The organism is Phenylobacterium sp. (genome assembly GCF_036563385.1).
Classification (GTDB): domain Bacteria; phylum Pseudomonadota; class Alphaproteobacteria; order Caulobacterales; family Caulobacteraceae; genus Phenylobacterium.
Window position 1 is genome coordinate 1 of sequence record NZ_DATCML010000004.1, and the last position, 222,529, is coordinate 222,529.

At 70.5% G+C, this 222,529-nt stretch carries 211 protein-coding genes, 2 tRNA genes and 2 pseudogenes (1 of these 215 cut by a window edge); 109 read left to right on the forward strand and 106 right to left on the reverse strand.

Annotated elements, in window-relative coordinates; translation table 11 throughout:
• The 10 genes from infC to VIL67_RS00905 form a co-directional block, all read left to right on the forward strand.
• On the forward strand, window positions 1–362 hold a 362-nt coding region (gene infC, locus VIL67_RS00860), incomplete at its 5' end, for a translation initiation factor IF-3 (protein WP_332046951.1).
• A gap of 56 nt (window positions 363–418) precedes the next feature.
• Window positions 419–1,240, forward strand: a complete 822-nt coding sequence (bla, locus tag VIL67_RS00865) for a subclass B3 metallo-beta-lactamase (protein ID WP_332046952.1) — start codon at window positions 419–421, stop codon at window positions 1,238–1,240.
• Window positions 1,241–1,338: 98 nt separating this feature from the next.
• Entirely contained in the window at window positions 1,339–2,568 is a 1,230-nt protein-coding gene (locus VIL67_RS00870; protein ID WP_414696153.1) for an MFS transporter, read from the forward strand.
• Window positions 2,565–3,758: an MFS transporter gene (locus VIL67_RS00875; RefSeq protein ID WP_332046954.1), complete on the forward strand. Its 1,194-nt coding sequence runs from the start codon at window positions 2,565–2,567 to the stop codon at window positions 3,756–3,758. Before VIL67_RS00870 ends, VIL67_RS00875 begins: the two co-directional genes overlap by 4 nt.
• A 128-nt stretch (window positions 3,759–3,886) precedes the next feature.
• Complete coding sequence (gene rpmI / locus VIL67_RS00880; protein ID WP_332046955.1) at window positions 3,887–4,087, forward strand: 50S ribosomal protein L35; 201 nt, start codon at window positions 3,887–3,889, stop codon at window positions 4,085–4,087.
• A gap of 14 nt (window positions 4,088–4,101) precedes the next feature.
• Window positions 4,102–4,458 carry a 50S ribosomal protein L20 gene (gene rplT / locus VIL67_RS00885; protein ID WP_332046956.1) on the forward strand — a complete coding sequence of 119 codons (357 nt, stop codon included), beginning with the start codon at window positions 4,102–4,104 and terminating at the stop codon, window positions 4,456–4,458.
• Between the two features lie 125 nt (window positions 4,459–4,583).
• Window positions 4,584–5,696, forward strand: coding sequence for a phenylalanine--tRNA ligase subunit alpha (pheS, locus tag VIL67_RS00890; RefSeq protein ID WP_332046957.1), 1,113 nt, complete (start codon window positions 4,584–4,586; stop codon window positions 5,694–5,696).
• A gap of 19 nt (window positions 5,697–5,715) precedes the next feature.
• The gene (pheT, locus tag VIL67_RS00895) at window positions 5,716–8,139 is read left to right on the forward strand and encodes a phenylalanine--tRNA ligase subunit beta (RefSeq protein WP_332046958.1); all 2,424 of its coding nucleotides are present in this window, start codon (window positions 5,716–5,718) and stop codon (window positions 8,137–8,139) included.
• Between the two features lie 71 nt (window positions 8,140–8,210).
• Window positions 8,211–8,717, forward strand: coding sequence for a hypothetical protein (locus VIL67_RS00900; RefSeq protein WP_332046959.1), 507 nt, complete (start codon window positions 8,211–8,213; stop codon window positions 8,715–8,717).
• 82 nt (window positions 8,718–8,799) lie between these two features.
• The gene (locus VIL67_RS00905; protein ID WP_332046960.1) at window positions 8,800–9,192 is read left to right on the forward strand and encodes an acyl-CoA thioesterase; all 393 of its coding nucleotides are present in this window, start codon (window positions 8,800–8,802) and stop codon (window positions 9,190–9,192) included.
• 16 nt (window positions 9,193–9,208) lie between these two features.
• Here VIL67_RS00905 and VIL67_RS00910 read toward each other — a convergent pair whose 3' ends face one another.
• Window positions 9,209–9,889 (reverse strand): DUF1134 domain-containing protein, encoded by a 681-nt coding sequence (locus tag VIL67_RS00910; RefSeq protein WP_332046961.1) that lies wholly within the window; start codon window positions 9,887–9,889, stop codon window positions 9,209–9,211.
• 163 nt (window positions 9,890–10,052) lie between these two features.
• Here VIL67_RS00910 and lepA point away from each other — a divergent pair, with 163 nt between their 5' ends.
• On the forward strand, window positions 10,053–11,858 hold the full coding sequence (lepA, locus tag VIL67_RS00915; RefSeq protein ID WP_332046962.1) for a translation elongation factor 4: 1,806 nt from the start codon (window positions 10,053–10,055) through the stop codon (window positions 11,856–11,858).
• 126 nt (window positions 11,859–11,984) lie between these two features.
• Here the strand turns inward: lepA and VIL67_RS00920 are convergent, their stop codons facing one another.
• Window positions 11,985–12,188, reverse strand: coding sequence for a hypothetical protein (locus tag VIL67_RS00920; protein ID WP_332046963.1), 204 nt, complete (start codon window positions 12,186–12,188; stop codon window positions 11,985–11,987).
• A 206-nt stretch (window positions 12,189–12,394) separates the two neighbouring features.
• Here VIL67_RS00920 and VIL67_RS00925 point away from each other — a divergent pair, with 206 nt between their 5' ends.
• From VIL67_RS00925 to VIL67_RS00950, 6 genes are all read left to right on the forward strand, one after another.
• Complete coding sequence (locus tag VIL67_RS00925; protein WP_332046964.1) at window positions 12,395–12,853, forward strand: Mut7-C RNAse domain-containing protein; 459 nt, start codon at window positions 12,395–12,397, stop codon at window positions 12,851–12,853.
• A gap of 55 nt (window positions 12,854–12,908) precedes the next feature.
• Entirely contained in the window at window positions 12,909–13,046 is a 138-nt protein-coding gene (locus tag VIL67_RS00930) for an entericidin A/B family lipoprotein (RefSeq protein WP_332046965.1), read from the forward strand.
• Between the two features lie 55 nt (window positions 13,047–13,101).
• A complete protein-coding gene (locus VIL67_RS00935; protein WP_332046966.1) occupies window positions 13,102–13,323 on the forward strand; it encodes a hypothetical protein in 222 nt (73 codons plus the stop codon).
• Window positions 13,324–13,385: 62 nt separating this feature from the next.
• Window positions 13,386–13,781: a DUF983 domain-containing protein gene (locus tag VIL67_RS00940; protein WP_332046967.1), complete on the forward strand. Its 396-nt coding sequence runs from the start codon at window positions 13,386–13,388 to the stop codon at window positions 13,779–13,781.
• A gap of 62 nt (window positions 13,782–13,843) precedes the next feature.
• Complete coding sequence (locus VIL67_RS00945) at window positions 13,844–15,178, forward strand: MFS transporter (RefSeq protein ID WP_332046968.1); 1,335 nt, start codon at window positions 13,844–13,846, stop codon at window positions 15,176–15,178.
• Window positions 15,178–15,927: a DUF599 domain-containing protein gene (locus VIL67_RS00950; RefSeq protein WP_332046969.1), complete on the forward strand. Its 750-nt coding sequence runs from the start codon at window positions 15,178–15,180 to the stop codon at window positions 15,925–15,927. Before VIL67_RS00945 ends, VIL67_RS00950 begins: the two co-directional genes overlap by 1 nt.
• On the opposite strand, the gene VIL67_RS00955 is transcribed toward VIL67_RS00950, so the two are convergent.
• Window positions 15,875–16,231, reverse strand: a complete 357-nt coding sequence (locus VIL67_RS00955; RefSeq protein ID WP_332046970.1) for an MmcQ/YjbR family DNA-binding protein — start codon at window positions 16,229–16,231, stop codon at window positions 15,875–15,877. The two genes, VIL67_RS00950 and VIL67_RS00955, sit on opposite strands and share 53 nt — an antisense overlap.
• Before the next feature lie 19 nt (window positions 16,232–16,250).
• Window positions 16,251–16,901, reverse strand: a complete 651-nt coding sequence (gene msrA / locus VIL67_RS00960; RefSeq protein ID WP_332046971.1) for a peptide-methionine (S)-S-oxide reductase MsrA — start codon at window positions 16,899–16,901, stop codon at window positions 16,251–16,253.
• Between the two features lie 161 nt (window positions 16,902–17,062).
• Between msrA and VIL67_RS00965 the strand changes: the two genes are divergently transcribed.
• Together VIL67_RS00965 and VIL67_RS00970 are read left to right on the forward strand one after the other, a co-directional pair.
• Window positions 17,063–17,152: transfer RNA gene (locus VIL67_RS00965), tRNA-Ser, on the forward strand.
• 115 nt (window positions 17,153–17,267) lie between these two features.
• Complete coding sequence (locus VIL67_RS00970) at window positions 17,268–17,585, forward strand: DUF6968 family protein (protein ID WP_332046972.1); 318 nt, start codon at window positions 17,268–17,270, stop codon at window positions 17,583–17,585.
• A gap of 280 nt (window positions 17,586–17,865) precedes the next feature.
• On the opposite strand, the gene VIL67_RS00975 is transcribed toward VIL67_RS00970, so the two are convergent.
• The 9 genes and pseudogenes from VIL67_RS00975 to VIL67_RS01010 form a co-directional block, all read right to left on the reverse strand.
• A complete protein-coding gene (locus VIL67_RS00975) occupies window positions 17,866–18,480 on the reverse strand; it encodes an SMI1/KNR4 family protein (protein WP_332047965.1) in 615 nt (204 codons plus the stop codon).
• A gap of 20 nt (window positions 18,481–18,500) precedes the next feature.
• A pseudogene (locus VIL67_RS19615) lies at window positions 18,501–18,899 on the reverse strand (DNA/RNA non-specific endonuclease); the annotation flags it as partial.
• Between the two features lie 75 nt (window positions 18,900–18,974).
• Window positions 18,975–21,342 (reverse strand): annotated as a pseudogene (locus tag VIL67_RS00980) (TonB-dependent receptor); the annotation flags it as partial.
• 170 nt (window positions 21,343–21,512) lie between these two features.
• Window positions 21,513–23,075, reverse strand: coding sequence for a sugar porter family MFS transporter (locus VIL67_RS00985; protein WP_332047967.1), 1,563 nt, complete (start codon window positions 23,073–23,075; stop codon window positions 21,513–21,515).
• A gap of 12 nt (window positions 23,076–23,087) precedes the next feature.
• On the reverse strand, window positions 23,088–24,869 hold the full coding sequence (locus tag VIL67_RS00990) for an IlvD/Edd family dehydratase (RefSeq protein WP_332046973.1): 1,782 nt from the start codon (window positions 24,867–24,869) through the stop codon (window positions 23,088–23,090).
• Window positions 24,862–25,734: an SMP-30/gluconolactonase/LRE family protein gene (locus tag VIL67_RS00995; protein ID WP_332046974.1), complete on the reverse strand. Its 873-nt coding sequence runs from the start codon at window positions 25,732–25,734 to the stop codon at window positions 24,862–24,864. The genes VIL67_RS00990 and VIL67_RS00995 overlap by 8 nt, the downstream gene beginning before the upstream one ends.
• Entirely contained in the window at window positions 25,731–26,507 is a 777-nt protein-coding gene (gene xylB / locus VIL67_RS01000; RefSeq protein WP_332046975.1) for a D-xylose 1-dehydrogenase, read from the reverse strand. The genes VIL67_RS00995 and xylB overlap by 4 nt, the downstream gene beginning before the upstream one ends.
• On the reverse strand, window positions 26,498–27,934 hold the full coding sequence (locus VIL67_RS01005) for an aldehyde dehydrogenase family protein (protein WP_332046976.1): 1,437 nt from the start codon (window positions 27,932–27,934) through the stop codon (window positions 26,498–26,500). The genes xylB and VIL67_RS01005 overlap by 10 nt, the downstream gene beginning before the upstream one ends.
• Window positions 27,931–29,079: a fumarylacetoacetate hydrolase family protein gene (locus VIL67_RS01010; protein ID WP_332046977.1), complete on the reverse strand. Its 1,149-nt coding sequence runs from the start codon at window positions 29,077–29,079 to the stop codon at window positions 27,931–27,933. The genes VIL67_RS01005 and VIL67_RS01010 overlap by 4 nt, the downstream gene beginning before the upstream one ends.
• A gap of 412 nt (window positions 29,080–29,491) precedes the next feature.
• On the opposite strand from VIL67_RS01010, the gene VIL67_RS01015 reads away from it, so the two are divergent.
• Together VIL67_RS01015 and VIL67_RS01020 are read left to right on the forward strand one after the other, a co-directional pair.
• Window positions 29,492–30,409, forward strand: coding sequence for an SGNH/GDSL hydrolase family protein (locus VIL67_RS01015; protein ID WP_332046978.1), 918 nt, complete (start codon window positions 29,492–29,494; stop codon window positions 30,407–30,409).
• A complete protein-coding gene (locus VIL67_RS01020) occupies window positions 30,406–31,299 on the forward strand; it encodes a polysaccharide deacetylase family protein (RefSeq protein WP_332046979.1) in 894 nt (297 codons plus the stop codon). The genes VIL67_RS01015 and VIL67_RS01020 overlap by 4 nt, the downstream gene beginning before the upstream one ends.
• Before the next feature lie 18 nt (window positions 31,300–31,317).
• Here VIL67_RS01020 and VIL67_RS01025 read toward each other — a convergent pair whose 3' ends face one another.
• Window positions 31,318–32,367 (reverse strand): LacI family DNA-binding transcriptional regulator, encoded by a 1,050-nt coding sequence (locus VIL67_RS01025; RefSeq protein WP_332046980.1) that lies wholly within the window; start codon window positions 32,365–32,367, stop codon window positions 31,318–31,320.
• 303 nt (window positions 32,368–32,670) lie between these two features.
• Between VIL67_RS01025 and VIL67_RS01030 the strand changes: the two genes are divergently transcribed.
• The gene (locus VIL67_RS01030) at window positions 32,671–35,595 is read left to right on the forward strand and encodes a TonB-dependent receptor (RefSeq protein WP_332046981.1); all 2,925 of its coding nucleotides are present in this window, start codon (window positions 32,671–32,673) and stop codon (window positions 35,593–35,595) included.
• An 82-nt stretch (window positions 35,596–35,677) separates the two neighbouring features.
• Here the strand turns inward: VIL67_RS01030 and VIL67_RS01035 are convergent, their stop codons facing one another.
• Window positions 35,678–37,759, reverse strand: coding sequence for an alpha-glucuronidase family glycosyl hydrolase (locus VIL67_RS01035; RefSeq protein WP_332046982.1), 2,082 nt, complete (start codon window positions 37,757–37,759; stop codon window positions 35,678–35,680).
• A 112-nt stretch (window positions 37,760–37,871) separates the two neighbouring features.
• Here VIL67_RS01035 and manD point away from each other — a divergent pair, with 112 nt between their 5' ends.
• Together manD and VIL67_RS01045 are read left to right on the forward strand one after the other, a co-directional pair.
• On the forward strand, window positions 37,872–39,083 hold the full coding sequence (gene manD, locus VIL67_RS01040; protein WP_332046983.1) for a D-mannonate dehydratase ManD: 1,212 nt from the start codon (window positions 37,872–37,874) through the stop codon (window positions 39,081–39,083).
• Window positions 39,084–39,149: 66 nt separating this feature from the next.
• Window positions 39,150–39,899, forward strand: a complete 750-nt coding sequence (locus VIL67_RS01045) for a FadR/GntR family transcriptional regulator (protein ID WP_332046984.1) — start codon at window positions 39,150–39,152, stop codon at window positions 39,897–39,899.
• A gap of 3 nt (window positions 39,900–39,902) precedes the next feature.
• On the opposite strand, the gene VIL67_RS01050 is transcribed toward VIL67_RS01045, so the two are convergent.
• The 11 genes from VIL67_RS01050 to VIL67_RS01100 all read right to left on the reverse strand — a co-directional run bounded on the left by VIL67_RS01050 (window position 39,903) and on the right by VIL67_RS01100 (window position 54,754).
• Complete coding sequence (locus VIL67_RS01050) at window positions 39,903–40,730, reverse strand: class I SAM-dependent methyltransferase (protein ID WP_332046985.1); 828 nt, start codon at window positions 40,728–40,730, stop codon at window positions 39,903–39,905.
• Window positions 40,731–40,739: 9 nt separating this feature from the next.
• A complete protein-coding gene (locus tag VIL67_RS01055) occupies window positions 40,740–43,391 on the reverse strand; it encodes a glycosyl hydrolase 115 family protein (RefSeq protein WP_332046986.1) in 2,652 nt (883 codons plus the stop codon).
• On the reverse strand, window positions 43,388–43,906 hold the full coding sequence (locus VIL67_RS01060) for a beta-xylosidase family glycoside hydrolase (protein WP_332046987.1): 519 nt from the start codon (window positions 43,904–43,906) through the stop codon (window positions 43,388–43,390). The genes VIL67_RS01055 and VIL67_RS01060 overlap by 4 nt, the downstream gene beginning before the upstream one ends.
• The gene (locus VIL67_RS01065; protein WP_332046988.1) at window positions 43,897–45,012 is read right to left on the reverse strand and encodes an endo-1,4-beta-xylanase; all 1,116 of its coding nucleotides are present in this window, start codon (window positions 45,010–45,012) and stop codon (window positions 43,897–43,899) included. Before VIL67_RS01065 ends, VIL67_RS01060 begins: the two co-directional genes overlap by 10 nt.
• 132 nt (window positions 45,013–45,144) lie before the next feature.
• Window positions 45,145–45,621: a hypothetical protein gene (locus VIL67_RS01070; protein ID WP_332046989.1), complete on the reverse strand. Its 477-nt coding sequence runs from the start codon at window positions 45,619–45,621 to the stop codon at window positions 45,145–45,147.
• Between the two features lie 106 nt (window positions 45,622–45,727).
• Complete coding sequence (locus VIL67_RS01075; protein WP_332046990.1) at window positions 45,728–46,954, reverse strand: amino acid permease; 1,227 nt, start codon at window positions 46,952–46,954, stop codon at window positions 45,728–45,730.
• A gap of 80 nt (window positions 46,955–47,034) precedes the next feature.
• The gene (locus VIL67_RS01080; protein ID WP_332046991.1) at window positions 47,035–48,633 is read right to left on the reverse strand and encodes a phytoene desaturase family protein; all 1,599 of its coding nucleotides are present in this window, start codon (window positions 48,631–48,633) and stop codon (window positions 47,035–47,037) included.
• Window position 48,634: 1 nt separating this feature from the next.
• Complete coding sequence (locus VIL67_RS01085; RefSeq protein ID WP_332047968.1) at window positions 48,635–49,768, reverse strand: aromatic ring-hydroxylating oxygenase subunit alpha; 1,134 nt, start codon at window positions 49,766–49,768, stop codon at window positions 48,635–48,637.
• 22 nt (window positions 49,769–49,790) lie between these two features.
• Window positions 49,791–50,459 (reverse strand): transcriptional regulator BetI, encoded by a 669-nt coding sequence (gene betI, locus VIL67_RS01090; protein WP_332046992.1) that lies wholly within the window; start codon window positions 50,457–50,459, stop codon window positions 49,791–49,793.
• Complete coding sequence (locus VIL67_RS01095; protein WP_332046993.1) at window positions 50,375–52,705, reverse strand: TonB-dependent receptor; 2,331 nt, start codon at window positions 52,703–52,705, stop codon at window positions 50,375–50,377. Before VIL67_RS01095 ends, betI begins: the two co-directional genes overlap by 85 nt.
• Before the next feature lie 30 nt (window positions 52,706–52,735).
• Complete coding sequence (locus tag VIL67_RS01100; RefSeq protein ID WP_332046994.1) at window positions 52,736–54,754, reverse strand: tetratricopeptide repeat-containing sulfotransferase family protein; 2,019 nt, start codon at window positions 54,752–54,754, stop codon at window positions 52,736–52,738.
• A gap of 320 nt (window positions 54,755–55,074) precedes the next feature.
• Here VIL67_RS01100 and VIL67_RS01105 point away from each other — a divergent pair, with 320 nt between their 5' ends.
• Window positions 55,075–55,512, forward strand: a complete 438-nt coding sequence (locus VIL67_RS01105; protein ID WP_332046995.1) for a response regulator — start codon at window positions 55,075–55,077, stop codon at window positions 55,510–55,512.
• A gap of 127 nt (window positions 55,513–55,639) precedes the next feature.
• Here VIL67_RS01105 and VIL67_RS01110 read toward each other — a convergent pair whose 3' ends face one another.
• Both VIL67_RS01110 and VIL67_RS01115 read right to left on the reverse strand, forming a co-directional pair.
• Entirely contained in the window at window positions 55,640–56,947 is a 1,308-nt protein-coding gene (locus VIL67_RS01110; RefSeq protein ID WP_332046996.1) for an OmpP1/FadL family transporter, read from the reverse strand.
• Between the two features lie 90 nt (window positions 56,948–57,037).
• Window positions 57,038–58,438, reverse strand: coding sequence for a sensor histidine kinase (locus tag VIL67_RS01115; protein WP_332046997.1), 1,401 nt, complete (start codon window positions 58,436–58,438; stop codon window positions 57,038–57,040).
• A gap of 218 nt (window positions 58,439–58,656) precedes the next feature.
• Between VIL67_RS01115 and VIL67_RS01120 the strand changes: the two genes are divergently transcribed.
• The 3 genes from VIL67_RS01120 (at window position 58,657) to VIL67_RS01130 (ending at window position 62,086) form a co-directional block, all read left to right on the forward strand.
• Window positions 58,657–60,093 carry a sensor histidine kinase gene (locus tag VIL67_RS01120; protein ID WP_332046998.1) on the forward strand — a complete coding sequence of 479 codons (1,437 nt, stop codon included), beginning with the start codon at window positions 58,657–58,659 and terminating at the stop codon, window positions 60,091–60,093.
• Between the two features lie 25 nt (window positions 60,094–60,118).
• Window positions 60,119–60,493, forward strand: coding sequence for a response regulator (locus VIL67_RS01125; protein ID WP_332046999.1), 375 nt, complete (start codon window positions 60,119–60,121; stop codon window positions 60,491–60,493).
• A gap of 249 nt (window positions 60,494–60,742) precedes the next feature.
• Window positions 60,743–62,086, forward strand: coding sequence for an aminotransferase class I/II-fold pyridoxal phosphate-dependent enzyme (locus VIL67_RS01130; RefSeq protein ID WP_332047000.1), 1,344 nt, complete (start codon window positions 60,743–60,745; stop codon window positions 62,084–62,086).
• Between the two features lie 148 nt (window positions 62,087–62,234).
• Here the strand turns inward: VIL67_RS01130 and VIL67_RS01135 are convergent, their stop codons facing one another.
• On the reverse strand, window positions 62,235–63,455 hold the full coding sequence (locus VIL67_RS01135) for a hybrid sensor histidine kinase/response regulator (protein ID WP_332047001.1): 1,221 nt from the start codon (window positions 63,453–63,455) through the stop codon (window positions 62,235–62,237).
• A gap of 275 nt (window positions 63,456–63,730) precedes the next feature.
• Here VIL67_RS01135 and VIL67_RS01140 point away from each other — a divergent pair, with 275 nt between their 5' ends.
• Window positions 63,731–64,378 carry an OmpW/AlkL family protein gene (locus VIL67_RS01140; protein ID WP_332047002.1) on the forward strand — a complete coding sequence of 216 codons (648 nt, stop codon included), beginning with the start codon at window positions 63,731–63,733 and terminating at the stop codon, window positions 64,376–64,378.
• 6 nt (window positions 64,379–64,384) lie between these two features.
• Here the strand turns inward: VIL67_RS01140 and VIL67_RS01145 are convergent, their stop codons facing one another.
• The 3 genes from VIL67_RS01145 to VIL67_RS01155 all read right to left on the reverse strand — a co-directional run bounded on the left by VIL67_RS01145 (window position 64,385) and on the right by VIL67_RS01155 (window position 67,315).
• Complete coding sequence (locus VIL67_RS01145; RefSeq protein WP_332047003.1) at window positions 64,385–64,882, reverse strand: response regulator; 498 nt, start codon at window positions 64,880–64,882, stop codon at window positions 64,385–64,387.
• A gap of 238 nt (window positions 64,883–65,120) precedes the next feature.
• Entirely contained in the window at window positions 65,121–66,371 is a 1,251-nt protein-coding gene (locus VIL67_RS01150) for a TetR/AcrR family transcriptional regulator (protein ID WP_332047004.1), read from the reverse strand.
• Between the two features lie 167 nt (window positions 66,372–66,538).
• Window positions 66,539–67,315 (reverse strand): exodeoxyribonuclease III, encoded by a 777-nt coding sequence (locus VIL67_RS01155; RefSeq protein WP_332047005.1) that lies wholly within the window; start codon window positions 67,313–67,315, stop codon window positions 66,539–66,541.
• 77 nt (window positions 67,316–67,392) lie between these two features.
• On the opposite strand from VIL67_RS01155, the gene VIL67_RS01160 reads away from it, so the two are divergent.
• Entirely contained in the window at window positions 67,393–68,961 is a 1,569-nt protein-coding gene (locus VIL67_RS01160; protein WP_332047006.1) for a long-chain-fatty-acid--CoA ligase, read from the forward strand.
• Between the two features lie 6 nt (window positions 68,962–68,967).
• On the opposite strand, the gene VIL67_RS01165 is transcribed toward VIL67_RS01160, so the two are convergent.
• Window positions 68,968–69,246 carry a hypothetical protein gene (locus VIL67_RS01165; protein ID WP_332047007.1) on the reverse strand — a complete coding sequence of 93 codons (279 nt, stop codon included), beginning with the start codon at window positions 69,244–69,246 and terminating at the stop codon, window positions 68,968–68,970.
• A gap of 90 nt (window positions 69,247–69,336) precedes the next feature.
• Here VIL67_RS01165 and VIL67_RS01170 point away from each other — a divergent pair, with 90 nt between their 5' ends.
• Entirely contained in the window at window positions 69,337–69,564 is a 228-nt protein-coding gene (locus VIL67_RS01170) for a hypothetical protein (protein WP_332047008.1), read from the forward strand.
• A 77-nt stretch (window positions 69,565–69,641) separates the two neighbouring features.
• Here VIL67_RS01170 and glcF read toward each other — a convergent pair whose 3' ends face one another.
• The 3 genes from glcF to VIL67_RS01185 are packed head-to-tail and all read right to left on the reverse strand — an operon-like array spanning window position 69,642 to window position 73,557.
• Window positions 69,642–70,907 (reverse strand): glycolate oxidase subunit GlcF, encoded by a 1,266-nt coding sequence (gene glcF, locus VIL67_RS01175; RefSeq protein ID WP_332047009.1) that lies wholly within the window; start codon window positions 70,905–70,907, stop codon window positions 69,642–69,644.
• Entirely contained in the window at window positions 70,907–72,070 is a 1,164-nt protein-coding gene (gene glcE / locus VIL67_RS01180) for a glycolate oxidase subunit GlcE (RefSeq protein WP_332047010.1), read from the reverse strand. Before glcE ends, glcF begins: the two co-directional genes overlap by 1 nt.
• Complete coding sequence (locus tag VIL67_RS01185) at window positions 72,070–73,557, reverse strand: FAD-linked oxidase C-terminal domain-containing protein (protein ID WP_332047011.1); 1,488 nt, start codon at window positions 73,555–73,557, stop codon at window positions 72,070–72,072. The genes glcE and VIL67_RS01185 overlap by 1 nt, the downstream gene beginning before the upstream one ends.
• Window positions 73,558–73,668: 111 nt before the next feature.
• On the opposite strand from VIL67_RS01185, the gene VIL67_RS01190 reads away from it, so the two are divergent.
• Entirely contained in the window at window positions 73,669–74,790 is a 1,122-nt protein-coding gene (locus VIL67_RS01190) for a beta-propeller fold lactonase family protein (protein ID WP_332047012.1), read from the forward strand.
• Here the strand turns inward: VIL67_RS01190 and VIL67_RS01195 are convergent.
• Together VIL67_RS01195 and VIL67_RS01200 are read right to left on the reverse strand one after the other, a co-directional pair.
• On the reverse strand, window positions 74,777–75,556 hold the full coding sequence (locus VIL67_RS01195) for an enoyl-CoA hydratase/isomerase family protein (RefSeq protein ID WP_332047013.1): 780 nt from the start codon (window positions 75,554–75,556) through the stop codon (window positions 74,777–74,779). The genes VIL67_RS01190 and VIL67_RS01195 overlap by 14 nt on opposite strands.
• Window positions 75,556–76,710 (reverse strand): acyl-CoA dehydrogenase family protein, encoded by a 1,155-nt coding sequence (locus tag VIL67_RS01200; RefSeq protein WP_332047014.1) that lies wholly within the window; start codon window positions 76,708–76,710, stop codon window positions 75,556–75,558. Before VIL67_RS01200 ends, VIL67_RS01195 begins: the two co-directional genes overlap by 1 nt.
• An 89-nt stretch (window positions 76,711–76,799) precedes the next feature.
• Between VIL67_RS01200 and VIL67_RS01205 the strand changes: the two genes are divergently transcribed.
• The 4 genes from VIL67_RS01205 (at window position 76,800) to VIL67_RS01220 (ending at window position 82,466) form a co-directional block, all read left to right on the forward strand.
• Window positions 76,800–77,201: a GxxExxY protein gene (locus tag VIL67_RS01205; RefSeq protein ID WP_332047015.1), complete on the forward strand. Its 402-nt coding sequence runs from the start codon at window positions 76,800–76,802 to the stop codon at window positions 77,199–77,201.
• 118 nt (window positions 77,202–77,319) lie between these two features.
• Complete coding sequence (locus tag VIL67_RS01210) at window positions 77,320–78,963, forward strand: AMP-binding protein (RefSeq protein WP_332047016.1); 1,644 nt, start codon at window positions 77,320–77,322, stop codon at window positions 78,961–78,963.
• A gap of 8 nt (window positions 78,964–78,971) precedes the next feature.
• Window positions 78,972–80,564, forward strand: coding sequence for a carboxyl transferase domain-containing protein (locus VIL67_RS01215; protein ID WP_332047017.1), 1,593 nt, complete (start codon window positions 78,972–78,974; stop codon window positions 80,562–80,564).
• A 3-nt stretch (window positions 80,565–80,567) separates the two neighbouring features.
• A complete protein-coding gene (locus tag VIL67_RS01220; protein WP_332047018.1) occupies window positions 80,568–82,466 on the forward strand; it encodes an acetyl/propionyl/methylcrotonyl-CoA carboxylase subunit alpha in 1,899 nt (632 codons plus the stop codon).
• A 57-nt stretch (window positions 82,467–82,523) separates the two neighbouring features.
• On the opposite strand, the gene VIL67_RS01225 is transcribed toward VIL67_RS01220, so the two are convergent.
• The 3 genes from VIL67_RS01225 to VIL67_RS01235 are packed head-to-tail and all read right to left on the reverse strand — an operon-like array spanning window position 82,524 to window position 85,997.
• Window positions 82,524–83,825 (reverse strand): MATE family efflux transporter, encoded by a 1,302-nt coding sequence (locus VIL67_RS01225; RefSeq protein ID WP_332047019.1) that lies wholly within the window; start codon window positions 83,823–83,825, stop codon window positions 82,524–82,526.
• Window positions 83,826–83,842: 17 nt separating this feature from the next.
• A complete protein-coding gene (locus VIL67_RS01230; RefSeq protein ID WP_332047020.1) occupies window positions 83,843–85,054 on the reverse strand; it encodes a CoA transferase in 1,212 nt (403 codons plus the stop codon).
• Between the two features lie 13 nt (window positions 85,055–85,067).
• Complete coding sequence (locus tag VIL67_RS01235) at window positions 85,068–85,997, reverse strand: aldo/keto reductase (protein ID WP_332047021.1); 930 nt, start codon at window positions 85,995–85,997, stop codon at window positions 85,068–85,070.
• Between the two features lie 183 nt (window positions 85,998–86,180).
• On the opposite strand from VIL67_RS01235, the gene cpaB reads away from it, so the two are divergent.
• The 6 genes from cpaB to VIL67_RS01265 are packed head-to-tail and all read left to right on the forward strand — an operon-like array spanning window position 86,181 to window position 92,977.
• Window positions 86,181–87,110: a Flp pilus assembly protein CpaB gene (gene cpaB / locus VIL67_RS01240; RefSeq protein ID WP_332047022.1), complete on the forward strand. Its 930-nt coding sequence runs from the start codon at window positions 86,181–86,183 to the stop codon at window positions 87,108–87,110.
• Between the two features lie 14 nt (window positions 87,111–87,124).
• Complete coding sequence (locus VIL67_RS01245) at window positions 87,125–88,438, forward strand: type II and III secretion system protein family protein (protein ID WP_332047023.1); 1,314 nt, start codon at window positions 87,125–87,127, stop codon at window positions 88,436–88,438.
• Window positions 88,439–88,442: 4 nt separating this feature from the next.
• Entirely contained in the window at window positions 88,443–89,645 is a 1,203-nt protein-coding gene (locus tag VIL67_RS01250; RefSeq protein WP_332047024.1) for a CpaE/TadZ family protein, read from the forward strand.
• Window positions 89,645–91,060 (forward strand): TadA family conjugal transfer-associated ATPase, encoded by a 1,416-nt coding sequence (locus tag VIL67_RS01255; protein WP_332047025.1) that lies wholly within the window; start codon window positions 89,645–89,647, stop codon window positions 91,058–91,060. The genes VIL67_RS01250 and VIL67_RS01255 overlap by 1 nt, the downstream gene beginning before the upstream one ends.
• Complete coding sequence (locus VIL67_RS01260; protein ID WP_332047026.1) at window positions 91,054–92,013, forward strand: type II secretion system F family protein; 960 nt, start codon at window positions 91,054–91,056, stop codon at window positions 92,011–92,013. Before VIL67_RS01255 ends, VIL67_RS01260 begins: the two co-directional genes overlap by 7 nt.
• A 13-nt stretch (window positions 92,014–92,026) precedes the next feature.
• On the forward strand, window positions 92,027–92,977 hold the full coding sequence (locus VIL67_RS01265) for a type II secretion system F family protein (RefSeq protein ID WP_332047027.1): 951 nt from the start codon (window positions 92,027–92,029) through the stop codon (window positions 92,975–92,977).
• Between the two features lie 4 nt (window positions 92,978–92,981).
• Here the strand turns inward: VIL67_RS01265 and VIL67_RS01270 are convergent, their stop codons facing one another.
• Complete coding sequence (locus tag VIL67_RS01270; protein ID WP_332047028.1) at window positions 92,982–94,055, reverse strand: Rv3169 family protein; 1,074 nt, start codon at window positions 94,053–94,055, stop codon at window positions 92,982–92,984.
• 161 nt (window positions 94,056–94,216) lie between these two features.
• On the opposite strand from VIL67_RS01270, the gene VIL67_RS01275 reads away from it, so the two are divergent.
• Genes VIL67_RS01275 through VIL67_RS01285 form a run of 3 tightly spaced genes read left to right on the forward strand, consistent with a single transcriptional unit; the run spans window position 94,217 to window position 96,917 of the window.
• Window positions 94,217–95,512, forward strand: a complete 1,296-nt coding sequence (locus tag VIL67_RS01275) for a cytochrome P450 (RefSeq protein WP_332047029.1) — start codon at window positions 94,217–94,219, stop codon at window positions 95,510–95,512.
• A gap of 2 nt (window positions 95,513–95,514) precedes the next feature.
• The gene (locus tag VIL67_RS01280; protein WP_332047030.1) at window positions 95,515–96,537 is read left to right on the forward strand and encodes a phosphotransferase family protein; all 1,023 of its coding nucleotides are present in this window, start codon (window positions 95,515–95,517) and stop codon (window positions 96,535–96,537) included.
• Entirely contained in the window at window positions 96,534–96,917 is a 384-nt protein-coding gene (locus tag VIL67_RS01285; RefSeq protein WP_332047031.1) for a hypothetical protein, read from the forward strand. Before VIL67_RS01280 ends, VIL67_RS01285 begins: the two co-directional genes overlap by 4 nt.
• Window positions 96,918–96,921: 4 nt before the next feature.
• Here the strand turns inward: VIL67_RS01285 and VIL67_RS01290 are convergent, their stop codons facing one another.
• Genes VIL67_RS01290 through VIL67_RS01300 form a run of 3 tightly spaced genes read right to left on the reverse strand, consistent with a single transcriptional unit; the run spans window position 96,922 to window position 97,987 of the window.
• Window positions 96,922–97,350: a DUF1810 domain-containing protein gene (locus VIL67_RS01290; protein WP_332047032.1), complete on the reverse strand. Its 429-nt coding sequence runs from the start codon at window positions 97,348–97,350 to the stop codon at window positions 96,922–96,924.
• On the reverse strand, window positions 97,347–97,682 hold the full coding sequence (locus tag VIL67_RS01295; protein WP_332047033.1) for an antibiotic biosynthesis monooxygenase family protein: 336 nt from the start codon (window positions 97,680–97,682) through the stop codon (window positions 97,347–97,349). The genes VIL67_RS01290 and VIL67_RS01295 overlap by 4 nt, the downstream gene beginning before the upstream one ends.
• Entirely contained in the window at window positions 97,679–97,987 is a 309-nt protein-coding gene (locus tag VIL67_RS01300) for an NIPSNAP family protein (protein WP_332047034.1), read from the reverse strand. The genes VIL67_RS01295 and VIL67_RS01300 overlap by 4 nt, the downstream gene beginning before the upstream one ends.
• A gap of 104 nt (window positions 97,988–98,091) precedes the next feature.
• On the opposite strand from VIL67_RS01300, the gene VIL67_RS01305 reads away from it, so the two are divergent.
• From VIL67_RS01305 to VIL67_RS01320, 4 genes are all read left to right on the forward strand, one after another.
• Entirely contained in the window at window positions 98,092–98,775 is a 684-nt protein-coding gene (locus VIL67_RS01305) for an ArsR/SmtB family transcription factor (protein ID WP_332047035.1), read from the forward strand.
• 83 nt (window positions 98,776–98,858) lie between these two features.
• On the forward strand, window positions 98,859–99,269 hold the full coding sequence (locus tag VIL67_RS01310; protein WP_332047036.1) for a Zn-ribbon domain-containing OB-fold protein: 411 nt from the start codon (window positions 98,859–98,861) through the stop codon (window positions 99,267–99,269).
• A gap of 4 nt (window positions 99,270–99,273) precedes the next feature.
• On the forward strand, window positions 99,274–100,416 hold the full coding sequence (locus VIL67_RS01315) for a thiolase C-terminal domain-containing protein (protein ID WP_332047037.1): 1,143 nt from the start codon (window positions 99,274–99,276) through the stop codon (window positions 100,414–100,416).
• Window positions 100,417–100,495: 79 nt separating this feature from the next.
• On the forward strand, window positions 100,496–101,398 hold the full coding sequence (locus VIL67_RS01320; RefSeq protein WP_332047038.1) for an NAD(P)/FAD-dependent oxidoreductase: 903 nt from the start codon (window positions 100,496–100,498) through the stop codon (window positions 101,396–101,398).
• A gap of 41 nt (window positions 101,399–101,439) precedes the next feature.
• Here VIL67_RS01320 and VIL67_RS01325 read toward each other — a convergent pair whose 3' ends face one another.
• Together VIL67_RS01325 and VIL67_RS01330 are read right to left on the reverse strand one after the other, a co-directional pair.
• Entirely contained in the window at window positions 101,440–102,294 is an 855-nt protein-coding gene (locus tag VIL67_RS01325; RefSeq protein ID WP_332047039.1) for an MBL fold metallo-hydrolase, read from the reverse strand.
• Between the two features lie 330 nt (window positions 102,295–102,624).
• A complete protein-coding gene (locus tag VIL67_RS01330; RefSeq protein ID WP_332047040.1) occupies window positions 102,625–103,050 on the reverse strand; it encodes an Lrp/AsnC family transcriptional regulator in 426 nt (141 codons plus the stop codon).
• A gap of 122 nt (window positions 103,051–103,172) precedes the next feature.
• Here VIL67_RS01330 and VIL67_RS01335 point away from each other — a divergent pair, with 122 nt between their 5' ends.
• On the forward strand, window positions 103,173–104,282 hold the full coding sequence (locus VIL67_RS01335; RefSeq protein WP_332047041.1) for a saccharopine dehydrogenase family protein: 1,110 nt from the start codon (window positions 103,173–103,175) through the stop codon (window positions 104,280–104,282).
• Window positions 104,283–104,288: 6 nt separating this feature from the next.
• Window positions 104,289–105,821 (forward strand): L-piperidine-6-carboxylate dehydrogenase, encoded by a 1,533-nt coding sequence (amaB, locus tag VIL67_RS01340; RefSeq protein WP_332047042.1) that lies wholly within the window; start codon window positions 104,289–104,291, stop codon window positions 105,819–105,821.
• A 210-nt stretch (window positions 105,822–106,031) separates the two neighbouring features.
• Here amaB and VIL67_RS01345 read toward each other — a convergent pair whose 3' ends face one another.
• Together VIL67_RS01345 and VIL67_RS01350 are read right to left on the reverse strand one after the other, a co-directional pair.
• Window positions 106,032–108,359, reverse strand: coding sequence for a putative bifunctional diguanylate cyclase/phosphodiesterase (locus tag VIL67_RS01345; protein ID WP_332047043.1), 2,328 nt, complete (start codon window positions 108,357–108,359; stop codon window positions 106,032–106,034).
• A complete protein-coding gene (locus tag VIL67_RS01350) occupies window positions 108,359–108,568 on the reverse strand; it encodes a hypothetical protein (RefSeq protein ID WP_332047044.1) in 210 nt (69 codons plus the stop codon). Before VIL67_RS01350 ends, VIL67_RS01345 begins: the two co-directional genes overlap by 1 nt.
• 126 nt (window positions 108,569–108,694) lie before the next feature.
• Here VIL67_RS01350 and VIL67_RS01355 point away from each other — a divergent pair, with 126 nt between their 5' ends.
• Together VIL67_RS01355 and VIL67_RS01360 are read left to right on the forward strand one after the other, a co-directional pair.
• Window positions 108,695–109,645 carry an AAA family ATPase gene (locus VIL67_RS01355; protein WP_332047045.1) on the forward strand — a complete coding sequence of 317 codons (951 nt, stop codon included), beginning with the start codon at window positions 108,695–108,697 and terminating at the stop codon, window positions 109,643–109,645.
• A gap of 4 nt (window positions 109,646–109,649) precedes the next feature.
• Entirely contained in the window at window positions 109,650–110,993 is a 1,344-nt protein-coding gene (locus VIL67_RS01360; protein ID WP_332047046.1) for a VWA domain-containing protein, read from the forward strand.
• A 3-nt stretch (window positions 110,994–110,996) separates the two neighbouring features.
• On the opposite strand, the gene VIL67_RS01365 is transcribed toward VIL67_RS01360, so the two are convergent.
• From VIL67_RS01365 to VIL67_RS01395, 7 genes are all read right to left on the reverse strand, one after another.
• A complete protein-coding gene (locus VIL67_RS01365; RefSeq protein WP_332047047.1) occupies window positions 110,997–114,257 on the reverse strand; it encodes a carboxyl transferase domain-containing protein in 3,261 nt (1,086 codons plus the stop codon).
• Between the two features lie 227 nt (window positions 114,258–114,484).
• Window positions 114,485–116,692 (reverse strand): xanthine dehydrogenase family protein molybdopterin-binding subunit, encoded by a 2,208-nt coding sequence (locus tag VIL67_RS01370; RefSeq protein WP_332047048.1) that lies wholly within the window; start codon window positions 116,690–116,692, stop codon window positions 114,485–114,487.
• Window positions 116,693–116,697: 5 nt separating this feature from the next.
• The gene (locus VIL67_RS01375) at window positions 116,698–117,159 is read right to left on the reverse strand and encodes a (2Fe-2S)-binding protein (RefSeq protein ID WP_332047049.1); all 462 of its coding nucleotides are present in this window, start codon (window positions 117,157–117,159) and stop codon (window positions 116,698–116,700) included.
• Window positions 117,160–117,214: 55 nt separating this feature from the next.
• Complete coding sequence (locus VIL67_RS01380; RefSeq protein ID WP_332047050.1) at window positions 117,215–118,591, reverse strand: sensor histidine kinase; 1,377 nt, start codon at window positions 118,589–118,591, stop codon at window positions 117,215–117,217.
• Between the two features lie 90 nt (window positions 118,592–118,681).
• Entirely contained in the window at window positions 118,682–119,392 is a 711-nt protein-coding gene (locus VIL67_RS01385) for a TPM domain-containing protein (protein WP_332047051.1), read from the reverse strand.
• Entirely contained in the window at window positions 119,392–120,258 is an 867-nt protein-coding gene (locus VIL67_RS01390) for a TPM domain-containing protein (RefSeq protein WP_332047052.1), read from the reverse strand. The genes VIL67_RS01385 and VIL67_RS01390 overlap by 1 nt, the downstream gene beginning before the upstream one ends.
• Before the next feature lie 98 nt (window positions 120,259–120,356).
• Window positions 120,357–121,067 (reverse strand): LemA family protein, encoded by a 711-nt coding sequence (locus VIL67_RS01395; protein WP_332047053.1) that lies wholly within the window; start codon window positions 121,065–121,067, stop codon window positions 120,357–120,359.
• A 141-nt stretch (window positions 121,068–121,208) separates the two neighbouring features.
• Here VIL67_RS01395 and VIL67_RS01400 point away from each other — a divergent pair, with 141 nt between their 5' ends.
• From VIL67_RS01400 to VIL67_RS01415, 4 genes are all read left to right on the forward strand, one after another.
• Window positions 121,209–121,973, forward strand: coding sequence for a class I SAM-dependent methyltransferase (locus VIL67_RS01400; protein WP_332047054.1), 765 nt, complete (start codon window positions 121,209–121,211; stop codon window positions 121,971–121,973).
• Window positions 121,974–122,360: 387 nt separating this feature from the next.
• A complete protein-coding gene (locus VIL67_RS01405; protein WP_332047055.1) occupies window positions 122,361–123,944 on the forward strand; it encodes an AMP-binding protein in 1,584 nt (527 codons plus the stop codon).
• 248 nt (window positions 123,945–124,192) lie between these two features.
• Window positions 124,193–125,482: a metal-dependent hydrolase family protein gene (locus VIL67_RS01410; protein ID WP_414696162.1), complete on the forward strand. Its 1,290-nt coding sequence runs from the start codon at window positions 124,193–124,195 to the stop codon at window positions 125,480–125,482.
• 138 nt (window positions 125,483–125,620) lie between these two features.
• Window positions 125,621–126,784, forward strand: coding sequence for a DegT/DnrJ/EryC1/StrS family aminotransferase (locus VIL67_RS01415; protein WP_332047056.1), 1,164 nt, complete (start codon window positions 125,621–125,623; stop codon window positions 126,782–126,784).
• 45 nt (window positions 126,785–126,829) lie between these two features.
• On the opposite strand, the gene VIL67_RS01420 is transcribed toward VIL67_RS01415, so the two are convergent.
• Window positions 126,830–127,702: a patatin-like phospholipase family protein gene (locus tag VIL67_RS01420; RefSeq protein ID WP_332047057.1), complete on the reverse strand. Its 873-nt coding sequence runs from the start codon at window positions 127,700–127,702 to the stop codon at window positions 126,830–126,832.
• A 159-nt stretch (window positions 127,703–127,861) separates the two neighbouring features.
• On the opposite strand from VIL67_RS01420, the gene VIL67_RS01425 reads away from it, so the two are divergent.
• From VIL67_RS01425 to VIL67_RS01435, 3 genes are read left to right on the forward strand one after another with little or no spacing between them, the layout of a single operon-like run.
• Entirely contained in the window at window positions 127,862–128,827 is a 966-nt protein-coding gene (locus VIL67_RS01425; RefSeq protein WP_332047058.1) for a quinone oxidoreductase family protein, read from the forward strand.
• 14 nt (window positions 128,828–128,841) lie between these two features.
• The gene (locus VIL67_RS01430) at window positions 128,842–129,627 is read left to right on the forward strand and encodes an SDR family NAD(P)-dependent oxidoreductase (protein ID WP_332047059.1); all 786 of its coding nucleotides are present in this window, start codon (window positions 128,842–128,844) and stop codon (window positions 129,625–129,627) included.
• Entirely contained in the window at window positions 129,624–130,208 is a 585-nt protein-coding gene (locus tag VIL67_RS01435; protein WP_332047060.1) for a histidine phosphatase family protein, read from the forward strand. Before VIL67_RS01430 ends, VIL67_RS01435 begins: the two co-directional genes overlap by 4 nt.
• A gap of 223 nt (window positions 130,209–130,431) precedes the next feature.
• Here the strand turns inward: VIL67_RS01435 and VIL67_RS01440 are convergent, their stop codons facing one another.
• Window positions 130,432–130,671 (reverse strand): hypothetical protein, encoded by a 240-nt coding sequence (locus VIL67_RS01440; protein WP_332047061.1) that lies wholly within the window; start codon window positions 130,669–130,671, stop codon window positions 130,432–130,434.
• 127 nt (window positions 130,672–130,798) lie between these two features.
• Here VIL67_RS01440 and VIL67_RS01445 point away from each other — a divergent pair, with 127 nt between their 5' ends.
• Genes VIL67_RS01445 through VIL67_RS01455 form a run of 3 tightly spaced genes read left to right on the forward strand, consistent with a single transcriptional unit; the run spans window position 130,799 to window position 132,499 of the window.
• Window positions 130,799–131,545, forward strand: coding sequence for a YebC/PmpR family DNA-binding transcriptional regulator (locus VIL67_RS01445; protein WP_332047062.1), 747 nt, complete (start codon window positions 130,799–130,801; stop codon window positions 131,543–131,545).
• A 3-nt stretch (window positions 131,546–131,548) separates the two neighbouring features.
• Entirely contained in the window at window positions 131,549–131,752 is a 204-nt protein-coding gene (locus VIL67_RS01450; protein WP_332047063.1) for a hypothetical protein, read from the forward strand.
• A gap of 45 nt (window positions 131,753–131,797) precedes the next feature.
• Window positions 131,798–132,499: an MgtC/SapB family protein gene (locus VIL67_RS01455; protein WP_332047064.1), complete on the forward strand. Its 702-nt coding sequence runs from the start codon at window positions 131,798–131,800 to the stop codon at window positions 132,497–132,499.
• On the opposite strand, the gene VIL67_RS01460 is transcribed toward VIL67_RS01455, so the two are convergent.
• Genes VIL67_RS01460 through VIL67_RS01470 form a run of 3 tightly spaced genes read right to left on the reverse strand, consistent with a single transcriptional unit; the run spans window position 132,500 to window position 133,496 of the window.
• Entirely contained in the window at window positions 132,500–132,790 is a 291-nt protein-coding gene (locus VIL67_RS01460) for a DUF5985 family protein (RefSeq protein WP_332047065.1), read from the reverse strand. It abuts the gene before it with no gap.
• Window positions 132,787–133,059, reverse strand: coding sequence for a DUF5985 family protein (locus VIL67_RS01465; protein WP_332047066.1), 273 nt, complete (start codon window positions 133,057–133,059; stop codon window positions 132,787–132,789). Before VIL67_RS01465 ends, VIL67_RS01460 begins: the two co-directional genes overlap by 4 nt.
• Entirely contained in the window at window positions 133,056–133,496 is a 441-nt protein-coding gene (locus VIL67_RS01470) for a hypothetical protein (protein ID WP_332047067.1), read from the reverse strand. The genes VIL67_RS01465 and VIL67_RS01470 overlap by 4 nt, the downstream gene beginning before the upstream one ends.
• A gap of 78 nt (window positions 133,497–133,574) precedes the next feature.
• On the opposite strand from VIL67_RS01470, the gene VIL67_RS01475 reads away from it, so the two are divergent.
• Both VIL67_RS01475 and VIL67_RS01480 read left to right on the forward strand, forming a co-directional pair.
• Window positions 133,575–134,051, forward strand: coding sequence for an SRPBCC family protein (locus VIL67_RS01475; RefSeq protein ID WP_332047068.1), 477 nt, complete (start codon window positions 133,575–133,577; stop codon window positions 134,049–134,051).
• Between the two features lie 83 nt (window positions 134,052–134,134).
• The gene (locus tag VIL67_RS01480; protein WP_332047069.1) at window positions 134,135–135,499 is read left to right on the forward strand and encodes a cytochrome P450; all 1,365 of its coding nucleotides are present in this window, start codon (window positions 134,135–134,137) and stop codon (window positions 135,497–135,499) included.
• Here the strand turns inward: VIL67_RS01480 and VIL67_RS01485 are convergent.
• From VIL67_RS01485 to VIL67_RS01505, 5 genes are all read right to left on the reverse strand, one after another.
• Window positions 135,496–135,876: a response regulator gene (locus VIL67_RS01485; protein WP_332047070.1), complete on the reverse strand. Its 381-nt coding sequence runs from the start codon at window positions 135,874–135,876 to the stop codon at window positions 135,496–135,498. The two genes, VIL67_RS01480 and VIL67_RS01485, sit on opposite strands and share 4 nt — an antisense overlap.
• Entirely contained in the window at window positions 135,876–138,299 is a 2,424-nt protein-coding gene (locus VIL67_RS01490; RefSeq protein WP_332047071.1) for a CHASE3 domain-containing protein, read from the reverse strand. The genes VIL67_RS01485 and VIL67_RS01490 overlap by 1 nt, the downstream gene beginning before the upstream one ends.
• Window positions 138,300–138,455: 156 nt before the next feature.
• The gene (locus VIL67_RS01495) at window positions 138,456–138,686 is read right to left on the reverse strand and encodes a hypothetical protein (protein WP_332047072.1); all 231 of its coding nucleotides are present in this window, start codon (window positions 138,684–138,686) and stop codon (window positions 138,456–138,458) included.
• Between the two features lie 49 nt (window positions 138,687–138,735).
• Window positions 138,736–139,365, reverse strand: coding sequence for a superoxide dismutase (locus tag VIL67_RS01500; RefSeq protein ID WP_332047073.1), 630 nt, complete (start codon window positions 139,363–139,365; stop codon window positions 138,736–138,738).
• 33 nt (window positions 139,366–139,398) lie between these two features.
• On the reverse strand, window positions 139,399–139,962 hold the full coding sequence (locus VIL67_RS01505) for a P-loop nucleotide/nucleoside kinase family protein (RefSeq protein ID WP_332047074.1): 564 nt from the start codon (window positions 139,960–139,962) through the stop codon (window positions 139,399–139,401).
• 210 nt (window positions 139,963–140,172) lie between these two features.
• On the opposite strand from VIL67_RS01505, the gene VIL67_RS01510 reads away from it, so the two are divergent.
• A complete protein-coding gene (locus VIL67_RS01510; RefSeq protein ID WP_332047075.1) occupies window positions 140,173–141,831 on the forward strand; it encodes a M28 family metallopeptidase in 1,659 nt (552 codons plus the stop codon).
• A gap of 358 nt (window positions 141,832–142,189) precedes the next feature.
• Here VIL67_RS01510 and VIL67_RS01515 read toward each other — a convergent pair whose 3' ends face one another.
• A complete protein-coding gene (locus VIL67_RS01515) occupies window positions 142,190–142,546 on the reverse strand; it encodes a DUF4186 domain-containing protein (RefSeq protein ID WP_332047076.1) in 357 nt (118 codons plus the stop codon).
• Window positions 142,547–142,586: 40 nt separating this feature from the next.
• On the opposite strand from VIL67_RS01515, the gene VIL67_RS01520 reads away from it, so the two are divergent.
• Window positions 142,587–143,327 carry an EcsC family protein gene (locus VIL67_RS01520; protein WP_332047077.1) on the forward strand — a complete coding sequence of 247 codons (741 nt, stop codon included), beginning with the start codon at window positions 142,587–142,589 and terminating at the stop codon, window positions 143,325–143,327.
• Entirely contained in the window at window positions 143,324–143,791 is a 468-nt protein-coding gene (locus VIL67_RS01525) for a nuclear transport factor 2 family protein (RefSeq protein ID WP_332047078.1), read from the forward strand. Before VIL67_RS01520 ends, VIL67_RS01525 begins: the two co-directional genes overlap by 4 nt.
• Before the next feature lie 23 nt (window positions 143,792–143,814).
• Here the strand turns inward: VIL67_RS01525 and VIL67_RS01530 are convergent, their stop codons facing one another.
• Window positions 143,815–143,973: a hypothetical protein gene (locus tag VIL67_RS01530; protein ID WP_332047079.1), complete on the reverse strand. Its 159-nt coding sequence runs from the start codon at window positions 143,971–143,973 to the stop codon at window positions 143,815–143,817.
• A 249-nt stretch (window positions 143,974–144,222) separates the two neighbouring features.
• Here VIL67_RS01530 and VIL67_RS01535 point away from each other — a divergent pair, with 249 nt between their 5' ends.
• Entirely contained in the window at window positions 144,223–145,998 is a 1,776-nt protein-coding gene (locus tag VIL67_RS01535) for an adenylate/guanylate cyclase domain-containing protein (protein WP_332047080.1), read from the forward strand.
• Window position 145,999: 1 nt separating this feature from the next.
• Here VIL67_RS01535 and VIL67_RS01540 read toward each other — a convergent pair whose 3' ends face one another.
• On the reverse strand, window positions 146,000–146,497 hold the full coding sequence (locus VIL67_RS01540; RefSeq protein WP_332047081.1) for a hypothetical protein: 498 nt from the start codon (window positions 146,495–146,497) through the stop codon (window positions 146,000–146,002).
• A gap of 62 nt (window positions 146,498–146,559) precedes the next feature.
• Complete coding sequence (locus VIL67_RS01545) at window positions 146,560–147,255, reverse strand: Crp/Fnr family transcriptional regulator (protein WP_332047082.1); 696 nt, start codon at window positions 147,253–147,255, stop codon at window positions 146,560–146,562.
• A gap of 223 nt (window positions 147,256–147,478) precedes the next feature.
• On the opposite strand from VIL67_RS01545, the gene VIL67_RS01550 reads away from it, so the two are divergent.
• Window positions 147,479–148,120, forward strand: coding sequence for a peptidylprolyl isomerase (locus tag VIL67_RS01550; RefSeq protein WP_332047083.1), 642 nt, complete (start codon window positions 147,479–147,481; stop codon window positions 148,118–148,120).
• Between the two features lie 34 nt (window positions 148,121–148,154).
• On the opposite strand, the gene VIL67_RS01555 is transcribed toward VIL67_RS01550, so the two are convergent.
• The gene (locus VIL67_RS01555) at window positions 148,155–149,240 is read right to left on the reverse strand and encodes a response regulator (protein WP_332047084.1); all 1,086 of its coding nucleotides are present in this window, start codon (window positions 149,238–149,240) and stop codon (window positions 148,155–148,157) included.
• 507 nt (window positions 149,241–149,747) lie between these two features.
• On the opposite strand from VIL67_RS01555, the gene VIL67_RS01560 reads away from it, so the two are divergent.
• Window positions 149,748–150,005, forward strand: a complete 258-nt coding sequence (locus tag VIL67_RS01560) for a hypothetical protein (protein WP_332047085.1) — start codon at window positions 149,748–149,750, stop codon at window positions 150,003–150,005.
• A 22-nt stretch (window positions 150,006–150,027) separates the two neighbouring features.
• A complete protein-coding gene (locus VIL67_RS01565) occupies window positions 150,028–150,171 on the forward strand; it encodes a hypothetical protein (RefSeq protein ID WP_332047086.1) in 144 nt (47 codons plus the stop codon).
• 110 nt (window positions 150,172–150,281) lie between these two features.
• On the opposite strand, the gene VIL67_RS01570 is transcribed toward VIL67_RS01565, so the two are convergent.
• Window positions 150,282–150,572, reverse strand: coding sequence for a hypothetical protein (locus tag VIL67_RS01570; RefSeq protein WP_332047087.1), 291 nt, complete (start codon window positions 150,570–150,572; stop codon window positions 150,282–150,284).
• A gap of 67 nt (window positions 150,573–150,639) precedes the next feature.
• Window positions 150,640–151,047: a hypothetical protein gene (locus tag VIL67_RS01575; RefSeq protein ID WP_332047088.1), complete on the reverse strand. Its 408-nt coding sequence runs from the start codon at window positions 151,045–151,047 to the stop codon at window positions 150,640–150,642.
• Window positions 151,048–151,280: 233 nt separating this feature from the next.
• On the opposite strand from VIL67_RS01575, the gene VIL67_RS01580 reads away from it, so the two are divergent.
• Window positions 151,281–153,113 (forward strand): DUF885 domain-containing protein, encoded by a 1,833-nt coding sequence (locus VIL67_RS01580; protein ID WP_332047089.1) that lies wholly within the window; start codon window positions 151,281–151,283, stop codon window positions 153,111–153,113.
• Between the two features lie 3 nt (window positions 153,114–153,116).
• On the opposite strand, the gene VIL67_RS01585 is transcribed toward VIL67_RS01580, so the two are convergent.
• The gene (locus tag VIL67_RS01585) at window positions 153,117–153,890 is read right to left on the reverse strand and encodes an SDR family NAD(P)-dependent oxidoreductase (protein ID WP_332047090.1); all 774 of its coding nucleotides are present in this window, start codon (window positions 153,888–153,890) and stop codon (window positions 153,117–153,119) included.
• 122 nt (window positions 153,891–154,012) lie between these two features.
• Between VIL67_RS01585 and VIL67_RS01590 the strand changes: the two genes are divergently transcribed.
• The 3 genes from VIL67_RS01590 to VIL67_RS01600 all read left to right on the forward strand — a co-directional run bounded on the left by VIL67_RS01590 (window position 154,013) and on the right by VIL67_RS01600 (window position 156,019).
• The gene (locus VIL67_RS01590) at window positions 154,013–154,390 is read left to right on the forward strand and encodes a VOC family protein (protein ID WP_332047091.1); all 378 of its coding nucleotides are present in this window, start codon (window positions 154,013–154,015) and stop codon (window positions 154,388–154,390) included.
• Between the two features lie 93 nt (window positions 154,391–154,483).
• Window positions 154,484–154,861, forward strand: a complete 378-nt coding sequence (locus VIL67_RS01595) for a VOC family protein (RefSeq protein WP_332047092.1) — start codon at window positions 154,484–154,486, stop codon at window positions 154,859–154,861.
• Between the two features lie 126 nt (window positions 154,862–154,987).
• On the forward strand, window positions 154,988–156,019 hold the full coding sequence (locus tag VIL67_RS01600; protein ID WP_332047093.1) for a lysozyme inhibitor LprI family protein: 1,032 nt from the start codon (window positions 154,988–154,990) through the stop codon (window positions 156,017–156,019).
• A 23-nt stretch (window positions 156,020–156,042) separates the two neighbouring features.
• On the opposite strand, the gene VIL67_RS01605 is transcribed toward VIL67_RS01600, so the two are convergent.
• Window positions 156,043–156,477: a calcium-binding protein gene (locus VIL67_RS01605; protein WP_332047094.1), complete on the reverse strand. Its 435-nt coding sequence runs from the start codon at window positions 156,475–156,477 to the stop codon at window positions 156,043–156,045.
• Between the two features lie 133 nt (window positions 156,478–156,610).
• Here VIL67_RS01605 and VIL67_RS01610 point away from each other — a divergent pair, with 133 nt between their 5' ends.
• From VIL67_RS01610 to VIL67_RS01620, 3 genes are all read left to right on the forward strand, one after another.
• Window positions 156,611–156,784, forward strand: coding sequence for a hypothetical protein (locus tag VIL67_RS01610; RefSeq protein ID WP_332047095.1), 174 nt, complete (start codon window positions 156,611–156,613; stop codon window positions 156,782–156,784).
• Window positions 156,785–156,808: 24 nt separating this feature from the next.
• Window positions 156,809–156,991, forward strand: coding sequence for a DUF3606 domain-containing protein (locus tag VIL67_RS01615; protein ID WP_277784511.1), 183 nt, complete (start codon window positions 156,809–156,811; stop codon window positions 156,989–156,991).
• Window positions 156,992–157,068: 77 nt separating this feature from the next.
• The gene (locus tag VIL67_RS01620) at window positions 157,069–157,338 is read left to right on the forward strand and encodes a hypothetical protein (protein ID WP_332047096.1); all 270 of its coding nucleotides are present in this window, start codon (window positions 157,069–157,071) and stop codon (window positions 157,336–157,338) included.
• Between the two features lie 47 nt (window positions 157,339–157,385).
• On the opposite strand, the gene VIL67_RS01625 is transcribed toward VIL67_RS01620, so the two are convergent.
• Window positions 157,386–158,243 (reverse strand): hypothetical protein, encoded by an 858-nt coding sequence (locus VIL67_RS01625; protein ID WP_332047097.1) that lies wholly within the window; start codon window positions 158,241–158,243, stop codon window positions 157,386–157,388.
• Window positions 158,244–158,427: 184 nt separating this feature from the next.
• Here VIL67_RS01625 and VIL67_RS01630 point away from each other — a divergent pair, with 184 nt between their 5' ends.
• Window positions 158,428–159,411, forward strand: a complete 984-nt coding sequence (locus VIL67_RS01630; protein ID WP_332047098.1) for an NADP-dependent oxidoreductase — start codon at window positions 158,428–158,430, stop codon at window positions 159,409–159,411.
• A gap of 27 nt (window positions 159,412–159,438) precedes the next feature.
• Here the strand turns inward: VIL67_RS01630 and VIL67_RS01635 are convergent, their stop codons facing one another.
• Window positions 159,439–159,765: a hypothetical protein gene (locus tag VIL67_RS01635; protein ID WP_332047099.1), complete on the reverse strand. Its 327-nt coding sequence runs from the start codon at window positions 159,763–159,765 to the stop codon at window positions 159,439–159,441.
• A 160-nt stretch (window positions 159,766–159,925) separates the two neighbouring features.
• A complete protein-coding gene (locus VIL67_RS01640; RefSeq protein WP_332047100.1) occupies window positions 159,926–160,777 on the reverse strand; it encodes a DUF6544 family protein in 852 nt (283 codons plus the stop codon).
• Between the two features lie 300 nt (window positions 160,778–161,077).
• Here VIL67_RS01640 and ruvC point away from each other — a divergent pair, with 300 nt between their 5' ends.
• From ruvC to tilS, 11 genes are all read left to right on the forward strand, one after another.
• Window positions 161,078–161,632, forward strand: coding sequence for a crossover junction endodeoxyribonuclease RuvC (gene ruvC, locus VIL67_RS01645; RefSeq protein ID WP_332047101.1), 555 nt, complete (start codon window positions 161,078–161,080; stop codon window positions 161,630–161,632).
• Window positions 161,632–162,249 carry a Holliday junction branch migration protein RuvA gene (ruvA, locus tag VIL67_RS01650; RefSeq protein WP_332047102.1) on the forward strand — a complete coding sequence of 206 codons (618 nt, stop codon included), beginning with the start codon at window positions 161,632–161,634 and terminating at the stop codon, window positions 162,247–162,249. Before ruvC ends, ruvA begins: the two co-directional genes overlap by 1 nt.
• 312 nt (window positions 162,250–162,561) lie before the next feature.
• Window positions 162,562–163,596, forward strand: coding sequence for a Holliday junction branch migration DNA helicase RuvB (gene ruvB, locus VIL67_RS01655; protein WP_332047103.1), 1,035 nt, complete (start codon window positions 162,562–162,564; stop codon window positions 163,594–163,596).
• 58 nt (window positions 163,597–163,654) lie between these two features.
• Window positions 163,655–164,107, forward strand: a complete 453-nt coding sequence (locus VIL67_RS01660) for a YbgC/FadM family acyl-CoA thioesterase (RefSeq protein ID WP_332047104.1) — start codon at window positions 163,655–163,657, stop codon at window positions 164,105–164,107.
• Window positions 164,108–164,176: 69 nt separating this feature from the next.
• Complete coding sequence (tolQ, locus tag VIL67_RS01665) at window positions 164,177–164,878, forward strand: protein TolQ (protein WP_332047105.1); 702 nt, start codon at window positions 164,177–164,179, stop codon at window positions 164,876–164,878.
• Window positions 164,879–164,881: 3 nt separating this feature from the next.
• Window positions 164,882–165,379 carry an ExbD/TolR family protein gene (locus tag VIL67_RS01670; RefSeq protein WP_332047106.1) on the forward strand — a complete coding sequence of 166 codons (498 nt, stop codon included), beginning with the start codon at window positions 164,882–164,884 and terminating at the stop codon, window positions 165,377–165,379.
• Complete coding sequence (locus VIL67_RS01675) at window positions 165,376–166,212, forward strand: energy transducer TonB (protein WP_332047107.1); 837 nt, start codon at window positions 165,376–165,378, stop codon at window positions 166,210–166,212. Before VIL67_RS01670 ends, VIL67_RS01675 begins: the two co-directional genes overlap by 4 nt.
• 17 nt (window positions 166,213–166,229) lie before the next feature.
• Window positions 166,230–167,531 carry a Tol-Pal system beta propeller repeat protein TolB gene (gene tolB, locus VIL67_RS01680; protein WP_332047108.1) on the forward strand — a complete coding sequence of 434 codons (1,302 nt, stop codon included), beginning with the start codon at window positions 166,230–166,232 and terminating at the stop codon, window positions 167,529–167,531.
• A gap of 74 nt (window positions 167,532–167,605) precedes the next feature.
• Window positions 167,606–168,169 (forward strand): peptidoglycan-associated lipoprotein Pal, encoded by a 564-nt coding sequence (pal, locus tag VIL67_RS01685; protein WP_332047109.1) that lies wholly within the window; start codon window positions 167,606–167,608, stop codon window positions 168,167–168,169.
• 46 nt (window positions 168,170–168,215) lie between these two features.
• Window positions 168,216–169,049, forward strand: a complete 834-nt coding sequence (gene ybgF, locus VIL67_RS01690; protein ID WP_332047110.1) for a tol-pal system protein YbgF — start codon at window positions 168,216–168,218, stop codon at window positions 169,047–169,049.
• Window positions 169,034–170,302, forward strand: coding sequence for a tRNA lysidine(34) synthetase TilS (tilS, locus tag VIL67_RS01695; protein WP_414696165.1), 1,269 nt, complete (start codon window positions 169,034–169,036; stop codon window positions 170,300–170,302). The genes ybgF and tilS overlap by 16 nt, the downstream gene beginning before the upstream one ends.
• Here tilS and VIL67_RS01700 read toward each other — a convergent pair.
• The 4 genes from VIL67_RS01700 to VIL67_RS01715 all read right to left on the reverse strand — a co-directional run bounded on the left by VIL67_RS01700 (window position 170,299) and on the right by VIL67_RS01715 (window position 176,447).
• Window positions 170,299–171,174, reverse strand: coding sequence for an alpha/beta fold hydrolase (locus VIL67_RS01700; protein ID WP_332047111.1), 876 nt, complete (start codon window positions 171,172–171,174; stop codon window positions 170,299–170,301). The two genes, tilS and VIL67_RS01700, sit on opposite strands and share 4 nt — an antisense overlap.
• A gap of 7 nt (window positions 171,175–171,181) precedes the next feature.
• Window positions 171,182–172,228 (reverse strand): aldo/keto reductase, encoded by a 1,047-nt coding sequence (locus tag VIL67_RS01705; RefSeq protein ID WP_332047112.1) that lies wholly within the window; start codon window positions 172,226–172,228, stop codon window positions 171,182–171,184.
• Window positions 172,229–172,284: 56 nt separating this feature from the next.
• On the reverse strand, window positions 172,285–173,241 hold the full coding sequence (locus VIL67_RS01710) for a M23 family metallopeptidase (RefSeq protein WP_332047113.1): 957 nt from the start codon (window positions 173,239–173,241) through the stop codon (window positions 172,285–172,287).
• 197 nt (window positions 173,242–173,438) lie between these two features.
• On the reverse strand, window positions 173,439–176,447 hold the full coding sequence (locus VIL67_RS01715; protein WP_332047114.1) for an autotransporter outer membrane beta-barrel domain-containing protein: 3,009 nt from the start codon (window positions 176,445–176,447) through the stop codon (window positions 173,439–173,441).
• Between the two features lie 200 nt (window positions 176,448–176,647).
• On the opposite strand from VIL67_RS01715, the gene VIL67_RS01720 reads away from it, so the two are divergent.
• Both VIL67_RS01720 and VIL67_RS01725 read left to right on the forward strand, forming a co-directional pair.
• A complete protein-coding gene (locus VIL67_RS01720; RefSeq protein ID WP_332047115.1) occupies window positions 176,648–176,971 on the forward strand; it encodes a helix-turn-helix domain-containing protein in 324 nt (107 codons plus the stop codon).
• Window positions 176,972–176,989: 18 nt separating this feature from the next.
• On the forward strand, window positions 176,990–178,312 hold the full coding sequence (locus VIL67_RS01725) for a calcium-binding protein (RefSeq protein ID WP_332047116.1): 1,323 nt from the start codon (window positions 176,990–176,992) through the stop codon (window positions 178,310–178,312).
• 7 nt (window positions 178,313–178,319) lie between these two features.
• On the opposite strand, the gene VIL67_RS01730 is transcribed toward VIL67_RS01725, so the two are convergent.
• From VIL67_RS01730 to VIL67_RS01755, 6 genes are all read right to left on the reverse strand, one after another.
• Window positions 178,320–179,735 (reverse strand): NAD(P)(+) transhydrogenase (Re/Si-specific) subunit beta, encoded by a 1,416-nt coding sequence (locus VIL67_RS01730; RefSeq protein WP_332047117.1) that lies wholly within the window; start codon window positions 179,733–179,735, stop codon window positions 178,320–178,322.
• A gap of 3 nt (window positions 179,736–179,738) precedes the next feature.
• Window positions 179,739–179,945: a hypothetical protein gene (locus tag VIL67_RS01735; RefSeq protein WP_332047118.1), complete on the reverse strand. Its 207-nt coding sequence runs from the start codon at window positions 179,943–179,945 to the stop codon at window positions 179,739–179,741.
• Window positions 179,942–180,265, reverse strand: a complete 324-nt coding sequence (locus VIL67_RS01740; RefSeq protein WP_332047119.1) for a proton-translocating transhydrogenase family protein — start codon at window positions 180,263–180,265, stop codon at window positions 179,942–179,944. The genes VIL67_RS01735 and VIL67_RS01740 overlap by 4 nt, the downstream gene beginning before the upstream one ends.
• 6 nt (window positions 180,266–180,271) lie before the next feature.
• On the reverse strand, window positions 180,272–181,405 hold the full coding sequence (locus VIL67_RS01745; protein WP_332047120.1) for a Re/Si-specific NAD(P)(+) transhydrogenase subunit alpha: 1,134 nt from the start codon (window positions 181,403–181,405) through the stop codon (window positions 180,272–180,274).
• A 118-nt stretch (window positions 181,406–181,523) separates the two neighbouring features.
• Window positions 181,524–181,763, reverse strand: coding sequence for an aa3-type cytochrome c oxidase subunit IV (locus VIL67_RS01750; protein ID WP_332047121.1), 240 nt, complete (start codon window positions 181,761–181,763; stop codon window positions 181,524–181,526).
• A gap of 84 nt (window positions 181,764–181,847) precedes the next feature.
• Window positions 181,848–182,900 carry an alpha/beta fold hydrolase gene (locus VIL67_RS01755; protein ID WP_332047122.1) on the reverse strand — a complete coding sequence of 351 codons (1,053 nt, stop codon included), beginning with the start codon at window positions 182,898–182,900 and terminating at the stop codon, window positions 181,848–181,850.
• Between the two features lie 117 nt (window positions 182,901–183,017).
• Here VIL67_RS01755 and VIL67_RS01760 point away from each other — a divergent pair, with 117 nt between their 5' ends.
• Window positions 183,018–184,505, forward strand: a complete 1,488-nt coding sequence (locus tag VIL67_RS01760; RefSeq protein WP_332047123.1) for an amidohydrolase family protein — start codon at window positions 183,018–183,020, stop codon at window positions 184,503–184,505.
• Window positions 184,506–184,612: 107 nt separating this feature from the next.
• Window positions 184,613–185,167 carry a peptidoglycan L,D-endopeptidase MepK gene (gene mepK, locus VIL67_RS01765; protein WP_332047124.1) on the forward strand — a complete coding sequence of 185 codons (555 nt, stop codon included), beginning with the start codon at window positions 184,613–184,615 and terminating at the stop codon, window positions 185,165–185,167.
• A gap of 91 nt (window positions 185,168–185,258) precedes the next feature.
• Here the strand turns inward: mepK and VIL67_RS01770 are convergent, their stop codons facing one another.
• The 4 genes from VIL67_RS01770 to VIL67_RS01785 all read right to left on the reverse strand — a co-directional run bounded on the left by VIL67_RS01770 (window position 185,259) and on the right by VIL67_RS01785 (window position 189,490).
• On the reverse strand, window positions 185,259–185,576 hold the full coding sequence (locus VIL67_RS01770; protein ID WP_332047125.1) for a hypothetical protein: 318 nt from the start codon (window positions 185,574–185,576) through the stop codon (window positions 185,259–185,261).
• Window positions 185,577–185,579: 3 nt separating this feature from the next.
• A complete protein-coding gene (locus VIL67_RS01775; RefSeq protein WP_332047126.1) occupies window positions 185,580–187,070 on the reverse strand; it encodes a L,D-transpeptidase family protein in 1,491 nt (496 codons plus the stop codon).
• A gap of 114 nt (window positions 187,071–187,184) precedes the next feature.
• A complete protein-coding gene (locus VIL67_RS01780) occupies window positions 187,185–188,984 on the reverse strand; it encodes a M3 family oligoendopeptidase (RefSeq protein WP_332047127.1) in 1,800 nt (599 codons plus the stop codon).
• Window positions 188,985–189,052: 68 nt separating this feature from the next.
• Window positions 189,053–189,490, reverse strand: a complete 438-nt coding sequence (locus VIL67_RS01785) for an Lrp/AsnC family transcriptional regulator (RefSeq protein ID WP_332047128.1) — start codon at window positions 189,488–189,490, stop codon at window positions 189,053–189,055.
• Between the two features lie 106 nt (window positions 189,491–189,596).
• Here VIL67_RS01785 and VIL67_RS01790 point away from each other — a divergent pair, with 106 nt between their 5' ends.
• Both VIL67_RS01790 and rocD read left to right on the forward strand, forming a co-directional pair.
• A complete protein-coding gene (locus VIL67_RS01790) occupies window positions 189,597–190,469 on the forward strand; it encodes a dimethylarginine dimethylaminohydrolase family protein (RefSeq protein ID WP_332047129.1) in 873 nt (290 codons plus the stop codon).
• 9 nt (window positions 190,470–190,478) lie between these two features.
• Complete coding sequence (gene rocD / locus VIL67_RS01795) at window positions 190,479–191,699, forward strand: ornithine--oxo-acid transaminase (RefSeq protein WP_332047130.1); 1,221 nt, start codon at window positions 190,479–190,481, stop codon at window positions 191,697–191,699.
• Window positions 191,700–191,839: 140 nt separating this feature from the next.
• Here rocD and VIL67_RS01800 read toward each other — a convergent pair whose 3' ends face one another.
• Complete coding sequence (locus VIL67_RS01800; protein ID WP_332047131.1) at window positions 191,840–193,978, reverse strand: PQQ-dependent dehydrogenase, methanol/ethanol family; 2,139 nt, start codon at window positions 193,976–193,978, stop codon at window positions 191,840–191,842.
• A gap of 116 nt (window positions 193,979–194,094) precedes the next feature.
• A complete protein-coding gene (locus tag VIL67_RS01805) occupies window positions 194,095–194,715 on the reverse strand; it encodes a hypothetical protein (RefSeq protein ID WP_332047132.1) in 621 nt (206 codons plus the stop codon).
• Between the two features lie 161 nt (window positions 194,716–194,876).
• On the opposite strand from VIL67_RS01805, the gene VIL67_RS01810 reads away from it, so the two are divergent.
• Entirely contained in the window at window positions 194,877–195,482 is a 606-nt protein-coding gene (locus VIL67_RS01810) for a hypothetical protein (protein ID WP_332047133.1), read from the forward strand.
• Between the two features lie 111 nt (window positions 195,483–195,593).
• The gene (locus VIL67_RS01815) at window positions 195,594–197,087 is read left to right on the forward strand and encodes a sigma-54-dependent transcriptional regulator (RefSeq protein WP_332047134.1); all 1,494 of its coding nucleotides are present in this window, start codon (window positions 195,594–195,596) and stop codon (window positions 197,085–197,087) included.
• Window positions 197,088–197,197: 110 nt separating this feature from the next.
• Here VIL67_RS01815 and VIL67_RS01820 read toward each other — a convergent pair whose 3' ends face one another.
• Complete coding sequence (locus VIL67_RS01820) at window positions 197,198–197,527, reverse strand: hypothetical protein (RefSeq protein ID WP_332047135.1); 330 nt, start codon at window positions 197,525–197,527, stop codon at window positions 197,198–197,200.
• Window positions 197,524–197,793, reverse strand: a complete 270-nt coding sequence (gene gapR / locus VIL67_RS01825) for a nucleoid-associated protein GapR (protein WP_332047136.1) — start codon at window positions 197,791–197,793, stop codon at window positions 197,524–197,526. The genes VIL67_RS01820 and gapR overlap by 4 nt, the downstream gene beginning before the upstream one ends.
• A 129-nt stretch (window positions 197,794–197,922) precedes the next feature.
• Between gapR and folE the strand changes: the two genes are divergently transcribed.
• Complete coding sequence (gene folE, locus VIL67_RS01830; RefSeq protein ID WP_332047137.1) at window positions 197,923–198,516, forward strand: GTP cyclohydrolase I FolE; 594 nt, start codon at window positions 197,923–197,925, stop codon at window positions 198,514–198,516.
• Between the two features lie 18 nt (window positions 198,517–198,534).
• Here folE and VIL67_RS01835 read toward each other — a convergent pair whose 3' ends face one another.
• Window positions 198,535–199,152 (reverse strand): HAD family hydrolase, encoded by a 618-nt coding sequence (locus tag VIL67_RS01835; protein ID WP_332047138.1) that lies wholly within the window; start codon window positions 199,150–199,152, stop codon window positions 198,535–198,537.
• 13 nt (window positions 199,153–199,165) lie between these two features.
• On the reverse strand, window positions 199,166–199,291 hold the full coding sequence (ykgO, locus tag VIL67_RS01840) for a type B 50S ribosomal protein L36 (protein ID WP_111513452.1): 126 nt from the start codon (window positions 199,289–199,291) through the stop codon (window positions 199,166–199,168).
• 153 nt (window positions 199,292–199,444) lie between these two features.
• Between ykgO and VIL67_RS01845 the strand changes: the two genes are divergently transcribed.
• Entirely contained in the window at window positions 199,445–200,740 is a 1,296-nt protein-coding gene (locus tag VIL67_RS01845) for a lytic murein transglycosylase (RefSeq protein ID WP_332047139.1), read from the forward strand.
• A gap of 5 nt (window positions 200,741–200,745) precedes the next feature.
• Here VIL67_RS01845 and VIL67_RS01850 read toward each other — a convergent pair whose 3' ends face one another.
• Window positions 200,746–201,021 carry an ASCH domain-containing protein gene (locus tag VIL67_RS01850; RefSeq protein WP_332047140.1) on the reverse strand — a complete coding sequence of 92 codons (276 nt, stop codon included), beginning with the start codon at window positions 201,019–201,021 and terminating at the stop codon, window positions 200,746–200,748.
• Window positions 201,022–201,038: 17 nt separating this feature from the next.
• On the reverse strand, window positions 201,039–202,358 hold the full coding sequence (locus VIL67_RS01855; protein ID WP_332047141.1) for an MFS transporter: 1,320 nt from the start codon (window positions 202,356–202,358) through the stop codon (window positions 201,039–201,041).
• Window positions 202,359–202,476: 118 nt separating this feature from the next.
• Between VIL67_RS01855 and motA the strand changes: the two genes are divergently transcribed.
• From motA to VIL67_RS01875, 4 genes are all read left to right on the forward strand, one after another.
• Window positions 202,477–203,346, forward strand: a complete 870-nt coding sequence (gene motA / locus VIL67_RS01860) for a flagellar motor stator protein MotA (protein WP_332047142.1) — start codon at window positions 202,477–202,479, stop codon at window positions 203,344–203,346.
• 130 nt (window positions 203,347–203,476) lie between these two features.
• Entirely contained in the window at window positions 203,477–203,773 is a 297-nt protein-coding gene (locus VIL67_RS01865) for a hypothetical protein (protein ID WP_332047143.1), read from the forward strand.
• Between the two features lie 66 nt (window positions 203,774–203,839).
• Window positions 203,840–205,642, forward strand: coding sequence for a bifunctional tRNA (5-methylaminomethyl-2-thiouridine)(34)-methyltransferase MnmC2/FAD-dependent 5-carboxymethylaminomethyl-2-thiouridine(34) oxidoreductase MnmC1 (gene mnmC / locus VIL67_RS01870; RefSeq protein WP_332047144.1), 1,803 nt, complete (start codon window positions 203,840–203,842; stop codon window positions 205,640–205,642).
• Window positions 205,643–205,705: 63 nt separating this feature from the next.
• Complete coding sequence (locus VIL67_RS01875; protein ID WP_332047145.1) at window positions 205,706–206,119, forward strand: DUF6491 family protein; 414 nt, start codon at window positions 205,706–205,708, stop codon at window positions 206,117–206,119.
• A 61-nt stretch (window positions 206,120–206,180) separates the two neighbouring features.
• On the opposite strand, the gene VIL67_RS01880 is transcribed toward VIL67_RS01875, so the two are convergent.
• The 5 genes from VIL67_RS01880 to cpdR all read right to left on the reverse strand — a co-directional run bounded on the left by VIL67_RS01880 (window position 206,181) and on the right by cpdR (window position 216,890).
• The gene (locus tag VIL67_RS01880) at window positions 206,181–209,351 is read right to left on the reverse strand and encodes a TonB-dependent receptor domain-containing protein (RefSeq protein ID WP_332047146.1); all 3,171 of its coding nucleotides are present in this window, start codon (window positions 209,349–209,351) and stop codon (window positions 206,181–206,183) included.
• A gap of 436 nt (window positions 209,352–209,787) precedes the next feature.
• Window positions 209,788–212,793 carry a TonB-dependent receptor domain-containing protein gene (locus tag VIL67_RS01885; protein ID WP_332047147.1) on the reverse strand — a complete coding sequence of 1,002 codons (3,006 nt, stop codon included), beginning with the start codon at window positions 212,791–212,793 and terminating at the stop codon, window positions 209,788–209,790.
• Between the two features lie 372 nt (window positions 212,794–213,165).
• A complete protein-coding gene (locus tag VIL67_RS01890) occupies window positions 213,166–216,150 on the reverse strand; it encodes a TonB-dependent receptor domain-containing protein (RefSeq protein ID WP_332047148.1) in 2,985 nt (994 codons plus the stop codon).
• Between the two features lie 238 nt (window positions 216,151–216,388).
• A tRNA-Val gene (locus tag VIL67_RS01895) sits at window positions 216,389–216,463 on the reverse strand.
• Window positions 216,464–216,530: 67 nt separating this feature from the next.
• A complete protein-coding gene (cpdR, locus tag VIL67_RS01900; protein WP_332047149.1) occupies window positions 216,531–216,890 on the reverse strand; it encodes a cell cycle two-component system response regulator CpdR in 360 nt (119 codons plus the stop codon).
• A 112-nt stretch (window positions 216,891–217,002) separates the two neighbouring features.
• On the opposite strand from cpdR, the gene VIL67_RS01905 reads away from it, so the two are divergent.
• The 3 genes from VIL67_RS01905 (at window position 217,003) to trhA (ending at window position 220,853) form a co-directional block, all read left to right on the forward strand.
• Window positions 217,003–217,908 (forward strand): N-formylglutamate amidohydrolase, encoded by a 906-nt coding sequence (locus VIL67_RS01905; RefSeq protein WP_332047150.1) that lies wholly within the window; start codon window positions 217,003–217,005, stop codon window positions 217,906–217,908.
• Between the two features lie 378 nt (window positions 217,909–218,286).
• Window positions 218,287–220,122 (forward strand): translational GTPase TypA, encoded by a 1,836-nt coding sequence (gene typA / locus VIL67_RS01910; RefSeq protein WP_332047151.1) that lies wholly within the window; start codon window positions 218,287–218,289, stop codon window positions 220,120–220,122.
• 47 nt (window positions 220,123–220,169) lie between these two features.
• Window positions 220,170–220,853: a PAQR family membrane homeostasis protein TrhA gene (gene trhA / locus VIL67_RS01915; protein ID WP_332047152.1), complete on the forward strand. Its 684-nt coding sequence runs from the start codon at window positions 220,170–220,172 to the stop codon at window positions 220,851–220,853.
• 508 nt (window positions 220,854–221,361) lie between these two features.
• On the opposite strand, the gene VIL67_RS01920 is transcribed toward trhA, so the two are convergent.
• Window positions 221,362–221,814, reverse strand: a complete 453-nt coding sequence (locus tag VIL67_RS01920; protein ID WP_332047153.1) for a GNAT family N-acetyltransferase — start codon at window positions 221,812–221,814, stop codon at window positions 221,362–221,364.
• A 60-nt stretch (window positions 221,815–221,874) separates the two neighbouring features.
• Here VIL67_RS01920 and VIL67_RS01925 point away from each other — a divergent pair, with 60 nt between their 5' ends.
• Window positions 221,875–222,529 carry the 5' portion of an aminotransferase gene (locus VIL67_RS01925; RefSeq protein ID WP_332047154.1) on the forward strand. The gene runs 527 nt beyond the window's last position, so only the first 655 of its 1,182 coding nucleotides appear in the window; its start codon is at window positions 221,875–221,877; its stop codon lies off the right edge, out of view.

A 222,529-nucleotide genomic window follows, 5' to 3' on the forward strand; every position in this document is an offset into this window, starting at 1 on the left:
TCCCGAACGCGGATCCGCCCGTTTGCAAGATCCTGGACTACGGCAAGTTCAAGTTCCAGGAGCAGAAGAAGAAGAACGAGGCGCGCAAGCGGCAGAAGGTGGTGGAGATCAAGGAGATCAAGCTCCGCCCGAACATCGACACGCACGATTACGAGACCAAGGCGAAGTCGATGCACCGCTTCTTCGAGGAAGGCGACAAGGTGAAGGTCACCCTGCGCTTCCGTGGCCGCGAACTGGCCCACCCGGAACTCGGCATGAAGCTGCTGCAAAAGGTGAAGGCCGACTTCGAGCCCGTCGCCAAGGTCGAGTACGAGCCCCGCATGGAGGGCCGTCAGATGATCATGATCCTGGCCCCGCGGTGAGCGCCGGACACTTGGGATTCTGGGGAGCGGTCGCCGTCACGGCGGCCGCTTTCTTTTTGCCCGCCGCCGCCCAGAGCCAGGCCACGCCGGAGAACGCGCCCTACGCCCCGTTCAAGATCGGCGAAGGCCTCTACTACGTGGGCGCGGCCGACTATGCGTCCTACCTGCTGACCACCAAGGCGGGCCTGATCGTCATCGACGGCGGCGACCAGGCGACCGGCCGGCAGGTCGTGGCCAACATCCGCAGGCTGGGGTTCGACCCCAGCGCCGTGAAGGTGCTGGTCAACACCCACCAGCACTTCGACCATGCGGCGGGCCTGGCCGAGCTGAAATCAGCGGCGCCCGGGGCGAGGCTCTACGTCAGCGCCGCCGACGCGCCGATCGTCGAGGCGGGCGGCAAGGGCGACCCCTACCTCAAGGGTCCGGCCTATGAGTACGCGCCGACCAAAGTCGACGTGATCCTGAAGGACCAGCAGACGGTCAGCCTGGGCGGCGTGACCCTGACCGCCAACATCACGCCGGGCCACACCAAGGGCTGCACCACATGGACCTTCCCGGTCACTGTGGCCGGCAAGGTGCGCCAGGCGCTGGTCCACTGCTCGTCGAGCGTGCTGCCGGGCTACCGGCTCGTGGCGCCTGAGACCTATCCGGGCATGGCCGCGGACTACGAGAAGAGCCACCGGTTCTGGCTGAACGCGCCGTGCGAGGTGTTCCTGGCCAGCCACGCCCGGTTCATCGACCTGGACCGCAAGAAGAAGGCCTTGGACGCCGGCAAGCTCGACGCCTTCGTCGACCCGGCGGGCTGCAAGGCCTACTACCAGGCCTCCTACAAGAGCTTCCGCTCGGCGCTCGAGAAGCAGCAGGCCGCGGCGAGGTAAGGCTCTTCCGCTCCAGCTCGTCGGTCGGGCGGCGGGGCCGGCCGACTGTGTCCCAGCGGCCCTTGTGGGCGCCGTCCCGGCGGCCTAACACCGTTCATATGTCCTCAGCGCCGCCGCGGGAGGCGACCAAGCCGCCCCGGTTCGCGGCCGCGTCGCTGATCGCCCTGATCTTCCTGAACATGCTGGGCTTCGGGATCGTGGTCCCGTTGCTGCCCTTCTATGCCAAGTCGTTCGACGCGCCGCCCTGGCAGATCGCGCTGATCTTCTCGGCCTTTTCGGTGGGCACCTTCTTCGGGGAGCCGTTCTGGGGAAAGCTCTCCGACCGCTATGGGCGCAAGCCCCTGTTGATCATGACCATCGTGGCCAACGGCCTCTGCTACCTGGCGCTGGCGTTCGCGCCGACCGCCTGGGCCGCCTTTGGCATCCGGCTGCTGGGCGGACTGTTCTCGGGGAACGGCTCGGTGATCCAGGGCTATATCGCCGACGTGACGCCGCCGGAGCGGCGGACGCGGGCGATGAGCTACCAGAGCGCGGCCTGGAACGTCGGCCTGATCGTCGGGCCCTCCATGGGCGGCCTGTTCGCCCGGCCGGAAGCGGGCCCTCTCGGCTTCCAGCTGCCCCTGTTCATCTCGGCCGGCCTGTTCGCCAGCTGTGCGCTGGGCATCGCGCTGTTCATCCGCGAGAGCCGGGCGCGCGACACCTCGGGCCGCCGCCAGCCCAGCCGCTGGCGGGCCACGGGCGAGGCGGCCCGCCACCCCGTCATCGGCAAGCTGATGCTGGTCACCTTCCTGGTCGGCTTCGCCTTCACCGGGGTGGAGTCGATCTTCGGCCTCTGGGCGCAGGCCCGCTACGGCTGGGGCCCGCGAGAGGTGGGGGTGGCCTTCGCCTTCGCGGGCGCCGCATCGGCCCTCACCCAGATGACGGTGGCCGGTCCCCTCGCCGAGCGCTTTGGCCAGGGCCGGATGCTGGCCTTCGGCATGGCCGTGACGATGATCTGCCTGGCCCTGCAGCCGCTCGTCCCCGTAGGGCCGGCCACCATCGTCCTGATGTCGCTGAGCGCCGTCGGCCAATCCGTGGCCTGGCCGAACGTCAGCGCCATGATCTCGGAAGCCGCGGACCCGCACCGCCAGGGCCAGGTCCTTGGCCTCAACAACGCCATGAGCGCGCTGGCGCGGGTGATCGGCCCCTTCTGCGCCGGACTGTCGTTCGCCGGCCTGACCATCCACGCGCCGTTCCTGCAGGGGGCCCTGGCCGTCGCGCCGGCCATCTGGCTGGCGCTCGCCGCCGGCGAGATCGCCCGCCGCCAGCGCGGCGGAGCGGCGCGGTGAGCACGCCCGCCGACGAGCGGCGGGCGCTCGCCGTCCTGCTGTCGGTGATCTTCCTGATGATCGCCGGCTTCGGCCTGGTCATTCCCTTGTTGCCCTTCTTCGCCCAGGCGTTCGACGCGCCGGCCTGGCAGGTCACCCTGATGTTCTCGGCCTTCTCGGTGGGCCAGTTCCTGGGAGAGCCGTTCTGGGGCCGGCTGTCGGACCGGGTCGGCCGGCGGCCGGTGCTGATCGTGACGATCACCGCGGTGGCGGCGAGCTACGCCGCCCTGGCGTTCGCGCCGAACATCTGGGCCGCCTTCGTGATCCGCTTCGTGACGGGGATCTTCGCCGGCAACATCTCGACCCTGCAGGGGGCGATGGCCGACATCACCCCGCCCGAACGCCGCGCCGGGCGGATGGGAATCATGAGCGCCGCGTTCAGCGCCGGCTTCATCTGTGGCCCGGCCATCGGCGGCCTGCTGGCCCAGCCGGGGCGCGGCCCCCTGGGCTTCCAGCTGCCGCTGCTGGTCGCGGCCGGCTTCGCGCTCGCCTCGGCCGTGGCGGTAGTGGCCTTCGTGCGCGAGCACCGGCCCGACGTGCCGCCTGCGCCGCCGCACCGGCGCCGCGCCGGCCTCACCGAAGCCATGGCCCACCCGGTGATCAGCCGCATGGTGGTGATCAGCTTCATCACGGTGGTGGGCTTCGCCGGCATCGAGGCGACCTACGGCCTGTGGACCGAGGCGCGCTTCGGCTGGGGCCCGCGTCAGATCGGCTTGGCCTTCATGGGCATCGGCCTGCTGGGCGCGGTGTGCCAGGGCTGGCTGTCAGGCCGGCTCGCCCGCCGCTACGGCGAGCCCAACACCCTGACCGGCGGCTTGGTGCTGATGGGGATCGGCCTGACCACCCAGTGGCTGTCGCCGACCTGGCACGTGGCGATGGTGGGGTTCGCCTTCGTCTGCGTCGGCCAGTCGCTCTGCTTCCCGAACCTCACCGGCCTGATCTCCCAGGCCGCCCCGCCGGACCGCCAGGGCGAGATGCTGGGCCTGAACATGAGCGGCATGGCCCTGGCGCGCATCGGCGGGCCGGTGCTGGCGGGCCAGCTGTTCAGCCTGGTGAGCCCCGGCTCCCCCTTCGCCGTCGCCGCCCTGCTGATCCTGCCCGCCATCTGGTTCGCCGTGCAAGTGAAGGCCCGCGCGCCCCTGCCTGCCTGAGCGCGCGCCTTGCGCCAGGCGCCTCTTTCGCGTATTAGCCCGCCCCTTCGGAGCCGCCTGGCCAAAGGCATGCCATGGCGGTTCATAAACACGACCAGAAGGACGGGGCTTCGCGGCCCCGACGTGAAATGCCGAAACTGAAGACGAAGTCGGGCGCGAAGAAGCGCTTCAAGCTGACGGCGACGGGTAAGCTCAAGGCCGGCGTCGCCGGCAAGCGCCACCGCCTGATCAGCCACAACGCCAAGTACATCCGTCAGAACCGCGGGACCAAGGTGATGAGCGAAGCCGACGCTCAGATCATCAAGAAGTTCCTGCCGTACGGCCTCTAAGGGAGATCTGACAGATGGCTCGCGTGAAGAGGGGCGTCACCGCCCACGCCAAGCACAAGAAGGTCCTGGAGCAGGCCAAGGGCTTCTACGGCCGCCGCAAGAACACCATCCGCGCCGCCAAGGCCGCGGTGGACAAGGCCGGCCAGTACGCCTACCGCGACCGCAAGGTCCGCAAGCGCAACTTCCGTTCGCTGTGGATCCAGCGGATCAACGCCGCGGCCCGGCTCGAGGGCTTTACCTACTCGCAGTTTATCCACGGCCTGGACCAGGCCGGGATCGAGATGGACCGGAAGGTCCTCGCGGACATCGCGGGTAACGATCCCACCGGGTTCAAGGCCATCGCCGACAAGGTTCGCGCCGCGCTGGCTTAAGGCTCCCGGATCCCAGGATCCAAAAGCTTCGAGAAGCCCTCCGGCCGAACCGCCGGAGGGCTTTTTGCTGCGCGCTCTCCGGGAGGTTCCCAGCCGCCCAATCCTCCTCTAGAGCAACCGCCGTCATGACCGACCTTTCCCAACTGGAAGCCGACCTCACGGCCGCCGTCGCCGCCGCCGGCGACGTGGCCGCCCTGGAGACCGTTCGCGTCTCCGCCCTCGGCAAGTCCGGCTCCGTCTCCGAGCTTCTCAAGACGATGGGCCAGCTCAGCCCCGACGAACGCCGGGAGCGCGGCCCGCTGATCAACGGCCTGCGCGACCGGATCACTGCCGCCATCGCTGCGCGCAAGGCCGAGCTGGAGGCCGCCGAGCTGGAGGCCCGCCTGGCCGCCGAGCGGGTGGACCTGACCCTGCCCCCGCCGCCCGAGCGGCGCGGCCGCGTCCATCCCACCATGCAGGTGCTGGACGAGATGATCGCCATCTTCGCCGACATGGGCTTCGGCCTGGCGGAGGGCCCCGACATCGAGGACGACTTCCACAACTTCACGGCCCTGAATTTCCCGCCCAAGCACCCGGCGCGGGAGATGCACGACACCTTCTGGCTGCCGCAGAACGAGGCCGGAGAGCGCAAGCTGCTTCGCACCCACACCAGCCCCGTGCAGGTCCGGGTCATGCAGCAGGGCCAGAACAAGAAGCTGCCCGGCTGGATCGCGCAGGGCCAGGCGCCGCCGATCCGGGTGATCGTGCCGGGCCGGGTCTATCGCTCCGACAGCGACGCCACCCACACGCCCATGTTCCACCAGATGGAAGGCCTGGTCATCGACCGGAATATCCACATGGGCCACCTGAAGTGGACGCTGGACGCCTTCACGCGGCGGTTCTTCGAAACGGACGCCGTGGTCACCCGCTTCCGGCCGCACCACTTCCCGTTCACCGAGCCCAGCTGCGAGATGGACGTGCAATGCGACCGCTCCGGCGGCTCGATCAAGATCGGCGAGGGCTCCGACTGGCTGGAGATCCTGGGCGGCGGCATGGTCCACCCCAAGGTGCTGGCCAACTGCGGCCTCGATCCAGACGAATGGCAGGGTTTCGCCTTCGGCCTCGGCATCGATCGCCTGGGCGCGCTGAAGTACGGCATGCCGGATCTGCGCGACATGTTCGCGTCCGACGTGCGCTGGCTGGAGCACTGGGGCTTCTCGGCCTTCCAGGCGCCCAATCCCGCGACCGGCCTGAGCTGAGCTTCGAGAGGATCACGCGATGAAGTTCACCCTCTGCTGGCTCAAGGAGCACCTGGACACGACCGCCACCGTCGAGGAGGTGGTCGAGGCCATGACCATGGCGGGTCTCGAGGTTGAAGGCGTCGAGAACCCGGCCGCCAAGCTCGCCAAGTTCACGGTCGCCAAGATCGTGGAGGCCGTGCAGCACCCGAACGCCGACAAGCTCAGGGTCTGCCAGGTCGACACCAAGGATGGCCGGCTGGAGATCGTCTGCGGCGCGCCCAACGCGCGGCCGGGCCTCACCACGATCTACGCCCCCATCGGCGCCTATGTGCCCGGCTCGGGCATCACCCTGGAGCCGCGGCCGGTACGCGGCGTGGTCTCCAACGGCATGCTCTGCTCGGCCAAGGAGCTGGAGGTCTCGGAGGAGTCCAACGGCATCGTGGAGCTGCCGGACGAGCTGCCCGTGGGCGCTTCGGCCGTGGAGGCGTTCGGGCTGGAAGCGGTGATCGACTTCGAGGTGACGCCCAACCGGCCTGACTGGCTGGGCGTGCGCGGCATCGCTCGCGACCTGGCGGCCGCTGGCCTGGGTACGCTGAAGCCGGATCCGCTTGAGCCCGTGCCCGGCAAGTTCCCCTGCCCGGTGGAGATCCGCGTCGATGGCGACGCCTGCCCCGTGTTCGCCGGACGGCTGATCCGCGGCGTGAAGAACGGCCCCTCGCCCGCCTGGCTGCAGCAGCGGCTCACGTCGGTGGGCCTGCGGCCCATCAATGCCCTGGTCGATATCACCAACTACATCTCCTACGACCGCGCCCGGCCGCTGCACGTCTACGACCGCGCTCTGATGGTGGGCGACGTCATTGAGGCGCGTCTGGGCAAGGCCCCGGCGGAACCGTCGGACGAAGCTACGCCCAGCCCGCACGCCCACAAGGACGAGCAGCTGATCGCGCTCGACGGCAAGACCTACGACCTGACGCCCGAGATGAGCGTCATCGCCGATGCGGACGGCCAGCGCCCGATCGGCATCGGCGGGGTGATGGGGGGTGAGTCCACCGGCTGTTCCGAAGCCACGGTCGACGTCTTCGTGGAGTGCGCCTGGTTCGACCCGATCCGCACCGCCCAGACTGGGCGGGCCACCGGCATCACCTCCGACGCCCAGTATCGCTTCGCGCGCGGCGTGGACCCTGAGAGCGTCGTGCCGGGGCTGGAGCTGGCCACGCGCATGATCCTTGAGCTGTGCGGCGGCGAACCGTCCGAGGTCCGGGTGGCCGGGCAGGCGCCCGCGCCGCCTGCGGCCTTCGCCTTCGACCGCAGCTATGTGAAGCAGTTGTCCGGCCTCGACCTGCCGCGCCAGCGGACGGATGAGATCCTCGAGAAGCTGGGCTTCCAGCTGTCGGGCGACATGGTCCAGCCCCCGTCCTGGCGCCGCGACGTGGAGGGCAAGGCTGACCTGGTGGAGGAGGTCGCGCGGATCGAGGGCTATGACCGCCTGCCCCTGGAGCCGTTGCCCGAGGTTCCGCCGTCGGCCGGCGGCGCGCTGACCGTGCGCCAGGCGCGCATGCGCACCGCCCGGCGGGCGATGGCGGCGCGGGGCTATGCGGAGGCGCTCACCTGGAGCTTCATCCGCACCGACTGGGCGCAGCTGTTCGGCGGCGGCCAGCCTGAGCTGGTGCTGGCCAATCCCATCGCCGCAGACCTGGCCTGCATGCGCCCCTCGGTGCTGCCGAACCTGATCGATGCGGCCGCCCGCAACGCCCGCAAGGGCTTCGCCGACGCCGCCCTCTTCGAGGTGGGCCCGAATTTCCGCGGCGACGAGCCCGGCGACCAGTGGACGGCCGTGGCGGCCCTGCTCGCCCCGCACACCCCACGCCGCTGGGACGGCCAGAAGGCCGACGCCCTGTTCCAGCTGAAGGCCGACCTTGCCTTCCTGCTGGAGGAGTTGGGCGCGCCTGGGCTGCAGACGGTGCAAGGCGCCAACTCGCCTTGGTGGCACCCCGGGCGCTCGGCGCGCCTGCAGCTGGGACCGAAGAACGTGGTGGCCGAGTTCGGCGAACTGCACCCGCGGATCCTCAAGGCGCTCGACGCCGAGGGGCCGATGCTGGCGTTCGAGCTGAACCTCGAGGCCCTGCCGGAGCCGAAGAAGAAGGCCATCAAGACGCGGGCCGCGCTCGAGCTCTCGACGCTGATGCCCCTGCGGCGTGATTTCGCCTTCCTGGTAGACGAAGCTGTTCCGGCCGGCGACCTGATCCGTCCAATCGCCGGGGTGGACAAGGCGCTGATCGCGGACGTGCGGATCTTCGACGTCTACCAGGGCAAGGGCGTGCCCGACGGGCAGAAGTCGGTCGCCCTGGAGGTCACCCTCCAGCCGCGGGAGAAGACGCTCACCGACGCCGAGATCGAGGCGCTGTCGGGCCGGATCGTCGCGGTCGCGGAAAAGGCCGTGGGCGCAAAGCTGCGGTCGTAGGCCAGCGCACGGCGCAGGCGCGGCCCTGCGCCGCCTTGCGCTGGCCCGCTGGGGCCCGCAAGCCTCAGGCGATGTCCGATTCCTCTGCCGCCCGCACCTGCGAGGGCTGCGACGCCTGCTGCACCGTCATGGCGGTCCGAGAGCTGCCGAAGGCGGCGGGTGCGCCCTGCAGCCACCTGCTCGGCGGCTCTCGCGGTTGCGGGATCTGGGGCGAACACCCGCCCTCCTGCCAGACCTTCCACTGCCTCTGGCGACACGGAGAGGCGCCGCAGCAGCTGTTCCCGCCCGACTGCGGCTTCCTGCTTGCCGCGGGCGAGCGCGGCCGGTGGCCCGTGGCGGTGCAGGTGGTGTCCTTGCCGGGACGCCGTCACGCCTGGAACACGCCTGAGAACCGCAAGGTCTTCAGCGCGCTGGCGGCCACGTGGAACGGGGTGGTGACGATCACGGATAGCGACGGCCGCGCCAGCCACGCCTTCGCGCCCAGCGGCCGGGTCTATTCCCGCACATTGCATCCCGAAGTCTTCCCGCAGGGCGGCGCGATCGTGGCGGTGCCCCGGTCAGACTACGCCGCCGCCTGAACAGCCTATTGGCGGAGCCATCCGAGGCCCAAGTGGAACCGGGCGGCGACGCCGGTGCTTCGGTGCGGATGGGAGATGCGAGATGAGCGACGAGAGCGAGGTCGAGCCGGAAGGCGGGCCGCACATGCGGCTGGTCGCGATGCCCCGGGACACCAATCCCAGCGGCCACATCTTCGGCGGCTGGACGCTGTCGCAGATGGACCTGGCGGGCGGGATCTTCGCCGCGGCGCGGGCGCGCGGCGGGGTGGCCACCGTGGCCATCGACGCGATGAAGTTCCTTCGGCCCGTCAACGTCGGCGATGAGGTGAGTTGCTGGTGCTCCGTCGCCGAGCAAGGCGAAACCTCGATCAAGGTTCGCATCGAGACCTGGGCCCGCGATCGCACGTCGGACAAGGCGAAGAAGGTCACCGAGGGCTTCTTCACCTACGTCGCGCTGGACGAGAGCGGGCACCCACGCAAGCTGGACGCGGGCTGACGCCCGCGCTCGCACCTTAGAACGGCAGGATCTGGCGCTTCTTGGAGTAGCTGAGGTAGCCGACGTTGGCGCCGAGACGCACACCGACGCCGGCGCGGATCGGCGCCAGGGTGACGCCGGCCGCCTTCTGGAAATTCACCCCCAGGCCGCCCACAAAATAGGCGGAGCCCTCCACGCCGGGGAAGCGCTGGAACAGGGTCTCGGGGTTCTCCAGGTCATAGCAGAGTGTGAACACCCGGCTGGCGTTGCCGCCGAAGTCCCAGCCGGCCGACGGCCCCTGCCAGAAGACTTCCACCGGCTCGCGGCCCTTCATGTAGAGCAGGCCGCGGCCGTAGCGGGCGCCGATAACCAGGGCGCCGGAGCCTTCCTCGCCCGCAATGTAGGCGGTCGGCCGGCCGTTCTTGGCGAAGATCTTTTCCACCGCCGCGCCGGCGGTCTCGGCCGTCACGCCCATGAAGTCGGAGACGTTCTGCACCATCTCGTCGCGCGTGTAGGTCTTGTCCGACGCGGCAGCCGGATCCTGGGCCGGGTAGCTCGGCGTCGAATTGGGCGGGGGCGGAGCCTCGGCGCGCGGCGGCGCCGGGTCATCAGCCGAGCGCACCGGCGGCAGTTCGCGGACTTCGGTAGACTGGGCCCGCGCCACGGCGGTCGCGCCGAGGCTGACGAGGCCGGACAGAACAAGGGTGCGGCGATCCATGGGCGCGTCTCTCCTTCAGGTGTCGAACCAGCTCCCGCCCAGGGCCAGTCATTGCGGTGCTCAGTTTAACGGGGGATTAACCACGCACGCCGTGACGCGACGCCGCGTCTCGTAAGCGGCGCGTCCCTATGCTGCGCGCGCGAATGTGATAGACGCACGCGCCATGGCTACCCCGCTCGACAAGATCCGCAACTTCTCCATCGTCGCGCACATCGACCACGGCAAGTCGACGCTGTCCGACCGCCTGATCCAGGAAACCGGCGCGCTGACCGCCCGCGAGATGTCCGAGCAGGTGCTCGACAACATGGACATCGAGCGCGAGCGGGGGATCACCATCAAGGCTCAGACCGTGCGCCTGCACTACCACGCCGACGACGGCGAGACCTACATCCTCAACCTCATGGACACGCCTGGCCACGTCGACTTCGCCTATGAGGTCAGCCGGTCGCTGGCGGCGTGCGAGGGGTCGATCCTTGTGGTCGACGCGTCCCAGGGCGTGGAAGCCCAGACGCTGGCCAACGTCTACCAGGCCATCGACAACAACCACGAGATCGTGCCGGTCCTGAACAAGATCGACCTGCCGGCCGCCGAGCCGGATCGGGTGCGCCAGCAGATCGAGGACGTCATCGGCCTCGACGCGTCCGACGCGGTCGAATGCTCGGCTAAGTCGGGTGTCGGCATCCACGACGTGCTGGAAGCCATCGTGAAGCGCCTGCCCCCGCCCAAAGGCGACAGGGACGCGCCGCTGAAGGCCCTGCTGGTCGACGCCTGGTACGACCAGTACCTGGGCGTCGTCGTCCTGGTCCGCGTCTTCGACGGCGTCCTGAAGGTGGGCCAGAAGGTCAAGATGATGCAGACCGGCGCCCAGCATCAGATCGATCGCATCGGCGTGTTCCGGCCCAAGCAGACGGAAGTCGCCGAGCTGGGTCCTGGCGAGGTCGGCTTCATCACCGGCTCGATCAAGGAGGTCGCTCACGCCGCCGTCGGCGACACGATCACCGACGAGCGCAAACCCACCGAGGCCCCGCTGACCGGCTTCCGCGAGGTGCAGCCGGTGGTGTTCTGCGGCCTGTTCCCCGTGGACGCCGCCGACTTCGAGGACCTGCGCGCCGCCATCGGCCGCCTGCGTCTGAACGACGCCTCGTTCACCTACGAGATGGAGACCAGCGCCGCGCTCGGCTTCGGGTTCCGCTGCGGGTTCCTGGGCCTGCTGCACCTGGAGATCATCCAGGAGCGCCTGAGCCGCGAGTTCGACCTCGACCTGATCGCGACGGCGCCGTCGGTGGTCTACCGCGTCCGGATGACGAACGGCGACGAGATCGAGCTGCACAACCCGGCCGACCTGCCCGACCCGGTGAAGATCGACACCATCGCCGAACCCTGGATCAAGGCGACCATCTTCACGCCCGACGAGTATCTGGGCTCGATCATCAAGCTGTGCCAGGACCGCCGCGGCGAGCAGCGCGAACTCTCGTACGTCGGCTCCCGGGCCATGGTGGTCTACGACCTGCCGCTGAACGAGGTGGTGTTCGACTTCTATGACCGGCTGAAGTCGATCTCGAAGGGGTACGCCTCCTTCGACTACCAGATCGAAGGCTACCGGGTCGGCGATCTGGTGAAGATGTCGATCCTGGTGAACGCCGAGCCGGTGGACGCCCTGTCCATGCTGGTCCATCGCGACCGCGCCGAGCAGCGCGGCCGCGGCATGGTCGAGAAGATGAAGGAACTCATCCCGCAGCACATGTTCCAGATCCCGATCCAGGCCGCGATCGGGGGACGGATCATCGCGCGCGAGACCGTGCGGGCGCTCCGCAAGGACGTGACCGCCAAGTGCTACGGCGGCGACATCAGCCGCAAGCGCAAGCTCCTCGACAAGCAGAAGGAGGGCAAGAAGCGCATGCGCCAGTTCGGCAAGGTGGAGATCCCGCAGGAAGCCTTCATCGCCGCCCTGAAGATGGACGCGGACTGAGGCCTACGGGCGCTTGCCCGGGAGAGCCGGGGCCGTCCGCCATTCCGGCCTGGCGCTTGCCCGCTCCACCATCGGCTCTTCGGCGGATGGTCGCCCTCTCCCAGAGCGTGGGAAAGGAGGCCCTGATCAGATCTGGTTGAACTCGCCGCAGCGGCACTTCACGACCAGATCGGACAGCACCGAACGGTCCTGCGCGGTGAAGATCACGTCGTCGCAAGCCCCGCAGACGAACTTGGCGGTCGCCCCGTCGGCGACGCCGTCCTGGGCCTCCACCACGGTCCGGCGGCCCACGAACAGGCCGGGGAAGGTGCGCATCGAGACCTCGAGCATGACGGACTAGAACTCCTGAACAGTGTGCGGGCCTATAGCCCAGCCCCTTCGCACCTGCAAAAACTCTTCAATGAAGATGTTGTTGCAATGCAGCGTTATCTGAATCGCGATCCTTCGTCGGCGCGACGCTTACCGGGGAGCTGAACGCCGCGCGGCTGAGCGCAGGCGACGGAACAAGCGCCGGCGAGGCACATTGGCCCGGGGCCATGCGCTTCCTGTGCGATGAAATGCTGGTGCGGCTGGCGCGGCTACTGCGCGCAGCAGGGTACGACACTTACCTGGCGAGCGGTGGCGAGAAGGACTTCGCCCTGCTGCACATCGCGCGCGAAGAAGGCCGGCTGGTTCTGACCCGCGACAAGGCGCTGGCCGCCGCCGCGGCGCCTGATTCGCTGCTGATTTCCGGCCATGGCGTTGAACAGGAGGCCCAAAGCCTTTCCGCCGCCGTGCCGCTGAACTGGGACTTCGCCCCGTTCACCCGGTGCGTCATGGACAACGCGCGGCTCCGGCCCGCCACCCACGACGAGATCGACCGCATGCCCGTGCAGGCCCGGGCCTTGCCGGGGCCGTTCCACGCCTGCCCGGCGTGCGGGCGCCTCTATTGGCCGGGCAGCCATGTGCGGCGCATGGCGGCCCGCCTGACCGGCCTCTCCGCGCCGGAAGCTTGACGATTTGGTGACGGCGCCCGAAATGGCTCGCCCACAATCGGGTGGGGAAGACCGGATGCGGAAGCTGATCGTTCTGGGCGCGGCCCTTTCGGCCCTGTGGGTGGCCGGCTGCAACACCATGAGCGGCCTCGGGCGCGACCTGGAAGCGGCCGGCGCGGCCGTGGCGAGCACGGCCGAGGACGCGAAGCGCTAGAGTAGGAACGACGGCGCCTGCCGCGCCGTTGACCGGGACCCAGCAAGGAGGTCCCATGAGCACGTCCAAGCATCCCGGTCCCGGCGAGGTCCAGCCGCCGCGCGACGACCTTCAGGACGACCCCGGCATCGGCGCGTCCCGCGGCACGACCATCTCAGGCGAGGATCCGCACATCCTGCGGCAGGATGCGGAGAACTCCGAGGAAGGCGACGCGGCCAACGACGCCGACGCCACCGGAGCGCCCACCCCGATCGAGCAACAGCGCTCGCACCCATAGCGGGCCGCGGTTCGGCGAGGCGCTCTTTCGCCGGAGGGCTGGGCGGGCCATATGGACGACGCATGACCGAAATCCGTCACCCCGTCGGCCCGTCCGTCTCGCGCGGCCTGAAGCATCGTTGCCCGGCCTGCGGCAAGGGCGCCCTGTTCCGCAAGTACCTGAAGGTCGCCGAGCGCTGCGAGGTCTGCGACCTCGACCTTCAGCGCTATCCCGCCGACGATGGCCCGGCCTACCTGACCATCCTGCTGGTCGGCCACCTGATCGTCGCGCCGCTGTTCTTCTTCCCGATCGTCTGGGAAAGCCCCGCCTATCTGTCGCTGCCCATCCTGCTGGGCAGCCTCTCGGTGATCACCCTCATGGCCCTGCCGCGCATCAAGGGCGGATGGATTGGCCTGATGTATGCGATCGGGGTCACCGACCGCGAAGCACGCCTGCATACGGCCGACGTCGCCGACTGACGATTGGCGCTCCCCGCCTGATCCCGTAGCATCCCCCCAAAGAGAAGCTCTGGGGGAAATCAATGACCGCGACCGAAACGGGCGCCGAGGATCTGGCGCCGTCGGCCGCCGCTGCGCCGGGACTGACCGCCGCGCAGAGGTTCAAGGCGATCCTGGGGGGTTCCGCGGGGAACCTGGTCGAGTGGTACGACTGGTTCGTCTACTCGTTCTTCGCCGTCTATTTCACCAACCACTTCTTCCCCGGCGAGGACCAACTCGCCAGCCTGCTGAAGACCATGGCGGTCTTTGCGGTCGGCTTCTTCGCCCGCCCCCTGGGCGCCTGGTTGATGGGCCTCTACGCCGACCGTGCCGGGCGCCGCACGGCGCTGACGGTGGCGGTCAGCATGATGTGCCTGGGCTCGCTGATCATCGCCGTCCTCCCGAGCTACGAGGCGATCGGCGTGGCCGCGCCCATCCTTCTGGTGCTCGCCCGTATCCTGCAGGGCCTGTCGGTGGGCGGCGAGTACGGCGCCAGCGCCACCTACCTCTCGGAAATGGCCGGCAAGCGCCGACGCGGGTTCTGGTCCAGCTTCCAGTTCGTCACCATGGTCATGGGCCAGCTGATCGCGCTGGGCATCCTCAGCCTGCTGCAGTCCACCCTGACCAAGGCGGAGCTGGGCGAATGGGGCTGGCGCATCCCCTTCTTCATCGGCGCCGCCATGGCTGTTGTGGTGTTCTGGATCCGCGCCCGCATGGACGAGAGCCAGTCCTACGAGAACAGCAAGGCGCGCGGCGAGGAACGGGCGCGGACCATGATGCTGTTCACCCGCTACCCCAAGGAGGCGCTGCAGATCTTCCTGTTCACCGCCGGCGGCTCGCTCGCCTTCTACAGCTACACCACCAACATGCCGAAGTTCCTGGTGGGCAGCGGCGGCTTTGCCGACGGCGTGGCGACGGCGATCTCGGCGGGCTCGCTGATCGTCTATCTGCTGGCCCTGCCCTTCTTCGGCTGGGTCAGCGACCACACCGGGCGCAAGGTGACGCTGGCGCTGGCGTTCGGCGGCTGCGCCCTGATCACCTACCCCGCCCTGTCCGCCCTCCAGGCTGGCCCCAATCCGTTCGTGGCCTTCCTGATCGTCTCGGCCCTTGTCTTCCTGCTCTCCGGCTACAATTCGGTGAGCGCCGTGGTGAAGGCCGAGCTCTTCCCGGCCAACGTGCGCGCGCTGGGCGTCGCCCTGCCCTACGGCATGGCCACAGCGTCTTTTGGGGGCACCGCCGAGATGGCCGCCCTGGCCTTCAAGCGGGCAGGCAACGAAAGCGGCTTCTACGTGTACGTGGCGCTCGCCATGCTGGTGGGGCTGCTGGCCGTCTTCACCCTGCGTGACAACCGCAAGCACAGCCTGATCCTGGAGGACTGATGCCGGTCAGCCCGGTCGACCTCGCCGCCTTCGGCCTCTTCCTTGTCTGCTGGCTGGCCTACCAGCCGCTGCTGGGCGTGCTGTCGAAGCAGCGGGGCGGGGTGATCAACACCGACATGAGGGTCATCCGGGGCGCCTGGATGCGCAACATGGTGGCGCGCGAGAACCGGTTCATGGACGGCCAGCTGCTGGGCCACGCCCTCAACTCGGCCTCCTTCTTCGCCTCGTCCAACCTGATCCTGATCGCGGCCGCGGCCGGCGCTCTGTTCGGAGGGGAGGACACCTTCCGCAGCGTCTCGGCCCTGGTGGTGATCCGCACCGCCTCGCGGTTCCTGTTCGAGTTCCAGCTGGCCCTCGTGCTGGTCTGCCTCGCCCGCGGGCTCCTCGACTTCATCTGGTCGATCCGCCAGATGAACTACTGCATCGCCACGGTAGGCGCGGTGCCGGACAGCCTGACGCCGGAGGAGACCGCCCGCTTCGGAGACATCGCGGCGCGCCTGCTGAACCCGGCGCTGTCGTCCTTCAATTCGGGGATCCGCGGCTACTATTTCGCCATCGCCGCCGGCGCCTGGCTGTTCGGGCCCTACGCCTTCATGACGGCGACGGCCGGCGCCATGGTGCTGCTGCTGTGGCGGCAGCGTCGCTCCCCGGCCGCGAAGGCCATCAGCGACCTGCGCCGCCTGATCGAGGCGACGCCTAGGCGAGCCCCAGCTCCAGACGCGCCTTCTTCGTCAGCTTCGCCGCAATGAGGTCATGGCTGGTGACCAGCCAGGCATTGAGGTCCTCGGGCGTGGCGTCGGCCAGGTTCACGATCACCCACTGGCCCTTGGCGAGGTAGGGCGCCTGGCGCGCGGGGCCGCCGTCTCCCGTCAGGACCTCGAAGCCGATCTCGGTCACCTTGAACGAGACGGCGCCCTCGCCGCAGATGGCGAACACCTTGCCGCCCACCTTGTAGACGTCCGAGCCGCCCCACTGGATGACATGGGTCACGCCAGGCAGGCCGCGGCAGATCTCGTCCACCGGACCCGGCCAGGCGGCCGCGCCTTCGCTCATCGCCGCCGCCCGGGTCGTGTCAGGCCTGGACGCCGACGCCAATCGGGCAGGTCACGCCCGTGCCGCCGATGCCGCAGTAGCCGTGCGGGTTCTTGGCCAGGTACTGCTGATGGTAGTCCTCGGCGAAGAAGAACGGCCCCGCCGGGGCGATTTCGGTGGTGATGCGGCCGTAGCCCTGCTGGCCCAGCGCCTGCTGGTAGGCCTCCCGCGAGGCCTCCGCCGCCTGGGCCTGGGCGTCGTTGGTCGGGTAGATGCCGGATCGGTACTGGGTGCCGATGTCGTTGCCCTGGCGCATGCCCTGAGTGGGGTCGTGGTTCTCCCAGAAGGTCTTCAGCAGGTCCTCGTAGGTGAGCACCTTGGGATCATAGACCACCAGCACCGCCTCGGTGTGGCCGGTGCGGCCCGAGCAGACCTCCTCATAGGACGGATTGGGCGTGACGCCGTTCACGTAGCCGACTGCGGTCACATAGACGCCCGGCAGCTTCCAGAACACGCGCTCGACGCCCCAGAAGCAGCCCATGGCGAACACCGCCGTCTCCAGACCGTCCGGATAGGGCCCCTTCAGCGGCCGGCCGTTGACGAAGTGGGTCTCGGCGGTGGGGATCGGGTGCGCCCGGCCCGGCAGTGCGGTCTCCTGGGTCGGCAGCTCGAGCGTCTTGTTGAACAGCATAAGAAGGCTCCTGGGCTGGCTGCGGAATATAGGGGCTCGCGCCGCCCGTTGCACCTCGCGCCCGCCCGCATCGCCGCACCTGCGAACGCCGCTTGCCCCCGGACCCGTCCTGACTATATTGCGCGCCTCCCGAGGGGAGCCCGCTCCCCTTCGTGGCGCGTGGTGAGGTGGCCGAGTGGTTGAAGGCGCACGCCTGGAACGCGTGTATAGGTGAAAGCCTATCGAGGGTTCGAATCCCTCTCTCACCGCCACTTCGTTTGACGTTGTTGGGTTTTTGGGCCGACCCTGAGCATAATGCGCGTTGCATGAAGACAAGTGGCGAGGTCGGTTGGCGCCGCTCTTCACCCACCCTCAGGGACCGCGCAGATGACGATCATAGCAGAACTGGCGCTCGACTTCGCTGATTCCGGCGACGCGGTGCCGGTTCGGCTATTCGCTCCAGAGAAGCCAGAGCGCTCGTGGGTTTGTCGTTACGAGGCCGCCAATCCGATCGATCACTGCCTGGACGTGCACGGAGAGACCAGCCTCCAGGCTCTTGCGCTCGCCATTAAGGCGCTATCCGCGGCGCTTTATGGTTCAGCCGCGTATAGGAGCGGAAAGCTGGGCCTCTATGGTCAGTTCGGAGGCTATCCCGGCATTCCCGCGCCAAACGTCTTCCTGGATGAGGCCCCATATCCATTCTGAGCCTTGGCCCCAGAATGGCCGGCCGGCCCGCGGGCCACGGAACGGTAATGCAGTTGGGCGGAGGACACTTGGCTCCGACTGCTCCCACCGAAGCGTTTCCCTAAAATCCTCTCGTGCGCACCGCAGAGCGACGGCGCGGCTTAACACCTGTCTGGGTTCCCGGCGCTCGGTTGGGCTGAAGCCGCTTCTCCGCGCCTGTCTGGCTCGTTCAAGAGGCTCGTCCCTGCCGGCCTCGCCCCCACCGACTTCAGCTACGAACAGCCATGATCCAGTGGCGGCTCTAGGACTTCGGCCGGCCAGCTGAACCGCGCCAAGACGACCAAGCTTGGTCTAGGTCCAACCGCACACGCCCGGACCGTCGTGGAGCCGCATCCGTCGCCTCGGCGCTGACGGACGGATAGGACTCGCATGTGCTGAAGAGCGGCTCGATCGGCAGCAGGTCGTCGGGAAAGGCCTTCGGCAGGATCTTGCCCCTCGCCAGGCCGGCAAGGAAGCCTGTCACGTCGCACTCAATCAGCTCAAAGCTGTGAAACGCTCGGTCCCAGACCACGATGGGCCAAGCTTCGGCCCGGGACCCCCGCCTTAGCCAAAAGAGGTAATCGCCGTTGTCGGTGCCGCCGAGCGGGAGCAGCCCTTCGGGCGCAGGCCACATCGGGTACGGCAGATCTTCGTATCCCGAAAACGCTGCAGAGATCGCGCGCGCTTGGGGCGCCAGCTGAATGTTCGGGTTTACAGAGCGCGGGACGTTCAAGCCCAGGAACTGTAGCCAATAGCCCGCGCCATAAAGCCGACTAAGGTCCTTGTAGTCCTGGGGGAGCGGGCCGCCGAGGTCCGCTTCGATCACACCCCACGGCCCGCCGAACGCCTCCACTGGCAGACGCGGCGGCGGGATCACGGCTACCAAGGCCTCTATGGTCACTTCCGACGCCCCGCTGGGTTCACGATCAAACGCGCGGAAGGTGCGCCGCGGGTTCGGATGGCGGTCACCAGGATCGAGGCGGGCGCCTGCATCCCTGCGGAGTAGAGGGGTGTTGACGTGTACTCGACAACCTCACCGGCTCGCACTCGCCGTGAGATTTGCCGTTCGTAGCCGCTCATCTGAGGAACGTTCGCGCCGTTCTGGGTGAGGGTGACTATGTTCCGGCGATCACCGCCACTCCCTCCCAAACCTGCGGCGAACAGGTGGCCCCTTCCGTCATTGAAGGTTCTCCCGTTCCCAGACCACCCAGGCGGTTTAATCCGACGGTCCGCTCTCGTGCCTGTACCAAGCATTGGCGCGGTGACCGTGGCGGTCACACCGGTCGGCTGCCCGCTCGCGTTGAGCTCCCGCCGGCGCGACGACCCGCCCGCGGCGGATCGGAGGCGGCGTCGCCGCCGCCTCCGCCGTACTCAGAAGCTCTTGCGTACGGTGACGCCCGCGGTGCGGGGCTGGCCGACCTGGAAGCCTAGGCGGGCGCGGCCGCCGCGTTCGCGGTCGAACGAGAGGCGCGGGTTCTCGTCGAATACGTTGTTCACGTAGGCGACGATGTCCGTGCCGTTCTCCATCTCCACGCCGACGCTGAAGTTCACCAGCTCGTAGGCGGGCAGCTTGAGGTCGACGATGGTGGCCCGCGTGCCGGTGGCGCCGCCAAAGGCTAGGCCGGAGACGAAGGAGCGCGGGTTCTGCTCCTGGTCGCTCGCCTGGGTGTAGCGGCTGCCCACGTGCTGGGCCGAGACGTTGATGAAGCCGTCGACGCCGGCGCGGATCGGCCGGGTGTAGGTGGCGCTGGCGGAGATCTGGAACTTCGGCACCGAGGGCAGGCGGTTGCCCTCGCGGATGCCGCCGATCACCGCGCCCGTGCCGTCGCGGACGGTCGAGTCGAACTCGGCCTCCACCACGCTGCCGGACACCGACAGGTCGAGGCCGTCGGCCAAACGGGCGGTGAACTCGGCCTCCAGGCCCATGGTGTGGGCCTCGGGCACGTTGAACACCACGCGCGAGGAGCAGGAGCCGGCGTCCAGCGTCGTCTGCAGGTTCTTGATGTCGGTGTAGAAGCCCGCCGCGTTGAAGGTGACGCCGCCGAAGCTCGACTTCACGCCGGCCTCGTAGTTCCACAGGGTTTCGTCGTCATAGGACTGGAAGCCGCCGAAGATGGCGGCGTCCTGCGGCGTGCAGAGCGGCAGGTTCAGCGGGTCGTTGACGCCGCCGAGCCGGAAGCCCTTGGCGGCCTGGGCGTTGAAGGTCACCGCGTCGCTGAACTCGTAGGAGACCAGAACGCGCGGGGTGAAGCCGTCGGAGCTGGTCTTGTCGGTGTCGTTGTCGCCGTTGGCGAACAGGCCGCCCGAGATGAACTGCCGCTCCTCGTCGAAGTCGTAGTAGCGGCCGCCGGCGGTCAGCGAGAGCCGGCCGAAGTCGTAGGTGGCTTCCCCGAAAACGGCCCGTTGCTTGATGTCGTAGGGCAGCGAGGCGTTGTAGGGCGAGTTGGCCTGGAAGCCGTTGCGTACGGACGCCGAGGTGCCGGCGCCCAGGACGGCGTCGGTGGCGGCGTCGTAGCCGGGAGTCGGCAGGCGCTGGTTATAGACCCGGTCCACCTTGGAGTAGAACGCCCCCACCAGCCATTGCAGCGGCCCCTCGGTGTTGGAGGCGATGCGTACCTCCTGCGAGAACTGCTCGAGGTCGGTGGTGTCGCGCAGGTTGGACGGCAGCAGCACCGCCGAGGCCGGGAAGCCCAGGTCGACCGAGACGCTGCCGGTCAGGGCGCTGGCGTCGCGGCTGACCAGGATGTCGCGGTCGATGTAGCTGGTGATCGAGGTCAGGGTGACGGCGCCCAGGTCGGCCTCCGCCGTCAGGTCGGCCAGGAAGGTCTTGTCCTCGAACGCCTCGTCCAGGAGCAGGAACTGCTCGCGGTCGTCGAAGGTCACGGCCGGCCGGGTGGTGGTGAAGGGGTTGGCGTAGAGGTTGTAGACCTCCTCGCGGTTGAAGCCGTCGGCCTTGATCTCCTGATAGACCACGCGCGGCGTCAGGCTGAGGTTTTCCGTCGGCTGGAACAGCACCGACAGGCGCCCGCCGGTGCGGGTCCCGTCGTTGACGTCCTCGTCCCGCCGGCCGCCTTCGCGCAGCGCGTCGATGAAGCCGCCGTACTTGGTGTGGTAGGCGACGGCGCGCACCGCCATCGCGTCCGACACCGGAATGTTGATGGCGCCCTTCAGGTGGCCCCCGAAATCGTCGCCGTCGACCAGGTTGAGGTTGCCCTCAACCTGACCTTCCGAGACGCCCAGACGCGGCTGATTGGTGATGTAGCGGATCGTGCCGCCGACCGAGCCCGAGCCGAACAGCGTGCCCTGCGGACCGCGCAGGGTCTCGACGCGATCAAGATCGAACAGATCGAGGTCCGGCGTGAACAGCGACAGCGAGATCACCGACTCGTCGAGGTAGACGCCCACCTGCTCCTTCACGCCGGGCTGGTCGCGCACGACCTGGCCGGCGGAGACGCCGCGCACGGCGACCTGGCTCTGGCCGGGGCCGAGGTTCTGGATGGTGAGGCCAGCGACGTTGCGGGAGAGATCCTCGAGCGTCGTCGCCCCCGACCGCTGGATGTCCTCCTGCGTCTGGGCGTTGATGGAGAACGGCACCTCCTGGATGGTCGACGCCCGCTTGGTGGCGGTGACGATGACCTCCTCCACCTCGGCGGCGGTCTGGGCCGTGGCGACGGCGGGGACCGCCAGCAGAGCGGCCAGGGATGCGGCGGCCATGAGGCGCGGGCGCACGCCCCCGCGCTTCCGGGACTGGGGATGCATGTGGATGTTCCTTCCCTCTTTCGACGCTCGCGCCTCGGCTCAGCCCGGCGCGAATCATGGCCGAGCTTAGGCGCCCGGCTTTTCAGGGCGCAACGTAGCGTCGTTATCCAGGGAGCGCGGGGACCGCTGGGTGCGGCCCCCGGGACACGGTCAGCCGGTCATCTCTTCCAGTTCGCGGCCACGGGTCTCGTGGACCATGGCGCGCACGAAGAGGAAGGAGACGGCGGCGCTCAGCGCATAGAAGCCGTAGGTGACCACCAGGCCGAGCGAGGCGGCCAGCGCCGGGAAGCTGACCGAGATGCCGAAGTTGGCGATCCACTGGGCGAAGCCCGCGACTGCCAGCCCCGAGCCGCGGATCTGGTTCGGGAACATCTCGCCCAGCATCACCCACATCACCGGGCCCCAGCTGGCGTTGAAGAACACCACATAGGCGTTGGCCGCGACCAGGGCGGCGAGGCCCCACTGATCGGAGAGGTGCACCGCCCCGTCCACCATCCGGGCCGTGGAAAAGGCCAGCGCCATCACGGCCAGGGTCACGGCCATGCCGGCCGAACCGACCAGCAGCAGGGGCTTGCGGCCGATGCGGTCGATCAGGCCGATCGCGCCGAGGCAGGCCAGGATGGAAAGCGACCCGGACAGGATGTTGATCTTGAGCGCGTCGTCCTCGGAGAAGCCCACGGACTGCCAGAGCACCGCGCCGTAGTAGAAGACGACGTTGATGCCCACGAGCTGCTGGAAGACCGCCAGGCCGATGCCGGTCCAGACGATCGGGCGGAGTTTGCCGCTGGTCTTGTCGACCAGGTCCGACAGCTTCGGGCGATGGTGGTCCGCGGCCAGGGAGGCGCGGATCTCGTCGACCTTCCGACGGCCCTCGGCGGCGCCGAACAGCCTGGCGAGCACCGCCTCGGCCTCGCGCTCGCGGCCCTTCACCACCAGGTAGCGCGGGCTTTCCGGGATCAGCAGCAGGGTGAGCAGGAAGACGCCCGCGGGGATCACCTGCATCCAGAACATCCAGCGCCAGGCCGGGTAGCCGAACCAGAACTCGGCGGTGGAGCCGCCCGCGGTCCGCGCCAGCAGGTAGTTGGCCAGGAAGGCGCCGGTCAGGCCGGTGATGATCATGATCTGCTGCACCGACGAGAGCCGCCCGCGGATGTTCGCCGGGGTCACCTCGCTGATGTAGACGGGCGAGAGCACGCTGGCCGCGCCCACGCCCAGGCCGCCGACGAACCGCGCCAGGATGAAGATCGCCGAGGTGTCCGCCGCGCCGGTGCCCAGGGCGGAGAGGATGAACAGCACCGCGGCGATCATCATCACCGTGCGCCGGCCGATGCGGTCCGCAAGCCGCCCCGCCAGGAAGGCTCCCACCGCGCAGCCCACCAGGATCGCGCCGACGTTGAAGCCGGTGCCCAGCTTGGAGAGGTTGAAGGCGCTCTCGATGCCGTCCTGGGTGCCGTTGATGACGCCGCTGTCGTAGCCGAACATGAAGCCGCCGATGGTGGCGACGGCCACGATGGCGGCGATGAAGGCCATGTTCACGCGGCCGGCCTCGCCGCTGGCGGCGGCCGGAGCGGCCGTCGCATTGGTGCCTGTGGTGGTCACTGACGCCTCCTGGGCGGGCGCGGCCCGCGGGTTTCCTCGATCGGCCCGGCGGTTCTTGGCGCCGCCGGAGTCGCTCAGACGCTGATTGATAGCGCTATCATCGTCAAGCCAAATGACGTTCGCTGATCAGTGGTTGTGCCGTGGCGTTCGCGCGGCCACGCCGCGGTATTTGAGGGCGGCCTCCAGCACCGCGCCGTCCGCCAGCTGGCCGGTCTTCTCGCGGTAGATCTCCTCCCAAGGGGTGTGGCTCTCGGGGACCGGCGGCGGAGCCTCGGCGCGCCGGCGGGCGACCTCGGCCTCGTCAACCAGGGCGTCGCAGCGGCCGGCGTTCAGGTCGATACGGATAAGGTCGCCGGTGCGCAGCCAAACCAGCCCGCCGCCCGCGGCGCTCTCAGGCGAGGCATTCAGGATCGAGGGGCTGTCGGAGGTGCCCGACTGGCGCCCGTCGCCCAGGGTCGGGAGGCTCATGATCCCACGCTGGATCAGAGCGTCCGGGGGCTGCATGTTCACCACCTCGGCCGAGCCTGGCCAGCCCAGCGGGCCAGAGCCGCGGATCACCAGGATCGTCCGCTCGTCGATCCCCAGGGCCGGGTCGTTGATGCGGTGGTGGTAGTCGTCGGAGCCGTCGAACACCACGGCTCGCCCCTCGAAGACCCCTTCCCGCCCCGGCTCCGCGAGGTAGCGGGCGCGGAAGTCCTCGCTGATCACGCTGGTCTTCATGATCGCGAAGTCGAAGAGGTTGCCCTTCAGCACCAGGAAGCCCGCGCGCTCTTTCAGGGGAGCGGCGTAGGGGGTGATCACCTCCCGGTCGTAAGCCTCGCGACCCTCGAGGCTCTCGGCGAGCCTGCGGCCGGTGACCGTCAGGCACTCCCCGTCAAGCTTTCCGGCCTGCAGCAGTTCCCACAGCACGGCCGGGACCCCGCCGGCGCGGTGGAAGCGCTCGCCCAGGTACTTGCCGGCCGGCTGCATGTTGACCAGCAGCGGGATGTCGTAGCCGTGGACCATCCAGTCTTCAGGGCTGATCTCGACCCCCGCGTGGCGGGCCATGGCGACGATGTGGGGCTGGGCGTTGGAGGAGCCGCCGATGGCGCTGACGGTACGGATGGCGTTCAGGAAGCTGGCCCGGGTGAGGATCTTCGACGGCCGCAGGTCCTCGTAGGCCATTTCGACGATGCGCCGGCCGGTCTCGTAGGCCATTTGGCCGCGTTCGCGGTAAGGCGCCGGGATCGCTGCGCAGCCGGGCAGCGACAGCCCCAGCGCCTCGGCGACTGCGTTCATGGTGGACGCGGTGCCCATGGTGTTGCAGTGGCCGGCCGACGGCGCGCTGTCCGCCGCGCGCCGCAGGAACTCCGCCTCGTCGATCTCGCCGGCCGCGAGCTTGCGGCGCGATCGCCAGATGACCGTGCCCGAGCCTACCAGCTCGCCCTCGTGCCACCCGTCCAGCATTGGTCCGCCGGACAGCACAATCGCCGGAATGTCCACGGTCGAGGCCGCCATGATCCCGCTGGGCGTGGTCTTGTCGCAGCCGGTGGTCAGCACCACCGCGTCGATGGGATAGCCGTAGAGGATCTCGACGAGGCCCAGGTAGGCGAGGTTGCGGTCCAGCGCCGCGGTCGGCCGGCGGCAGTTTTCGAAGATCGGGTGGACCGGAAACTCCATCGGGATGCCGCCGGCGTCGCGGATGCCGTCGCGCACCCGGCGGGCCAGCTCGAGGTGGATCCGGTTGCAGGGCGACAGGTCAGAGCCGGTCTGGGCGATGCCGATGATCGGGCGACCGCTCTGCAGCTCCTGCGGGGTGATCCCGTAGTTCATGAACCGCTCTAGGTAGAGGGCGGTCATGTCCGAACGGCCTGGCGCGGCGAACCAGTCGCGGGAGCGGAACGGCCGGACGGGCTCGCGGTCAGACATGGCGCATCTCGTTCTGCGGCAGGCCTGGCGTGCTCACCTCGAACCGGAACAGCCCGCCGGCGAACGGCTGGCCGTCGCGCTCCGCGCTCGAGAGTCCCTTCCAGGCGGTGGTCGCATAGACCGTCATCAGGTCGTCGCCCCCAAACGCCAGCTTGGTGACGTTGGCCACCGGGAAACGCACCGTTTCGAGCAGCTCGCCCGCCGGTGAATAACGCCGCGCGCCCCACCCCGCGAACAGCCCGGTCCAGACGCAGCCCTCCGCGTCCACCGCCGGCCCGTCGGGATAGCCCTCGTCCACCTGCGCGAACACACGCCGGTGGGAAAGCTCACCGGCAGGGGAGAGGTCGAACGCGTAGATCAGCCGTTTCAGCGTGTCCGTGTGGTAGAGGGTGCGTCCGTCAGGGCTCACGGCCGGGCCATTGGTGATGCAGTACCCCGCGTCGCAGCGCTTCAGGCCCTCTCCGTCAAGGCGGTAGAGCGCGCCGGTCGGCTCGGCCTCCGCATCGTGCATCGAACCGAACCAGAGCCGGCCCTGGGCGTCCACGAAGCCGTCGTTCAGCCGGTTGCCGAGGCCGGCGTCCTCCACCTCGGCCAGCAGCTCGAAGCCGCCGGTCTGCGGATCGAATCGGTGGAGGCCGGTCTTCAGCCCGGCGATCCAGCCGCCGCCTGCGACCGGCGCGAGGAAGCCAGGCTGGGCGGGCGCAGGCCAGCTCCAGGCGGCGCCCGTCGCGGCCTCGTAGCGGTGGATGCGGAGGCCCTTGATGTCGACGAACCAGAGGGCGTCGTCATCCTTGCGCCAGACCGGGCCCTCGCCCAGCTCGCACTCGGCGGCGAAGACGCACTCGGGCTCGGACGAGGCGCTCATCGCCAGCCCGCGTCGATCCAGTACTCGTGGCCGGTGCAGAAGCGGGCGTCGTCCGAGGCGAGGAACAGCACCAGCGCCGCCACGTCCTTGGGCTCGATGCGGCCTTTCAGGCACTGCTGCGCGACGATCTCGGCCTCGCCCTCGGGCGTGTACCAGCGCATCTGCCGCGGTGTCTTGACGTTGCCTGGCGCGATGCAGGTCACCCGGATGCCGTGTGGGCCGAGCTCCCGGGCCAGGGCCCGGGTCATGCCCTCGATGCCCGCCTTGGCGGTCTCGTAGAGCACCAGGTCCGGCAGGCCGAGGTGCCAGGAGATCGAGCCGAAGTTGATGATCGCGCCTCTGCCGGCCTGCTTCATGCCGCCGACCACCGCCTTGGCGCAGAACAGCATGTGCCGCAGGTTCACGGCGATCCGGTCGTCGAAATACTCCGGCGTCACCTCGTCGAGGGTGTGGCGGTCGTCATTGCCGGCGTTGTTCACCAGCACGTCCACCGCCCCGATCGCCTCGAAGCAGGCGGCGATGGCGGCCGGGTCCTTCAGGTCGCAGCGGTGGAACACCGGCCGCACGGCCGACATCTCCAGCGCCTTGACCAAGGCCTCCGACTCCGCGGCCAGCACATCAAGGAAGTGCACCTCCGCCCCCTGGGCGGCGAAGGCCTCCACCAGGCCAGCCCCAATGCCCGAGCCGCCGCCGGTGATCGCCACCCGTTTCCCCTTCAGGCTGGGGTAGACCGCGCTTTGGCCTGCGGCGAAGACGTCAACGGTCACGCCCATGAGTAGGCCGTCTTGGTCTGGGTGTAGAACTCCAGTGCGGCGAAGCCCTGTTCGCGCGGGCCGTAGCTCGACTTGCGGATGCCGCCGAACGGCACGTGGTAGTCGACGCCGGCGGTGGGCAGGTTGACCATCACCATCCCGGCCTTCGCCCTCCTCTGGAAATCCCTGGCGTGTTTCAGCGAGGTGGTGACGATGCCGGCCGAGAGGCCGAAGTCGCCGTCGTTGGCCAGGGCCAGCGCCTCGTCATAGTCTTTGACGCGGACCGTGGAGGCCACCGGGCCGAACACTTCCTCGCAGTTGATGGTCATGTCCTTGTGGGTGTCCGCGATGAGCGTCGGCTGCACGTACCAGCCCGGCGTCGCCATCTTCAGCCGCCCGCCGCCCGTGACCAGGCGCCCGCCCTCGGCCTTCGCGATGTCGATATAGCGGTAGCTGGTCTCCATCTGATCCTCGCTGACCGCCGGCCCCATCTGTGTGGCGGGGTCGAGCGCGTCTCCGACGCGCAGGCTCGCCACCTTCTCCGCGAGCGCGGCGACGAAGCGGTCGTGGATGCCCTCCTGCACGATCAGCCGCGAGGATGCCGTGCAGCGCTGGCCGGTGGCGTAGAAGCTGCCGTCCAGGGCGACCATGACGGCTCGGTCGAGGTCGGCGTCGTCGAGGACCACCAGCGGGTTCTTGCCCCCCATCTCCAGCTGCACCCGCGCCTGGCGAGCCACGGCGGCGTTTGCGACGCCGGCGCCCACCGCCTGGGAGCCGGTGAAGGAGATCCCGTCGACCTCCGGATGCTCCACCAGCCTGGCGCCCATCTGGCCCGGGCCGAAGATCATGTTGAAGACGCCAGCGGGCGCGCCGCATTCCCAGATAATCTCGGCCAGAGCCGCGGCCGTGGCGGGCGTGGGCCCGGCCGGCTTCAGCACCACCGTATTGCCGAAGGCCAGCGCCGGCGCCGCCTTCCAGGCAGGGATCGCGATGGGGAAGTTCCAGGGGGTGATCAGGCCGAAGACGCCCACCGCCTGACGATAGGTCTGGATCTCCACCCCGGGGCGGACCGACTCGAGGTTCTGGCCGTGGCGGCGCAGCGCCTCGCCCGCGAAGTACTTGAAGATCCGCCCGGCGCGGACGGTCTCGCCGATGCTCTCGGGGAGCGTCTTGCCCTCTTCCCGCGACAGCAGACGGCCGATCTCCTCACGTCGCTGAAGGATCGTCTCGCCGACCTTGTCCAGCAGGTCGGCGCGGACCTCTGGCGAAGCGTCCGCCCAGGCCGGGAACGCCCGGCGAGCTGCGGCCACAGCGGCGTCCAACTCGGCTGCGCCGCCCTTCGGGACGCGGGCCACCACCTCGTCGGTGTTGGACGGGTTGCGGCTCTCGTCAGGCGCGTCAACGGCCACCCGCTCGCCCCCGATGTACTGAGGAAGGGTCTGGGTCATCGGGCGGCCTCCGCCGACAGCAGGCCGCGTCCGGCCAGGTTGCGCATCAGGTCGGCGATCCCGAAGGTCCAGGGCGGCGCCGCCTTCGAGGTGGTGACCTCGTTCTCCAGAACGCCCAGGCGGGGGCTCGCGACCCGCACCCGGTCACCGACCTTGTGCGTGAAGCCGAGGCCCGGCGCGTCGCGGTCCTGGGTGGGGGCGAACAACGTCCCGAGGAAAAGGGCGAAGCCGTCCGGGTACTGGTGCTCGCTGATCGCCTGGCGGACCAGCTCCAGCGGGTCGCGGCTGATCTCGCCCATCCGGCTGCGGCCCTCGAGCCGGTAGTTGTCGCGCCCCTCGATCGTCAGCTCCACCTCGGCCGTGCGCACGTCGTCCAACGAGAAGCTGTCGTCGAACAGGCGGATGAAGGGGCCGAGCGCACAGGATGCATTGTTGTCCTTGGCCTTGCCCAGAAGGAGGGCGCTGCGCCCTTCGAAGTCCCGCAGGTTCACGTCGTTGCCCAGCGTGGCCCCCACCGCGCGCCCCGCGCCGTCGCAGACCAGCACCACTTCGGGTTCCGGATTGTTCCAGGCGCTGTCGGAGCGCACGCCGATCAGGGCCCCGTGGCCCACGGCTGAGAGCACCGGAGCCTTGGTGAAGATCTCGGCGTCGGGCCCGATCGCCACCTCCAGGTACTGAGACCACAGGCCGTCCGCGATCAGCGCCGCCTTCAGCCGGGCGGCTTCCTCGGACCCGGGCTGCACGTCGCGGATGTCGGCGCCGACTCGATCACGCAGGTCGCCCCGGATCGCCTCGGCCTTGGCCGCATCGCCGCGCGCGCGTTCCTCGATCACCCGCTCCACCGCGGACACGGCGAAGGTGACGCCGGCCGCCTTCACGCACTGCAGGTCCACGGGAGCGAGCAACCGGCCGCTGCCGAATTCGAAGTCCTCGACCGCGCCAATCTCGCGACCGGAAGGCGCCTCCCCCGACCAGCCGTTCAGCAGTTGCGACACCGTCGGCGCCGCCTTCGAGAGGTCGTAAACCCGGCCGTTACGCAGCATCACAGGTGTGGGGCCGTCCAGCGTGCGGACACGGCCGACCAGGGTCGCGTCGCGCCAGTCGTCCGGCAGCCAGGCCGCCGGCGTCGCGTCCGCCCCTCTCATTGGTCTGACCTCCCCTTGATTTCTGGTAGCGCTATCAATCAGAGTGCCGAGCTGTCAAGGCGAACGCGCCGGACGGGAGGAAGATGATGGAAATCCCAGCGCGCCGGTGGGCGTCTGCGCTGCTCGCCCTGACGCTTGCGGCGGGGATGTCCCTTACACCCGCTAGAGCCCAGCCGCGGTGGGTGGGAGCCTGGGCTTCGTCGCAGCAAGTCCCGGAGGCCCGCAACGCCCTGCCCGCTACAGCGCTGGAGGACGCCACCCTGCGGCAGGTGGTCCGGGTCACGGCTGGCGGGGCGGCGATCCGGATCCGCCTGTCCAACGCGTTCGGGACCGAACCCCTGACGTTCAGCGGCGCGCACGTGGCCCGGCCCCTGCGCCAGGCTCGTCGCGGGTCGACCCGACCACCGGCCAAATGGCGACCTTCGACGGGCGTGAAGCGGTCACAGTCCCGGCGGGCGCGGACTACCTCTCCGACCCGATCCCCTTCCCTGTCCAACCGCTGGAGCGGATCGCGGTGACCGTTCACCTGCCCAAGGCCCCGTCCCGGCAGACCAGCCATCCCGGCTCGCGGACCACGTCTTGGTTGCTGCCGGGCCGCCATCTGGCCGCCGACCTCATCGCGGCGCAGCCGGTCGTGCACTGGTACCAGCTGGCTGGCGTGGACGTGCCGGCGGCGCCCAAAAGCGCCGCCATCGTCATTCTCGGCGACTCGATCACCGACGGCTACGGCGTCGGACCCGACCGTGACGAGCGCTGGCCCGACATCCTGGCCGAACGGCTGCAGGTCGATCCCCGAACCCGGCGCGTCAGCGTCCTGAACCATGGCATTGGCGGCAACCGCCTGCTGCGGGACGAGCTGGGCCCGAACGCACTCGCCCGCTTCGATCGTGACGTGCTCTCGCAGGCTGGCGTCCGCCACCTTATCGTCCTGATCGGCGTGAACGACCTCGGCACGCTCACCCGCGACGGTCCAGTCCCGCCCGAGGCGCACCGCCAGCTGGTGGCGGAGATGATCGGCGGCTATCGGCAGATCGTGGCCCGCGCGCGCGCCAAGGGGATCCGGGTGATCGGCGGCACCATCCTCCCGTTCGCCGGGGCGGCGGTCTACAGCCCGACGGCGCTCCACGAGGCCGACCGCCAGGCGTTGAACGCCTTCATCCGTTCGCCGGGCGCCTTCGATGCGGTGATCGACTTCGACGCCGTCATGCGCGACCCGCTTAGGCCTGACCGTCTGCGGCCGGACCTCGACTCCGGAGACCACCTGCATCCCTCGATCGCCGGCTACCGTGCCATGGCGCGCGCCGTGCCTCTGTCGCTGTTCCGCCGATGAGGGCCGCCCTCGCCCTGGCTTTCGCCATCCTGCTCGGCGGCGCGAATCCTGCCGCGACGCAGGGGGTGGCGATCACGTTCGACGACCTGCCGGCGCATGCGGAGCTTCCGCCCGGCGAGACGCGGCTGGGGGTGGTCGCGCGCATCGTGGGCGCTCTGGCTGACGCGGGCGCCCCGCCCACCTATGGCTTCGTGAACGGCGCCACTGCGGCCGAACCTGCGCAAGCGGAGGCCCTGCGGCTGTGGCGCGCGGCCGGCCATCCTGTGGGCAACCACACCTACTCGCACCGGCGGCTGGACGACCTGGCCGCGTTCGAAGACGAGGTGGCGCGCAACGAGCCCGTCCTCGCGGAGCTTGGGGGCGAATGGCGCTGGTTCCGCTACCCCTACCTGGAAGAGGGCGCCACGCCCGGGCTCCGCGCCGGGGCCCGCCAGTTGCTAAACACGCGGGGTTACCGGATCGCCAGTGTCACGCTCGACTTCAGCGACTGGGCTTGGAACGCGCCCTATGCCCGTTGCGCGGCCAAGGGCGACATGGCCGCCATCGCGAAGCTCGAGGCCAGTTGGATCGCCGCCGCCGACGCGAGCCTAGTTCGCGCCCGCGCGCTTTCCCGACAGCTCCACGGGCGCGAGATCCCGCTCGTCCTGTTGATGCACGTGGGCGCCTTTGACGGTCGCATGCTACCCCGGCTGCTCGCCCTCTACCGTGACCGCGGCGTGCGCCTGGTGACGCTCGAGGCGGCCATGGCCGACCCCTTCTACCGCGCCGACCGCGACGCCGCGGCCAGCCCCCATCCCGCCACCCTGGAAGACGCCGCCCGGAGCCGCGGGATCTTGCCCCCGCCGAAGACGTGGGACCTTGCGGCCTTGGAGAAGGTCTGCGCGCCGTAGGGGCGGGCGCTCCGCCTATCAGCCCTTCGGCGGCCCGTCCGACTCCCGCCGGATCAGGGCGAAGTCCAGCACCGCGCGGGGATGCTTCGGGGTCTCGCCCGCCCGGCGGCTGCGAATCTCCTCCACGAGCAGGTTCACGGCCTCGCGGGACATCTCCTGCACCGGCTGGCGGATGGTGGTCAGCTCGGGCCAGATGGTGGTGGCGAGCGCCGTGTCGTCGTAGCCGCAGACAGTCAAGTCGCCGGGCACGTCCAAGTGACGGCGGTGCGCCACGGCGACCGTGGCGGCGGCCATGTCGTCGTTGCTGGCGAAGATGGCGGTGGGCGGCTCGGGGCGGCCGAGCAGCGTCTCCGCTGCCTCCAGTCCCGAGCGGTAGGTGAAGTAGCCCTGGACCACGAGGGCCTCGTCCGCCGCCACGCCGGCTTCCTGCAGGGCGGCCAGGTAACCCTCCAGCCTCTGCCCGCTGGCGGTCTGGTTCGGGTGGCCCTTGATGAAGCCGATCCGCCGGTGGCCCAGGTGCAGGATGTGGCGGGTCATCTCGCGGGCGGCGGCGAAGTCGTCGATGCGCACCGCCGCGGCGTCGGGCGGCGGCTGTCCGGTCGCGACGGCGACCGCAGGCACCTTGCTGTCGGCCAGCACCCGAACGATCACCTCTGAGTCGCAGAGCGGCGGCGGCAGGATCAGCCCGTCGATCCCCTGAGCGACCAGCTTCTCGGCGGCGGCCTTCTCGGCCCCCTCCACGTCGCACTTCTCGACGATCAGCTGGATGTTGGCCCGGCTGCACTGGTCGAGGCCGCCCACCAGGAATTCGCTGAGGTAGGACGCCGAAGGGTTGGAGTAGAGCAGGCCCAGGCGGATCAGGTCGGCGCCGGCCAGGCTGCGGGCGGCGGGGTTCGGCTGATAGTTGAGGTCGCGGATGGCGGCCATTACCGCCTCGCGGGTCGCCTCGCGGACGTTCTTCTCGCCGTTGATCACCCGCGACACCGTCATCGGCGAGACCCCGGCATGGCGCGCCACGTCGTGGATGGTCAGGGCGCCTCTCTGGCGGCGGGCGGTCTTCGTCTCCAAGCACGGCCTCCTGGGCGCTGCCGCCCGCTACGTCTTTGTCCCAGCCTGACGCTCACCTCAAGCCCGCCCAGGTTGCAGCCCAGTGTTCGGCCGCATTGGTCTGACCACTACCGAGACTACGGTCAGACCGTGTTGACAGCAAAGGACTGACCCAGTACCACTGTCAATGTGACCGCTATCATAACAGAGTAGTCTCGCGGTCCTGCAGCTTTCACAACCATCGGCCCGGCTCAGAGCCGGCCTGCGCCTCACCGCGCAGCAAAGAACAAGTGCGCGCCGAGCACAGACGAAGGGGAAGGAAACATGAAGACTGCCAGACGGACCCCGCACGCCTGCGTGAAGGCCGCGCTGCTTGGCGCGACCTTCCTCACCGGCGCGGTGTCGACAGAAGCCAGCGCTCAGTCCAGCGAGGTCGAGGAGGTCGTCGTCACGGGCTACCGGGCCAGCCTGCAGCAATCCACGGAAGCCAAGCGGGAAGCCACCATCATCCAGGACAGCATCTTCGCCGAGGACATCGGCAAGTTCCCGGACACCAACCTGGCCGAGTCGCTCAACCGCGTGCCCGGCGTGCAGCTGTCGCGCGAGGTCACGGGCGAGGGCCTGCAGATCGCCATCCGCGGCCTTGGCACCAACTTCACCAAGATCCTGCTGAACGGCAACCAGATCGCGGTAGCCTCCACGGGCCGGCTCGACGCGCAGAGCCAGAACCGGGAGGTCGATCTCGACATGTTCCCGACCGAGCTGTTCACCCGGCTCGACGTGAACAAGACCCCCACGGCCAGCATGCTGGAAGGCGGCGTCTCGGGCACGGTGAACATGCGCAGCGCGCGGCCCTTCGACTTCGAAGGCCGCCAGTTCACCTACTCCCTGCAGGGCAGCTACAATTCACTGGCCGAGAAGTGGGGCCCGCGCGGCTCTCTGCTGGCGAGCCAGACGTTCGATACGGGCATGGGCGAGCTGGGCGTGCTGGTGGGCTTCGCCGGCGCCCGCACCCACATCCAGACCGAGGGGTTCGAGTCGATCGGCTGGTCGAACGCGAACCTCACCTGCGCCGGCTGCAACATCTACGGCGGCAACAACTTCAACTTCGCCACCACGGTGCCGGCCGGGGTCAGCCTCGCCGGGCGGCCGGTCGGCTCGCCGCTGACCAACGCCGACCTCCTCACCCTGAACCCCGGCCTGACGCTGCAGCAGCTGTCGGACGCCATGATTCCGCGCCTGGGTCGGCCGGCCTACACCGACGGTCAGCGGGACCGCTACTCCGGCCTGATCTCCGTCGAGTTCAAGCCGACCGAGAACCTGAACCTCTACTTCGACACCCTGCTCGGTCGCGGCATCCGCAAGTTCGACCGGGTGGACATCAATTGGGTCGGCCGGAACTCGAACTTCATGGTCCCGGTGGGGCTGCAGGTGGACGAGAACTTCGTCGTCACCGAGGGACAGTTCCTGAACGCCCAGTTCTTCCTGGAGGCGCGGCCGTACCACGAGAAGGTCAACTTCTTCAACCTGAACCCGGGCTTCACCTACCGCTACAACGACTTCGTGCGCTTCGACGGCCAGTTCAACTTGTCGAAGAGCCAGTTCCTGCGCGAGAGCCCGACGATCCTGTTCAACAGCCCCTTGGGCCAAGGGATCAACGTCGACTATTCGAACCCGGGGAAGCCGTTCCCGGAGATCGTCACCAACGCCGACCTGAACAACCCGAACCTCGGCTGGACCTGGGCCGGCGGCGGTCGGGTGAACATCCAGAACGAGCGGCGGGTGACCAAGACCAAGGCCGCGCACCTCGACGCCCTCTTCGGGGACGAGGCCGGCGTCAATGTCCGCGCCGGCGTCGCCTGGGACTTCGCGAGCCGCAGCATCATGGCTCAGGACAACACCGCCCGCTGGCAGCAGTTCGTCTGCGGCGGCGGCGGGACCTTCCAGCCCGCGCCTGCGCCGCAGCCGCCGTGCAACGGCCAAGCCGGCTCGGCCATTCCCAACTCCGCGCTCGGCGGCTACCTGCGGCAAGGTCCCCATGGTTTCGTCGCGGTGGACTACGACCGGTTCTTCGCAGATACGAACTATTCGCAGTTCGCATCCACCGCCCCATTCTCCGCCTCCGCCAACACCGGCACTCGCTCGGGCGTCATCGAGGAGGAGACGCTCGGCGCCTACGTCGAGCTGAACGGCCGGGCCGACCTCGGCCCCTGGGAACTGCGGTTCAACGGCGGCGTCCGCTATGTCTCCACGGACCAGGACATCACGGGGCCGGTGACCTTCACGATCAACAACGTGCAGACCACCGAATTCCAGCGGCGGGATTCCCGTTACGACGCCTACCTGCCGTCGTTGAACGCCGTCCTGCGGGTGCGCGACGACGTCAACCTGCGGCTCTCCGCTTCGCGCACCCTGACCCGGCCGAACCCGGCCGACATGCTGCCCGGCACCAGCTTCTCGGACCCGTCAGCCCAGGAGGCCACCCAGGGCAACCCCGCCCTAACGCCATTCTTCTCCAACAACTTCGACATCGGAGCGGAATGGTACACCGGCGGCGAGGGCTACATCGGCATTGTCGGCTTCAACAAGCAGATCACCGGCTGGACCCAGAACGGCGCCAACACCATCCCGTTCAGCCAGCTCGGGATCCCGTTCGAGGCGCTCACGCCGTTGCAACAGACCGCGATCAACAACCGCGGCGGCCCCAACACCGCCACCGTCACGGTTCGGCAGCAGGTCAACGTCGGCGGCACCCTGACCATCCGCGGCTATGAGGCCAACTGGGTTCAGCCGCTGAGCTTCCTGCTGGACGGGCTGGGCTTCCAGGCCAACTACACCCGCATCTACCAGTCGGCGTCAGGCGCCGGCGCCCCGCCGATCGCCGTCGGGGTGTCGCCCTACACCTACAACATCACCGGCTACTACGACCGCGGCCCGGCCTCCCTGCGGGTGTCCTATGTCTACAACGCCGAGCAGGTGGGCTCGCCGGGGCCGGAGAACGGCATCAACCTGCCCAATCCGGACGGCGGCGCCCCCATCCCGGCGCGATTCCGGAACGACGCGTTCGGGCAGTGGGACCTCTCCGCCAGCTACGAGTTCGAGAACCTGCCCACTTCGCCGCGCCTGACCCTGGACCTGATCAACATCACCAAGGAGGACCAGCGGCAGACCTTCGTCTGGCCGAACGCCACCCAGACCTTCTACCGCGGCAGCCGCACCATCCTGGTGGGCCTGCGCGGGCGGTTCTGACGAGCTCTCTTCTCCCCTCCCCCAAAGAGAAGGGCCAAACTGGGCGGCGCTCGACGAGCGCCGCCTTCTTCTTTGGCGCCGCTCAGTGGTGGCCGGGGGCGTAGGGAAAGCTCAGGGCGCGATAGTGGTCGAGACCCTGCTGCGGCGGCGCGTGACCGGCCGGCAACGGCCGCCCCGACCGGCTCTGGAAGTAGGCCAGGCAGGCGTCGCGCCACCACTGCGCCTCCGCCTGCTGGATCTCCAGGAACGCCGACACCTGGGCGTGCCGCTCCGCATCCACGTAGGGCGCGAGCGAGGCCCAGGTCCGCCGCATCTCGACCACCTGCGCCACGCCCCGGTCGTAGCGCGCCACAAGCTCGGCCCAGACCGTGCGGCCCGAGCGTGTCGGCGCATCCCAGGGCAGCCTCCTGAACCACAGGAGGTGGTCCTCGTCGGCCAGCAGACGGCGCGCAGCCTGCGGTGCGTACTGCGAGACCGCGTCGCTGCCGCGGCCCGTGCGGTCGAAGCCCACCGCTGAGGGGTCCGCCCGGTGGTAGTAGAAGGGCGTCCAGTCCGCCCGCTCCAGATCGTCCACCCACGGCCCCGGCCCGTAGTGGTGCCCCGTCGCCATCAGGTGGGTGAGACCCAGCGGGGTCATGTAGTCCACCACCGCCTGGCGCGAGCCCATCATGAGGTCGACCGTCGGGCCCAGGAACCGGGGGTCTCGTGAGAAGGTCATCGCAGCCCATTGGCGGGCGATCTCGCTTGACGAGCTTTCCGGATCCCACGCCAGCCGACCGAAGGCGTACCAGTTGGCCTGGTCGAAGTGAGACCCGGTCGAGTTGCGGTCTGCGCCAATGTTGGCGACCCCGGCTATCCCGGTGAGCGCATGGCCATGCAGCGAGCCGTAGACCACCCTGGCCACCGTCGAGCCGCGGCCGCGCCGCCAGGTGTCGCCCTGCAGCGTCTCCTCCCACATGGGTCCCAGGTAGGCGAGGTGGGTGGCGAAGCCCAGGTACTCCTTGGTGAGCTGGACCTCGAGCATCAGCGGCGTCTTCGGCATGGCCCCGAACAAGGGGTGGAACGGCTCCCGCGGCTGGAAGTCCAGCGGCCCGTTCTTCACCTGCACGATCACGTTCGGCGCGAAGCGGCCGTCCAGCGGGGTGAACTCGCTGAACGCCTGTTTCACCCGGTCTTCCGGTCGTTCGGCGGCGTAGACGAAGGCGCGCCACATGACCACGCCGCCATGGGGCGCGAGCGCCTGCGCCAGCATGTTGGCGCCGTCCGCGTGACTGCGGCCATAGTCCTGCGGGCCAGGCTGGCCTTCGGAGTTGGCCTTGACGAGGAAGCCGCCGAAGTCCGGGATCGAACGGTAGATCTCGTCCGCCTTCGCCTGCCAAAAGGCGCGCACCGCGGGGTCCAGCGGATCGGCGGTCTTCAGCCCGCCGATCTCCATGGGGGCCGAGAACCGCGCCGACAGGTAGACGCGGATCCCATAGGGCCTCAGGACATCGGCCACCGCAGAGGCCTTGGCGATGTAGGGCGCGGTCAGGCTGTCGGCCTTGGCGTTGACGTTGTTCAGGACCGCGCCGTTGATCCCGATCGACGCGTTGGCCCGGGCGTAGTCCACCAGCCGCGGATCCACGTAGCCGGGCAGCTTGTGCCAGTCGAAGATCGACGGCCCGGCGTAGCCGCGCTCCACGGTCCGGTCGAGATTGTCCCAGTGGTTGAGAACCCGCAGGCCCACTTTCGGCGAGGCGGTGATGTCGAGGCCCGTCACCGGCCGACCGGTCTGAACCAGGCGCAGCAGGTGGAAGACGCCATAGAGCACGCCCTGGGGCGTGCGCCCGACCACCAGCGTGGACGGCCGGCCGCCCACGCTCGCGCTGCGGATCACGTAGCCTTCGGGGGCCACCGGCAGGCCGGGATCCGTTCTCAGGCGGACGGCCGGAGCTTCGGGGGACGGGGCGCCTGCGAGCAGGCCGGCGAGGCCGCGGTTCAGTTCCGCAGCGGCGATGGAGAGGGTCTGCGAGCCCACGCCGGCGCCACGGGCCGACGCCTCCACCACCACAGGGCCGAGAACCTTCCTGTAGCTCTCGAGGTCCGCGGCGGCTCGGTACCGTAGCCACAGCTCGTAGCCGTCCTCCGCCTGGGCAGCGGTCGCCATCAACATCAACAGCGCCATCAGAGCGCTCAACAAGCCGGACCGCACCATTCGCCTCCGTGGTCGAGACACCTAGGTTGTATTGGTCAGACCACCTGATTGACAACATCCGGTCCAGGGCTAAGTTGCGCCGATGCCCAAGATCACCGCCGCGCGGACCATCGTCACCTCGCCTGGGCGCAACTTCGTCACCCTGAAGATCGAGACGGACGACGGCGTCACCGGAGTGGGCGACGCCACCCTCAACGGGCGCGAGCTGGCCGTGGAGAGCTATCTCTCCGACCATGTCATCCCCTGCCTGATCGGCCGCGACGCCCACCAGATCGAGGACATCTGGCAATACCTCTATCGCGGCGCCTACTGGCGGCGGGGTCCGGTGACCATGACCGCCATCGCCGCCGTGGACATGGCGCTCTGGGACATCAAGGGGAAGCTCGCCCGCCTGCCGGTCTACCAGCTGCTGGGCGGCGCCTGCCGTTCGGGCGTCACGGTCTATGGCCACGCCAACGGCGAGACGATCGAGGACACCGTGGCTGCGGCGCGCGAGTACGTCTCGGCCGGCTACAAGGCGGTACGTCTGCAGACGGGCGTGCCGGGCATGCGCGACGTCTACGGCGTCTCCAAGGACAAGCTGTTCTACGAGCCGGCCGACTCTGACCTGCCCAAGGAGACCGTCTGGTCTACCGAGAAGTACCTGCGGGTCGCGCCGGAGCTGTTCGCGGCGGCGCGCGAGGCCCTCGGCCATGACGTGCACCTTCTGCACGACGTCCACCACAGGCTGACGCCCATCGAGGCCGGCCGTCTCGGCCGCGACCTGGAGCCCTATCGCCCGTTCTGGATGGAGGACCCCACGCCAGCCGAGAACCAGGCCGGGTTCCGGCTGATCCGGCAGCACACCACCACCCCGATCGCGGTGGGCGAGGTGTTCAGCTCCGTCTGGGACGCCAAGCAGCTGATCGAGGAACAGCTGATCGACTATATCCGCGCCACGGTCGTGCACGCCGGCGGCCTCACCCACCTGCGCAAACTGGCCGCCTTCGCCGACCTGCACGGCGTCCGGACAGGCTGCCACGGCGCGACGGACCTCTCGCCCATCGCCATGGCCGCGGCCCTCCACTTCGACCTCTCGGTCCCGAACTTCGGGATCCAGGAATACATGCGCCACACCGCCGAGACGGACGCCGTCTTCCCGCACGCCTACACCTTCGCGGGCGGCATGCTGCACCCCGGCGAGGTCCCCGGCCTGGGAGTCGATATCGACGAGGACGCCGCCGCGCGGTTTCCTTACCGCCGCGCCTACCTGCCCGTCGCGCGGCTTGAGGACGGCTCGATGCACGACTGGTAGCCTTGCGCTATGCTTGAGTCCCGAACGCGCGCCGCCCGGCGCGCCGCACCCAGGGGTCCCGACGCCATGGCCGCCGCCAGCGGCAAGCTCTACCGCCGCCTCGCCGACCAGATCGCGGGGGAGATCGAAGCCGGCAAGTACGCCGTGGGCGAGCGCCTGCCCACCGAGCGTGATCTGGCCGAGCAGTTCGGCGTCTCGCGGCCGACGCTGCGCGAGGCGCTGATCGCGCTGGAGATGCTGGGCATGATCGAGGCGCGGCACGGGCTGGGCATCTATGTCACCCGGGCCAAGCTGCCGGTGACAGCGGCCGCCTACGACTTCGAAATCGGGGCCTTCGAGCTCATCGAGGCCCGGCGGCTGTTCGAGGGTGAGGCCTGCGCCCTGGCCGCGGCCACCATCGACGACGAGGCGCTCGCCGAACTGGACCGCCTGCTGGACCTGATGGCCGACGAGGACGAGCTCAAGGGGGAAGACGCCGACAAGGCCTTCCACATGGTCATCGCCCGGGCCACCGGGAACGGGGCGATCATCGCCACTGTCGAAAACCTGTGGGAGCTGCGCAACCGCTCCCCGCTGGCCCGCAGCATCCTGACCCGGGCGCGGGGGGCCGGGCTGGAGCCGCGCATCGCCGAGCACCGCAAGGTGGTGGACGCGCTGCGCGCGCACGATCCCGCGGCCGCCCGCCAGGCCATGCGCGACCATCTGGAGCGGGTCATCGAGCACCTGCTCCACGCCACCGAAACCGAGGCCCTTGAACGAGCCCAGCAGGAGAGCAAGGCGCGACGCTCGCAGATCGCCAAGCGAGTCGCGATCTAGGGATCACGCCGGCCTTCGGGCGGTCACCACCCAGGTTGCGGCGCGCAGGTGCGGCCCGCCAGGGCCATCCAGCGCCCGCAGGGCCTGCTCCAGGGCCGAAGCCGCCTTATCGGCGAACTCGGGATGCTCGCGCAGGATGGCGCCCAACGCGCCCACCCGCGAGCAGACCGCCACCATGCCGGCCAGGTCACCGCTCCCGACCAGCGCGTCGTGCGGCCTGACCTCGATCTGCTCGAGCCCTGCCTGGCCCAGCACGCTCCGGATCCGTTCGGGATCGGAGAACGAGAACCAGCCGGTCGCCTGCGTGCCCGCGGTGAGCTCGGCAGGCAGGTGCGGGCTCGCCGCCGTGAGCGGAAAGCTGTCGAGCTCGTTGTCGGCAAGACCGCGCCAGCAGACGAAGCCGATCCGTCCGCCCGGCCTCAGCGCACGCCGCAGGTTGTCGAACGCTCGCTCAGGGGCCTCGAAGAACATCACCCCGAAGCGCGAGAACACGGCGTCGACCGCCCCAGGCTCGAACGCCAGCACGGCCGCATCGCCGCAGAGGAAATCCACGTTGGCGGGCAGGTCTGGATCGGCCTCCGCAACCGCGAGCGCCGCCGGCAACAGGTCCACGCCCGTGACGCGGCCTGCCGGCCCGACCGCTTCAGCAAGCCGCCAGGGCGTGCGCCCGATTCCGCAGCCGACGTCCAGCACCCGCTCTCCCGGCCTGAGCGCCAGCGCCCCCAGGACGGCCTCTCCCAATGGCGCCAGCTGCCGCTCGAGCGGGTCGCGGATCTCCAGCCAGGCGCGGACCCGCGGGTGCTCGACGGCGCTGATCGGAGACGGGGCCACGGACGAGACTTAGCCGCCGTTCCGCCGCCTGTCAGCGCGGCTCTCTTGGGGCGCGGCCGCCGGCGGTCCCAGGTAGGTGATCGGGATCGGCGCCGTGGCGATGACCAGCTTCTGCAGCACCATATTGTCGTCGAGGCGCCAGACCTTGACCACGTGACGACCGGCCGTGACGCCGGCAAACGCGGTCTGCAGCACGCGGACGTTGTCCTGCACGGCGCGGTTCCAGGCAGCCTGCTCCTCCAGCAGGGTGTCGGTGGGCGCCGGAAGCAGCTTGTCCACCAGCACCTGCACCGGCCCGTCGTCCAGCGAGACCCCGATCCGCTGCGCTCCGCGCCCCGTGGTGTCGAGGGTGGGCGCGAGGTAGAGCTGAACCGTCAGGTCGCCGGCCTCCGTGGCGACCTCGTACTCCAGGCGCACCCCGTCCGCGGGGGTGGTGGGCGGGCGGCCCTGCGGCAGGGCCAGGACAGCGCCTTCGGTCCGACCGAGGTTCGGGATCGTCCGCCAGCGCAGCCCCGCGCCATCGATCGCGCGGGTGAACCGTGGCGCCTCGATGGCGACGACACCGGTACGCGGGGGCGGCGCAGGCGCCCAGCGGACCGGCTTGGCTGGGCCCTTCCCCGTCACCCGGACGACGCGCGGCATCACCTGGGTCTCGGGCTGTTGCCAGCCGGTGTAGCCGACGTGGGTCTGGCTCATCATGCCGGCCCACTTCCCGCCGTTGGCACGGTGATAGGCCTCGGTGAGTTCGGCGTCACGCCGGAAGGCCGCCTCCGCCTGATCTGCGAACGCATTGGCTCGGGGATCGCCCGCCGAGGCCAGCCGCCGGTTCCAGGCCACGGCGTAGTAGAGGCGATACAGGTTCGCCAGGGCGGCGATCGGATGCTCCACCAGCTGCAGGTAGGCGTCGCGCTGCTCCGCGCGAAGCTGCTTCCGCACCGCGAGCATGTCCTGCTCCAGGGCGTCCCATTCAGCGACCATGCTCCCGAACTCGCCGCCGTGCAGCACATCGCCCGCGGGCGCGCCGAGCGTGAAGCTCGCCTCGTCGATCAGCTCCGGCTTCCGCCGGGCTGCGTACTGGCTGTAGCGGGTGAGCAGGTCGCCGATCGTCGGCCCCAGCGCCGCGCCGAACGCGGCGGTCGCCCACTGGCCAGGGTGGGCTTGCAGCGCCTCCGGCGTCATCGCCTCCGGGTCCCACGCCTGGGCCATGAAGAAGCTGAGCGGGTGTTCCATGGGCTTGATGTCGCCCACGTTGACGATCCACAGCGCCCGCGCGCCACGCCGCCAGGCCAGGTCCATCTGCTGCCAGGTCTTCTCCACCTGGGTGGTGTTCAGCCACTTGTAGTTCCGCGGCGCGCCGACGTAGTCGAAGTGGTAGTAGACGCCGTACCCGCCCGTCCGCGCGAGGTCGCCGGTCGGCAGCCGCCGGATCTGTCCCCAGTTGTCGTCGGCGAACAGCAGGGTCACGTCGTCCGGAACCCGCATCCCGCGGTCGTAGTAGTCCTGCACCTCCTTGTAGAGCGCCCAGACCTGCGGGGTTTCGTCGGCCGGCCGGCCGGTCACCTCGGCGATGATCTTCCTCTGGTCGGCGACGATGGTCTCCAGCAGGCGGGTGGCGGTCGCCTCGCCCATGGCCTCGTCGCCGTCGCCGCGCATGCCCACCGTGACCACCGCCTCATAGCCGCGGCCGTCCCCCTTGGACATCATCCGCTCGAGGCCGCCCCGCCAGAACCGGCGCAGGTTCTCCCCGTTCTTGGCGTAGTCCCATCGGCCGCCGGTCACCCCGCCGCCGGTGTTCCGATGCCACTCGTCATGGGCGCGGCTCATCGGCTCGTGGTGCGAGGTCCCCATGACCACGCCCATCTCGTCGGCCAGCACCATGTTGCGCGGGTCGTCGTCGTTGAAGGCCCGCGGCTGCCACATGGCCGGCCATAGGTAATTCCCTTTCAGGCGTAGAAGCAGGTCGAAGACGTGGGCGTACATCTTGGAATTGACGCCGCCGAACCGCTGCTCGGCCCAGCTGATCAGCGCCGGCGCCTCGTCGTTGATGAAGAAGCCGCGGTACTTCACCTTCGGCTGGTCAGCGCGGACGCCCGCCGTGACGAAGAGGTTCGCCCGCCGGTCGACCGGAACGTCGGCGAACCAATGCCATGGAGAGACGCCGATCCTATCGGAAAGGTCGTAGGCGCCGAACACGGCGCCACGGCGGTCGGAGCCCACGATCACCAGGGCGCGCGGCACGCCTGGGAACGGCCGCTCGACCACCACCTGGCGGTAGGCTTCCCACTGGCCGGCAAGGTCAGGGGCGGGGATCTTTCCGGTGGCGATCAGGCTGTCGATGACCGGACTTCGTCCCAGCACGCCGATGATCACCAACGGGCCGGTCGCGGACGCGGGATCTGCCGCCCTGGCCGGGGCACGGCCGGCCACGCGCGCCAGGTCCCCGGCGAACGCTTCCGCCACATGCCGCACCGCCGGATCGGCCGCCGGATCCACATAGACGGCAGCGGGGCGGCCGCGCTCGATCAGGGGAAAGGCGCCTGGGAGGGGCCGAGCGCAGGCCGACACGGGCGCCTCGCAGGCCAGCCCCGGCGAGGCGAGCGCCAGCAGGAGCAGGATCGCCCACCTGCAGGCGCGCGCTGCACGGGCGGTGCGGCGCCTCACGGGGCCGTCGCCATCCAGTCCGACGCCGGCAGCGCGGCCGCTGGCCAGGACCTGCCGTGCGGCGGCTCGCCACTGCCGGTGCGCTGCTCGAGCCGCACCACCCGGCGCCCGCTCTCCCGCCCGACGCTCAGCAGATAGAAGGCGTCCTCGGTCTGCAACGCGGCGATGCCGGCGCGGTCGCCGTTCGCGCGCGGGGCGAAATCCACCCTCGTGGTCGCCTCTGCCGACAGGTGCTGCTGACGCCGGCCCCAGTAGGAAGGCTGCCCCCGCGAGCCCAGGGGAACATCGCGGGTGCGAATGGAGGCGACCAGGTAATAATCCTCGCCAACGCGCGCCACCGTCGGGTCGGGGTAGAAGCCGGCGAGGATCGGGTTGCGGAACTGACCAGGCCCGACCCGCGGCTGGGGGTCGAGGCCGCGACAGGCGAACGAGTCGAAGCGCGCCTCCTGGGCGGCGGCAGGTGCGCACGCCGCCACCAGGGCCAATGCGGCTAGCAGGCTGCGGATCAGGTCCATGGCGTGCGCTCCGGAGCGCCCCGGAGGGCGTCGGCTATGGCCGCGCGCATAGCCTTCGGCCGCAGCTCCGCGTCATAGGGCGTGGGTCGCTTGGGCAGGCGGTCGGGGCGGGGCCACCAAGTCTGCAGCCAGGAGTGGCGGTCGGAGAGGCCCCAGACGAGCACCTGCTTCAGCTCGCGGTAGTCGAGCATCAGGTCGAGGAAGTCGCGCACAAGGCCGGCGGCGATGGCGTCACGGCGCGTTGGATCAGCCGGCAGCACCGTATCGTTCACGTCGAGCTGGGTGATCACGAGATCGAGGCCCAGGCCGCGGACCTCGTCCACGAAGGCCCGCCACTCGCGCTGGTCGGCCTGGGAGAAGACGACCACGTTCCCGGCGTCGCCGTTGGGGATGTGCCCTTGGACACCGAAGGTGTGGATCGGGACGCCGCGAGCCTTCAGGCGCTCCAGCAGGCGCAGCACGCCCGCGCGATGCTTCGCGTCGCTCGGCCCCCAGCCCATGTAGTCGTTGTAAGCCAGCCGGGCCTGCGGCGCGGCCTCGTGGGCTGCGCGGAAGGCGATCTCCACGGCGTCCGCCCCCATGGCGCGGGTGAAGACCGTGTCGCGCATGGCCCCGGTCGCGGGATCGATCGTCTCGTTGACCACGTCCCAGGAGCGGATCTGGGGGTAGCGGCCGATGACCGTACGGACATGGGCGGTGAGCCAGCGCTCGCCCTCAGCTTGGGAGCCTAAGCCCTGGCGCTTCAGCCAGTCAGGCGCGAACTCGTCGCGGTTCCACAGCAGGGTGTGGCCGCGCAGGAACATGCCGCGGTCGGCCGCGAAGGCGGCGATGCGATCCGCGCCGGCCCATCGCCATTCGTCGGGAGCGCCCGGCTTCAGGGCGTAGAGCTTGTGCTCGTTCTCGGCGACGAGGGCGCCGCATTCGCGGGCGACAAGCGCCAGGTAGCCTCGATCGGCGAGGCCCTCCGCACCGAGCGCCGTGCCGAACCGCAGGCCCTTGCGGCGGGCGAGGACGTCGAGCGGCGCGTGATCCGGGGCGGCGCCGCCCGCGAGCAGCCCTGCGCCGGCCATGGCCAGCCCTTCCCTGCGCGTCAGCCGCCGCAACACGCCCGACCTCCCTGGTCATCGGGCCGGTCGTTCGCCGCAGGCCCTGACCACCTTGTGGCCAAGGTGGTCAGACCACGCAAGCGGATTCTGGTAGCGCTCACATTGCGTCGATGGGAGCGCGCAGCCCTCCGCTTACGACCCGGCTGCGGGCGCCGCTGCGGCCGGCAGCATGGCCACGACCTCGTTGGTCTTGGTCATGAACTTCACGCCCTTCAGCCGCTCCTTGGGGTAGCCCGCCCACGCGCGCTCGACCTCGATGGAGGTGACCGCTTGCGTGGCGGCGCCTTCCGGCCGGGTGGCGATCACGTCCACCTCATAGACGCCGTCCTTCGGCGGGGCCGCGTAGATGCGCGGCAGGAAGGCCGCGTCGGTGTAGCCCGCCGACGGGGTCGCGCCAGCGACCTTGAGGATCAGCTTGCCGCTGTCGACTTCCACCTCCCCCGCCGAGACGCTGAGGATCTGCTCCTGGCCGGCGTACATCTGCGCGGGCCTCGCCAGCGACTTCGGCTTGACGGGCGCGGCCGGCGCCGCCGCCTCGCTCTTCGACCCCTCGCAGCCCGCCAGGGCGACACCGCCCGCCAGCAGCGCCGCCATCATCAGGATACGCATTCCTTGTCCTCCCCCTTGGTCGCCCAATGGCAGGAGGGTGCGCCCGCGCCGCGTGCGCCGCAAGCCCGCCGAACGGCGTTAGGTCGCCGCACCCGGGAGACGCCGCCTACCCGGCAAGGAAGGCCCAGGCGGCCCAGGCGCAGAAGGCGATCGCCGGCGCCGCCACAGCAAGCGCGAGCGCACGCGCCCGCCCGCCGAGATTCTTGGAGAACCGCACCAGGGCCATCGCGCAGAGCAGGTAGACAAGCAGGTTCGCGAGCACGGCGGCGTTGATCAGGGCGTTGAACTGCTTGGTCAGCGTCGGCGAGACCGTGACCAGCGCGGTCAACGACATGAGCACTGCCGTGGCGAGCACGCCGCGCACCGGCAGGCGCGAGCCGGGCTCGCCTGCAACGATCCGCGGGAGGTAGCCGCTGGCGGCGCCCGAGGCGCCGGCCTCCGCGGCGACCAGCAGCCAGCCGGCCAGGGTGCCCAGTGTCTTGGCGAGCGCGCAGGCGGCGACGATGGCGCCGGCCACCGGGCCCACCAGGCGCTGGACGACGTCGGCGAAGGGCGCCGTGGATTTCGCCAGCTCGGCGGCCGGGATCACGCCCATCACCGCAGCGGTGGCCGCCGCATAGATCACCGAGGCCAGCGCCACGCCGCCGAGCGCGGCGATCGGGAGGTTCCTCTGCGGATTATCAACGGCCTTGGCCGCGATCGTCGCGCTCTCGAGGCCAAGATAGGCCCAGAAGATGGTCACCAGGCTGGCCGGAATGGCCTGGCTGAGGGGCTGGCCGCTGACGTTCCAGGATGCGGCGAAGGTCGCCGCGTCGAAGGCCAGCAGGCCGAACCCCGTCGCGGCCACGATGGGCACGAGGCCGACCAGCAGGGTGGAGCCGGCGAGCCAACCGACGATGCGCGGCCCGGAGAGGTTGGCGAGCGTCATCAGCCAGATGGCGCCGATGGCGGCCATGGCTGTGGGCCAGGGGCCGATCAGCTGCGGGAGGAAGACGGCCAGATAGCCGACCGCCGCCAGGGCGATGGCCACGTTGCCGACCCAGCACGACAGCCAATAGGCCAGCCAGGCGACGAAGCCGGCCCAGCGATGCACCCCCTCTGCCGGATAGCGCACCAGCCCGTTGGGATCCGGCCGCATCGCCCCCAGGAAGGCGAACACCCCCGCGACCGCCAGCGCCCCGGCCCCGGCGATCCCCCAGCCGATCAGGCTGGCGCTGCCGACGCTGGCCAGCGAGGCCGGCAGCAGGAACAGGCCCGAGCCCACCATGTTGCCGGCCACCAGGAAGGTCGCGGTGAGCGGGCCGAGGCCCTTCTGCTTTGCGGTGTCGGACAACGCGGGTTCCCTGGGTTCGGGCCACCTGAACATATTCGGCCCCGGGGCGGGAGGCGCCCTCACCCGTTGGGAAAAGGAGCCTAGAACCGCCGCCGCTTAGCGTCGCGGAGCACCTCGCGGGCGGCGTTGTGGCCTGGCGCGCCGGTGACGCCGCCGCCGGGGTGCGTGCCTGCACCGCACTGGTAGAGGCCCGCTACCGGGGTCCGGTAGTCGCCGGCGCCCAGCACCGGGCGGGCGGAGAACATCTGATCCAGGCTGAGATTACCGTGCATGATGTCGCCGCCGACGAGTCCAAAGGTGCGCTCGAGGTCGAGCGGCGAGAGCACCTGCCGGCCCAGCACCGAGCCCTTGAAGCCCGGAGCATGGCGGTCGACGGTGTCGATCATCAGGTCGGCGACCTCGTCCCGATGGTCATCCCAGCAGCGGCCGTCCGGCAGAACCGGGGCCACGTGCTGGCAGAACAGGCTGGCCACGTGCTGGCCCGCCGGCGCGAGGCTGTCGTCCAGCGTCGACGGGATCAGCATCTCGACGATGGGTTCCTTCGACCAGCCGTGGGTGCGCGCATCCATATAGGCGCGGTCCATGTAGGCCAGGCTGGGCGCGATGATGATCCCGGCCGTCAGGTGGTCGCCCGCTTCCGGCTTGACCGTGAACCTCGGCAGTTCGGAGAGCGCCACGTTCATCCGGAAGGTGCCCGAGCCGGAGCGGAACCGCCCGATTCGTTCGCGGAAGTCGGCCGGCTGGACGCCGGGATCCACCAGGCTCTCGAACAGCAGCCGGGGATGCAGGTTGGAGACCACGGCGCGGGCCTGGATGGTCTCGCCTGCCTCCGTGACCACCCCGGTCGCGCGGCCACCCCGGGTCAGCACTTCCGCCACGCCGGCGCCCGTGCGGATTTCCACCCCCCGCTCGCGGCAGCAGGCGGCCATCGCCTGGGTGATCGCCCCCATGCCGCCGATGGCGTGGCCCCACGCCCCCTTCTTGCCGTTCACCTCGCCGAACACGTGGTGCAGCAGGACGTAGGCGGAGCCGGGCGTGTAGGGGCTGGCGTAGTTGCCCACCACGCCGTCGAAGCCGTAGGCCGCCTTGATCGGCGCGCTCTCGAACCAGCCGTCCAGCCAATCGCCCGCCGATTGCGAGAACAGCGCCAGCAGGTCGCGCTTGCCCGTCATGTCCAGCCGGTTGAGCCGCTTGCCCAGCGCCGCACTCTTCAGCAGCTCGGGCACGGCCTGGGCGAGGCCGCCCTCCACCAGGTTGGGGGGCGTCATCAGGACCAGCTCGCGCAGGACGTCGGCGATGCGCTCCAGCCGGTCGCCGTAGGCGTCCAGCCGCTCGGCGTCGCGTGTCGAGAACCGCGCCACCTCCGCCTTGGTCACCCCGTCCCCGACGCTGAAGGAGTCGCCCTCCAGCGGCAGGAAGTTGGACATCTTGCGTTCGACCACCTTCAGGCCGTGGCGGTGCAGCTCCAGGTCACGGATCACCTTGGGGTTCAGCAGGCTGACCGTGTAGCTGGCCACGGAGTTGCGGAAGCCGGGGTGGAACTCCTCCGTGACCGCCGCGCCGCCCACGACGCTGCGCCGCTCCAGAACCGTCACCTTCAGTCCGGCCGCAGCCAGATAGGCGGCGCAGGTCAGCCCGTTGTGGCCGCCCCCGACCACCACGACATCGGTCTTCGTCATCTCAGGCAGCTTCCTTGGGCGCAGTGCGGGGCGGGTGCGCAAGCGCGGCTTCCGGGATCATGGACTTCAGGCGGCGAGCGAAGGCGGACAGACAGACCTCGCCGGGCCCAAGCGGTCCGCTGACATAGCCCGAGGTGGCCATGCCCTCCTGCACCCGGGCGATCAGCACCGTGTCTTCGGCGTTGACCTGGCGGTTGATCCGCCAGTTGAGATAGCGGGCGGCCTTCACCTCACGCCGCGCGTCTGGCCGGACGTAGGCGATCTCGCGGATCAGGGTCTCGGTCGGCGAGACGGGGATGAACTGCATGAAGTCGACCTGGTCGGGGTAGACGTCGAAGGCGAGGTTCGGCCAGAGCCGGTAATAGCTCCACCGCCGCCGCCCCTGGGGCGGCAGGTGGTCGAAGCTGTCGAGCAGGGCCTGGTAGTTGCGCTCCACCCAGTTCGGCGACGGCGCGGCCTGAATGTCGCCCCACAAGGTGTCCGTCCACTCGCCGGCCGCCATCGAATAGCTCGGCCCGAACAGGCGCGTGAGACCCGGGTGCGCGACGGGGATGTGCAGGGCGTCGGCGTAGTTGTCGGCCACGTTCTTCCAGTTCACCGGCCGCGGGCGCAGCGTGACGCGGCCTTGCGGCTGCAGGGCTTCGAAGCCGTGCGGTTCGATCTCGGCCTCGTAAGGCGCCATCATCTCGGCCACGCTCGGCAGGCCCGGCGCGAAGCGCACGAAGATGAAGCCGCGCCACACCTCCTGTTCCACCGGCTTCAGGCCGTGGGCGGCGAGCTCCAGGCCCTCGAAGCCCTGCCAGCGCGGCACGTTCTTGAGGCTGCCGTCGAGATCGTAGCTCCACGCGTGGTACGGGCAGACGAGGCGATGGCCGCAGTTGCCCTCCGCCCCGTCCACCAGGCGGGCGGCGCGGTGGCGGCAGGCGTTGTGGAAGCTGCGCACCTGCCCGTCGGCCCCGCGCACCGTGACCACCCGCTCTCCCAGGATGTCCAGCGTCTGGTAGTCGCCCGCCTGGGGCACGTCGTTCAGGTGGCAGACGATCTGCCAGCCGGTGCGGAAGACCGTCTCCCGCTCCCGCTCGAAGAAGCCGGGATCGGCATAGATCCAGGCCGGCAGGCTCTGCTCAAGCTGCACTGACAAGGGCGCCTCCCGCTTGCTATACGCTCGTATAGCAAGCCACCCAATTACGGGCCAGCTTGACCGCGTCCTGCGGTGTGAATGTCGCGGGATCGAGGCACAGCTCCAGCCAGAGGCCATCCAGCAGGGCGGACAGACCAAGCGCCGCCATCCGCGGCTGCCGCACGCCCAGGTCGCCCAGCAGCGCTTCGATGCGGCCGCGGTAGGATCGGTAGGTCTCGGCGTGGACCCGCGCGGCGGCAGGATCGGTCCGCACCAGCCCCCAGAACCCGAGCCAGGCGGAGAGCAGGTCGCCATCGACGATGGCCGGCGAGAAGCTGGCCTCTAGGAAGGCGTCGAGCCGGGCCTGCGGCTCGGGCCCCGCGGCCGCCAGCGCCTCGTCGATCGCCAGGTCGACCCTGGCGACGACGTGCCGGTAGGCTTCGACCAACAGCTGGCCGAAGCCCCCGAAGTGGTGCCGGACCAGGCCGGGCGAGACGCCGGCGCGCCGCGCCACGTCTCGCACCGACACCGCCCCAAGGCCGCGGTCCGCCAAGCTGGCGAGCGCCGCCTCGATCAGCGCCTCCCGGCGGACCTCCGTCGGCTCCCGCGAGAAACGTCCGCTCAGAACGACTGCCCGAAGCGGACGCCCAGGATCCGCGGGCGGATCGGAGTGACGAACACCCGCGAGCAGACGGACGAGATGCACTGCACCCCGCGGTCGATCTGCCCCTCCTCGTCGAGCAGGTTCTTCACATAGGCTTCGAACCGCCAGTTCTCACGCTGCACTCCGGCGACCAGATCCACCGTGGTGTAGGCCGGCAGCTTGCCGACCACGTCACGGTCGGCCGCCTGCAGGTCCGGCCAGGCCGAACCAGTGTGCACCACGGACCCTTGCACATGGGCCTCCATGTCGCCCATGAGCGTCCACTCGTACCGTACGGTGGCGTTGACCTTGACCTTCGCGCTCACGGGGAGCCGCGTGCCCTTCACCGCCGCCGGCGGGGCCGAAGGGTCGGGGACGTAGTCCTCGTCCAGCTCGGCGTCGGTGTAGGACGCCGCCGCGTTCAGCGTCAGCCCTTCGGCCACGACCCAGCTGAGATCCGACTCGATCCCCTTCATCTTGGCCTTGCCAGCGTTGCGGATCTCGGTGAGCCCGTTGGCCCCGAGGAACGAGAACTGGAAGTCGTCCCACTTCTCGGAATAGACCGCCCCGTTCCACCGCACCCGGCGATCGAGCCACTGCGTCTTCCAGCCCAGCTCCAGGTTCTTCAGGTAGTCGGCCTGGTAGGGCGGAAGGGTGCCGCGCCGGTTGATCCCGCCGGGACGGTAGCCCGTCGAGTAGGTGAGATAGACCATCCGGTCGTCGTCGATCTCGTACTGCGCGTTCAGCCGGTAGGTGTGGCCGTTGTCCTCGGTGACCTTGTCGACGTTGGTGCAGGGGCCGCCGCGCACGACGGGCGGGCCAAAGCAGGCGGCGACGCCGGTCTGCGAGCTGTAGAAGTCGCTGAAGCCGAAGAAGCCCTCCAGGGAGTTCTTCGACTTGAAGAAGCGGATGCCGCCGGTGACCGACAGCTTGTCGGTAAAATCAAAGGTCGCATCGGCGAAGGCCGCATAGTCGCGATCCACCCGCAGCTGCTTGGTCAGCCAGATGGTGTCCGGCCAGCCCGGCACCTCGGTGGGCGCATTCAGGTCGTCGATCTTGTAGCGCTGCTGAATGTTGTGGGTCTGGCGCTGGTAGAAGAGACCCATGGTGACCCGCAGCGGCTGATCAGCCGGGGTCGCGACGCGGAACTCGTGGCTGGTCTTCTTGTAGGCGTCCTTCGCCTGGATGTACTGCGAGATGTCGTGCGGCCTGTCCGCATCGTCCAGCCAGTAGACGCCGTAGCCCGCAAGGGTGTCGTAGAAGTACGAGTAGTCCGAATAGTCGGACTCGCTGTCCACCCAGCGCTTCATCATGGCGCCCGCATAGACCAGGTCGAGGTTGGACACCGCGCCCTCGATGGTGAGGGCCGCCTGCACCCACTTGTCGTCGCTGCGCTCAGGACGGAAGCGGCTGACGTTCAGGTCGCCCTTGGTCGGGTCGTACGAGAAGTTGCCGTCGGCTTCGGTCCGCTGGGCGTTCAGCGTGGGCGTGATCGACCAGGTGTCGTCGAGGTCGATGCGCAGCGCCGCGCGGGCGCCGTAGGTGTCGACCTCGTTGTAGTCGTCCTCCACCAGGCGGTTGTTGTTGATGGTCACCGGCCCGAGATTGTCCGGCGGCAGGCCGATGGGGTAGGTCAGCGTCCCCGGCACGTTGTCGATGTAGCCGCCATCATGCTGCGCCCAGGCCACCAGGCGCACCGCGGCGTTCTCCCTCAGCGGCTGGTTCACATAGCCTTCGAACCCGTATCCGTAGTCCCCGTGGCTGACCTTGTTCACCTCGAGGTCGTAGGCCGCCGAGAAGCCGGAGGGCGAGGGCTTGTTGGTGATGATCCGGATTGTCCCGGCCTGGGAGCTGGCGCCGTAGAGCGTGCCCTGCGGGCCCGACAGCACCTCGACGCGGGCGATGTCATAGACGTGGATGTCCAGCGGTCCGGTGATCGTCGTCACCGGCTGTTCGTCGAGATACACGCCGACGCTGGGCAGCGGGCCCGAGTGGTTGCTGTTCTCGCCGGAGGCGACGCCACGCATGTAGATTGTGGAGAAGCCAGGCGCGGCCGTCTGCACCGTCACGTTCGGCAGGAACCGCGCATAGTCGGTCATGTCGGAGATCTGCAGCTCGTCCAGCCGTTCGGCGCCGATCGCCTGCACGCTGATCGGAACGTCCTGCAGGTTCTCGGAACGCTTCTGGGCGGTGACCACCACCTCTTCCAGCTGGGAGCCGGCGGTCTGGGCCAGGGCCGGCGCCGCCAGCCCGGTTAGCATGCTGGTGGCGAGCAGGGCCCCCAGCCTGTGGGTCGATCTCGTACTCATGCACACCCCCTCTTCTTGTGATCGCGCCCGTCAGGCGGGCGCCTTGGGATAGGCCTCCAGCACCGGGCCGAGAGCCGCCTTGAGCGGATCCAGCCAGGGCTCGAAGTTGCGCCAGTGCTCGGCGGCGTCGGTGTAGATCGGCTGGCGCACCTGCTCGGAACTGGCGGTGCGCACCGCACGATCGTTCTCGTAGAAGCGTAGGCAGCCGTCCTCGAACGGCAGGCCGCAGTGGGCCAGCAGGCGGCGCACCTCGGCTTCCGGGTCGGCGACCATCTCCTCGTAGATCACCCGGTGCACGCGGCCCGGCAGCACCTGATCGAAGTGATCCATCAGGCGGACGTAGTCGGCGTAGTAGCGGCCGACGTCCTCCAGCGAATAGGTGAAGCCCTGCCCCCGGGCGAAGTGCTGCTTGAAGCCCGAGAAGCAGCAGCCCATCGGATGGCGCCGCGCGTCGATGATCTTGGCGTTCGGCAGGATGAGGTGGATCAGACCCGTGTGCGCCCAGTTGTTCGGCATCTTGTCGATGAACAGCGGCCGGCCGAGCTTGCGGTGGATGCGGGTGCGCTCGAGGTACTCCTCTCCGAGCGCGCGGAGTTCGGCGGGGGAGAGCTCCTGCAGGGCTTCGGGATAGGCGGTGTCCCGCTCGGCACCCGGCCGACCGCCGATGCGCCGCGCCAGGCTGATGATGTCCGGCAGCTCCTGGGTGCCTTCCACCTGGCTGTGGCTCGCCAGGATCTGCTCGACGAGGGTGGAGCCCGAGCGCGGCAGGCCGACAATGAAGATCGGGTCGGGCGCGGCACAGCCCTGGCCGGAGCGGGCGGCCAGGAAGGCCGGCGTGAACACGGCGAGGGCCCGGCGGACCTGGTCTTCCGTGTCCTCGGCGCGATAGGCGAGGCTCTCCCGGCGCAGGGCGTTGCCGGCCGCATAGTGGCGGAAGGCGGCCGCGTAGGCGCCGGCGTCCTCGGCCGCCTTGCCGAGCGCGAACCGCAGGTGGAGCCGATCGTCGTCGGCCAGGCCCTCGCCCTCCAGGGCCGCCGTCATCGCCGCCACGTCGGCTTCGGCGAAGCGGAAGGTCTTCAGGTTGGCCAGGCTCCACCACGCCTCGCCCAGCGAGGGCTGCAGGTCGACGGCGCGGCGGTAGGCGGCCACCGCGTCGGGTTGGCGACCAACCGTCTTCAGCGCGTGGCCCAGGCTCATCCAGCCCTTGGGCTGACGCGGGAATTCGGTCAGCACCTCCTGGTAGAGGGCGATGGCGCGGTCGTACTCGCCGATGCGGCTGAGCGCGGCGGCCTTGAGGTTGCGGTAGCCCGGGTTCTTCGGGTCGGCCGCGAGCAGGCGCTCGACCTCCCGCAGCGCCTCCACGGGCTTGCTCTGGCGGTAGAGCACGGTCGCGTAGTTGTGCCGGGCGGCGGCGAAGCCGGGCGCCAGCTCCAGGCACCGCTGCAGCAGGGCCTCGGCGTCCGCCAGCCGGCCGAGCCTCGCGCCGGTCTCGGCCAGCATGCGGATGGCGGCGACGTCGGTGGGACGCTGCTTCAGGAAGGCCCGCAGCAGTCGCTCCGCCACCGCGATCCGGTTGTCGCAAAGGGCGGCGGCCGCCTCCACGAGCTGCGGATCGCGGACCGAGGCCCGCACATGGCGCGCATAGGCGGCGTCGGCGCGGGCGGCGTCGCCCAGCAGCGTCCAGGCGTCGCCAAGGCCGCGCCAGGCCTCCACGTGCTGCGGGTCGGCCGCCACGGCGCGCTCGAGGGCGGCGACGGCGGCTTCGGTTTCGCCCATGGCGGCGAGCGCCAGCCCGAGCTCGGCCTGGGCGGCGGGCCACTCCGGGTTGGCCCGGGCGAGGGGCGCGGCGACGTCGCGGGCCGCAGGGGCGGCGCCTTGGCGGCGGAGGGCGGCCGCCAGGAGCAGCAGGGCCTGGGGGTGTCCCGGGGCGGCCTTGAGGATCTCGCGGGACTGGGCCTCGGCCAGGGCCGGGCTTTGCGTCAGGAGGCGGGCCGCGTGGCCGAGCGCGGTGGCGAGCGTTCCTAGCGGCTCTGCGGCGGCGCGCGGCAAGCAGTTATCCGATCGTGCAACAACGGTACGCGGGATGGGAGGTGCGGCGCCCCAGGTTGTCAATGCACGGTCGCGCTCCGAGGGACCGTCGCCGCCCCACTGTGCTCTGATGACAATAAGATGACGCGCGAACGCCTGCGCCGCGGGCGCCCTCGCCTACGGCTGAGGGCGCTTCGCCTCGCGCCGGCCCCAGGTTGCGCCAATCCGTCACGGGCGGACGCGCAGGCGGCGAGCGCCCGTTGACCGCTTGGTTACCCCTTTTCGACTAGCCTCCCCGTCCAGGAACCGGATTCCAATCCGGGTCAGAGGCAGGGGTTAGCTTGTCGACGGAAGCTGAAAACGGGCGACGGCTGCGGGTGCTGCTGGCGGACGACCATCCGACCAATCGCGCCGTGATCGAGGTGGTGCTCGGCCTCATCGACTGCGACCTCGTGCAGGTCGAAGACGGGCTGCAGGCGCTGAACGCCTACAAGGGCGACGACTTCGACGTCGTGCTGATGGACCTGCAGATGCCAGTCATGGACGGCCTCACCGCCATCCGCGAGATTCGCCGCTTCGAGGTGGAGCAGGGCCGTCACCGGACGCCTGTCCTCGCCGTCACCGCCAACGCCATGAGCGAGCACGTGCAGGCCTCCCGGGCCGCCGGCGCCGACCACCACATCGCCAAGCCCGTGGTGCCCGACCTGCTGATCGGGGCGATCATCCAGTCCACGACCGAGGCCGCTCGCGCCGAGGCCCAGGCCGCTCGAGCCGGCTGAGCCGGCGCGATCTGCGAAAGCCCAAGGGCCGGCGCACCGCGCCGGCCCTTTGCTTTTGGCGATTAGAAAAGAGAAAGGCCGGCGCCCCGAAGGACGCCGGCCCGGAATTCCAGCCCTGAGGCGCGGTCTAGAACCGCCAGTCCAGGCTCACCGCCGCCGACACGGCATGGCCCTCGAAAGCCCCGACGGTCGGGACGGTCGTCTGCGCCGGGGTGCCGGCATAGAAGACGTCCAGGTCGGCGAGGTTGGCGTCGTCGAACCGGGTGTAGGCCAGGGCGCCGTTCAGCGTGAGCGCCGGGGTGAGTTGGGCGCTGGCGCCGGCGGCGAAGATCCAGCGGTCGCTGTCGAACACGCCCGGCTCCCGGAGCGAGTCGCGGGTCGGCGTCGGGTCATACTGCACGCCGCCGCGGACGGTGAGCGTCTCCCCCAGGGCGTGGTCCACACCCACCGCCACGGAGGTGGTGTTCTTGAACCGCTGCGGGATGCTCGCGGTCATGCCGGCGAAGCGCACGTCGATGCTGTCGTAGACGTCCCAGCCGGACCAGGTCACCTGACCGTTCAGCGTGGTCGCCTCGGTCACAGCGAAACGCGCGCCGGCGGTCAGCGTCGAGCGCGTGGTGAAGTTGGTGTCGGCCGGCGCGGTGAAGTTCGCGCCATCGAGCGGCGCCTGTAGCCCGCTCAGCGTGATGTCGCCTTCGAGTTCGTGCTTCACCTTGGAGCGATAGGCCAGGCCGAGCGTCAGGCGCTCGAGGTGGGCTTGGGCGCCAAGGGTGAAGCCGTAGTTCCAGCCGTCGCCGGTCAGCGCCTGCAGGCCGTCCGGCGCCGCCGGGTTCAGGTTCGGCGAGGCCTGGTCATAGTAGGCGTCGGTGTGGTTGGCGGTGACACCGAAGCCGAGGTCGAGCCAGTCCGTCGCCTGGATGGCGCCGGCGATCTGGATCTCCGTGACTTCGATCTTGCTGCGAATGGTGTCGTAGCGGGCCCAGGAGCCGGCGCCGAAATCGGTCTTCAGCCGGAACGGGGTGTGCACCGACAGGCCCAGCGCGAAGCGGTCCCCGACGGGCAGGGCGAGCGCGAGGTTCGGCGCGGCGAAATCCTGGCTCACATCGTCGACGGGCGAGGCGCCGCCCACGGGCAGCGTCAGGCCGGCGGGCGGGATGGGCCGCGTGATCCGGGTGCCGCGGTCTGCGAACTCGGTCTCGTCATTGCGGTAATGCGCGCCGACGCTCGCGCCGCGCGGACCCCGCGCGATGGCGGCCGGATTCCACAACAGCGCCGAGGCGCCCGTATCGGCGACCTCGCCGGAATTGGCGCGGCCGAGGCCTTCCGCCGTGACTTCGGTGACGCCGATGCCGCTGGCGGAGGCGGCGCCCGCCGACGCGAGCAGGGCCCCGGCGGCCACGAGACCCCCGAGGGCCCGATGATCCAGATTATACACGAGAACTATCCCCGACTTCGTCCGACCGGGGAGTGGCCGAACGTGACCTTATTGCCCGATTTTCATTACCGGGCGATTTATTGAACCGCCTTATGCCGCCAGCGATTGGGCGTCTTCGGCCGGCTCTTCCGGCGTCGCCACGGCCGGCAGCCGGACCAGGAACGACGAGCCGTGGCCCGGCTCGCTGGTCACCGAGATGCCGCCGCCCATGAGCGCGCAGAGCTTCTGGCTGACGGCGAGGCCGAGGCCCGTGCCGCCGTACTGGCTGGAGGTGGTGGCGCTGACCTGGCCGAAGTCCTGGAACAGCTTGGGCAGGTCTTCCTGCGCGATCCCGATCCCGGTGTCGTCCACGCGGATTTCGATCCAGTCGCCGGCTGCCTTCTCGTCCCGCCGCAAGGTGACGGTGATCGTGCCCTCGCTGGTGAACTTGGCGGCGTTGGAAAGCAGGTTCAGGACCACCTGGCGCAGCTTGGTCTGATCCGTGGTCACCGAGCCCAGGCGGCCCGTGGGCCGGATCACGAGCTGGTTGCCGTTCTGGGTCATCAGCGGCTGGGCGGTCGCAGCCACGTGCTCGACGAAGGTCTCGAGTTCAAAGGTGTCGAGGCTCAGCTCCACCGCATTGCTCTCGATGCGTGAGACATCGAGCACGTCGGTGACCAGAGCCAGCAGGTGCTGGCCGGCGGCGTTGATCCGGCCGAGGTCGGCCAGCTTCTGCTCATCGGCCCCCGTGTCCTGGCCATTCTCCAGCAGCAGCTCGGAGTAGCCGATCACCGCGTTCAGCGGGGTGCGGAACTCGTGGCTCATCTTGGCGAGGAAGATCGAGCGGGCGAGGTTGGCGCGCTCGGCCTGATCCTTAGCCTGACGCAGGCGCACGGCCGTGGCGCGGTGGCGCTCGGCCTCGCGTTCGAGGTCGGAGCGGAGGGAGATGGTGCTCACGTAATAGACGGCCATCCACGACATGTAGACGCTGGCCGAGAAGATCGAGATCCAGCCGACGTTGGTCAGCTGTTCCAGCGGCACCCGCTCGTCAAACCCGCCGTTCAAGGCATAGCCCGCGTAGAAGGCGAGCAGGTCGCCGGCGAACATGCCGAGCACCAGCAGCGGCCGTTCACCCAGGTAGAAGAAGCCCAGCAGCAGGGCGACAAGCAGCCAGGGCAGCAGCGGCGAGGACACCCCGCCGTAGTGGAACGAGCCGAACAGCGAGGCGAAGGCCAGCGTCTGCACGGACAGCAGCGCCACCAGCTGCAGGTTGCGCGTGAGCTTGAGCAGGAACGGCAGGGTCCAGAAGGACCAGATGGTCGCGACCATGGTCCAGACGACCCAGTTGGGTTTGGGATCGGTCAGGTAGAGGAAGACGCAGATCGACTGGGCCATAAGCGGCCCGAAGAGGTGCGTGAAGACGAAGTTGCGCGCCAGGCCCAGTTCGGAGCGCTCGCGTTTCGCGGCCTCCGGCACGAACCAGTCGATGACCTTGAGGATGTTTTCCCACATGCCCGTTCCGCCCCCGTTCGAGGGGCGCCCAGATTTCCCGGAGAGTCAGCACAGGGACGGATTAAGAACTCGTGCACGACAGCTCTTAACCCAGATAACCCGATCTTAATCGGCGCCGGGGAAATTGGCGCGAGCCGTGAGTTCAACTCGTGGCGCCGCAAGTGGATGGCAACGAAATCCTGCCCAATCCTTGGCGGCTCTTGGGGACGCGACCGATCATGAACACAGCCGCAGCGCAGGCGACCAATCTGCTCGACCGGTTCATCGACTGGTTCATTCCGGCCGAGGTGAGCGCTGCGCGCGAGAAGCGCCAGGAAGCGCGCATGTTCCTGATCAGCCACTGCTGCGGCCCCTTTCTGGGCAATGTGGTGCCGGGCGCGCTCCTGTTCCTCGACCCGACGCCGGGCTGGCCGACGGCCATCCTGGCGGTGTCGATCACCGCCTTCTGGGCGTTCCCGTTCCTGCTGAAGTGGCTTGGCCACTACAACCTGCTGACCTTCGTCTCGGTCCAGAACCTGGCGTTCTGCATCCTGTGGAGCTGCTATTGGTATGGCGGCGTCACCTCGCCCACCCTGCCTTGGGTGCTGACCATTCCCCTGCTGGCCTTCCTGTACCTCGGCCATTCGCCGAAGCTGCGGATGTATTCGCTCGCGCAGATGGCCGTGAACTTCGCGGCTTTCGTGGCGCTCTTCCACTTCCTGCCGCCGCCGAGCGACGACACCCCGCGTGAAGCCCTCCAGGGGCTGGGGATCGTCTCCACGCTCGCCTGCGCCGGCTATGTCACCATGATGGCGCTCTACTACCGCCGCATCCTGCAATCCGGCGTGGAGCTGGAGGCGGAGATGCGCGGCCACATGGCCACCGCCGCCCAGCTGCGCCGCGCCACCGCCGAGGCCGAGCGCGCCGGCGCCGCCAAGGCCGAGTTCGTCGCCAGCATGAGCCACGAGCTGCGCACCCCGCTGAACGCCGTGATCGGCTACTCGCAGATGCTCCTTGAGGACGCCGCCGACGAGGACGACCAGGAATCGATCGCCGACCTGGAGAAGATCCACAAGGCCGGCCACCATCTGCTGCGCCTGGTCAACGAGGTGCTCGACCTGTCCAAGATCGAGGCCGGCAAGATGGAGCTGGCGCCCGAGGACGTGGCCGTGGGCGAGTTCGTCAGCGCCGTGGCCGAGCACAAGCGGGCCAAGGCCGACGCCAAGGGCGTCGCGCTGGTCGTCGAGCTCGGCGCCGGCCTCGGCACCGCGCGGTGGGACGGGCAGCGTGTCCGCCAGGCCCTGGGCCAGGTGATCGACAACGCCATCAAGTTCACGAACGAGGGCCAGGTCACGGTGAACGTCGCCCGGCGCGCCGCGCGCACGGGAGAGACGATCGTCATCGAGGTCCGCGACACGGGCATCGGCATCTCGCCCGAGATGCTTCCCAACCTGTTCGAGAAGTTCACGGTGGCGCGCGACGCCAGCGCGTCCAAGTACGGCGACACGGGCCTGGGCCTCGCGCTCAGCCTCGCCCTCTGCAACCTGATGGGCGGCGCCATCACAGCCGCCAGCGAGCTCGGCAAGGGCTCGACGTTCACCCTCACCCTCCCGGCGGCGCCCGCCGCCAAGCGCAAGCGGCGGACGCGTGAAGACGCCGCCGAGCTGGTCGCCTGAGCCTGAAAGCCTCCGGAATCCTCACATGACGAAGATCCTGCTGGTCGAAGACAACGAGATGAACCGGGACATGCTCACCCGCCGCCTGACGCGGCAGGGGTTCGAGGTCTGCTGTGCGCCGGACGGGCCGAGCGGCGTGGCCATGGCGGAGAGTGAACGGCCCCAGGTGATCCTGATGGACATCGCGCTGGGCGACATGGACGGCTGGGAAGCCACCACGCTGATCAAGCAGCGTGCTTCCACCGCCGACATCCCCGTGATCGCGCTCACCGCCCATGCTCTGGCTACCGACCGGGCGCGCAGCGTGGAGGTCGGCTGCGCCGATTTCGACACCAAGCCCGTCGACCTGCCCAGGCTGCTGGGCAAGATCAACGCCTGCCTCGGCGCCCGGGCCGCCTGAGCCTCCTCCACCGAGCGACAACCGAACGCCCGCCGCACCCGGCGGGCGTTTTTCTTTGGCGGGTGCGCGCCCTGCAACCTGGAATTTCCAAGCACACCAATAGCTTGCCAGGACACATCTCGTTAACTGCACTCTAGCACGAGCAGTTAACCTCGCCTGTAAACTGTAGCAATACCTTCTGTACACCGCAGAATAACACCTGAGCTGTACAACACACTCCGAACCCGAGAACAGGGTGGGGAGCTATCAATGCTGAAGGCATTCAATAACTATACGCCGCCAGCGGCCCTCACGGGCAGCATGCGCGATTTCCGCTATCCCAAGGGCCGCGATCTCGAGGCCCGGGTGGCGGGCTTCTTCAAGTGGCAGAACCTGCGCCGCCAGAATGGCCTGTGGCCGTTCTCGCGCTCGACGGAGGAAAGCCCCTCGACGGTCTGCGCCGCCCGCGACGACGCCGGCGGCAAAATCGACGGCGTGAACTTCGCCAGCCAGGACTACCTCTCGATGTCGGTGAATCCGGTCATCAAGAAGGTGGCCCAGGAGGTGATCGAGGAGTTCGGTGTGCACAGCGCGGGGTCTGCGGCGCTGCTGGGCAACACCCACCACTCGGTCCTGCTGGAACGCAAGATCGCCGACTTCCTGGGCATGCCCGAAGCCATCCTGTTCCCGACCGGCTGGGCCGCGGGTTACGGGGTCATCAAGGGCCTGGTGCGCTCCACCGACCACATCGTCATGGACTCGCTCGCCCACACCTGCCTGCAGGAAGGCGCCAGCGCCGCCACGCGCAACATCTACCTGTTCCGCCACAACATGGTCGGCGAGTGCCGCAAGTGGCTGGAGAAGATCCGCGCCAAGGACCAGGAGAACGGCATCATGGTGGTCATCGAGTCCCTGTACTCGATGGACTCCGACACCCCGGACATCGCCGCCATGCAGGCGCTGTGCGACGAGTTCGACGCCACCCTGATGGTCGACGTGGCCCACGACCTGGGCAACCTCGGCGATGACGGCCGCGGCCATATCGGCATGCAGGGCATGCTGGGCAAGGTCGACCTGGTGATGGGCTCGTTCTCCAAGACCTTTGGTTCGAACGGCGGCTTCGTGGGCTGCCGCTCGCGAGAGGTGAAGGAGTACCTGCGGTTCTATTCGCCGCCCTGCACCTTCTCCAATGCGCTGTCGCCGATGCAGGCCGCCACCGTGCTCAAGGCCTTCGAGATCATCGAGTCGGTGGAAGGCGCCGAGCTGCGCAACAAGCTGATGACCAATGTGCTGAGCCTCCGCCGCCAGCTGGTGGAAGCCGGTTTCGAGGTCTACGGCGACCCGTCGGCGATCGTCTGCGTCAAGATGGGCTCGGAAGGCCTGGCGCGGCTCGTCAGCCGACGCCTGCCCGAGACCGGCCTGATCGCCAACCTGGTGGAGTTCCCGGCCGTGCCGAAGGGCCAGGCCCGGTTCCGCATGCAGGTCATGGCCAACCACACGCCGCAGAACATCCGCGACGCGGTGAAGCGTCTGAAGGCGGCCTACGAGATGGGCCTGGCCGAGTTCGAGGCCCAGACCGGCGCCGAGGCCGAGCCGCTGCGCGCCACCGCCTGAGGCGGCGCACAGCCGAAACGAGGAAGGGCCGGGCGGCGACGCCCGGCCCTTTTCCTATGCGACTTCGACCACGCACTCACGACAGCAGACGCAAGGCCGCCCGGCGGAGGCGGCCTTGCGATCAGGAGATCCGTTCTGGGGTCGGGGCTCAGGCCGCGGCGGCGAGCGCGGGCAGCGGCAGGACGATGCGGAACACAGCGCCCTGGCCCGGCTGGCTCTCGGCGGCGATCTCGCCGCCCATCAGGCCCACCAGGCCGCTGCAGATCGCCAGGCCGAGGCCCACGCCGCCAAATCGGCGGGTGAGCGAGCCATCGGCCTGTTCGAAGGGGCGGAACATCCGCTCGGCAGTCTCGGGATCGAAGCCCACGCCGGTGTCGCGCACCTCGAAGGCCACGCCGGCCGGCGCTGGCGTGACGCTGAGCGCCACCTCGCCGAACTCGGTGAACTTCACCGCATTGTCCAGCAACTTGCCAAGGACCTGGCGCAGCCGGGCGGCGTCCACCTGCACGAGCCCGGCCATGGGGGCCGCCTCCAGGCGGAACGCCAGCCCCTTGGCCTCGGCCTTGCGCCGGGCTTCCGTGGCGACGTCCTCGATCAGGGCGTTGAGGTCCGCCGGCTCGGGGGCAAGGGTCAGCCCGCCGGCGGTGAGATCCAGGGTGTCCAGCAGGTCGGCGACCACGCCGTGCAACTGGTCGGAGGACGCATTGACGATGTCGACCATGCGTCGCTGCTGATCGCTCAGCGGCGTGCGGGCCAGCATCTGGCCCATGCCGATCATCCCGTTCAGCGGTGTGCGCAGCTCGTGGCTGACGATCACCAGGAATTCGTCCTTCGAGCGGTTGGCGGCCTGCGCCTCGGCGAGCGCCACCCGCAGCTGTTCGGTGCGCTCGCCGATGCGGCGCTCCAGGTCCTCGTTGGCTCGCGACAGCGCCTCGTTCGCGCGGCGCACATGTTCTTCGGCGCGGCGGCTGCGCACCTGCGTCGACACGCGCGCCAGGGCGACGGCGAAGTCGACGGGCTTGGTGATGTAGTCGTTGGCGCCGGCGGTCAGCGCCTCGACGATGTCCTGGCTCTCGGTCTTGCCGGTCACCATTATCACGGGCAGCTGCACGTCGTTGTACTGCTCACGGATCCGGCGCAGCACCTCGAGGCCGTTCATGTCCGGCATCATGACGTCGAGCAGCACCACGTCGAAGTCGCCGGCGGCGATCATCTCGAGCGCGCCACGGCCGGACTCCGCTTCCGCAATCTCGAACCCGCGCCGCTGGAACCGTCGACCCAGGATGGTCCGGTTGTCGGCCACGTCGTCGACGATGAGGATGCGGGACGGCCTGTCCTGGCCGTCGATGGTGGCGAGATCGTCTGCCATCCCAACCTCGAAATAACGCCCGCAGCTGCTACGAATACCGACACACTGCAGCGAACGACTTAAATATCCGTGCACGTGACGCGCCCGCACGCACGTAGAGAACGTCGAAATCTATATCCGCGATTGCTTCCGGCGGCAAAAGACAACCGCGAGTTTCGCATTATGGTTACCTGGTGATTACTCCTGTGGTTACCAGTGATCAACGTTCATCTCAGCGTTTCTTAAGGTTTACACGCTAGAACCGCATCAACGATAAGCCAAACAGGATGCAGGTGATGGCTTCCTTCAAGATCGCGGCTGCGGCCGCCCTGGCGGCGGCGACCTTCGCCGGCGCCGCTCAAGCTCAGGACGCGGGCCGCTGGTTCGTCCATGCCGGCCCGGCCTTCGTGGAGCCGGCGGAGAGCGCCGACATGACGGCCGGCGGGCAGCCGGTGCCGGGCGCCGACGTGTCGATCGACGGCCGCTGGACCGCCGAGGTCGAGGTCGGCTACTTCCTGACGCCGAACATCGCCCTCGCCGCGGCTGGGGGCTTCCCGCCCAAGTTCAACGTGGACGCCAGCGGCACGCTGGCCGCCCTCGGCCGCGCCGGCACCATGACCGGCGGCCCGGCCGGCGTCATGGCGCAGTACCACTTCAATCCGGACGGGCCGGTCTCGCCCTACGTCGGCGCCGGCGCCAGCTTCCTGATCGTGTTTGACACGGAGGATGGCGCCCTCAACGACCTCGAAGCCGACAGCGCCGTAGGCACCGTGGTGCAAGCTGGGGTCAACGTCATGGCCAACGACCGCTGGGGCGCCTTCTTCGATGTGAAGAAGGCCTGGGTGGGCACCGTGGCCAAGGCTAATCTCGGTCCGACCCCCGTCCGCGCTAAGGTCAAGGTCGACCCGCTCGTGGTCAACGCCGGCCTCACCTACCGCTTCTAGCCGGCTTCAGGATCCCCGGGGCGACGCCTTACGCCGCTCCGGGCCCTTGTAGTCGGGGTCCTGGCGCCGCCGGCGGTCAGGCCCGAAATAGTCTTCCGACCGGACGAACGGCCGTGGCGCGTGGATCAGCGCCTCGATGCGCCGCAACAGCCCCACGATGGTGAAGGGCTTGCTCAGGAACTCGGTCACGCCCGCGTCCCGCGCCGCCTGGACCCGCCGCTGCTCGGTATAGCCGGTCAGCATCAGGATCGGCAGGTAGGGATTGCTGCTGCGCGGGTCGGTGCGCACGCGTTGCACCAGCCGGATCCCTTCGTCGCCCTTTCCCAGGTTCTGGTCGACGATCAGCATGTCGAAGGCGCCGCCCTGCAGGTCCTCGAAGGCCCGCTCAGCCGTCGCGGCCAGCACCATGTCCTTGGCGCCCACGCTCGCGAGCACCGACCGAACGATCTCGGCGGCGTTACGATTGTCGTCGACGATCAGGAGACGTAAGGCGCGTAGGTCCATGCGTCGGCCGTGACAAGCTCCCCAAACAGCGCGCGACCGGCGCTCCCCCGAACGCCCGGTTGTGGCCGCAGCCCCGCACCGGCGGGAAACCCAGCCAGGCGCGAACCCTATCTGACACTCAAGGCCAAGCTTCGCCAAGCCCTTGAGATCACGTGTTTTGCTGCTGCAAGCGTGGGTCGCCACCCCCCGGTTGAGCCGGCGACAGCCTGGCCGTGTGCCGGGCGACGCCCGCGGCGGATCAGGCGGCAGGAGCCGGGGAGAGCAGCCCTTCAAACAGCGGCCGCACGTAGTGGGCCGCAGCGCCGTCCGTGGCAAGGCCCTCGGCCCAGTAACGCAGGTCCGCCGAGGCGTTGATCATGCCGCTGACCAGTTGCGCGGCGACATAGACGTCCACTGGCCGGACAGAACGATCGGCTATGCCGTCACACAGCATCGACGCGAACCGGAGTGAGATCCGGTCGAACTCGCGGATCAGCTCGTCTCCGATCGATTTCGGCACGGTGGAGAGCGCCGAGCTGCGCAGCAGCGGCAACCGACCGGTCAGCTGGTGGTGCACCAGCGAGACGCAGGTCTGGGCCAGCACCTTCATCCCTGTCCCGCCGTCGGCCTCGGCCGCGCGGATGGCCCGCCACATGATCTGGAAGGTGCGCTGAAAGCAGGCCACCACCAGTTCATCCTTGGTGGCGTTGTGGTGGTAGAAGGCGCCCTTCGACACATTCAGCCGCGCCGAGATCCGCTCCACGGAGGCGCCATGGTAGCCCTCCTGGTTGATCAGCTCGGTGGCGGCGCCCAGGAATAGCTCGGCCGGGTCATCCGGGTCGGCCGCGGCCGCCAGGGGCAGCAGCTCGAACGCCGGCCAGGCCGCGCCGGCCGGGAGGATTCCGTCGGCCAGGACGCCCCCCATCCGGTGGGCGATCCGGCCATAGTCCTCCACGTCGATGGTCTGCAGCCAGGCGACGCCCCAGAACACCTCCGCCAGCAGCAGGTGGGTCCGCGCGCTGCGGTCGAGCCTCGGCAGCGGACGCTCCGGCGGGCCCTGCAACAGGTCGCGAGCGTGCCGGAACATGGCCACGAACGCCTCCCCGACGGCCGGCGAGTTCAGCCCACGGGCGTCATTGAGGATCGCGATCTCCTCGGCTTCCCCGAGATGCGCCTTACGTTTGAACGTCAGAAAGGCCTCGATGAACGCCTGCAGCCGGGCCCGGTCGTCGCGGCCGGCCGCCACGCCCTCCGCCACCAGAGCGTCGTAGCGTTCGATGGCGCGCAGGAAGCAGGCCGCCGCGAGTTCTTCCTTGTTCTTGAAGTAGTAGATGACGCCGGTGGGCACGAGGTCCAGCCGGGCCGCGACATCCCCGAGGGTCATGCCACGCACGCCCTTTACGTTGATCTCACTTACCGCCGAGGCGATGATCGCATTCCGTCGCGCTTCGAATCTGCGCGTCGGCATGCGCGCGCCCTTCAGCGCCTCGCCGTCGTCCAAGCCAGCCATTGCGGCCTCATGTTGTCCCGTCCGTCACCACGATAACGTGCGGAGTACGGCGCTAAAATGTCCAACGGTGTCACAGCCGCACATTTATTCGGCGAAGGACGTACTACTTAGACGGGAACCTGACATACCCACACCAGACGCGGTCCCGCCGGCGTTTGGCGCCCCCCTCAGGGCCACTCGACCTCCGCCCAAGCCGGGGCATGGTCGCTCGCCCCCGGCTCCCCGCGCACCCATGCGTCGACACCCGAGTTCCTGAGCCGCGACGCAAGGGCCGGGCTCAGGAGCAGGTGGTCGAGCCGCATGCCGGCGTTGCGCGTCCAGGCGTCGCGAAGGTAATCCCAGAAGGTGTAGAGCCTGGCCTCGCCGTGCACGGCGCGCAGCGCGTCGGACCAGCCCTGGTCCAGCAGCCGCCGGAAGGCCGCCTTGCTTTCGGGCTGCTGCAATGCGTCGGCGGTGCGCGGCTTCACGCGGTAGATGTCGAGGTCCGTCGCCACCACATTGAAGTCGCCGGCCAGCACGGCGGGCACCCCGGCCGCAAGCAGCCCTTGGGCGTGCCCGATCAGTCGCTCGAACCAGGCGAGCTTGTAGGCGAACTTCGGGCCCGGCTGCGGGTTGCCGTTCGGCAGGTACACGCAGCCCACCAGCACCCCGCCCACGGCGGCTTCGATGTAGCGCCGCTGAACGTCATGCGGATCGCCCGGCAAGGCGCGTCGCGTCGGCACGGGCGCGGCGCCCCGGGCCAGGATCGCCACTCCGTTCCAGGTCCGCTCGCCGGTCCACACCGCGCCGTAGCCAGCCTGCTCCAGCGCCCGCGCCGGGAACAGCGCATCCGCCGTCTTGGTCTCCTGCAGGCAGACCACGTCCGGCTGGGCGACCGCCAGCCAGGCCAGCAGGTTCTCCAGCCGCTTGTTGACGTTGTTGACGTTGAATGTGGCGATCCGCATGCGCGGGCTGGATTACGCCCGCCGATCGGCTAGCGTTCCCGGCAACGGCGGAGACACGCCGGGCAGGGAGGACCACGATGCCGGACGCCGGAGGCGACCCCATCCGCATGCTCAGCGACATCCCGCGCGTGCACGCCGCCGCCCGCGGCGACCAGGTCGCCGTGCAATGCGCCGACAAAACGCTCACCTATGCCGAGCTCGAGCGGCGCTCCACGGAGGCGGCCGGCCTTCTGCAGGAGCTGGGCGTGCGGCCGGGCGACCGGGTCGCCTGGCTCGGGAAGAACGCCGAGAGCTGGTACGAGCTGATGTTCGGCGCCGCAAAGGCCCGCGCCTGCCTGGCCCCGATCAACACCCGCCTGGCCGTCCCCGAGATCGCGTTCATCCTCAAGGACTCCGGCGCCCAGCTGTTCTTCGTCGGCCCCGACTTCTTCGAGACCGCCAGCGAGGTGGTCCGCCTGATCGACCGCGAGGTCCGGCTGATCGCCGTGGGCGGCGAGGCGGAGGGCTTCGAGAGCTACGAGCGCCGCCGCGCCGCTGCGCCCGCGCCGGTCCTCGCGCCGCCGCGGGCGGAGGACGACGTCCTGCAGCTCTACACCTCCGGCACCACCGGCCTGCCCAAGGGCGTGCGGCTCAACAACACCAACTATTCCGCCTTCCTGGCGCTGCGCCATCGGGTGGAGGGCTTCGACTACGCCGCCGAGGACACCGTCCTCATCGTCATGCCGCTGTTCCACGTGGCGGGAACCAACATCAGCTTCTCCGGCCTGGCGGCGGGCGGGCGGGTGATCGTCATGGCCGACTTCGATCCCGCCGCGGTCCTGCGGCTGATCGAGCAGGAGAAGGTGGCGCACATCTTCCTTGCGCCCGTGATGATCAACGCCCTCCTGCAGACGCCGCAGGCGCAGACCACCGACTTCTCCAGCCTGAAGACCGTCTCCTACGGCGCCTCGCCGATCTCGGAGGCCGTGCTGAAGGCGGCCACGCAGCGCTTCGGCTGCGGCTTCATCCAGTTCTACGGCATGACCGAGACCTGCGGCGCCGGCACGACGCTCGCGCCCTCCGCCCATGTGGGCGAGCTGCTCCGCTCATGCGGCAAGCCTTGGGAAACGCTGGAGTGCCGCATCGCCGACGAGGCGGGCCGGGCTCTTCCGCCCGGCGCGATCGGCGAGATCGAGATCCGCGGGCCGATCGTCATGGCCGGCTACTGGAACCGCCCCGAGGCGACCGCCGAAACCATCCGGCCCGGCGGCTGGCTGCGCACCGGCGACGCCGGCTTCATGGACGAGCACGGCTTCTTCTTCGTCCACGACCGCGTGAAGGACATGATCGTCTCGGGCGGCGAGAACGTCTATCCCGCCGAGGTGGAGAACGCGATCCTGGGCTGCCCGGGCGTGGCCGACGCCGCCGTGATCGGCGTGCCGGACGAGCGCTGGGGCGAGGCGGTGAAGGCCGTGGTGGTGCCCGCGCCCGGCGAAGCGCCCGATCCCCAGGCGATCATCGCCTGGGCGCGGCAGCGGATCGCGGGGTTCAAGGCCCCCAAGTCCATCGACTTCGTCGACGCCCTGCCCCGTAATCCTTCCGGCAAGGTGCTGCGCCGCGAGCTCCGCAAGCCCTACTGGGAGGGCCGCGACCGCAATGTCGGCTAAGCTCGCCTAGTCGCCCGTCGGCCCGGTGAACGACAGCTGCTGGGCGCTCTTGCCCTCGCCGGCCGTGAGCGCCTGCTCAAGGGCTTCGCGGAACGCGGCCCATGCCACCTCGCGCATCTCGAACACGTCCTGGCCTTCGAACGGCACCGGCACCGAGGCGGTGACGGTCCTGTGGTTGCGGGTCTCGTCCTCCAGCTCGACCGCCACGGTGGCCCACATCCACGGCTTCGGACCGGGCTGCAGCGCCCCTTCGAAGCCGATCTTGAGGGTGCGGATTTCGGCCATGGCGGGTCCTTCGCGAATCAGACGGGGATTTCAGAAAACGTTACTATTTCACTGTGGCGTGGCGTCGCAGACGAGGGTATAAGCCCCGCCATGGCCGATCGACACTTCAAACCCGACTTGGTGGGATCGGACGAGACCCTCGAGCACCTGCTCGACCGCCTCCGGTCCTTCGACATCACAACCCCGTTCCGCAGCGGTCGCAATCCGCCGGACTGGGAAGCGTTCGTCACCTCCCGGAGGCCGCCCAAGGGCGCCGGCGGCGCGGAAGCGCCGATCCCGGTGGAGCGCCCCGCCCCGGACCTCTACGCGCACGTCTGAGCCCGCCCGGCCTTCCCGCGGAGCGCGGAGCGGGAGGGTAGCAGGACGGACCTGCCGCATCGCCGCCTTGCGCCGCCTCACGGCGACCGCCGCAACGCGGCCGGCTCCGGCCCACCCGTCGCCCAGTCCAGCAGCTCCACCGGATGCACGACGGGCGTGTCCAGCGCCGGCGCAATCTGGGCGATGCAGCCCACGTTGCCCGCCGCGACCACGGCGGCCCCGGTGCGCCGCAGGTTCTCGGCCTTGCGGTCTCTGAGCCGCCCCGCCAGCTCCGGCTGCAGGATGTTGTAGACCCCGGCCGAGCCGCAGCAGAGGTGCGGCTCGAACGGCTCGCGCACCTCGAAGCCGGCCTGCGCCAGCAGGGCCGCCGGGGCCGCCTTGATCCCCTGCCCGTGCTGCAGCGAACAGGGCGCATGGTAGGCGACCGCCAGCTTCCCGGGCCGGCTCACCGGCGGCAGGCCCGCCTCGGCGATGAACTCCAGGATGTCGCGGGCCTTGGCGCCCACCTCAGCCCCTTCGGCCCCCGCCTGTTTGCCGTAGGCCTTCAGCGTCGTGCCGCAGCCCGCCGCGGTCGTGATCACCGCATCCAGCGGCCCGGCCGCCTGCCAGGCGCGGATGTTGCGCCGGGCCATGGCCGCGGCCTCGCCCGCCCGCCCGAGGTGCTCGGACAGGGCGCCGCAGCACCCCTCGCCCCTCACCTCCACCACCTCGAAACCGGCGCGGGACAGCAGGCGCGCCGCCGCCGCGCGGATCTCCGGCGCCATCGCCGGCTCGACGCAGCCCTGCAGCAGGGCGACCCGCCCACGGGTCCCGGCCGCCAGGGCCTCGGCGGCGGGAGCGGCGGGGCGTTCCGGCACGAGCCGCAGCAGGGCGGCGAGCGGCGCAAGCCCCAGCCGTTGCAGCGCCGGCCCCACGGGCCGCGCCAGCCGCCCGAGCGCCAGGGCGGCGCGCAGCCGCTTGGGCCGCGTCAGCACCGCCGGGATCAGGGCGCGCAGCAGCCGCTCTGGCCAGGGCCGGCGGTAGCTGTCCTCGATGTGCCGCCGCGCGTGGTCGATCAGGTCGGCGTAGTCCACGCCGGACGGGCAGGTGGTCTTGCAGGCCAGGCACGACAGGCAGCGGTCGATGTGCTTGACGGTCGAGGCGGCGGGCCGCGCCTCCGGGGTCTCCAGCATCGCCCGGATCAGCTCGATCCGCCCGCGCGGGCTGTCGCGCTCGTCGCCCAGCAGGACGTAGGTCGGGCAGGTGGCCGTGCAGAAGCCGCAGTGCACGCACTTGCGGATGGCGGTGTGGGACCGCGCGAACTCGGGGTCGGCGAGCCGCTCAGGCGGAAAGTCCACACGCATCAGCCGAACTTCCCCGGATTGAGCACGCCCAGCGGGTCGAACGCCGCCTTCACCCGCCCGCTGAGCGCCGCCAGGGGCGGATCCAATGGCGCGAACGCCCGCTCGCCGCCCCGCCAGCAGCCGGCATGGCCTCCCAGCGCCCGGGCGGCGGCCTGCACCTGCGCGGCCGGCGCGTCGGACAGCATCCACACCAGGCCGCCGGCCCAGTCGTAGAGCGCATCGCCGGACGCCTGCCGCGCCACCTGCCAGCCCGCGGCCGGCGGCACGGAGAGCCGCCAGAGCGGCCGCGGATCGCCAGCGAACACATCCACGTCGCGCACGTGGCGCCAGAAGTCCCGGCTGTGGGCCGCGTCCAGCGCCTCGGCACGCCCGAAGCCACGCAGCCGCAGCAGCAGCGCCTCCGCCCTGGCCGTCACCGAGCCCGGAAAGCCCTCCAGCCGAAGCGCCGTCGTGGCGAGGTCGGCCTTCAGCGGCGGACGCCGGGCTGCGAACGCCGGAAGGTGCGCCGCGCCGGACACCTCCGCCGAGGTCCCCATGGCCAGGGTCATCAGCTCGCCGGCCCGCCGCTCGTCCAGCCCGAAGAACAGCAGGGTGGTCTCGGTCCGTCCGGCGGGGAGAACCTTCAAGGTGATCTCGGTCATCACCGCCAGGGTCCCCCACGAGCCGGCGATCAGCTTGCTAAGGTCGTAGCCGGTGACGTTCTTCACCACCTTGCCGCCGGCCTTGAACACCTCGCCGCGCCCGGTGACGCCGGCGAAGCCCAGCACGTGATCACGGGCGGCTCCGGCGCGAATGCGGCGGGGGCCCGACAGATTGGCCGCCACCGCGCCGCCGATCGTGGTCTTCCCACGCGCCGCTAGAACCTTGCCCAGGTGCGGCGGCTCGAAGGGCAGCATCTGGCCCTCAGCAGCCACCAGCTTCTCCAGCTCCGCCAGCCGCGCGCCGGCCTGGACCGTCAGCACCAGCTCTTCCGGCGCGTAGTCGATCACCTTGTCCAGCTTGGCCAGCGACAGCACGCCCGAGGCGACCACCGGGGAGATCCCGCGCTTCGTCCCGCCGCCGATGATCTCCAGACGCCGCCCGGCCGCGCCCGCCGCAGCGACGATCGCCTGCACCTGCTCGGCCGACTTCGGGCTCTCGGTAGAGGCCGCCACGTCCAGCATCAGAACCGCGGCAGCTCGGGGAACGCCACCTGGCCCCGGTGAACGTGCATGCGGCCGAGCTCGGCGCAGCGGTGCAGGGTCGGGAACACCTTCCCCGGGTTCAGCAGCAGCTCGGGGTCGAAGGCGCACTTCAGGCGCTGCTGGCAGGCCAGGTCCGTGGGCGTGAACATCTCGCCCATCAGGTCGCGCTTCTCCACGCCCACCCCGTGCTCGCCGGTCAGCACGCCGCCCACGGCCACGCACAGCTTCAGGATCTCGGCGCCGAACTGCTCGGCGCGCTCCAGCTCGCCCGGCTTGTCGGCGTCGTACAGGATCAGCGGGTGCAGGTTGCCGTCGCCCGCGTGGAAGACGTTGGCCACGCCAAGACCATAGGCCCGCGACATCTCGGTCATCGCCCGCAGCACCCGCGGCAGCTCGCGGCGCGGGATGGTGCCGTCCATGCAGTAGTAGTCCGGCGCGATCCGCCCCACCGCCGGAAACGCCGCTTTTCGCCCAGCCCAGAAGGCCAGCCGCTCCGCCGCGCTACCGGACACCCGCACATAATCGGCGCCCCGCGCCTGGGCGATCTCCACCACCGCGCTGGAGAGCTCGGCGCATTCGGCCTCCGGGCCGTCCAGCTCGACGATCAGCAGCGCCTCGGCTTCGACGGGATAGCCCACGCGGACGAAGGCCTCGGCCGCCACGATGGCCGGCTTGTCCATCATCTCCATGCCGGCCGGAATGATCCCGGCCGCGATCACGTCCGCCACGCAGGCGCCGGCGGCCTCCACGGACGAGAAGCCCAGCAGCATCGCACGCGCCGTTTCCGGCTTCGGCAGGATGCGGACTGTCACCTCGGTGACCACGCCCAGCAGCCCCTCGGAGCCGGTCACCACGCCCAGCAGGTCGTAGCCGGCGGCGTCGTAGGCCTTGCCGCCCAGCCGCACCACCTGGCCGTCCATCAGCACGATTTCGCAGCCCAGCAGGTTGTTGGTGGTCAGCCCGTACTTCAGGCAGTGCACCCCGCCCGAGTTCTCCGCCACGTTGCCGCCGATCGTGCAGGCGATCTGCGAGGAAGGGTCCGGCGCGTAGTAGAAGCCGTCGCCCTGCACCGCGTGGGTGATGGCCAGGTTGGTCACCCCCGGCTGCACCACCGCGCAGCGGTTGGCGTAGTCCACGTCCAGGATGCGGTTGAACTTGGCCATCCCCAGGATGATCCCGTCGGCCAGCGGCAGCGCCCCGCCCGAGAGCGACGTTCCGGCCCCCCGCGGCACCACCTTCACGCCGTTCGCATGGCACCAGGCCAGCACGCGGCTCACCTGCTCGACCGTCTCCGGCAGCACCACCGCCAGCGGCGTCTGCCGGTAGGCCGACAACCCGTCGCTCTCGAAGGGGACCAGCGCCTCCGGCTCCGAGACCACCCCCTCCCCCGGCACGATCTTCCGCAGCGCCCGAACGACCGCCGCCTTGCGGGCGATGATCTCGGCGTCGGGGACGGGCATCTTCATCCCGCTCTCCGTACGCGCAGCCGCCGGTCGCTTCCAGTGCGAAGCGGGCGACAGCGACTTGCGCCGGACTGCGCGGGCGGGTCACATCGGGCAAAACAAGGGGAGGCGGGCATGCGGACGATCCTGGGCCTGGCGGCGGCGCTTGGAGTGGCGGGCGGCGGCTCGGCGCACACGGCCGAGATGCGCGAGGTGGCGTTTGTGGCGAACGCGGAGGCCGGAACGGTGTCCCTCGTCGACGTCGCGCTGCGCGCCGTCGTTCGGACGATCGACATCAACCCCGACAAGCTCCGCGCCGAACGGCCGGGCACGCCGAACTACGCCCAGGACACCGATGTCTCGCCCGATGGGCGCACGCTGTTCGTTTCGCGCGGCTACCTCGGCGATGTAGCTGCCTTCGACGTCGCCTCCGGCCGGCCGCTCTGGCGCACGCCGCTGAAGACGATCAGAGCCGACCACATGACCATCACGCCGGACGGGGCCAGCCTGGTGGTCTCCGCCCTGACCGACAACCTGGCCTACCGACTGGACGCGCGCACGGGCGCGATCACCGGCAAGGTGGTGACCGGCGTCTATCCGCACGACAACCAGGTCTCCCGCGATGGGCGTCGGATCTACAACTCCAGCATCGGCGACATGAATGTGCCGCTGGCCCGGCGCGACGCGGTGGAGCCGTCAGAGCGGTCGGGCTTCGCCTACCAGCTGACCGTCGCCGACACCCGCACGCTGGAGGTGAAGGACCGCATCCGCTTCGAGAAGGGTATCCGCCCCTGGCGCTTCTCGCCGGACGAACGCCGCCTCTACGCTCAGCTCTCCAACGAGCACGGGGTGGTCGCCTATGACCTCAAGGCGCGCCGGATCACCCACCGGCTCGACCTGCCGGTGAAGCCCGGCGTCACCACCGCGGACTGGGACTTCGAGGCCCCGCACCACGGCCTGGCGATCACGCCGGACGGCCGCACCCTCTGCATCGCCGGTCGCGCCTCGGACTATGCCGCCCTGGTGCGCGCGCCCGGCCTGTCGCTGATCGCCACCGTGCCGGTGGGCGACGCCCCTGGCTGGTCCGAGGTGGCCGAGAACGGGCGCACCTGCCTCGTCGCCAACACCCGCAGCGACGACCTGTCGGTGATCTCCATCGCCGAGCGCAAGGAGACGGCGCGGCTCAAGCTCGGCGACGGGCCCAAGCACATCACCGTGGCCCGCGTACCGGTGGAGGCGCTGGCTACCGCCCCCTGAAGCCTGGCGTCCGCTTCTCGTTAAAGCTGGCGACCCCCTCCCGGCGGTCCTCGGTCTTGAACAGGCGGTTGTAGTGGGTGAGCTCCAGCTCCATGGCCTCCGGCAGGTGCAGGGCCGAGCCCTCGCGCACCACCGATTTCAGCGCCCGCACCGAGAGCGGCGCCTTGGCGGCGATGGTCCCGGCCACCTCGAGCACGGTCGCCATCAACGCCTCAGCGGCGGCGACGCCGTTCACCAGGCCATAGTCGAGCGCCTCGGCCGCGGTGAACAGGCGCCCGGTGGTCAGCAGCTCTATGGCCCGGCGCTCGCCCACCGCGCGCCGCAGCAGCTGCGTCCCGCCCAACCCCGGCATGATCCCCAGCCCCACCTCGGGCAGGCCGAAGCGCGCGCCCTCGCCGGCATACGCAAAGTCGCAGGCCAGCGTCATCTCGCAGCCGCCGCCGACCGCCGCCCCGCTCACCGCCGCGATCACCGGCACGGGCACGGCGAGCTGGGCGCGGATCATCGCCTCGAACACCTCGTGCTGCGCCGACCACTGCTTGTCGGTCATGCCGTTACGTTCTTTCAGGTCCGCTCCGGCGCAGAAGTGACGCCCCTCGCCGGCCAGGACCACGCAGCGCAGGTCCTCGCGCACCGCCAGGCCGCTCCAGGCGTGCAGGAGCTCCTCGCCCATGCGGGTGTTGAGCGAATTGGCCGCGTCCGGCCGGTTCAGGGTGACCACGGCGACGCCGGGCGCGGCGTCCTCGATCTTGATCGTCTCGGGCATCAGAAGGACTTCGGCAGGTCCAGCACGTGGGTGGCCACGTGGGAGAGGATAAGGTTCGTGGAGATCGGGGCCACCTGGTAGAGGCGGGTTTCCCGGAACTTGCGCTCGATGTCGTACTCCTCGGCGAAGCCGAAGCCGCCGTGGGTCTGCAGGCACATGTCCGCGGCGTACCAGGAGGCCTCGCTGGCGGTCAGCTTGGCCATGTTGGCTTCCGTGCCGCAGGGCTGGCCCGCCTCGAAGAGGCTGGCCGCATGCTCGACCATGTGGGCGGCGGCGGTGGCCTGGACATAGGCCCGCGCGATCGGGAACTGGACGCCCTGGTTCTCGCCGATGGCGCGGCCGAACACCTGGCGGTCCTTGGCGTAGCTGGCGGCCCGGTCGATGAAGAAGCGCGCGTCGCCGATGCACTCCGAGGCGATCAGGATCCGCTCGGCGTTCATGCCGTCGAGGATGTAGCGGAAGCCCTTGCCCTCCTGCCCCACCAGGTTCTCGGCCGGCACCTCCAGCTCCTCGAAGAAGAGCTCCGTGGTGGCGTGGTTCAGCATGGTGCGCACCGGCCGGATGGTCAGGCCGTTGCCGACCGCCTCGCGCATGTCGACGATCAGCACGCTCATGCCGTCGGAGGGCTTGGCCGCCTCCTCCCGCTTCTGAGTCCGGCAGAGCAGCACCATCAGGTCCGAGTGCTCGGCGCGGCTGATCCAGATCTTGCGGCCGGAGACGATGTACTTGTCGCCCTCGCGACGCGCGAATGTGGAGATCCGCGTCGTGTCGGTCCCCGCGTCCGGCTCGGTCACCCCGAACGCCTGCAGCCTCAGCTCCCCCGACGCGATCTTCGGCAGATAAGCCTGCTTCTGGGTCGGCGAGCCGTGCCGCAGGATGGTGCCCATGGTGTACATCTGGGCGTGGCAGGCCGCCCCGTTGCAGCCCGACCGGTGGATCTCCTCCAGCACGGCCGTGGCCGCCCGAAGTCCCAGCCCTGAGCCGCCGAATTCCTCCGGGATCAGCACCGACAGGAAGCCCGCCTCGGTCAGCGCCTGCACGAACGCCGTCGGATAGGCGCGCTCGCGATCCAGCTCGCGCCAATACGCCCCGGGGAAGCGCGCGCACAGCCGGCGCACAGCGTCCCGGATCTCAGGAAAGGTCTCTTCGCTCACGCCCCCTCTCTGCCACGCCACCCCCACGTCAGCCTAGCGCAGCAAAGTCGTTCATGTATTGTTCTCATATCTGCGTGGCGGAAGCGCTCATGGACCACGAACCACACGAACCACACGAACGGCTGCTGCACCGGGAGGAGGTGTTTCGCATCCAAGGCGCGGTGTTCGAGGTCAACCGGGTGCTCGGATCAGGCTTTCTGGAAGCGGCCTACCAAGAGAGCCTCGCACTGGAATTCCATGCCCGCGACATCCCTCACCTGGCGCACCCGACGCTGAGGCTCTCGTACAAGGGGACGGCGCTCCGCGCCGTCTATGTTCCTGATTTCGTCTGCTTCGGCGCCATCATTGTCGAGCTGAAGGCGGTTTCCGCCTTGGCGGCCGAGCACCGGGCCCAGCTGATCAACTACCTGAGAGCGGCGCAGCTTCGCGTAGGCCTGCTCATCAATTTCGGGGGCTCGGGTAGGGCTCAGGTCGAACGCCTGGTCGCGTGATGTTCGTGTGGTTCGTGTGGTTCGTGGTTCCTGCCGACGTGCCGCCGCACGGCGGGTAAGTGGATGACACTGCCCTGATGGCCGGCCATCCTCCCCGAAAGGCCAAGGGAGGCGCGGGATGGGCGAAGGCAGCTATGTGCATGGGGCGAGCACGCAGACGCTGATCGGCAGCACCATCGGCGAGGCGTTCGACGCGGCGTGCGCGCGCTGGGCGGACGGGCTGGCGCTGGTCTCGCGGCATCAGGGGGTCCGCTGGACCTGGGCGGAGCTGAAGGCGCGGGTGGATGCGTTCGCGGCGGGACTGCTCGACCTGGGCCTGGAGCCCGGCGACCGCATCGGCATCTGGGCGCCCAACTGCTGGGAATGGGCGGTCGTCCAGTTCGCCACCGCCAAGGCTGGCCTGGTGCTGGTCAACATCAACCCCGCCTATCGCCTCTCGGAAGCCGAGTACGCCCTGAACAAGGTGGGCTGCCGCGCCCTGGTGACGGCCGTTCGCCACAAGACCAGCGAGTACCTGGCCATGGTCCGCGAACTCGGACCGAAGCTGCCGAAGCTCGAGCACGTGATCACCATCGGCGACCAGCGCCACGACGGCGCGCTTCCGTTCGCCGAGATCCTGGAGCGGACCCCCGATCGCGCGCGTCTGGAGGCGGTCGCTCGCCGCCTCCAGTTCGACGACGCGATCAACATCCAGTTCACCAGCGGCACCACCGGGTTTCCGAAGGGCGCGACGCTGTCGCACCACAACATCCTCAACAACGGCTTCTTCGTGGGCGCCGCCATCGGCCTGCGGGCGGGCGACAAGGTCTGCATTCCGGTGCCGCTCTACCACTGCTTCGGCATGGTCATGGGCAACCTGGCCTGCGTCGCCCACGGGGCGACCATGGTCTATCCCGCGGAGGCCTTCGATCCCCTCGCCGTCCTGGAGGCCGTGCAGGCCGAGGGCTGCGCCGCCCTCTATGGCGTGCCCACCATGTTCATCGCGGTCCTCGCCTGCCCCGGGTTCGACGGCTTCGACGTCTCCAGCCTGCGCACCGGCATCATGGCGGGGTCCCCCTGCCCGGTGGAGGTGATGCGCCAGGTGATCGCCCGCCTGCACATGCCGCAGGTGACCATCGCCTACGGCATGACCGAGACTTCGCCGGTCAGCTTCCAGTCGGGGGTCAACGACACCCTCGAGCGACGGGTCTCCACGGTCGGCCGCATCCAGCCGCACCTGGAGGTGAAGATCGTCGACGCCGACGGCCGGATCGTCCCGCGCGGCGAGGCGGGCGAGCTCTGCACGCGGGGCTACTCGGTGATGCTGGGCTACTGGGACGACCCGGAGAAGACCGCCGAGGCCATAGATCCGGCCGGCTGGATGCACACCGGCGACGTCGCCACCCTCGACGACGAGGGCTTCTGCAACATCGTCGGGCGGATCAAGGACATGGTGATCCGTGGCGGCGAGAACATCTACCCGCGCGAAATCGAGGAATTCCTCTACCGCCACCCGGCGATCCAGGACGTGCAGGTGATCGGCGTGCCCGACCGGAAGTACGGCGAGGAGCTCTGCGCCTGGATCGTGCTGAAGCCCGGCGAGGTCCTCGACGCGGCGGCGGTTCGGGACTTCTGCCGCGAGCAGATCGCCCACTACAAGATTCCACGGCACATCCGTTTCGTGGAAGGTTTCCCCACGACCGTCACCGGCAAGGTGCAAAAGTTCGCCATGCGTGAGGCGATGATCGCGGAACTTGACCTCGCCCTGGAAAAGACGGCCTAGCTCAATCCATGAGGAAACTGGAAACCGCCGTCGATCCTGCCTCCGACGGCTTCGCCACCAACGCCCGGATCAACCGGGGACTGGTCGAGGAACTCCGCGCCCGCGCCACCCAGGCCGCCCTGGGCGGTTCCGAGGACAGCCGCAAGCGCCACGTCTCGCGCGGCAAGCTCCTGCCCCGCGACCGCGTCACCCGCCTGCTGGATCCGGGCTCCCCGTTCCTGGAGGTGGGCCAGCTGGCCGCCTTCGACATGTACGACGGCGAAGCCCCCGCCGCCGGCCTGATCACCGGCGTCGGCCGCGTCTCCGGCCGCGAGGTGATGATCGTCGCCAACGACGCGACCGTGAAGGGCGGCGCCTACTACCCCCTCACCGTGAAGAAGCACCTGCGGGCGCAGGAGGTCGCGCTGCAGAACCGCCTGCCCTGCGTCTACCTGGTGGACAGCGGCGGCGCGAACCTGCCGCACCAGGCCGAGGTCTTTCCCGACCGCGACCACTTCGGCCGCATCTTCTTCAACCAGGCCCGGATGAGCGCCGAGGGCATAGCGCAGATCGCCTGCGTCATGGGCTCGTGCACGGCGGGCGGCGCCTACGTGCCGGCCATGAGCGACGAGACCGTCATCGTCCGTAACCAGGGCACCATCTTCCTCGGCGGCCCGCCGCTCGTGAAGGCCGCCACCGGCGAGGTGATCAGCGCCGAGGAGCTCGGCGGCGCCGAGACTCACGGCCGCCGCTCCGGCGTGGTCGACCACGTGGCCAACGACGATGAGCACGCACTTGCCATCGTCCGCTCGATCGTCGCCAACCTGAACACCCGCAAGCCCGACGAGCTGGTCCTGGCCGAGGCGCGCCCGCCGGCCTACGACCCGGAGGAGCTCTACGGCATCGTCCCCACCGACGTGCGCGCGCCCTATGACGTGCACGAGGTGATCGCCCGCATCGTCGACGGCAGCCAGTTCGACGAGTTCAAGCCGCTCTACGGCACGACCCTCGTGACCGGCTTCGCCCGCATCTGGGGCTACCCCGTGGCCATCCTCGCCAACAACGGCGTGCTGTTCTCGGAAAGCGCGCTCAAGGGCGCCCACTTCATCGAGCTCGCCTGCAAGCGGAAGATCCCGCTGGTGTTCCTGCAGAACATCTCGGGCTTCATGGTCGGCGGGAAGTACGAGGCCGGCGGGATCGCCAAGGATGGGGCCAAGCTGGTCACCGCCGTGGCGTCGGCCGAGGTGCCGAAGTTCACCGTCCTGATCGGCGGCTCGTTCGGCGCCGGCAACTACGGCATGTGCGGTCGGGCCTACTCCCCGCGGTTCCTGTGGACCTGGCCCAACAGCCGGATCTCGGTCATGGGCGGCGAACAGGCCGCCAGCGTGCTGGCCACCGTCCATCGCGACGCCGGCAAGTGGAGCCCGGACGAGGAGGAGGCCTTTAAGGCCCCCATCCGCCAGAAGTACGAGGACGAGGGCAACCCCTACTACGCCACGGCCCGGCTCTGGGACGACGGAGTCATCGACCCGGCCCAGACCCGCGACGTGCTCGGCCTCTCCATCTCCGCCGCCCTCAACGCCCCGATCCCCGAGACGCGCTTCGGCGTCTTCCGGATGTGACCCATGCCTGAGATCACCAGCATCCTCGTCGCCAACCGTGGCGAGATCGCCCGCCGCGTCTTCGCCACCGCCCGCCGGATGGGCATCGCCACGGTGGCGGTCTATTCCGAGGCCGACGCCCAGGCCCCGCACGTCCGCGACGCGGACCGCGCCGTGCTGATCGGCCCGGCCGTCGCCCGCGAGAGCTACCTCGTGGCCGAGCGGATCATCGCCGCCGCCCTGGAGGCCGGCGCCGACGCCATCCACCCGGGCTACGGCTTCCTCTCCGAGAACGCCGACTTCGCCGAGGCGGTGATGGCCGCCGGCCTCACCTGGATCGGCCCGCCGCCCCCGGCGATCCGGGCCATGGGCCTGAAGGACGCCGCCAAGGCGCTCATGGACAAGGCGGGCGTGCCCACGACGCCCGGCTACCTCGGCGAAGACCAGGATCCCGCGACCCTGGCCCGCGAGGCCGAGCGGATCGGCTATCCGGTGCTGATCAAGGCCGTCGCCGGCGGCGGCGGCAAGGGGATGCGCCGGGTCGAGGGGCCCGGGGACTTCGAGGCCGCGCTGAAATCGGCCAAGCGCGAGGCCGCGGCCAGCTTCGGCGACGATCGCGTGCTGCTCGAGACCTATGTCACCCGACCGCGGCACATCGAGGTGCAGGTGTTCGGCGACAGCCACGGCAACGTGGTCCACCTGTTCGAGCGCGACTGCTCGCTGCAGCGCCGCCACCAGAAGGTCATCGAGGAGGCGCCGGCCCCCGGCATGACCGAGGAGGCTCGCGCCGCGGTCACCGCCGCCGCCGTCCGCGCCGCCCAGGCCGTGGGCTACGTCGGGGCCGGCACCGTGGAGTTCATCGCCGACGCCAGCGAAGGCCTGAAGCCGGACCGCATCTGGTTCATGGAGATGAACACCCGCCTGCAGGTGGAGCATCCGGTCACCGAGATGGTCACCGGCCTCGATCTGGTGGAGTGGCAGATCCGCGTCGCGGCCGGCGAGCCCCTGCCGCTTATGCAGCACGAGATCAGCCTCTCCGGCCATGCGGTGGAGGCGCGCCTCTACGCGGAAAACCCGGCCGCCGGCTTCCTGCCCTCAACCGGCGAACTGGAGCACTTCCGCCTTCCGCCGGGGATCCGCGCCGACGCGGGGGTCGAGGAGGGCGGCCGGATCACGCCCTTCTACGACCCGATGATCGCCAAGCTGATCGCCCACGCCGCCACCCGCGAGCAGGCCATCGCCGACCTCTGCGAGGCGTGTGACGGGGTCGAGGTCTGGCCGGTGAAGACCAACGCCGGCTTCCTGTCCCGCTGCCTGGAGGCCCCCGGCTTCATCGGCGGCGACGTGGACACCGGCTTCATCGATCGCAACCTGGCGGAGCTGACGACGACGCCCGCGCCGTCGGCCGCCGCCCTGGCCGCAGCGTCCGCCGCCGCCCTGATCGCCGACGACAGCGGCATCATGGAGGAGCCGCCCTCGCCCTGGCGCGAGCTGGCCGGCTTCCGCCTGAACGCCGCCCCCGAAACCGCGGTGCGCCTGTTCCTGGACGGCCGGCCGATCCTCGCCGCCCCCTCAGAGAGCGAGACGGAGCCCCGCTCGGTGCTGCTCGACGACGACGGCCACCTCGTCGTGTTCGAGCACGGGGAAGCCTTCGCCTTCGCGACGCACCCGCCCAGCGCCGGCGGCGGGGACGGCGCGGCCGGCGACGGCCAGATCCGCTCGCCCATGCCCGGCAAAATCACGGCCGTCGCCGTTAAGGCGGGCGACGTGGTCGCCAAGGGCCAGCCCCTGCTGACCCTCGAAGCCATGAAGATGGAGCACGCCATGACCGCGCCCTTCGACGGCACGGTGGAGACGCTCGCCGTCGAGCCCGGCGCCCAGGTGGTCGAGGGCGCCGTGCTCGTCCAGCTCACCGCCGCCTGAGGACAGCGCCATGCGCCTGGAGCGCCGCGACAGCGCGGCCGCGCTGAGGCGCGCCGCCTAGGCGAAGGTGCGGCGCGCCAGGCCCGGCAGCAGGACGGCCTGCCCCGCCGCGCGCGCCACGAAAAAAAGGCTGAAGGCCAGCCACAGGCCGTGGTTGCCGAGCGGCGCGGCCAGCCCACGCAGCAGGACGAAGCCGGCCAGGGCCGCGGCCATGCTCAGCGCCATGGCCCGGGTCCAGCTGGCGCCGATCATCACCCCGTCGAATACGAACGAGACCACACCCGCCACCGGCAGCACCGCCGCCCAGAGCGCATACCGGCGAACGGCGGCCGCCACCTGTGGGTCGGTGGAGAAGCTGGCGGCGATGGCCGGGCCGGCGGCCAGGAACAGCAGCCCGATCAGGACCGCACAGCCGCCGGCCCACGCCAGATTGGCCCGCAGCTGGGCGTGGAACGCGCCTCGGTCGCCCGCGCCGACGGACTCGCCGGTCAGCACCTGGGTGGCGCTCTCGAACCCGTCGAGGATCAGGGCTTGCAGCATGAACAGCTGGTAGAGGATGGCGTTGGCGGCCAGCACCACCGGCCCCTGCTGGGCGCCCGAGCGGGTCAGTAGCAGGGTGGCGGTCATCAGCAGCAGGGTGCGCACGAAGAGGTCGCGGTTCAGGCGGAACAGGGCACCCAAAGCCGCCGGCCGCCACGTGGCGCGCTCGCGGGCCAGCGCGAGCGCCCGCCGCGCCGGCGGCTCGCGTCCAACCGAGACCAGCAGCGCCGCCAGCTTGGCCGCCTCGGAGAGCAGGGTCGCCGTGGCGACCCCCGCGACTGCCAGGCCGAGGCCGAGCACGAAGGCCAGGTCCAGAACGATGTGCAGCAGGTTGGCGCCGACTTCGACCGCCAGGACGGTCTTCATCCGCCGCCGTCCGATCAGCCAGCCGGTGAGCACGCAGTTCACCAGCCAGGCCAGCCCCCCGGCGTAGCGCACGTCCGCATAGGTCCGCGCCTGTTCGGCCACCTCGCCCGTCGCCGCAAACAGCCGCAGCCCAAGCGGGACCGCCAGCGGCCAGGCCGCGAGCAGGCCGACGCCCACCAGCAAGGCCACGGCGACGCCGCGGGCGAGCGTGGCCGCCTGCTCCTCCTCCACCCCGCGTCCCGCCGCCTGGGCCGTCAGGGCCACGGTCGAGGCGCGCAGGAAGTTGAAGACGATCAGCAGCGTCATCATGAACTTGGCGCCGACCTCGACGCCGCCCTGCAGGGTGGCGTCGCCCAGGCGGCCGATCACCCACAGGTCGGCCAGGCCGAACAGCGCCGTCGCGACGTTGGTGACGATCGCCGGCAGGGCGATGGCGAGGATGCTGCGGCGCAAGGATCCCGCCGCCAGGCTCACGCCTGCGCCACCACACCGGCGTCGTGCAGCCGGGCGATCTCGCCCGAACCCAGGCCCAGCACCTCGGCCAGCACCTCGTCGGTGTGCTCGCCGAGCCGTGGGGCCGGGCGCACCGGACCGCGGCGGTCCTGCGGGATCGTGCCCATCGCGCCGGGCGCGGGGTAGGTCAGGCCGCTCGGGTGCTGGATGGCTTCGAACAGCGGGTTGTCCTTGAACAGCCGCCGGTCTTCCAGCGCCGCCTCCAGCGGCTGGTAGGCTCCCCAGGTGACGCCGCCGGCGTCGAAGGCCGGGGCAAGCTCAGCGGCGGTCTTGCGCGCGAAAGCACGCTCGAACAGCGGATAGAGCCGGTCGCGATGGGTGAACCGCAGGCCCTCGTCGGCGAACGAGACGCCGATCTCCGCCTCAAGGCCAGCGACCTCCGAGCCGATGCCAAGCGCCTCCAGCGCCTTCGACCATTGCTTGGGGGTGATCGCCAGAAGCATCAGCTTCTCGCCGTCCTTGGTCGTGAAATCCCGCCCGAAGGCGCCAAAGACGTCGTTGCCCATCCGCGGCCGCTGCTGGCCGTTCAGCCAGGTCTCGGCCGCGAAGCCCAAGTTGGCCATCGTTGCGGCGCCGATGTCCGACAGCGGCGCGCGGATCTCGCGGCCGCCCTGTCCGCGCATTCGGGCGAGCAGGGCCGAGACCAGGGCGAAGGCGCAGTAGGCGCCGGTCAGCAGGTCCCAGGCCGCCAGCACATGGTTCACCGGCCGCTCGTCGCCCACCGGCCCGGTCATCTGGGGCAGGCCCAGGGCGGCGTTGATGGTGTAGTCCATGCCCTGCGAGCCGTCCGCCCAGCCCATGACCCGCACGCAGATCAGGTCGTGGCGGAGCGCCTGCAGCTTCTCGTAGGAGAGGAAGCCCTCCACCGGGAAGTTGGTGACGAAGAGGCCCCCGTCCTCGCCCGGCGCAGCCGCCAGGCGCTGGGCGATCTCGCGCCCCTCCGGCCGGCCGAGATCCACCGCCACCGACTTCTTGCCCTTGTTCAGCCCCTCCCAGTAGAGGCTCGCGCCGTTCTCGTGCAGCGGCCAGCGGCGGAAATCCGGTCCGCCGCCGATGTTGTCGAAGCGGATCACCTCCGCACCCATCTGGGCGAGGTATAGGCCGCAGGTCGGCGCCGCCACGAAGGCCGAGCCCTCGACGACGCGCAGCCCTTTCAGAAGCTCGTACATCGTTCGTCCCCGCTCAGCCGACCAGCTTCGTCACCTCCGATACCTCGTCCGGCGTCAGCTTCCAGGCTGCGGTGGCCGCATTGGTTCGCACCTGCTCGGGCGTCGTCGCGCCGGCGATCACCGAGGAGACCACCGGCTGGCCCAGGAGCCAGGCGAAGGCGAGATCGAGGATGGTGTGGCCGCGCGCCTCCGCCCAGGCGGTCAGGGCCTCCACCTTGTCGAAGTTGCGGTCGTTCATCGCCTGCTGGCCCCGCTGGCCCCAGGCGGCCAGGCGCGTCCCCTCCGGCGGCGGCTCGCCACGGCGGTACTTGCCGCTCAGCAGGCCCGACGCCAGCGGGAAGAACGGCAGGAAGCCCAGCCCGAAGTGCTCGCACGCCGGCAGCACCTCGAAGGCCGACTTGCGCTCCAGCAGCGAGTAGAGGTTCTGCGCCGAGACGAACCTGGTCTGGCCGGCCGCGGTCCAGTCGGCGTCGGCGATCTGCCAGCCCGTGTAGTTGGAGTTGCCGATGTAGCGGACCTTGCCCTGGGTCACGAGGTCGTCCAGCGCGCGCAGGGTCTCGTCCACCGGCGTGTCGGGGTCTGGCTGGTGGTGCTGGTAGAGGTCGATCCAGTCGGTGCCGAGGCGGCGGAGGCTGTCCTCCACCGCCTGCATGATCCAGCGCCGCGAGCCGCCGCTCTTCGCCGCATCGCCGCCCACGGCCATGCCGAACTTGGTGGCGACGATCACGTCCTTGCGGCGCGGGCCAAGCGCCTTGCCCAGGAACTCCTCCGACTTCGTGCCGCCGTAGATGTCGGCGGTGTCGAAGAAGGTGATCCCGGCCTCGATGGCGGCGTCGACCACCGCCTGGGTCTGCGCCTGGTCGATGCGCATGCCGAAGTTGTTGCAGCCCAGGCCCACGGCGCTGACCTTCAGGCCTGAATTCCCCAGCCGTCGAAGCTCCATCGTCCCCTCCTCGTGTTCCTGGCGGACCGCGAGCCTAGCCGATGCCGCCGCGACCGCCAGTGCTGAGCTGGCTAAGCCTTCAGAATGCTTGCGGCGGCGTTCACTATGTCCGTTGGGGATATCGCAAGCGGGGGCTCGCTAACCTTACGATCTGAAAAGGCTTTTTTGAGTGAGGCGTACCTTATGCGGGTCGTCACGATCGTCAGTCTGGGGGCCTCCGCGGCCCTGGGTCTAGCGGCCCTCGTGGTCGCCAAGACGGTGCTCCCCAACGCCGCCGAGGCGAAGGACGCGCCGGCCGCGGTGCAGCCCGTCGAGGGCGTCCCCGTGGTGGTCGCGGCCAAGGCGCTGAAGTTCGGCGACAAGCTCGACGCCAGCGCCCTGACGGTGATCCAGCTGCCGAAGAACGCGGTCCCGGAAGGCGCCTTCGCCACCACCGAAGCCGTGCTCACCGCCGACAAGGGCGGCCCCCCTGTGGTGTTGGGCCCTCTGGCCGCTCGCGAGCCCCTGCTGCCCGCCAAGATCTCCGGCCCGGGCGCCCGCGCCTCTGTGGCCGCCGAGATCGCCGAGGGCATGCGCGCCTACACCATCAAGGTTGACGACGTGACCGGGGTCGGCGGCCACGCACTGCCCGGCGACCGGGTGGACGTGGTCCTGATGCGCGACCTGACGCCGACCGCCGACACCCGCAGCTACGTCTCGGAGGTGGTGCTGCAGAACGTCCGCGTGCTGGCTGTCGACCTCAATCTCGACACCTCCGAGGCCAAGCCCGCTACGCCCAATACGGCCACCCTGGAGGTCGGCGTGCCCGACAGCCAGAAGCTCGCCGTGGCGGGCGAGATGGGCAAGCTGTCGCTGGCGCTCCGCCGCACCGGCTCGGCCGAAATCGCCCAGACCGCCTCCGTGCGCATTGGGGGCGCCCGTCCCGCGCCCCAGCAGGCCGTTGTTCGCCGCGCGGCGCCCCGCGCCGCCGCGCCCGAGGGTCCGCGCCTGATCCAGATCGTCGAGGGCGAGAGCCGCGGAGGCGGCCGCGCCGCGCGCCCCGCCCGCAAACCCGCGGCCGCTGCGCCGACCCAGGCCGCCGCGGCCTCTGCGCCCGCGCCGACGGCCGACTGAGAGTGAGTTCCCGCATGTCCCGCAAGTTCGCCGGCGCGCTCTGCGCCACGGTCGCCCTGCTCTCCGCCGCCGCCCCGGCGACGGCGAGCGCCGACGTCTTCCCCTCGGAAGCCGCGCCCAGCCGGGTGATCCAGGTCCCGCGTGACAAGTCCCTGTCGTTCCGCCTGGACCTGCCGGCCTCCAAGATCGTGGTGGCCCAGCCCGACACCGCGGAGATCGTCGCCACCACCGACCACAGCTTCTACGTCCGCGGCCGCGAGTACGGCTCGACGAACCTGCTGGTCTACGGCCCCGACCGCCGCCTGCGCGAAGTGATCGACGTCCGTGTCGGCTACGACGCGGCCGCGCTGCAGGACGACCTGCGCCGCGCCCTGCCGGGCGAGCCGGTGCAAGTCCACACCTTGGGCGAGGGCCTGCTGCTCACCGGCGAGGTCTCCACGCCCAACGTGGCCGCCAAGGCCAAGGCGATCGCCGAGCGCTTCGCCCCGGAGGCGGTGACGTCGACCATGACCGTGAAGGCCTCGCAGCAGGTGGTGCTCGAGGTCCGGGTGCTGGAAGCGACGCGCTCGGCGCTGCAGGAGTTCGGCCTCTCCGGCCTGATCAGCGGCAACGACTGGGCGTTCGGCTACGGCACGGGCCTCATCGGCAACAACCCCGCCAACGGCGTGCTGCGCGGCCTCGCCCGCTCCGGCGACATCACGTTCGACCTGGAGCTGCAGGCTCTGGAGGAGAAGGGCGTCGTCCGCACGCTGGCGCGTCCCAACCTGGTGGCGGTCTCCGGCGAGAAGGCCAGCTTCCTGGCCGGCGGCGAGTTCCCCTATCCGGTGCCCCAGGACCTCGACAAGATCACGCTCGAGTTCCGCACCTACGGCGTGAAGCTCGACTTCCAGCCCGTGGTCCAGGACAACGGCCTGATCAAGCTCGCGGTGGCCCCGGAGGTCAGCCAGCTGGATCCCGCCAACAGCCTGCGCGTCAACGGCGTCACCGTGCCGGGCCTGATCACCCGGCGCACGTCCACGACGGTCGAGCTGAAGAGCGGCGACGCCTTCGCCATCGCGGGCCTGCTGCAGAACGACTACCAGAACACCATCCGCCAGTTCCCGCTGCTGGGCGACATCCCGGTCCTTTCGGCCCTGTTCCGCTCCAGCCGCTGGCGGCGCAACGAGACCGAGCTGGTGATCGTGGTGACGCCGCGCCTGGCCACCGCCCAGGACATGCACGCCAAGCCGACCGTGGGCGGCAGCGAGCCCAGCGCCATCGACCTGATCCTGCTGGGCAAGGCCCTCGACAAGCCGCTGCCGCGGGATCCGATCAAGAAAGCGAAGTGAGCCGATGCTGAGGTCCAAGAAGACCGGGGCCGACGCGCCCCTCGCCTCAGGCCGCCGCCTCCTCGCGCTGGGCGGCGCCATGGCCGACCTGGCGCAGGCCGCCGTGCCTGGCGCTGTGGTCGAGGAGGCCGGGCTCGATCGCCTGGCGGCTGCGCGCACCACACACTGCGATCTGGTCCTGATCGACGCCGACGCTTGGGAAGCGCCCGCGCTGGCCCAGGCGCTCCAGTCCCTGGCCGCCGCGCCCGCCGCCCCCGCTGTGCTGCTGGCCGGCGAGCGCCTGCCCACCACCGTCGTTCGCAATCTGCTGCGGCTCGAACGCTCCGACGTGCTCGAGGCGCCTTTCTCCACCGAACAGGCGGTTCAGGCCATCGCCGGCCTGCTGGCCGTCGCCGCCGCGCCCGCCGCCGCGCCAAGCGCCGTCTCCTCCCGCTGCTGGGCGGTCACCGGCGCCGTGGGCGGCGCCGGCGCAACGACGCTGGCGGTAGAGATGGCCACCGCGCTTGCGGCCCGTTCGGGCAAGGACAAGGGCGTCTGCCTGATCGACCTCAACCTCGCCGACGGCGCCGCCGCGGCCTACCTCGGCGCCCAGCCCGCCATGCGCCTGTCCGAGATGGGCGTCGCGGCCGACCGGATCGACGCCTCCATGCTGCAGGCCTTCGTGACGCCGGTCAGCAAGCAGCTCGACGTGCTCGCCGGCCTGCGCGAGCCCGGCGCCTTCGACGCCATCGGGCGCGACGCCGTGCTGCGCATGCTGGAGGTGGCCTGCGACTGTTACGAGTGGGTGATCCTCGACATGCCGCGCCACCGGCGCAGCTGGACCCTGGAGGCGCTCTCCGGGTGCGACGAGATCCTGGTGGTCTCGGAACTGACCGTGCCGGCGCTGCTCGCGGCCCGTTCCCTGGCCGACGAGATCGAGGAGTCCCTCGGGACCGACCAGAAGCCGCGCATCGTGCTCAACCGCCTGGCCAGCCGCATGTTCGGCCCGGCGCCCTCCATGTCCGAAGCCGAGCGCGCGCTCGGCCGCAAGGCCGACGCGGGGGTCAGCTCGGACTGGGAGGCGGCCGCCGCCAGCGTGAACCTGGGCGGTCCCATCGCCCAGCACCGGCCCAAGTCGAAGATCGTCAAGGACGTGCAGGCGCTGGTGGAGCGGCTCGCCGCCGAGCCCAGCCGCAAGGACGTCCATGGCGCCCGGAGGGCCGCCTGATGGGCCGCTTCAGCCTCGCCCGAGCGCCGGCGACGGCGCTCGAACCCGAAGCGGCGCCGGCACCGGCTGCGGCGGTCGCTGCGGCGCCGGCTCCGCCGCCTAAGCCGAAAACGAGCCCGGCCGCCGCGGCGCGCCGCAACGAACAGATCGACATGCGGCTGCGCCTCCACGCCCGCCTGATCGACGAACTCGACCTGGCCAAGCTCGACAAGCTGTCGGAAGCCGACCTGCGCCGCGAGGTGATGAAGCTCACCGCGGACTTCGCCCGCGCCGAGCGGATGGCTCTGAACAACGCCGAGCTCCAGGAGCTGGGCGCGTCGATCTACGACGAGATGGTGGGCCTCGGCCCCATCGAGCCGCTGCTCAAGGACGAGTCGATCAACGACATCCTGATCAACGGCCCCTTCCAGGTCTATGTGGAGCGCCGCGGCGAGCTGGAGCTCACCCCCGTCCACTTCCGCGACAACGACCACCTGCTGCGCATCGTCAACCGGATCGTCGCCGCCGTGGGCCGGCGGATCGACGAGAGCCAGCCCATGGTCGACGCCCGCCTCGCCGACGGCAGCCGGGTTAACGCCGCCATCGCGCCGATCGCCATCGACGGCGCGGCCGTCTCGATCCGGAAGTTCTCCAAGAAGCCGCTGACCCTGGAGAAGCTCGTCGAGGTCGGGGCCATGCCCCAGTGCCTGGCCGACTTCCTCTACGGGGCCGTCCGCGCGCGGGTGTCGACGGTGATCTCCGGCGGCACCGGCTCGGGCAAGACCACCCTGCTGAACGCGCTGAGCGCGGCGATCAGCGAGGGCGAACGGCTGATCACCATCGAGGACGCCGCCGAACTTCAGCTGCAGCAGCCGCACGTAGTGCGCATGGAGACCCGGCCCCCGAACATCGAAGGCAAGGGCGAGATCCGCCAGCGCGAGCTGGTCAAGAACGCGCTGCGGATGCGTCCGGACCGGGTGATCCTGGGCGAAGTCCGGGCCGAAGAGGCCTTCGACATGCTGCAGGCCATGAACACCGGCCACGAAGGCTCCATGGCCACGATCCACGCCAACAATCCGCGCGAGGCCATCGGCCGCCTGGAGCAGATGATCGCCATGGGCGGCATGAATATCGCGCCCGACGCCATGCGCTCGCAGATCGCCTCGGCCATCGGCCTGATCATCCAGGCCATGCGCCTGCCGGACGGCAAGCGGAAGATCACCCACGTGACCGAGATCGTCGGCATGGAGGGCAACGTGGTGCAGATGCAGGACATCTTCACCTTCAACCGCACCCACACCGCGCCCGACGGCACGGTGCACGGCGAGTTCCGCGCCACCGGCCTACGCCCCCGCTGCCTCGACGAGATGACCCGCCGGGGCATCCCCTACGACACCGCGAACTTCGATCCGTCCAAGGTGCTGCTGCAGTGCTGAGCCTCGCCCAGACCGCATTCCTGATCCTGGTTTTCGCCGCGGTCTTCACCGCCGCACAGGGCGCCATCGGCCTGCTCACCGTGGCCGGGCAGAAGCGCAAGCTGAACGCCCGCCTCAAGGTCGCCGAGAAGGTCGACGGCGTCTCCGCCCTGGTCATGGAACTGCGCAAGCAGCGCGGCCTGAACGCCGAGGGCAAGAAGGGCGAGCGCCTGCGCTGGCTCTCCGACCTGATCGTCGCCTCCGGCGTGAAATACGAACCTCGCAAGTGGATCATGATGTCGGCCGTGGGCGGCGTGACGGCCGGGTTCTGCGTGGCCACGCTGACCAAGGTGTACCTGCTGGCCCTGCCGGTGATGCTGATCACCGGCCTGGGCGGCCCCTACTTCTGGCTGAAGTTCAAGGCCGGGGACCGGGCCAAGAAGCTGGGCTTCCAGCTGCCCCAGGCGCTGGACATCATCGTCCGCTCTCTGGAGGCCGGCCACCCGGTGCCCACCGCCATCGCCCTGGTCGGCCGCGAGATGGCCGACCCCATCGGCAGCGAATTCGGCATGGCCGCCGACGAGATCTCCTACGGCGCGACGCTGGCCCAGGCGGTGGAGCGCATCGCCGAGCGCTGCCAGCATCCGGACGTCGACCTGTTCGCGGCCACCGTGCGCCTGCAGGAGCGGGCCGGCGGCAACCTCACGGGCCTCCTCAAACTCAACGCCAATACGGTGCGCGAGCGTCACAAGATGCGGCTGAAGATCAAGGCGGCCTCGGCGGAGGGCCGCGCCTCGGCGATGATCCTCACCGGCGCGCCCTTCGTGGCCCTGGGCTTCATCATGATCACCTCGCCGAACTTCTACGGCGACGTCATCCACGAGCGCTTCGTGCAGATCGGCATCGGGGTGCTCGGCTTCTGGATGCTCCTCGGCAACCTGGTCATGCGGCGCATGATCGACATGCGGCTCTAGTCCGATGACGGCTTTGCAGCTTCAGACCCTCATCTGGATCATGGGCCTCGTGCTCGTGGTCGGCGCGGGCGGCGGCGCGGCCTGGGTGGCGGCCACCGAGCTTCGCCTGCGCGCTGCGCGCCGGGTGCGGCTGGCGGCTGCGGGCTCTGGCGGCGGGGCGCCCACCGTCGCCGAGCCGAAAAACCCCGCCGCGATCGGGGGCCAGCTGCTCGACACCGTCCGCCGGCTCGGCCAGCAAAGCGCCGTCCGCGATCCCGCCAAGCTGTCCCTGCTCCGGAACCGTCTCATGCAGGCCGGCTTCTACAATCGCGAAGCGCCGGTCATTTTCCTGGGCGTCAAGGCCGCCGCCCTGGTGGTCGCAACCCTCGGCGTCGTGCTCACCCTGCCGATGATCATCGGAGGCCAGGCGGGCATGGGCGGGCTGCTCGCAGCCTGTGTGCTCTCGGCCGGCGCGATCATGGGCCCCGACCAGGTGCTGAAGTCGCGCAAGACCGCGCGAGAGCGCGAGTATTCGGACGGGTTCCCGGACATGCTCGACATGCTGGTGGCCTCGGTCGAAGCGGGGCTGGGTCTCGACGCCGCGGTCAGTCGCGTGACGGACGAACTCGCCCGGCGCTATCCCAACCTCACGGTGCACCTGCGCTTCCTGGTGCTCGAGCTTCGCGCCGGCCGCGCCCGTAAGGACGCCTGGGGCGGGTTCGCCGACCGGCTGGGCATCGAGGACGCCCGCTCGCTGGCCACCATGCTGCGCCAGGCCGAGGAGATGGGCACCAGCCTGGGCGACACCCTGTCGGTGTTCTCTCAGGACATGCGCGCCAAGCGGATGCTGAAGGCCGAGGAGAAGGCGCTGGCGCTCTCGGCCAAGCTGACCGTCCCGCTCATCCTGTTCATCTTCCCGTGCCTGCTGGGCGCCCTGATGCTGCCGGCCGCCGCCCGGCTGATGCAGGTGTTCGGCGCCCAGTAGCCGGCTAGAGCCCGTAGGGTCTGTACGGCCCCAGGATCAGCTGCTCGAAGACGCCGACCCCCTGCTGCGGCGCCTCGCCGGGCGCCTCGTAGGTGGCGCGGCTGATCGCCTGGATGTGCAGGTGCTCCATGGCCGCCATGTCCGCCGACGCCAGGTCGATGTCTTCGCGCGCCACGGCCAGCTCGCCCTTCAGCGCGCCGTGCCGCCATTCGCCGCCGTAGCCGATGCCCCTCATCAGGAAGGTCTTCACCGGCTCCAGGCGCACCGTCGCCTCACCCTGGGCCAGCGGGATCTTCAGTGTCCCACCCTTCGCGTGGCGCGTGCCCGGGATGAGGTCCACGTCCTCCATCCGCGGCGCTTCGGCGTGCCATCCGCCCTCAGGGCCTGAGCCGTCCGGCAGGATCACCGCCCGCGTGTTCCAGGCCGCGCCATCCGGGTCGGCGTTGATGTGGAAGAAGACGCTGCGGTCGGCGAAGTTGATCGGCGTCCACTGCCAGAAGAAGCCCTGGAGGCCCGCGCCTGGAGTGGGCTGTGGATCGGGGGCGCCCACCGGCCGGATGCCCCAGGACCGGTCGCGGGTCCCGGTCCAGCCGGAAAGCTCCCGCCGCTCGCCGTCCACCTCCACCCAGCCGGAGATCCGGCAGTTCTGGGTCAGGCGGGTGTAGTCCATGAACAGCCGCGGCCCGAGCCGCTTGACGAACCTCGGCTCCTCGATGGGAAACGACCGCCCCTCGAACACCAGGTCGGCGGACAGCCCTTCGCCGCTCACCGTCACCCGCAGCTTCTGCAGCGGCTCGAGGACCTCGATAGCGATCGGGCCCACCGTCAGGTCCATGCGCTCCATGCCCAGCACCCGCGAGGCATGCAGGCAATGCTGCGTCCCCCCGCGGATGACCGAGAAGTGGGCGTCGGCCACGTTCAGGGCCGGATAGACCCCGAAGGCCACAGCGAAGAAGTCCGCCCCGTCCGGCGAGCAGCCGTTGAAGAAGTAGCGGTCGTAGAAGTTGCGGTCCGAACCCGCATAGGCGATCGGCTCGGGCGTCTGGTGGATGGGAAAATCGTCGCCCTTGGTCAGCATGTCCCCTCCCTCGCCGGCGTCTGCGCGCCGGCCGCTTCCGCCTCGCTAGGAGACCTTCCCCCGGGTCAGTCTTGCGGCTTCTGCCGGGCGCGTATCAAAGTTGCGCAAACGCCATAAGACAAGGGAGGCGCGCCCGCTCCGGCGGCGTGCGTAAGGGCGACATGAGCGTGATGACCGCTGCGGATCATCGCATCCCGCAGGACAAGGCGCTTGGGTTGATCGAGCCCGCCGCCTACGCCGACGGCCGCATCTACGAGACCTACCGCTGGCTCAGGAAGCATGAGCCTCTGGGCGTCGCCGAGATCCCCGGCATCGACCCGTTCTGGGTCGTCACCCGCCACGCGGATCTGCTGGAGATCAGCCGCCAGAACGACCTGTTCCACAACGGCGACAGGGCTACGACCTTCACCACCCAGGCCATGGACCGCAAGGTGCGCGAAATGATGGGCGGCAGCCCCCACCTCCTGCGCACCCTCGTGCAGATGGACGCCCCCGACCACCCGAAGTACCGCGCGCTCACCCAGGCCTGGTTCATGCCGCCCAACCTGCGGGGGCTCGAGCAGCAGATCCGGGTGATCGCCCGCGCCGCCGTGGACAAGATGGCGGCCTCGGGCGGCCGCTGCGACTTCGTCAATCAGGTGGCCCTGCACTATCCGCTGCACGTGATCATGAGCATCCTGGGCGTGCCCGAGAGCGACGAGCCGCGGATGCTCAAGCTCACTCAGGAGCTGTTCGGCGCCACCGATCCGGAGCTCACCCGCGACGCCGAGGCGCTGGGCAAACCGCCGGAGGAGCGCGAGTTCGACATCGGGGTGATCATCGACTTCTCGAACTACTTCCGCGAGCTCTCCGAGCGGAAGCGGGCCAACCCCACCGACGACCTCGCCAGCGTCATCGCCAACAGCCAGGTCGACGGCCAGCCGATCTCCGACCTGGAGGCGATGAGCTACTACATCATCGTCGCCACCGCCGGGCACGACACCACCTCGTCGTCCGTGGGCGGGGCCATGTGGGCGCTGGCGCAGAACCCCGGTGAGTTCGCCAAGGTCAAGGCCGACCTGTCGCTGATCCCCGCCCTGGTCGACGAGTCCATCCGCTGGACCACGCCGGTGAAGACGTTCATGCGCACCGCGACCCAGGACGTTGAATTCGCCGGCCGGGACGTGAAGGCCGGAGACTGGCTGATGCTCTGCTACGCCTCGGCCAACCGCGACGATGCGGTGTTCGAGGACCCGGACACGTTCAAGGCGGACCGCAAGCCCAACCGCCACGCCGCGTTCGGCTACGGCGCCCACCTGTGCCTGGGCCAGCACCTGGCCAAGATGGAGATGCGGATCCTCTGGGAGGAACTGCTGCCCCGGCTGAAGTCCGTGGAACTCGACGGCGAGCCGGCCATGAGCCAGGCCCTGTTCGTCAACGGCCCCAAGCGCCTGCCCATCCGCTTCGAGCTGGCCTGACCGTGGCTCACCCCCTGGAGCCGCGCGTCGCGGCCTATATCGCCGGCCAGCTCGGCTGCGAGGTGGCCGTCGAGGGCCTGGAGCGGATCTCCGGCGGCGCCAGTCGCGAGACCTATCGCTTCGTCGCCCGCTGGACGGACGCGTCCGGGGCGCGCGAGCGCCGGATGATCCTGCGGCGCGACCCGCCCGCCAGCCTGATCGACACCGAGCGGCGGATCGAGTTCGCCGCCTACCGCGCCTTCCACGGCTCGGCGGTCCCGGTGCCCGAGATGCTCTGGCTGGAGGAAGGCGACGGCCCCCTCGACCACCCCTTCTTCATCGCCGAGGAGCTGGCCGGCTTCCAGGCCGCCCCTCAGATGCTGCTCTCCGGCGCCTACGACGCGGTCCTGCCGAGGATCGCCGAGCGGAAGTGGACCATCCTGGGCGAGATCGCCCGGGCGGACCCGGCCGCGCTGCGCCTGACTGACGTGATGGAAGCGCCGGCGCTGGACGCCTGCTGGTCCCGCGAGCTTGCCCATTGGGAGGGCGTCCTCGACCACGACGAGGCCGAGCCCCTGCCGATCACCCGGGCCGCCATCCGCTGGCTGAAGGCCAACCCGCCGCCGCCGGCCCAGAAGCTCGGCGTCGTCCACGGCGACTACCGCACAGGCAATTTCCTGTTCGATACCGCCGGCGAGATCCACGGGATTCTCGATTGGGAGATGTGCCACCTGGGCGATCCGCTGGAGGACCTGGGTTGGAGCTTCAACCCGGTCTGGGGCTTCGGCCGGCCGGACGTGGCCGGCGGCCTGCTGCCGAAGGCGGACGCCGTCGCCATCTGGGAACGCGCCTCCGGCCTGAAGGCCGATCCCGCGGCCCTGCACTGGTGGACGCTGTTCAATTGCGTGAAGGGCCAGGCGATCTGGGTCGGGTCCGCCCGCGCCTTCCTGAACGGCGGCAACCGGGAGCCGATCATGATCTATCCGGCCTGGTGGCTGATCAACGCCCAGGACCGGGCGATCCTCAAGGTCATGGGCAAGCTATGAACCCTCCGGTCCCCGCCGTCCTCGCCGAGCTGGCCAACCTCGCCCTGCGCTACACCATGCCGGACGCGCCGCCCGCCGAGCGCGCCAGCAACCTCGGCCTCACCGCCATGCTGCTGAACCTGGCCGCGGAGGTTTGGGACCGGCAGGCGGCCGACCTGGTGGCCGAGAACCGCGCCATCCGGGCCCTGCTGGGCGAAAGCGGCCAGGACGCGGACCTCCGCCTCTCGTCCCTCAAGTCAGAGAACGACCGCCTCCGCGCCGCCCTGATCTCTTCGCAGGCCGACGCCGAAGCCGCCGGCGACGTCGCCCGACAGGACGCCATCTGGGCCGAGCTGCTGGCGTCCACCGAGCGCCGCAAGCTGTCGGTGTCGCTGGTCTGAGGTCCTATGACGTCCGGAGCAGTTCCAGCGTCCGCCGATCCGGCTCGCCGCTGAAGTACTTCTCCAGGGCCGCGGCGAACGCCGCCTCCTCCGGAGCCGCCTGCGCGAATAGGGTCATGGACGATCGGAACTTCAGGTCGTCGGGGCTGCCGAAGATCTCGTGTGCGGTCCGCCCCTCCACCGCGTTCACCGCCGCCGTGCAGGCGAGCAGCCGGCGCCCAAGCACCCGGTCGGCCAGATAGGCTCGGGCCTCGTCGAGACCGGAGATCGCGTAGCGTTGCGCCATCGGGCTGGCGCCCAGCCCGGCCAGCTGGGGAAACACGAACCACATCCAGTGGCTTCGCTTGCGCCCGGCCTTCAGCTCCGCCAACGCCCGCTCATGGACGCCGGCCTGCGCCGCCACGAACCGGCCGAGATCGAAGAGGTCGCTCATCGCGGAGCATCTGGCGGCGCCCCATCGCGGGCGTCCAGCCCATAGTCGCGCAGCACGGCGGCGACCCGCAGGCGATAGTCGCGGAACACACCCGCGCGCCCTTCCGCCTGGGCCGCGCGGTGCGCCTCGAGCCGCCGCCAACCCGCCACGGCCGCCTCGTCACGCCAGAACGACAGCGACAGGAGCTTGCCCGGACTGGCCAGGCTCTCGAACCGCTCCACGGAGATGAAGCCTTCCATGCCGGCCAGGGTGTCGGCCAGGTCCCCGGCGAGCTCCAGATAGCGGCCTCGGCCGGAGGCGCTCGGGACCACTTCGAAAATCACGGCGATCATGCCGTCACCGGGGTCAGGAAGGTGCGCCGCTCCGAGCGGATGAACCGCTTCTCCTGAGCCATCCGAAAGTTCTCGCCCCCACGTTCGTCGGCCTTCAGCCGGGCCCGATAGGCCTCGTACGCCGCCAGGCTGTCGAAGGAGATCAGCGCCATGGCGACGTCGTTGGTCCCCTCGTGCGGCAGGAAATAGCCGAGGAGATCGCCGCCACAGGCGGGGATGATGCTCAGCCAGTTTCGCGCATAGGCCTCGAAGGCGTCGCGCTGGAACGGGTCGATTTCGTAGTGGATGCAGCAGGTCACCGTCATGGGAAGGCTCCGGTTGGCGAGGCCGCAGACCTATCCCTCGCCGCCGCCGCCATGCTTCGATCTGCGCCGAAGCATCCCCGCCGATCTGCCGCTATGCTGCCGGCATGAGGCTCGGGCCGGACATCACCCGCATCGCCGCCCTGCTGGGCGATCCTGCGCGCGCCAACATGCTGGCGGCGCTCATGGGCGGCCAGGCGCTCACCGCCGGCGAGCTCGCCCGCGAGGCAGGCGTCACCGCCCAGACGGCCAGCAGCCATCTCGGCCGACTCGAGGCCGGCGGCCTGCTGACCCGCCGCCGGCAGGGCCGTCACAGCTACTTCGCTCTCGCCGGTCAGGAGGTTGCCGACGCCATCGAGCAGCTGATCCTGCTGGCCGGGCGGGAGGGCCACCTGCGCAGCCGGCCCGGACCGCGGGACCCCGCCCTTCGCCGGGCCCGGGTCTGCTACGATCATCTGGCGGGCGACTTCGGCGTGGCCATGCTGGACGCCCTGGTGGCCAGCGGCCGTATCGCCGATCACGAGGGCGCCCTCGCCTTGACCGATGACGGCCGCGCCTTCGCCCGGGACTTCGGCCTCGACCTCTCGGCGCCCGCCCGCCGTCCGGTCTGCAAGGCCTGTCTCGACTGGAGCGTCCGGCGCAGCCACCTGGCGGGCGTGATGGGCGCCGCCCTGCTGTCGCGCATCTACGCCCTGGGCTGGGCGCGGCGACTGGAGGGCACGCGGGTCGTGCAGTTCAGCGCCCCTGGCGAGGCCGCCTTCCGACGGGCGTTCGGCGCGCCCCCGTTCTGAGCTGCGCAGACGGGTGACAAGCCCGCCAACCTCGGCTTTCCTGCCGCCCTTTCCAGAACAACCAATTTCATAGGGACGATTTCATGCCACCAAGGATGCTGCCCGAGCCCACGCCGGAGACCCGGCATTTCTGGGACGGCTGCAAGGAAGGCGAGCTTCGCCTCCAGCGCTGTTCCACCTGCGGCGGCGGGGCCTATTTCCCGCCCCGGCCGTTCTGCCCCAAGTGCGGCAGCCGCGAGGTGGAGGTGTTCCCCGCCAGCGGCCGCGCCGTGCTCTGGTCCTATGTGATCAACCACCGCCCGCGACCGGACATGGGGCCGGACCCTTACGCCATCGCCGTCGTGAAGCTGGACGAAGGCCCCACCATGATGACGAACATCGTGGGCTGCCCGCAGACGCCGCAGGCCCTGCAGCTCGACATGCCGGTGAAGGTCGTCTTCGAGAAGCAGACGGACGACATCACCCTGCCCTTCTTCACCCCGGCGGAGGGCTGAGCGCATGAAGCCGAAGAGCATTGCGGTCGTCGGCGCGGCCGAGACCACCAAGATGGGCAAGATCCCGGACGTGTCGGTGATCGGCCTGCACGCCGACGCCGCCCTGAACGCCATGGCCGACGCTGGCCTGAAGCCGTCGGACATCGACGGCGTGGCCACCGCCGGCATCAGCCCGGTCGAGCTCGCCCACTACCTCGGCATCAAGCCGACCTACGCGGACGGCACCTCGGTCGGCGGCTGTTCCTTCATGCTGCACGTCCGCCATGCCGCGGCGGCGATCAACGAGGGCCTCTGCAAGACGGTGCTGATCACCCACGGCGAGAGCGGCCGCTCCCGCGTGGGCGCCGGCGGCTTCGCCCGCTCGCCGTCCAGCCTGATGGGCCAGTTCGAGCTGCCGTTCGGGGTGGTGGGCCCGCCCACCATGTTCACCGTCCCGGTGCTCCGCTACATGAAGACCTACGGCGTCACCGAGGAAGACCTCGCCAACGTCGCGGTCATCCAGCGCGAGTGGGCGGCGAAGAACCCGCGCGCCAGCTTCAAGGACCCGCTGACCGTGGACGACGTGCTCTCGTCGGACATGATCGCCTGGCCGTTCACCAAGCTGCTGTGCTGCCTGGTCACCGACGGCGGCGGCGCCCTGATCCTCACCTCCGCCGACCGGGCCAGGGACTTCCCGCAGAAGCCGGTCTACATCCTCGGCACGGGCGAGAGCGTCGAGACGCCGATGGTCTCGCAGATGTACGACTTCACCTCGTCCACCGCCTTCCGCATCTCCGGCAAGAAGGCGTTCGACGAGGCGGGGATCAGCCACGCCGACGTTGATCACCTGATGATCTACGACGCCTTCGCTCACCTGCCGCTCTACGGCCTGGAGGACCTCGGCTTCGTGAAGCCCGGCGAGGCCAAGGACTTCATCCGCGAGCGCAACACGGCGATGGGCGGCAAGCTGCCGCTGAACACCAACGGCGGCGGCCTCAGCTACATGCACTCGGGCATGTACGGCATGTACGCCCTGCAGGAGAGCGTCCGGCAGATGCGCGGGACCGCCCCGGCGCAGGTGCCCGGCGCCAAGGTCAGCGTGGCCCACGGGGTCGGCGGCATGTTCGCCGCTTCGGGGACGGTGGTCTTCTCCAACGAGGCGCCCTGACGGGATCTCCTCCTCCCGCGTCACAAGACGCGGGAGGATCAAGGGAGCCGGCGCCCCCGCCGCGCGTTGCGCACCCGCCATGGGTGACAAGATTCTCGACTGCCTGGTGGTGGGCGCCGGCCCCGCCGGCCTCACCGCCGCCATCTACCTGGCGCGCTTCCGGCGCGACTTCCTGGTGATCGATTCCGCCGCAAGCCGCGCCGGCTGGATCCCGCGCAGCCACAACCATCCGGGCTTTCCAGCGGGCATCCGCGGCAAGACCCTGCTCGCCCGCATGCGGACCCAGGCCGAGAAATACGGCGCCCAGTTCCGCCTCGGCCGCGTCGAGGACCTGAAGCGCGACGGCGACCTCTTCGTCGCCGGCACGACCATCGGCGAGCTGCGCGCCCGCACCGTGATCCTCGCCACCGGCGTCATGGACAACGAGCCGAACCTGCCCGGCCTCGACGCGGCCGTGTCCAAGGGCCTGGTTCGCATATGCCCGATCTGCGACGGGTACGAGGTGATCGGCCAGCGGGTGGGCGTGCTCAGCCACGACGCCCATGGCGCCGCCGAGGCCCGCTTCATCACCACCTACTCCGACCAGGTCACCCTGATCCACGTGGGCGCCCCGGACGCCCTGCCGGCCGAGGAGCGCCAGCGCCTCGCCGCGGACGGCATCGAGCTGATCGAGACCGCCGTCGACAGCGTCGCCCTGGAGAAGCGCCGCATCACCGCCCTCTCCTTCAACGGCCAGCCCCGGGAGTTCGACGTGATCTACTCGGCGCTCGGCGTCACGCCCCGCACCCAGCTGGCGATGAAGGCGGGCGCCAAGCTGGAGGAGAGCGGCCGCCTGGTGGTCGGCGACCACCAGGAGACCACCGTGCCCGGCCTCTACGCCGCCGGTGACGTGGTCCGCGGCCTCAACCAGATCTCAACCGCCCAGGGCGAGGCCGCCACCGCCGCCACCGACATCCACAACCGCCTGCGGGCCAGCGCCTAGCCGTTGGTCTCCCCTCCTCCACCGAGGAGGAGGGCTTTGATCTAGCTCTCGAACCGCCAGGCCCGGCCGTCCGGCTTCACCCGCCCCGCGGTGGGCGTCGGGAAGTGCGTGCCGATCACCAGCCGGCCGTCCTGCGCCGCCTCCGTGAGCGCGGCCCGGCGGGTGGCGCAGGCGGTGTCCGGGGCGGCGTCCGACACGGCGTTCCACTCGGGCCGGGCGATCTGGCAGGGGTGGTGCATGAAGTCCCCGGTGATCAGCGCCGTCTCGCCCGCCGACTGGATCAGCACGCTCACATGCCCCGGCGTATGGCCCGGCGTGGGGACCAGCTGCACCTCCGGACAGACCCGGTAGGCCGAGCTGGCGTCGATCAACTCCACCAGCCCCGCCGCGAAGATCGGCTGCAGGCTGTCGGCCAGCATCGCCTTTGAGCTCTCCGCCTCGTCCGCCTGCCAGAACTCGAACTCGCGCCGGTCGATCAGGTGGCGGGCGTTTGGGAAGGTGGGCGTCCAGACGCCGTCCTTGAGGTGGGTGTTCCAGCCCACATGGTCGGAATGGAGGTGCGTGCAGAGCACCACCTGGATCTCCTCCGGCGCATGCCCTGCCCCCCGGAAGTCCTCCATGAACCGGGTCTGCAGCCCGTTCCACATGGGCAGGCTGCGCCCCTGCCGGTCGTTGCCCACGCAGGTGTCGACCACGATCTTCAGCGTCGGCGTCGCCACCACCAGCGCATGGACGCTCATCTTCGCGTGGCCGTTCTCGTCCACGTAGGGCTGCGCCCAGTCGATGGCCTTGAGCTCGTCCGTCGTGGCCCCCGGGAACATGAACTCCACCGGCGCGGCCATGTCGTGCTCATGGATCTTCGTGATCCTGACGTCCCCGACGGTCCACTGGGTCATGTGCGGCGCTCCCTTTGGCCGGAAGGCTGCACCGCCCATCCCCCGCCGGCCAGCGATTTTCCCTCTCCCGCGTGCGGGAGAGGGCAGGGTGAGGGCGGCGCAGGACGACCCGCCGCCGCTCCCGTTGCACCCGGGTCCAACCCACTGCCCGGCCACACGCCGAGCCGCCCCGCCACCAATTTCCCTCTCCCGCGTGCGGGAGAGGGCAGGGTGAGGGCGGCGCAGGACGACCCGCCGCCGCTCCCGTTGGACCCGGGTCCAACGCCTTGCCCGACCACACGCCGAGCCGCCCTCACCCAACCCTCTCCCGGAGGGAGAGGGCTTTTCGCCCTACCGGTCGAACTTCGTCGACAGCACAATGGAGCTGTTGGTCCGCTCCACGCCGGGCAGCGCCCCGATCTCGTCGATCAGGGCGTCCATCTCGCTGACGCTCGGCGCATCCACCGTCGCCACCATGTCGAACGGCCCGCTCACGGACTGCAGCCGGCGCACGCCGGACATCTTCTTCAGCGCGCTGGTCACCGCCGCAGCCTGCTTCGGCTCCACCGTCAGCATGATGAAGGCGTGCACCCGCGCCGCCTCGTGCTTCTCCGACAGCCGGACGGCGTAGCCCGCGATCACGCCGGCCCGCTCCAGCTTGGCCAGCCGGCTCTGCACCGTCGTGCGCGACAGGCCCAGTCCCCGGGCCAGTTCGGCCACCGGCGCGCGGGCGTTCTCCCGCAGCCGCGCCAGCAAGTGCTCGTCAAGGTCGTCCATCGTCGTAGCGTCCGCAGTGTTCGTCGACTCGCCCAGAATACCTGCGCAATCCGCCGAACTGCCAGTTGAAATGAACTTGGCCGTAGCGGACCCTCAGGCCGGGATCATTCCGGAGGCAGGCGATGCGCAAGGTGGCCGTGGTCGGGGCGGGCAAGATCGGCTCGACCGTCGTCGACATGCTGGTGGGCTCGGGCGACTACCAGGTGCTGGTCATCGACCAGTCGGCGGACTCGCTCTCCAAGCTCGCCCCCAAGGCGCCGGTGGAGACCGCCGCCATGCCGATCGAGGACGTGGACGCGCTCGCCGCCCGCCTCGCCGGCTGTTTCGCCGTGGTGAACTGCGCCCCCTATCACCTCACCGTCACCGTCGCCCGCGCCGCGGCGGCCGCCGGCGCCCACTACCTCGACCTCACCGAGGACGTGGCCTCCAGCCGCGTCACCCGCGAGCTGGCGCAGACCTCTGGGACCGCCTTCATCCCGCAGTGCGGCCTGGCCCCAGGCTTCATCACCATCGCCGCCTGGGACCTCTGCAAGCACTTCGACGAACTGCACGACGTGCGCCTGCGGGTGGGCGCCCTACCCCGCTATCCGTCCAACGCCCTGAACTACAATCTCACCTGGTCCACCGACGGGGTGATCAACGAGTACTGCGAGCCCTGCGAGGCCGTGGTCAACGGCAAGCTCCGCGAGGTCCCGGCTCTGGAAGAGTGCGAGGAGTTCGCCCTCGACGGCGTCACCTACGAGGCCTTCAACACCTCGGGCGGCCTGGGCACGCTTTGCCAGACCCTGGAAGGCAAGGTCCGCAACCTCAACTACCGGACCATCCGCTACCCGGGGCACGCCGCCATCATGAAGGCGCTGCTCAACGACCTGAACCTGCGCAACCGCCGCGAGGTCCTGAAGGACATCCTCGAAAACTCGCTGCCGGCCACCCTGCAGGACGTGGTCATCGTCTTCGTCACCGTGTCGGGCATGAAGGACGGCCGGCTGATGCAGGAGACCTATGTCAACAAGGTCTTCGCCCAGCCCATCGGCGGCCAGATGAAGAGCGCCATCCAGATCACCACCGCCGGCGCCATCTGCGCGGTGCTCGACATGCTGGCCGACGGCAAGCTGCCGCAAGCCGGCTTCATCCGGCAGGAGGACATCCCGCTGGACGACTTCCTCGCCAACCGCTTCGGCCGGTTCTATGCCCCCGAAGACCACCTCTCCTTTCGCGCCGCCGCCGAGTAAGTCCGCATGACCGTCCAGTCCAAGATCACGTCGGCCGCCGCCGACGCCGCCCAGGTTCTCGAGCGCCTGGGCGTCCCCTCCGCCCTCTGGACGGGCGGCGACCGCCCGGTCCGCTCGCCGGTCACCGGCGAGATCATCGGCCAGGTGCACGACACCGCGCCTGACCAGGTGGACGCCGCCGTCGAGGCGGCCCACCAGGCCTACCTCGCCTGGCGCGTGGTCCCCGCCCCCCGCCGCGGCGAGCTCGTCCGCCTGTTCGGCGAGGAGCTGCGCGCCGCCAAGGAAGACCTCGCCCGCCTCGTCACCCTCGAAGCCGGCAAGATCGTCTCCGAGGCCAATGGCGAAGTGCAGGAGATGATCGACATCTGCGACTACGCCGTCGGCCTGTCGCGCCAGCTGTTCGGCCTGACCCTCGCCACCGAGCGGCCCGACCACCGGATGATGGAAACCTGGCACCCGCTCGGCGTGGTGGGGATCATCTCGGCCTTCAACTTCCCCGTCGCGGTTTGGTCCTGGAATTCGGCGCTGGCCTTCGTCTGCGGCGACGCCTGCGTCTGGAAGCCGTCGGAGAAGACCCCGCTCACCGCCTTGGCTGTCCAGGCGCTGTTCGAGCGCGCCGTCGCCCGCTTCGGCGACGCGCCGGCCAATCTGTCGGCTGTGATCATCGGCGGCCGCGAAGTCGGCGAGCGGCTCGTCGACCATCCGAAGGTCCCGCTCGTGTCCGCCACCGGCTCCACGGCCATGGGCCGCGCCGTCGCCCCGCGCCTTGCGCAGCGCTTCGCCCGCGCCCTGCTGGAGCTTGGCGGCAACAACGCCGCCATCGTGGCGCCCACCGCCGACCTCGACCTCGCCCTGCGCGGCATCGCCTTCGCCGCCATGGGCACGGCCGGCCAGCGCTGCACCACCCTGCGCCGCCTGTTCGTGCACGAGAGCCACTACGAGGCCTTCCTGCCGCGCCTGAAGGCCGCCTACGCCACCGTGCCGGTGGGCGACCCCCGCGAGGCGGGCACGCTCGTCGGCCCGTTGATCGACGCCGGGTCCAAGGCGCAGATGGAGAAGGCGCTGGCCGACGCGCGCGCCGCGGGCGGCCAGGTGCACGGCGGCGACCTCGTGGACGTCCCGGGCTGCCCCGAGGCCGCCTACGTCCGCCCGGCCCTTGTGGAGATGCCGTCGCAGGCTGACGTGGTGCGCCGCGAGACCTTCGCGCCGATCCTCTACGTCATGAAGTACCGCGACCTGGCCGAGGCCATCGCCCTGCAGAACGACGTCCCGCAGGGCCTATCGTCATCGATCTTCACCAACGACATGCGCGAGGCCGAGCTGTTCATCAGCGCGGCGGGGTCCGACTGCGGCATCGCCAACGTCAACATCGGCCCCTCGGGCGCCGAGATCGGCGGCGCCTTCGGCGGCGAGAAGGAGACCGGCGGCGGCCGGGAAGCCGGCTCCGACAGCTGGAAGGCCTACATGCGCCGCGCCACCAACACCCTGAACTACGGCCGCACCCTCCCCCTCGCCCAGGGCGTCAAGTTCGACGTCTGAGGCCGCCATTCCCCTCTCCCGCTTGCGGGAGAGGAGGGCAGACCGCCACGGCGCCTGCGAGATATCCCTCTCCCGCGCCGCAGGCGTGGGAGAGGGTAGGGTGAGGGCCGGCTGGGCTCCTTCCGCCACTTAGGACCCACCCGAGGGCCCTCGACCATCAGCGTGAACGCGCCCAGTCCGCGGCGAGACAGCGGGGCGGCCTGACCATGATCAGGCATAGCTCCTGAGGCCGGCGTCGGTCTGACCGAGGTAGGCCAGCAGCTCGTGCAGCGGCATCGGCCGGCCCACCAGATAGCCCTGCGCCCGATCGCAGCCCATGGCCGAAAGCAGGGCGAAGCAGGCTTCGGTCTCCACGCCTTCGGCGGTCACCTTCAGGCCGAGGCTGTGCGCCAGATCGATGGTCGAGCGCACGATGAGGGCGTCCCGCTGGCTCTCCGTGACCCCCTCCACGATCGAGCGGTCGATCTTCAGCTCCTGGCCGCGGATCCGCTTGAGGTAGGCCAGCGACGAGAGGCCCGTTCCGAAGTCGTCGATGGAGATCCCGATGCCCGCGGCGGCGAAGCGGTCCAGCATCGCCAGGGCCAGTTCCGGGTTCTCGATGACCGCCGTCTCGGTGATCTCGAACACCAGCGCGCCTCGGGCCTCGGCCGCCTCGGCCAGGGCGAAGTCGGCGAAGTCGGGCTCGCCGAGCGTCCGGCCTGAAATGTTCACCGCCACATCCAGGGGGAAGCCGGCGCCAGCCAGGGCCTTCTGGTCGGCGATCGCCCGGCGCAGCGCCCATTCGGTGAGGTTGCGTATGTGCCCGGTCTCCTCGGCCATGGGCACGAAGAGGTCCGGCGAGAGCATGCCGCGCACGGGATGGCGCCAGCGGGCGAGCGCCTCCACCCCGGTGACGCGCCGCGCGCGCAGGTCGACCTTGGGCTGGTAGTGCAGCTCCATACCGCCGGTCTCCAGCGCCCGGATCAGGCTCGACATCAGCGACAGGTTGGCCGCCGGATCGCCATAGGCCTCGGCGTCGAAGAAGGTCACCTTGCGCCGGCCCGTGCGGGCCTGGTCCAGGGCCACGTTGGCCAGCTCGATGGTCGCCGCCGCGCCTACGGAGGCGTCCAGGGCGGCGAGCCCCAGGTCGAGCGAGACGTCGATCGCATCGCCGCCGCCCATCCGCAGCGGCTGTTCCAGCTCCGTGAGCAGCCGGCGCGCGTCGTCGACCGCCGCATCCGGCCCCTGGGCGACGATGGTGAAGCCCAGCACGTCGGTGGCGATCCGCGCCACGCCCGACGAGGGCGCCAGGCCGGCCAGCCGGTTGCCGATGGTCCTCACCGCCTGAGCGGCAAGCGCGTAGCCGATGGCGCCGCGCAGGTGGTCGAAGCGGCGAACGCCCAGGGCCGCCACATAGACCTGGCCGTGCGGCCGGTCGGACAGGCCGTCCACCACCCGCTCCAGCGTCAGGCGGTTGGGCAGGCCGGTCTCCTCGTCGTGCAGGGCGAGGTGGGTGATCCGCCGCTCGCGGTCGCGGATCGTCGTGGCCATGGCGTTGAAGCTGTGCGCCAGCCGCCCCAGCTCGTCGTCGGTGGTCGCCTCGACCTGGGCGTCCTCGCCGCGCTGCAGACGGCGTGCGGCCTCGTCCAGGTCAGTCACCGGGCGGGTGACGCCGCGCGCCAGCAGAAGGCTGCCGAAGCCCACCACCAGGACTCCCGTCAGGCTGAGCGCGGCCACCACCGCGAACAGCGGCCGGAAGGGCGCCAGCGCGCGGTCGAGGGGATAGCGGAGCAGCAGCGCCGCCTGGCCGCGCCCGTCCAGGCTGGGCAGGGGCTTGGCGAGCGCGATGGAGCGGCCGTCGCTGAGGTCCAGGGTCTCGGGCGAGCCCCGGCCGCCCGTCAGGGAGGCGGTGATGAAGCGCCGCACTGCGGCCTGGTCCTGACGCGGGAGGGAGGCGTCGGTCTCCCAGCCGTGCGTCGGCTCGCGATGCACCACCGCGGCCTCCAGCGGAATGGCCGACAGCTGCTCCAGCTCGCGCATCTCTTCGGCGTCCAGGCGAACGCCGAAGGCCACCCAGCCGAGCAGGTCCGGCGACAGGATCGGCGCGCTGGTGACGTGGTAGGGCTGGTCGTCCAGCATGACCACGCCCGAGGGCTGCTCGCTGGCCGAGAAGGCGGCCTGCAGCCGCTGGGCGTCCTGCGGCGCCATCTTGGCCCCGATCGGCCGGCCGGCCTCGTCGAGCACGAAGGCCCGATCGACCCCGACGCGGCGGCGCAGATTGTCCATGGCCGAGACGATCGTCGTCTCGTCGCCGGTCGCCACCGCCTGCTGGAAGCCGAAATCGCGCGACAGCAGCTGCGCGCCTTCACGCAGCCGCTCGGTGCGCAGCGCCCAGACGTGGTCGAACACCGAGCCGGTGGCCGTGAGCTCGGTGCGCACCTGCCGCTGGGCCGCCTGGCTGATCGCCACGAAGACGCAGAGGAAGACCAGCAGCAGGCCCGCGCCGAACAGGCCGGCGTAGAGGACGGCGAGCCGCGTGCTCAGCCGCTGGAACAGCATCAGTAGCCGCCGTGCCGCAGGCGCCGGGCCCGCAGGTCGCCGGTGACCGCCACCCGCACGGCACCGGTCGAAGGCGCCACCACCTGGCGGACCACCACCGCATCCGGCGCCGGCTTCCCGGCCGGCTTGCTCAGGCTGAACGCGAGCTCTCCCGCTCCCGCGGAGGACGCGAGGCACACGCCAGCGAGCAGGGGCGCGAGTCTGCGCATGACCCACAACCTAGGCTGTAGCCGTGAACCGCCCGTAAACCTTGACCGCGCTCGCCGTTTGCCCTTCGCGCAGCCGTTCGGCACACTGGGGCCTTTCCGACTGCCCTTTTTCGAAAGCCTCAGACTTTGACGATTTCCCCCGTGGCCGCGCCGCCGGCGGCCGATCCCCTTGCGTCCGTTGACGCCCTCGTCGAGGGGCTGGCCAGCGTCGGCTACATCGCGTCGCGGCGCATCGCCACCGCCCTGTTCATGGCCGTGAAGCTGGAGAAGCCCATCCTGGTGGAAGGCTCGGCCGGCGTCGGCAAGACCGAGCTGGCGCTCTCCACCGCCACCCTGCTGAACCACCCGCTGATCCGCATGCAGTGCTACGAGGGGCTCGACGAGTCCAAGGCGCTGTACGAGTGGAAGTACGGCAAGCAGCTGCTCTACACCCAGATCCTCAAGGACCGGGTCGGCGAGAGCCTGGCCGACGCCCCCACCATGGACGCCGCCATGGACCGGCTGCACGGAATGGGCGACCTGTTCTTCTCCGAGCCCTTCCTCGAGCCGCGCCCGCTGATGAAGGCGCTGAAGCAGGACGGCGGTTCGGTCCTGCTGATCGACGAGATCGACAAGTCGGACGAGGCGTTCGAGGCGTTCCTGCTCGAGGTGCTGTCGGCCTACCAGGTTTCGATTCCTGAAATCGGCGTGGTGAAAGCCAAGACGCCGCCGCTGGTCTTCCTCACCTCGAACAACGTCCGCGACCTGGGCGACGCCCTGAAGCGCCGCTGCCTCCACCTGCACATCCCCCTGCCGGAGCCCGCGCTGGAGGAGCGGATCGTGCTGAGCCGCGTGCCGGGCATCGAGGGCCGGCTGGCGCACGACCTCGTCGCCTTCGTCCAGTCGCTGCGCACGCTCGATCTGCGCAAGGCGCCGTCGATCTCGGAGACCGTGGACTGGGCGCGCGCGCTGATCCTGCTGCACGCCGACAGCCTCGACGCCGCCATCGTCAAGGACACGCTGAACGTGATCCTGAAGTTCGAGCAGGACATTACCCAGGTGGAGCCGCAGATCGTCGAGCTGCTGGCCCGGCGCTAGGCCGATGCAGCACACGCTCCAGGACTTCCTGCGCGCCCTGCGGGCCGCCGACGTCCGCGTCTCTCCCGCGGAAGCCATCGACGCGGCGCGCACCGTCGAGACCGTCGGCTATGCCGACCGCACCCTCTTCAAGGACGCGCTCTGCGCCACCCTGGCCAAGTCCGAGGCCGAGGTCGCCGCCTTCGACCGCACCTTCGAGACATTCTTTACACGGACGGAATTCCAGCTCCCGCCCCCACCCCCTGAAAGTGAGTACGACGCCGAGTCCGCTGGCGCCCCCGACAACCCCCTCGCCCAGGCCCTCCTCGAAGGCGACACCGCCGCCCTCCAGCAGCAGATGGAGGAGGCCGCACGCCAGGCCGGCGCCTCCGAGATCCGCCTCTCCACCCAGCGCAGCCGCCTGACCCGCCGCCTGCTGGACGAGATGGGCCTCGCGGAGATCGAGCGGATCATCGCCACCGCCCGCCGCCAGAAGGACCAGGGCCTCGCCGACCGACTGGACGCCGGCCGACGCGCCCTGATGGCCGAGGCCCAGAAGTACGTGGAACGCCAGCACGACCTCTACGCCGCCGGCTCCGGGCGCGCGCTCCGCGAGGAGATGCTGGCCCGCAAGGCCCTGAACGCCGAGGGCGGCATCGACCCCGTCGACCTCGCCATCATGCAGCAGCTGGTCCGCAAGATGGCCAAGCGCCTGGCCGACCGCTACTCCCGCCGCCGCCGGACCAACCGGGTGGGCCACCTCGACGTCCGCCGGACACTTCGCAAGTCCATGGGCTACGGCGGCGTCCCCTTCGACATCGTCTGGAAGTCCAAGAAGGTGGAGAAGCCCTCCATCGTGGCGATCTGCGACGTCTCGAAGTCGGTGGCGGCCGCGGCCCAGTTCCTCCTGACTTTCCTCTATTCGCTAAACGAGGTGGTCGACCGCCTGGACGCCTTCGCCTTCTCAGGCCGGCTGATCCCGGTAAGCGGGATCCTCGACGACCACGACGTGGAGCAGGCGATCCTCAAGGTCCTGCAGACCATCGGCTTCCAGCAGACCGACTACGGCCAGTCACTCGCCGACTTCGCCGAGCAGCACCTCGACCGCCTTGACCGCCACACCACGGTGATCTTCCTGGGTGACGGCCGCTCCAACTTCGCCGACCCGCGGCTCGACCTGATGAACCTGATCCACCAGCGCAGCCGCGCGGTGATCTGGCTGAACCCGGAACCCGAGAGCTACTGGGGCCAGGGCGACAGCGTGATGGATCGCTACGCCCGCTACTGCCACGTGGCCAAGACCTGCAACACGCTCGCGGGCCTGGAGCGGATCATCGAGGACGTGCTCCGGGCCTATCTCCCGCACTGATCCTCACCAGACGTCGACGAATGGCCGCTTCTTGCCGGGGCTGCGGGGCGGGACCGGGCAGGCTCTCAGGCCGCGCACCAGCCAGGCGCGGGTTTCGGCCGGGTCGATAACCGCGTCGATTTCCACGACCGAGGCCACCGACAGCGCCTTGCCGTTCTCGTACATCCGGCCGACCAGCTTCTCGAACAGGGCTTGGCGTGCGGCGGGGTCGGCCTCGGCCTCCAGCTCCTTGCGGTAGCCCAGCCGCACGGCGCCCTCCAGGCCCATGGGGCCGAACTCCGCGGTGGGCCAGGCCAGCATCATCGCGGGCGCCGAGAAGTCGCCGCCGGCCATGGCCTGCGCGCCGAGGCCGTAGCCCTTGCGCAGCACCACGGTGAACAGCGGCACGGACAGGCTGGTGGCCGTCACGAACAGACGCGAACCGCGTCGTACGGCGGCCGTTGTCTCGCTCTGCGGTCCGACCATGAAGCCCGGCGTGTCGCACAGCGAGAGCACCGGCACGTCGAAGGCGTCGCAGAGCTGGAGGAAGCGCGCGCCCTTCTCCGCGCCCTCGGAGTCGATGGCGCCGCCGAGGTGGCGGGGGTCGTTGGCGATCACCCCCAGCGGCCGGCCCTCGATGCGCAGGAAGCCGGTGATTATGCCGCGGCCGTAGCCGTCCCGCAGCTCCAGCCAGGTTTCCTCGTCGGCCAGCGTGCGGATCACCTGGCGCACGTCGTAAGCCCGCACCCGGTTCTCGGGGATCAGGTGGCGCAGGCGGCGCTGGTCGGCGCAGGTCCAGTCGCGGACCGGGCCCTGGAAGACGCCCAGGATGCGCTTGGCGGCGGCGGTGGCGGCGGCCTCGTCCTCGACCAGCAGGTCGATGGCGCCGTTGATGTGGAGCACGTCGGAGGGGCCGATCTCGTCGGGGGTGAAGACGCCCAGGCCGCCGCCCTCGATCATGGCCGGGCCGCCCAGGCCGATGTTGGAGTAGCGGGTGGCGATGGTGATGTCGGCGCAGCCGAAGAAGACGGCGTTGCCAGCGAAGCAGCGGCCGGAGTTGATGGCGATGCGGGGGGCCAGGCCGGAGAGGCGGGCGAAGGTGGTGAAGCTGGTGGTGTCGAGCGACGAAGCCGACAGTTGACCGCCGTCCACGTCGCCGGGCCGACCGCCGCCGCCCTCGGTGAACCAGACGATCGGCGCCTTCCAGTGCTCGGCGAATTCGAGGATCCGGTCGGTTTTCTTGTGGTTGAAGTGGCCCTGGGTGCCGGCCAGGACGGTGAAGTCGTAGGCGAGGCCGACGCAGCGGCCGCCGTTCACCTCGCCGACGCCGACGACGATGCCATCCGCAGGGGTATTGGCCCGCAGGTCCTCGAGGCTGCGGCGGCGGCGCTGGGCGGCGACGGCCATGGCGCCGAACTCGCTGAAGCTGCCGGGGTCGAAGAGATCGGCCAGATTTTCACGAGCGGTACGCTGGCCCGTGCGGCGACGGCGGGCGACAGCGTCCGGGCGGGCGTCGTCGAGGGTGAGCCGGTGTCGCTCGAGAACCTCGGCAAGGTCGCTCCGGATGTGGTCGAGATCGATGCGGGCGGCGGCCTGGTCCAGGGCGTCTTCGGCGCCCGTCTCCTCCAGGAAGGCGAGCGGGCGGCCCTCGAACACCGTGTCGCCGGGCGCGACGGTGATCTGGCGGACGACGCCGGACGCCGGAGCCTCGACCACGTGCTCCATCTTCATGGCCTCGAGCACCATCAGGGGCTGGCCCTTGCGGACGCTGTCGCCGACCGCGGCGTCGAGGGAGATCACGGTGCCCTGCAGGGGCGCGCGGACGGGCGCCGTCCCCGGGGGCGCGTCGGGCTCGGGCGCCCGGGCGGCCGACGCCGCGCCGCTCTGCGCGGCGGCGTCGAAGTAGAGCCGGGGGTGCGCTTCGGGTCGGCCGGCGAGCTCGGCCATGTGCGCTTCCACGAAGCGGGTATGGGCCTGGCCTGCGGCGACGGCGGGATGGGCCAGCAGGTTCTGCAGGAAGGCGATGTTGGTGGGCGAGCCTTCGATGCGGAACTCGGACAGGGCGCGGTAGGCCTTCGCGACCGCGCGTTCGAGGCCGCCGGAGCCGGCATGAACGATGAGCTTGGCCAGCAGGCTGTCGAAGCGCGCGCTGGTGGCGTAGCCGGCGTAGCCGAACCCGTCGACGCGGACGCCGGGCCCGGAGGGCGGCTCATAGACCGAGAGCACCCCGCCGGCCGGGCGGGCGGAGCCGTCCTCGGCCATGGTCTCGAGGTTGACGCGCGCCTGCACGGCGTGGCCGCGCGGGGCTGGGACCTGGTCTTGCGTAAGGCCGAGGTCGGGCAAGGTCGCCCCAGCCGCCAGCTGCAGCTGGAGGCGGACGAGGTCGAGGCCGGTGACCTCCTCGGTGACCGTGTGCTCCACCTGCAGGCGGGCGTTGCCCTCGATGAACACCGCCTCGTCGCCGGCCGCCAGGAACTCGATGGTGCCGAGCCCACGGTAGCCGGCCGCCTTGGCCAGGGCCGTCGCATGGCCGAACAGCCGCTCGCGCAGGCCGATGGGCAGCATGTCGGCCGGGGCGATCTCGACCACCTTCTGGCGCTGCCGCTGGAGGCTGCACTCGCGGTCCCACAGGTGGACCACCTCGGCGCCGTCGCCCGCCACCTGCACCTCGATGTGCCGGGCCTGGGGCAGGAACCTCTCCACATAGAGGTCGCCGTTCCCGAACGCCGCCTTCGCCTCGGAGGCGCAGCGTTCCCAGGCGGCGTCGAGCTCGTCGGCGCTCTGCACCGGCCGCATGCCGCGCCCGCCGCCGCCGGCCACCGCCTTGACCATCACCGCGCCATGCTCGGCGAGGAAGGCGCGGGCGTCCTCAAGGGTGGTGGGCCCGTCCGTGCCGGGCGAGACCGGTACGCCGCAGCGCTGCGCCAGCGCCCGGGCCTGCGCCTTGTCGCCGAACAGCTCCAGGGTGTCCGGGCTTGGGCCCACGAACAAGAGGCCGGCGTCGGCGCAGGCGCGGGCGAAGGCGGCGTTCTCCGAGAGGAAGCCGTAGCCGGGGTGGACGGCGTCGCAGCCTGCGGCCCTCGCCGCCGCCACGACGCCGGCGATGTCCAGATAGGCGGCCGGGCCGGCGCCGTTCAGGGCCACGGCCTCGTCGGCGGTGCGGGTGTGCAGGGAGGCCGCGTCGTCCTGGGAGAAGACCGCCACCGTGGCGACGCCCATCTCGGCCGCGGTGCGGGCGACGCGCACGGCGATCTCGCCCCGGTTGGCGATCAGCAGCTTCCTCACGGCGTCCCCTCAAACACTTGTTGGGGGCATTTGAGGGGATCGGGGGGCCGAGGTCGAGCCCCCTCTACCGCTTGCGGGAGAGGGTCGGGTGAGGGCCGGCTCGTGCGATGGGATCGCGCCGGATTTGGGGGCGAGGGCCCTCGGGCACGGATCCGGAGTGGATCAGCGGTCCCAGCCGGCCCTCACCCTACCCTCTCCCGCGCCTGCGGCGCGGGAGAGGAAGTTTGTCACGCCTTCAGCACGGCCGGGTCGACGGGCAGGCTGCGGATGCGCTTGCCGGTGGCGGCGAAGATGGCGTTGGTGAGCGCCGGGATGGCCGGCGGCAGGGCCGGCTCTCCAAGGCCCGTGGGCGGGTTGTCGGTGATCACCCACTTCACCTCCACCGGCGGCGCCTCGTTGATGCGCATCAGCGGGTAGGTGTCGAAGTTGGCCTCGACCGCCTGGCCATTCTGGATGGTGATCTTCTGGTGCAGGGCCTCGGAGAGGCCGTCCAGCACCGACCCTTGCACCTGGTTCAGGGCGCCATGCGGGTTGATGATCTGGCGGCCCACGTCGGCGGCGACCCAGACCTTCTTCACCTTCACCTCGCCGGCCGGCGACACCGCCACGTGCGCCACCTCGGCGAAGTAGCCCAGGTGGCTGTAGTAGCAGGCGATCCCCATGCCTTCGCCCTTGGGCAGGCGCGAGCGGTTGGCCCAGCCGGACATCTCGCCCGCGGCCCTGAGGACGCCGGCCATGCGGCCCGCGGCGTAGGCGTTCGGCGGCTCGCCGACCACCGGCTTGTCGCCGAGCAGCTTGAGCTGGAAGGCCAGCGGGTCGGCGCCGGCGGCGTGCGCCAGCTCGTCGATGAACGACTGGAAGACGAAGGCCAGGGCGTTGGAGCCCGGCGCCCGCAGCGGCCCGGTGGGCACGCCGAGCGGCATGGTCGAGATGTCGTAGCGCAGGTTCTGCACGAACCGGCCCGGGAACTCGCCCGCGCCCATGCCCGCGCTCGGCGCGAAGGTCGTTCCTTCGCCGAACGAGACGAAGTGGTCGTAGAAGGCGACCACGTTCCCCTGCGCATCCAGCCCGCCCTTGAGGAAGTGGAAGCCGGCCGGGCGGTAGATGTCGTGGCGCATGTCGTCTTCACGCGTCCACAACAGCTTCACAGGCGCGCCGGCCTCGCGGGCGATCCACGCCGCCTCGACCATGTAGTCGTTGGACAGGCGCCGGCCGAAGCCGCCGCCGCAGCGCGTCATGTGGATGGTGATGTCCTCGGGCTTGATACCCAGGGTCTTGGCGCAGAGCTGGCGGCCGGGCTCGGGGTTCTGGGTCGGCGCCCAGATCTCCAGCTTGCCGTCCTTCCACTCGGCCGTGCAGTTCTGCGGCTCGAGCGGCGCGTGCGCCAGGAACGGGTAGGCGTAGGCGGCCTCCACGGTCTTGGCGGCGCCCTTCAGGGCGGCGTCGACGTCGCCGTCGTTGCGGGCCTGGCGCTGGGCCTTGCCGGCCGCGAGCTCGCGCGCCTTGGCGGCGAAGCCTTCGCTGGACTGGGCGGACGTGGGATGGTCCTGCCACTTGATGTTCAGCCGCTCGCGGCCCTTGCGCGCCGCCCACCAGTTGTCGGCGACCACCGCCACGCCAGGCAGCAGGCCCGCGCCGATCTGGCCGGGCGGCGGCTGCAGGGCCTTGCTGTCGCCCTGCACCACGAAGGCCTTGCGCACGCCCTTGACGCTCTGGGCCGCCGCGAGGTCGGCGCTGGCCACGCCTGCGGCGAAAACCGGAGCCTTCTCGAAGGTCGCGAAGAGCATCCCCGGCCGCTGCACGTCGATCCCGAACAGCGGCTGGCCCGTGACGATCTTGGGCGTATCGTACTGGGCGATCGGCCGGCCGATGATCTTGTAGGTCTTCGGATCCTTCAGCGGCAGGGTCTTGGGATCGGGCGGCGTGATGCCGGCGCACTGGCTGGCCAGCGAGCCGTAGGTCGCCTTCCGGTTGGACGCCTTGTGCAGGACGACCCCGGCCTGGGTGGTGCATTCGCCGGCCGGGCAGTTCCACGCCTGGGCGGCGGCCTGAACCAGCATGGCGCGGGCGACGGCGCCCACGCGCCGGTGCTCTTCCCAGTGCAGCGGGGTGGCCATGGAGCCGCCGGCGAACTGGCGGCCATAGACGGTGGGATCGCTGTCCGCCTGCTCGATGCGCACCTTCTCCCAGGGCACGTCCAGCTCCTCGGCGATCAGCATGGGGAGCATGGTCTTGATGCCCTGGCCGATCTCCGGGTTCTTGTTGGTGATGGTCACGATCCCGTCGGGAGCGACCTTCACGTAGGCGTTGATCTGCTGCAGGCCGCCGGCCTGGGCCTGAGCCTTGGACGCGACGGAGAAGGAGATCACCAGGCCGCCAGCGCCGGCGGTGGCCAGGAACTCGCGCCGCGAGGCGCCGGTCATTTCGAGGGTCATGGAGATCAGGCCTCCCGCTGGCCGGAAGCGCGCTTAATGGCGGCCCGGATGCGCGTGTAGGTGGCGCAGCGGCAGATGTTGCCGCTCATCGCCGTGTCGATGTCGGCGTCGGTGGGCTTGGGGTTGCTGGCCAGCAATGCGGTCGCCGACATGATCTGGCCGGGCTGGCAGTAGCCGCACTGAGCGACGTCGAGGTCCGTCCAGGCCTTCTGGACCTTCTTGCCGACAGGCGTGGCGCCGATCCCCTCGATCGTGGTGACCTTGCCCTGCACCGCCGACACCGGGGTCACGCAGCTGCGGATCGGCTGGCCATCCACATGCACGGTGCAGGCGCCGCACTGGGCGATGCCGCAGCCGTACTTCGGCCCGAGGATCCCCAGGGTGTCACGGAGCGTCCAGAGCAGCGGCGTGTCGGGGTCCACGTCGGCCGTGTGGACCTTGCCGTTGACGTTGAGCTTGAAGGCCATGGCGCTGCTCCCTTTGCGCCATCGTACGGCCCAGGGGGCCGTTGCGGCAAGCGGCCTAGCCGGCGGGCGGGAACTCCACATGCGCCTGGAACCCGGCGGGGTCGTAGGCGCACTCCACGCGTCCGCCGAAGGGGGCCAGCGCGGTCTGCAGCACCCGCGTGCCGAACCCCTTGCGGGTCGGCTCGCTCACCGACGGGCCGCCGGCCTCCGACCACCGGAACGCCACCCGCCGCTCCGCCGCGGCGGCCGGGGCGATCCTCACCCTTCCGGCGCCGCTGGACAGGGCGCCATACTTCACCGCGTTGGTGGCCAGCTCGTGCAGCAGCAGGCCCAGCGCCGTCGCCATCGGCGCGGCGATGGTCACCTCTTCGAACTCCGCAGCGACATCGAAACGCCCCGCGCCAAAGGGCGACAGCACCCGCTCGATGACCCCGGAGAGCTGCACGGGCAACCCCCCGGTGGCGGTCACCAGGTCCTGGGACTGGGACATGGCCTGCAGCCGCGACATGAGCGCTGCCTCGAACTCGGGCACAGTGGTCGCCGAGCGCGCCGTCTGGCCCACGATGGCCATCATCACCGTGAGGCCGTTCTTGGCCCGGTGAGCCAATTCGCCCATGAGCAGACTGCGGCGCTCCTCGGCCGCCTTGCGGTCCGTCACGTCGATGCTGGTGCCGACCACGAGGTTCGGCTCCCCGTCCTCCTTCACCACCCGGCCATGGACGAGCAGCCAGCGAACCTCGCCGTCCGGCCTGACAATCCGGTGCTCGATCGAGAAGTCCCCGCCCTCCTCGGCGTCGGCGGTCTGCCGGTAGGCCTCCTGCACGCGTGACAGGTCCTCCGGATGGATCATCGACATGTAGCGGTTGATGTCGACCTCGGCGCCCGCGGGCAGGCCGAAGAGGTCGCGGTTCCGGTCGGACCAGAGCACCATGGCGTAGCGGGGATCCCACTCCCAGAACCCCAGGCCGGTGGCTTCCACCGCCATCTGCAGCCGGCGGCGCTGGTCGGCGAGCTCATCGGCGAGACGCCTGCGCTCGGTGATGTCGGTCTGCAGCCCTTCCCAAAGCGTGCGCCCGTCCGGCAGCGGCCGGGGGTAGGAGGCGATCCGATGCCAGCGCACCTCGCCGTCGGCGCGGCGCATCTGAACCTCGATCTCGAAGCTCCGCCGCTGTGACAGCGCGGCGGTTTCAGCGGCCTCGAACACGCTTCGGTGCTCGGGCAGGATCATGCGGTAGAGCACGCCGCCGTCCGCGAGCACCGCGTCGGGGGACACCCCGTTCAAGGCGAGGCAGCTCTCGCCCACGTGCACGAACCGGCGAGTGCTGCGGTCCGACTCCACGAGCATGCGGTACGGCATGCCGAGCCCCAGGGCCTCCGCGGCCAGGTGGAAGGGCTGGGTGAGGGCCTCAGCACTGTGGTTCAGGTCCGCCACCGCGCCTCCTACGAACGGCGGGACCCAATCTGGGGGCCGCGACGGGCGGCGACAACACGAAATGCTGCGGCCGCCCCGGCCAAGCTATCCCTAGTCGCGTGGCAGCAGGATGACGGTGTCCGGCAATTCGTTGGGGTTGTCCCCCGGCCGGGCGGGGAACCGCTCGGCCAGGATGTCGCCGCAGAGGCCGACGGCGGCGGCGAAGCCGGCCGCGGGCTCGCCTCGCTTGAGGCCGGCCGTCAGCGCGGCCATGCAGCGGTCCCAGACCTGCGGCTCCACCTGGCTGGCGATCCCCTCGTCGGCGATCAGCTCGGCCATGTGCTCCCAGAGCGAGACGTAGATCAGCACCCCGGTGCGCTCGCGGGTGGCGTGCAGGTTCTTGCCGAGGAACTGCGCCTGGGCCTCGCGCCGGACCCGCTCGCGCTTCAAGGCCCGAGGCGTCAGCAGCCGGCGCACAGGGCCGAGGCTGACCACCAGGGCTGTCGCGACGAACAGGGCGAGCTGCAGCAGGATGGCGCCCATCAGGGTGTCGCGCGCGGCGGCGTCGGCCGCCTGGACCGCCTGGGCGGCGGTCCACTCGCCGCCGAGGTCGGGCACGCCGGGGTGCACGCCGGCCAGCAGCAGCAGGGCGGGCCCCAGCAGGGCGACGCCCGCCGCCCACGCCAGCGGCGTCTCGAAGTAGTCCGAGCTGTCGTCGGCCACCACGCAGTAGATCTCGCCGGTCGTGCGGGCCTCGGCCTCGCGCACCGCCGCCTGGATGGCCGCCACGTCGGACGGCGTCATGAGGGGATTGTCCGCCATCACCAGCTCCCCGAGGATCCGCCGCCGCCGAACGAGCCGCCGCCGCCGGAGAAGCCGCCGCCGCCCCAGCCGCCGCCGCCGCCCCAGCCTCCGCCGCGGTGACGGCCGCCGCCGCTGGAAAGGATCATCGGCAGCAGCCACCACAGGCCGCTGGAGCGCCGATGGCGGCGCCGGCGGCCGAACGCGCCCATGATCCCGCCGAGAATCCAGAAGACGATCAGGACCACGAAGATCAGCGGCAGGCCGCCGCCTCCACCCGAGCCGGCGGCGCGGTGCTGTTGCTGCTGCTGGGCGGCCGCCTGGACCACACGGGCGCGGGCCTCCTCGTCGGGGAGGGCGAGCTGCTGGATCACCGCCTCGGTCCCCGAGACGACGCCTTCCTCCATCCGGCCCTCGCGGAAGTGCGGCAGCACGCGCTGCTGCAGGATCACGCTGGAGAGCGCATCGGTGAGGACGCCTTCCAGGCCGTAGCCGACCTCCACGCGCACCTTGCGTTCGGACGGCGCCACCAGGAAGACCACGCCGTCGTCCTCGCCCTTGCGGCCGATGCCCCAGGCGCGACCGAGCTGGTAGCCGTACTCCTCGATCTCATAGCCTTGCAGGTCGGGCACCGTGGCCACCACCACCTGCCGGCCGGTCTGCTGCTCGAGGGCTTCAAGCTCGCCGGCCAGCTTCTGCTCGGTGGCCGGCGACAGCATGTTGGCGTTGTCGACGACCCGCCCGGTGAGCGCCGGGAACTTCGGCTGCGCCAGGGCCGGCGGGGCGAAGGCGAGCAGCGCGAGGACGAGCCAGAGCCCCCAAAGCCCTGCCCCGCGATGGACGAGGGTTTGGTGGCGGTGCGGCCTCTGAGTTGAGGTGAGGTTCACGTTCGGCTCCGCGCCCACTCGCGTCTGGTCTTCATCGCCCTGCGATCACCGCGATCCCCGCCCTTCCCTCGTCGAAGGGGAAGGGCAGGGCCGCAGGTTCACTGCGGCGCGGGGACGGCGCTCGGCGCCGGGCCCACCGCGGGGGCGGCCGAGGTCGGCGGCGGCGAACCGGGGGCGGCGCCCTGCGGAAGCGGGGCGCCGGGGTTGGTCCCGCCGAAGTCCACGGTCGGCGCGCTCTGGGCGGCGGCGGAGGCCTGGAACAGCTGCATCGGCTGGGAGCCCGAGTGGATGGTCTTGGCCCACAGGACCGTCGGGAAGGTGCGCAGGCTGGTGTTGTAGTCCTGGACGGCGGCGTTGTAGTCGCGCCGGGCCACCGCGATGCGGTTCTCGGTGCCTTCCAGCTGGCTCTGCAGGGCCAGGAAATTCTGGTTGGACTTCAGGTCCGGGTACTGCTCCTGGATCACCATCAGCCGGCCGAGCACGCCGGTGAGGCGATCCTGCGCCTGCTGGTACTGCTGGAAGCGGGCCGGGTCGGTGAGCGTCGAGGCGTCCACCTGAACCTGGGTGGCGGAGGCGCGGGCCTCGATCACCTCGCGCAGCACGGTGCGCTCCTGGGCGGCGTAGCCGCGCACCGTCTCCACCAGGTTGGGGATCAGGTCGGCGCGGCGCTGGTACTGGTTCTGCACGTCGGCCCACCTGGCGCGGGCGTTCTCTTCCTTGGTCGGGATGGTGTTGATGCCGCAGCTGGCGAGCACCGGGGCCAGCAGCATGACGGCCACCAGGGCCAGGCGTTTGCGAAGCGTGTTCACGTGTCCGAGGCTCCCCAAGTCGTCCAAGCTTGAGCTTGGTCCCGCATATGTGACCCCGACATTGATCCTGCGCAATTGTGCAGGCATCAGGGCCTTCGGAGCGTTGGAAGCTCCGGACCGGCGGGGGAGTTCCGTTTTCGCATGGCCCAGGCGCGTCCGTACTACGCCGACAAAAGCCTCAGCGCCGCCTTCTACGACGTGGTCACGGCCGCGGACGAACGGCTGGCCGGCGACATCGAGGCCTACGCCGGGCTGGCGGCGCCGGGCTCGTCGGTGCTGGAGCTGGGGGCCGGCGGCGGCCGGGTCACGTTCGCCCTGGCCGAGCAGGGCTACACGGTCACCGGGATCGAGATCGCGCCGGCCATGCTGGCCCAGGCGCAGGCGAGGCTGGCGCAGCTGCCGGCTGAGCTGGCGGCTCGCGTGGAGCTGCGTCGCGGCGACATGACCGCGCTCGACCTGAAGCGGACCTTCGACCTGGTCATCTGCCCCTACTTCACCCTGGCCCACGTGCCGGCGGGGACCGCCTGGCGCAACACCTTCGCCACGGCCGCCCGGCACCTGCCGCCCGGCGGGCGCGCGGCCTTCCACCTGCCCCTGCTGGAGATCATGCGCATGCCGGGGCCGCCGAAGGAGATGGTGGTGTTCGACCGGCCGCTGCCCGGCGGCGGGCGGTTGCAGCTGCACGTCCTGGAGCGGACCTTCAAGGCGGCCATCGGGCGGCTGGACCAGGTGATCGAGTACGTGGAGCGGGACGCGGCCGGCGCCGTCCTCCGCCGCTCGCCGGAGCGGCTCACCTTCTACCTGACGGACCCGGAGCCGCTCGCCGCCACGGCCGGGCTGGTGCGCGACCGCGACCCGATCCCGCTGGGCGGGGTCGGCGACATCTGGGTGTTTCGACGCGTCTGACTTCCTCTCCCGCTCGCGCGAGAGGGTAGGTTGAGGGCCGGCGCGTGCAGCGCGGCTCGCGCCGGATGAGGGGTCGAGGGCCCTCGGCCCGCATCCGGAGTGGTCGAAGGGACCCAGCCGGCCCTCACCCTGCCCTCTCCCTCCCCTCTCCAACGCCTGCCGGCGCGGGAGAGGAGGCGCGAGCCTGCCGCCCCCGCCCAAGCCTTGGCCAGCTTGGTTTTGTTGCAGGCCTGATGGAATTCGGGCGCCGTAGGGGAATTGGCGCCCGCCGCCGCCCGTGATTTGCTGGCGGCGGGGCCGGACGTGCGCCGCGGACCGATTAGCCCGCGGCCCCGGACCTCCAATGAGAATGGCGTGCGCCAGGCATTCGGGCGCGGGAGGATTTTGATGGAAGCCTTGAAGGAACGCATGGACCTGGATGCGCGGCTGGCGGCCGCGCAGATGAACGGGATGACCGCCGCCGTCTGGGCCCAGGTCCAGCCGGACAAGCCCTGCGTCATCGACCCCGACGGGACCACGCGCACCTTCTCCGAGGTCAACGCCGCCGCCAACCGCATCGCCCGCCTGCTGCGCGGCGCAGGCCTGAAGGCCGGCGACTCCGTGGCGCTGGTCTGCTCCAACCGCCACGAGTTCGTGGAGGTGCTGCAGGCCACCCGCCGCACGGGCCTGCGGATCACCCCGGTGAACTGGCACCTCACCGCCGACGAGATCGCCTACATCATCAACGACTGCGAGGCGAAGGCGCTGTTCGCCGAGGCCCGGGTCGCCACGTCGGGCCCGGCCGCGGCCCAGTGCCCGAACCTGCTGGTCAAGGTCGCCATCGGCGGCCGGATCGACGGCTTCCAGCCCTATGACGAGGCGCTGGCCGGGCTCGACGGCTCGGACATCGAGGACGCCACCCTGGGCAACCAGATGATGTACACCTCGGGCACCACCGGCCGGCCCAAGGGCGTGTTCCGCCCCAATCCGGTGGTCGCCCCGCCGGGGATCTACGAACAGCGCGGCTACGACGGCGACTCGGTCCAGCTCTGCGCCGGCCCGGCCTATCACGCCGCCCCGCTGGCCTTCGACGTGAACGCCGCCATGGGCGCGGGCGCGCCGCTGGTGTTCCTCGACAAGTGGGACAGCGAGCTCGTGCTGCGGACCATCGTCGAGCGCAAGGTGACCCACCTGCACCTGGTGCCGATCATGTTCCAGCGCCTGCTGGCCCTGCCCGACGAGGTGAAGGCGAAGTACGACGTCAGCCACGTCAAATACATCGTCCACGGCGCGGCCCCCTGCCCGCCGGAGGTCAAGCTGGCGATGATCGAGTGGTTCGGACCGGTGCTCTCGGAGTACTACGCCGGTTCTGAAGGCGGCGCGGGCTTCACCATCAGTTCGGAGGAGTGGCTGAAGAAGCCGGGCTCCGTGGGCAAGCGCCCGGCGTTGCTGGGCTCCAAGATCCTCGACGAGCAGGGGAACGAGTGCCCGCCGGGCGTGCCGGGGACCATCTACCACCAGCTGCCGCCGGGCGGCGGCTTCACCTACTACAAGGACGAGGCCAAGACCCAGGCCAGCCGGGTGGGCGACTACTTCACCATGGGCGACGTGGGCTATTTCGACGAGGACGGCTACCTGTTCCTCACCGGCCGCAACGCCGAGACGATCATCTCGGGCGGGGTGAACATCTATCCGCAGGAGATCGACAACGAGCTGATCAAGCACGATGCGGTGGCCGACTCCTCGACGGTGGGCGTTCCCGACGACCAGTGGGGCGAGCAGGTCCGGGCGGTGATCATGCTGAAGCCCGGCTACGAGCCCTCGACCGAGCTCGAGCAGGAGATCCTCGCCTTCGCGCGGGCCAACCTACCGGCCTTCAAGGTGCCGAAGAAGATCGATTTCGTCACCGACCTGCCCCGCTCCGAGGCCGGCAAGATCCAGCGCAATAAGGTCCGCGCGCCGTACTGGGAAGGCCGCAAGCGGCAGATCTGAGTCATGCCTCCTCTCCCCCCACACGGAGTGGGAGGGGGAGAGGGTTAGGTGAGGGGCGGCTGGAGTCCGTCCGCTCTCCCGATGGTGGACCGAGGGCCCTTGACCGACCATCGGCGGCGCACCGCTGCACGCGCCGCCCCTCACCCTGCCCTCTCCCCGGCGTGCGGCTTGGGGGGAGAGGAGGTCCCGCCCTTCCCTTGGCGAGTTTCGGCTGCTTAATCTCGCGGCTTCCGTTCGAGGGGCCCCAGATGAAACGACTGCTCGCCGGCGCGCTGCTCGCCGCCTTCGCCATGCCCGCCGGCGCCCAGGCGCCAGTTCAGACCACCTTCGTGCAGGCGGGACGGCTGCTGGCCGATCCCGCTTCAGGCCGGGTGGAGACCCAGAAGACCCTGGTCATCCAGAACGGCCGGGTGGTGCGGATCGCCGACGGCTTCGTGGCCGAGCCCGGTGGCCGGGTGGTGGACCTGAAGGACAGCTTCGTCCTGCCGGGCCTGATCGACAGCCACGTCCACATCACCAGCGAGCAGGGCCCGAACACGCGGCTGGACGAGGTGACCCAGTCGTCGGCCGAGCAGGCCATGATCGGGGCGCGCTACGCCCGCAAGACCCTGCTGGCCGGCTTCACCACCGTGGCCGACCTGGGCGCGGACAACGACGCGATCTTCGCCCTGCGCAAGGCCACGGCGAACGGCGACGTGCTGGGCCCGCGGATCATCGCCGCCGGCTCGGCGATCTCGGTGCACGGCGGCCACGGCGACGTGAACGGCTTCCGGGAGGACGTCATGCACGTCCTGCGGCCGGGCTCGGTCTGCTCGGGAGCCGAGGACTGCCGGCGCGCGGTCCGCGAGCAGGTCTGGAAGGGCGCGGACATCATCAAGATCACTGCCACCGGCGGCGTGCTCTCCAACACCGCCGCGGGCCTGGCCCAGCAGTTCTCCCAGGACGAGCTCGACGCCATCGTGGAGTCCGCCCACCGGATGGGCCGCAAGGTCACCGCCCACGCCCACGGGGCCGACGGGATCACCAGCTTCCTGAAGGCCGGCGGCGACTCCATCGAGCACGGGACCTACCTCGACCCGGAGGGCGTCGCCCTGTTCAAGAACAACAAGGGCTATCTGGTGCCGACGCTGATGGCCGGCGACTTCGTCTATCGGATCGCGTCCGGCCCCAACAACTTCTTCACCCCGGCCCAGACCGCCAAGGCGCTGGAGGCCGGGCCCAAGATGCTCGACATGGCCCGGCGCGCCCACCAGGCGGGCGTGAAGATCGCCTTCGGCACCGACACCGGGGTCTCCGCGCACGGCGACAACGCCGGCGAGTTCGCCCTGCTGGTGCGGGCCGGCCTGACGCCGCTGGAGGCCGTGCAGGCCGCCACGGTGAACGCCGCCGACCACCTGGGCCTGTCGAAGGAGATCGGCGCCCTGACGCCCGGCAAGGCCGCCGACCTGATCGCCGTCCGCGGCGACCCGCTGCGCGACGTCACCGTTCTGCAGAACGTCGGCTTCGTGATGAAGGGCGGCGTCCAGGCGAAGCCGTAAAGACGCGGCGATCTCCCGCTCCCACTTCGTGGGAAGGGAGATGCTCCCCGCAACAGAGCGTCACCAAGCGTGTTTTGGTGGCGCTCTGCGGCGCGTGCCACAAGGCGCCCGCTTCTAGACAGAGGGGGGCCGCCGCGCATGCCCATTCCGTTCATCGACCTGCAGGCCCAGCGCCAGCGGCTCGGCCAGCCGCTCGAGGACGCCATCCTCAAGGTCGTGCGCTCGGGGGCGTACATCATGGGCCCGGAGATCGCCGCCTTCGAGGCGGCGCTGGGCGCGTTCGGCGACGCGCCGCACGTGCTGTCCTGCGCCTCGGGCACCGACGCCCTGATCCTGCCGCTGATGGCCTGGGGGATCGGGCCCGGGGACGCGGTTTTCTGCCCCTCCTTCACCTTCGCCGCGACCGCCGAGGTGATGCCGCTGGTCGGCGCCTCGCCGGTGTTCGTCGACGTCCTGCCCGACACCTACAACATGGATCCGGCCAGCCTGGAGGCGGCGATCGCCGCGGTGAAGGCGGCGGGCGAGCTGACGCCGCGGGCGATCATCGCCGTGGACCTGTTCGGCCAGCCCGCCGACTACCCGGCGCTGCGGGCGATCGCCGACGCCCATGGCCTGAAGCTGATCGCCGACAGCGCCCAGGGCTTCGGCTGCACCCTGCACGGCCAGCACCCGATCCATTGGGCGGACGTGGCCACCACCTCCTTCTTCCCGGCCAAGCCGCTGGGCGCCTACGGCGACGGCGGGGCGGTGCTGACCAAGGACGCACGCCTCCACGACCTGCTGGTCAGCCTGCGCGTCCATGGCCAGGCGGTGAAGTCCGACCTGGAGGGCCGCACCTTCGAGCACGACCCGCGCTACCTGAACGTCCGCGTGGGCACCAACAGCCGGATGGACACCATCCAGGCGGCCGTGCTGCTCGAGAAGCTGAAGATCTTCCCCGACGAGATCGCGGCCCGCAACCGCGTGGCGGCGCGCTATGCGCAGGGCCTGTCCGACGTGGTCACGACGCCGACGGTGATCGAGGGCGGGGTCAGCGTCTGGGCGCAGTACACCATCGAGGCGGAGAACCGGGACGGCCTGGCCGCGGCGCTGCGCGAGAAGGGCGTGCCCACGGCGGTCTACTACCCGCTCCCCATCCATCGGCAGGGCGTCTATTCCGGCTATCCGGTCGCGCCGGGCGGCCTGCCGGTCACCGACGGCAAGGCTAGCCGCGTGATCAGCCTGCCCATGCACCCCTACCTGACCGAAGCCGACCAGGACCAAGTGATCGCCGCGGTGCGGGGGTTTGTGGAGGGGCAATGACCGGTTCCTCTCCCCGCCGCGCAGCGGAGGGGGAGAGGAGAAGGGCTAGCCCCAGATGTCCTTCAGGATCGCGGCCTGGGATTGGCCCTGGGCGAGGCCGGCGCGGGCGGCGTCGGGGCGGCGGGTGAAGTCCATCAGGTCGGGGCCGAAGGACGCGAGGCTGCCGTCATCGGGCCCGATGACCACCACCACGGCGCCGCCGTCCTGCAGCGTCTGGACCTCGGCGGCGGTCTGGGCCTCCACACGCCGCGCGATCTCGCTGCCGTCGCCGACCCGCACGGCGATCACCACCACGATGTCGTACCCCACGGCCATGTCGGCGTTGGTGGACGAGCGCATGCCGCCGTCGATGTAGCGGCGGTCGCCGATGGTCACGGGCGGGTAGACTCCCGGCACGCTGCAGCTGGACGCCACCGCCCGGTTCAGCGGCGCGCCCGCCTGGGCCGTCCACAGGCGGAAGCTCCCATCCTCGGCGTCCACGGCGGTGCAGGCGTAGTCCTTCTGCGGCCATGCCGCCTGCTCGGCGAAGCTGCGCCCGAAGCTGGCGAGGAACGTGGCTTCGTCGATGGTCTGCGCCTGGAGGGCGAAGGCGCCGATCTCGGCCCGCACCTCGCTGGGGTTGCGCTTGCCCGACTGCGCCTCGGCCATCAGCTCGCGCAGGCGCGAGAGGTCCGCAGGCGGGCCGCCGCCGCGACCTCGCGGCGCGCGCTCGGCTTCCTTCAGGATCGGCTCGGCGAGCGTCCGGGCGTCCGCGCCCAGGGCGAGGCGCGCCCCCACGAAGGAGCCTGCGGAGGTGCCCATGATGAAGTCGGCCTGCGACAGGTCCACGCCGGCCTGGGCGAAGCCCGCCACCAGCCCGCTTTCCCAGGCGATCCCCACCGGCCCGCCCCCGCCCAGCACCAGCGCCCGCGTCGTCATCCGCACTCTCCCGGCAGGTTCTTGTTGTCGCCGGCCAGCATCGGCGAGGCCGGCGCCGGTGTCATCCTTTGTCCGTCCCCGACAGGTCCTGGCGCCGGCTTGCGTCACTTCGTCCGCCGTGGTCTGTGCGCTCAAACAGACGTTTGACGGGAGGGTCGGATGAAGGCGGCGGTCTACTACGAGAACGGCGGTCCCGAGGTGTTCCGCTACGAGGACGTTCCCGACCCCGAATGCCACCGCAAGGGGATCATCGTCCGCGTCGAGGCCGTCTCCATCGAGGGCGGCGACACCCTGAACCGCTTCCGGGGCCAGCTGGTCACCCGGCCGCACATCGTCGGCTACCAGGCCGCCGGCGAGGTGGTGCAGGTGGGCGAGGAGGTGGAGACGATCCGCGTTGGCCAGAAGGTGGTCACCACCGGCTCGCACGGCAGCCACGCGGAGCTGCGCGCCGTGCCCGCCCGCACCGCCTGGGTGATCCCTGACGGCATGGACGTGAAGCAGGCCGCCTGCATCCCCGTGCCGTTCGGGACGGCCGACGACTGCCTGTTCGAGTTCGGCCGCATGAAGAAGGGCGAGATCGTCCTGGTGCAGGCCGGCGCCTCCGGGGTCGGCGTGGCCGCGATTCAGCTCGCCGCCCGGGCCGGCGCGTCGATGGTGCTGGCCACCGCGTCCTCCGACGAGCGCCTGGAGCGGCTGAAGCCGCTCGGCCTGACCCACGGCATCAACTACCAGCGCGACAACGTCGTGCAGGAGGTCATGCGCCTCACGGACAAGCACGGCGCCGACGTGATCGTCGACAGCGTGGGCGGCCCCACCCTGCAGTCCTCGATCCTCAGCCTGGCCTATCGCGGCCGGGTCTCCATGGTCGGGCAAGCCGGCCGGGAGCCGATGAAGGTGGACGTGGGCACCATGATGGGCGGCAACCGGTCGCTGTCCGGCGTCTTCCTCGGCGCGGAGATCAACACCGACCGGGTGCATGACAACATCCAGCGGCTGATCGGCGACGTGCACCGCGGCGAGCTGAAGGTGCTGATCGACCGCGAGTTCAGCCTGGCCGACGCGGCCGAGGCCCACCGCTACATCGAAAGCCGCCAGGCCGTCGGCCGCGTGCTGCTGATCCCGTAAGGAGACCTGAAGAGATGTCCCGACTCTCCGGCCGCACGGCCGTCATCACCGGCGCGGCGAGCGGCATCGGCCGCGCCGCCGCCATCCTGTTCGCCAAGGAAGGCGCCAGCGTGCTCTGCGTCGACCGCGCCGGGACGGTGGACGAGACCGCCGCCGCGATCACCGCCGCGGGCGGCCGTGCGGCGGCCATGACCGGCGACGCCGGAGACGAGGACTGCGTCCGCGAGTACATCGCCCGCGCGCAGAGCGAGTTTGGCGGGCTGGACGTGGTGTGGGCCAACGCCGGCATCTCCGGCGGCTGGGTGGACTACCAGGACCAGGACGCCGCCCACTGGGCCGAGATCCTGCGGATCAACCTGATCGGCGCCTTCCTGGCGGTGAAGCACGCCTCGGCGGTGATGATCCCCAAGGGCAAGGGCTCGATCATCCTGACGGCTTCGGTGGCGGGTATCCGATCCGGCGCGGGCGGCTCGCCCTATTCGGCGTCCAAGGCGGGCGTGATCAGCCTGGCCCAGACCGCCTCGAACGAGTTCTACGGCACAGGCGTGCGGGTCAACGCCATCGCGCCGGGCCTGATCGAGACCGGCATGACCAAGGCGATCTTCGACGGCGCCCGGGCGCGCGGCAATGAGGACAAGATCGGCCAGCTGAACCCGCTGACGCGCTACGGCGTGCCCGACGAGATCGCCTACGCCGCCCTCTTCCTGGCCTCGGACGAGAGCTCCTACGTGAACGGCCAGACCATCGCCGTGGACGGCGGCCTGTCGACCTCGCACCCGGTGGTGCGCCGCAAGCGGTGATCTACCTCGTCCGCCACGGCCAGACCGAGTTCAACCGGGCCCGGCGGCTGCAGGGCCATGTGGATTCCCCGCTGACCGACCTGGGCGTGCGCCAGGCCCAGGCGGTGGCCAGGCTGCTGAAGGACCTCACCCGGGGCGAGACGGGCTGGCGGGTGATCTCCAGCCCGCTCGGGCGCGCCCGGCGCACGGCCGAGTCCGTTGGCGAGGCGCTGGGGGCGAAGGTCGAGGAGGACGCGCGCCTGATCGAGGTCTCCTGGGGCGACTGGGACGGGCGGCTGCGCAGCGAGCTGGAGGCGGCGCATCCGGAGGCCTTCGGCCGCTCCGGCTGGGCCTTCGACGCGCCCACCGGCGAAAGCTACGAGGCGGTCTGCGCCCGGATGGCCGACTGGCTGGAGAGCCTGCCGCCTGAGCCTGAGCGCCGGATCGTGGCGGTCAGCCACGGCGTGGCCGGCCGGGTGCTGCGCGGGGTGTACGCCCAAATGACCCGCGACCGGACGGTCGAGCAGGATGTGCCCCAGGACGCCGTCTATCGGCTGAGCGGCGGCGCCATCGCCCGCATCGACTGCGAGCCGGTGGCGTGAAGCCCTCTCCCGCGAGCGGGAGAGGGTTGGGTGAGGGCGGCTCCGAAGCACGATCGGGCGCGGGCGTTGAACCGGTGCGCACGGGTCCAACCGGAGCGCCACCACAGAAGTCCTGCACCGCCCTCACCCCACCCCTCTCCCGCCCGCGGGAGAGGGAGAACGCGACATCGGCGGCTCCGCGACAGGATCCTAAGCCCTCTCCCGCGAGCGGGAGAGGGAATTCTTAGTGCACCGAGCCGCGGCGCAGGCGGAGCCGGGGCATCGACACGGGGCGCTCGGGCTTCAGCCAGTGCATCATCGCCAGGACCGCCACGGTGACCACCGCGCCGAGCGCGAAGGCGCCCGCCGCGGCCATGGACACGCCGGCCGGGCCGACGCTCATCGGCCGGGGCTCCATCCAGTGGACGACCTCTCCGTTCGGCTCGTTCGGCAGGACGTCGTCCCAGTCCTCGTGCTCGCTCATGGCGCCGCCTCCGCTGTGGCTGTCTCGACTGCCGTCAACCCCCGCGCATGGCAGGGGTTCCTTTCGGCGGCTGCTCAGGGGTAGAAGCGGCGCGACACCATCCCTTTCGGGCTGCCGACGACGGACCATGGCCGGACACTCAAAGTTCAAGAACATCATGCACCGCAAGGGCCGCGCCGACAGCGCCCGGTCCAAGCTGTTCTCCAAGCTCTCGCGCGAGATCACCGTGGCGGCCAAGTCGGGCCTGCCCGATCCCGCCATGAACCCGCGCCTGCGCCTGGCCGTGGCCAACGCCAAGGCCGAGTCCATGCCCAAGGACAACATCGACCGGGCGATCAAGAAGGCGGTCGGCGGGGACGCCGAGACCTACGAGGAGATCCGCTACGAGGGCTTCGGCCCGGGCGGCGTGGGCGTGATCGTCGAGGTGCTGACCGACAACCGCAACCGCGCGGCGGCCAACGTGCGCTCGATCTTCTCCAAGCACGGCGGCAACCTGGGGGAGACGGGCGCCGTCTCCTTCATGTTCGATCGGGTCGGCCAGATCGTCTATCCGGCGGCCGTCGGGTCCGAGGACGCCATCATGGAGGCCGCCGTCGAGGCCGGCGCCGAGGACGTGGAGTCCGACGAGGAGAGCCACACCATCTACACCGCCTTCGCCGACCTGAACGAGGTGGCGCAGGCGCTGGAGGCCAAGCTTGGCGAGGCCAAGTCCACGGCGATCGCCTGGCGGCCCAAGTCGCGGACCCCGGTGGAAGGCGACGCGGTCGCCACCCTGATGAAGCTGATCGACGGGCTCGACGACGACGACGACGTCCAGAACGTCTGGTCGAACGAGGACATCGCGGCCGACGAACTCGAGCGGCTGGCGGGCTGACCGGTGGCGCGCAAGGAGGATCCCCGCGTCACCGACCTGGCCCGCTACCGCCGAGCCCGGGAGCAGGCGCGCCGCCGGCCGCCGCCGCCGCCCCGCCAGCAGGCGCCGAACGCGTCCTTCCTCGGCCCGCGCAAGAACGCCGGGCTGATCCTGGCGCTGGTCCTGCTCGTGCTGCTGGCCCTGACCGTCGGGCCGACGTTCCTCTAGCGGCCGGCGCAACCGAACCGTTCGTGACGCTTTTGTGAACCCGCCATGGACGGCTGGTCAGACGTCTTCACCGACTTCGTGCTTCCGATCGTGGGCGCCCTCTTCGCCGGGGCGCTGATCGGCTTCGAGCGCGAGTACCGCGGCCGGCCGGCCGGCTTGCGCACCCACATCCTGGTCAGCCTGGCCTCGGCCTTCCTGATGCTGGCCGCGGTGCACCAGATGCGCTGGCTCTCCGACACCCCAGCCGACGTGATCCGCATCGATCCGGTTCGGATGGCGCACGGCATCCTGACCGGCATCGGCTTTCTGTGCGGCGGGGTGATCTTCCGCCACGGCCTGTCGGTCCACGGCCTGACCACCGCGGCGTCGCTGTGGATCACCTCGGCGCTCGGGACCCTCTACGGCGTGGGCTTCTACGGCCTGGCGATCAGCGGCACGGTCGCGACCTTCGTCGTGCTGACGGTCCTGCGGTGGGTGGACAAGAAGATGCCCAAGACGACGATCATGGACGTGGAGGTTCGCTATCGCCGGGCGGACCAGGCGCCGGAAGCCGAGTTCGTCGCCCTTGTGCGCGAACTGGGCTTCGAGCCGGCCACCATTGGCCACAAGCTGCTGCACCGGGGCGAGCTGATCGAACTCTACACGACGCTGCACGGGTCCAACGCCATGAAGGCCGCGGCGCTTTCGCAGCGCCTCTGTGCCGACGATCGCGTGATGGAGTTCGAGGTCAACCCGCGCGCCGACTAGTCAGCCGCGTCCCGTCCCGCCGAGGTTCTTGCGCAGGATCGCCCAGATGATCAGCAGGAAGGCGGCCAGGCGCAGCAGGTAGATGGGCGCCTGGCTCTCGCTGGGAATGCCGGTCAGCATGGGCAGCGGCTGGGCGATCGCCAGCAGCACGAAGGCCGCCGCGAAGGCGGCGAACAGGCCGTCGCCGGTCCGACGCCAGAAGCGCAGGAAGAACAGCGCCGCCATCAGGAAGCCGCCGGTGAGCAGGCCGTTGATGAAGCCCCAGACCTCAGGGCTCTCGTTCGGGATCACTGTTCGGTCTCCCAAACGAAGCCGTAGAGCAAGACCGCCAGCGCCAGGCCGGAGCTGAGCTGCCGCGCCGGGGTCAGGTAGACGTCAGGGAAGACGACCATGTCGGCCACCAGGAACAGGTTGTTCACGGCCAGGAAGCCGAAGCTGGCCGCGGTCCACAGCAGCAGGCGCGAGCGACTTCGCCGCCAGGCGCGGAACAGCAGGACCGCGCAGACCACGCTGGTGGCCAGGCACAGGAGGTAGACGGCGGCGGGCGCCCAGTCGCTCATTTCCCATCCCCCCGGAACTTGAACGCATCGGCCAGGCCCTGCAGCGGGCTGGCCGGTTTGGCGATGAGGTTGATCACGGCCACTGGCCGCTCGCGGTAGGCCGCCTCCAGGCGGTCGCAGAGTTCCGCCAGGAGCGGACCGGCCGGGGCGAAGGCGTAGCAGCCGGCGTCGTCGCGCCGCACCAGCCCGCCGCGGTCGAAGCGGGCGAGGTTGTCCTGCACCACCGATTGGCTGGCGCGCAGCTCGCGCACCAGGTCCGCCGGCTCCCAGCACCGATCGGGATCCCGCCGGAGCAGCAGCAGCAGCTCGAGCGCCCAGACCGAGCGCACGTGCTCGCGCACGAACTCCAGCATTTCGGGGTCTGAGGCCAAGATGCGCCCTTCGCTGAACAGCGGCCGGACCGTACCGGCTGGGCCGTGGCGATCAAGCTTGGCCATGCGAATTTTGTCGCAGGCTTGGCCCGGCCGCGGCTCTGTGGGCACACTGAACATCGACAACAAATCAGGGGGAGAACCATGATCGTCCGCACCAGCGTGGCCGCCGCCGCCGCGCTTTCGCTCACCGCGGGGGCCGCGCAAGCCGCCGAGTTCGTCGCCATCCCGCTGGAGACGGTGGTGGACGCCCCGGCCGACGTGGTCTGGAAGAAGGTGGGCGGCTGGTGCGACATCGGAACCTGGATGAAGACCAGCTGCACGGTCTCCGGCGGCGATGGCGTCGGCTCCGTGCGCCGCATCGCCGACCGAGTGGACGAGCTGCTGGTGGCCAAGACCGCCTGGTCCTACACCTACAGCCAACCCAAGAGCCCCATCGACTACCACGGCACGGTGGAGGTCCGGCCGGAGGGCAAGGGCAAGTCGCGCCTGCTCTACACCCTGGTCTACGACGTGGAGCCGCTGAAGACGCCCGAGGCCAAGGCCGCCGACAAGGAGCGCCGGACGAAGATGTTCACCGGCGTGCTGCAGACCATGAAGGGCATCGCCGAAGCCAAGTGAGCCCCTGGGCCAGCGGCCTTGCCGCTGGCTTTTCATCACGCGATGAATTATAACGGCGTTCGTCCGACACATCGGAGGCCCCGATGGACGCGCTTGCCCGACCGATCGTTCCGCCCGTGCCAAAGGTGCATGCGCGGCCGGTGAACCCGCTGCAGCTGATCTGGGGGATGTCGACCAATCCCCTCACCGTCTGGAGCGAGCAGGACTTCGAGATCCTGGTGCAGAAGAACCAGGTGCTCGGCCGGGAGAACTGGCTGGTGAACGATCCGGCGTGGGTTCGCCACGTGATGCACGAGGCCATGCCGCGCTACCGCCGCCCGCTGGCCTCGGCCCGCCCGGTGCGGCCGGTGACGGGCGACGGCGTGCTGCTGGCTGAGGGCGGGGAGTGGCGGCGGCAGCGCAAGATGCTCGCCCCGGTGTTCACGCCGGCTCACGTGGGCCTGATGCTGCCGCACTTCCAGGCCGCGGCCGAGGGCCTGGTGCGCCGCCTGCAGGGCGCGGCGACGGCGAACCTGTCGGCGGCCTTCCACGCGGCCACCATCGACGCGGTGCTGCGGGCCCTCTTCTCCCTGTCCGACGGCGCCGACCGGGCGGACATCGCCCGCCTTGCCCGGGGCTATATCGAGCGGGCCGGCCGGCCGAACATCTTCGACGGCTACGCCCGCAGCCACGAGGACTTCGGCTTTGCGCTCGCCAGCCGGCGGCGTTTCCAGCGGCGCTGGACCGCGGCCGTGGATGGCGTCGTGGCGGCGCGCAGGTCGGCCGCGCGCGCCGGGCCGCACCGCGACCTGCTCGACCTGCTGCTCGCCGCTCGTGACGAGGACGGACGCCCGCTGCCCGACGCCGAGGTCCGCGACCAGGCCGCCACCCTGCTGTTCGCCGGCTTCGAGACCACCTCGCGGCTGCTGTTCTGGGCCGCCTGGCTGCTCAGCCTGGACACCCTGGAGCAGGATCGCCTCCGGGCCGAGGTGCGCGCCTTCCCGCCGGAGCGGGTGACCCGCCTGGAGGACCTGGAGCACTGGCCGAGGTTGCGCCTGGTGCTGCTGGAGACCCTGCGGCTCTATCCGCCGGTCGTCTTCCTGCTCCGCGAGGCGGTCGAGCCGGACGAGATCGACGGCCAGGCGGTGAGCCCCGGGGCGCTCGTCTGGATGAGCCCGTGGGTGATCCACCGGCACCGGAAGTTCTGGGACCAGCCGGACGCCTTCATGCCCGACCGCTTCGCCGGCCAGCCGTCGCCCTGGACGGGCGCGCAGCCCTACTTTCCGTTCGGCCTGGGCCCGCGGATCTGTATTGGCGCCAGCTTCGGCCTGGCCGAGGCGCAGATCGTGCTGGCGTCGCTGCTTTCGCGGTTCGAGATCGGCCTGTCGTCGTCGCGTCCCGTGCTGCCGGTCGGCGCGGTGACCACGCGGCCCGACCACGAGCCGCTGTTCCGCCTGGCGCGGGCCTAGGCGCGCAGCAGGGCGCGGACCTCGCCGGCGAAGGCCACCGGGTCGAACGGCTTGGTGAGCACGCCGGCGGCGCCCGCTTCGATGAGCGGCCGGTGCTCGGCGGCCTGCGCCCGGGCCGTGACGAAGATCGCCGGGGTGCCGGCGTGGCCGTCCACCTTGCGCAGCTCGGCCAGCGTCGCAGGGCCGTCCATGTGCGGCATCATCACGTCCAGCAGGAAGACGTCCGGCGTGAAGCCGCCGCCCCGCACCAGGTCGACGGCGGTGGCCCCGCTGTCGGCGATCCGGACCTCGATGTCGGGATCCAGGCCCAGGGCCAGTTCGGCCACCTCGCGGATGAACTCGTCGTCGTCCACATAGAGCACCTTGAGCGCGCCCATCACGCCGTCTCCTTCGGGGCGGCGAGCGCCCGCACCGTATTGGCCAGGGCGTCGAAGCTGACCCGCGATTTGGTCAGCACCGCCTGCACCTGACCGACCATTTGCTCGTCGATCTCCTGGCCGGAATACACGATCACGGGCGTCTGCAGGCCGTCGCCGTTTATGTCGGGGAGCAGGTCGAGGCCGGAACCGTCCGGCAGGCCCACGTCCAGGATGACCAGGTCCGGCCGCCGGAGCTGGATGGCGCGCCGGGCCGCCGACAGGGTCACCGCCGTGCGCACCCGGCCTGCGCCGGCCAAGGACGCGCGCACCACCTCGGCCAGGTCGGCGTCGTCGTCCACGTGCAGGATGTCGAGGTCGCGGCGCCCGGCGATCGCCGCCGAAACGGCGTCGCGCAGCCGCACCAGGTCCACAGGCTTCACGATCCAGTCGGCCACCGACACGCTGCTCAGACCCGCCAGGGCGTCGCCGGTGACCACCACCACCGGCAGGCGCCGATGCTCCACGTCCTCGCGCAGCCGGCGCACCAGGCTGAGCCCGTCGCCGTCCGGCAGGTGCAGGTCCAGCACCAGGGCGTCGAAGCTCGCGGCCGTCAGCGCCCGCTCGGCCTCGGCGATGGTGCGCGTGCGCTCCACCTGGAAGCCGTCCAGGGCCAGGCCCGCGCCGATCACCTCGGCGGCGTGGTCGTCGTCCTCGCACAGCAGCACCCGCCCCTGCCGGGGCTCGCCGCCCGCCGCCGCGCCCATGGGCAGCTCGAGCAGGAAGCAGGCGCCGGCGCTGCTGCTTTCGGCCAGCCGCAGCACGCCGCGGTGCCGCTCCGCAATCTCGCGCGAGATCGCCAGGCCAAGGCCCGAGCCGCCCGCGCTGCGCTGCGACGAGCCGTCGGCCTGGGCGAACCGGCCGAACAGCGACGCCTGGAATTCTTCCGGCACGCCCGGGCCCTGGTCCTCGACCTTGACGCAGGCGCGGCCGCGGATCTCCGCCACGGTCATGGTGACCACCCCGCCCTCCGGCGAGAACTTCACCGCATTGGAGAGCAGGTTCGAGAGAATCTGGATCAGCCGGTCGAAGTCGCCGATCACCGGCAGGGGCGCCTGCGGCCCCTTCAGCTCGATGCGCACCTGGCGCTCGGCGGCGAAGCCGCCCAGCCCCTCCGCCGCCCGCTCGGCCGCCTCCCGCAGGTCCAGCGGCCGCATGTCGAAGGCGATCTTGCCCGAGGAGATCTTCTGGATGTCCAGCAGGTCGTTGATCAGCCGCACCAGCCGGTCGCACGAGGTGCGCGCGATGTAGATCAACCGTCGCGCCTTGTCGGGCAGCTCGCCCGCCGCGCCTGCGTCCAAGAGACCGAGCGAGCCCGCAATGGAGGTCAGCGGCGTGCGCAGTTCGTGGCTGACCGTGGAGACGAACTCGTCCTTGAGCCGCTCGGCGGTCTTGCGTTCGGTGACGTCGCGGATCGCCGCCACGATGTGGGTCCCGTCGCCCAGCTTCATGGCGCCCAGGGCGATCTCGGCGGGGAAGGTCGTGCCGTCGCTGCGCCGGCCCGTGAACTCGCGCGCAACGCCCAGGCCGCGGTTGCCGTCCAGGCCCAGCCGCTGGAGGAACAGGCCTTCGCCGGGCGCCAGGTCGACCAGCAGGGAGGAATCCCGGCGCACCAGCTCCTCGCGCGAATAGCCGAACATCCGCTCCGCCGCGGTGTTGATGGTCTCGATCGTGCCGCTGGGGTTCAGGGTCACGATGGCGTCCATGGTGCTCTCGAAGATCGCCTCGCGGCGGGCCGACTGCTGCTCCAGCGCCTGGACCACGGCTTCCCGGCTGCGGTTCTGCCGACGGACGAGCAGGGCGGCGGCGATGAGGTTGGCCAGCACCAGGGCGAGCAGGATCGTGCTGACCAGTTCCGCCTGGCGCTCGCGGCGCATGGCCGCCGCCTGGCGCTCGCGCAGGGCCGCGGCCTCGGCCTGCATCATCTCGGCGACGGTGTCGCGGATGGCGTCCATCGCCCGCTTGCCGCGGCCGGTGGCCACCTGCGCCGCCGCCGCGTCCAACCCGACCCGGCGGCGAAGGCCGATGCCCTCCGCCATGTGGTCGGCCTTGAGCGCGATCTGCTGCTTGAGCCTGACCACCCGCCCGCTCTGCGCTGGCGAAGCCGAAAGCTCGCGCTCGAGCGTTTGCATCTGGTCCTGCAGACCCGCCATGGCGGCGCCGTAGGGCTCCAGGAACTCCTCCTGCCCGGTGATCACATAGCCGCGGGCGCCGGTCTCGGCGTCCTGCAGCAGGGAGAACACCCGCTGGATCTGCGCCTGGCGCTCGAACGACCTCTCCTCGGCCGCGCGGGTGACCGCCACGCCATGCAGGCTGGCCATCATCACCACCGCGGCCAGCAGGACGAGCGCCGGCGCGAGGACCAGGGCGAGCACCGTCGGCACACGATAGCCGCCCCTTCCGGAGCGCCCCTGGGTCGCTGAACCCGTCGCCGTCATGTCCGCTCCGCTCCCCTCAAGCCGCTCCACATAGCGGCTCGCCCGGCGGCGGACCTTGGGACACTTCGGCGCGGGGCGGAAGCGTCTGTCAGCCGACGGACGTCAGTTGGGGATCGGCGCCTGGTCCTTGGGTCCCTCGCGCACCTCGGCCATGGCGTCGGACGAGCTCTTGGTCGCCGTGGCGGCCGCCGCCGCCTCCTGGCGCTTGCTCTCGTCCAGCACCACCGCCGACACGGCCTTGTTCTCGGGCGTGTTTCGGGCGCTGCCGCCGACGCTGTTGCAGGCGGCGAGCGGCAGGAGGACGGCGAGGACGAGCAGGGACGGGCGCAGCATGGCGAGGCTCCTTCAGCCTGCCAACGCGGAACCGCCCCTCCAGGCTCCCTCAGGCCGCCAGGCCGAACCGCCAGGGCGCCTGCCGCCCCTGGGCGGCGGCTAGCTGGGCCTCGACGAAGGACCAGTTGGCCACGTTGTCGAACCAGCGCTCGAGGAATCCTTTCCGATCCTGCTTGTAGTCAAGGTAGTAGGCGTGCTCCCACAGGTCGCAGACCAGCAGGGGCGCCTGGGGCTTGTGGGCCAGGGTCTCGCCGTCATGGGTGTCGACGACCGCCAGGCGTCCGTCTTCCACGACCAGCCACACCCAGCCTGACGCGAAGTGGTCGGCGCCGACCTGCACGAACCTGGCGCGCAGGCCGTCCAGCCCGCCGAACGCCTCTTGCGCCAACCTGGCCAGCTCACCGGCAGGCTGCCCGCCCTGCGGGCTCATACAGGTCCAGAAGAACGCGTGATTCCAGGCTTGGCCGGCGTTGTTGAGCAGCTTGCGCTCGCCCTGCGCCTCGGCCTGAGCGATGATCTCCTCCAGGCTCGCGCCCGCCAGGCCCTTCTCCACCGCCAACTGGTTGGTCACGTCCACGTACTTGGCATGGTGCTTGTCGTGGTGCGTGCGCATGGTGGTCGCTGAGACGGTCGGCTCCAGCGCCTCGTAGGCATAGGGCAGCGGCGGCAGCTTGATCATCGCCAGGGTCCTTGAAGTTCGGGGGTTCGCCCCTCAACCCCCTGCCGGCTGCGCCCGTTCCTCCGTCACGAACGCAAGGACGCGTGAGAACGCCTCGTCCGGCGACAGGCCGGTGGTGTCGAACCGCAGGGTGGCGTCTCCACCGCGGTCGATCAGCATGCGGCCGGTGCGGGCGCCGGTGAACTGGGCGGGGTCGGTCAGCTTGCGCCGGGCGGCCCGCTCGGGCGAGGCGATCCGGCGGTCCAGCTCGTCGGCCTGGCAGTCCAGCACGACCACCAGCAGGCGCGCGCCGCGCTGTCGGGCGAGATCCGCCCAGGCGTCCCAGTTCTCATTGCCCCAGTCGCTGTCGGTCATGTGGGCGTTGGTGACCACCACCGGCGTCAGCGGCGGCAGTTCGAGCACCCGCTGGAAGGCGATCACCCGCACCGCGCGCAGGGTCTCGAAGTAGGCGGGCGACTTCATCTCGGTGAGCGCCAGGGCGAGATTGTAGATCGAGTGGTTGTCCACCAGCTTGCCGCCGATCGCCTCGGCGAGCCGCCGGCCCAGCGTCAGCTTGCCGGCGCCCGGGTAGCCGTTGATGTGGATCAGCACGGACATGTACCGCCAGCCTCCCCGAGCGGCGTGCGGCGACCTCCCTCGCGGAGGGTCCCGGGCTTCAATTCCACGGCGGATGCGAGCCTTTCGGCCAGGCTCAGTCAAGCACCGCCTTCGGCGGCCGCTGCGCGGCGCGCGCGGCGCGCGCGTCCTTGAGTGAGCCTGGCCGAAAGGCAGACTGGCAGCCATGGAATTAAAGGCTATGGGTGCGCCATGCGCACTCTCCTGCTCGTGGCGGCGCTGGCCGCCGCCACCCCCGCCGCCGCCCAGTCCGTCTCCTCGGCGCCGATCGCCCCGGAGAAGCTTTCCGAGCACACCCGCATCCTCGCCGGCCCCGATTTCCACGGCCGGGCGCCCGGCGGCCCCGGCGAGCAGCCGACGCTCGACTACATCGTCGGCCAGTTCAAGGCGCTGGGCCTGCAGCCGGCTGGCGACAAAGGCGGCTGGACCCAGGCCGTGCCGCTGCTGCGCACCCGCGTCACCGACGCCCGCGTGACGCTGGCGACCCGCGGGGGCGCGCAGCCGCTCGCCCAGTTCAAGGAGGTCCGCCTCCACGCGCTGCGCCCCGACCCGAAGGTCAGCGTCGCCAAGGCGCCCCTGGTGTGGGTGGGCTACGGCGTCAGCGCCAAGGAGCGCGGCTGGGACGACTTCAAGGGCGTCGACCTGAAGGGCAAGGTCGCGGTGATGCTCATCAACGACCCGGACTTCGAGGCGAAGCCGGGCGAGCCGGTGGCCGGCAAGTTCGGCGGCCAGGCGGCCACCTACTACGGGCGCTGGACCTACAAGTACGAGGAAGCCGTGCGCCAAGGCGCGGTGGGCGCCCTGATCATCCACGAGACCGCCGGCGCGGCCTACGGCTGGAACACCGTGGCCGCCTCCAACGGCGAGAGCTACGACGTGCAGCGCGCGGACCCGGCGAAGGACAAGCTGGCCTTCGAAGGCTGGATCACCCGCGAGACGGCTGTGGACCTGTTCCGCAAGGCCGGGCTGGACCTCGAGGCCGAGAAGGCCCGCGCCCGCACCGCCGCCTTCATGCCAGTCGAGCTGAAGGGCGCGGCGATCTCGGTGGACCTGGCCGTCGAGTCCGAGAAGCTGATGAGCCGCAACGTGCTGGCCGCCCTCCCCGGCAAGACCCGGCCGCAGGAGAGCATCATGTACGCGGCCCACTGGGACGGCTACGGCGAGGGCCCGCCGGACGCGCAGGGCAATGTCATCCGGCCCGGCGCCCTCGACGACGCGATCGGCGTGGGCGGGGTGATCGAGATCGCCCGCGCCTTCAAGGCCGGCCCGCAGCCGGACCGCACCATTGTCTTCGCCGCCTGGACCGCCGAGGAGCGCGGCCTGTTGGGCTCGGAATACTATGCGCAGAAGCCGAGCTATCCGCTGGAGACCAGCGTCGCCAACTTCACGCTCGACGTGCTGCAGCCGCTGGGGCCCGCGAAGGACGTGGTGCTGGTGGGCGCCGGCCAGAACGAGCTGGAGCAGCATCTGGCCCGCGCCGCCGCGAAACAGGGCCGCACCGTCACGCCGGACGCCCACCCGGAGCGGGCGCTGTTCTATCGGGCCGACCACTTCTCGGTGGCCAAGCGCGGCGTCCCGACCCTGCTGCTGATGGCGCTGGGCGGCGCGCCCGACCTGGTGCAGGGCGGCCGCGCGGCTGGCGACCGCTGGGTCGCCGACTACACCGCCCGCTGCTACCACCTCACCTGCGACGCTTGGAGCAAGGACTGGGACCTGCGCGGCGCGGCGCAGGACGTCGCCCTGGTCTACGAGGCCGGGCGTGCGCTGGCGTTCTCCCGCGAATGGCCGCAGTGGAACCCATCGTCGGAGTTCAAGGCGCTGCGCGAGCAGTCGGCGGCCAGGCGGAACTAGGCGCGGGAAAAGCGCCGTGGCCGGACGCGGGGTTCGTGGGTTCGCGCCCGACCACGGCTGAAGGCCTGATCCGGCCGCCTGCCGCCCTCGCCCCTTGGGGCGGGCGCGGACGGCACGGCGGCCGGCGGGCGCCGGCCCGGGGAGGAAGACCGGCGCGTCAGGCCCGGTTTCAGGACCCGATCAGGAAGGCGACTGCGCCGAACATCGACGCGATGACCAGGCAGAGGACGGGAAGGGACCGCCAGAGCCATTCCGGCAAGGCCCTCTCGCGCCGCTCGTCACCGGTCACCGTGGGTTCGCTCCGCTCGGCCAGCGGCGCGACCCTGCTCTTCTCGCCCGGCCGCCGGTGTGACCGGCGTCACAGACTACCGCCGGTTGCAATCCACCGCTCAACCGCCACCATGACGTGTTCCCGTTCCGCCGCCGTCAAGGCCTGGCCGGCGGGGATGGCATGCCATTTGGCCAGGCATCCACGGCAGCAGGTGGCGGTGGCGTGCTGCGCCAGGAAGACCGGGTGGCCGCGCATCGGCGTCTGCCTGCCGTCATTGGCCGGCTCGGCGGGCGCCAGGCGGCGATCGACGAAGTCGCGGCCGTGCGCCAGCACGGTCTCCAGCCCCTTGGCGTCGAGATAGGCCTGCTCCTTCGGCCCCAGCCGGAAGCGGCGGCGGAAAGCGGAGCCACGCAGCGCGTCGAACACCTCGTCCAAATTCCGCATGCGCCGGGCTCCTCCGGCCGTTAGATGCGTTCGAGCCGCCATGCCCGCCACCCCGCCCTTCGCCGCATCCGACGCCGACTACGAGGCCTGGGCCCGGGGCGAGGTCGCGCACTGGCGACGGGAGGTCCTGAAGCCGGCGGGCGCCCTCGACCGCGCCGCCCGCGGCGTGCAGCAGCGAATCAACCGGGTGATCCCCGAGCGGGTGCACGAGACCGTCACCGCGGTGATCGAGCGGCTGACCCGCACCATCCTCACCGGCGCGGACCTGACCACCGGGGACCCGCTGCACGGGGTCGCCCTGGCCGAGCGCGACCGCCGCGCCCGGGCGGCCATCGAAGGCTATCGCACCGCGGCGGCCGTGGAGGGCGGCGTGACCGGCGCCGGGGGCTTCTGGATGGCGATGGCCGACTTCCCGGCCCTCCTGACGCTGAAGATCAAGCTGTTGTTCGACCTTTCCGCCGTCTATGGGCGCGACACCGAGGCGTTCGGGGAGCGCCTGTTCCTGCTGCACGTCTTCCAGCTGGCCTTCTCGGGCGCGGGGCGGCGCGCCGACGTGCTGCAGGCTCTCGACGGCTGGGACGCCCGCGAGCACCCGGCCTCCCTCGACGGCTTCGACTGGCGCCGCTTCCAGCAGGAGTACCGAGACTATATCGACCTGGCCAAGCTCGCCCAGATGCTGCCGGTGATCGGCGCGCCGGTGGGGGCGGTCGTCAACTGGCGGCTGACCGAGCGGCTCGGCGAGACCGCCATCAACGCCTACCGGCTGCGGGCGCTCGCATGAGGGCCCTGCTCGCCCTCGCGGCCGTCCTGCTGACCGCCGCCAGCCCCGCGCGGATCACCGACGCGGGCGCCCGCGCCTTCGTGGCCAGGCTGGAGCGGGCCTGGAACGCGGGCGACCTGGCCGCCTGGGCCTCGCTGCACACGGCGGACGCGCGGTTCACAGACCAGACCCGCACCGGCAAGGGCGAGATCGTCGCCTACGGGACCAGCACGCTCGCCCAGGCCCGCACGCAGGCTGGCCGGGCGATGTCAAAGTCGCAGGTCCGCGAGGGCGGACAGGTCGAGCGGGTGGAGGTCGCTCCCGACGGCCGTTCGGCCCAGGTCACCGTCCGCAAGGTCACCCGCATCGTGGGCGCGGGGGGCGAGCGGCGCTCGTGCGCCGTGAGCGTTCAGAGCCTCGTGCTCAGCGGCGGCGCGCTGCGGTCTCGCGGCCGGGTGGACACGCTCTACCGCTGTCCGCGCTGAGCCCGGCCGGGAGGACCGTCCCGTCACGTGCAGCTGCTGGCGATAGCCAGCAGGCCGCCCAGCAGGCCGCAGAGCGCCAGAGCGCCCAAGAAGTCGGCCCAGACGATCCGCCGCCAGCCGTCGTCGTCCTGCATGGCGGCCGCCTCTACGCTAGGCGGCGTGTCGCGATCGCTCGGCAACATGACCCTCACGCTCCCGCTCAGCGCCTTGCACCTTGAGATCGGGCGCGGGTCGAGGTATCGCGCCGCTTCGCCCCGGCTCCTGTGACAAGGGTCACAGAACGGCGGTCGGCTCCGGACAGGCGAGCGGAAGTGGGGAACGCCACTTCCCCGTGTTGCCTTCCCGGGGCGCGGGCCGCATGCTGCGCCGCAGCGAGCCGCACGACGGGGACCGGTCCATGGCCGGGGTGCGGACGACGGGGAGAGGGGTGCGTGCCGAGCAGGAGGGTCGAACGGCGTCTGGCCGCCATCCTCGCCGCCGATGTGGCGGGCTACAGCCGGCTGGTCGCCGCCGACGAGGAGGGCGCGCTGCGCCGCTTCGGGGCCTGCCTGCGAGACGTGATCGAGCCGGCGGTGGCCGAGCACGGCGGCCGGGTGTTCAAGACCACGGGTGACGGCCTGCTGGTGGAGTTCGCCAGCGCCGTCAGCGCCCTGCGCTGCGCGCTCGCCGTTCAGGAGACCATGGCCGAGCGCAACCGCCCGGTGCTGCCCGAGGAGCGGCTGGAGTTCCGCATCGGCCTGCACACCGCCGACGTGGTGATCGAGGGCGGCGACATCTTCGGCGACGGGGTAAACGTCGCCGCCCGCCTGGAGGCCCTGGCCGAGCCGGGCGGCATCTGCGTCTCGGCCCGGGTGCAGGAGGACGCGCTCGGCCGGCTGGACGCCACGTTCGAGGATCTCGGCGACCAGCCGCTGAAGAACATTCCGCGGCCGGTGCGCGCCTACCGGGTCCGGATGGGGGACGCGTCGGCCGCCGGCGAGCCCCGCAGCGGCGCCTTGCCCCTGCCGGCGAAGCCCTCCATCGCCGTCCTGCCGTTCCACAACATGAGCGGCGATCCCGAGCAGGAGTACTTCGCCGACGCCATCACCGAGGACATCGTCACCGCCCTCTCGCGCTGGCGCTGGTTCTTCGTGATCGCCCGGGACTCCAGCTTCGCCTTCAAGGGCCGCACCGGCGACGCCGGGCGCGTGGGCCAGGAGCTCGGCGTCCGATATGTGCTGGAAGGCAGCGTGCGCCGGGCGGGCCAGCGGGTGCGGGTCACCGCCCTGCTGGTGGAGGCGGCCACGGGCGCGCACATCTGGGCCGACACCTTCGACCGCGAGATGGTCGACATCTTCAGCCTGCAGGACGAGATCACCGAGCAGGTGGTGGGCGCGATCGAGCCGGCCATGCTGCATTCGGAAGGCGCCCGCGTGGCGCGCAAGAGCCCGCACGACCTGACCGCCATCGACTGCTTCCAGCGCGGCATGTGGCGGCTCTACAAGATGACCCGCGAGGACTGGCAGGCGGCGCTGGAGCTGTTCCGCCGGGCCATCGAGCGCGACCCCGACCTGGCGCTCGGCCACATCGGCCTGGCCCGGGCGCTCTACGGCGCGGCCATCTACGGCTGGTCCGACCAGCCCAAGGCGGACATCATCGATTCCTACGCCTCGGCGCTGACCGCCATCCGGCTGGATCCCCGCGACGCCTACGGTTACTTCGCCGCCGCCGGCGCGGCGCTGTACCTTGGCCGTCACCGGGAGGCGCTGGAGGCGGCGCGCAAGACCATCGCGCTGAACCCGAATTTCGCCTTCGGCCACTTCCGCCTGGGCCAGGTGCTGACCTACTCCGGCCGGGCCAAGGAGGCGATCCCGCCGCTGGAACGCAGCCTCCGCTACAGTCCCTACGATCCCCAGCTCGGGCCCATGCACCGGATGCTGGCGGTCGCCCATTTCCATGCGGGCGAGTACCCCGAAGCGGTGGCCCAGGCCGAGGCGGCCCAGCGGCTCAACGACCTCGGCGCCGCGCCGGTGCTCGCCGCCGCGCTCGTGCGGGCGGGCCGGGCGGAGGAGGCGGCGCGCGCCTATCCGCCGGAGCTTCGCGAGAAGCTGCGGGCGCGCGGGGCGCACCCCCAGCCCTATGCCCACGCCGCCGACCGCGACGACCTGATGGAGGCCATTCGCCAGGCGACCGAGGCCGAGGCCTCCTCGCCCAGCCTGGTCCGCTAACTCAGGCCTTGCCCTTGCCGCCCTTGGCCTTGCCGCCCTTCGGGGCGGCGGGCTTGGCGGCCTTCTCGGACTTGCCGCCCTTGGCGGCGCGGATCGCCTTCGTCGACGCCGCGCTCTGGCCGGTGATCGGATGGTCGTCGTCCGGGTAGCGGCTCTTCAGCAGGACGGTGATGCCGCCCTTGGTGGTCTGGGTGTCCGGCGCCTGCCAGACGTTCATCTCCCAGTCGTAGCCCGGAGCCCAGGCGAAGGTCACCTGGGTCGGCGGCTCGGTGGAGAGCGCATGGTGGATGATCGCTCGCAGTCCCGTGCGGATGCCCAGCGGCATCTCCCTCAGATAGGCCTGCCAGGCGGTCACCAGGCGCGGCTGGCTGGCCATCAGGAAGCCGTAGTCCGGCTCGGCCTCGGGCGCGAACAGGTCCTTGCGCTTGGCCAGGTCGTTGATCTTGTCGCAGCCCATGTGGACGTTGAGCTCACAGAGCACGGTCTGCAGCATCGGCATGTGGGGTCCCCCTTTTTGTCCCGACTCACCCGGTGACGACGATAGCGGGCGAAGCGGCGCTGTCAGCCGCTCTGCCGCTCCTTCATGACCCCCTGCAGGCGCTCGGCGGCCAGGACGCGAACGCCGGACGGCGTCTTCTCGACCCACCCTTCGTCCATCCACTCGCGCAGCTTGCGGTTCACCTTCTCGCGGCTGACGCCGACCCGGCGGGCCATCTCCGTCTGGGTGAGGGCGATCAGGCCGCGGGCGTTCTGCTCGGCCAGCAGCAGGCGCGCCAGGCGGCCGCCCAGGTCCAGGGTGGTGCGCGCCTCGAGGTCGGCGTTGGTGGCGCGCAGCCGGCGGCTGAGCTCCGCCACCAGGGCCACCGCCGCCTTGGGCTCGGTCTCCAGCACCTCCAGCAGGGCGGCCCGCGGGATCCGCCAGAGCCGCGTCTTGCGGGTGGCGATCATGTCGGCCGAGCGCGGCCCGCCGTCCAGCACCGCCATCTCGCCGACGACCGCGCCGCGGCCGAGCGCGGTCAGCCGGATCTCCCGGCCGCCCACGGTGGTCGAGCGGATCTCAACCTCGCCGTCGAGGACCACGAAGACGGCGTCGCCGGGATCGCCTTCCTGGGCCAGGATCATGCCCGCGGTGAGCGCCACCGGGCCGCCGCGGCGCGCCAGGTTCGCGGCCGCCTCCGACGAGATGTGCTTCAGCACCTCGCCCGCCGCCAGGGCCGAGCGAACCTGTTCGAAATCGTCCACGCCCTGAGACGCCACGCCCGTCTCCGTCCCCAAGATCCCGCCGGCGGCGGCAGCATGACCTGATCCGCGGCGCTCGGCCATCCTGGATCCGCCCTGCCCGGCACCCCCCGTTCGCCCAGATCATTCCGCCGCCCTTTCGTGTAGGGGCGGGCTAAGGCGGCGGCGGCCCCGCAGATGTGACCCGGGTCACGGTGGGGGGGCGCTTGGGCCCCGCCGCCGCCTGGTTTAGCGTCGAGACATGCAAACCCGCCGCATCCTCCTCGCCGCCATCGCCTTGGCGCTCGCCGCACCCGCCTTCGCCCTCGCACAGACCCCGGCGGCAGCGCCGGCGCCCGTCGCCGAAGCGGGCGTGGTGCGGGTGGCCCTCACCACGCCCGAGGGGGTCATCGTGCTGCAGCTGGAACAGGGCAAGGCGCCGATCACCGTCGGCAACTTCCTGAAGTATGTGGACCGCAAGCTCTATGACGGGGCGTCCTTCTACCGGGCGTCGACGGCGCCCGGCGGGCCAAAGGACTACGGCCTGCTGCAGGGCGGGCTGCAGAACGATCCGAAGAAGGTGCTGCCGCCGATCGCCCACGAGAGCACGCTGAAGACCGGCCTGTCGAACACCGACGGGGCCATCGCCATGGGCCGCCACGCGCCGGGGACGGCCCAGGCCGACTGGTTCATCTGCGTCGGCGACCAGGCCTATCTGGACGCCGACCCCAAGGACCCGAAGAACCCCGGCTTCGCCGCCTTCGGCCGGGTGGTGGAAGGCATGGACGTGGTGAAGAAGATCCTCGCCATGCCGGTCGACCCGAACAGGGGCGAGGGCGCCATGAAGGGCGAGATGCTCGTGAAGCCGGTGCGCATCGTCACCGCGCGGCGGGTGGCGCCCTAGCCTTCCTTTCACACGGAGTGGGGAGGGAAGAAGCCTAGGCGACGGCGCTCAGGTCCTCGCTCTCGCGCGACAGGGCGCGAGCCAGGGCGGTGAGCAGGCCGGCGGCCGTGATCGGCATGGCAATGTGCAGGTCGGCGCCCGCGGCGACCGCCTCGGCCGCCGCCGCGCCGTCCTTCGAGACCGCCAGAACGGGCGTGCGGCGCGCATCAGCCTCTGCCTCGCGGCGGCGGATCACCCGAACGCCGTTCAGGCCGTCGCCCATTTCCACGTTCATCAGGATCAGGTCATAGGGCTGGACGCCCGCGAGCTGGGCGGCCTCGGCGCCCGAGTGCGCCTCCGAGAGCTCGATGTCGACGTCGGCCTCGGCGAACACCAGGCGCACGCCGTGCCGCCGGGCCGGGTCAGAGTCGGCCGAGAGCACCCGGATACGGCCCGGCTTGCCGGCCTTGACCTTCCGGGCCTTGCCGGCGGCGACGGGCGGCGCCGGCTCGTCCAGCACGGCCTCTGCCACCAGGCGGTCGAGCGACAGGGCCGCGCCTTCGATGACCGCGATCATCTTCTTCAGGTCGGGCGTGTCGCACACCTTGGTAAGGACCTTGGCCGCCCCCAGCAGGCCGTCCAGCGGCGCGCGCACCTCCGGTCCCAGGTCGACCAGCGCGGCCTGCTTGTTCTCGGCGTGCTCGATCGCCTCCTGCAGGCCGGTGAGGGTCTGCTCCAGCTCGCGATAGGCGGCGCGGCTATGGTCCTCCGCGCGCTTGCGGCGCAGCTGCATCTCCACGCGGGCGGCGGCCACCTCCATGTCCACCGGCTTGGTGATGTAGTCGTTGGCGCCCATCAGCAGGGCCTCGACCACATCCTCGCTCGCCGACTTGGCGGTGACCATGATCACCGGGAGCTGGTTCTCGGTGAGCTCCTCGCGGACCCGCCGCAGCACCTCCAGGCCGTCGATGCCCGGCATCATGATGTCCAGCAGAACCACGTCGAAGGGCTCGCGGCCGATCAGGTTCAGCGCTGAAAGGCCGTCTTCGGCCTCCACCACCTCATAGCCGAGGCGGGTGAAGCGGCGGTTCAGGATGATCCGGTTGTCCTCGGTGTCGTCGACCACGAGGAGGCGGGGCATGGCATTGGACTGCATGGGCTCACGGTCGGCTGGGGCGCGCACGGCGCCGTTGAGGCTCGGCCCTGAGTGTCAGCCCACACGCTTAAGTAACGGTGTATGGCGAAGGACAACCGCGCCTTAATGATCGACGGCCAGGCGGGCGACCATCAGCCAGAAGCCCGCGCACACGCCGAATGCGGCCGCGATGCCGCCCATCCGCAAGACCATTCGTGCCATGCTGCGCCGATCCACAAAGCCACTCGATCACAACCTTTAGACGCAGGCCCAAACTTCCGAGCAACGGTCCCACGGCCCGTTCTGTGGCTCGACCTTATGGCGGAAAGCTTGGCCATAGCCGGGGCGACCCGCGCGAAAAGCCGTTGCGACAGACAAGCTCCAACACGAGACGAACGGCCCTTTTGGCACAGCCGGGACAGCGGCGCCGAATGCGTGATCAGAACAATGCGGAGCGGGTGGAACCGCCGTCGCGGCCACGCTTTTTACGGCGCAGTTCGAGGAGAGATTTTTTTGACCCGGCATCTTGACAAAGCCCGAAACGCCCGCCGCGCCGTGCGCACCCGGCTCGTGAAAGGTCTCGCTCGTTGCCGTCGCGCCCTGCGGCGCCGGGACCCCGCCCCGGCTGCGGCCGCTGCGCCCGCCCCCTTCGCCTTCCCGCACCTGCGCACGCTCTACCGCCAGGAGCTGCAGCGGCTGGAGCGGAACGCCTTTCCCATGTGGCGTCCAGATCCCGCCCGGGTCCACGCCCTTCAATCGCACTGCGCGTAACCGACGCGCGAGGAGCTTAGCCGTGAAAACCCGCACCCCCCGATCCTTCCAGGTGGTTTACCGCCGCAAGAAGATCCTCCACCGCCCCGACGTGCGGCCCCACCGGCCGCTCGCCGCTCGCGCGGATGGGGATCTCAGCGGCCTGATCCTCTACGGCCAGGGCTGACCGCCGACGCCCGCCGCGCCCACGAAAAAGCCCCGCCGCTCAGGGAGCAGCGGGGCGTTCGGTCCGGCGACGGGCGTCCGAGCCTGTGTCGCCGGCGACCTGAGCCAGCCTTAGTGCGGCTGGGTGGCCGCGCCGGCCGCGTTGCTGGCCGCCTGGCCGGCGTCGGTCGCGCTGGTGTTCGGGGTGTTGGCCGTGGTGGCGCCGGCGTCGGCGTTGCCGGCTTGCTGCTCGACCGCGTCGGCCTGGGCGTTCAGGGCGCTTTCCTGCGCTTCGTTCGGAGTGGCCGCGGCCTGGGACTCGAGTTGGTCGGCCTTCGCCTCGGCGGCCTTGTCGGCCTGGCTGTTGCAGGCGACGAGGCCAAGGGCGGCGCAGGCGGTGGCGATCGCGATGATGGCGCGCATAGGGATCTCTCCTTTGTTAAGGCCCCCGGGGCTTGAGCGCACAAAAGTGTGAAATGGTTCCGCTTGTTCAGGCGTGAGCCTCCAGGCCCTGCTCAAATGCAGCCGCGACCACGGGCGCGGTGACTCCATTGCGCAGTGTCTGCAAAGGCGCGGCCCAGTCGAACTGCGGGTGGGGACTCGTGAGGAACAGGTAGACGGACCACGGGTCGTCGCCGAGCGCCTCGAACAGCAGGGGCAAGGCCGGCAACAGCGAGCGATCGCCGCCCACCTGCCACATCGGGGCGCGGATCCGGCCGTCCCCCACCTCGAAGGCGAGGACCTCGCGCCGGAGGCGCCGCCGCTCCATCTCCGCAGGACCGAGCCCCGCCAGCTGGCCGAAACCCTCCGCGCTGAGCATGTCCGGGCGCGACAGGATCAGATGCCCGATTTCGCGTCGCAGCCGCCCGACGCCTTCCACGCTACGCGCGCCGCCCAACGCCCATCCCCCACAAGACCCCAACCCCAAGCGGGTCCGCAGCGATGCTGCCGCGTCCTCCGTTCGCAAGTCCTGTGACGCCGGTCACAGACGACGCCCTGGCGCCGAGGCGGGTTCTCAGGCTCAGCGCGGGCCCGGCGCCGCCCGCGCCTCCGCGACCTTTCCAACTTTTCACTTATCCCCGGCGCGCCCGCGGCTAAGGTCGCCCCGGCTCACCAGGGGGACGACGCCACATGCTCCGCACCGCCATGTCCGCGCTGGCGCTGGCCGCCGGGCTCGCCCAGCCGGCCGCCGCCCAGGCGCCCGCCGCCGCACCGGCCGCAGCGACCGCCGCGCCCAGGGCCCAGACGGACGATCAGCGCCTGGCCACGCTGTTCCAGCAGGCCTTCCTGGAGGTGGTCCGCCAAAGCCCCGAGTTGCTGACCCAGCTTGGCATGAAGGACCGCTACGGCGAACTCGGCGACTACACCAAGGCCGGCCAGGACCGGGAGCTGGCGATCGGCGAACGCTATCTCGCGCGCCTCAAGGCCGAGTTCGACCCCGCCCGCCTCAGCCCGGCGTCGCGCCTGTCGGCCGAACTCTTCGCCCAGCAGGTGGAGACCACCCGCCGGCAGACGAAGTGGTACTGGCACGCCTACGCCGTCAGCTCGACAGGGAGCGGGCTCGACGCCATCCCGGTGATGCTGATCAACAGCCACCGGGTGGACACGGTCGCCGACGCCGAGGCCTATGTCTCGCGCCTGCGGGCCATGGAGCGGGTCGGCGCAGAGGTCGCCGCCGACCTCGACGAGCGCAGCGCCCGCGGGTTCCTGCCCCCCGCCTTCGTCTTCCCCCGGGTGATCCCGGACGCGCGCAACCAGATCTCCGGCGCGCCCTTCGGCGACGGTCCCGACCAGCCGGTCTGGGCCGACTTCCGCAAGAAGGTGGCGGCGCTCAAGGCCGATGACGCCGTGAAGGCGAAGCTGCTCGCCGACGCCCAGGCCGCCCTGACCGGGCCGTGGAAACGCGGCTACGAGCGCTACATCGCCTCGCTGGAGGCGATGTCGAAGAAGGCCTCGACGGTGAACGGCGTCTGGGCCCTGCCGGACGGCGACCGCTACTACGCCGACATGACAGCCTTCTACACCACGACGCCGCTCACCCCGGATCAGATCCACCAGACCGGCCTCTCCGAGGTCGCGCGCATTCGCGGCGAGATGGACCAGATCCGCCAGAAGGTCGGCTTCAAGGGCTCGCTGGCCGAGTTCTTCGCCCACGTGAAGACCGACGCCCGCTTCCACTACCCCAACACGGACGCCGGCAAGCAGCAGTACCTGGCAGACGCCAAGAAGATCATCGGCGACTACATGGCCGTGGCCGACCGGCAGTTCTCGCGGCTGCCCAAGCAGGCCCTCGAGGTGAAGGCCGTGGAGCCGTTCCGCGAGAAGACGGCGGCGGTGGCCTTCTACAATCCCGGCGCGCCGGACGGCTCTCGGCCGGGCATCTTCTACGTCAACCTTTCGGACATGACCCAGGTGCTGAAGCCTCAGCTCGAGGCGATCGCCTACCACGAGGGCGCGCCTGGACATCACTTCCAGTTCGCCCGCTCCCAGGAGCAGCAGGACCTGCCGATGTTCCGGCGCTTCTCCTACCAGGGCGCCTATCTGGAAGGCTGGGGCCTCTACGCCGAGCGGCTCGGCAAGGAGGCCGGCTTCTACCAGGACCCCTACAACGACTTCGGCCGCCTCTCGCTCGAGCTCTGGCGGGCCGCCCGTCTGGTGGTGGACACCGGCGCCCACGCCAAGCGCTGGAGCCGCGATCAGGTGGTCCAGTACCTGCGCGACAACACCCTGCTGACCGAGCGGGACATCCAGTCCGAAACCGACCGCTACTTAACCACCCCCGGGCAGGCGACCAGCTACAAGATCGGCCAGCTGAAGATCCTGGACCTGCGCGAGAAGGCGAAGGCCGCCCTGGGGCCGAAGTTCGACCTCAAGGGCTTCCACGAGGTGGTGCTGGCCAACGGCGCGCTTCCGCTGGACGTGCTGGAGCGGCAGGTCGACGCCTGGGTGGCCGCCCGCCGCTAGGGCTCAGCGGCCGCCCTGCCCGTCGTCCACCTTGACCACCGTCCCGGTCACCGCCTCGGAGGCCGGCGAGACCAGGTAGACCAGGGTGGAGTCGAGCTGGGCCGGCTCGCCGATCCGCTTGCGCGGGAAGTGCTGCGAGATGTCCCCCACCCGCTCCAGCATCCCGTCCAGCATCTCGGAGCGGAAGGCGCCCGGCGCAATCGCGTTGACGTTGATCCCGAACCGCGCCCACTCCACCGCCAAGGCTTCGGTCATCCGCACCACCGCGGCCTTGCTCACCGAATAGAGCGCCGCGCCGTTGCCGCCGTAGTCGTAGGCCGCCATGGAGGCGATGTTGACGATGCGCCCCGGACGGCCGGCGGCGATCAGCCGGCGCGCCACCTCGCATGACAGCACGAACGGCGCGCGCACGTTCACGTCGAGCACCTGGTCGATCAGGGTCAACGGCATCTTCACCGCCCGCTGCGCGTCAGGGATGCCGGCGTTGTTGACGAGGATGCTGACCGGCCCCAGCGCCGCCTCGGCGGCGTCCACGGCTGCGGCGAGGGCCTCGGCTTGCGAGACGTCCACCACCACCGGCGCGGCGGTCCCGCCCGCCGCCAGGATCTCTTCGACCAGGCCGCTCAGCCGGTCCTCGCGCCGGGCGGCCACCGCCACCTTGGCCCCGCACGCCGCCAGCACCCGGGCGAAGCGCCGCCCGAGCCCCGACGAGGCGCCGGTCACCAGGGCGGTCTGGCCGGTCAGGTCATGGGAAATGTTGGGCGGCGGCTGGTCCAAGGCGGGTCTCCTTCAGCGATCGGGTCAGCCTGCCGCCCCTGACGCCACGGACGGCGAGCCCCGCCGTGGCGCGGCCTGCGGATCGGCGCTACGGTCCCGCGGCAGTCGAGGGGAGGCGCGCGATGCCGGCGGTGGCGATGGGGGGCTACTTCTTCCGGGCGAAGGACCCGGCCGCGCTCAAGGCCTGGTACCGCGAGCACCTCGGGGTCGGCGGCGGCATGGGCGTCGACGCGGATGGCCAGAGCAACGAGTGGGTCTGGTTCACCCAGGGCGGCCCGATGGTCTTCGAGCCCTTCAAGGCGGACAGCGACTACTTCCCGGCCGACCGCCAGGCGATGATCAACCTGCGCGTGGAAGATCTCGACGGGATGCTGGCGCACCTGCGGGCCGCCGGCGTCGAGGTGATCACCAGGCCCGAGTGGGACAGTCCGGAGCTCGGCCGGTTCGCCCGCATCCACGACCCCGAGGGCAATCCCATCGAGCTCTGGGAGCGGGCCTGACGCGCCGGGCGCCCGCGACGGCTTGACCGCCCCTTGCGTCATCCGGTCAGGATCGCGCCTCGCGCAATCAACGGCGAACAAAGGGGAAGCGCCATGTTCTCTCACGTGATGGTCGGCACCAACGACCTCGACCGCGCCAAGGCCTTCTACGACAAGGTGCTGGGCACGCTGGGCAACGGCCCGGGCTTCGTGGACCGCCACCGGATCTTCTGGATGTCGCCGACGGGCGTGTTCGCCGCCTCGCTGCCGATCGACGGCGGGCCGGCCACCTGCGCCAACGGAGCCACCATCGGGTTCCGCTGCGCGTCCACCGACCAGGTGGACGCCTGGCACGCGGCGGGCGTCGAAGCCGGCGGCACGTCGATCGAAGACCCGCCGGGCTGGCGCGAAGGCCCCACCGGCCGGCTCTACCTCGCCTACCTGCGCGATCCCGACGGCAACAAGCTCTGCGCGATGCACCGGGCGGGCTGATCCCGCGCGGCCTGGCCGGGAGCGCCGAAATGACGCGTTCCCGGCCCGGCCCCTCTGCGGCCATGATCGTCACGCTGGTGTGACGGGCGCCGGCGCATGATGCCGTGACGCGCCCGGGGTCCACCGATGCAGCTTGACCTTTCCAGCCTCAGCGAACGCGAGCTGCGCGGCCTGCTGAGCTCCGCACAGGGCCGGGGCCAGGCCGCCCAGTCCTACCAGATCCTCCAGGAGCTCGCCCGCCGCCGGGAGGCCGCGCCCGCCAAGCGGGGCCTCAAGCCGCGCCGCGGCCGCCGCGCGGCGCCCGAGCCGCGGATCATCGAAATCGACCTGGGCGATCCTCTTGACCGGCCCGACGACACCTTCGACCTGCCCGAGCCGCCGCAGACGGCCGAGGCCCTGCCGAACATCGCGACCGCGGCCGAGCCCGACCCGATCGAGAGCCTGACTTTGGCGCCCGAAGCCTTCCAAGCGGGCGGCGCGCCGCCGCGGGCGCCCCGCGTCCGCCGCCGCGGCCCGCCGGGCGCGGTGATCTTCACCGCCGGGGTTTCGGTGGGCGTGGCCGCTGGCGTGGCCCTGGCCATCTACACGGGGGCCGGCGTTCCGGCCGCGCTAACCGCCGCCATCGGCCAGCCGGCGCAGCTGCTCAAGGCGTCGACGCCGGCGCCCGCCCCGGTCGCGGCCGCGCCGCTTCCGGCGGAGTCCGAACCCGCGCCGACGGCCGAGCTCGCCGCGGTCGATCCCGCCGCGGCCCAGGCCCCGGCGGCCGGCCAGCTCGACATCGTGCTGGCTTCCCCCGACGCCGCCGGCGCCGCGCAGGACGCCGCCGCGGTCCCCCCGCCGCCCGAGCCGCCGACCGTGGAGGAGGAGCGCGTCGCCGAGGCCACCGGGTCGGAGGCCGCCTGCGATGGGGCGACCACCCCGGCCGACCGGACGATCTGCCAGGACCCCGCGCTTCAGAAGCTGCAGCGCCGGCTGCGCGAGGCTTATGCCCAGGCGCTCGACGCCCACGCCGAGAAGAGCCTGCTGCGCCAGCGGCAGCTCGCCTGGCGGGAGGCCCGTAACGGCGTCACCGACCGCGCGCGTCTGGCCGCCCTTTACGAGGCGCGGATCCGCAAGCTGCAGGCCGCCGCCGCCGACGCCCGCCGCCACGCCGACTGAGCCGGCGCGGCGGGGGTCGCCGCCTAGTAGAAGTAAAGCTCGCTGCTGTTGAAGTTGGTCACGCCGACCAGCACGAACCCGTCCCCGCCGCCCAGGTTGACGTAGGTGTCGCCGTCGGAGACCACCACCGCGGTCGCGCCCTGGCCGTTCTCCACATAGATCCGGTCGCCCTGCCCCCGGTGGTAGTCGAACACGATCTCCCAGCCGCCGCCGGTCTCCATCCGGAAGTGGTCGGCGCCCAGCCCGCCGGTCAGGTAGTCGGTGCCGGTGCCGCCCATTAGCGTGTCGGCGCCGTCGCCGCCGTCGAGGATGTCGGTGCCGTGCACCCCGCTCAGCGAGTCATCCCCTTCGTTGGCGTAGATGGTGTCGTCGGATGAGTAGCCGATCAGCCACTCGCCCTTGTTGGTCCCGTAGAGCGTATGGCGCCAGTCGCCCTGCTGCGGTTGGAAGTCGGCCATGATCCTGATCCCTTGCCTGGGTTTGTCCCGCGCGTGGAACCGGACCTTGCGCCAAAGTGTTCGGCGTCGGCCGGGCGCCGCCGCCATCACGATCCCGTGGGGCGGGCGCCGCGACCTGTGCTAGACCGCCGCCATGACCGACACCCCCGACGACCCGCCGCAGGCCGAAACCGCCATGCAGCGCGCCCTGCGCCTGAAGAAGGCCTCCCTGGCGGCGCGGCCGCGCGCGCCCGGGGCCGGCACGCCGGGTCCACGCCAATCCTCCGCACAGCCGTCCGGGGCCTCCAAGCCCTGGATGAAGAAATAGCCCGCTCGAACAGGGAGAGCATCCATGGCCGGCCTGAAGGACAAGCGCGGGTTCATCGACAAGGAGCGTCTCGACCTCTCCGAGCGGCAGGCGGTCGAGTACTGGATGAAGCGCTGGGGCGTCACCCGCGACCAGATCACCGCCGCGCACCGCAAGGTGGGCCGGCTGACCAAGGACATCGCCGCGGAGCTCGGCAAAAAGCGCTGAGGACGCGCCGCCGCGGCACGGCGGAGCTTTCCTGCGGCGGCGGCGTTTCCCGCGGGTCAAACCCAGCTGGAGATCCCATGCGCCTGAACGCCTTCGCCCCCGCCGCCGCGCTCGTCGCCGCCCTCTCGCTCGCCGCCTGCAGCGGCCCGGCCGAGGACGCCGCCCACGATCAGGCCAACGCCGTCGACGCCGCGGGCGAACGCCAGGCCGACGCCCTGGAGCGCCAGGCCGCCGCCACAGACAACGAGGCCCAGGAAACCGCCCTCAACCGCCAGGCCGACGCGGTCGAGAACGCGGCCGACGGCCAGTCCGACGCCATGCACCGCCAGGTGGACAAGGACCACTAGGCCTGCGAGCGTCGGGGCTCTCGGCCACCGCGAGGCGACAGACCGCTCTAGTCCGTGATGTCGTGAGCGGTCGGTAGCCCCGGTCTGATGGCGACCGCCTGCGCGCCGGCGAACGAGGCGCAACGCAGCTTGTTGAAGCCTCGGTGGCCGAACGCCTGGACGCAGGCCTTCAGGTCGACCGTTGGCGTGTAGCCTTGGCGCTGCAGCCAGGTGCACTGCGCCACCGTGCCGATCAGGTAGCTCGCCACCGCGTTTGGGGGGTTGATCGCCGCTCCGCCGGGGGCGGTCGTGGTCAGGGTCTTCGCCTTGCTGTCGATCACCGCCTGCCAGAACTGCGTCGGGCTCTTCGCATGGTCGGCGACCAGGTGGGAGATCTCATGCGCCACGGTGTTCACGGCGCAGGAGCGCTCCACCGGATCGGCCGACCGCCAGCGCCGGAACTGTTCACGGCCCAGCGTGAGCGAGGTGTCCTGGGCCGTGACGGAGCCGGTCCAGCCCGCAATCGGGGTGAAGTCGCCATTGGTCTCCGAGCTCGCCAGGGCGACGGGCGCGCGCACGTAGCGGTACTTCGGGGCCTTGCCGGCCACCACGTCGCTTAACTCGTCGACGCTGACGTTGACCGTGTTCGCGGGCGTCGGATTGTTCCAGTGCCCCGCGTTGAGGAAGACATCCGGATAGGTGGTCTTCAGCGACTTCAGGTTCGCGTGGAACTCCGCCGAGTTCAGCACCGCGACGGTCTCGCTCAGCAGCGCCTGCAGCTGCGCCTTCTCGGCCGCCGTAGCGCCATCGATGTACACCGGGTCGACCGCGGTGGGCGACGGCGCGACAGGCGCCTGCGCCCCCGCGGGCGTGACGGTAAGCAGGCCAGCCGCCGCCAGCGAGAGAAGGGGAAAACGTCCAGGCATGCGCACCTCCGATGCCCGAACTCTACAGCAGAGTTGCGCGCCGTCTGCCGCGATTGCGGCGCGCAGCCCCAGACGCCCTGTGTCCGCAGGACCGTGCTCAGAGCCCCGGCCTTACCTGGCGTTTGACCCGCGCCCCGCTCTCCCGCACAGCTGAACCGAGCGCCACGCCTTCAGGAGACGTCCCTTGGTCCAGAGCCGCCAGGTCCACCTCGTCCGCCGGCCCAACGGCATGCCGGTCCCCGAGGACTTCGCCATCGCCACCGTCGACACGCCCGACGCCGGCGAGGGGCAGGTGCAGCTGCAGGCGGTGCTGGTCTCGGTGGACCCCTACATGCGGCCGAGGCTGGACGCCGACCAGCCGCTCGGCCAGCCGCTGCTGGGCGGCGGCATCGCCCGGGTGGTCCAGTCCGCCCATCCCGACTTCGCCAAGGGCGACCTGGTCATGCACCGGGCCGGTATGCAGGAGCGGTTCGTCGCCGACCCCCGCCACCTGCGCAAGCTGACGCCGGATCCCGACCTGCCGCTCTCGGTCTACATGCACGCCCTGGGCGGCACCGGCATCACCGCCTATGGCGGCCTGCTGGAAGTGGGCGCCCTGAAGGACGGCGAGCAGGTCTTCGTTTCCACCGCCGCCGGCGCGGTCGGCTCCGTCGTCGCCCAGATCGCCAAGCTGAAGGGCTGCTATGTGGTGGGCTCCACCGGCTCGGAGGCCAAGGCCGCCTGGCTGCGCGATGAGCTGGGCCTGGACGCCGTGATCAACTACCAGGCCGAGCCAATTGGCCCGGCGCTGAAGGCCGCAACGCCGAACGGCATCGACGTCTATTTCGAGAACGTCGGCGGCGCCCACCTCGACGCCGCCCTGCCGCGCATGAACAACCGCGGCCGGATCCCGGTCTGCGGCATGATCTCGACCTACAACGGCGAGCGCGAGGGCGTCCGCAACCTGTCGACGGTGATCTACAGCCGTATCCGCATCGAGGGCTTCGTCGGCGGCGACTTCCCCCACCTGCAGGCGCAGTTCGTCGAAGACATGACTGGCTGGCTCAAGTCCGGCCGGATCAAGACCCAGGAGACCATCCTGGACGGCTTCGAGCGCGCCCCGGAAGGCCTCATCGGCCTTTTCCACGGCCGCAACCTCGGCAAGATGCTGATCCGCGCGGCGGACTAGCGCCGCGCGCCCTCGGCGGGTCCGGCGCTACGGCGCCGGCGCCACCGTGGCGTTCTCGCGGAACTCCTCGGCGCCGATGAAGGCCGCGCCGGTCTCGTCCAGCACCCACATGCCGACGAAGGCGGGGTGGAGCGGGTCCAGCTCCTCGTCCACCAGATCGCCCTCGTAGAGCGCCACGTTGCTGTAGTCGAAGTCCAGCGCCAGCTGACCGGCCAGGCCCACCATCTCCTCCGCCATCCGGCGCGAGTAGCCGACCGCTTCGCTCTCGTTCGCGAAGTCGTCGCCGAGGGTATTCACCTCCGCCTGATCGGCGCCCTGGGCCGCACTGGTGGTGACGATGGTGTAGACGGGCATGGTCGTAGTCTCCGTTTGGACCCTCCACCTACCCCGTTCCCGCCCTCCACGGGGCGAGATTCTCGCAGACCTGCGTTTCGCCGGCCTTCGCTGGCGCCGGACATGGGGGCCGCACGGGGCCCCTTGCTCCTCCTTGCTCCAGCCGGCCAGGCCGCCAGCGTCAGCCAGGATGAAGCTGAATGCGGGTCACCCGCGCCCTGTAGAACGGAAAGTAGTCAGGGGCGCCAAACCAGTTCCCGCCCTCCACCGCCTCGGCGACCCGATAGCCGTCCACCTCCATCATGCTGCGGATCGTCCCGCCGAAGGGCTGCAAGCGCCACCGCTTCTCCGGGTTCTCACGGCTCCAGCGCATCAGGGAGACGGACAACGGCCTTCCATCGGCCGCGACCGTAAGCTCCACGTGGTGCTCGTGGCCCGCCAGGCTGACGATCGCACGCGAGGTGTCGACACTGACCGCCTCCCACCGGACCTTAGGTGACGGAAGCAGAGCCGCTGGGGTCCAGAACAGCGACTCCGCCACTGCGCGGCCTGCAGCAGATCGGGCGAAATCGTCGCCCCCGCCCGCTCGGGCGACCGGGATCGCGTCGTAGAGCCAGAAGCGGGTCCAGCCCTCGGCGTCCACATAGCCGTCGGACCCCGAGACCCACATCGCGGCCGCACCGGCCCGGACCTGCCAGACAAAGCCGTCTAGCCGCAGCACCTGCCTTCCGGTCATGGGGAGGTAATTGGCCCTCTCCCTTGAGCCGAGGCCCAGCTCGCCGGTCATCTCGACCTCGGCGACCATCCTCAGCGGGGTTCCCGGCTGGATCGCGTAAGCGAAGTAGCGACGTGCGGGCTCGGGCAGGTCGGCGACCATGGCAGGGTCGAACGTCTGGGGCGCAAGGGCCGCCGAGTGCATAAGCACCGCCGCCGCCCGCTCGTCCGCGCGTCGGTCACCCCGCCGCAAAACCTGAAGGCACACCGCGGCGACCGTCAGGACGACGACTACCGTTAAGCCTATCAGCATCAGCATTCTTCGACTTTTTAGCATGAGAGAGCCTCAGCCTCGTCTGCCCGAAGGGCTGGCGGGTGCATTGATCCAAGTCAGGCGTGGGTTTTCATCTTCCAGGTGGTCGGCGACGCATCGAGGCGGATGCAGAATGGCCTGCGGCGACGCTGCGCGGGGACAGATCGTCTGACGATCCCAAGGCGCAATCTACCCAGGGGAGGCTGCCAGCCCGCAGTGGCCGCCAGGCTGTGCCGGAGGTCCGACTCCCTGGGCTCTTAACCCCCCCTTCACCACACCCGCGGCATCGGTCACTGTGGTGAACAGATGACGAACGCGATTCCCCCCTCCCTCGCCGCGCCGCTCGGCGTGCGCCGGCCCGGCGCCTTGCGGATCCTGGGGCTCGATCCCGGCCTGCGGCGCACCGGCTGGGGCGTGATCACCGTGGAGGGGACCCGGATCGCGCACGTGGCCCACGGGGTGGTGGCGCCGGCTGTGGACGCGCCCTTCGCCGAGCGCCTGCTGCACCTGTTCGACGCCATCTCCGAGGTGATCGTCGCCCACGAGCCGAGCGAGGCCGCCGTGGAGGAGACCTTCATGAACAACAACGCCGCCTCGGCCTTGAAGCTCGGCCACGCCCGGGCCTGCGCTCTGCTGGCGCCGGCCCGTGCTGGGCTGTCGGTGGCGGAGTACGGCAACAGCGTGATCAAGAAGGCCGTGGTCGGGACCGGGGCGGCCGACAAGGGCCAGGTGGGCTTCATGATCGCGCGCCTGCTGCCCACCGCCGGCAAGACCACCGCCGACGCCGCCGACGCCCTGGCCGTGGCCATCGCCCACGCCCACGTGCGCACGGCGCGTGCCGCCTATGGGAGGGTCGCCTGATGATCGGCCGGCTGCGCGGCGTCGTCGCCGAGGTGGGCGAGGAAGAGGCCCTGATCGACGTGGGCGGGGTGGGCTATGTGGTGCGCTGCGGAGCGCGGACCCTGTCGCGCCTGCCCGAGGTTGGCGGCGAGACCGTGGTGCATGTGGAGACCATCTGGGGCGAGCAGACCGGCCAGGTGCTCTATGGCTTCGGCTCCCGCGACGAGCGCCGCGCCTTCGTGACCCTGAAGACGATCCAGGGGGTCGGCCCCAAGGCGGCCCTGGCGGTCCTGGACGTCCTTGCCCCGGCCGAGCTGGCCTCGGCGGTGGCGCGCGACGACAAGGCCGCGGTGGCCCGGGCCAGCGGCGTCGGCCCCAAGCTCGCTCAGCGGATCGTGCTGGAGCTGAAGGGCAAGCCGATCACCGAGGGGCCCGTGGCCGCCTTCCAGGCTTCGAACTACGCTCCGGAACAGGCGGTGAAGCCCTCGGTGTCGGGCGAGGCGGTGGCCGCCCTCATGGGCCTGGGCGTCGCCGAGCCCAATGCGCGGCGCGTGGTCGAGGCGGCGCTCGCCCGCCTGGGCGACGACGCCGCCGTCCCCGCCTTGATCAAGGCCGCCCTCCAGGAACTGGGGCGGTAGGTTGAGGGTAATGCCGGAAGGCGCCGACCCCACCGAAGACGGGCGCCAGGCGGGCCTGCGCCTCGCGGCGGCGGCGCCGCTGGGATTGTCCACGAACCACACGAACCACACGAACCGGGCTGCGCCATGGCGGGCTCAGCGTTTCGAGAAGTTCGCGCGCCTCAGGCGCGCAATGCGACCCGAGCGCGGCGCTCACCACGCCGCCGTTCGTGTGGTTCGTGTGGTTCGTGGACAAATCCAGCGGCATATCGGCCCCACGGCGCCTGCGGGTTCGCACCTTCCGTGTGGTCCGTGTATTCCGTGGTTCCCATCATGACCCGCATCGTGTCCGGCGAAGCCCAGCCCCTGGAGGGCGCCGACAAGGCGCTTCGGCCGCAGACGCTGGCCGAGTTCGTCGGCCAGGCGCAGGCCAAGGCCAACCTCTCGGTGTTCATCGAGGGGGCCAAGTCCCGCGGCGAGGCGCTGGACCACGTGCTGCTGTTCGGTCCGCCGGGCCTCGGCAAGACCACGCTGTCGCAGATCGTCGCCCGCGAGCTGGGCGTGAACTTCCGCGCCACCTCCGGTCCCGTGCTGGCCAAGGCCGGCGACCTTGCGGCCATCCTCACCAACCTCGAGCCGCGCGACGTCCTGTTCATCGACGAGATCCACCGCCTGCCGGCCAATGTGGAGGAGATCCTCTATCCGGCCATGGAGGACCACGTCCTCGACCTGATCATCGGCGAGGGGCCGTCGGCGCGCTCGATCCGCATCGACCTGGCGCCCTTCACCCTGGTGGCGGCCACCACCCGGGCGGGGCTGCTGGCGACGCCGCTGCGCGACCGGTTCGGCATCCCGCTCCGGCTGGAGTTCTACACGCACGACGAGCTCACCCAGGTGCTGACCGGCGCCGCCGCCAAGATGGGGCTCGGCCTGCGGGCGGACGGCGCGCTGGAGATCGCCCGGCGCTCGCGCGGCACGCCGCGGGTGGCCGGACGGCTGCTGCGCCGGGTCCGCGACTTCGCCGCCGCCGACGGTCACCTGGTGATCGACCGCAAGGCCGCGGCGTCCGCACTCGCCCGGCTCGACGTGGACGAGCAGGGGCTGGACGCTTTGGACCGGCGCTATCTCCGCGCCCTCATCGAGAACTACGCCGGCGGCCCGGCCGGGGTGGAGACCATCGCCTACGCCATCGCCGAGGCCCGCGACGCCGTCGAGGACGTCATCGAGCCCTTCCTGATGCAGCAGGGCTTCATCCAGCGCACGCCGCGCGGCCGCATGGCGACCGCGCGGGCGTACGAGCACCTGGGCCTGGCCGCCCCGCCGCCGCCGCAGGCCCGCGGCGTCAATCCGGACCTGTTCGACAAGTAGCGGCGCCGGATGCGCGCATACTCGGCTTCACCGCACGAGGGGCGCTAAGCTGGCGCCGATGGATGCGAATCACCCCTCCGCCGGCTGGCTTGAAGGCCGCGAGCACGTGCTGCCGGTGCGCGTCTATTACGAGGACACCGACTTCACCGGGGTGGTGTACCACGGCAACTATGCGCGGTTTTTCGAGCGCGGGCGCAGCGACTTCCTGCGGGTGGCGGGGATCAGCCACGCCGCCCTGCTGGACCGCCCCGACCCCGCCGCCTTCACCGTCGTGAAGCTGACCCTCGAATACAAGCGGGCCGCGCGCATCGACGACGCCCTGCAGGTGCGCACCCTGTACGAAAGCGTGAAGGGACCGCGCCTTTTCGTCCGCCAGAGGATTGTTAGAGGGGACGAGCTGATCGCCACGGCGGACGTGCAGGCGGCCTGCATCGACATGGCCGGCCGGCCCCGCAAGCCGCCCGCCGGACTGGTCGAGGCGCTGCGTCCGCTGTTCGCCCCAACCGCTTGAGATCGCTTCGCCTTAAGTTCGCCGCAGGCTTACGCAAACCACGACCGTAGCTTCAGATCCGGACACGCCATGGACCCCAACGCCGTCAGCCCCGAAAGCTTCAACGCCGTTAACCTGTTCCTGCGCGCGGACTGGGTGGTGAAGCTGGTGATGATCGGGCTGGCGCTCGCCTCGCTGTGGTCGTGGACCGTGATCCTCGACAAGCTGTTCCGTTTCGCCGCGCTAAACCGCGAGGCCAACCGCTTCGAGGACGCCGTCGCCTCGGGCCGCAGCCTGGAGGACATCGCCGCCGAGGCCGGCGAGCGGCCCCGCCACGCGCTCCCGCGCATGCTGCAAGGGGCGCTGAAGGAGTGGCGCGACGCCCGCGGCAAGGGCTCCGTGGCCGAGGGCCAGGCCGCCTTCCTGATCCAGCGGATCGATCGGGTGCTCGACACCATCATCGCCCGCGAGAGCCAGCGCATCGAGGAGGGCCTGGGGACGCTCGCCATCGTCGCCACCGCCTCGCCCTTCGTCGGCCTGTTCGGCACGGTCTGGGGGATCATGCACGCTTTCCAGGCCATCGCCCTGCAGAAGAACACCTCCCTGGCCGTGGTCGCCCCCTCGATCGCGGAGGCCCTGTTCGCCACCGCCATTGGTCTGGTGGCCGCCATCCCCGCCTACATCGCCTTCAACGCCTTCTCGACGAAGGCCGGCAAGTTCGCCGCCCGGCTCGAGGGCTTCGCAGACGACCTGTCCACCGCCATCCAGCGGCGGCTGGCGGAGCGGGTCTGACCCATGGGGCTCTCCGCCAACGACGCCTTCGCCGCCGGGGGCGGCCGCCGCAACCGCCGCCGCTACGGGCGCGGCCGCCGGGGGACCCTGAGCGAGATCAACGTCACGCCGCTGGTGGACGTGATGCTGGTGCTGCTGATCATCTTCATGATCTCGGCTCCGTTGCTGACGGCCGGCGTGCCCGTGGAGCTGCCCAAGACGGAGGCCGGCGCCATGCAGGACCGGCCGGACCCGATCACCGTCTCGGTGCAGGCCAGCGGCGCCCTCTTCGTGGGCGAGGACCCGGTGCCCTTCGCGCGGCTCGCGCCGCGGCTGAAGGAGATGGCCGGCGCAGAGACCACCCGGCCGATCTATGTCCGCGCCGACGGCAAGGCCTCGTACGAGACCGTCGCCCAGGTGATGGCCTCGCTCTCCACCTCCGGCTTCACCTCGATCAACCTGATCACCGACACCGGCGGCCCCTCGTCGGGCGCAGACCCTGAGGAGGCGGCGACGCCGTGATCCGCAGGGAGCTGTCACCGGCGGCGCTGGGCTCGATCCTGCTGCATGCGGGCATCGCGGCCGCGCTGCTGATCTCCTGGCCCTGGGCCCGCGACCTGAAGGTGGGCGCGGTGGTCCCAGTGACCATCGTGGCCAATGCGCCGGTGACCGACCTGCGCGCCGCCGAGCAGGCGCCCGTGGAGCAGGACGCCCAGACTGAAACGCCCGTGCCCGACGCGCCGGCCGACGTGACGCCGCCGCCAGCAACCCCCACCCCGCCGGCGCCGCAGCCCACGCCCGCCCCCGCCAAGGCTGCGCCCCCGCCAAAGCCTGCGCCCGTCCCCACGCCGAAGCCTGCGCCGCCGCAGCCGGCCCCGAAGGCGGCGGCTTCCAAGGCCCAGCCCAAGCCGGCGGAGAAGAGCCTCGATTTCGACGCCCTGCTGGCCAGCATCCCCGGGAGCAAGTCGGCGCCGCGGCCGTCCTCCGCGCCCAAGGGGGCGTCGCGCCCACAGACCGCTCAGCAGGCGCGGCCCAACCTCGGCTCCGGGCTCTCCGCCTCGGCGGCCATGACCGGTCTCGCCGACGAGCTGCAGCGCCGGTGGAACCCCAACTGCGAGGTCGAGGGCGGCCGCGACGTGGTGGTCCGGGTCACCTTCGCGCTCGGCGCCGGGGGCCAGCTGGTGGGCGAGCCCGCGTCAGAAATCCGAGGCGCGCGCAACGCCGTCAGCCAGGCCTCCGCCGAGCGCGCCGTGCGGGCGGTCTACGCCGCCTCCCCCTTCCGCAACCTGCCCCGTGAGTTCTATGGCCAGCGCGTGGCCGTGAACTTCAACGCCCGCGAGGCCTGCAAGCTATGACCGTCCGGAGCCCCTCCATGCGGCTGAAGAGCCTGATGTTCGCCCTCGTCGCGCTGGTCGGCGGCGCCCTTGTCGCCCCGGCCGCCGCCCGCGCCGAGATCGAGGTCAACGTGAACCGCGGCGACGTCCAGCCGTTGCCCGTCGCGGTGCCGGCATTCGGCGGCGGCCAGGTGGGCGGCGACATCGCCGGGGTCATCTCGGCCAACCTCCAGCGCTCAGGGCTGTTCCGGCCCCTGGACCCGGCCAGCTTCGTCGAGCGCGACCTGAACGCCGCGGTTCAGCCGCGCTTCGCAGACTGGAAGCAGATCAACGCCCAGGCGCTGGTGAACGGCCAGGTCACCGTCGTCGGCGGCCGGCTGCAGGTGGACTTCCGCCTGTGGGACGTCTTCGCCGAACAGCAGCTGCTGGGGCTTCAGTTCACCTCCAGCCCCGAGAACTGGCGGCGCGTGGCGCACAAGATCTCGGACGCCGTCTATGAGCGGCTGACCGGCGAGAAGGGCTATTTCGACACGCGCGTGGTGTTCGTCGCGGAGAGCGGGGGCCGCGGGCCTGCGCGCCAGAAGCGGCTCGCCATCATGGACCAGGACGGGGCCAACCCGAGCTACCTGACCGACGGCTCCTACATCGTCATGACGCCCAGGTTCTCCTCCAATAGCCAAGAGATCACCTACATGGCCCTGCGGCCGGAGGGCTCGTCGATCTACCTGTTCAACCTGGAGACCGGGCGGCGCGAGAGCCTGGGGGACTTCCGCGGCATGGTGTTCGCGCCGCGCTTCTCCGCCGACGGCAGCAAGGTGGCCTTCAGCGTGGAGCGCAGCGGCAACTCGGACATCTTCGTCATGGACCTTCGCAGCCGGCAGACCTCGCGGCTGACGGCGGACCCGGGCATCGACACCTCCGCTTCCTTCTCGCCGGACGGCTCCCGGATCGTCTTCAACTCGGATCGCTCGGGCTCGCCGCAGCTCTACGTGATGGGCGCGGACGGATCGAACCCGCGCCGGCTGACCTTCGGCGGCGGGCGCTACACCACCCCGGTGTGGAGCCCGACGGGCGAGTTCATCGCCTTCACCAAGCAGACGGGCGGCCAGTTCCACATCGGGGTGATGCGCGCCGACGGGTCGGACGAACGGCTGCTGACCTCCGGTTACCTCGACGAGGGCCCCACCTGGGCCCCCAATGGGCGGGTGCTGATGTTCTCGCGCGAGACCCGCGGCGGCGCGCCCCGGCTCTGGAGCGTCGACGTCACCGGCCGCATCCTGCAGCCCGTCCCCTATCCGACCGCCGGGTCCGACCCGGCCTGGTCGCCGCTTCTCAACTAGGCTTGCGCAGCCGCGCCGGCCCGTAGACTCTCACCCGCGCCTCGGCGCCCAAGCTCTCAAGGAGACGCACCACCATGGTCCTCAGCTTCAATGGCAAGACCGCCCTGCGACTGAGCCTTGTGGCCGCCGCGACCCTGTCCGTCGCGGCGTGCAGCTCGCGCCCGAAGCCGCAGCTCGACACCCGCCCGCCGGCCGGCCCGACCCAGCCGCAGGGTCCCGGGACCACCACCCAGCCCGGCCCGGTGGGTAACCAGCCGATCGGCGCCGTGCCGGGCTCCGCCGAGGAGTTCCGCGTCAACGTCGGCGACCGCGTGCTCTTCGACTTCGACCAGTATTCCATCCGCGGCGACGCCGAGCCGATCCTCCAGGGCCAGGCCGCCTGGCTGCGCCGCTACCCGTCGGTGCGCGTGCGCATCGAGGGCAACACCGACGAGCTCGGCACCCGCGAGTACAACCTCGCGCTCGGCGCCCGCCGTGCGAACGCCGTCCGCGACTACCTAGTCTCCAACGGGGTCACCGCCGACCGGATCACCACCGTCTCCTTCGGCAAGGAGCAGCCGGTGGACACCAGCGGCACCGAGGAAGGCCAGGCCCGCAACCGCAACGCCCGCACGGCGATCGTGAGCGGCGCGCGCTGACCCGCGCGCCGCAAATCCGCCGCCCGCCGCCACCAGCCTGAGCCCCATGCCTCTCCATCGTCTCCGCACCTACGCCGCCGTCGCGGTCATCGCCTTCGCCGCCCTGCCGGCGAGGGCGCAGACCCCCATGGACGATCCGCTGGACGCGCGCGACGCCCGGCGGGTCGACCGGATGGAGAAGGTGGTGCGCGAGCTGCGGGACATCGTCTTCAAGGCTCAGAGGACGGGCGCCCCTGTCGTGGTCCAGCCGGCGGACACCGACGCGCGCATGGGCGAGCTCTCGCAGCGGATCGGCGACCTGGAGCAGTCGCTGACCCGCATCAACGGCAGCCTGGAGACCACGACGCACGAGCTGGAGCTCGCCCGCCGGGAGAACGAGGCGCTGAAGGCGCAGGTGAAGGAGCTCGGCGATCGGCTCGCCGTGGCGGAGAAGGCGGCGACCCCGCCGGCGCCGCCCGAGCCCCCGGCCGAAGAGGCGGCGGTCAAGCGGCCCCCGCAGGAGGCCTTCACCGCCGCGCGGCAGCTGATGCTGGCCGGCGACTATGACGGCGCCGAGCAGGCCTTCGCCGCCTATGTGCAGGACTATCCGGAGGGCCCCAGGCTCGCCGAGGCCCGCTACTGGTGGGGCAAGACGCTCAGCGTGCGCAGCGCCCATGCCCAGGCCGCCACCGCCTACATCGGGGCGATTCGCGGCTGGCCGCAGACCGCCTGGGCCCCCGACGCCGTCGTCGAGCTCGCCCGCTCCCTGGTGGCCCTGAAGAAGCCGGCCGACGCCTGCCAGGCCCTGGCCGAGCTGCCCAAGCGCTATCCGAAGGCGCCGGCCGCCGTCTCCAGCCGCGCCGCCGCCGCGCGGACGCAGGCGAAGTGCGCGGCGGCCTAGACGTCGGGCTCGCCGACCTGCTGGACGACGCCGTCCGGCCGATCCTCGACCGCCGCCTGCTGACCGACGTTGACGCGCCGGTGGCGGTGGCCCTGTCAGGCGGCGGCGACAGCCTGGCTCTGGCTTTGGTCGCGGCCGCGTGGGCGCGCGACGCCGGCCGCCGCCTGCTGATCCTGACGGTCGATCACCGCCTGCGCCCGCAGTCGGCGGCCTGGACGGTCCGCTGCGCCGAGACCGCCGAGCGGCTGGGCGCAGGTTTCCAGGCGCTCGCCTGGACCGGCGCGAAGCCGGCCAGCGGCCTGGCCGCGGCCGCCCGCGAGGCCCGCCACCGCCTGCTCGCCGGCGCCGCGCGGCAGGCCGGAGCCCGGGTGATCCTGATGGGCCACACCGCCAGCGACGCCGCCGAGGCGGCGGCCATGCGCGCCGAGGGGGCAACGACGCCGGCCCCTCGGGAGTGGGCGCCTTCCCCCGCCTGGCCCGAGGGACGCGGCCTCTTCCTCCTGCGGCCGATGCTGGCGCTCCAGCGCGACGAGATCCGCGCCTGGTTGCGCGAGCGGCGGGAAAGCTGGATCGACGACCCCGCCAACGACGACCCCGCCTCGGCCCGCGCGCGCGCGCGCGCGGCGGGCGCGCCACCTGTTCCCGGGCCGGCGGAGACGCCGCCCGCCTCGCTGGCCGAGCGCTGCGGCTTCGACGCCGCGGGCGGGATCGAACTGCCCCGCAGCGCGCTCCGGGACGCGCCCGCGGCCGAGGCGCGAACCTTCGTCGGCGTGGCGGCGGTCTGCGCCGGGGGCGGCGACCGACGGCCGGCGCGCGACGCCCTGGAGCGGCTGCAGTCGCTGCTCGCCGGCCCCGCCGCCGTGGCGACGACCCTGGCCGGGGCCCGCATCGAGGCGGATGACGGGCGCGTGCGGATCTTCCGGGAGCCGGGCGAGGCCAAGCGCGGCGGCCTCTCGAGCCTCCATCTCCCCCCCGGCCGGCCCGTCGTTTGGGACGGCCGCTTCGAGCTGGTGGCGGCCGCGCCAGGCCTGAGCGTCAGCCGTCTCGAGGGCGCGGCGCGGCGGCTGCCGCGAGAGCAACAGGCCGCAGTGCAGAGATTGCCGCCCAAGGCGCGGCCGGCCCTCCCGGTGGTTTGGGGCCCGGCGGGCCCGGTCTGCCCGGCGGTGGCGGAGGTGGAGGGGATCCTCTGCCGTCCCCTTGTCTCCGAGCGGCTGCAGGCCGCCTGCGGCCTGGTGGAGCGCGAGCCCTTCTAGCGCCTGGCGCCGAGCACGTGGGTCACGCCGCGGACCACGGGATCGGCGAAGCGGCGTCCGAGCAGGCTGGCGTGGGTCGAGCCCGCCACATGCTCGACATAGCCGTGCTGGGAGCCCTGCGCCGGCACGGTCTGCAGCTTCTTCAGCCACGGCCGCACGCGCTCGCCGCCGGCTGTGACCACGGCCACCGGCAGCTCCGGCGGCAGGTCGTGCGCCCCAGCCTGCAGGGAGGTCTCAGGCCAGCTCGACACCTCGTCGGCGGCGCCGCGGGCATGCGGGGCCGAGCCGTGGATCCGGCGCTTCTCCGCAGCCGCGTCGCCGGTCAGGCCGATGAGATTGCCGGTGATCAGCGAGACGGGCCGCATCAGGCCGAACTGGGCGCCCACCCCAGCCAGCCGCAGGACGCCCGCGAAGGAGCCGATGGCCCGGCGGCCGACCGGCAGGTCGATCACGTCCGGCGTCATGGCGTCCACCAGCACCAGGCCCAGCACCCGGTCGGGATGCGTCAGGGCGAACAGCCGGACCATCAGCCCGCCCATGGAGTGGCCGACGGCGACCAGAGGGCCGGTCTCGCCCACGGCCGCCAGGAGGGCCTCAGCGTCGGCGACGATGGCCCGCCCGTCGCGCGGCCGCGGGCCGGGGTCCGAGTGGCCGAGGCCCGCGCGGTCGTAGGCCAGGCTGCGCAGGCCGCGCGCGGCGAGGCGCTCCTGCACCACGGCCCAGTCGGCGGCGCAGCCGAACGCCCCGTGCTCCAGCAGGATCAGCGGGCCGGGCGCGTCCGTCGGACCGGCCCTGACCACGCGCAGCGCGCGGCCGCCGATGTCAACCTGCTCGCCCCGCCAGGCGGCGCTCGGCCGGGCCTCTGCAGCCACCAGCGGATCAGTCCTTCTTGAACGGCCGGGGCGTGCGCGACGCGCCCTGCCTCGCCAGCATCCAGCCGGGGTACTCGGCGGGCAGCTCGCTGACCGCATCGAGCCGAGCCACCTCGTCCGGGGTCAGCTCGAGGTCGGTGGCGGCCAGGTTGTCGTCCAGCTGCTCCAGGGTCTTGGCGCCGATGATCACGCTCATCACGTGCGGCTTGGCCAGCAGCCAAGCCAGCGCCACGCGGGCCACCGAAGCCTCGCGCGCCTCGGCCACCTCGCGCACCACCTCGACGCAAGCCCAGGCGCGTTCGCGGTCCACCGGCGGGAAGTCGAAGTTGGTGCGCCGGGCGCCTTCGGGATTGTTCCCCCCCGGACCGAACTTGCCCGACAGCAGGCCGCCGGCCAGGGGCGACCAGACCATCAGGCCCAGGCCTTCGCTGGTCAGCATGGGGACGAGCTCGCGCTCCAGGTCCCGGCCGGCGATGGAGTAGTAGGCCTGCAGGGTCTCAAACCGCGCGAGGCCCTTCATCTCGCTGACGCCGAGCGCCTTGGCGATCTTCCAGGCCTGCCAGTTGGAGACGCCCACGTAGCGAACCAGCCCCTGGCGCACGAGGTCGTCGAGGGCGCGCAGCGTCTCGTCGATCGGGGTCACCGGGTCGTTGGCGTGGATCTGGTAGAGGTCGATGTGGTCGGTCTGCAGGCGCTCCAGGCTGCGCTGGACCGAGTCCATGATGTGGCCGCGGCTGGCGCCGCGATCGTTGGGCCCTGGCCCCATCTCGCCATAGACCTTGGTGGCCAGCACCACGTCGCTGCGCTTCACGCCCAGGTTCTTCAGCGCCTGGCCGGTCAGACGCTCGGACTCACCGAAGGAGTAGACGTCGGCGGTGTCGATGAAGTTGACCCCGGCCTCGAGCGCGCGGCCGAGGATAGCGTCCACCTCCGACTGCTGCAGGGCGCCGATGGCGCGCCACATGCCGGCCTCTTCCGAGCCGCCGAAGGTCATGGTGCCCAGGCAGATCTCGGAAACGAACAGGCCGGTCCGGCCGAGCTGCTTGTACTTCATCGGCGATCTCCGGAGCGAAGCGCAGATATGGCGACGCGGAGCGGCGCCGTCGAGGGTCAGCCGTTGGCGGTGGCGACCGCCTCGTCGGCGGAGGCCGCCGGCTCTGCGGGCGAGGCGGCGGGGGCGGCCGCCGCCTTGGAACCGACCTCCACGCCGCCGGGCGCGATCGGCTTGCGGTTCGCGCCGAAGCGGATCGTGGCCTTGGGCCGGCCATCGCCGTAGAGCACGGTGACGGCTGCGTCCTTGCCGGCGCTCACCGCATCCGTGGCGGCGACGGCGAGCTTCTCCTGCAGCCTGGCCTCCATGAGCGCCTTCTTGCTCTCAGGGATGCGCGAAACGTAGGCCATGCGCACCCGGCGCGGGAACCGCCGCGCATCGCGCAGCGGCAAGTCGTCGGCGCTGGCGAAGCTCTTGCCCACGAACAGCGCCGGGTTCAGCGGCCGGTCGCGGCTGTCGCGGATCTCGAAATGGAGGTGCGGGCCGGTGGACGTGCCGGACGAGCCGACCTGGCCAACGGCCGTGCCGGCCTTCACCGCCAGACCGGGCCGCATGCCGGCGGCGACCGCGCCCATGTGGGCGTAGAGGGTTGTCAGGCCCTCGGCGTGCTGGATCTCGACGAAGCGGCCATAGCCGTCGCCATTGCCGGCGCGGACGACGACGCCGTCGGCGGACGCCAGCACCGCCTCGCCGAAGTCGGCCGCGATGTCGACGCCCTCGTGCAGCCGGCCGTTCTCTTCCCAGGGGAGCTGGCGCAGGCCGAACGGCGAGACGATCTCCTCGCCGGCCACCGGAGCCTGGAAGCTGATCAGGACGGCGGGCGCCCCGGCCTGCGGAGCGGGCTGCGGCAGCAGGCGGACCGCCGGCGCCGAGGTCTGATGGCGCGCGACGAGCTGCGCGCGGTCCGGCAGGGAGGCGTGGGCCACGGTGATGGCGCCCAGCGCCACGGCGGCGCCGACGGCCGCGTCGATCATCCAATGGCGCGCACGCGCGTCGAGAACCGAACTTGCTTCCATCAAGAGCGATAGTCTCCCAGCACCACTGCGCCCTGCAGGGCCGCTCGCAAGGGACGGAGCGGCCAGGCGTCAGCATACCCTGCCGTTAGGGTTTGGTTAACTGGGGGACCTTCTAGGCAAAAACTAGGCGGCCGGGCATCAACATTTGTTGGCTGCCCGGCCGCCGCAGCGGGATTTTGCTGAGAACCTTCTTCTACCTAGAAGAGGAAACGGACCACCGCGCGCAGGTCGTATTCCTTGTAGCTGTCGTCGAACACGCCGCCGCCCTCGATGGCGTAGAGCACCTGGTTCGCGCCGCCGCGGACGCCCACGCGGGCCACGGCCCCGCCGGAGAACACGTCCTCCGGATCCAGGGTGAAGGCCGCGCCGGAACCGAAGCGCGCGGTGGTCTTGCCCGGGTCGCCGGCCAGCTTGGCGCGCCAGCCCACCTTCACCTCGGGCGCCCACCACACCTCGTCGCCGAACCGCGCGCCGAGCGCCAGCAGCGCCTGGCCGGTGAGCAGGTCGCCCTTGCGGTCCTCCACGTCGAGGTCGAAGCCAGCGCCGCCGCCCTCTTCGGTGTAGCCGTCCTCCGACAGGCGCACGTAGTCGGCCGACAGCTCGGGCCGGGCATAGAACCAGCCGAGCCGCGCCTCGTACGCGACGCCGGCGTGCGCCTCCGCCAGCCAGCCGTTCCAGTCGGCCTCGGCCCGCAGGTTGAGGTCGGTGGTGGTCAGCACGCGGGCGCTGTCGAAGCTGACGTAGCCCAGGCCGCCGCGGACGTTCGCCTGGAAGCCGCCAGCCTGCACGCGCCAGTAGGCGCCGCCGCCGAAGAAGTTCATCGCCACCTTCTCGCCGGCCGAGGCGGCCTGGTCGTTGAAGTCGGCGCTGACGAAGCTGGCGGTCAGGCCCACGGCCTGGTTCTGGCCCACCAGCTCATAGCCAGCGGCCAGGCCGAAGCCTTCGGACTCGAAGCCGAGCGCATCCTCGGCGTCCCGGTCGATCTGGAACAGGATCTCCTGCGCCCAGATCCCGTTGCCGCCGGCGCCCTGCGCCGCGTGGGGGTGGGCGATGGCCGAGGAGACGGCGCTGGAGATCGCCTGCGCGGACAGCAGCGCGCCGCCGGAATGGTCCGGCAGCATCTGGTTGTAGAGCGACTGGAAGCCCGCCTGGGTCTTCTGGGACAGGAAGGCCGTCTCGAGCTTGCCGTCGCGATCCAGGTTCTCGAATACCGCCGAATAGGCCTGGGCGGCCGAGCGGTTGAGGCCGAGTTCGGTCGCGGTCTTCGGACGGATGTCCACGTAGACCGAGCTGGCGTCGTTGCGCACGGCCGCCGTGTAGAGGAACGGCGCGCCCACCAGGCTGGCGCCCGTGCTGCCGGCCTGCAGCCCGCCCGAGCGGATGATCTCGTAGGACTTGGACCCGCGCTGCAGCGACGAGAGGTTCAGGTCGAACTGGGCGCCCGAGGCGATGGTGGTCGGGCCCGAGACGTTGAAGCGCGTGGCGGCGCCGGTCTCGCCGTTGATGGTCACGGCCAGCACGCTCTTGGCGCCCAGGGAGAGGCCGGAGAGCTGGATCACCTCGCTGTTGGTCACCGCCAGGCGGCCCTCCCCGACATTGACGTTCAGCCGGCCGTCGGTGTCGGTGAGCCGGCCGGTCACGGCGCCGCCGGCGTCGACCACCAGGGTGTCGGCCCCGGCGCCGAAGGCCATGGCCCCGGTCAGGGTCCCACCCTGGATCTCGAGCCGGTCGGCGCCCGAGCCGAACAGGACGTCGCCCACGATGGACGGAGTCGCGGTGCTGGTGGCCTTGGTCTGGCGCACCGTCGCGCCCGAGGTGTTGGCGCGGAGGTCCAGCGCCACCGCCTGGCCCACGTTGCTGGAGCCGCTGCGGGGCGTCACCGCGGCGCGGATCGCGCCGGTGTTCTCCACCAGCGCCAGGGTGCCCGAGAGGTCGACCACTGCGCGGGCGTCCTGCGCCCCATTGGCCAGGACGGCTTCGATCGTGCCCGAGTTGCGCAGCGCCGGGACGACGCCCGGCCCGCCGATGAAGATGGCCGTGGCCGGCCCGCCCTGGGCGGCGTTGTCGAGGCCATAGGCGGTGGCGGCGATCCGGCCGCCCATGACGTTGACGCCGCCCTGGACCGTGGTTGTTCCGCTGCCCGCCTGGCCGATGCGCAGGGCGGTGGCCGAGACGCCGTCGATCTGGCCGAGGGCGGCGACCTCGCCCTTCAGCACCAGGCCATAGGCGCTGGTCCCGGTCCCGACGACGCCCAGGGTGGTCGCGCGGCCCGCCGCGCCCACGTCGAGGGCGGGGGCCGAGCCGATGGAGGTGATCGCGCCGCTGCCCTCGGACGCATCGGCGATCCCGTCGTCGTCCTCGTCGGTGTCGTTGGCGTCGTTGTCCGCCGGCCGCACGTCCAGCAGCACCCCGCCCGCCACGTTGCCGGCGATGCGGACGGCCGGGCCGCCCTGCTTCAGGTCGTCCGCGTCGAGCTTGCCCCGGGCCGCGTCCGCGAGCCGGTCCGTGTAGCGGTAGCCGGTGGCGCTCACCGCGCCCTGGATGCGCACCGCGCCGCCCACGTCGCCGAGGGAGACGCCGACCGAGTTCTCACCGCGCACCTGCACAGTCCCGTTGACCTGCACGTTGCCGGAGACGTCGGTCGCCGAGATCCCCGCGCCGCGGTCGCCGGTGACGGTCACCGCGCCGGCGTTGACCAGGCTGCCGTTGAGGCGGGTGTCCAGCCGGATGCCCGCCGAGTCGTTCCCCTCCACATTGATCGAGCCGGCGGACTCGTTGCGGATGTCGCCGGTGAACGCGCCGGGACCCGTCACGCGGATGCCGATCCGGTTCGAACCCTGGGCGAACGGCCCGTCGAGGTCGCCGTCGCTGTCGGTGTCGGTGGCGGTGTAGTCCTCCAGCAGCACGATCGCGCCGGTGTTGGTCACCGACCCGCTGTTGCCGCCGAGCACCAGGACGCCCGTGGAATTGCTCTGGCCGGCCTCGAAGCCGATCGTGCCGGCGCTCTTCACCGTGTTGGACGAGTTCAGCGTCACCGCCGCCCCGGCGGCGGCCGGCTTGATGGAGCCGGTGGATTCCACCGTCAGGTCGTCCCGCTGGCCGTTCGCCAGCGTAGCGGTCTGGACCGGCGTGGTCGTCGCCGTGGTGATCTTGGTTTCGCCGTAAGCCGACGCAGCATAGGCCAGCGGCAGAAGGGCCGCGGACACGAACAAACGCTTCATGAGTCTGGAGATCCCCTGGCGCGCCCCCGCGCACCCCGAAAAGCCGCGCCATTGTTAAGGTGACAGGCTTCTCGTGACAAGCGGACGGCCGTGACGTATGTACTTGTTTCGTAAAAACTGTACGCGGCTTCACGACGCGCTTCAAGGCGCTATCGTCCGTCGCCTCAAGTCCCGAGGAGCGCCTCATGCCGAGACCTGCCGCCGACCCCGCCAAGGCCGCCCAGACCAAGCTGCTGCGCCAGCAGGCCGGGCGCTGGCTGAAGGGCGCGCGGGAAGCGGCGGGCCTCACCCAGGCGGAACTCGCCGACAAGGTGGGCCTGCGCTACTACACCTTCGTCAGCCAGGTGGAGAGCGGCCTCGGCCGACTGCCCATCGAGACGCAGCGCGCCTGGGCCGAGGCCCTGGGGATGGATCCGGGCGAATTCGCCCGAACCCTCTTGCGCTACTACGAACCTGAGCTTTATCGACTGCTGTTCGACGACGCGGGCCGCCAGGCGGCCCAGGCGTAAGGAACTCCGATCGGTCCCATGGGCGACGTCCTCCCCTTCATCGCCAAGGTGCGCGCCAGCGGCGACTGGACCGCCGGGGAGCGCGCGCGGCTGGAGGCGCTCGCCCAGCAGTTCGGCGAGAGCGGCCTTGGCGTCGAGGTGGTGTTCGGCACCACCGAAGACGGCGACCCCTGGTGTGTCGTGAAGGACCAGAACGAGGAGGTGCTGGTCCACGTGGCGCGGATCGGCGGGCGCTTCGTGGTGCACTACGCGGTGGACGACGTGGTCGCCGAAGGGGCCGACCTGCACCTCGCCTTGGCCGAGCAGTTGGCGCCGATGGACCTCCCGGCGGGCGGCGACGTGGTGGTGCCCTTCAGCCTGAGCGGCCGGCAGGCCCAGACCATCATCGCCCTGATCGTCGCCACCGCCTTCTTCTACGAGACCAGCGCCGCCGTGGTCGGCGACGCGGAGCCGGCCGACGAGCTGGTGCTGCACGACGACAGCCCGCCGCCCCCGCCGCCGGGGGACGACGATCCGGGCTCCGAGAAGCGCGAGGTCGCCACCCAGGCCGCCGCCCTGGGCAGCGAGCCTACCGCCAGGGCGCGGGCCGCAGCCCTGACGGCGGCCGACGCGCCGGAGCCGCGCCCCGCGGCCGGAATGTTCGAGACGGACGGGTCGGCCACTGGCGCGGCCGCAACGCCGCCCACGCTGGCGCCCGTAGCGACCGAGGCGGCCGCGCTGCGCCTCGCCCAGGTCGAGGCGCGGGTTCTCCACCTGGTCCGCGGCGGCGAGGGTGACGACGTGCTGGTGGGGACAGCCGAGGCCGACCACCTGATCGGCGGCGGCGGCGACGACACCCTGGCGGGGGCGGGCGCGGGCAGCGGCTACGACCTGCTCGAGGGCGGCGACGGAAACGACCGGCTCACCTTGGACGGCCACACGGTGGCCGAGGGCGGCGCGGGCGCCGACGCCTTCGTCATCGCCACGCCCCAGACGCTGGGCCACGCCGACACCCTGCTAGGCGTGATCCTCGACCTGCGGCCGGAGCAGGGCGACACCCTGCAGACCGACCGCGGCGGCGTGGTTCCCACCCCGCCCACCTTGCGGCCGCCGACGCCGCCGGCCGACCCCGGCGGCGCGGACGCCACCCAGCAGCCGCCGGTGACGGGCGACTCCGGGCCTGGCCCCACCACCCTGATCCCGGGCTTCGGGCCCGGGCGGCGGGTCGAGGTCGACCTCGACGGCGACGGGGTGATCGACGGCTACATCTGGGTGGTCGACGTGGCGGCGGGCTATGGCGCGGCCGAGGCGCCGACCGTGGTGACCGGCGCCAGCCTCAGCAGCTGGGACATCGGCGTCTGAGCCAGGCTCAGAGCGCCTTCAGGATCCCCTCCACCATCTTCTTGGCGTCGCCGAACAGCATCATGGTGTTGTCGCGGAAGAACAGCTCGTTCTCCACGCCCGCGTAGCCCGAGCTCATCCCGCGCTTCACGAAGAGGACGGTGCGCGCCTTCTCCACGTCCAGGATGGGCATGCCGAAGATCGCCGAGGTCGGGTCGGTCTTGGCCGCCGGGTTGGTCACGTCGTTGGCGCCGATGACGAAGGCGACGTCGGCGGTGGAGAACTCCGAGTTGATGTCCTCCAGCTCAAAGACTTCGTCGTAGGGCACGTTGGCCTCGGCCAGCAGGACGTTCATGTGGCCGGGCATCCGGCCCGCCACGGGGTGGATGGCGTACTTCACGTCCACGCCCTCGGCCTTCAGGTGGTCGGCCATTTCGCGGAGCGCGTGCTGCGCCTGGCTGACGGCCATGCCGTAGCCGGGGACGATGATCACCTTGGACGCGTTCTTCATGATGAAGGCGGCGTCGTCGGCCGAGCCCTGCTTCACCGGCCGCGTCTCCACTCGGCCGCTCGCGGCCGCGGCGCTGTCGTCCGCCCCGAAGCCGCCGAGGATCACCGACACGAAGCTGCGGTTCATCCCCTTGCACATGATGTAGCTGAGGATCGCGCCGGAGGAGCCTACGAGGGCGCCGGTGATGATCAGGGTGGTGTTCTCGAGCGTGAAGCCCAGGGCGGCGGCGGCCCAGCCCGAGTAGCTGTTCAGCATCGAGACCACGACCGGCATGTCCGCGCCGCCGATCGGGATGATCAGGGTGACGCCGATCAGCAGGCTGAGCGCGAAGATCGCCCAGAAGGCCCACAGGGCGGTCCCGCCGCTGACCACCAGCACGGCCACCAGGGCGACGATGGCCACGGCGATGGCGATGTTCAGCAGGTGGCGGCCCGGGAGCAGGATGGGCGCGCCGCTCATGTTGCCGTTAAGCTTGGCGAAGGCGATCACCGAGCCGGTGAAGGTGATCGCGCCGATCGCCAGGCCGAGGGACAGCTCGATCAGCGAGTTCAGGTGCACGTGGCCCGGCGAGCCGATGCCGTAGGCCTCGGGCGTGTGGATCGCGGCCACGGCCACGAGGCAGGCGGCCATGCCCACCAGGCTGTGGAAGGCGGCCACCAGCTGGGGCATGGAGGTCATGGCCACGCGCCGGGCGATGACCGCGCCGATGATCCCGCCCACGGCTACGCCGCCGGCGATCAGCGCCAGGGTGAGGCCGTCCAGCGCCCCCTGGCTCCAGAGTGTGGCGAGCGTCGTGCCGACCGCGATGGCCATGCCGATCATGCCGTTGCGGTTGCCCGCCTGGCTGGAGGTCGGCGAGGAGAGGCCGCGCAGCGCCAGGATGAACAGGACGCCCGAGACCAGGTAGAGGATGGCGGCGAGATTGGCGTTCATTGGTCAGCGCCCCCCCCGGCGCGCGAAGAGACTGCGAAGGGCGATGACCAGCCCGATCACCATGACGATGGCGCCGGCCACGAGCAGGGCTCGGGCCAACGGGCTCTGCGGCGACTCCATCGCCCGTTGGCTGAGGCCCACCACGGCCCCGCCGCCGGCCACGACGAGGGCGGCGCGCGAGAGCTCGCCCTCCCGCTGATGGCGGCTCACTTGCCCTTGTCCTTCTTCTTGTACATGGCGAGCATCCGCTGGGTGACCAGGAAGCCGCCGAAGATGTTCACCGCGGCGAAGGCCGCGGCGACCGCGCCCGCGCCCTTGGAGATCAGCACGTTGGAGGCCAGTTCGCCGCCCTGCCCATGGGCGGCCGCGGCCAGCAGGGCGCCCACGATGATCACGGAGGAGATCGCATTGGTGACCGCCATCAATGGCGTGTGCAGGGCCGGCGTCACGCTCCAGACCACGTAGTAGCCGACGAAGATCGCCAGCACGAAGATGGCCAGGCGGAAGACGGTGGGATCGACGGCTTCCATGGGACCTCAGCTTGCGAGTTGCGGGTGGACGACCTTGCCGCCCTGGGCCACCAGGGCCGCCTTCAGGATCTCGTCCTCGAAGTCGGGCGCGAGCGCGCCTTCCTTGTTCAGCAGCAGGCCGGCGAAGGCGAGCAGGTTGCGGGCGTAGAGCGCGGAGGCGTCGGCGGCGATGCGGCCGGGGAGGTTCGGGCGGCCGAGGATCTTCACGCCGTTGGCGGTCTCGGCGACTTCGCCCAGCCTGGCGCCCTCGACGTTGCCGCCCTGCTCCACGGCCAGGTCGACGATCACCGAGCCGGGCTTCATGGACGCCACCTGGGCGGCGCTGACCAGCCGGGGCGCCGGACGGCCGGGGATCAGGGCCGTGGTGATGACGATGTCCTGCTTGGCGATGTGGCTGGAGACCAGCTCGGCCTGCTTGGCCTGGTATTCGGGGCTCATCTCCTTGGCGTAGCCGCCAGCGGTCTGGGCGTTCTTGAACTCCTCGTCCTCCACGGCGAGGAACTTGGCGCCCAGGCTCTCCACCTGCTCCTTGGTGGCGGGGCGCACGTCGGTGGCGGTGACCACCGCGCCCAGCCGCCGCGCCGTGGCGATGGCCTGCAGGCCGGCGACTCCGACCCCCATGATGAACACCTTGGCCGCCGCCACCGTGCCGGCGGCGGTCATCATCATCGGCATGCCCTTGCCGTAGGCCTCAGCGGCCTCGATCACCGCCCGATAGCCGGCCAGGTTGGCCTGCGAGGACAGGGCGTCCATCACCTGCGCCCGGGTGATCCGCGGCACGAACTCCATGGCGAAGGCGGTGGCGCCCTTCGCGGCGATGGCGTCGACCACCGCGCGCTCGCCGTAGGGATTGAGCAGGGCGACCACCGTGGCGCCGGGCTTCAGGGCGGCGATCTCCTCGTCGGCCGGGCTGCGCACCTTGAGGACCACATCAGCGGTCGAAAGCGCGGCCTGGAAGTCGGGGGCGAGCGTCGCGCCGGCCGCCTGGTAGTCGGCGTCGGGATAGGACGCGGAGGCGCCGGCCCCCGCCTCGACGGTCACGGACCAGCCGGCGGCGATCAGCTTCTTGACCGTCTCGGGCGTGGCGGCGACGCGGGTCTCCCCCGCTCGTCGTTCCCTGGTGACGGCGATCACGGCCATCTGGCGTCCCCCCTCGAATTGGCCGGGACGATAGGCAGCCGAGTCAGGGTCTGTCCAGCGAGCCGCGGGCGTCGGAGCGGAAGTTGTCCGAACAGCGCCCCCAGCTTTGCTGAAAGGGCTAGTGGCCCGCGCCCGGCTTGTCGCGCAGGAAGAAGACACCAAGCGCGACCAGCACGACGGCGGCCACGGTCGCGCCCAGGAAGCCGGCCTCGGTGCAGAACCACAGGGTCAGCCACAGGACGAGCGCCGCGATCGCCAGCGAGCCCCACTTGGTGATGCCCATCACCAGGTTGTAGGTCGCGGATTGCTCGGCGATGTCCATCTCGCCGCGGTGGTAGTCGTGGGTGGCGTCGGCCATCGAGGGCGATCTCTCTCGCAAGCGGAATTCCGTGGCGGGGGTGCTACACGAGACGGCGCGCCGGCTCAAGCTTGGGTGGGGGCCTCAGGCCGCCCCGGTGGGCGGCCAGGTGGCGAGGATCGCCCGGATCGCCGCCACTAGGGCCAGCGGCTGGTCGATCATGATGTGGTGGTGGCTGTCGGGGATCTCGATTTCGAGCAGGCCCTCGGGGAAGAACGGCCGCTCGCCGTTCTGGCGGCGCTGGATGATCACCGATTTCGACCCGTAGATGTGCACCATGGGGGTCTCGCCCTGGCGGGCGAGGTCGGGACCCATTCCTGTGCGGTCAAGCTTTTCCCACATGGTGGGGTCGAACCGCCAGGTCCAGCCCTCGCCCGAGCCGTCCGGCAGGGGCGCGCGCTTGAGCGAGCGGCGGGCGATGAAGTCGGCGATGTAGGCGTTCTCCGCCGGCTGCGGCGGCATCAGGCGAAACCGGGCGAGCGCCGCCTCGAGGGTCGGATAGATCCGGCTCGGGCGGTCGCCGGTGGGGATGTTGCGGACCTGCTCCATCCGGCGCTTGCGCTCCGCCTCCGCCTCGGGCGGCGGGCCGCCGAAGCCCGTGTCCACCAGGATGGCGGCGCGCATGTTCTGCGGCTTGCGGGCGGCGGCGTAGAAGACCTGGCCGCCACCAAAGGAGTGGCCGATGTAGACCGGCTTCACCCCGCCCTCGTAGAGCCCCGTCGCGCGGGCGACAGCTTCGGCGTCCTCAGCGAAGTCGGTGAAGGCGTAGCGCTCACGCCAGTCCGACGCGCCCATGCCGGCCAGCGACATGGCGGCGACGCGATAGTCGGCGGCGAAGAACGGCGCGATGAAGCTCCACCAATCAGCGTGGGCCGAGTTGCCGTGCACGAACAGCAGGCCGGGCTTGCCGCGCTCGCCCCAGGTCAGCACCTCGAGCTTCGAACCCAGACTCTGGACGAAGCTGCGCTCAGGCTGCTGGGCGACGGCCTCGCGGAACCAGGCGGGCGCGGGCGGCTCGGCGCCCTTGAACGGCTCCAGCGGCGCGCGGACCTCCGGCGGCAGGGCGTCCGAGTGGAACGGCCGGTCGTCGTAGGTCTCCTTGCCGTCCTTCGGCTGAGCGCCCGCTTCGTCCGCCATCACCCGTTCCCTGTGCCTGTCGTTCCGGGTCTAACGGTCGTTTGAAAAATGGCAAGCGCGGTGGCGTGGGCGTGGCGGGCGGCTAAGGTCGGCGGCGTGGCGGGACAGGAGAGCGCGATGATCGGGCGGGTGGTGCTGGGCGGGCTGGCGGCCCTGGCTTTGGGAGGCATGGCGGCGGCGGCCCCACCCCCAGTGCTCGTTCCAGCGGCGAAGGTCGGTGCCGCGGTGCGGCCCTATGTGAAGGTGGATGCGCCGGTGGTGGTGCTCCGCCACGTGCGGCTGATCGACGGCACGGGGGCGGCGGCGCAGGCGGACCGCACCATCGTGCTGCGCGACGGCAGGATCGCGGAGGTGGGACCGGCCGCCCTGCGGGCGCCGAAGGGCGCCGTCGTGCTCGACCTGACCGGCCACACCGTGCTGCCGGGCATCGTCGGCCTGCACGACCACATGTACTACATCGCCCGGCCGAACCTCGACGCGCACGGGCATTCAGAGCCGCCGCTGGTCGTGCCGCAGATGACCTTCTCCTCGCCGCGGCTCTACCTGGCCGCCGGGGTGACGACGCTGCGGACCACCGGCAGCGTCGAGCCCTACGCCGACCTCAACGTGAAGCGGCAGATCGACGAAGGGGTCCTGCCCGGCCCGCACATGGACGTGACGGGCCCTTATCTGGAAGGGCCGAACAGCCCGTTCATCCAGATGCACCAGCTGCGGGACGACGAGGACGCCCGGCGGACGGTGGCCTTCTGGGCCGACCAGGGCGCGACCTCGTTCAAGGCCTACATGAACATCACCCGCAGCCAGTTGAAGGCGGCGATCGACGAGGCGCACCGGCGCGGGCTGAAGGTCACCGGCCACCTGTGCTCCGTGACCTATCCCGAGGCCGCCGAGCTCGGCATCGACAACCTGGAGCACGGCTTCTTCGTCAACACCCAGCTGGACCCCGGCAAGCAGCCCGACCTTTGCCCGGCCACGGCCGGCGCGCCGACCCTGCTCGCCATGGATCCGGACGGCCCCGAAGCCGCCGCCCTGATCCGTCTGCTGGTGGAGAAGAAGGTGGCGGTGACCTCGACGCTGCCGGTGTTCGAGCAGCGGGTGCCCGGCCATGCGCCCTTGGACGCCAAGGCCATGGCGGTGCTGACGCCCCAGGCGCGCGAGGCCTACCTCTACGCGCGCAACCTGACCAACACCGCCCCGCCAGCGCGCGCCGCGGAGAGCCAGCGGGCGTTCCGCAACGCGCTGGCCATGGAGCGCAAGTTCGTCGCCGCGGGCGGCCTGCTGGTGGCCGGCCCCGACCCCACGGGCAACGGCGGGGTGATCCCCGGCTTCGGCAACCACCGGAACATCGCCCTGCTGGTGGAGGCGGGCTTCACCCTGGAGGAGGCGGTGCGCATCGCCACCCTGAACGGGGCGACCTACCTCGGCCTCGCCGATCGGATCGGGTCGGTGGCGCCCGGCAAGAACGCCGATCTGATGGTGGTGAAGGGCGACCCGGGCAAGGCGATCGGCGACCTCGGCAACGTGGAGATCGTCTTCAAAGACGGGGTCGGCTTCGACGCGCCGAAGCTGCTGCAGTCGGTGCAGGGGCGCTACGGCCAGTACTGACCGTCAGTCCCTCGCCTGAGGCGGGTTGTCGCAGCAACACGTTGTTCAGCTTGTTATTGCATGCTCCGTTGACGAGGTTTGCACCGAAGTTCGTCGGGGTTGAGTTCATGCAGACGATTATCGGGCGCCGCCAGGCGCTTCGCCTGGGCGGCGCGGCCGCGCTCTCCAGCCTCGCCGTTCCGGCGTGGGCGAGCAGCCTGCCGGCCTCGGAGCCGCGGCGGGCGATCCTGCACAACCTGCACACCGGCGACCGGCTGAACGCCGTCTATTTCGAGAATGGCCGCTATGTGCCGGACGCCCTCGCCGAAGCCATGCGCGTGCTGCGCGACTGGCGCACCGGCGAGGAGAAGATGATGGAGCCGGCGCTGTTCGACGCCCTGCACGCCATCAACACCCGCCTGGAGACCAACCGGCCGTTCCAGATCATCTCGGGCTACCGCTCGCCGAAGACCAACGCCATGCTGCACGCCAAGAGCTCCGGCGTGGCCTCGACCAGCCAGCACACGCTCGGCAAGGCGGTGGACGTGCGCGTCGACGGCGTCCAGCTGGCCCACCTGCACAAGGCGGCCCTCGACGTCTCGGCGGGCGGCGTCGGCTTCTATCCGCAATCCAACTTCGTCCACGTGGACACCGGCCGCGTGCGGCGCTGGACCGGCGCCTAGGCGGCGCTTCCGCGGGCCCAAGGTCATCCTCGGCCCTGCGCGAGGATCCCTGCCGCTATCGCGCGGCTGCGCGGCGCGGCCAAGCTGACAGCTAGGGCGTCGGCTCGCCGGCGGGCTCGGGCGGAGCGTTCTCGGGCGCCTGCTCTTCCGATGGCTCCACCGTCGTCATGCCAACGGCGGCGGCGTCTTCGGCGACCTGGTCGTCGATGGGCGGCGGCGGCGGCCCGGGGGGCTCAGGCGCCACGACCGCGGCGGGCGCTGCAGCATCCGCAGCCGCCGGGGCGGCGGGCTGCTCCACGGGCGGCGGCGGCGGCGTCGGCTCGGACGTGAAACGGACCGCCCGGCTGAGCGCCAGGGCCGCCAGCAGCACCACCGCGGCCAGCGCGATCCAGAGCACGATCCTCATCATCGATCAGGTCTCTTCCGTCTTCACCTTGGGCGTGGCCAGCACGCCGGTCCGCCGCAGGAGCTCGCGATCCCAGTCGTAGGGATCGGTGCGGAAGTGCATCTGCCCGTCGGAGCCGGCGAAGGACGTCCAGTAAAGGATGTAGACCGGCACCTGCTGCGGCAGACGCGCCCGCACCGTCTTGCCGCCGTCCAGCGTCGTGGCGATCTGCTCGGGCGTCCACTGCGGATCGCCGGCCAGCAGGGCCTCGGCCAGCTCGCGGGGCTTCTCGACCCTGACGCAGCCGTGGCTGGCCTGCCGGGCGAAGCGGTCGAAGGTGGCCTTGGTGGGCGTGTCGTGCAGGTAGACCGCGAAGGGGTTGTCGAAGTCGAACTTGAACCGGCCAAGCGCGCTCTGCTCCGAGCGCTGCTGCAGGCGCTTTGAGCCGTCGTCGTTGGTGATCACCCGGAAGCCGTTGCGCGAGAGGTAGCCGGGATTCGCCCGCTCCTTGGGCCAGAGCTCCTCGTTGGCGATGCGCGTGGGGACGTTCCAGGGCGGGTTGATGACGACGCTGTGCATGGACGAGGCCAGCATGGGGGTCTCGTCGCCGGGCTTGCCGGAGACCGCCTTCATGGACAGCACCGGGCGGTCGTCCTTGAACAGGGTGACGATCGCCGCGCCCGAGTTCACCTGAACGCGCGTGGCGGGCATCTGCCGCGGCATCCAGCGCCACCGCTCCATGTTGGCGATGATCTGCAGCACGCGCTGGCCAACCGGCTGGTTCAGCATCCGCAGGGTGCCGGCGCCCACCACGCCATCCGGCTCGAAGCCGAAGCGGCGCTGCGCGCGCTGGACGGCGCCGTGCAGTTCGGCGTCGAACGTGGTCGAAGGCGAGGCCTTCAGCTGCGGGTCCTCCACGGCCAAGCGGGCGCGCAGCGCCGGCACCCGGTGATCGGTCATGCCGAGTTTCAGCGGCGGCCCCTCGGGGATCGCCTTCCAGCCGCCGTTCGCCGCGATCTGGCGGTACTTGGCGAGGCCGCGCTTCAGGGCCGCATAGCCCGAGTAGGGCGGCGGCAGGCTGTCGAGCCAGGCCTTGAGGCGGTTCTCGGCGATCGCGCGGGCGAGCTCGGGGGCCGGATCCCAGGGGTCAGGCCGGAGCGTCCAGTTCGACGGGAACTGGCTCAGCTCCATCCGCCCGGTGCGCACGTCCTTGGCATAGCGGAGGAGGCCCTGCGCCAGCGCCTCCTGCTGGCCTTCGGGCAGGGCCCCGCCGGGGTCGATGCCGGCAGGCAGATACTCGTCGGGACGAAGCCCCTGCAGGTCCGCGTCGTGCAACACGGCGATCGCCTGCTGCGCCTGGGCGGGACTTAGCGGCGGGATGACCGGCCGCGCCGGCGCAGCGGCCGGCGGGGCGGCGGGCTCCTGGGCATGCAGAACGGCGCCGGCGAACGCCATGGGGAGGGCGCAGGCGGCGGCCGCCAGCCTGAGCCTCGCGCGCCGCTTCGAACTCGAATTCATACTCCGGGACACCTCGCTTCGCCCTCGGTCCCCCGAACGCGCGAACCCCGACTTTCGTGGCATTCCACACCCTTAGCCTTGATCGACATCATGTGGAGATGTGGTGCAGAAGACTCACTTCTCGGGGACCAGGGTCTCGAACTCGTCCACCAGCCGCTCGATCTGCTTCATTCCCGCGGCCCAGAAGGCCTTCTCGCGCGGGTCCAGGCCGAACGGGGCGAGCGCCTCCACGTAAGTCTTCGTCCCCCCGGCCGATAGCAGGGCCTCGTAAAGCGGCGCAAAGCCCTCGGGGTCCTCCCGACGCTTCTCCATCAGGGCGCGCACCAGGAGGTCGCCGAAGGCGTAGGCGTAGACGTAGAACGGGGCGTGCACGAAGTGGCTGACATAGGCCCAATAGTGCTCGTAGCCGCGGTTCAGCCGGATCGCCGGGCCCAAGCTCTCGCCCATCACCTCCAGCCACAGGCCGCCGATCTCCTGGGGCGACAGCTCGCCTTCGAGCCGGGCGGCGTGGAAACGCGTCTCGAAACGGTGGAAGGCGATCTGGCGAACCACCGTGTTCAGGGCGTCCTCGATCCTGCCGGCCAGGAGGCCGCGCTTTTCCTCCGGCGTGGCGGACGCCAGCAGGCGCTCGAACACCAGACCCTCGCCGAAGATCGACGCGGTCTCGGCGAGCGTCAGCGGCGTGTCGGCGAGCAGGGTTCCCAGCGGGGCGCAGAGCGTCTGGTGCACGGCGTGGCCGAGCTCGTGGGCGAGGGTGAGCACATCGCGGCGCTCGCCCATGTAGTTCATGAAGACGAAGGGGTGCCGCTCCGATGTGACCGGGTGCGAATAGGCCCCCGACTGCTTGCCGGGGCGGGGCCGGGCGTCGATCCACGGCTGGTCAAAGAAGATCCGCGCGGTTTCGGCGAACTTCGGCGCAAGCGCCGAGAAGCTCTCCAGCACCAGCCCCTTGGCCTCGTCCCAGCCGTAGATCCGCGGCGGCGCTGTATCGAGGGGCGCGTTGCGATCCCAGTGGTCCAGCGCCTCGCGACCCATGATCCGCGCCTTGAGGCGGTAGTAGCGGTGGCTCACGCGCTCATAGGAGTCCACCACCGCCTCCTCGAGGGCGGCGACTGCGGCGGCGTCCACCTCGTTGGCCAGGTGGCGAGCGGCGGCGGGATCGGGGTGCTTGCGCCAGCGATCCTCCACCTGCTTTTCGAAGGCCAGGGTGTTGAGGCAAAGCGCCAGGGTCGGGCTGCGGTCGGCCAAGGCCTTGGCGAGGCCCATGGCGGCGTTCTTGCGGGCCGCGGCGTCCGGGCTCGACAGCCGGTTCAACAGCTCGGGAAGCGTCAGGGTCTCCTTGCCGACGCGCGCGGTGAGCCGCGCCAGGGTCTCGTCGGACAGCCGGCTCCAGTTGGCCACCGCCGGCGCCCGCTCGACCATCATCCGCTCCAGCTCGGGCGAAAGCTCATGCGGCCGCGACAAGCGTACGCGCCGCAGCCACGGCCGCCAGCGGGCGGCAGGCGGATGGCTAGCCAGGGCCGCCTCGATCTCGGCGTCGTCGAGCTGGTTGATCTCGAGAGTGAAGAACAGGCTGTCGGCGGCGATCTGCGACGAGCGCGCCCGCAGGTCGGCCTCGAACTTGGACCAGGCCGGGTCGTCCCGGGCTGTGGAGGCGGCGAGGGAGGCGTAGGCCCCGACGCCCCAAAGGCCGTTGGTCGTCTGCTCGTAAAGCCGGACGCCGCGGTCCAGCAGCTCACCGAGTTTCGGCGCGTCTGCGCGGGCGGCGGCGAACTGGCCCTTCAGCGCGACCAGCGCGTCGTTGGCGGCCTTTGCGGCCTGGAGGTCAGCGTCGATGCGCGGGTCGTTGCGGTCGGCGTAGAGGTCGTCCAGCCGCCACTGCGGCAGGGTCTCGGGTCGGACAGGGGCGTTCATGGGAGGGGATGTAGTTCATCCGCAGGCGAAGCGGGAGGCGCCGGCTTTCGCCAGGGTGAGCGTAAGGATCACAGCTTCTGCGTCGCCAGCAGGATGGACGTCTCGGTCGAGGCGATCCCCTCGATGGTGCGGATGCGGTCCAAAGTGTCGCTGAACTCCCGCAGGGTCTCTGTGTCGAGTTCAGCAATCAGGTCCCATCGGCCGTTGGTGGTGTGCACCTTGTCGACGGTCGGCAGGCCGCGGAGCGCCTTGACCACCGAGGACGAGCGCTCGCCCTCGATGGCGATGCACATGATCGCCCGTACCCGGTTCGCCTCGAGTTCGGGGCGGGTCCGAATGGTGAAGCCCTGGATGACGCCGCGGGCGGTGAGGCGTTCGATGCGGTTCTGCACCGTCCCGCGGCTGACCCTCAGCTGGGCGGCGAGGCTGGAGGCGGGCAGGCGCGAATCGGCCCGTAGCAGGGCGATCAGCCGCCGGTCCGTCTCGTCGAGCAATTCGGCAACCATTGCTGCCACTCCGTCAGGCTCCCTGACGAATGGTAGCAGCTTGGACGCTTTCGGCTAGCGCGGCCGTAGGTGACCCTTCCGTCCCAGACAACCACACGAGGTCGCGATGGCGCTGTTCTTGATGACGGACCCGACCCACTATGAGGTCTGCTACCAGATCAATCCGTGGATGAAGCCCGCCACCTGGCGGGACGAGCGCGACGCCTGCCAGGCGGCCGCCAAGCGCGCGTCCGCCGAGCTGCGCGCCGCCCTGAAGGCCGCCGGGGCCCAGGTGGAGACGGTGGAGGCCGCCCGCGGATTGCCCGACCTGGTGTTCCCCGCGAACGCCGCCGTGGTGCTGGACGGCAAGGTGCTTCTGGCCCGCTTCCGCCACCCGGAACGGCAGGGAGAAGAGGCGATTTTCCGGTCCGCCTTCTGCCGGCTGAAGACTCGGGGCGTGGTGCAGGACGTGATCGACCTGCCCGAAGGCCTGTTCCACGAGGGCGCGGGCGATGCGATCTGGGATCTCGGGCGACAGCTGTTCTGGGCGGGCTACGGGCCGCGATCCAGCCGCGGCGCGCTGGCCGTCCTGCAGAGCGTCTTCGGCCGGGAGATCGTGCCGCTGGAGCTGGCCTCGGACCGCTACTACCACCTGGACACCTGCTTCTGCCCGCTGTCCGGGGGAGAGGTGCTCTACTACCCCGCCGCCTTCACGGAGGCGGCGCTGGCGGCGATCCGCGCCCGCGTGCCCGACGACCTGCGCATCGAGGCGACCGACGAGGACGCCGCGGCCTTCTGCGTCAATGCGGTGAACCTCGACCGCACCATCATCATGGCCAAGGCGCCGCCTGCCCTGAAGTCCCGGCTGGAGGGTCGCGGCTACCAGGTGGTCGAGGTGGACCTCTCGCCCTTCATCCTGTCCGGCGGCGCCGCCTACTGCATGACGCTGCGACTCGACCGGACCAGCGTCCCGCAAGCCTCCGCCATCGCCGCCGAATAGGGCTCCGCCATGAACGACATCACCCTCGCCCGCTCCCTCGCCGCCGAGCTGATCGCCACCGAGGCGAAGTACGGCGCCAAGAACTACAAGCCGCTGGACGTGGTGCTGACCCGCGGTGAAGGCGTCCACGTCTGGGACGTGGACGGCAACCGCTACCTGGATTGCCTGTCGGCCTATTCGGCGGTCAACCAGGGCCACTGCCATCCGAAGATCCTCGAGGCCATGGTGGCCCAGGCTTCCCGGCTGACGCTCACCTCGCGGGCGTTCCGGAACGACCAGCTGGCGCCCTTCTACGAAGAGCTCTGCGCCCTGACCAACTCGCACAAGGCGCTGCCGATGAACTCGGGCGCCGAGGCGGTGGAGAGCGCCATCAAGGTGGCCCGCAAGTGGGGCTATGAGGTCAAGGGCGTGCCGGAGGGCCGGGCGGAGATCATCGTGGCCTCCGAGAACTTCCACGGGCGCACGGTGGCGATCGTCGGTTTCTCCACCGACCCGGCCTCGCGCGGCGGCTTCGGCCCGTTCCCCCCGGGGTTCAAGGTCGTGCCATTCGGCGACGCCGACGCGCTGGAGCAGGCGATCACGCCGGACACCGTCGCCTTCCTGGTGGAGCCGATCCAGGGCGAGGCGGGCGTGATCATCCCGCCGGCCGGGTACCTGAAGCGCGCCCGGGAGCTGTGCACCCGGCACAACGTCATCCTGATCCTCGATGAGATCCAGACGGGGCTTGGGCGGACCGGGAAGATGCTGGCCGAGGAACACGAGGAGATCGAGGCCGACCTCACCCTGATCGGCAAGGCGCTGTCCGGCGGCTTCTACCCCGTCTCGGCGGTGCTCTCGAACTCGGAGGTGATGGGCGTGCTGCACCCCGGCGAGCACGGCTCCACGTTCGGCGGCAACCCGCTGGCCTGCGCAGTGGCCCGGGCGGCGCTGAGGGTGCTCGTCGAAGAGGGAATGGTGGAGAACGCCGCGCGCGTGGGCGCGCGCCTGCTGGCCTCGCTGCAGGCGGTGCGCACCGCCGCGGTGAAGGACGTCCGCGGCCGGGGCCTGATGCTGGCGGTGGAGCTGTTCCCCGACGCCGGCGGCGCCCGGCGGGTGTGCGAGGCCCTGCAGGCCCGCGGCCTGCTCGCCAAGGAGACCCACGACCACACCATCCGCATCGCCCCGCCGCTGATCCTGACCGAGGCCCAGTCCGACTGGATCGCCGACCAGTTCGACGCCGTGCTGCCGTAGCCTTCCTCTTCCCGGTCGGGGGGGGGAGAGGGGGACCGCCGGCTAAGGCGAAGCCGCAGAGCCGGTGGGAGAGGGCGAGCCGCACGCGCTGCCGGCCGCTCGCCGTTCCCGCCGTTCCCACCGGCGTTGGAAGGGAAGGATCAGCTCTTCGGGGCGGGCGTCCTCGAGCCCTGGGCGTTATCGGGGGCCGCGCCGCGGGCTTCGCTGATCACGTAGGCGCGGACGTCCTCGGCGTCCTTGGGCGTCAGGAAGCGGGCGAAGCTGGCCATGCCGCGGGGCGCAAGCGCGCCGTCGATGACCACGCTCTTCCAGTTCTCCGGCGTCGCCAGCATCGGCGAGGCGCGAAGGTTGGGCAGCCACGAGCCCGCGGCGTTCGGGCCATGGCAGACCTGGCAATGCTGGTGGAAGACCGCGAAGCCGTGCTGCAGGTCGCCGGTGGAACTGACGTTGGTCAGGTCGATCGTCGGCTGCTCCACCTTCGGGAAGGCCGGGGCCACCGCCTTGCCGCCGAGCTTGAAGACCAGCAGCCGGCCCGGCAGCCGCGGCCGCTGGGGCATGAAGCCGGGCGCCGAGATCTGGCCGCCGCCGCCGGCGCCGACCATGACCGCGACGTACTGCTGGCCGTCCAGCTGGTAGGTCATGGGCGCGGCGATGATCCCGTTGCCAGCGTCGTAGCTCCACAGCTTGGCGCCCTTGGCAGCGTCGTAGGCGACGAACTGGCCTTGGGCGGCGCCCTGGAAGACCAGGCCACCCGCTGTCGCCAGCACCCCGGCGTTCCAGAAATAGGGGTGCTCGACGCTCCAGACCGCCTTCTGCTGGACCGGGTCCCAGGCCACCAGGGCGCCGCGGATCATGGAGGCCACCGCCTTCTGGGTGGCGGCGTCGGTCGGCAGCGCGTTGGTCAGGAAGTCGACGCCGACGTTCCAGGCGCCGGGCTTGTACGAGAACCCTCGGTCGTCGGTATAGGCGAACGGGGTGACGTTGGTCGGGATGTAGACGAGGCCGGTTTTCGGCGAAAACGCCATGGGCTGCCAGTTATGGGCGCCGAGCGGGCCCGGGACCGCGAGCGCCGGCCCGTTTCCGTACCGCGCGTTGGGCGCCTCGATCGGCCGGCCGGACTTCAGGTCGACGCCGGTGGCCCAGCTGATGTTGGTGTAGTTCTTGGCCGACAGCAGCTGACCGGTGGCCCGGTCGATGACGTAGAAGAAGCCGTTCTTCGGCGCCTGCATCAGCACCTTACGCGGCTGCCCGCCGATGTTCAGCTCCGCCAGCATGATGTGCTGGGTGGCGGTGTAGTCCCAGCTCTCGCCTGGCGTGGTCTGGTAGTGCCAGACGTACTCGCCGGTTTCCGGCTTCAGCGCCAGGATGGACGACAGGAAGAGGTTGTCGCCCTTCCCGCCCGAGCGGCGCTGGTGGTTCCAGGGCGTGCCATTGCCGATGCCGATGTAGACGATGTCGAGGTCGGGATCGTAGGCGATGGAGTCCCACGCCGTGCCGCCGCCGCCGGTCTTCTTCCATTCGCCGTCGGACCAGGTGGCCGCGGCCTTCTCGGCCATGACCTTGTCGGAGGCGGCGCCGTCCTTTGCCCCGGTCGGATTGGGCGTGGTGTAGAACCGCCAGGCCAGCTTGCCGGTCCCCGCGTCGTAGGCGGAGATGTAGCCACGGACGCCGTATTCCGCGCCGCCGTTGCCGATCAGCACCTTGCCCTTGATGACCCTGGGCGCCCCGGTGATCGTGTAGGGCTTGGAGGTGTCGGTGGTCTGCACGGACCAGGCCTGCTGGCCGGTCTTGGCGTCGAGCGCGATGAGGCGGCCGTCGATCGTCCCGAGGTAGACCTTGCCCTTCCACACCGCGACGCCGCGGTTGACCACGTCGCAGCAGGCGTTGAAGCCCTTGGCGCCCTCCACCTTGGGGTCGAAGGCCCAGAGCTGCTTGCCGGTGCGGGCGTCGAAGGCGAAGGCCTTCGACCAGGCGGTGGTGGTGTAGAGCACCCCGTCGACCATCAGCGGGGTGGCTTCCTGGCCGCGGTCGGTGTCGAACTGGGCGTACCAGGCCAGCCCCAGCTGGCCGACGTTGCCGGCGTTCACCTGATCGAGCGGGCTGAAGCGCTGCTCGGCATAGCCCTTGCCGTAGGTCAGCCACTCGGCGTTGGCGTTGGCTGCGGCGATGCGCGCGCCGTCCACCTGGCCCGCGCCGCCGGCGTTCGAGCCCTCGCCCTTCTGGCAGGCCCCCAGCGTCGCCGCGAGCGCCATCGCCACCGCAAAGGTGATGATCCTCATGTCGCCTCCCCGTGGCCTTTGGCGGCCTTGGACGCGACGTTAGGCCCGGAGGGCTTCGCCGGGCAAGCCGGCCCCCACGTCAAGCGTGGGGGCCGGCAGGCGCAGGGGCCGCGCCCCTAGCGGCGCCAGTTGTTGTAGCCGTAGCGATCGCCGTCCCGCCGCTCCCAACGGATCTGCTGGGCGAGCATGTCGAAGCGCCGGTCGAGCTCGGCCATCTCGGACGGGGTGTAGCCGCCGCGGCGGAAGCGCATGTCCATGCGCGCCACCTCGTTGAACTGAGCCCGCAGGCGCGCCGCCTCGACGCCGGTCAGCTGGCCGTTGCGCAGGCCCTGCTCGATGCGGCGCTCCAACTGCGCCTTGCGGCGGTCGATGGACACCCAGCGGCCGTCAGCGTCGTTCCAGCCGCGGCCGCCGTACCAGCCCATCTCGCCATCGCGGCGATTATCCCGGATCCGCATGCTGAGCTGGTCGAAGCGGCGGTCGAGGTCCTGGCGCTCCCAGCCGGACAGGCCGCCGGCCCGGTACCGGGCCTCCATGTTCACCAGGTCGCGGAACTCGGCGCGCAGCGACATGGCTTCCGACCGGCTCAGCTCGCCGGTCCGAACGCCCGCGTCGATCCGCTCGTCCATTCGCGCCACGCGCTCGTCGATCGACATCCAGGGCTGGGCGGTCGCTGCGCCGGCGCTGAGCGTCAGGGCGGCGCCGGCCATCAGGGCCAGCCGCATCTGCTTGGTCATCGGGGTCTCTCCTTCTCGTGTCGATCCCCGGCCCGGTCCTGCCCCTGGCGCGCCGTAAACTCGCAACGCCGCGGTTTGGTTCGCCTTTTGTGAAGCCCGGCCGTGAACCCGGGGGCCGCTCGCGCGGTTTAGGGTCGTCCGAGGATGGAGACCTTGCGAAGATGATCCGGCGTACTGCGACCCTGATGGCGGCCCTCACGGCGGCCGGCGCCGCCCTCGCCGCCCAACCGGCGGCCGCCGAGATCAAGCCCGGCCAGCAGGAGGGCCTGGGCCTCACCGCCAGCAATGTCCCCGAGCTGCTGAAGAAGGCCAAGACGGATCCCTATGCGCCGACCACGTGCGACGGCGCCTACCAGGAGGTCGCCGAGCTCGACCAGGTTCTGGGCCCCGACGCCGACGAGCAGGCCAATCCGAAGAGCCAGACCGGCAACCTCCTGCTGAAGGGCGCCCGCAGCCTGATCCCATACCGGGAGGTGTTCCGCGTGGTGACGGGCGTGGACCGCAAGGAGCGCGAGCTTGCCGAAGCCGCCATGGCCGGCTGGGCGCGGCGCGGTTACCTGAAAGGCTATCTGCGCAACCAGTGCTCGGGCGGGGCCGAGATCGCCGAGGCGAACGCCGCCGGGGGCCCGGCCGCCGATCTCGCGTCGGACCCGGCCGAGACCAGCACGGCCTATGTCTCGACGGTCGGCGGCGGGCTTGACGACGCGGCCGATGTGTCGACCTCGACCCTGGCTTCAACCCAGGGTGAAGTTAACCCGTCGCGTTAACCCCTGATTCGGGTCTCCGAAACCCGGCCTTTACCGCCTGCCTGTACCAATTCGGGTCAACACGGCCTCGTCCAGAAGAGACGAGCCTCCCGATCCCAGGTGGTGGTGCCTATGTCCAAGACCGTCCTCGTCGTCGACGACGACCCTACACAGCGCCGGCTCATCCAAGCCGTCCTTGAGCGCGAGGGCTTCGCCGTCGTCCATGCGGAGAACGGCGATGACGCGCTCAACAAGCTGACCGCCGGGACAAAGGCGGACGTGGTCCTGCTGGACCTGGTGATGCCAGGCATCTCGGGCCAGGACACCCTCGCCGAAATGCGTGCGCGCGGCTTCAACCAGCCGGTCATCGTGGTCACGGCCACCGGCGGCATCGACACGGTGGTGTCGGCCATGCAGGCCGGCGCCGTAGACTTCTTCGTCAAGCCGGCCGCGCCCGAGCGGATCATCGTCTCGATCCGCAATGCGCTCTCCATGGGCGCGCTCAAGGTCGAGGTGGACCGGCTCAAGAAGCACGCCAACGGCCGCACCACCTTCGACGACCTGATCGGCGCCTCGCCGGCCATGACCATGGTCAAGCGCCTGGGCGAGCGGGCGGCCAAGTCCGGCATCCCGATCCTGATCACTGGCGAGAGCGGGGTCGGCAAGGAAGTGATCGCGCGCGCGGTGCACGGATCCTCCGACCGCGCCGGCAAGCCCTTCGTGGCGGTGAACTGCGGCGCCATTCCCGAGAACCTCGTGGAATCGATCCTGTTCGGGCACGAGAAGGGCAGCTTCACGGGCGCCACCGACAAGCACCTGGGCAAGTTCCAGGAGGCGAACGGCGGCACCCTGTTCCTGGACGAGGTGGGCGAGCTACCCCTGGACATTCAGGTCAAGCTGCTGCGCGCCCTGCAGGAAAGCGAGATCGACCCGATCGGCGCCAAGCGCTCCATCAAGGTGGACGTGCGGATCGTCTCGGCGACCAACCGCGACCTCTCGCAGGCGGTGGCCGAGGGCCGCTTCCGCGAGGATCTGTTCTATCGGCTGAACGTGTTCCCGATCGAGGCGCCGGCGCTGCGCGAGCGCAAGGAAGACATCCCGGCCCTGGTCGACGCCTTCGTGCGCCGCTTCAACGTCGAGGAGGGCAAGTCGGTGGTGGGCGCCGCGCCCGAGACCATGGCCTTCCTCTGCGCCTTCGACTGGCCGGGCAACGTCCGGCAGCTGGAGAACGCGGTGTACCGCGCCATCGTGCTGGCCGACGCGCCCTACCTGGCGCCGCACGACTTCCCGGCCATCTCCGGCGTCGCCGCCCCGCCGCCGGAGCCGGTGGCGCAGCCATCCGCGGTGCAGCCCCTGACGGCCGCCGTGCCGCAGTCCATTCCCACCGCCGAGCAGCTGGTGGCCGAGATGCCCAAGGACGCGCCCGTCCGGATCCTCGACGAGCGGGGCCATCTGCGCACGCTGGAAGAGATCGAGCGCGACCTCATCCAGCTCGCCATCGGCATCTACGCCGGGCACATGAGCGAGGTGGCCCGCCGGCTCGGCATCGGCCGCTCGACGCTCTACCGCAAGGTGAAGGAGCAGGGCCTTGAGGACGTGGTGGAACAGGTGGCGGCGCAGGGCTGATCCTTCAGCCCCCCCGAAGCACACCAGAAAACCACGGAAGACACAGAGCACACGGAAGGCTGCGACCGCGGCCGTGCATTCCGTCGTTCATCGATTGGCCGCTCTGCGGCCTATTCGGAGTCCTTTGGCTTGCGCCGGAACCCTCGGCCGCGGGACATGGGCTTCTTCTCGCCTTTGGCCTTCGCGGCGATCTCCTTGAGCTTGACGGTCTGCATGACCGACAGCGCCTCGCCGCGGGCGCCCTTCTCCGGGTCGCCGAAGGCGCGCCCGTAGGTCTTCACGCGCTCGGCCACGCTGCCGAGGAATTCGCCCTCCCAGTCGGAGAGCTCGACGCCCGCCTTCTCGGCCGTCCGGCGGGCGCGTTTAAGGGCGTTGAGGGCGGCGCGCTTGGCGGCCGCCCGCTGCGCCTCAAAGGGCGACGGTGGCGCCTTCTTCGTCAAATCTCTCCGATCGCCGAGAGGTAGAGGTCGAGGATGGCCTCTTCCTCCTGCCGCTTGGCGCGGTCCTGCTTCCGGAGGCGGATGACCTTGGCGATGATCTTCACATCGAAGCCGTTGCCCTTGGCCTCGGCCTTCACTTCCTTGATCTGCTCGGCGATCTCGCCCTTCTCGACCTCCAGGCGCTCGATGCGCTCGATGATGCTCTTCAGCTGGCCCTGGGCCGTGGCGTTGAGAACGTCGGAGTGGGCGGAAGCGTCGTCGGCCATGGTCTAGCTCTACCGAAGTGAGGGGTTGCCGGAAAGCGGCGGAACCTAGCGGCGGCGCCCGGCGCTGTCACCCGAACCTTGAACCTTGACTTCGGCCCTCGCGTTGAGGCGGATCGCCGCGGAGGGACCATGTCGGACAACACCAGGAAACGACCCACGCAGGCCGAAGCCGAGGCCGCCGTCCGCACCCTGATCGAATGGGCGGGCGACGACCCCGACCGCGAGGGGCTGCTCGAGACGCCGAAGCGCGTGGCCAAGGCGTATCGCGAGCTGTTCGCCGGCTACGACGCCGACCCCCGCGAGTACCTGGCGCGCACGTTCGACGAGGTGGGCGGCTACGACGAGCTGGTGGTGCTGCGGGACATTCCGGTGGTCAGCATGTGCGAGCACCACATGCTGCCGTTCCTGGGCAAGGCCCACGTGGGCTACCTGCCGGCCAAGCGGGTGGTGGGGATCTCCAAGCTGGCCCGCGTGGTCCACGGCTTCGCGCGGCGCATGCAGATCCAGGAGAAGCTGACCGCCCAGGTCGCCGAGGCGATCCAGGACATCCTGCAGCCAAAGGGCGTGGGCGTGGTGATCGTCTCCGAGCACAGCTGCATGACCATGCGCGGCGTGAACACGCCGGGCACGCGGCTGACCACCAGCCACCTGCTCGGCGGCGTGCGCGACGACCCGCGGACCCGGCAGGAGTTCTTCGAACTGGTGCGCAGCGGGCCGGCGTAGCGCGCCCGCGACCCCGAGCTACAGCAGGCCGTGCCGCTCCAGGGTCGGCCGCAGGTCGGCTGGGTCCACGAAGTGATGGACGTGGAAGCCAAGAGCGCGCGCTGCTTCGATGTTGGCGGCGCTGTCGTCGATGAACAGCATGTCCTGCGGCGCATGGCCGAACCGCTCGCAGGCCAGGCGGTAGATGGCCGGGTCCGGCTTCACCACCCCCTCGCGGCCCGAGATGATTGCATCCTTCAGGCGCGCGAAGGCCGGGCTCATGGCGTAGGCGCCGTCCAGCGTCTCGGTGCTGATGTTGGAAAGGCCGTACTGGGGCACGCCGCGGGCGTGCAGAGCCTCGATGGCCGCTTCGGTCTCCGAGATGGCCCCCGAGAACATCTCCCACCAGCGCTCGTGCCAGGCGCGGATCGCCGGCGCGTGCTCCGGGTGTTTCCGCGCCAGGGCGGCGACGTTCTCGGCGAACGGCACGCCGCGGTCCGTCGCCATGTGCCAGTCCATGGTGCAGACATGCGTCAGGAACCGGTCGACCTCGGCCGGTTCCTGGAAGATCTTTTCGTAGAGCGTGCGGGGGTTCCACCGCACGATGACGTTGCCGAAGTCCCAGACAACCGCCTTCGGGGCGGCGGACGCCGGCACGACCTTTGGCCGCTTAGCCTTGCTTGGCTTTGAAGCGCGGGTCGGTCTTGTTGATGATGTAAACCCGGCCCTTGCGGCGCACGAGCTTGCAGTCGCGGTGGCGGGTCTTGAGCGACTTGAGCGAGCTTCTGACCTTCATGACCTTGCTTCCGGGCGTGGCGGACGCGCCGCGTCCTTAGGTTCAACAAGAGAGCGGGCGCATATACGGGGCAGCCTGGCCGGAGTCAACGCTTCGCGCCTGACAGCGTTTTGATGAGGGCCCCACCTCTCGGGCTCGCTAGACTCCGAATCGATGCGCCGCCGTTACCTCCTCGCCCTGTACGTCCTGGCCGGATGCGCCAGCCCCGCCAACAAGCCGCTGCTGCCGACGCCCGCCGTTACGCCGCCGCCGGCCCAGGCCCCTGCGCCCCAGCCGGTCACGCCCCCGACAGTCTCGGGCGACCAGGTGTTCGACGCCTGGGCGAGCGAGTTCTACGGCCGCGCGCTGAACGCGGGCGTCTCGCGCGAGGTGCTGGACCGCGAACTCGAGGGGCTCACCCCGAACCCGAGCGTCGGGCGGCTCGACAGCCGGCAGCCGGAGTTCTCAAAGCCGATCTCCGAGTACCTCAAGGGCGTGGTCACCGGCGGCCGCGTGACGCTTGGCCAGCAGCGCCGGAGCGCCCCCTATTTCGACGCCATCGAGCAGACCTACGGCGTGCCACGCGAGATCCTGATGGGCATCTGGGCGCTGGAGAGCGGCTATGGTCAGATCCAGGGCGACAACGACGTGATCCGCTCCCTGGCGACGCTGGCCGCGCAGGGCCGCCGCCGCGCCTGGGCCGAGGGGGAGCTGATCGCCGCCCTGAAGATCATCCAATCGGGGGAGCATCCGAGGTCGCGGCTGAAGGGCTCGTGGGCCGGGGCCATGGGTCAGACGCAGTTCATCCCGACCACCTTCACCTCCACAGCCGTGGACCACGACGGCGACGGGCGGCGGGACATCTGGGCCTCGGCGCCCGACGCGCTGGCCTCGGCGGCCAATCTGCTGGCCAAGGGCGGCTGGGTGCGCGGCCAGAGCTGGGCGCGCGAGGTGATCGCGCCCGAAGGCTTCGACTGGAGCCTGACGGAGGGCCCGCGCGAGAGCCCGTCCTGGTGGGCGGAGAAGGGGGTGCGCCGAGCCGACGGCCTGCCGTGGACGGAAGCCGACCTGGGCGCCAAGGCGCAGCTGGTGGCGCCGACCGGGGCGGACGGGCCGGTCTTCCTGCTGTTCCCGAACCACTTCGCCATCCGCAAGTACAACAACTCCATCGCCTATGCGCTGGGCGTGGGCCTGCTGGCCGACCACATCGCCGGCCAGGGTGACCTGGTCCGGGCGTGGCCGCAGGAGACGCCCCTGTCGCTGGCCGATCGGATGACCGCCCAGCGTGCGTTGGCGGCGCTGGGCTTCGACCCCGGCCAGCCGGACGGCGTCGTCGGCATGGGAACGCGGACGGCGCTCAGGAACTGGCAGAAGGCCCGCGGCCTCGTGGCCGATGGCTATCTGTCGCCCGACATGGTCGCGCGGCTGCGCGCCGAGACCCAAGCGGCGGCCGCGCCGGCGGCCAGCTGAGCGGGTCAGCCGCGGTATTCGAACTCCACCAGGTAGACGCGCTCGCCGGAACCGTGACGGGCGACCTTGAGGAGGTCGACCACGCCTGCGAAGCCAGACCTTCGGGCGAGCTCGGGCGTGATGTCGCCGAGCGAGATCTCGCGGATCGAGGTGACATGGACGACGCCCTCGCCCAGTCGGTATTCGCCGCCCGGCCGAACGCAGGGCGATCGCCAGATGCGGACGCTGCAGGTGACCTCGCCCCGCTGGATGGGTTCGCGCAGCCGCTTCGTGAACTGCATCGCCTCCTCCCGCCGGGCTAGAGCGTGCCGCCCTCGTCCGACTTCTCGATGGTGGCCATGGTGGCCATCTCCCGCGTGGCCGGCTTCGGATCGGCGTTGCGCAGCTGGGTGTTGCGGAAGGCGTAGACCAGCAGGCCCACCATCAGCGCGGTGTTCACGATGAACGGCGCCGGACCGAAGTGCTGGTAGAGCCAGACGAAGAGCGGGGCGAGCACCACGTTCACACCGTTGACCGCCGCGATCGCGCCAGCCACCCGCGCCTGTTCTTCGATGCCCACGGCGATGGACGCGCCGGCGGTGAAGCCCGGTCGGGCGAAGCCGAACCCCAGGCTCGACAGGGCGTAGCCGGCGATCACCAGGTAGTAGTCCGGGGCGAAGGCGACGATCAGGTTGCCGGCGGCGGCCACCGCCACGCCCCAGCGGAGCAGCTGGCGCGGCGTCATCTCGAACATCCGGATGATGCCCCACTGGGCGAGCAGGCCGGCGCAGGCGCCGAACATCATGGCGATGGAGATCGAGAACTGCGCCTGGATCGGCGAGACGCCGAGCTTGTCGATGATCAGGAAGCCCAGGGTCTGGGCCTGCGCGGTCTGGCACGTGGCGACGATGAAGCCGTAGAGCAGGAACGGCACGACGCGCGGGTCGCGCCACATGGGCGTCTCGCCCTTCATACGCCCGACGATCGGACGCCTGGGCCGCACGGCTTCGGGCGGCACCGGGGTGTCCGGAAGCATGCGCCAGACCACCGCCAGCATGGCGAGCGCGATCAGCCCGAACGCAAAGAGGGGGCCGGCCAGCCCCAGCACCGGGATCTTGGTGAACAGCGGCGCGAGGAAGGGGCCGATCACGGTGCCCAGGCCGAAGGCGCCCGCCAGGCTCGCCATAGCCTGGGTCCGCTGCTCGATGGGCGTACGCTCGGCGACATAGGCCTGGGTCGCCGGGTTCGACGCGGCCCCGAACAGGCCGAAGAGGGCTCGGGCCAGCAGGAACAGGATGAAGATGACCACCGGCGTGGACCACTGGCGCAGGCCTGCACTGACCACCAGGCCGCAAAGCAGCATGGAAACCAGGAAACCTGTGAGGCCCAGCATCATCAGCGGCTTGCGGCCGTAGCGGTCGGAGGCGCGCGCCCACATCGGCGAAGAGGCCGCCCAGAGCAGCGCCGAGAGCGAGAAGATCGCCGCCACCATGGGGTCGGGGATGCCGATCTCCCGCCCGATCGCAGGCAGGACCGAAATCAGCCCCGTGTTGCCCATGGCGGTGGCCAGCGACACGCAGAAGATGATGACGAAGGACCGCCGGGGCAGCCCGCTTTCGGAAGACGCGGACGGGGGCATGGCTCCGGGCTTAAGCGGCTTGCCGGGCGGGGGCAAACCCAAAGGCGCACCCCTCCGTGCTCACCGGCCATTAAACATTAACGGCCATGTTCCGGCGGACGACGGAGCTCCGCGAAGCATGTTTCAGATCATCGGCCTCGTGCTGCTGTTCGCCCTGGTGTTCGGCAGCTACCTGATCTCAGGCGGCAACATGGGCGTGATCCTGCACGCCGCCCCTCACGAGATGATGGCCATCGGCGGCGCGGGCGTGGCGAGCTTCCTGATCGCCAACTCCATGACCACCATCAAGGCCACGGGCGGCGGCTTCGGCAAGGCCTTCGCCGGCCCGAAGTGGAAGGCGTCCGACTATCGCGACCTGCTCTCGCTGCTGTTCCTCCTGACGAAGACGATGAAGTCCAAGGGCGTCATCGCCATCGAGAGCCACATCGAGAACCCGAAAGAGAGCACGATCTTCACCAAGTTCCCGAAGATCACCAAGGACCACTTCGCCGTCGACTTCATCTGCGACACGCTGCGGATGATGACCATGAACCTGGAGGATCCGCACCAGGTCGAGGACGCGATGGAGAAGCAGCTCGAGAAGCACCACCACGAGGCGCTGGCCGCGAGCCATGCCGTCCAGAGCCTGGCCGACGCCCTGCCCGCGCTCGGGATCGTGGCTGCGGTGCTGGGCGTCATCAAGACCATGGGCGCGATCACCGAACCGCCGGAGGTGCTGGGCGAGATGATCGGCGGCGCGCTGGTCGGCACCTTCCTGGGCGTGTTCCTGGCCTATGGCATCGTCGGTCCGCTCGCCACCCGGATGAAGGACATCGTCGAGGAGGAGTCGGCCTTCTACAGGATCATCCAGGCCGTGCTCGTCGCCCACCTGCACGGCAACGCCGCGCAGATCTCGGTGGAAATCGGCCGCGGCAACGTGCCGTCCAGCGCCCAGCCCAGCTTCGCCGAGCTGGAAGAGGCGCTGAACAACATGCCCAACGATGCCTGAGGCGGTCGCAATTCGTGATCACGCGGCCGTGAACTCGCCGATTGCGGCGGCCGCGAAGCAGCGCATAGTCTCCCTGCGTCCGGGGCTCCGCAAGCCGCCCGCGGGCGCTTGAAAAGGGAGAACCAGGGACATGACTTCCGAACTGCTCCGCAAGCTGGCGATCGCCGGCGCCGCCGTCGCCGCCCTCTCGCTCGCCGCCTGCCAGAAGCCGGCCGAGAACACCGAAGCCGCCGCGGAAACCACCACGGAAGCTCCGGCCGCTGCGCCGGCGGACGCCGCCGCCGCCGACGCGGCCGCCGCGGCTGCGACGCCCGCCACCGACCCGGCCGCCGCCGGCGCCACGGCTCCGGCCGCTGACCCCGCCGCTGCGGGGGCGACGACGACGGCCCCGGCCACGGCTCCGGCCGCTGAAGCCGCGCCGCACTAAGCGACGACCGCCGAAAGAGGCTATGGAGGGCCGCCCCGCCGGGGCGGCCCTTTTCATGTGCGGACCATGAGCGAGACGACCGCCGGATCTGACAGCCCGCTCGCCTGGGGCGATGACGGCCAACCGCGATCGCGGCTGTTCGGGGACGTCTACTTCTCCACCGAGGACGGCTTGGCCGAGAGTCGGGCCGTGTTCCTGGCCGGATGCGGGCTGCCGGAGGCGTGGGCCGGCCGCCGGCGCTTCGTGGTCGGGGAGCTGGGCTTCGGGACCGGCTTGAACATCCTGGCGCTGCTCGACCTGTGGCGGCGCACCCGACCGCCCGGCGGGCGCCTGCACGTCTTCAGCGTCGAGGCCCACCCGCTCTCCGTGGAGGACGCCGCCCGGGCCCATGCCCGCTGGCCCGAGCTCGCCGAGGCGGCGGCCCTGCTGCGCGCCCGCTGGCCTGGCCGCACCCCCGGCCTGCACCGGGTGGACCTGCCTGAGTTCGGCGCGATCCTGGACCTGGCCGTGATGGATGTGACGGCCGCGCTGGATGGATGGCTGGGCGAGGCCGACGCCTGGTTCCTGGACGGCTTCTCGCCGGCCCTGAACCCGCAGATGTGGGGCGAGGACGTCATGGCCCGGGTGGCGGCGCGGTCGCGGCCGGGGGCGCGGGCGGCCACGTTCACCGTCGCCGGGCACGTGCGCCGGAGCCTGGCCGCCGCCGGCTTCGCGGTCGAGAAGCGACCCGGCTTCGGCCGCAAGCGCGAGCGCCTCGAGGCGCGGCTGCCGGGAACGGGGCAGGATCCCACGGTGCGGCGCGTGGCCATCGTAGGCGGTGGGATCGCCGGGGCGGCGGCGGCGCGCGCCGTGCGCGCGCTCGGCGCCGAGGCGATGCTGGTGGAGGCGGAGCGTCTCGGCGCGGGTGGCTCGGGCAATCCGGCCGGCCTGGTGACGCCCCGCCTCGACGCCGGCGGCGGCGCGCCCGCCCAGCTGTTCGCCCAGGCCTTCAGTCGGGCGGTTCAGGTCTACGAGGCCGAGGCGGCGGAGGCGATCCTCAGCCGGGGCGTGCTGCAGCTGGCGTCCGCCGAACGTGACGCCCATCGCTTCGCGCGCATCTCAAGCTCCGGCCTCTTCGAGCCCGGGTGGCTGGAGGTCCTGTCGCCGCAGGCGGCCTCGGCCAGGCTGGGCGAGGCGGCGCCGGCCGCGCTGGACCAGCCGACCGCCCTGGTGGTCTCGCCCGCGGCCGTCCTGGCGCGCTGGGCGGGCGAGTCGGTCCTCGCGCAGGTCACCGCCGTGGAGCGCCACGGCGACGGCTGGCGGCTGCTGGCCGCCGGCGGCGAGGTGCTGAGCGCCGATGCGGTGATCCTCGCCGCCGCGCTCGGCTCCGCCGCGCTGGCGCCGGGCCTGCCGCTGGCGCCGGTGCGCGGCCAGGCGACCTGGACGCGCACCGGCGCGCGCGTGCCCGCGGTCGCCTGGGGCGGCTACGCCCTGCCCACCGCGGACGGCATCCTTTTCGGCGCCACCCACGACCGCGGCGACGCCGGCGTCGACGTGCGCGAAGCGGACCATGCCCGGAACCTCGCCACCCTGGCCGGGACGCTGCCTGGGCTGGCCGCGCGGCTGGAGGGCCGGCCGCTGGAGGGGCGCGCCTCGGTCCGCGCGGTGACGGCGGACCGGCTGCCGCTGGCCGGGGCCGCGGACGGCGTCGAGGCCGGGCTGTTCGTCCTCACCGGCCTCGGCTCGCGGGGCCTGTCCTGGGCGCCGCTGCTCGCCGAGCACGTGGCGGCGCTGGCCCTGGGCGCCCCCTCCCCGCTCGCCGCCCCGCTGGCCGAGCTGGTGGACCCGGCGCGCTTCCGCCGCAGGGCCGAGCGGCGCGGCGCTTCCTGAACGGCGGGCGCGCGCCTATATATGCGGACGCTTCGGGGGACGCCCAAAGAGGGACCGAAGGTCATGAAATCCAAGATGTTGTGGGCGGCGCCCCTCGCCGCACTGGCGCTCTGCGCCGCTGCGCCGCAGATCGCCGGCGCCCGCTCACCCACCGAGCCGCAGGCGGCGGCCAAGCCGGTCCGCAGCTGCTTCTGGGCGCGCAACGCCAACGGCTTCGCGGCGATGGACGATCGGACCGTGAATGTCCGGGTCGGGGTGAAGGACGTCTACCAGTTCGAGATGCTCGGACCCTGCCAGGACATCGACTGGTCGCAGAACATCGCGCTCGTCTCACGCGGCTCCAGCTCGATCTGCTCGGGCCTCGACGCCGAGATCGTCACCCGCACGTCCATCGGCCCGCAGCGCTGCCCGGTGCGCAACGTGCGCAAGCTGACGCCCGCCGAGGTGGCGGCCCTGCCGTCCAAGGCGCGCCCCTAGAACGGCGAAGGGGCGCCGGACCCTGCGGTCCGGCGCCCCCTGCTGTCTTCGCGGCTGCAGCCTAGAACTTCTTGGCGAAGCCGATCTCGAACACCCGGCCCAGCGGATTGCCCTGGGTCAGGTCGTAGTTGTACGGCGAGGGCACGTACGGCGGATCCTCGTTGAAGAGGTTTTGCACGCTGGCCGTGACCACCGTGTTCCACGGCGCCTCGAAGCGCACGATCACGTCGTGCTGCCAGTAGTCGTCCGACTTGCCCACCGCTTCCAGGCGGCGGCCGCCGCAGGCGTTGGTCGGGCAGGCCGTGCCGGCCGCCGGGACGGTGGTCGCGGTGGGATCCGGCACGGTGATGAAGAACGGCGAGCCGAAGGCCGGCGAGGTGCCTTCCGAGTAGCGCGCCTGCCAGCGAACCGTGAGCGGGCCCTTGTTGAAGGTGGCGAAGCCGTTCGCCTTCAGCTCCGGGTAGGAGAAGAAGTCGTTCAGCACGTCGGACAGGCCCGCCCGGTCTTCCGCCGGGGCGATGGTGATCGAGTCGTCCTCACGCAGGGTGATGTTCCCGCGCTTGTACTCGATCAGGTAGGTCACTTCGGTGCCCACCGCCCAGCGGCCGTCGAACCAGCCGTCCCAGGCGTACTGGGCGCGGGCTTCGATACCCGAGGTGTCGGTGTTCGGGCCGTTGACGGCGAAGCTGCGCAGCCGCGCCACGTTCGCGGCGCCGCAGGCCCCGGCGAAGGTGAAGCGAGCCTGCAGCGCGGCATAGACCGGGTCGCCGCAGCGGACGTTGGTGTTGTTGGGGAACATGGTCGCATAGAGGCGCGACCCGCTCTCCTCGATCAGCTCGTCCTTGAACTTGAAGTTGAAGTAATCGACGGTCGCCGAGAAGCCGCCCAGCTCGACGATGGCGCCGACGTTGAAGGTGTCGGCCTTCTCGGGCTTCAGGTCCGGGTTGCCGCAGCTCTGGAACGCCCGGTAGGCCGAGCCCAGCACCCGCACCCCGTTGTTGCAGCCCGAGCCGGTGAGGCCGGGGCCCGGAGCCCGGAAGGTCGTGCTGGCGCTGCCGCGCAGGGCGAGGAAGTCGGTGACCTGCCACTTCACCGCGACCTTCGGGTTGGTCGTGGAGCCGATGTTGCCCTGATAGGCCTCGTGACGGATGGCGAAGTTCAGGTTGATCGCGTCGGTGACCGGCACCTGCAATTCGGCGAACACCGCCTTGACGTTGGCGTCGTCGTCGCGATCCACGGCGGAGCCGAAGAACTGCAGCGGCCCCGTTTCGTCGGCGCACGAGGCGCGGTCCGGGCAGGGGTTCTCGTCGGCGTTGAAGTTGGCGCCGTACTTTCGCAGCTCGCGATTGTAGCGGTACTGGGCGCCCGCGGCCCAGGCGATCGGCCCGCCGCCCAGCTCGATCCCGGTCTCACCCGAGAACACCGCGTCCAGCACCAGCAGCTGGTTGGTCAGCACGTTCGTGTAGTTGCCGTACAGCCACTGGACCACCTGCGGGTCGTTGGCCACGGCGGCGTTGAAGAACGGGTTGGCGGCGCCGTTCACCGCGCTGGTCTGCACCCCGTTGGTGAACGGGTTGAAGAAGTAGCAGCCGATGGCGGCGTTGCCGGCGCCCGTGGTGAAGTTGCCCGTCTCCCCGGCGGTGCAGCCGTTCGGATCGTTGGCCCGGGCGCCGAAGCCGCGCAGCGCCAGCTGCAGGTTCCGCACCAGGATGTCGTTGGTGTTGGAGGTGTTCTTCTGCTCCATGAAGGTCACGGAGGTGTCGAAGTTGATCCCTTCGAAGATCTTGCCCTTGAAGCCGCCCGAGATCCGCCAGCCATCATTGGTGATCGTCTGGTGATCCGCCCCGTCGCGGTTCGTGGGATGACCGGCGAAGGCCACGGCCCGCCAGCCCAGCTGGGCGATGTCGACGCCGCGCGCCCCGCCCGGCGCGCCCGGCTGGGCCCCCGCGGTCGAGAAGGCCCCGGCGCGGATGGCCGCGCACTCGGTGGTCGTCAGCGGCGCCCGGCAGTCGTTGAGCAGCGCGACAAGGCCGGGGTTGTTGATCGGCACGTTGAACGGGACCGACAGGTTCGCGCCGCTGGGCGTGCTCGGCGAGAAGGACGTGCCACCCACCGACACCGGCGAGGGATACTGCGCCGTCAGGTTCGCCGGCGACAGGCGCTGCATCGGGATGTCGTTGCGCGACCAGGTCGCTTCCCCGTGGAAGGCGAGGTTCTCGGAGAGCTCGAAATTGACCTCGCCGTGGACTTGGTAGTGGTCCTCCTCGTTCACCAGGTCGTTGAAGTTGGAGAACTGAAAGCGGCAGGTGGTCGCCGACCCGGACGTCGCGGCCAGCTGCGGCCCGGTCGGCACCGCGAAGGCCACGGTCGGAGTCTGGTTCGGCTGGCCGGCCAGCGGGTTTGGGAACGTGATGGAGCGGGTGAGCGTGCCGCCCAGCTCCTCGCACCCGTTGTCGCGGAAGACGGTCGCGCCGGCCACGAAGAAGCCCGGGTTGGACGCGCCGGTGAAGCCCGCGGCGCCGGAGGAGCCCGCGAAGTCGAACGGCCTCAGGGCGAAGTCGCGCTCGTGGATGTCGAGGCGCGACCGGTGGCGGTAGCCGGCGGCGAACAGAACGTTCCCCTGATCGAAGACCTTGCCCAAGGCGACGTTGGCGTTCCAGTCGCCGTCCGAACCGTCGATGAAGGCGTACTCACCGTCCACCTCGAGGCCGTCCAGATCGCGGCGCGTGATGAAGTTCACGACCCCGCCAATGGCGTCCGAGCCGTAGGTGGCCGCCGCGCCGTCCTTCAGGATCTCGATCCGGCCGACTGCGGCGGTCGGGATGAAGTTCAGGTTGGCGCCGCCGCCCTGGAAGGCGGCCACGGGGCTCTCAGCCAGCCGGCGGCCGTTGAACAGGACGAGGGTCCGCGAGGCGCCGAAGCCACGCAGGTTGATGGTCGCGGTGCCGGCGCCGCCGTTGTAGCGGTTCGATTCGCCGAGCGAGGCCTGGGAGGCGGTGATGGTCTTCACCAGCTGCACCACCGTCGGCGAGCCCTGCTCCTGCAGGTCCTCGGTCGAGAGGACGTCCACCGGGAGGGCGGAGTCTTCGGGCGTACCGGCGATGAATGAGCCGGTGACCACCACCTCTTCAACTTCGGTGCTTTGGGTCTGCGCCAGCGTGGGCCAAGCCACGCCGAGAGAAATGGCGACGGCCAGCGCGGAGCCGCCGCAGAGATATCTGCGCTTCAACATAATGGGTTTCCTCCCCGTCGGAGGCCTCCGCCCCGTCTCATGCGGGCGCTGAAGGACCTGAACGGAAGGATCATCTGGCAGCTTGGCGGCCTCCGTCCAGACCTTTTCGAGCTGGAAACATAACAATGTGCGACGCGGGCTCCTGAGCGGCCGCGCGTTGTTTTTGCAGGCCTTTTTGGCCTTACCTAACGGCAGCCCCGTACCTTCGGTTCGAGGCGGCGCGAACAAGGTTCTCGCCCGTCGCCGTACTTGGATTTCGAAAGCGGCCCGGGCGTTCGCTCGCAGGAGCGACATACCAACTTTTCGGTTACCGCCGATCACCGTTATCTGTTGCAGAAATACCGCGGCGCGCCACCGAAACGCTGCAGGCCGCCGAAAAGAGAAGAGCGCCGGCGCGCTATGCGCGCGCCGACGCCCCATTGCGACCGTCGGGCGACTAGAAGCGCTTGCGCAGGCCGACCCCGATCACCCGGCCGAGCGGGTTCCCGAGCGTGTAGTCGTAGTTGTACTGGCTGCTGGCGAACGAGGGGTCCTCGTCGAAAACGTTCTGCACCTGTGCGGTCAGCGTCGTGTCCCAGGGCAGCTCGACGCGGTAGACGACATCGAGTTGCACGAACTCCCCGATGGGTCCCGGCTGCACGCCCGGCACCGTGGGCGAACGGTCGCGGTTCCGGTCGTCCATCTTGCCGATGTAGCGGATGGTGGCTCGCACGTTGTGCGGGCCGGTGTTGTAGTTGACGTAGGCGCTCGCCTTGACCCGGGGGTAAGAATAGAAGTTCGACAGCAGCTCCGCCTGCCCCGCGCGATCGAGCGGCGCCTGGATCTGAACGCCCTCCAGGGTCAGCAGGGCGCCGCGCTTGTACTCGATCAAGTAGCTGCCTTCGGCGCCAACCGTCAGGTCCCCGCCCCCGAACTCATCCCAGCGGTAGCTGGCCTGGAAGTCCACGCCCGAAGTGTCCACACCGGGCCCGTTCACCCAGTTGGTGGTCACGCCCAGAACGTTCGACGGGTGGCAGTTGGTGCCGGTGGCCGGGTTGGTCACGTTGCCCACCGCGAAGTTGATCCGCGATGTCAGCGCCGCATTGCCGCACTGCCAGGTGGCCGGGTTGGCCGAGGGGAACAGGGTGGAGACGATGCTCGCCCCGGTCTCGGTGGTCAGCTCGTCCTTGAACTTGAACGCCCAGTAATCGACCGTGGCGTTGAAGTTCCCTGCCGAGACGATGGCGCCGACGGTGTAGGTGGTGGCCGTCTCCGGATCGAGGTTCGGGTTGGCGAACACGTCAACCGGGCGATAGAGCGACACGCCGGTGGAAGGGTCGCCGATGAGGGCCAGGATCCGCCCGTTGTCACCGGCCGTCACGGCGCCCTGCGGCGGCGCGCGGAAGGTGGTGCCCACGGAGCCGCGCAGGGCCAGCCAATCCATGGCCTGCCAGCGGATGTCGAGCTTGGGGTTCGTCGTCGAGCCGATGTTGCCGCCGTAATATTCGTACCGGATGGCCGCGTTCGCCTCGAGGTTTTCGAGGATGGGCAGCCGCACCTCGGCGAACACAGCCGAGACCGTCCGGTCCACCGATCTCGTCTCGATGGCCGGGTAGAAGTTGAACGGCCCCACGCCGTTGGTCGCCGCTGCGGCGTCGGACAGCAAGCCTTCCGGATTGCCCGAGAGCTCGTCGTACCGCAGCTGGCCGCCGGCGGCCCAGCGGATCTCGCCGCCCGGCAGCTGGAACCCGCCCAGGTCGCCGTTAAGCACCAGGTCGCCCACCAGGATGCGGCTCTCGCTGTTCTCGACGATGTACTCGTGCATCCAGTCGTAGAGCTCCCGCGTGTTGGTGTTCGCGGGCACAGCGGCCTGGTTGAAGAACGGATTGGTGTTCCCGTAGACCGCGTCCTGCCGGATGGCATTCGAGAACGGGTTGAAGTATTGGCAGGCGCCCTGGCCGGGCGTGCCGCTGGCCGGGTTGCAACCCGGGCCGCCCAGGCCGCGCAGGGCGAGCTGCAGACGTTCCGTCACGATGTCCGGCGTCTCGTTGGTCGACCGGCTGTCCATGTAGGTGACGGCCGCGTCCCAGCCGATGTCGTTCAGGATCGAGCCCTTGAAGCCGGCCGAGATCCGGAAGCTGTCGTTGGCCCGGCGCTGGTGGTCGGCCCCGTCTTCGAACAGCGGGTTGCCGCCGTACCCGAACGGCCGGAAGCCGGTCTGGGAAGTCACCACCCCGTTGCGCAGGTTCGTGCAGAAGGCCGTGGTGGGGACGGCGCACTGGCTGGCGTAGTAGGCCTGCAGGCCAGGGTTCGTGAACGGGATGAAGAAGCGCGACGTGGACTGCCCGGCGAACGCCGGGAAGGGCGAGCTGCCGCCGCCGCTGACGGGCGCCGGGAACTGGGCGGTGGACTGGCTCGGCGACACGCGCTCGTCCGGCACGTCATGCCGCGTCCAGAACGCCTCCGCATGGAAGCTGACGTCGTCGGTGACGTCCCAGTTCACCTCGCCATAGAGCTGGTAGTGGTACTCGTCGTTCACGAGGTTGTCGAAGCGCGAGTACTGGAACGAGCAGGCGCCGGTGGCGCTGCGGGTGCCGCCCAGCTCCGCGCAGCCCACGTCGTTGAAGGTGGTCAGCGGGGTGGAGATCGCCCCTGCCGGCAGGGCGTAGGTTCCATTCGGCTGCAGCACGAGGCCGCTCGCGCCGCCCACCGCGAAGGTCTGATAGGCGCCGGGGTTGCTCGCGCCCGAATAGCCGCCGAAGGGGTTGAAGGCGGCAGGCTTCAGGGCCCAGTCGCGGTCGGTGGTGCGCAGCTCGCTACGGCGACGGTAGCCCGCCGTCAGGAGGATGTTGCCGCTGTCGCCCTTCCAGCCCCACGCGACGTGGGTGTTGTAATCGCCTTCCGAGCCCTTGATGTAGTTGTACTCGCCGTTGACCTCGAACCCATCGAGGTCGCGGCGGGTGATGAAGTTGACCACGCCGCCGACCGCGTCCGAACCGTAGGTCGCCGCCGCGCCGCCCTTGAGCACCTCGATCCGGCCCACGGCCGCCACCGGGATCACATTGATGTCCACGGCGCCCGCGGTCGCCACGCCGGCCGGCGAAGTGGCCATGCGACGCCCGTTCATGAGCACGAGCGTGCGCGCCGAGCCGAAGCCGCGCAGGTTCACCGTCGCCGTACCGGCGTTGTTGCCCAGGAAGCGATTGCTTTCCCCGATCGAGCCTGCGGCGGCCGGAAGCGCCTTCACCAGCTGCACCACAGTAGGCGAGCCCTGGCGCTGAAGTTCCTGGGCGGTGGTCACGTCCACCGGCATCGCGGCGTCCTCGGGCGTGCCGGCGATGAAGGAGCCGGTCACCACCACCTCCTCCACCTCAGCCGCCTGTTGCGCGGCGGCGGGGCTGCAGGCCAGCGAAGCGGCGAGCGCGAGCGCGGAGCCGCCGGAGAGATAAATGGCTTTAAGCATGCGAACGTTCTTCCCTTCTCGCCGCCCCCGGGGTCTTCCGCCGTCGGTTCAAGGCGCACGAGCGGCCAAGAAGTGCCGCGCACGGCGCGCTTGACGGAAGGGAAATCGGCGGTCGGTCGAAAGAAGGATCTGCAGGTGCGCCAATCCTGCAACATGCTGTTCTTGCTTCTATTTTTTTGAACTGAGCGTCGATAACATACCTGATCGTCGAATTTCGTCGGTCGCGGATCAGCGTTGTCGGATTTCCGCTGCTCGATCAGTGGCCGGCACATCCCGCGCGCTCCCACCGGCACAGCGAGCGCTTCGAAACCCAGAAACAGAGACGCCGCCGGCGCGAGCCAGCGGCGCAGGTGACGGGAAGGTTCCGTAGAATCAGAAGCGTTTGGTGACGCTAAGCTTGAGGGTCCGCCCCAGCGGGTTGGCCGTGAACGGATCGTAGCCGAGGTCGAGGCGGGCGAACGGCGGGTCCTCGTCCAACACATTGTCCACATCGAGCACGACCGTCGTGTCCCACGGCGCCTGGTAGCGCCAGGTAAAGTCCACCGTGGTGAAGGCGTCGATCTTGCGCCCTCTGTTCGAGCGCGGCTGCGTGGCCCCGGTGGCGGTCTGCACGACATTCGGCGGGAATGGCCCCGTCCGCTGGTCGACGTAGGCCGCGATGTGGTTGACCTGGACCCGGAAGTTGTGCGGTCCGGTCGTGAATTCGGCGAAGGCGTTGCCCTTCCAGTCCGGCACCGGAACGATCTGCGTCTGATAGTTGAGCTTGTTGACCCCCTCGAACGCCGGGGAGACGACCACGCCCTCCACCGTCGTTTCGGCGACGCTGTATTCCAGCGTGTAGGTCATGGTCGCGCCAACCGCCGCGCTCCCGCCCCAGAGGTCGCTCATCCGGTAGTTGGCCAAGATGTCGATGCCGTTGGTCTTCACGCGGGGCCCGTTGACCACGAAGGTGCGGATCCGTGACAGGTTGGCCACGCCGCACGTCCCTCCGGCGCCAAAGACGAACCGGCTCTGCAGGGCCGCGAAGGCGGGATTGCCGCAGTTGCCCGTGCCGGCGCCCGTCGGGAACAGGGTGTTGAAGATCCCGCCCACCGGCTCGGTGACCAAGGGGTTGTCGAAGTCGAAGTCCCAGTAGTCGATCGTGGCTTGGAAGCCGCCGGTGCTGGCGATCAGGCCGACGCTGTAGGTGGTCGCCTCCTCGGGCTCCAGCTCGGGGTTGCCCAGGATGTCGACCGCGCGGAAAGCGCCGCCCAGGAACTGCAGGCTGGTGACCTGACCCGGATCGAGGGAGGTCAGCGGGGGCGCCCGGAAGGTGGTGCCGATCGTGCCGCGGGCGGCGAACATGTCGGTGAGCTGCCACCTCAGCGACGCCTTCGGATTGAAGGTAGAGCCGACCGCCCCGCCGAAGTCCTCATAGCGCGCGGCGAGCTGCACCTGGATGGCGTCCGTGAACGGCAGGCTGACCTCGGCGAAGCCCGCCCAGACGTCCCCCTTCAGGTCGGCCGGCGTGCCGCCGCCGAGGAACAGGAACGGCCCGTTGCGCACCGTGCAGGTCGTCGATCCGGTAACCGGCGTGTCGATGCAGGGCGTGACCGTCAGGTCCGTGAGCGCGTCGTACTCGGCCTCATACCACTCCTTCCGGTACTGCATGCCGGCGGCCCAGCCGACGGCGCCGCCGCCGAGCTCCCACCCGAGCTCCCCGTTGAGCACCGCGTCCGCGACGAACAGGCGCGTGGTCAGGTCCGTGCCGGTGGGCTGAAAGAACCAGCGGATCAGCTCCGGGTCATTGGCCACGGCCGCGCTGAAGTTGGGGTTCGCCTGCCCCGTCAGGGCGTTGGCCTGGATAGCGTTGGAGAAGGGGTTGAAGTAGCGGCAGGGGCCGACGCCCGGCGTGCCGGTCGTCGGGCTGCACCCTTCGCCGCCGAGGCCGCGGAGCGCGAGCTGCAGCCGGCTGACCAGGGCGTCGTAGCCGACGCGGACCAGGTTGTCCTCCATGTAGGTCGCGGCGACGTCGTAGCCGATGCCGCCCGCGAACTCGCCGGTCAGACTGGCGGAAAGACGCCAGGCCTCGAACTTGCGGCTGCCGCGCGACGACTGGTCGCCGAACAGGGGGTTCCCCCCGAAGCTCAGCGGCCGGTAGAGCACGCCCGGCAAGTAGGCCCCCGTGGCGAAGGCCGGGATCTGGGTGGGGTTCTGCTGGCGGTAGAGCGCGAAGCCGGGGTTGCTGGCCGGCACGAAATAGCCGGCGGCGAGACCCGAGGTGACCAGCGGGCTGGTGGTGGCGGTGGGCGCCTGCAGGGCCAGGTAGGAGGGCGAGGTCGCCCACTCCGGCGTGTCGGTCTCGGAGTAGAGCCCTTCCAGGTGGAAGCGGTGGTCCTCGGCGATCTCCCAGTTCAGTTCGCCGTAGAGCTGGAACCGGTTCTCCTTCTCCACGAGGTTGTCATAGGGCGTGTAGTTGAAGGCGCAGGCGGGGGTGGTGCCGCTGAAGGTGGGGGTCCCGCCGAGCGGAGCGCAGCCCACGTCGCGCTGCAGGCCCGCCACGGGCGCGAAAGGCGCCGCCGAGCCGACGAGCGAGCCTGGCCCCACGGGCAGGAAGGCGGTCACTGCGTTGCCGGTCGAGTAGCCCGTCTCCGGGCTTTCGAAATAGCTGGTCTGGGTGAAGTCGCGGTCCTGGACCGACAGCTCCGAGCGGTGCTGGTAGCTGCCGGAGAGCATCACGTTGACGGCGCCGAAGTCCTTGCCCCAGATCGCGTGGGCGTTCCAGTCGCCGTCCGAGCCGTCGATGTAGCGGTAGGTGCCGTTGACCTCGAGGCCGTCGAAGTTGCGCCGGGTGATGAAGTTGACCACGCCGCCGATGGCGTCCGAGCCATAGGTCGCCGCGGCGCCGTCCTTCAGCACCTCGATCCGGCCGATAGCGGCCTGCGGAAGCAGGTTGATGTCGGGGGCGCCCTGGCCGATCGGCGCGGTCACCACGCGCCGGCCGTTGAACAGGATCAGCGTGCGCGAGGCGCCCAACCCCCGCAGGTTCACCGTCGCCGCGCCTTCGGCGCCTTGGGCGCGGGCGTCGAACTGGTTGGTGTCGCCGATCACCCCGTTCGAGGCCGGCAGGTTCTTGATCAGCTCGACCGGCGACGGCGAGCCCTGTTTCTCGAGTTCATCGGCGCCGATCACGTCCACCGGCAGGGCGGCGTCCTCCGGCGTGCCGCGGATGAAGGAGCCGGTCACCACCACCTCGCCCACCTCGGTGGCCGATTGCTGGCCTGCAGCCTGAACCGCCTGGGCGGCGGCCGGCCCCGCAGCCAGCATCGCCAGCGCCGCGGTGGCCGAGGCGCTGCAGAAGAATCTGCTTCTCGTCATAGCTATCCTCCCCCTCGGCGTCCTCTCTGCCCGGGAGGGTCACGGGACGCTCGAGTGGCCCCATAACGGCGCAAATGTTTCAGCCGCGCCACATAGATTTTCAAGTTCGGCCAACGACGCTCGACGTCGCGGCGCCGGCGCAACACTCAGTGCGGCCACGGTTTTTTGCGCCCACGGTCGGCCCGCGGCGCAGCCTTACCCCAGGTAAGAGTCAGGCGATTTTTTCATGGGAGGAGGATGGTGGACGCGACAGGGATTGAACCTGTGACCCCTACGATGTCAACGTAGTGCTCTCCCGCTGAGCTACGCGTCCGTGATCCGGCCCGTCTCGGGAAGGCCGGGGATATAACGGCGCGCCTTGCGGAGCGCAAGCGCGCGCTTCAGGCGGCCGCCATCATCCGCTCCACCTCGGTCACGATCTCACGCAGGTGGATGGGCTTAGACAGCACCTTGGCCCCCGGAGGCGCCTGCTCGCCGGCCGCCAGGGCGACGGCCGCAAACCCGGTGATGAACATGATCCTGAGGCCCGGATGCCGCGCCGCCGCCTGCCGGGCCACCTCGATCCCGTCCATGCCGGGCATGACGATGTCGGTCAGCAGCAGGTCCCAGTCCTGGTCCAGCACGGCGGCGGCCTCGTCGCCATCGGCGCAGGCGACCACGTCGTACCCCGCGCGCTCGAGCGCGCGGGCCAGGAAGCCGCGAAGGGAATCATCGTCTTCGGCAAGCAGGATGCGGGGCATGGCGGGGCGACTGCGACAGCTCTCGGATGGGAAGAAGAAACCATATGCCGCGAACCGTAAACTCGCGATGAACCCTTTGACCTAACAGGCCCCCTGAGCGTTCTATGGCCTGATGAACGCCTGGGAGCCGATCGCCGCAGACGACCCGCACGTGCGCCACGCGGCTTTCGACGTGCGCCGGGCGGGACCGCAAGGCCGGCCGCCGACCCCGCTGGTGTTCGCCTCGCCGCACTCCGGCCGGCTCTATCCGGATGATATGATGGCCGCCGCGGCCCTGGACGCCCTGGCCATCCGGCGCTCGGAAGACGCCTTCGTGGACGACCTGATCGGGGCGGCGCCGCGGCTGGGCGCCTCGCTGATCACCGCCCGCTTCGCCCGGGCCTATATCGACCTCAACCGCGAGGCGTTCGAGCTCGACCCCAACATGTTCGCCGACGAGCTGCCGGAGTTCGCCCGCGCCCGCACCGCCCGGGTGGCGGCGGGCCTGGGCGCAATCGCCCGCGTCGTGTCCGAAGGCCAGGAGATCTACAACCGCAAGCTCACCTTCGCCGAGGCGCGCAGCCGCATCGAGGGCGCGCACCGGCCTTACCACACCGCGCTCGCGGACCTGATCGCCGAGGCCCAGGCGGCCCACGGCTTCGCGATCCTCGTTGACTGGCACTCCATGCCCGCCGCGGCGGCGCGGGCCGGCGGGCGCGAGCGGCCGAGCGACGTCGTCCTGGGCGACCGGTTCGGCGCCGCCTGCGCCGGGCTGCTGCCGGGGCGGGTGGAGCGGGAGTTGGAGGCCATGGGCTACCGGGTGGCGCGCAACACGCCCTACGCTGGCGGCTACACCACCGAGCACTACGGCCGCCCCGCCCGCCGCGTGCACGCCCTGCAGGTGGAGATCAACCGCGGGCTCTACCTCGACGAGGCGACCCTCGCCCCAACGGCTGGCTTCGAGACCCTGAAGTCCGACCTCGAGGCGCTGACCCGGACCCTCGCCGCCGCCGACTGGAGCGCCCTGCGCGCCGCCTGAGGCCGCCCCGCGCCGCCGGGCCAAAAAAAAAGCCGCGCCAAGCGGCGCGGCTAGTTCATTAGGGAGGAAACGCCCAGGAAGGGCAGAGGCGTCAGCGACGCCTCACAAGCGGGGATATAGAGTGCAGCGCACAAACGCGCAAGCTGACAGTGTATAGATTGCGCTATCACGTTGCGTTACAGGAAATTTCCTGAACCTTTCCCATAGCTTGCAATTCGATCGCAGCGCACCCATGTTGCTTTCGCACTGCAAAATAGCTTGACCATGGGCGCTTACGCCCTGGGGCGGGCGGTCGCGCCATCGAACTGTCGCTGGCGATAAGGCCTCGCCTCGCCTACAAGCCCGCCTTCCTTGAAAGACGAAGACCGCTCCTCCCCCATGTCGCTACGCAACATCGCCATCATCGCCCACGTCGACCACGGCAAGACCACCCTCGTCGACCAACTGCTCGCCCAGTCCGGCGTCTTCCGCGCCAACGAGGCGACGGTGGAACGGGCCATGGACTCCAACGACCAGGAGCGCGAGCGCGGCATCACCATCCTCGCCAAGTGCACCTCGGTGCTCTGGAACGGCAAGGCCGGCGAGACGCGGATCAACATCATCGACACCCCCGGCCACGCCGACTTCGGCGGCGAGGTCGAGCGGATCCTCGGCATGGTGGACGGCTGCGTCCTGCTGGTCGACGCCGAGGAAGGCGTCATGCCGCAGACCAAGTTCGTGCTGGGCAAGGCGCTGAAGATGGGCCTGCGCCCCATCCTCTGCCTGAACAAGGTGGACCGCGCCCACGCCGACCCGGACCGGGTGCTGAACGACGCGTTTGACCTGTTCGCCGCCATGGGGGCCACGGACGAGCAGCTCGACTTCCCGCACATCTATGCGTCGGGGAAGAACGGCTGGGCGACGATGGACCTGGCCAAGCCGAACGACAACCTGGCGCCGCTGTTCGACCTCATCGTCGACCACGTCCCCCCGCCGAAGGCGGAAGCGCGCAAGGACGAGCCGTTCCAGATGCTCGGCGTGCTCATCGAGAGCGACCCCTTCCTCGGACGCCTGCTGACCGGCCGCATCGAGAGCGGCAAGGCCGTCCCCGGCCTGCCGATCAAGGCCCTGTCTCGCGACGGCAAGGAGATCGAGCGCGGCCGCATCACCAAGGTGCTGGCCTTCCGCGGCCTGAAGCGCCAGCCGATCGACGAGGGCGCCGAAGCCGGCGACATCGTCGCCATCGCGGGCCTGTCGAAGGCCACCGTGGCCGATACGCTCGCCGCCATGGAGGTCAACGAGGCCCTTCCGGCTCAGCCGATCGATCCGCCGACCATCTCCATGACCGTGTCGGTCAACGACAGCCCGCTCGCCGGTCGCGAGGGCGACAAGGTGCAGAGCCGGGTGATCGCCGCCCGCCTGCTTAAGGAAGCCGAGTCCAACGTCGCGATCCGCGTGACCGAGACCAGCGAGAAGGACGCGTTCGAGGTCGCCGGCCGCGGCGAACTGCAGCTGGGCGTGCTGATCGAAGGCATGCGCCGCGAGGGCTTCGAAGTGTCCATCAGCCGCCCGCGGGTGGTATACCAGACCGATCCCGAGACCGGCGAGCGCCTGGAGCCCATCGAGGACGTGATGATCGACGTGGACGACGAGTTCACGGGCATCGTCATCGAGAAGCTGTCGGCGCGTAAGGCCGAGCTGCGCGACATGGGTCCGTCCGGCGCCGGCAAGACCCGGATCAGCCTCTCGGCCCCGTCGCGCTCCCTGATCGGCTACCAGGGCGAGTTCCTGACGGACACCCGCGGCTCCGGCGTGCTGAACCGCGTGTTCAGCCACTACGAGCCCTACAAGGGCCCGATCGACGCGGGCCGCAAGGGCGTGCTGGTCTCCAACTCCGACGGCGAGACGGCGGCCTACGCCCTGTGGAACCTCGAAGAGCGCGGCGTCATGTTCGTCGGCGCGGGCGAGAAGACCTACCAGGGCATGATCATCGGCGAGAACTCCCGCGCCGACGACCTGGACGTCAATCCGATGAAGGCCAAGCAGCTGACCAACGTCCGCGCCTCGGGCAAGGACGAGGCGGTCCGCCTCACCCCGCCGCGCCGCATGACGCTCGAGCAGGCCATCGCCTACATCGAGGAAGACGAACTGGTGGAGGTGACGCCCAAGTCCATCCGCCTGCGCAAGAAGGTTCTCAACCCCAGCTTCCGCAAGAAGCGCGTCCGCGAGGACTAGACGGCGGCGCCACGCGCGTGACACGTGGAGGGGGTAGGAGGTTCGCGATGACCGAGCTCACCCCCGTCCTGCAGACGCCCGCCAAGCCGCCCCGTCACTATCCGACTCCGGCCGCCAAGTGCGCGGACCTGGTGGTGCATGTGGTGGGCCTGACGCTGTCGCTGGTGGGCGGGATCGTGCTGCTGGCGCTGGCCGTCGTGGACGGGCGGATCAGCACTGTCGTCGGCTGCTCGATCTATGCGGCCGGGCTCGTGGCCATGCTGGCCTTCTCCACCGCCTACAACTTCGCCCACCACCGCCACCGGCCGACGCTGCGGCGGCTGGACCATGCGGGCATCTTCCTGATGATCGCCGGCTCCTATACGCCCTTCACCCTCGGCCTGCCGGGCGCCTGGGGCTGGGGGATGACGGCGGCGGTATGGTCCATCGCGACGCTTGGCGCGCTGGGCAAGCTGTTCCTGCCCGGCCTCGACCGGAAGTTCTGGGTGGGCGTCTACCTCGCGCTCGGCTGGCTCGTGGTGGTGGCGCTGGGGCCGATGATCGACAACGTCGGCTGGTATGCGCTGGCCCTGCTGGCGAGCGGCGGCGTGCTCTACTCCACGGGCGTCATCTTCTACGTCAACAAGCGCCTGAAGTTCGCCCGCGCCATCTGGCACGGCCATGTGGTGGCGGCGGCGGCCACGCACTGGGCGGCGGTTCTGCTGGGCGTGGTGCTCGCATCCCAGAACTGACCTGTCCGAGCTCGCCTCGAGAGGGCAGGATCAGCCCGTTCATGTCGAAGGCCTCGGCCACCAGGCAGACGGCGGCGCCCAGGGCTCCCGGAGGTTCGTCGTCGATGAGGTCCCGGAGCTTGCCGTCGAGGCTGCGGTAGTCGTCGGCTTGCGCGGCGGCGAACACCTCCAGGAGCAGCGCCTCGTCGGCGGTCGGACCGGCGAGGGACGGCGGCCCCACCTGGATCCGCCTGCGCCCGTGCAGCCGCAGCTGCTGGACGAACACCTCCAGGCCACGGAACGCCTGCGGGCCGGCGCAGCCGCAGGCGACCTCGAACCTCGGCCTCAGCGTCTGGCACCCGGCCTCGGCCGCCATTAGCCGCAGACCGCAGAGCAGCAGCCGCTCGCCCGAGGTCAGCTCCGTTTCCACGTGGTCCATGGCGTCCACTCCATCCAGGACGCCGACGCTATTGCACTTGCGAATGACTCGCAACTGGTTGGTTGCTCCGCGGTAAGGCGGAGACGGAAGCTACAGCGGCCGCTCCATCCAGACGTCGCAGCGGGCGTATTCGGTGTCGCAGCCGGTGAGCTCGCGAAAGCCCATGGCCTTGTAGAGGGACAGGGCCGGTCCGAGGCCGGAGTTGGTCTCGAGGTACAGCCGGGCGGCGCCGAGCGCCCGCCCCGCCTCGATGCAGCGCTCCATGAGCTGGCGTCCCAACCCGGAGCCGCGCATCTCTTCGGCGACCGTCATCTTCGCCACTTCGTAGCCGCCGTCGTTCATCTTCAGCAGGGCGACGCACCCGACCGGCCGCCCGCCCTCCAGCGCCATGAAGATGCGTCCGCCATTGGCGAGGATCTTGCCTTGCGGATCCTCCAGCACCTCGCGGTCCTTGGCTTCGAGCACGAAGTGCTTCGAGATCCAGGCTTCGTTCAGCGTGCGGAACGCCTCGGCGTGCTCGGGACGGAAGTCGACGATCTCCATGGACGTGAGGCCTCAGGCATGGTGTTCAGGCGGGGCCGTCCCGCCGCACCGTCATAGCACATGGCCGACCCGACCTTCTCGAACCTCCCGACCACCATCTTCGAGGAGATGTCCGGGCTTGCGCGCGGGCTTGGCGCCGTGAACCTCGGCCAGGGCTTCCCGGACGACCCCGGTCCGCTGGCGATCCGCCAGAAGGCCTCCGACGCGGTGCTGAACGGCTACAACCAGTATCCGCCTATGACCGGCCTGCCCGAGCTGCGCCAGGCGGTGGCGGCCCATTACGCCCGCAGCCAGGGCCTGGAGCTCGACTGGGCGCGTGAGGTCACCGTCACCTCGGGCGCCACGGAGGCTCTGGCCGCCGCCTTCCTGGCGCTGATCGAACCCGGCGACGAGGTGATCGTCTTCCAGCCGCTCTACGACGCCTACGTTCCGCTGATCCGCCGCGCCGGCGGCGTGCCGAAGCTCGTGCCCCTGCAGCCGCCGACCTGGCGGTTCGACCGCGCCCTGCTCGAAGCGGCGTTTTCCGCACGCACCCGGTTCGTGGTGCTGAACAATCCCATCAACCCGGCAGGCGTGGTCCTGCCCGAGGCGGACCTCGCCCTGCTGGCCGAGTTCTGCGTGCGATTCGACTGTGTCGCCATTTGCGACGAGGTGTGGGAGCAGGTGGTCTTCGAAGGCGCCGTCCACCGCCCGCTGATGGCCTTTCCCGGCATGC

What these genes read in the sequence shown, in the direction of transcription:
- VIL67_RS01300 (WP_332047034.1), bottom strand. Translation starts at nt 97,987, where the DNA reads ATGACGGTGACCTGCTGCATCCACTACGAAATCGACCCGTTCCAGCGC.
- VIL67_RS01515 (WP_332047076.1), bottom strand. Translation starts at nt 142,546, where the DNA reads ATGCGGAATTTGGACGAGGTGTTCGACGCGCTGCGTGGCTCCGCTTTC.
- VIL67_RS01415 (WP_332047056.1), top strand. Translation starts at nt 125,621, where the DNA reads ATGCCCATTCCGTTCATCGACCTGCAGGCCCAGCGCCAGCGGCTCGGC.
- VIL67_RS01080 (WP_332046991.1), bottom strand. Translation starts at nt 48,633, where the DNA reads ATGACGAAGACCGATGTCGTGGTGGTCGGGGGCGGCCACAACGGGCTG.
- mepK (WP_332047124.1), top strand. Translation starts at nt 184,613, where the DNA reads ATGCAGACGATTATCGGGCGCCGCCAGGCGCTTCGCCTGGGCGGCGCG.
- VIL67_RS01410 (WP_414696162.1), top strand. Translation starts at nt 124,193, where the DNA reads ATGAAACGACTGCTCGCCGGCGCGCTGCTCGCCGCCTTCGCCATGCCC.
- VIL67_RS01350 (WP_332047044.1), bottom strand. Translation starts at nt 108,568, where the DNA reads ATGCGCAGACTCGCGCCCCTGCTCGCTGGCGTGTGCCTCGCGTCCTCC.
- amaB (WP_332047042.1), top strand. Translation starts at nt 104,289, where the DNA reads ATGACCGTCCAGTCCAAGATCACGTCGGCCGCCGCCGACGCCGCCCAG.
- VIL67_RS01740 (WP_332047119.1), bottom strand. Translation starts at nt 180,265, where the DNA reads ATGGAAGCCGTCGATCCCACCGTCTTCCGCCTGGCCATCTTCGTGCTG.
- VIL67_RS01570 (WP_332047087.1), bottom strand. Translation starts at nt 150,572, where the DNA reads ATGCGCGCCATCATCGCGATCGCCACCGCCTGCGCCGCCCTTGGCCTC.
- folE (WP_332047137.1), top strand. Translation starts at nt 197,923, where the DNA reads ATGTCGGACAACACCAGGAAACGACCCACGCAGGCCGAAGCCGAGGCC.
- VIL67_RS01790 (WP_332047129.1), top strand. Translation starts at nt 189,597, where the DNA reads ATGGCGCTGTTCTTGATGACGGACCCGACCCACTATGAGGTCTGCTAC.
- VIL67_RS01405 (WP_332047055.1), top strand. Translation starts at nt 122,361, where the DNA reads ATGGAAGCCTTGAAGGAACGCATGGACCTGGATGCGCGGCTGGCGGCC.
- VIL67_RS01530 (WP_332047079.1), bottom strand. Translation starts at nt 143,973, where the DNA reads ATGTTGCCGAGCGATCGCGACACGCCGCCTAGCGTAGAGGCGGCCGCC.
- VIL67_RS01760 (WP_332047123.1), top strand. Translation starts at nt 183,018, where the DNA reads ATGATCGGGCGGGTGGTGCTGGGCGGGCTGGCGGCCCTGGCTTTGGGA.
- VIL67_RS01335 (WP_332047041.1), top strand. Translation starts at nt 103,173, where the DNA reads ATGCGCAAGGTGGCCGTGGTCGGGGCGGGCAAGATCGGCTCGACCGTC.
- VIL67_RS00910 (WP_332046961.1), bottom strand. Translation starts at nt 9,889, where the DNA reads ATGGATCGCCGCACCCTTGTTCTGTCCGGCCTCGTCAGCCTCGGCGCG.
- VIL67_RS01875 (WP_332047145.1), top strand. Translation starts at nt 205,706, where the DNA reads ATGAAATCCAAGATGTTGTGGGCGGCGCCCCTCGCCGCACTGGCGCTC.
- VIL67_RS01595 (WP_332047092.1), top strand. Translation starts at nt 154,484, where the DNA reads ATGTTCTCTCACGTGATGGTCGGCACCAACGACCTCGACCGCGCCAAG.
- VIL67_RS01255 (WP_332047025.1), top strand. Translation starts at nt 89,645, where the DNA reads ATGGGCCGCTTCAGCCTCGCCCGAGCGCCGGCGACGGCGCTCGAACCC.
- VIL67_RS00900 (WP_332046959.1), top strand. Translation starts at nt 8,211, where the DNA reads ATGTCCGATTCCTCTGCCGCCCGCACCTGCGAGGGCTGCGACGCCTGC.
- VIL67_RS01210 (WP_332047016.1), top strand. Translation starts at nt 77,320, where the DNA reads ATGGGCGAAGGCAGCTATGTGCATGGGGCGAGCACGCAGACGCTGATC.
- VIL67_RS01855 (WP_332047141.1), bottom strand. Translation starts at nt 202,358, where the DNA reads ATGCCCCCGTCCGCGTCTTCCGAAAGCGGGCTGCCCCGGCGGTCCTTC.
- VIL67_RS01670 (WP_332047106.1), top strand. Translation starts at nt 164,882, where the DNA reads ATGGGGCTCTCCGCCAACGACGCCTTCGCCGCCGGGGGCGGCCGCCGC.
- VIL67_RS01470 (WP_332047067.1), bottom strand. Translation starts at nt 133,496, where the DNA reads ATGGCCAAGCTTGATCGCCACGGCCCAGCCGGTACGGTCCGGCCGCTG.
- VIL67_RS00950 (WP_332046969.1), top strand. Translation starts at nt 15,178, where the DNA reads ATGCCGGTCAGCCCGGTCGACCTCGCCGCCTTCGGCCTCTTCCTTGTC.
- VIL67_RS01725 (WP_332047116.1), top strand. Translation starts at nt 176,990, where the DNA reads ATGGGCGACGTCCTCCCCTTCATCGCCAAGGTGCGCGCCAGCGGCGAC.
- VIL67_RS01480 (WP_332047069.1), top strand. Translation starts at nt 134,135, where the DNA reads ATGGACGCGCTTGCCCGACCGATCGTTCCGCCCGTGCCAAAGGTGCAT.
- VIL67_RS01285 (WP_332047031.1), top strand. Translation starts at nt 96,534, where the DNA reads ATGAACCCTCCGGTCCCCGCCGTCCTCGCCGAGCTGGCCAACCTCGCC.
- VIL67_RS01920 (WP_332047153.1), bottom strand. Translation starts at nt 221,814, where the DNA reads ATGGAGATCGTCGACTTCCGTCCCGAGCACGCCGAGGCGTTCCGCACG.
- pheT (WP_332046958.1), top strand. Translation starts at nt 5,716, where the DNA reads ATGAAGTTCACCCTCTGCTGGCTCAAGGAGCACCTGGACACGACCGCC.
- ruvC (WP_332047101.1), top strand. Translation starts at nt 161,078, where the DNA reads ATGACGAACGCGATTCCCCCCTCCCTCGCCGCGCCGCTCGGCGTGCGC.
- VIL67_RS01770 (WP_332047125.1), bottom strand. Translation starts at nt 185,576, where the DNA reads ATGATGAGGATCGTGCTCTGGATCGCGCTGGCCGCGGTGGTGCTGCTG.
- VIL67_RS01710 (WP_332047113.1), bottom strand. Translation starts at nt 173,241, where the DNA reads ATGGAAGCAAGTTCGGTTCTCGACGCGCGTGCGCGCCATTGGATGATC.
- VIL67_RS01620 (WP_332047096.1), top strand. Translation starts at nt 157,069, where the DNA reads ATGCGCCTGAACGCCTTCGCCCCCGCCGCCGCGCTCGTCGCCGCCCTC.
- VIL67_RS01785 (WP_332047128.1), bottom strand. Translation starts at nt 189,490, where the DNA reads ATGGTTGCCGAATTGCTCGACGAGACGGACCGGCGGCTGATCGCCCTG.
- VIL67_RS01195 (WP_332047013.1), bottom strand. Translation starts at nt 75,556, where the DNA reads ATGCCCGAGACGATCAAGATCGAGGACGCCGCGCCCGGCGTCGCCGTG.
- VIL67_RS01600 (WP_332047093.1), top strand. Translation starts at nt 154,988, where the DNA reads ATGCAGCTTGACCTTTCCAGCCTCAGCGAACGCGAGCTGCGCGGCCTG.
- lepA (WP_332046962.1), top strand. Translation starts at nt 10,053, where the DNA reads ATGGCTACCCCGCTCGACAAGATCCGCAACTTCTCCATCGTCGCGCAC.
- VIL67_RS01375 (WP_332047049.1), bottom strand. Translation starts at nt 117,159, where the DNA reads ATGGCCTTCAAGCTCAACGTCAACGGCAAGGTCCACACGGCCGACGTG.
- gapR (WP_332047136.1), bottom strand. Translation starts at nt 197,793, where the DNA reads ATGGCCGACGACGCTTCCGCCCACTCCGACGTTCTCAACGCCACGGCC.
- VIL67_RS01750 (WP_332047121.1), bottom strand. Translation starts at nt 181,763, where the DNA reads ATGGCCGACGCCACCCACGACTACCACCGCGGCGAGATGGACATCGCC.
- VIL67_RS00870 (WP_414696153.1), top strand. Translation starts at nt 1,339, where the DNA reads ATGTCCTCAGCGCCGCCGCGGGAGGCGACCAAGCCGCCCCGGTTCGCG.
- VIL67_RS00945 (WP_332046968.1), top strand. Translation starts at nt 13,844, where the DNA reads ATGACCGCGACCGAAACGGGCGCCGAGGATCTGGCGCCGTCGGCCGCC.
- rpmI (WP_332046955.1), top strand. Translation starts at nt 3,887, where the DNA reads ATGCCGAAACTGAAGACGAAGTCGGGCGCGAAGAAGCGCTTCAAGCTG.
- VIL67_RS01605 (WP_332047094.1), bottom strand. Translation starts at nt 156,477, where the DNA reads ATGGCCGACTTCCAACCGCAGCAGGGCGACTGGCGCCATACGCTCTAC.
- VIL67_RS01475 (WP_332047068.1), top strand. Translation starts at nt 133,575, where the DNA reads ATGATCGTCCGCACCAGCGTGGCCGCCGCCGCCGCGCTTTCGCTCACC.
- VIL67_RS01170 (WP_332047008.1), top strand. Translation starts at nt 69,337, where the DNA reads ATGGCCGATCGACACTTCAAACCCGACTTGGTGGGATCGGACGAGACC.
- VIL67_RS01385 (WP_332047051.1), bottom strand. Translation starts at nt 119,392, where the DNA reads ATGGCGGACAATCCCCTCATGACGCCGTCCGACGTGGCGGCCATCCAG.
- VIL67_RS01810 (WP_332047133.1), top strand. Translation starts at nt 194,877, where the DNA reads ATGATCCGGCGTACTGCGACCCTGATGGCGGCCCTCACGGCGGCCGGC.
- VIL67_RS01310 (WP_332047036.1), top strand. Translation starts at nt 98,859, where the DNA reads ATGCCACCAAGGATGCTGCCCGAGCCCACGCCGGAGACCCGGCATTTC.
- VIL67_RS01070 (WP_332046989.1), bottom strand. Translation starts at nt 45,621, where the DNA reads ATGCGTATCCTGATGATGGCGGCGCTGCTGGCGGGCGGTGTCGCCCTG.
- VIL67_RS00905 (WP_332046960.1), top strand. Translation starts at nt 8,800, where the DNA reads ATGAGCGACGAGAGCGAGGTCGAGCCGGAAGGCGGGCCGCACATGCGG.
- VIL67_RS01510 (WP_332047075.1), top strand. Translation starts at nt 140,173, where the DNA reads ATGCGCACTCTCCTGCTCGTGGCGGCGCTGGCCGCCGCCACCCCCGCC.
- VIL67_RS00970 (WP_332046972.1), top strand. Translation starts at nt 17,268, where the DNA reads ATGACGATCATAGCAGAACTGGCGCTCGACTTCGCTGATTCCGGCGAC.
- VIL67_RS01295 (WP_332047033.1), bottom strand. Translation starts at nt 97,682, where the DNA reads ATGATCGCCGTGATTTTCGAAGTGGTCCCGAGCGCCTCCGGCCGAGGC.
- tolQ (WP_332047105.1), top strand. Translation starts at nt 164,177, where the DNA reads ATGGACCCCAACGCCGTCAGCCCCGAAAGCTTCAACGCCGTTAACCTG.
- VIL67_RS00990 (WP_332046973.1), bottom strand. Translation starts at nt 24,869, where the DNA reads ATGTCTGACCGCGAGCCCGTCCGGCCGTTCCGCTCCCGCGACTGGTTC.
- VIL67_RS01485 (WP_332047070.1), bottom strand. Translation starts at nt 135,876, where the DNA reads ATGGGCGCGCTCAAGGTGCTCTATGTGGACGACGACGAGTTCATCCGC.
- VIL67_RS01400 (WP_332047054.1), top strand. Translation starts at nt 121,209, where the DNA reads ATGGCCCAGGCGCGTCCGTACTACGCCGACAAAAGCCTCAGCGCCGCC.
- VIL67_RS00940 (WP_332046967.1), top strand. Translation starts at nt 13,386, where the DNA reads ATGACCGAAATCCGTCACCCCGTCGGCCCGTCCGTCTCGCGCGGCCTG.
- VIL67_RS01730 (WP_332047117.1), bottom strand. Translation starts at nt 179,735, where the DNA reads ATGAACGCCAATCTCGCCGCCATCCTCTACCTGGTCTCGGGCGTCCTG.
- VIL67_RS01905 (WP_332047150.1), top strand. Translation starts at nt 217,003, where the DNA reads ATGAACGCCTGGGAGCCGATCGCCGCAGACGACCCGCACGTGCGCCAC.
- VIL67_RS01440 (WP_332047061.1), bottom strand. Translation starts at nt 130,671, where the DNA reads ATGAGCGAGCACGAGGACTGGGACGACGTCCTGCCGAACGAGCCGAAC.
- VIL67_RS01095 (WP_332046993.1), bottom strand. Translation starts at nt 52,705, where the DNA reads ATGAGTACGAGATCGACCCACAGGCTGGGGGCCCTGCTCGCCACCAGC.
- VIL67_RS01550 (WP_332047083.1), top strand. Translation starts at nt 147,479, where the DNA reads ATGCAAACCCGCCGCATCCTCCTCGCCGCCATCGCCTTGGCGCTCGCC.
- rocD (WP_332047130.1), top strand. Translation starts at nt 190,479, where the DNA reads ATGAACGACATCACCCTCGCCCGCTCCCTCGCCGCCGAGCTGATCGCC.
- VIL67_RS01230 (WP_332047020.1), bottom strand. Translation starts at nt 85,054, where the DNA reads ATGTACGAGCTTCTGAAAGGGCTGCGCGTCGTCGAGGGCTCGGCCTTC.
- VIL67_RS01185 (WP_332047011.1), bottom strand. Translation starts at nt 73,557, where the DNA reads ATGAAGATGCCCGTCCCCGACGCCGAGATCATCGCCCGCAAGGCGGCG.
- VIL67_RS01360 (WP_332047046.1), top strand. Translation starts at nt 109,650, where the DNA reads ATGCAGCACACGCTCCAGGACTTCCTGCGCGCCCTGCGGGCCGCCGAC.
- VIL67_RS01060 (WP_332046987.1), bottom strand. Translation starts at nt 43,906, where the DNA reads ATGGACCTGATCCGCAGCCTGCTAGCCGCATTGGCCCTGGTGGCGGCG.
- VIL67_RS01245 (WP_332047023.1), top strand. Translation starts at nt 87,125, where the DNA reads ATGTCCCGCAAGTTCGCCGGCGCGCTCTGCGCCACGGTCGCCCTGCTC.
- trhA (WP_332047152.1), top strand. Translation starts at nt 220,170, where the DNA reads ATGACCGAGCTCACCCCCGTCCTGCAGACGCCCGCCAAGCCGCCCCGT.
- VIL67_RS01215 (WP_332047017.1), top strand. Translation starts at nt 78,972, where the DNA reads ATGAGGAAACTGGAAACCGCCGTCGATCCTGCCTCCGACGGCTTCGCC.
- VIL67_RS01420 (WP_332047057.1), bottom strand. Translation starts at nt 127,702, where the DNA reads ATGACGACGCGGGCGCTGGTGCTGGGCGGGGGCGGGCCGGTGGGGATC.
- VIL67_RS01165 (WP_332047007.1), bottom strand. Translation starts at nt 69,246, where the DNA reads ATGGCCGAAATCCGCACCCTCAAGATCGGCTTCGAAGGGGCGCTGCAG.
- VIL67_RS01745 (WP_332047120.1), bottom strand. Translation starts at nt 181,405, where the DNA reads ATGGCCGTGATCGCCGTCACCAGGGAACGACGAGCGGGGGAGACCCGC.
- VIL67_RS01325 (WP_332047039.1), bottom strand. Translation starts at nt 102,294, where the DNA reads ATGACCCAGTGGACCGTCGGGGACGTCAGGATCACGAAGATCCATGAG.
- VIL67_RS01640 (WP_332047100.1), bottom strand. Translation starts at nt 160,777, where the DNA reads ATGCTGATGCTGATAGGCTTAACGGTAGTCGTCGTCCTGACGGTCGCC.
- VIL67_RS01250 (WP_332047024.1), top strand. Translation starts at nt 88,443, where the DNA reads ATGCTGAGGTCCAAGAAGACCGGGGCCGACGCGCCCCTCGCCTCAGGC.
- VIL67_RS01815 (WP_332047134.1), top strand. Translation starts at nt 195,594, where the DNA reads ATGTCCAAGACCGTCCTCGTCGTCGACGACGACCCTACACAGCGCCGG.
- VIL67_RS01755 (WP_332047122.1), bottom strand. Translation starts at nt 182,900, where the DNA reads ATGGCGGACGAAGCGGGCGCTCAGCCGAAGGACGGCAAGGAGACCTAC.
- VIL67_RS00925 (WP_332046964.1), top strand. Translation starts at nt 12,395, where the DNA reads ATGCGCTTCCTGTGCGATGAAATGCTGGTGCGGCTGGCGCGGCTACTG.
- VIL67_RS01775 (WP_332047126.1), bottom strand. Translation starts at nt 187,070, where the DNA reads ATGAATTCGAGTTCGAAGCGGCGCGCGAGGCTCAGGCTGGCGGCCGCC.
- xylB (WP_332046975.1), bottom strand. Translation starts at nt 26,507, where the DNA reads ATGGGCGTGACCGTTGACGTCTTCGCCGCAGGCCAAAGCGCGGTCTAC.
- VIL67_RS01610 (WP_332047095.1), top strand. Translation starts at nt 156,611, where the DNA reads ATGACCGACACCCCCGACGACCCGCCGCAGGCCGAAACCGCCATGCAG.
- pal (WP_332047109.1), top strand. Translation starts at nt 167,606, where the DNA reads ATGGTCCTCAGCTTCAATGGCAAGACCGCCCTGCGACTGAGCCTTGTG.
- VIL67_RS01120 (WP_332046998.1), top strand. Translation starts at nt 58,657, where the DNA reads ATGAACACAGCCGCAGCGCAGGCGACCAATCTGCTCGACCGGTTCATC.
- VIL67_RS01275 (WP_332047029.1), top strand. Translation starts at nt 94,217, where the DNA reads ATGAGCGTGATGACCGCTGCGGATCATCGCATCCCGCAGGACAAGGCG.
- VIL67_RS01705 (WP_332047112.1), bottom strand. Translation starts at nt 172,228, where the DNA reads ATGAAGTACAAGCAGCTCGGCCGGACCGGCCTGTTCGTTTCCGAGATC.
- pheS (WP_332046957.1), top strand. Translation starts at nt 4,584, where the DNA reads ATGACCGACCTTTCCCAACTGGAAGCCGACCTCACGGCCGCCGTCGCC.
- mnmC (WP_332047144.1), top strand. Translation starts at nt 203,840, where the DNA reads ATGAGCGAGACGACCGCCGGATCTGACAGCCCGCTCGCCTGGGGCGAT.
- VIL67_RS01865 (WP_332047143.1), top strand. Translation starts at nt 203,477, where the DNA reads ATGACTTCCGAACTGCTCCGCAAGCTGGCGATCGCCGGCGCCGCCGTC.
- manD (WP_332046983.1), top strand. Translation starts at nt 37,872, where the DNA reads ATGCCCAAGATCACCGCCGCGCGGACCATCGTCACCTCGCCTGGGCGC.
- VIL67_RS00920 (WP_332046963.1), bottom strand. Translation starts at nt 12,188, where the DNA reads ATGCTCGAGGTCTCGATGCGCACCTTCCCCGGCCTGTTCGTGGGCCGC.
- VIL67_RS01345 (WP_332047043.1), bottom strand. Translation starts at nt 108,359, where the DNA reads ATGCTGTTCCAGCGGCTGAGCACGCGGCTCGCCGTCCTCTACGCCGGC.
- VIL67_RS01430 (WP_332047059.1), top strand. Translation starts at nt 128,842, where the DNA reads ATGTCCCGACTCTCCGGCCGCACGGCCGTCATCACCGGCGCGGCGAGC.
- VIL67_RS01455 (WP_332047064.1), top strand. Translation starts at nt 131,798, where the DNA reads ATGGACGGCTGGTCAGACGTCTTCACCGACTTCGTGCTTCCGATCGTG.
- VIL67_RS01315 (WP_332047037.1), top strand. Translation starts at nt 99,274, where the DNA reads ATGAAGCCGAAGAGCATTGCGGTCGTCGGCGCGGCCGAGACCACCAAG.
- VIL67_RS01500 (WP_332047073.1), bottom strand. Translation starts at nt 139,365, where the DNA reads ATGATCAAGCTGCCGCCGCTGCCCTATGCCTACGAGGCGCTGGAGCCG.
- glcF (WP_332047009.1), bottom strand. Translation starts at nt 70,907, where the DNA reads ATGCGTGTGGACTTTCCGCCTGAGCGGCTCGCCGACCCCGAGTTCGCG.
- VIL67_RS01005 (WP_332046976.1), bottom strand. Translation starts at nt 27,934, where the DNA reads ATGACCCAGACCCTTCCTCAGTACATCGGGGGCGAGCGGGTGGCCGTT.
- VIL67_RS01305 (WP_332047035.1), top strand. Translation starts at nt 98,092, where the DNA reads ATGAGGCTCGGGCCGGACATCACCCGCATCGCCGCCCTGCTGGGCGAT.
- VIL67_RS01425 (WP_332047058.1), top strand. Translation starts at nt 127,862, where the DNA reads ATGAAGGCGGCGGTCTACTACGAGAACGGCGGTCCCGAGGTGTTCCGC.
- VIL67_RS01850 (WP_332047140.1), bottom strand. Translation starts at nt 201,021, where the DNA reads ATGCAGTTCACGAAGCGGCTGCGCGAACCCATCCAGCGGGGCGAGGTC.
- VIL67_RS01555 (WP_332047084.1), bottom strand. Translation starts at nt 149,240, where the DNA reads ATGCCCCGCCTCCTCGTGGTCGACGACACCGAGGACAACCGGATCATC.
- VIL67_RS01590 (WP_332047091.1), top strand. Translation starts at nt 154,013, where the DNA reads ATGCCGGCGGTGGCGATGGGGGGCTACTTCTTCCGGGCGAAGGACCCG.
- VIL67_RS01235 (WP_332047021.1), bottom strand. Translation starts at nt 85,997, where the DNA reads ATGGAGCTTCGACGGCTGGGGAATTCAGGCCTGAAGGTCAGCGCCGTG.
- VIL67_RS01800 (WP_332047131.1), bottom strand. Translation starts at nt 193,978, where the DNA reads ATGAGGATCATCACCTTTGCGGTGGCGATGGCGCTCGCGGCGACGCTG.
- VIL67_RS01130 (WP_332047000.1), top strand. Translation starts at nt 60,743, where the DNA reads ATGCTGAAGGCATTCAATAACTATACGCCGCCAGCGGCCCTCACGGGC.
- VIL67_RS01520 (WP_332047077.1), top strand. Translation starts at nt 142,587, where the DNA reads ATGCCCGCCACCCCGCCCTTCGCCGCATCCGACGCCGACTACGAGGCC.
- VIL67_RS01890 (WP_332047148.1), bottom strand. Translation starts at nt 216,150, where the DNA reads ATGACGAGAAGCAGATTCTTCTGCAGCGCCTCGGCCACCGCGGCGCTG.
- msrA (WP_332046971.1), bottom strand. Translation starts at nt 16,901, where the DNA reads ATGCTGTTCAACAAGACGCTCGAGCTGCCGACCCAGGAGACCGCACTG.
- VIL67_RS01135 (WP_332047001.1), bottom strand. Translation starts at nt 63,455, where the DNA reads ATGGCAGACGATCTCGCCACCATCGACGGCCAGGACAGGCCGTCCCGC.
- ybgF (WP_332047110.1), top strand. Translation starts at nt 168,216, where the DNA reads ATGCCTCTCCATCGTCTCCGCACCTACGCCGCCGTCGCGGTCATCGCC.
- tolB (WP_332047108.1), top strand. Translation starts at nt 166,230, where the DNA reads ATGCGGCTGAAGAGCCTGATGTTCGCCCTCGTCGCGCTGGTCGGCGGC.
- VIL67_RS00935 (WP_332046966.1), top strand. Translation starts at nt 13,102, where the DNA reads ATGAGCACGTCCAAGCATCCCGGTCCCGGCGAGGTCCAGCCGCCGCGC.
- VIL67_RS01140 (WP_332047002.1), top strand. Translation starts at nt 63,731, where the DNA reads ATGGCTTCCTTCAAGATCGCGGCTGCGGCCGCCCTGGCGGCGGCGACC.
- VIL67_RS01270 (WP_332047028.1), bottom strand. Translation starts at nt 94,055, where the DNA reads ATGCTGACCAAGGGCGACGATTTTCCCATCCACCAGACGCCCGAGCCG.
- VIL67_RS01020 (WP_332046979.1), top strand. Translation starts at nt 30,406, where the DNA reads ATGAGGGCCGCCCTCGCCCTGGCTTTCGCCATCCTGCTCGGCGGCGCG.
- VIL67_RS01720 (WP_332047115.1), top strand. Translation starts at nt 176,648, where the DNA reads ATGCCGAGACCTGCCGCCGACCCCGCCAAGGCCGCCCAGACCAAGCTG.
- VIL67_RS01615 (WP_277784511.1), top strand. Translation starts at nt 156,809, where the DNA reads ATGGCCGGCCTGAAGGACAAGCGCGGGTTCATCGACAAGGAGCGTCTC.
- VIL67_RS01155 (WP_332047005.1), bottom strand. Translation starts at nt 67,315, where the DNA reads ATGCGGATCGCCACATTCAACGTCAACAACGTCAACAAGCGGCTGGAG.
- VIL67_RS01160 (WP_332047006.1), top strand. Translation starts at nt 67,393, where the DNA reads ATGCCGGACGCCGGAGGCGACCCCATCCGCATGCTCAGCGACATCCCG.
- cpdR (WP_332047149.1), bottom strand. Translation starts at nt 216,890, where the DNA reads ATGCCCCGCATCCTGCTTGCCGAAGACGATGATTCCCTTCGCGGCTTC.
- VIL67_RS00955 (WP_332046970.1), bottom strand. Translation starts at nt 16,231, where the DNA reads ATGAGCGAAGGCGCGGCCGCCTGGCCGGGTCCGGTGGACGAGATCTGC.
- VIL67_RS01115 (WP_332046997.1), bottom strand. Translation starts at nt 58,438, where the DNA reads ATGTGGGAAAACATCCTCAAGGTCATCGACTGGTTCGTGCCGGAGGCC.
- VIL67_RS00930 (WP_332046965.1), top strand. Translation starts at nt 12,909, where the DNA reads ATGCGGAAGCTGATCGTTCTGGGCGCGGCCCTTTCGGCCCTGTGGGTG.
- VIL67_RS01045 (WP_332046984.1), top strand. Translation starts at nt 39,150, where the DNA reads ATGGCCGCCGCCAGCGGCAAGCTCTACCGCCGCCTCGCCGACCAGATC.
- typA (WP_332047151.1), top strand. Translation starts at nt 218,287, where the DNA reads ATGTCGCTACGCAACATCGCCATCATCGCCCACGTCGACCACGGCAAG.
- cpaB (WP_332047022.1), top strand. Translation starts at nt 86,181, where the DNA reads ATGCGGGTCGTCACGATCGTCAGTCTGGGGGCCTCCGCGGCCCTGGGT.
- VIL67_RS01635 (WP_332047099.1), bottom strand. Translation starts at nt 159,765, where the DNA reads ATGCCCGTCTACACCATCGTCACCACCAGTGCGGCCCAGGGCGCCGAT.
- VIL67_RS01505 (WP_332047074.1), bottom strand. Translation starts at nt 139,962, where the DNA reads ATGTCCGTGCTGATCCACATCAACGGCTACCCGGGCGCCGGCAAGCTG.
- glcE (WP_332047010.1), bottom strand. Translation starts at nt 72,070, where the DNA reads ATGCTGGACGTGGCGGCCTCTACCGAGAGCCCGAAGTCGGCCGAGCAG.
- ruvB (WP_332047103.1), top strand. Translation starts at nt 162,562, where the DNA reads ATGACCCGCATCGTGTCCGGCGAAGCCCAGCCCCTGGAGGGCGCCGAC.
- VIL67_RS01885 (WP_332047147.1), bottom strand. Translation starts at nt 212,793, where the DNA reads ATGCTTAAAGCCATTTATCTCTCCGGCGGCTCCGCGCTCGCGCTCGCC.
- VIL67_RS01805 (WP_332047132.1), bottom strand. Translation starts at nt 194,715, where the DNA reads ATGACCAAGCAGATGCGGCTGGCCCTGATGGCCGGCGCCGCCCTGACG.
- VIL67_RS01145 (WP_332047003.1), bottom strand. Translation starts at nt 64,882, where the DNA reads ATGGACCTACGCGCCTTACGTCTCCTGATCGTCGACGACAATCGTAAC.
- VIL67_RS01540 (WP_332047081.1), bottom strand. Translation starts at nt 146,497, where the DNA reads ATGCCGATGCTGCAGACCGTGCTCTGTGAGCTCAACGTCCACATGGGC.
- VIL67_RS01495 (WP_332047072.1), bottom strand. Translation starts at nt 138,686, where the DNA reads ATGCTGCGCCCGTCCCTGCTCGTCCTCGCCGTCCTCCTGCCGCTCGCC.
- VIL67_RS01625 (WP_332047097.1), bottom strand. Translation starts at nt 158,243, where the DNA reads ATGCCTGGACGTTTTCCCCTTCTCTCGCTGGCGGCGGCTGGCCTGCTT.
- ruvA (WP_332047102.1), top strand. Translation starts at nt 161,632, where the DNA reads ATGATCGGCCGGCTGCGCGGCGTCGTCGCCGAGGTGGGCGAGGAAGAG.
- VIL67_RS01190 (WP_332047012.1), top strand. Translation starts at nt 73,669, where the DNA reads ATGCGGACGATCCTGGGCCTGGCGGCGGCGCTTGGAGTGGCGGGCGGC.
- VIL67_RS01125 (WP_332046999.1), top strand. Translation starts at nt 60,119, where the DNA reads ATGACGAAGATCCTGCTGGTCGAAGACAACGAGATGAACCGGGACATG.
- VIL67_RS01150 (WP_332047004.1), bottom strand. Translation starts at nt 66,371, where the DNA reads ATGGCTGGCTTGGACGACGGCGAGGCGCTGAAGGGCGCGCGCATGCCG.
- VIL67_RS01220 (WP_332047018.1), top strand. Translation starts at nt 80,568, where the DNA reads ATGCCTGAGATCACCAGCATCCTCGTCGCCAACCGTGGCGAGATCGCC.
- ykgO (WP_111513452.1), bottom strand. Translation starts at nt 199,291, where the DNA reads ATGAAGGTCAGAAGCTCGCTCAAGTCGCTCAAGACCCGCCACCGCGAC.
- VIL67_RS01035 (WP_332046982.1), bottom strand. Translation starts at nt 37,759, where the DNA reads ATGGCGCTGTTGATGTTGATGGCGACCGCTGCCCAGGCGGAGGACGGC.
- VIL67_RS01780 (WP_332047127.1), bottom strand. Translation starts at nt 188,984, where the DNA reads ATGAACGCCCCTGTCCGACCCGAGACCCTGCCGCAGTGGCGGCTGGAC.
- VIL67_RS01445 (WP_332047062.1), top strand. Translation starts at nt 130,799, where the DNA reads ATGGCCGGACACTCAAAGTTCAAGAACATCATGCACCGCAAGGGCCGC.
- VIL67_RS01015 (WP_332046978.1), top strand. Translation starts at nt 29,492, where the DNA reads ATGGCGACCTTCGACGGGCGTGAAGCGGTCACAGTCCCGGCGGGCGCG.
- VIL67_RS01030 (WP_332046981.1), top strand. Translation starts at nt 32,671, where the DNA reads ATGAAGACTGCCAGACGGACCCCGCACGCCTGCGTGAAGGCCGCGCTG.
- motA (WP_332047142.1), top strand. Translation starts at nt 202,477, where the DNA reads ATGTTTCAGATCATCGGCCTCGTGCTGCTGTTCGCCCTGGTGTTCGGC.
- VIL67_RS01205 (WP_332047015.1), top strand. Translation starts at nt 76,800, where the DNA reads ATGGACCACGAACCACACGAACCACACGAACGGCTGCTGCACCGGGAG.
- VIL67_RS01465 (WP_332047066.1), bottom strand. Translation starts at nt 133,059, where the DNA reads ATGAGCGACTGGGCGCCCGCCGCCGTCTACCTCCTGTGCCTGGCCACC.
- VIL67_RS01370 (WP_332047048.1), bottom strand. Translation starts at nt 116,692, where the DNA reads ATGACCCTCGAAATGACCGGCGCCTCGCGGCGCGAGTTCCTGGCCACC.
- VIL67_RS01330 (WP_332047040.1), bottom strand. Translation starts at nt 103,050, where the DNA reads ATGGACGACCTTGACGAGCACTTGCTGGCGCGGCTGCGGGAGAACGCC.
- VIL67_RS01845 (WP_332047139.1), top strand. Translation starts at nt 199,445, where the DNA reads ATGCGCCGCCGTTACCTCCTCGCCCTGTACGTCCTGGCCGGATGCGCC.
- VIL67_RS01525 (WP_332047078.1), top strand. Translation starts at nt 143,324, where the DNA reads ATGAGGGCCCTGCTCGCCCTCGCGGCCGTCCTGCTGACCGCCGCCAGC.
- VIL67_RS01580 (WP_332047089.1), top strand. Translation starts at nt 151,281, where the DNA reads ATGCTCCGCACCGCCATGTCCGCGCTGGCGCTGGCCGCCGGGCTCGCC.
- VIL67_RS01660 (WP_332047104.1), top strand. Translation starts at nt 163,655, where the DNA reads ATGGATGCGAATCACCCCTCCGCCGGCTGGCTTGAAGGCCGCGAGCAC.
- VIL67_RS01880 (WP_332047146.1), bottom strand. Translation starts at nt 209,351, where the DNA reads ATGTTGAAGCGCAGATATCTCTGCGGCGGCTCCGCGCTGGCCGTCGCC.
- rplT (WP_332046956.1), top strand. Translation starts at nt 4,102, where the DNA reads ATGGCTCGCGTGAAGAGGGGCGTCACCGCCCACGCCAAGCACAAGAAG.
- VIL67_RS01290 (WP_332047032.1), bottom strand. Translation starts at nt 97,350, where the DNA reads ATGAGCGACCTCTTCGATCTCGGCCGGTTCGTGGCGGCGCAGGCCGGC.
- VIL67_RS00995 (WP_332046974.1), bottom strand. Translation starts at nt 25,734, where the DNA reads ATGAGCGCCTCGTCCGAGCCCGAGTGCGTCTTCGCCGCCGAGTGCGAG.
- VIL67_RS01320 (WP_332047038.1), top strand. Translation starts at nt 100,496, where the DNA reads ATGGGTGACAAGATTCTCGACTGCCTGGTGGTGGGCGCCGGCCCCGCC.
- VIL67_RS01010 (WP_332046977.1), bottom strand. Translation starts at nt 29,079, where the DNA reads ATGAGAGGGGCGGACGCGACGCCGGCGGCCTGGCTGCCGGACGACTGG.